The sequence below is a fragment of the Leptolyngbya sp. BC1307 genome, from assembly GCF_002286735.1.
Lineage (GTDB): Bacteria > Cyanobacteriota > Cyanobacteriia > Phormidesmidales > Phormidesmidaceae > Phormidesmis.
Genome location: NZ_NRTA01000005.1, coordinates 1 through 195,690, shown reverse-complemented (window position 1 = coordinate 195,690; position 195,690 = coordinate 1). Strand labels below are relative to the sequence as shown.

191 protein-coding genes, 2 tRNA genes and 1 pseudogene are annotated in these 195,690 nt (G+C 52.8%); 93 read left to right on the top strand and 101 right to left on the bottom strand.

Annotated elements, in window-relative coordinates; translation table 11 throughout:
- The first annotated feature begins 350 nt into the window (after positions 1-350).
- From CKL79_RS05245 to CKL79_RS05235, 3 genes are read left to right on the top strand one after another with little or no spacing between them, the layout of a single operon-like run.
- Complete coding sequence (locus tag CKL79_RS05245; protein ID WP_121968545.1) at positions 351-1,580, top strand: acyl-CoA dehydrogenase family protein; 1,230 nt, start codon at positions 351-353, stop codon at positions 1,578-1,580.
- A 2-nt stretch (positions 1,581-1,582) separates the two neighbouring features.
- Positions 1,583-2,326, top strand: coding sequence for a PIG-L deacetylase family protein (locus tag CKL79_RS05240; protein ID WP_121968527.1), 744 nt, complete (start codon positions 1,583-1,585; stop codon positions 2,324-2,326).
- Entirely contained in the window at positions 2,326-2,925 is a 600-nt protein-coding gene (locus tag CKL79_RS05235; protein WP_121968526.1) for an SAM-dependent methyltransferase, read from the top strand. Before CKL79_RS05240 ends, CKL79_RS05235 begins: the two co-directional genes overlap by 1 nt.
- Here CKL79_RS05235 and CKL79_RS05230 read toward each other — a convergent pair.
- From CKL79_RS05230 to hpxO, 4 genes are all read right to left on the bottom strand, one after another.
- Positions 2,872-4,116, bottom strand: coding sequence for a glycosyltransferase (locus tag CKL79_RS05230; protein ID WP_170943976.1), 1,245 nt, complete (start codon positions 4,114-4,116; stop codon positions 2,872-2,874). The two genes, CKL79_RS05235 and CKL79_RS05230, sit on opposite strands and share 54 nt — an antisense overlap.
- A gap of 263 nt (positions 4,117-4,379) precedes the next feature.
- A complete protein-coding gene (locus CKL79_RS24335) occupies positions 4,380-4,571 on the bottom strand; it encodes a VOC family protein (protein ID WP_121968544.1) in 192 nt (63 codons plus the stop codon).
- A gap of 52 nt (positions 4,572-4,623) precedes the next feature.
- Positions 4,624-4,983: a hydroxyisourate hydrolase gene (gene uraH / locus CKL79_RS05220; RefSeq protein ID WP_121968543.1), complete on the bottom strand. Its 360-nt coding sequence runs from the start codon at positions 4,981-4,983 to the stop codon at positions 4,624-4,626.
- A gap of 90 nt (positions 4,984-5,073) precedes the next feature.
- On the bottom strand, positions 5,074-6,234 hold the full coding sequence (hpxO, locus tag CKL79_RS05215; RefSeq protein ID WP_121968524.1) for an FAD-dependent urate hydroxylase HpxO: 1,161 nt from the start codon (positions 6,232-6,234) through the stop codon (positions 5,074-5,076).
- 298 nt (positions 6,235-6,532) lie between these two features.
- Here hpxO and CKL79_RS05210 point away from each other — a divergent pair, with 298 nt between their 5' ends.
- Positions 6,533-7,924, top strand: a complete 1,392-nt coding sequence (locus CKL79_RS05210) for a nucleobase:cation symporter-2 family protein (protein WP_121968542.1) — start codon at positions 6,533-6,535, stop codon at positions 7,922-7,924.
- A gap of 46 nt (positions 7,925-7,970) precedes the next feature.
- Here CKL79_RS05210 and CKL79_RS05205 read toward each other — a convergent pair whose 3' ends face one another.
- Positions 7,971-10,277: a PAS domain-containing protein gene (locus CKL79_RS05205; protein WP_121968523.1), complete on the bottom strand. Its 2,307-nt coding sequence runs from the start codon at positions 10,275-10,277 to the stop codon at positions 7,971-7,973.
- A gap of 469 nt (positions 10,278-10,746) precedes the next feature.
- Between CKL79_RS05205 and CKL79_RS05200 the strand changes: the two genes are divergently transcribed.
- Complete coding sequence (locus CKL79_RS05200; protein ID WP_121968522.1) at positions 10,747-11,355, top strand: hypothetical protein; 609 nt, start codon at positions 10,747-10,749, stop codon at positions 11,353-11,355.
- A 10-nt stretch (positions 11,356-11,365) separates the two neighbouring features.
- Here CKL79_RS05200 and CKL79_RS05195 read toward each other — a convergent pair whose 3' ends face one another.
- The 3 genes from CKL79_RS05195 to folP all read right to left on the bottom strand — a co-directional run bounded on the left by CKL79_RS05195 (position 11,366) and on the right by folP (position 14,442).
- Positions 11,366-12,514 carry an FAD-dependent oxidoreductase gene (locus tag CKL79_RS05195; RefSeq protein ID WP_121968521.1) on the bottom strand — a complete coding sequence of 383 codons (1,149 nt, stop codon included), beginning with the start codon at positions 12,512-12,514 and terminating at the stop codon, positions 11,366-11,368.
- Positions 12,515-12,629: 115 nt separating this feature from the next.
- Positions 12,630-13,262: a photosystem II protein PsbQ gene (psbQ, locus tag CKL79_RS05190; protein WP_121968520.1), complete on the bottom strand. Its 633-nt coding sequence runs from the start codon at positions 13,260-13,262 to the stop codon at positions 12,630-12,632.
- Positions 13,263-13,332: 70 nt separating this feature from the next.
- Complete coding sequence (gene folP / locus CKL79_RS05185; protein ID WP_121968519.1) at positions 13,333-14,442, bottom strand: dihydropteroate synthase; 1,110 nt, start codon at positions 14,440-14,442, stop codon at positions 13,333-13,335.
- Between folP and CKL79_RS05180 the strand changes: the two genes are divergently transcribed.
- Positions 14,441-15,223: a DUF362 domain-containing protein gene (locus CKL79_RS05180; protein ID WP_121968518.1), complete on the top strand. Its 783-nt coding sequence runs from the start codon at positions 14,441-14,443 to the stop codon at positions 15,221-15,223. The two genes, folP and CKL79_RS05180, sit on opposite strands and share 2 nt — an antisense overlap.
- 19 nt (positions 15,224-15,242) lie before the next feature.
- Here CKL79_RS05180 and CKL79_RS05175 read toward each other — a convergent pair whose 3' ends face one another.
- The 6 genes from CKL79_RS05175 to CKL79_RS05150 all read right to left on the bottom strand — a co-directional run bounded on the left by CKL79_RS05175 (position 15,243) and on the right by CKL79_RS05150 (position 20,889).
- Complete coding sequence (locus CKL79_RS05175; protein WP_121968517.1) at positions 15,243-15,845, bottom strand: Uma2 family endonuclease; 603 nt, start codon at positions 15,843-15,845, stop codon at positions 15,243-15,245.
- A gap of 170 nt (positions 15,846-16,015) precedes the next feature.
- Positions 16,016-16,921 carry a D-hexose-6-phosphate mutarotase gene (locus CKL79_RS05170; RefSeq protein WP_121968516.1) on the bottom strand — a complete coding sequence of 302 codons (906 nt, stop codon included), beginning with the start codon at positions 16,919-16,921 and terminating at the stop codon, positions 16,016-16,018.
- Positions 16,922-17,040: 119 nt separating this feature from the next.
- Positions 17,041-17,916, bottom strand: coding sequence for an ACP S-malonyltransferase (gene fabD, locus CKL79_RS05165; RefSeq protein ID WP_121968515.1), 876 nt, complete (start codon positions 17,914-17,916; stop codon positions 17,041-17,043).
- Positions 17,917-17,968: 52 nt separating this feature from the next.
- Positions 17,969-19,003, bottom strand: coding sequence for a beta-ketoacyl-ACP synthase III (locus CKL79_RS05160; RefSeq protein WP_121968514.1), 1,035 nt, complete (start codon positions 19,001-19,003; stop codon positions 17,969-17,971).
- A gap of 28 nt (positions 19,004-19,031) precedes the next feature.
- A complete protein-coding gene (plsX, locus tag CKL79_RS05155; RefSeq protein ID WP_121968513.1) occupies positions 19,032-20,063 on the bottom strand; it encodes a phosphate acyltransferase PlsX in 1,032 nt (343 codons plus the stop codon).
- A gap of 97 nt (positions 20,064-20,160) precedes the next feature.
- Positions 20,161-20,889: a response regulator transcription factor RpaB gene (locus tag CKL79_RS05150; RefSeq protein WP_121968512.1), complete on the bottom strand. Its 729-nt coding sequence runs from the start codon at positions 20,887-20,889 to the stop codon at positions 20,161-20,163.
- Between the two features lie 539 nt (positions 20,890-21,428).
- Between CKL79_RS05150 and radA the strand changes: the two genes are divergently transcribed.
- A complete protein-coding gene (radA, locus tag CKL79_RS05145; RefSeq protein ID WP_121968511.1) occupies positions 21,429-22,877 on the top strand; it encodes a DNA repair protein RadA in 1,449 nt (482 codons plus the stop codon).
- A gap of 301 nt (positions 22,878-23,178) precedes the next feature.
- Entirely contained in the window at positions 23,179-23,709 is a 531-nt protein-coding gene (locus CKL79_RS05140; RefSeq protein ID WP_121968510.1) for a hypothetical protein, read from the top strand.
- 12 nt (positions 23,710-23,721) lie between these two features.
- Here the strand turns inward: CKL79_RS05140 and CKL79_RS05135 are convergent, their stop codons facing one another.
- The 5 genes from CKL79_RS05135 to murC all read right to left on the bottom strand — a co-directional run bounded on the left by CKL79_RS05135 (position 23,722) and on the right by murC (position 29,348).
- The gene (locus tag CKL79_RS05135) at positions 23,722-25,554 is read right to left on the bottom strand and encodes a GGDEF domain-containing response regulator (protein WP_205879002.1); all 1,833 of its coding nucleotides are present in this window, start codon (positions 25,552-25,554) and stop codon (positions 23,722-23,724) included.
- Positions 25,555-25,901: 347 nt separating this feature from the next.
- Complete coding sequence (locus CKL79_RS05130) at positions 25,902-26,405, bottom strand: low molecular weight protein-tyrosine-phosphatase (protein WP_121968509.1); 504 nt, start codon at positions 26,403-26,405, stop codon at positions 25,902-25,904.
- Between the two features lie 53 nt (positions 26,406-26,458).
- Positions 26,459-26,809, bottom strand: a complete 351-nt coding sequence (locus tag CKL79_RS05125) for a YbaB/EbfC family nucleoid-associated protein (RefSeq protein ID WP_121968508.1) — start codon at positions 26,807-26,809, stop codon at positions 26,459-26,461.
- A gap of 101 nt (positions 26,810-26,910) precedes the next feature.
- Positions 26,911-27,828: a UDP-N-acetylmuramate dehydrogenase gene (murB, locus tag CKL79_RS05120; RefSeq protein ID WP_240518669.1), complete on the bottom strand. Its 918-nt coding sequence runs from the start codon at positions 27,826-27,828 to the stop codon at positions 26,911-26,913.
- Positions 27,829-27,890: 62 nt separating this feature from the next.
- Complete coding sequence (gene murC, locus CKL79_RS05115; protein WP_121968506.1) at positions 27,891-29,348, bottom strand: UDP-N-acetylmuramate--L-alanine ligase; 1,458 nt, start codon at positions 29,346-29,348, stop codon at positions 27,891-27,893.
- Between the two features lie 647 nt (positions 29,349-29,995).
- Here murC and CKL79_RS05110 point away from each other — a divergent pair.
- Both CKL79_RS05110 and CKL79_RS05105 read left to right on the top strand, forming a co-directional pair.
- Positions 29,996-31,012 carry a type I glyceraldehyde-3-phosphate dehydrogenase gene (locus CKL79_RS05110; protein ID WP_121968505.1) on the top strand — a complete coding sequence of 339 codons (1,017 nt, stop codon included), beginning with the start codon at positions 29,996-29,998 and terminating at the stop codon, positions 31,010-31,012.
- 149 nt (positions 31,013-31,161) lie between these two features.
- Positions 31,162-32,778 carry a radical SAM protein gene (locus CKL79_RS05105; RefSeq protein ID WP_121968504.1) on the top strand — a complete coding sequence of 539 codons (1,617 nt, stop codon included), beginning with the start codon at positions 31,162-31,164 and terminating at the stop codon, positions 32,776-32,778.
- A 53-nt stretch (positions 32,779-32,831) separates the two neighbouring features.
- On the opposite strand, the gene CKL79_RS05100 is transcribed toward CKL79_RS05105, so the two are convergent.
- The 5 genes from CKL79_RS05100 to CKL79_RS05080 form a co-directional block, all read right to left on the bottom strand.
- Positions 32,832-33,158, bottom strand: a complete 327-nt coding sequence (locus tag CKL79_RS05100) for a hypothetical protein (RefSeq protein ID WP_121968503.1) — start codon at positions 33,156-33,158, stop codon at positions 32,832-32,834.
- Positions 33,159-33,455: 297 nt separating this feature from the next.
- Positions 33,456-34,496: a tRNA 2-selenouridine(34) synthase MnmH gene (gene mnmH / locus CKL79_RS05095; protein WP_121968540.1), complete on the bottom strand. Its 1,041-nt coding sequence runs from the start codon at positions 34,494-34,496 to the stop codon at positions 33,456-33,458.
- Between the two features lie 59 nt (positions 34,497-34,555).
- Positions 34,556-36,856 (bottom strand): selenide, water dikinase SelD, encoded by a 2,301-nt coding sequence (gene selD / locus CKL79_RS05090; protein WP_121968539.1) that lies wholly within the window; start codon positions 36,854-36,856, stop codon positions 34,556-34,558.
- A gap of 41 nt (positions 36,857-36,897) precedes the next feature.
- Complete coding sequence (locus CKL79_RS05085; RefSeq protein WP_121968502.1) at positions 36,898-38,703, bottom strand: ABC transporter ATP-binding protein; 1,806 nt, start codon at positions 38,701-38,703, stop codon at positions 36,898-36,900.
- Between the two features lie 158 nt (positions 38,704-38,861).
- Positions 38,862-40,847, bottom strand: coding sequence for a hypothetical protein (locus CKL79_RS05080; protein WP_121968501.1), 1,986 nt, complete (start codon positions 40,845-40,847; stop codon positions 38,862-38,864).
- A gap of 282 nt (positions 40,848-41,129) precedes the next feature.
- Between CKL79_RS05080 and CKL79_RS05075 the strand changes: the two genes are divergently transcribed.
- Positions 41,130-42,338 carry an AGE family epimerase/isomerase gene (locus CKL79_RS05075; protein WP_121968500.1) on the top strand — a complete coding sequence of 403 codons (1,209 nt, stop codon included), beginning with the start codon at positions 41,130-41,132 and terminating at the stop codon, positions 42,336-42,338.
- Between the two features lie 68 nt (positions 42,339-42,406).
- Here CKL79_RS05075 and CKL79_RS23095 read toward each other — a convergent pair whose 3' ends face one another.
- Entirely contained in the window at positions 42,407-42,805 is a 399-nt protein-coding gene (locus CKL79_RS23095) for an Hsp20/alpha crystallin family protein (protein WP_276299101.1), read from the bottom strand.
- Between CKL79_RS23095 and CKL79_RS23090 the strand changes: the two genes are divergently transcribed.
- Positions 42,787-42,954 (top strand): hypothetical protein, encoded by a 168-nt coding sequence (locus CKL79_RS23090; RefSeq protein ID WP_170943969.1) that lies wholly within the window; start codon positions 42,787-42,789, stop codon positions 42,952-42,954. The genes CKL79_RS23095 and CKL79_RS23090 overlap by 19 nt on opposite strands.
- A 281-nt stretch (positions 42,955-43,235) precedes the next feature.
- Here CKL79_RS23090 and CKL79_RS05065 read toward each other — a convergent pair whose 3' ends face one another.
- The 11 genes from CKL79_RS05065 to CKL79_RS05015 form a co-directional block, all read right to left on the bottom strand.
- Positions 43,236-43,571, bottom strand: coding sequence for a hypothetical protein (locus tag CKL79_RS05065; RefSeq protein WP_121968498.1), 336 nt, complete (start codon positions 43,569-43,571; stop codon positions 43,236-43,238).
- An 80-nt stretch (positions 43,572-43,651) separates the two neighbouring features.
- On the bottom strand, positions 43,652-44,353 hold the full coding sequence (locus CKL79_RS05060; RefSeq protein WP_121968497.1) for a hypothetical protein: 702 nt from the start codon (positions 44,351-44,353) through the stop codon (positions 43,652-43,654).
- A gap of 89 nt (positions 44,354-44,442) precedes the next feature.
- A complete protein-coding gene (locus tag CKL79_RS05055) occupies positions 44,443-44,820 on the bottom strand; it encodes a type II toxin-antitoxin system VapC family toxin (protein WP_121968496.1) in 378 nt (125 codons plus the stop codon).
- Positions 44,804-45,043 (bottom strand): DUF2281 domain-containing protein, encoded by a 240-nt coding sequence (locus CKL79_RS05050; protein ID WP_121968495.1) that lies wholly within the window; start codon positions 45,041-45,043, stop codon positions 44,804-44,806. The genes CKL79_RS05055 and CKL79_RS05050 overlap by 17 nt, the downstream gene beginning before the upstream one ends.
- Positions 45,044-45,275: 232 nt before the next feature.
- The gene (locus tag CKL79_RS05045) at positions 45,276-46,940 is read right to left on the bottom strand and encodes a restriction endonuclease subunit S (RefSeq protein ID WP_121968494.1); all 1,665 of its coding nucleotides are present in this window, start codon (positions 46,938-46,940) and stop codon (positions 45,276-45,278) included.
- A complete protein-coding gene (locus CKL79_RS05040; RefSeq protein ID WP_121968493.1) occupies positions 46,940-48,391 on the bottom strand; it encodes a class I SAM-dependent DNA methyltransferase in 1,452 nt (483 codons plus the stop codon). Before CKL79_RS05040 ends, CKL79_RS05045 begins: the two co-directional genes overlap by 1 nt.
- A gap of 80 nt (positions 48,392-48,471) precedes the next feature.
- Positions 48,472-50,835 carry a DEAD/DEAH box helicase family protein gene (locus CKL79_RS05035; RefSeq protein WP_121968492.1) on the bottom strand — a complete coding sequence of 788 codons (2,364 nt, stop codon included), beginning with the start codon at positions 50,833-50,835 and terminating at the stop codon, positions 48,472-48,474.
- Positions 50,836-50,936: 101 nt separating this feature from the next.
- Positions 50,937-51,902: a YegS/Rv2252/BmrU family lipid kinase gene (locus CKL79_RS05030; RefSeq protein ID WP_121968491.1), complete on the bottom strand. Its 966-nt coding sequence runs from the start codon at positions 51,900-51,902 to the stop codon at positions 50,937-50,939.
- A 23-nt stretch (positions 51,903-51,925) separates the two neighbouring features.
- On the bottom strand, positions 51,926-52,858 hold the full coding sequence (locus CKL79_RS05025) for a mechanosensitive ion channel family protein (RefSeq protein WP_121968490.1): 933 nt from the start codon (positions 52,856-52,858) through the stop codon (positions 51,926-51,928).
- A 271-nt stretch (positions 52,859-53,129) separates the two neighbouring features.
- Positions 53,130-53,393, bottom strand: coding sequence for a hypothetical protein (locus CKL79_RS05020; protein ID WP_121968489.1), 264 nt, complete (start codon positions 53,391-53,393; stop codon positions 53,130-53,132).
- Between the two features lie 5 nt (positions 53,394-53,398).
- On the bottom strand, positions 53,399-54,187 hold the full coding sequence (locus tag CKL79_RS05015; protein ID WP_121968488.1) for a DUF2267 domain-containing protein: 789 nt from the start codon (positions 54,185-54,187) through the stop codon (positions 53,399-53,401).
- A gap of 788 nt (positions 54,188-54,975) precedes the next feature.
- Between CKL79_RS05015 and CKL79_RS05010 the strand changes: the two genes are divergently transcribed.
- Positions 54,976-55,512 (top strand): response regulator, encoded by a 537-nt coding sequence (locus tag CKL79_RS05010; RefSeq protein WP_121968487.1) that lies wholly within the window; start codon positions 54,976-54,978, stop codon positions 55,510-55,512.
- A 46-nt stretch (positions 55,513-55,558) separates the two neighbouring features.
- Here the strand turns inward: CKL79_RS05010 and CKL79_RS05005 are convergent, their stop codons facing one another.
- Complete coding sequence (locus CKL79_RS05005; protein WP_121968486.1) at positions 55,559-55,960, bottom strand: DUF2294 domain-containing protein; 402 nt, start codon at positions 55,958-55,960, stop codon at positions 55,559-55,561.
- A 534-nt stretch (positions 55,961-56,494) separates the two neighbouring features.
- Here CKL79_RS05005 and CKL79_RS23435 point away from each other — a divergent pair.
- Both CKL79_RS23435 and CKL79_RS04995 read left to right on the top strand, forming a co-directional pair.
- Positions 56,495-56,929: a CsbD family protein gene (locus CKL79_RS23435; RefSeq protein ID WP_205879000.1), complete on the top strand. Its 435-nt coding sequence runs from the start codon at positions 56,495-56,497 to the stop codon at positions 56,927-56,929.
- A gap of 228 nt (positions 56,930-57,157) precedes the next feature.
- Positions 57,158-57,520, top strand: coding sequence for a hypothetical protein (locus CKL79_RS04995; RefSeq protein ID WP_121968485.1), 363 nt, complete (start codon positions 57,158-57,160; stop codon positions 57,518-57,520).
- Between the two features lie 138 nt (positions 57,521-57,658).
- On the opposite strand, the gene CKL79_RS22845 is transcribed toward CKL79_RS04995, so the two are convergent.
- The 4 genes from CKL79_RS22845 to CKL79_RS04975 form a co-directional block, all read right to left on the bottom strand.
- Positions 57,659-58,123 carry a hypothetical protein gene (locus tag CKL79_RS22845; RefSeq protein ID WP_141242154.1) on the bottom strand — a complete coding sequence of 155 codons (465 nt, stop codon included), beginning with the start codon at positions 58,121-58,123 and terminating at the stop codon, positions 57,659-57,661.
- A 142-nt stretch (positions 58,124-58,265) separates the two neighbouring features.
- Positions 58,266-61,406, bottom strand: a complete 3,141-nt coding sequence (locus CKL79_RS04985) for an MFS transporter (protein WP_121968483.1) — start codon at positions 61,404-61,406, stop codon at positions 58,266-58,268.
- Between the two features lie 341 nt (positions 61,407-61,747).
- A complete protein-coding gene (locus tag CKL79_RS04980; protein WP_121968482.1) occupies positions 61,748-62,818 on the bottom strand; it encodes a YihY/virulence factor BrkB family protein in 1,071 nt (356 codons plus the stop codon).
- A gap of 117 nt (positions 62,819-62,935) precedes the next feature.
- Positions 62,936-63,652, bottom strand: a complete 717-nt coding sequence (locus tag CKL79_RS04975) for a response regulator transcription factor (protein ID WP_121968481.1) — start codon at positions 63,650-63,652, stop codon at positions 62,936-62,938.
- 638 nt (positions 63,653-64,290) lie between these two features.
- Here CKL79_RS04975 and CKL79_RS04970 point away from each other — a divergent pair.
- The 4 genes from CKL79_RS04970 to CKL79_RS04955 all read left to right on the top strand — a co-directional run bounded on the left by CKL79_RS04970 (position 64,291) and on the right by CKL79_RS04955 (position 69,975).
- Positions 64,291-66,378 carry a PAS domain S-box protein gene (locus CKL79_RS04970; RefSeq protein WP_121968480.1) on the top strand — a complete coding sequence of 696 codons (2,088 nt, stop codon included), beginning with the start codon at positions 64,291-64,293 and terminating at the stop codon, positions 66,376-66,378.
- A 113-nt stretch (positions 66,379-66,491) separates the two neighbouring features.
- Entirely contained in the window at positions 66,492-66,923 is a 432-nt protein-coding gene (locus CKL79_RS04965; RefSeq protein WP_121968479.1) for a response regulator, read from the top strand.
- A gap of 280 nt (positions 66,924-67,203) precedes the next feature.
- A complete protein-coding gene (locus CKL79_RS04960) occupies positions 67,204-68,508 on the top strand; it encodes a hybrid sensor histidine kinase/response regulator (protein WP_121968478.1) in 1,305 nt (434 codons plus the stop codon).
- 336 nt (positions 68,509-68,844) lie between these two features.
- A complete protein-coding gene (locus CKL79_RS04955; RefSeq protein WP_121968477.1) occupies positions 68,845-69,975 on the top strand; it encodes a hybrid sensor histidine kinase/response regulator in 1,131 nt (376 codons plus the stop codon).
- A 26-nt stretch (positions 69,976-70,001) separates the two neighbouring features.
- On the opposite strand, the gene CKL79_RS04950 is transcribed toward CKL79_RS04955, so the two are convergent.
- Positions 70,002-71,177: a DUF389 domain-containing protein gene (locus CKL79_RS04950; protein WP_121968476.1), complete on the bottom strand. Its 1,176-nt coding sequence runs from the start codon at positions 71,175-71,177 to the stop codon at positions 70,002-70,004.
- A gap of 192 nt (positions 71,178-71,369) precedes the next feature.
- Between CKL79_RS04950 and CKL79_RS04945 the strand changes: the two genes are divergently transcribed.
- The 3 genes from CKL79_RS04945 to CKL79_RS04935 all read left to right on the top strand — a co-directional run bounded on the left by CKL79_RS04945 (position 71,370) and on the right by CKL79_RS04935 (position 72,474).
- Positions 71,370-71,552: a CsbD family protein gene (locus tag CKL79_RS04945; RefSeq protein WP_121968475.1), complete on the top strand. Its 183-nt coding sequence runs from the start codon at positions 71,370-71,372 to the stop codon at positions 71,550-71,552.
- Between the two features lie 170 nt (positions 71,553-71,722).
- Positions 71,723-71,905 carry a CsbD family protein gene (locus CKL79_RS04940; RefSeq protein WP_121968474.1) on the top strand — a complete coding sequence of 61 codons (183 nt, stop codon included), beginning with the start codon at positions 71,723-71,725 and terminating at the stop codon, positions 71,903-71,905.
- A 332-nt stretch (positions 71,906-72,237) separates the two neighbouring features.
- Positions 72,238-72,474, top strand: coding sequence for a hypothetical protein (locus tag CKL79_RS04935; RefSeq protein WP_205878999.1), 237 nt, complete (start codon positions 72,238-72,240; stop codon positions 72,472-72,474).
- Positions 72,475-72,683: 209 nt separating this feature from the next.
- Here CKL79_RS04935 and CKL79_RS23760 read toward each other — a convergent pair whose 3' ends face one another.
- The 3 genes from CKL79_RS23760 to CKL79_RS04920 form a co-directional block, all read right to left on the bottom strand.
- Positions 72,684-72,866 (bottom strand): hypothetical protein, encoded by a 183-nt coding sequence (locus tag CKL79_RS23760; protein WP_121968473.1) that lies wholly within the window; start codon positions 72,864-72,866, stop codon positions 72,684-72,686.
- Positions 72,867-73,084: 218 nt separating this feature from the next.
- The gene (locus CKL79_RS04925; protein WP_121968472.1) at positions 73,085-73,852 is read right to left on the bottom strand and encodes a ChaB family protein; all 768 of its coding nucleotides are present in this window, start codon (positions 73,850-73,852) and stop codon (positions 73,085-73,087) included.
- A 115-nt stretch (positions 73,853-73,967) separates the two neighbouring features.
- On the bottom strand, positions 73,968-74,504 hold the full coding sequence (locus CKL79_RS04920; RefSeq protein ID WP_121968471.1) for a Dps family protein: 537 nt from the start codon (positions 74,502-74,504) through the stop codon (positions 73,968-73,970).
- Positions 74,505-74,744: 240 nt separating this feature from the next.
- Here CKL79_RS04920 and CKL79_RS04915 point away from each other — a divergent pair, with 240 nt between their 5' ends.
- The 4 genes from CKL79_RS04915 to CKL79_RS24145 all read left to right on the top strand — a co-directional run bounded on the left by CKL79_RS04915 (position 74,745) and on the right by CKL79_RS24145 (position 76,724).
- Entirely contained in the window at positions 74,745-74,942 is a 198-nt protein-coding gene (locus CKL79_RS04915) for a hypothetical protein (RefSeq protein WP_121968470.1), read from the top strand.
- A gap of 151 nt (positions 74,943-75,093) precedes the next feature.
- Positions 75,094-75,327 (top strand): response regulator transcription factor, encoded by a 234-nt coding sequence (locus CKL79_RS04910; protein WP_121968469.1) that lies wholly within the window; start codon positions 75,094-75,096, stop codon positions 75,325-75,327.
- A gap of 31 nt (positions 75,328-75,358) precedes the next feature.
- Positions 75,359-75,916, top strand: a complete 558-nt coding sequence (locus CKL79_RS24150; protein WP_205878998.1) for a cytochrome P450 — start codon at positions 75,359-75,361, stop codon at positions 75,914-75,916.
- Positions 75,903-76,724 carry a cytochrome P450 gene (locus tag CKL79_RS24145; protein ID WP_205878997.1) on the top strand — a complete coding sequence of 274 codons (822 nt, stop codon included), beginning with the start codon at positions 75,903-75,905 and terminating at the stop codon, positions 76,722-76,724. Before CKL79_RS24150 ends, CKL79_RS24145 begins: the two co-directional genes overlap by 14 nt.
- A gap of 91 nt (positions 76,725-76,815) precedes the next feature.
- On the opposite strand, the gene CKL79_RS04900 is transcribed toward CKL79_RS24145, so the two are convergent.
- From CKL79_RS04900 to CKL79_RS04875, 6 genes are all read right to left on the bottom strand, one after another.
- Complete coding sequence (locus tag CKL79_RS04900; RefSeq protein ID WP_121968468.1) at positions 76,816-77,640, bottom strand: SDR family oxidoreductase; 825 nt, start codon at positions 77,638-77,640, stop codon at positions 76,816-76,818.
- Between the two features lie 195 nt (positions 77,641-77,835).
- Positions 77,836-77,908 (bottom strand) — tRNA-Met (locus CKL79_RS04895).
- Positions 77,909-78,129: 221 nt separating this feature from the next.
- Positions 78,130-79,950 carry a peptidoglycan DD-metalloendopeptidase family protein gene (locus CKL79_RS04890; protein WP_141242153.1) on the bottom strand — a complete coding sequence of 607 codons (1,821 nt, stop codon included), beginning with the start codon at positions 79,948-79,950 and terminating at the stop codon, positions 78,130-78,132.
- A 1,006-nt stretch (positions 79,951-80,956) separates the two neighbouring features.
- A complete protein-coding gene (locus CKL79_RS04885; RefSeq protein ID WP_121968466.1) occupies positions 80,957-81,412 on the bottom strand; it encodes a tRNA (cytidine(34)-2'-O)-methyltransferase in 456 nt (151 codons plus the stop codon).
- Between the two features lie 62 nt (positions 81,413-81,474).
- Complete coding sequence (gene gshA, locus CKL79_RS04880) at positions 81,475-82,623, bottom strand: glutamate--cysteine ligase (protein WP_121968465.1); 1,149 nt, start codon at positions 82,621-82,623, stop codon at positions 81,475-81,477.
- Positions 82,624-82,941: 318 nt separating this feature from the next.
- Positions 82,942-83,024: transfer RNA gene (locus tag CKL79_RS04875), tRNA-Leu, on the bottom strand.
- Between the two features lie 227 nt (positions 83,025-83,251).
- On the opposite strand from CKL79_RS04875, the gene dnaK reads away from it, so the two are divergent.
- From dnaK to CKL79_RS04860, 3 genes are read left to right on the top strand one after another with little or no spacing between them, the layout of a single operon-like run.
- The gene (gene dnaK / locus CKL79_RS04870; protein WP_121968464.1) at positions 83,252-86,110 is read left to right on the top strand and encodes a molecular chaperone DnaK; all 2,859 of its coding nucleotides are present in this window, start codon (positions 83,252-83,254) and stop codon (positions 86,108-86,110) included.
- Positions 86,111-86,138: 28 nt separating this feature from the next.
- On the top strand, positions 86,139-87,188 hold the full coding sequence (locus CKL79_RS04865) for a J domain-containing protein (protein ID WP_121968463.1): 1,050 nt from the start codon (positions 86,139-86,141) through the stop codon (positions 87,186-87,188).
- A gap of 44 nt (positions 87,189-87,232) precedes the next feature.
- Entirely contained in the window at positions 87,233-87,475 is a 243-nt protein-coding gene (locus CKL79_RS04860; RefSeq protein WP_121968462.1) for a hypothetical protein, read from the top strand.
- Here CKL79_RS04860 and CKL79_RS04855 read toward each other — a convergent pair.
- Positions 87,460-88,044 (bottom strand): thioredoxin family protein, encoded by a 585-nt coding sequence (locus CKL79_RS04855; protein ID WP_121968461.1) that lies wholly within the window; start codon positions 88,042-88,044, stop codon positions 87,460-87,462. The two genes, CKL79_RS04860 and CKL79_RS04855, sit on opposite strands and share 16 nt — an antisense overlap.
- Positions 88,045-88,448: 404 nt before the next feature.
- On the opposite strand from CKL79_RS04855, the gene CKL79_RS04850 reads away from it, so the two are divergent.
- Entirely contained in the window at positions 88,449-89,717 is a 1,269-nt protein-coding gene (locus CKL79_RS04850) for an AMIN domain-containing protein (RefSeq protein ID WP_121968460.1), read from the top strand.
- Positions 89,718-89,850: 133 nt separating this feature from the next.
- Positions 89,851-90,666 (top strand): ABC transporter permease, encoded by an 816-nt coding sequence (locus tag CKL79_RS04845; protein ID WP_240518667.1) that lies wholly within the window; start codon positions 89,851-89,853, stop codon positions 90,664-90,666.
- Between the two features lie 81 nt (positions 90,667-90,747).
- On the opposite strand, the gene CKL79_RS04840 is transcribed toward CKL79_RS04845, so the two are convergent.
- Entirely contained in the window at positions 90,748-91,437 is a 690-nt protein-coding gene (locus tag CKL79_RS04840) for a GDSL-type esterase/lipase family protein (protein WP_121968537.1), read from the bottom strand.
- 111 nt (positions 91,438-91,548) lie between these two features.
- On the bottom strand, positions 91,549-93,015 hold the full coding sequence (gene glmM / locus CKL79_RS04835) for a phosphoglucosamine mutase (protein WP_121968459.1): 1,467 nt from the start codon (positions 93,013-93,015) through the stop codon (positions 91,549-91,551).
- Between the two features lie 321 nt (positions 93,016-93,336).
- On the opposite strand from glmM, the gene CKL79_RS04830 reads away from it, so the two are divergent.
- The 6 genes from CKL79_RS04830 (at position 93,337) to CKL79_RS04805 (ending at position 98,938) form a co-directional block, all read left to right on the top strand.
- Entirely contained in the window at positions 93,337-93,747 is a 411-nt protein-coding gene (locus CKL79_RS04830; protein ID WP_240518658.1) for a DUF309 domain-containing protein, read from the top strand.
- 271 nt (positions 93,748-94,018) lie between these two features.
- Complete coding sequence (locus CKL79_RS04825) at positions 94,019-94,516, top strand: LptA/OstA family protein (RefSeq protein WP_121968457.1); 498 nt, start codon at positions 94,019-94,021, stop codon at positions 94,514-94,516.
- 77 nt (positions 94,517-94,593) lie between these two features.
- Positions 94,594-95,322: an LPS export ABC transporter ATP-binding protein gene (lptB, locus tag CKL79_RS04820; protein ID WP_121968456.1), complete on the top strand. Its 729-nt coding sequence runs from the start codon at positions 94,594-94,596 to the stop codon at positions 95,320-95,322.
- Between the two features lie 67 nt (positions 95,323-95,389).
- On the top strand, positions 95,390-96,505 hold the full coding sequence (locus CKL79_RS04815) for an LptF/LptG family permease (protein WP_121968536.1): 1,116 nt from the start codon (positions 95,390-95,392) through the stop codon (positions 96,503-96,505).
- A gap of 55 nt (positions 96,506-96,560) precedes the next feature.
- Complete coding sequence (locus CKL79_RS04810; RefSeq protein WP_121968455.1) at positions 96,561-97,388, top strand: AraC family transcriptional regulator; 828 nt, start codon at positions 96,561-96,563, stop codon at positions 97,386-97,388.
- A gap of 362 nt (positions 97,389-97,750) precedes the next feature.
- On the top strand, positions 97,751-98,938 hold the full coding sequence (locus CKL79_RS04805; RefSeq protein ID WP_121968454.1) for a benzoate/H(+) symporter BenE family transporter: 1,188 nt from the start codon (positions 97,751-97,753) through the stop codon (positions 98,936-98,938).
- A 37-nt stretch (positions 98,939-98,975) separates the two neighbouring features.
- Here CKL79_RS04805 and CKL79_RS04800 read toward each other — a convergent pair whose 3' ends face one another.
- The 4 genes from CKL79_RS04800 to CKL79_RS04785 form a co-directional block, all read right to left on the bottom strand.
- Positions 98,976-100,079, bottom strand: a complete 1,104-nt coding sequence (locus CKL79_RS04800; protein ID WP_121968453.1) for a hypothetical protein — start codon at positions 100,077-100,079, stop codon at positions 98,976-98,978.
- A 152-nt stretch (positions 100,080-100,231) separates the two neighbouring features.
- A complete protein-coding gene (locus CKL79_RS04795) occupies positions 100,232-101,440 on the bottom strand; it encodes an acetate kinase (RefSeq protein ID WP_121968452.1) in 1,209 nt (402 codons plus the stop codon).
- Entirely contained in the window at positions 101,440-102,075 is a 636-nt protein-coding gene (locus tag CKL79_RS04790; RefSeq protein ID WP_121968451.1) for a histidine phosphatase family protein, read from the bottom strand. The genes CKL79_RS04795 and CKL79_RS04790 overlap by 1 nt, the downstream gene beginning before the upstream one ends.
- A gap of 31 nt (positions 102,076-102,106) precedes the next feature.
- The gene (locus tag CKL79_RS04785) at positions 102,107-104,515 is read right to left on the bottom strand and encodes a phosphoketolase family protein (RefSeq protein ID WP_121968450.1); all 2,409 of its coding nucleotides are present in this window, start codon (positions 104,513-104,515) and stop codon (positions 102,107-102,109) included.
- Between the two features lie 255 nt (positions 104,516-104,770).
- On the opposite strand from CKL79_RS04785, the gene CKL79_RS04780 reads away from it, so the two are divergent.
- Positions 104,771-105,556 carry an alpha/beta hydrolase gene (locus CKL79_RS04780; RefSeq protein ID WP_121968449.1) on the top strand — a complete coding sequence of 262 codons (786 nt, stop codon included), beginning with the start codon at positions 104,771-104,773 and terminating at the stop codon, positions 105,554-105,556.
- On the opposite strand, the gene CKL79_RS04775 is transcribed toward CKL79_RS04780, so the two are convergent.
- Positions 105,522-107,498 (bottom strand): alpha/beta hydrolase, encoded by a 1,977-nt coding sequence (locus tag CKL79_RS04775; RefSeq protein ID WP_170943972.1) that lies wholly within the window; start codon positions 107,496-107,498, stop codon positions 105,522-105,524. The genes CKL79_RS04780 and CKL79_RS04775 overlap by 35 nt on opposite strands.
- Positions 107,499-107,803: 305 nt before the next feature.
- On the opposite strand from CKL79_RS04775, the gene CKL79_RS04770 reads away from it, so the two are divergent.
- From CKL79_RS04770 to CKL79_RS04745, 6 genes are all read left to right on the top strand, one after another.
- Entirely contained in the window at positions 107,804-108,181 is a 378-nt protein-coding gene (locus CKL79_RS04770; RefSeq protein WP_121968447.1) for an XdhC family protein, read from the top strand.
- Positions 108,182-108,358: 177 nt separating this feature from the next.
- Positions 108,359-109,219 (top strand): 30S ribosomal protein S2, encoded by an 861-nt coding sequence (rpsB, locus tag CKL79_RS04765; protein ID WP_121968446.1) that lies wholly within the window; start codon positions 108,359-108,361, stop codon positions 109,217-109,219.
- Between the two features lie 241 nt (positions 109,220-109,460).
- Positions 109,461-110,123 carry a translation elongation factor Ts gene (tsf, locus tag CKL79_RS04760; protein ID WP_121968445.1) on the top strand — a complete coding sequence of 221 codons (663 nt, stop codon included), beginning with the start codon at positions 109,461-109,463 and terminating at the stop codon, positions 110,121-110,123.
- Positions 110,124-110,306: 183 nt separating this feature from the next.
- A complete protein-coding gene (locus CKL79_RS04755; RefSeq protein WP_141242151.1) occupies positions 110,307-111,785 on the top strand; it encodes a hypothetical protein in 1,479 nt (492 codons plus the stop codon).
- Entirely contained in the window at positions 111,772-114,504 is a 2,733-nt protein-coding gene (gene recG, locus CKL79_RS04750; protein WP_240518657.1) for an ATP-dependent DNA helicase RecG, read from the top strand. The genes CKL79_RS04755 and recG overlap by 14 nt, the downstream gene beginning before the upstream one ends.
- A 218-nt stretch (positions 114,505-114,722) precedes the next feature.
- The gene (locus CKL79_RS04745) at positions 114,723-115,937 is read left to right on the top strand and encodes a D-Ala-D-Ala carboxypeptidase family metallohydrolase (RefSeq protein ID WP_121968443.1); all 1,215 of its coding nucleotides are present in this window, start codon (positions 114,723-114,725) and stop codon (positions 115,935-115,937) included.
- A gap of 94 nt (positions 115,938-116,031) precedes the next feature.
- Here CKL79_RS04745 and CKL79_RS04740 read toward each other — a convergent pair whose 3' ends face one another.
- The 7 genes from CKL79_RS04740 to CKL79_RS04710 form a co-directional block, all read right to left on the bottom strand.
- Entirely contained in the window at positions 116,032-116,271 is a 240-nt protein-coding gene (locus CKL79_RS04740; RefSeq protein ID WP_170943971.1) for a hypothetical protein, read from the bottom strand.
- 777 nt (positions 116,272-117,048) lie between these two features.
- A complete protein-coding gene (locus tag CKL79_RS04735) occupies positions 117,049-117,447 on the bottom strand; it encodes a DUF2281 domain-containing protein (RefSeq protein ID WP_121968442.1) in 399 nt (132 codons plus the stop codon).
- Between the two features lie 9 nt (positions 117,448-117,456).
- Positions 117,457-117,795: a DUF6883 domain-containing protein gene (locus tag CKL79_RS04730; RefSeq protein WP_121968441.1), complete on the bottom strand. Its 339-nt coding sequence runs from the start codon at positions 117,793-117,795 to the stop codon at positions 117,457-117,459.
- Positions 117,796-118,186: 391 nt separating this feature from the next.
- A complete protein-coding gene (locus CKL79_RS04725; RefSeq protein ID WP_205878995.1) occupies positions 118,187-119,488 on the bottom strand; it encodes a DNA double-strand break repair nuclease NurA in 1,302 nt (433 codons plus the stop codon).
- A 64-nt stretch (positions 119,489-119,552) separates the two neighbouring features.
- A complete protein-coding gene (locus tag CKL79_RS04720) occupies positions 119,553-121,634 on the bottom strand; it encodes a DUF87 domain-containing protein (protein WP_121968439.1) in 2,082 nt (693 codons plus the stop codon).
- A complete protein-coding gene (locus tag CKL79_RS04715) occupies positions 121,634-122,629 on the bottom strand; it encodes a site-specific DNA-methyltransferase (RefSeq protein ID WP_121968438.1) in 996 nt (331 codons plus the stop codon). The genes CKL79_RS04720 and CKL79_RS04715 overlap by 1 nt, the downstream gene beginning before the upstream one ends.
- Before the next feature lie 370 nt (positions 122,630-122,999).
- Positions 123,000-123,329, bottom strand: a complete 330-nt coding sequence (locus CKL79_RS04710) for a hypothetical protein (protein ID WP_121968437.1) — start codon at positions 123,327-123,329, stop codon at positions 123,000-123,002.
- Between the two features lie 179 nt (positions 123,330-123,508).
- On the opposite strand from CKL79_RS04710, the gene def reads away from it, so the two are divergent.
- Both def and CKL79_RS04700 read left to right on the top strand, forming a co-directional pair.
- Positions 123,509-124,039 (top strand): peptide deformylase, encoded by a 531-nt coding sequence (gene def / locus CKL79_RS04705; RefSeq protein ID WP_121968436.1) that lies wholly within the window; start codon positions 123,509-123,511, stop codon positions 124,037-124,039.
- A gap of 16 nt (positions 124,040-124,055) precedes the next feature.
- On the top strand, positions 124,056-124,709 hold the full coding sequence (locus tag CKL79_RS04700; RefSeq protein WP_121968435.1) for a Uma2 family endonuclease: 654 nt from the start codon (positions 124,056-124,058) through the stop codon (positions 124,707-124,709).
- Positions 124,710-124,762: 53 nt separating this feature from the next.
- Here the strand turns inward: CKL79_RS04700 and mug are convergent, their stop codons facing one another.
- Positions 124,763-125,305, bottom strand: coding sequence for a G/U mismatch-specific DNA glycosylase (mug, locus tag CKL79_RS04695; RefSeq protein WP_121968434.1), 543 nt, complete (start codon positions 125,303-125,305; stop codon positions 124,763-124,765).
- Positions 125,306-125,404: 99 nt separating this feature from the next.
- On the opposite strand from mug, the gene argS reads away from it, so the two are divergent.
- Both argS and CKL79_RS04685 read left to right on the top strand, forming a co-directional pair.
- The gene (gene argS / locus CKL79_RS04690; protein WP_121968533.1) at positions 125,405-127,162 is read left to right on the top strand and encodes an arginine--tRNA ligase; all 1,758 of its coding nucleotides are present in this window, start codon (positions 125,405-125,407) and stop codon (positions 127,160-127,162) included.
- 73 nt (positions 127,163-127,235) lie between these two features.
- Positions 127,236-127,886, top strand: a complete 651-nt coding sequence (locus tag CKL79_RS04685; RefSeq protein ID WP_121968433.1) for a hypothetical protein — start codon at positions 127,236-127,238, stop codon at positions 127,884-127,886.
- 27 nt (positions 127,887-127,913) lie between these two features.
- Here CKL79_RS04685 and CKL79_RS04680 read toward each other — a convergent pair whose 3' ends face one another.
- The gene (locus CKL79_RS04680; protein WP_141242150.1) at positions 127,914-129,209 is read right to left on the bottom strand and encodes a divalent metal cation transporter; all 1,296 of its coding nucleotides are present in this window, start codon (positions 129,207-129,209) and stop codon (positions 127,914-127,916) included.
- Between the two features lie 203 nt (positions 129,210-129,412).
- On the opposite strand from CKL79_RS04680, the gene CKL79_RS04675 reads away from it, so the two are divergent.
- From CKL79_RS04675 to CKL79_RS04655, 5 genes are all read left to right on the top strand, one after another.
- On the top strand, positions 129,413-130,501 hold the full coding sequence (locus tag CKL79_RS04675; protein WP_205878994.1) for a DUF262 domain-containing protein: 1,089 nt from the start codon (positions 129,413-129,415) through the stop codon (positions 130,499-130,501).
- Positions 130,502-130,507: 6 nt separating this feature from the next.
- Positions 130,508-130,990 (top strand): HEPN domain-containing protein, encoded by a 483-nt coding sequence (locus CKL79_RS04670; RefSeq protein WP_121968431.1) that lies wholly within the window; start codon positions 130,508-130,510, stop codon positions 130,988-130,990.
- Between the two features lie 155 nt (positions 130,991-131,145).
- A complete protein-coding gene (locus tag CKL79_RS04665; protein WP_121968430.1) occupies positions 131,146-132,135 on the top strand; it encodes a methyltransferase domain-containing protein in 990 nt (329 codons plus the stop codon).
- 218 nt (positions 132,136-132,353) lie between these two features.
- A complete protein-coding gene (locus tag CKL79_RS23420) occupies positions 132,354-132,635 on the top strand; it encodes a hypothetical protein (protein ID WP_205878993.1) in 282 nt (93 codons plus the stop codon).
- Positions 132,636-132,919: 284 nt separating this feature from the next.
- Positions 132,920-133,669 carry a carbonic anhydrase gene (locus CKL79_RS04655; protein WP_121968429.1) on the top strand — a complete coding sequence of 250 codons (750 nt, stop codon included), beginning with the start codon at positions 132,920-132,922 and terminating at the stop codon, positions 133,667-133,669.
- An 18-nt stretch (positions 133,670-133,687) separates the two neighbouring features.
- On the opposite strand, the gene pyk is transcribed toward CKL79_RS04655, so the two are convergent.
- Positions 133,688-135,499 (bottom strand): pyruvate kinase, encoded by a 1,812-nt coding sequence (gene pyk / locus CKL79_RS04650; RefSeq protein ID WP_121968428.1) that lies wholly within the window; start codon positions 135,497-135,499, stop codon positions 133,688-133,690.
- Between the two features lie 423 nt (positions 135,500-135,922).
- Between pyk and crtR the strand changes: the two genes are divergently transcribed.
- The gene (crtR, locus tag CKL79_RS04645) at positions 135,923-136,843 is read left to right on the top strand and encodes a beta-carotene hydroxylase (RefSeq protein ID WP_121968427.1); all 921 of its coding nucleotides are present in this window, start codon (positions 135,923-135,925) and stop codon (positions 136,841-136,843) included.
- A gap of 71 nt (positions 136,844-136,914) precedes the next feature.
- Here the strand turns inward: crtR and CKL79_RS04640 are convergent, their stop codons facing one another.
- From CKL79_RS04640 to sppA, 3 genes are all read right to left on the bottom strand, one after another.
- Positions 136,915-137,397 (bottom strand): orange carotenoid protein N-terminal domain-containing protein, encoded by a 483-nt coding sequence (locus tag CKL79_RS04640; RefSeq protein ID WP_121968426.1) that lies wholly within the window; start codon positions 137,395-137,397, stop codon positions 136,915-136,917.
- 149 nt (positions 137,398-137,546) lie between these two features.
- Positions 137,547-137,972, bottom strand: coding sequence for a chorismate mutase (aroH, locus tag CKL79_RS04635; protein ID WP_121968425.1), 426 nt, complete (start codon positions 137,970-137,972; stop codon positions 137,547-137,549).
- Between the two features lie 83 nt (positions 137,973-138,055).
- On the bottom strand, positions 138,056-138,919 hold the full coding sequence (gene sppA, locus CKL79_RS04630) for a signal peptide peptidase SppA (RefSeq protein ID WP_121968424.1): 864 nt from the start codon (positions 138,917-138,919) through the stop codon (positions 138,056-138,058).
- 110 nt (positions 138,920-139,029) lie between these two features.
- Between sppA and CKL79_RS04625 the strand changes: the two genes are divergently transcribed.
- The 4 genes from CKL79_RS04625 to CKL79_RS04610 all read left to right on the top strand — a co-directional run bounded on the left by CKL79_RS04625 (position 139,030) and on the right by CKL79_RS04610 (position 143,814).
- A complete protein-coding gene (locus CKL79_RS04625; RefSeq protein WP_121968423.1) occupies positions 139,030-140,139 on the top strand; it encodes a DMT family transporter in 1,110 nt (369 codons plus the stop codon).
- A gap of 610 nt (positions 140,140-140,749) precedes the next feature.
- Positions 140,750-142,165, top strand: coding sequence for a peptidoglycan-binding protein (locus CKL79_RS04620; RefSeq protein WP_170943970.1), 1,416 nt, complete (start codon positions 140,750-140,752; stop codon positions 142,163-142,165).
- Between the two features lie 15 nt (positions 142,166-142,180).
- On the top strand, positions 142,181-143,314 hold the full coding sequence (locus CKL79_RS04615) for a glycosyltransferase (protein ID WP_346427044.1): 1,134 nt from the start codon (positions 142,181-142,183) through the stop codon (positions 143,312-143,314).
- A gap of 122 nt (positions 143,315-143,436) precedes the next feature.
- Positions 143,437-143,814: a hypothetical protein gene (locus tag CKL79_RS04610; protein WP_121968420.1), complete on the top strand. Its 378-nt coding sequence runs from the start codon at positions 143,437-143,439 to the stop codon at positions 143,812-143,814.
- 58 nt (positions 143,815-143,872) lie between these two features.
- Here the strand turns inward: CKL79_RS04610 and CKL79_RS04605 are convergent, their stop codons facing one another.
- The 4 genes from CKL79_RS04605 to CKL79_RS04590 all read right to left on the bottom strand — a co-directional run bounded on the left by CKL79_RS04605 (position 143,873) and on the right by CKL79_RS04590 (position 146,851).
- A complete protein-coding gene (locus CKL79_RS04605; RefSeq protein WP_121968419.1) occupies positions 143,873-144,592 on the bottom strand; it encodes a J domain-containing protein in 720 nt (239 codons plus the stop codon).
- Positions 144,593-144,770: 178 nt separating this feature from the next.
- The gene (locus CKL79_RS04600; RefSeq protein WP_121968418.1) at positions 144,771-145,376 is read right to left on the bottom strand and encodes an ATP-dependent Clp protease proteolytic subunit; all 606 of its coding nucleotides are present in this window, start codon (positions 145,374-145,376) and stop codon (positions 144,771-144,773) included.
- Between the two features lie 47 nt (positions 145,377-145,423).
- The gene (locus tag CKL79_RS04595) at positions 145,424-146,107 is read right to left on the bottom strand and encodes an ATP-dependent Clp protease proteolytic subunit (protein ID WP_121968417.1); all 684 of its coding nucleotides are present in this window, start codon (positions 146,105-146,107) and stop codon (positions 145,424-145,426) included.
- Positions 146,108-146,158: 51 nt separating this feature from the next.
- The gene (locus tag CKL79_RS04590) at positions 146,159-146,851 is read right to left on the bottom strand and encodes an ATP-dependent Clp protease proteolytic subunit (protein ID WP_121968416.1); all 693 of its coding nucleotides are present in this window, start codon (positions 146,849-146,851) and stop codon (positions 146,159-146,161) included.
- 237 nt (positions 146,852-147,088) lie between these two features.
- On the opposite strand from CKL79_RS04590, the gene CKL79_RS04585 reads away from it, so the two are divergent.
- A complete protein-coding gene (locus CKL79_RS04585) occupies positions 147,089-148,321 on the top strand; it encodes a VWA domain-containing protein (RefSeq protein ID WP_121968415.1) in 1,233 nt (410 codons plus the stop codon).
- A 57-nt stretch (positions 148,322-148,378) separates the two neighbouring features.
- Here CKL79_RS04585 and CKL79_RS04580 read toward each other — a convergent pair whose 3' ends face one another.
- A complete protein-coding gene (locus CKL79_RS04580; protein WP_121968414.1) occupies positions 148,379-149,152 on the bottom strand; it encodes a DUF4058 family protein in 774 nt (257 codons plus the stop codon).
- On the opposite strand from CKL79_RS04580, the gene CKL79_RS04575 reads away from it, so the two are divergent.
- Genes CKL79_RS04575 through CKL79_RS04565 form a run of 3 tightly spaced genes read left to right on the top strand, consistent with a single transcriptional unit; the run spans position 149,151 to position 151,639 of the window.
- Complete coding sequence (locus CKL79_RS04575; RefSeq protein ID WP_121968413.1) at positions 149,151-149,567, top strand: VOC family protein; 417 nt, start codon at positions 149,151-149,153, stop codon at positions 149,565-149,567. The two genes, CKL79_RS04580 and CKL79_RS04575, sit on opposite strands and share 2 nt — an antisense overlap.
- Complete coding sequence (locus CKL79_RS04570; RefSeq protein ID WP_121968412.1) at positions 149,551-150,606, top strand: dipeptide epimerase; 1,056 nt, start codon at positions 149,551-149,553, stop codon at positions 150,604-150,606. The genes CKL79_RS04575 and CKL79_RS04570 overlap by 17 nt, the downstream gene beginning before the upstream one ends.
- On the top strand, positions 150,593-151,639 hold the full coding sequence (locus CKL79_RS04565) for a DUF1611 domain-containing protein (RefSeq protein ID WP_121968411.1): 1,047 nt from the start codon (positions 150,593-150,595) through the stop codon (positions 151,637-151,639). The genes CKL79_RS04570 and CKL79_RS04565 overlap by 14 nt, the downstream gene beginning before the upstream one ends.
- A 139-nt stretch (positions 151,640-151,778) precedes the next feature.
- Here CKL79_RS04565 and infA read toward each other — a convergent pair whose 3' ends face one another.
- The 21 genes from infA to rplC all read right to left on the bottom strand — a co-directional run bounded on the left by infA (position 151,779) and on the right by rplC (position 163,084).
- Positions 151,779-152,006, bottom strand: a complete 228-nt coding sequence (gene infA / locus CKL79_RS04560; RefSeq protein ID WP_006455294.1) for a translation initiation factor IF-1 — start codon at positions 152,004-152,006, stop codon at positions 151,779-151,781.
- 114 nt (positions 152,007-152,120) lie between these two features.
- Positions 152,121-152,729, bottom strand: a complete 609-nt coding sequence (locus CKL79_RS04555; RefSeq protein ID WP_121968410.1) for an adenylate kinase — start codon at positions 152,727-152,729, stop codon at positions 152,121-152,123.
- Complete coding sequence (gene secY, locus CKL79_RS04550; RefSeq protein ID WP_121968409.1) at positions 152,729-154,042, bottom strand: preprotein translocase subunit SecY; 1,314 nt, start codon at positions 154,040-154,042, stop codon at positions 152,729-152,731. The genes CKL79_RS04555 and secY overlap by 1 nt, the downstream gene beginning before the upstream one ends.
- Before the next feature lie 189 nt (positions 154,043-154,231).
- A complete protein-coding gene (gene rplO / locus CKL79_RS04545) occupies positions 154,232-154,675 on the bottom strand; it encodes a 50S ribosomal protein L15 (protein WP_121968408.1) in 444 nt (147 codons plus the stop codon).
- A 58-nt stretch (positions 154,676-154,733) separates the two neighbouring features.
- Positions 154,734-155,264, bottom strand: coding sequence for a 30S ribosomal protein S5 (rpsE, locus tag CKL79_RS04540; protein WP_121968407.1), 531 nt, complete (start codon positions 155,262-155,264; stop codon positions 154,734-154,736).
- A gap of 86 nt (positions 155,265-155,350) precedes the next feature.
- Complete coding sequence (gene rplR / locus CKL79_RS04535) at positions 155,351-155,707, bottom strand: 50S ribosomal protein L18 (protein ID WP_121968406.1); 357 nt, start codon at positions 155,705-155,707, stop codon at positions 155,351-155,353.
- Positions 155,708-155,721: 14 nt separating this feature from the next.
- Entirely contained in the window at positions 155,722-156,258 is a 537-nt protein-coding gene (gene rplF / locus CKL79_RS04530) for a 50S ribosomal protein L6 (RefSeq protein ID WP_121968405.1), read from the bottom strand.
- Positions 156,259-156,291: 33 nt separating this feature from the next.
- On the bottom strand, positions 156,292-156,693 hold the full coding sequence (gene rpsH / locus CKL79_RS04525) for a 30S ribosomal protein S8 (RefSeq protein ID WP_121968404.1): 402 nt from the start codon (positions 156,691-156,693) through the stop codon (positions 156,292-156,294).
- A 22-nt stretch (positions 156,694-156,715) separates the two neighbouring features.
- A complete protein-coding gene (gene rplE / locus CKL79_RS04520) occupies positions 156,716-157,261 on the bottom strand; it encodes a 50S ribosomal protein L5 (protein WP_121968403.1) in 546 nt (181 codons plus the stop codon).
- 45 nt (positions 157,262-157,306) lie between these two features.
- Positions 157,307-157,651, bottom strand: a complete 345-nt coding sequence (gene rplX / locus CKL79_RS04515; RefSeq protein WP_240518654.1) for a 50S ribosomal protein L24 — start codon at positions 157,649-157,651, stop codon at positions 157,307-157,309.
- Complete coding sequence (rplN, locus tag CKL79_RS04510; RefSeq protein ID WP_121968402.1) at positions 157,652-158,020, bottom strand: 50S ribosomal protein L14; 369 nt, start codon at positions 158,018-158,020, stop codon at positions 157,652-157,654. It abuts the gene before it with no gap.
- Between the two features lie 29 nt (positions 158,021-158,049).
- Positions 158,050-158,298 (bottom strand): 30S ribosomal protein S17, encoded by a 249-nt coding sequence (rpsQ, locus tag CKL79_RS04505; RefSeq protein ID WP_121968401.1) that lies wholly within the window; start codon positions 158,296-158,298, stop codon positions 158,050-158,052.
- A gap of 6 nt (positions 158,299-158,304) precedes the next feature.
- Positions 158,305-158,562: a 50S ribosomal protein L29 gene (gene rpmC / locus CKL79_RS04500; protein WP_121968400.1), complete on the bottom strand. Its 258-nt coding sequence runs from the start codon at positions 158,560-158,562 to the stop codon at positions 158,305-158,307.
- A gap of 5 nt (positions 158,563-158,567) precedes the next feature.
- Positions 158,568-158,987, bottom strand: a complete 420-nt coding sequence (gene rplP / locus CKL79_RS04495) for a 50S ribosomal protein L16 (RefSeq protein ID WP_121968399.1) — start codon at positions 158,985-158,987, stop codon at positions 158,568-158,570.
- A gap of 48 nt (positions 158,988-159,035) precedes the next feature.
- Positions 159,036-159,767 (bottom strand): 30S ribosomal protein S3, encoded by a 732-nt coding sequence (gene rpsC, locus CKL79_RS04490; RefSeq protein ID WP_121968398.1) that lies wholly within the window; start codon positions 159,765-159,767, stop codon positions 159,036-159,038.
- Positions 159,768-159,821: 54 nt separating this feature from the next.
- On the bottom strand, positions 159,822-160,181 hold the full coding sequence (gene rplV, locus CKL79_RS04485; protein ID WP_121968530.1) for a 50S ribosomal protein L22: 360 nt from the start codon (positions 160,179-160,181) through the stop codon (positions 159,822-159,824).
- A gap of 17 nt (positions 160,182-160,198) precedes the next feature.
- Positions 160,199-160,477, bottom strand: a complete 279-nt coding sequence (gene rpsS, locus CKL79_RS04480; protein ID WP_121968397.1) for a 30S ribosomal protein S19 — start codon at positions 160,475-160,477, stop codon at positions 160,199-160,201.
- A gap of 77 nt (positions 160,478-160,554) precedes the next feature.
- Positions 160,555-161,418 (bottom strand): 50S ribosomal protein L2, encoded by an 864-nt coding sequence (gene rplB, locus CKL79_RS04475; RefSeq protein ID WP_121968396.1) that lies wholly within the window; start codon positions 161,416-161,418, stop codon positions 160,555-160,557.
- Positions 161,419-161,478: 60 nt separating this feature from the next.
- A complete protein-coding gene (locus CKL79_RS04470) occupies positions 161,479-161,784 on the bottom strand; it encodes a 50S ribosomal protein L23 (RefSeq protein ID WP_121968395.1) in 306 nt (101 codons plus the stop codon).
- The gene (gene rplD / locus CKL79_RS04465; protein WP_121968394.1) at positions 161,777-162,409 is read right to left on the bottom strand and encodes a 50S ribosomal protein L4; all 633 of its coding nucleotides are present in this window, start codon (positions 162,407-162,409) and stop codon (positions 161,777-161,779) included. Before rplD ends, CKL79_RS04470 begins: the two co-directional genes overlap by 8 nt.
- 39 nt (positions 162,410-162,448) lie before the next feature.
- Entirely contained in the window at positions 162,449-163,084 is a 636-nt protein-coding gene (rplC, locus tag CKL79_RS04460) for a 50S ribosomal protein L3 (RefSeq protein WP_121968393.1), read from the bottom strand.
- 738 nt (positions 163,085-163,822) lie between these two features.
- On the opposite strand from rplC, the gene CKL79_RS04455 reads away from it, so the two are divergent.
- The 27 genes from CKL79_RS04455 to plsY all read left to right on the top strand — a co-directional run bounded on the left by CKL79_RS04455 (position 163,823) and on the right by plsY (position 188,442).
- Entirely contained in the window at positions 163,823-164,293 is a 471-nt protein-coding gene (locus tag CKL79_RS04455) for an NAD(P)H-quinone oxidoreductase subunit N (RefSeq protein ID WP_121968392.1), read from the top strand.
- Positions 164,294-164,319: 26 nt separating this feature from the next.
- Positions 164,320-165,432: an LdpA C-terminal domain-containing domain gene (locus CKL79_RS04450; protein ID WP_121968391.1), complete on the top strand. Its 1,113-nt coding sequence runs from the start codon at positions 164,320-164,322 to the stop codon at positions 165,430-165,432.
- 124 nt (positions 165,433-165,556) lie between these two features.
- Entirely contained in the window at positions 165,557-167,488 is a 1,932-nt protein-coding gene (locus tag CKL79_RS04445) for a R3H domain-containing nucleic acid-binding protein (protein ID WP_121968390.1), read from the top strand.
- Positions 167,489-167,637: 149 nt separating this feature from the next.
- Entirely contained in the window at positions 167,638-168,042 is a 405-nt protein-coding gene (gene psb27 / locus CKL79_RS04440) for a photosystem II protein Psb27 (RefSeq protein ID WP_121968389.1), read from the top strand.
- Positions 168,043-168,173: 131 nt separating this feature from the next.
- The gene (rpmJ, locus tag CKL79_RS04435; RefSeq protein WP_121968388.1) at positions 168,174-168,287 is read left to right on the top strand and encodes a 50S ribosomal protein L36; all 114 of its coding nucleotides are present in this window, start codon (positions 168,174-168,176) and stop codon (positions 168,285-168,287) included.
- A gap of 263 nt (positions 168,288-168,550) precedes the next feature.
- Positions 168,551-168,931, top strand: a complete 381-nt coding sequence (gene rpsM, locus CKL79_RS04430; protein WP_121968387.1) for a 30S ribosomal protein S13 — start codon at positions 168,551-168,553, stop codon at positions 168,929-168,931.
- A 161-nt stretch (positions 168,932-169,092) separates the two neighbouring features.
- The gene (rpsK, locus tag CKL79_RS04425; RefSeq protein WP_121968386.1) at positions 169,093-169,485 is read left to right on the top strand and encodes a 30S ribosomal protein S11; all 393 of its coding nucleotides are present in this window, start codon (positions 169,093-169,095) and stop codon (positions 169,483-169,485) included.
- Positions 169,486-169,591: 106 nt separating this feature from the next.
- Entirely contained in the window at positions 169,592-170,539 is a 948-nt protein-coding gene (locus CKL79_RS04420) for a DNA-directed RNA polymerase subunit alpha (RefSeq protein WP_121968385.1), read from the top strand.
- A 69-nt stretch (positions 170,540-170,608) separates the two neighbouring features.
- The gene (rplQ, locus tag CKL79_RS04415) at positions 170,609-170,959 is read left to right on the top strand and encodes a 50S ribosomal protein L17 (RefSeq protein ID WP_121968384.1); all 351 of its coding nucleotides are present in this window, start codon (positions 170,609-170,611) and stop codon (positions 170,957-170,959) included.
- Between the two features lie 28 nt (positions 170,960-170,987).
- Positions 170,988-171,884: a tRNA pseudouridine(38-40) synthase TruA gene (truA, locus tag CKL79_RS04410; RefSeq protein WP_121968383.1), complete on the top strand. Its 897-nt coding sequence runs from the start codon at positions 170,988-170,990 to the stop codon at positions 171,882-171,884.
- Positions 171,885-171,918: 34 nt separating this feature from the next.
- Positions 171,919-172,371, top strand: coding sequence for a 50S ribosomal protein L13 (gene rplM / locus CKL79_RS04405; RefSeq protein WP_121968382.1), 453 nt, complete (start codon positions 171,919-171,921; stop codon positions 172,369-172,371).
- A 3-nt stretch (positions 172,372-172,374) separates the two neighbouring features.
- Positions 172,375-172,782, top strand: coding sequence for a 30S ribosomal protein S9 (rpsI, locus tag CKL79_RS04400; RefSeq protein ID WP_121968381.1), 408 nt, complete (start codon positions 172,375-172,377; stop codon positions 172,780-172,782).
- Between the two features lie 60 nt (positions 172,783-172,842).
- Positions 172,843-173,091 (top strand): 50S ribosomal protein L31, encoded by a 249-nt coding sequence (gene rpmE, locus CKL79_RS04395; protein WP_121968380.1) that lies wholly within the window; start codon positions 172,843-172,845, stop codon positions 173,089-173,091.
- A 102-nt stretch (positions 173,092-173,193) separates the two neighbouring features.
- Positions 173,194-174,297, top strand: coding sequence for a peptide chain release factor 1 (gene prfA / locus CKL79_RS04390; RefSeq protein WP_121968379.1), 1,104 nt, complete (start codon positions 173,194-173,196; stop codon positions 174,295-174,297).
- 1,029 nt (positions 174,298-175,326) lie between these two features.
- Positions 175,327-176,850 carry an iron uptake porin gene (locus tag CKL79_RS04385; protein WP_121968378.1) on the top strand — a complete coding sequence of 508 codons (1,524 nt, stop codon included), beginning with the start codon at positions 175,327-175,329 and terminating at the stop codon, positions 176,848-176,850.
- Between the two features lie 223 nt (positions 176,851-177,073).
- A complete protein-coding gene (locus tag CKL79_RS04380; protein WP_121968529.1) occupies positions 177,074-177,508 on the top strand; it encodes an Rrf2 family transcriptional regulator in 435 nt (144 codons plus the stop codon).
- A 75-nt stretch (positions 177,509-177,583) separates the two neighbouring features.
- The gene (gene cysK / locus CKL79_RS04375; RefSeq protein WP_121968377.1) at positions 177,584-178,531 is read left to right on the top strand and encodes a cysteine synthase A; all 948 of its coding nucleotides are present in this window, start codon (positions 177,584-177,586) and stop codon (positions 178,529-178,531) included.
- A gap of 27 nt (positions 178,532-178,558) precedes the next feature.
- Positions 178,559-179,266, top strand: a complete 708-nt coding sequence (locus CKL79_RS04370) for a J domain-containing protein (RefSeq protein ID WP_121968376.1) — start codon at positions 178,559-178,561, stop codon at positions 179,264-179,266.
- A gap of 69 nt (positions 179,267-179,335) precedes the next feature.
- Positions 179,336-180,703 carry a ribosome biogenesis GTPase Der gene (gene der / locus CKL79_RS04365; protein ID WP_121968375.1) on the top strand — a complete coding sequence of 456 codons (1,368 nt, stop codon included), beginning with the start codon at positions 179,336-179,338 and terminating at the stop codon, positions 180,701-180,703.
- Positions 180,704-180,714: 11 nt separating this feature from the next.
- Positions 180,715-181,665 (top strand): energy-coupling factor transporter transmembrane protein EcfT, encoded by a 951-nt coding sequence (locus tag CKL79_RS04360; protein WP_121968374.1) that lies wholly within the window; start codon positions 180,715-180,717, stop codon positions 181,663-181,665.
- Between the two features lie 44 nt (positions 181,666-181,709).
- Positions 181,710-183,209: an anthranilate synthase component I gene (locus tag CKL79_RS04355; RefSeq protein ID WP_346427045.1), complete on the top strand. Its 1,500-nt coding sequence runs from the start codon at positions 181,710-181,712 to the stop codon at positions 183,207-183,209.
- 447 nt (positions 183,210-183,656) lie between these two features.
- The gene (gene pipX / locus CKL79_RS04350; RefSeq protein WP_121968373.1) at positions 183,657-183,923 is read left to right on the top strand and encodes a transcriptional coactivator PipX; all 267 of its coding nucleotides are present in this window, start codon (positions 183,657-183,659) and stop codon (positions 183,921-183,923) included.
- 2 nt (positions 183,924-183,925) lie between these two features.
- Entirely contained in the window at positions 183,926-184,618 is a 693-nt protein-coding gene (locus tag CKL79_RS04345; RefSeq protein WP_121968372.1) for a YggS family pyridoxal phosphate-dependent enzyme, read from the top strand.
- 432 nt (positions 184,619-185,050) lie between these two features.
- Positions 185,051-185,653, top strand: coding sequence for a cell division protein SepF (locus tag CKL79_RS04340; RefSeq protein WP_121968371.1), 603 nt, complete (start codon positions 185,051-185,053; stop codon positions 185,651-185,653).
- Between the two features lie 157 nt (positions 185,654-185,810).
- Positions 185,811-186,626 (top strand): pyrroline-5-carboxylate reductase, encoded by an 816-nt coding sequence (gene proC, locus CKL79_RS04335; protein ID WP_121968370.1) that lies wholly within the window; start codon positions 185,811-185,813, stop codon positions 186,624-186,626.
- Positions 186,627-186,712: 86 nt separating this feature from the next.
- Complete coding sequence (locus tag CKL79_RS04330; RefSeq protein ID WP_121968369.1) at positions 186,713-187,762, top strand: DUF3086 domain-containing protein; 1,050 nt, start codon at positions 186,713-186,715, stop codon at positions 187,760-187,762.
- 41 nt (positions 187,763-187,803) lie between these two features.
- On the top strand, positions 187,804-188,442 hold the full coding sequence (plsY, locus tag CKL79_RS04325; RefSeq protein ID WP_121968368.1) for a glycerol-3-phosphate 1-O-acyltransferase PlsY: 639 nt from the start codon (positions 187,804-187,806) through the stop codon (positions 188,440-188,442).
- Here the strand turns inward: plsY and CKL79_RS04320 are convergent.
- Together CKL79_RS04320 and CKL79_RS04315 are read right to left on the bottom strand one after the other, a co-directional pair.
- Positions 188,439-188,834 (bottom strand): DUF3119 family protein, encoded by a 396-nt coding sequence (locus CKL79_RS04320; RefSeq protein WP_121968367.1) that lies wholly within the window; start codon positions 188,832-188,834, stop codon positions 188,439-188,441. The two genes, plsY and CKL79_RS04320, sit on opposite strands and share 4 nt — an antisense overlap.
- Positions 188,835-188,889: 55 nt before the next feature.
- On the bottom strand, positions 188,890-189,684 hold the full coding sequence (locus tag CKL79_RS04315) for an MlaE family lipid ABC transporter permease subunit (protein ID WP_121968366.1): 795 nt from the start codon (positions 189,682-189,684) through the stop codon (positions 188,890-188,892).
- A 245-nt stretch (positions 189,685-189,929) separates the two neighbouring features.
- Here CKL79_RS04315 and CKL79_RS04310 point away from each other — a divergent pair, with 245 nt between their 5' ends.
- The 4 genes from CKL79_RS04310 (at position 189,930) to CKL79_RS22840 (ending at position 194,915) form a co-directional block, all read left to right on the top strand.
- Positions 189,930-190,250, top strand: a complete 321-nt coding sequence (locus CKL79_RS04310; protein ID WP_121968365.1) for a hypothetical protein — start codon at positions 189,930-189,932, stop codon at positions 190,248-190,250.
- A gap of 126 nt (positions 190,251-190,376) precedes the next feature.
- Positions 190,377-192,161, top strand: a complete 1,785-nt coding sequence (locus CKL79_RS04305; RefSeq protein ID WP_121968364.1) for a pitrilysin family protein — start codon at positions 190,377-190,379, stop codon at positions 192,159-192,161.
- A 59-nt stretch (positions 192,162-192,220) separates the two neighbouring features.
- Positions 192,221-193,708: a pitrilysin family protein gene (locus tag CKL79_RS04300; RefSeq protein WP_121968363.1), complete on the top strand. Its 1,488-nt coding sequence runs from the start codon at positions 192,221-192,223 to the stop codon at positions 193,706-193,708.
- 796 nt (positions 193,709-194,504) lie between these two features.
- Entirely contained in the window at positions 194,505-194,915 is a 411-nt protein-coding gene (locus tag CKL79_RS22840; RefSeq protein WP_141242148.1) for a hypothetical protein, read from the top strand.
- On the opposite strand, the pseudogene CKL79_RS04295 reads toward CKL79_RS22840, so the two are convergent.
- Positions 194,873-195,690 (bottom strand): annotated as a pseudogene (locus CKL79_RS04295) (hypothetical protein); the annotation flags it as partial. The gene CKL79_RS22840 and the pseudogene CKL79_RS04295 overlap by 43 nt on opposite strands.

Here is a 195,690-nt window from a genome sequence, read left to right as displayed (position 1 = left end):
TCACGGCTTGACACCGAGATGGTTGAAGTCCCTCGGACTCTATTCAACGCCTGGTCTGACTTGCTTTGCTATGCGGCTTAACGGATAAAGTCGAGCTAAGGCGTAGTTGAGCGATCACAGCACTATCTCAGCTATCAGCAGCGCTTACAACCAGGCGACTTCGCTAGCAGGCGCTAGCCCCTCGTAAAGTTGCCAGGCTCGATAAAGCGAGTAAAAATAGGGCACCATCACGAATACGGTCGAGCGAAACCGCCTACGGAGCGCGCTGACAACGCCACAAATCATACAGAGGGCAGAGGCTAGCAGTCATGCCCTACCAGACAATGAGATCTAGTTTTTATGTTGATGCTATGGCTGTCATCTCGCCCCATCTCAAACAAACAAATGCGGGCTATTCGTATTCTGGAGATCTATCTGATCCTCTGGTAGACGCACCTGCTCATCTGCTGGACGGTGCTATTGATATTGCCAACTACGCAGCGAGTCATGCGGCGGATGTGGACTGTGTGGGTGGGTTTCCGGCAAAAGAGTTTGAGCGGCTGGCTGAGGCTGGCTTTCTCATAGCGCCGCTTCATTCAGATCGAGGCGGCTCCGGTTTAGGCTTTCAGTCCAAACGAATCGGGATTACGCTGCAAATTCTTAAGCAGATAGGTCGCGGTAATCTGTCGTTGGGCCGGGTATACGAGGGGCATGTGAATGCGCTGCAGCTGGTTCAAACCTTTGGCTCGCTGCCGCAGGTACGGAAATTTGCTCAGGATGCCCGCGATCGCAAAATCTTTGGTGTTTGGAATGCTGAAGCTGAAGATGGCGTTAAGCTGCTGCCCGCCGGAGAGGGCCGCTATCGGCTGACAGGCAGCAAGACATTTTGCTCGGGCTGTGGCTATGTAGAGCGGCCTTTTGTCAATGGCACTCTGCCAGATGGCGGCTGGCAAATGTTTATTGTGCCGATGGAGCAAGCGAGTGTAAAGGTTGACCCGGACTGGTGGCAGCCGCCGGGGATGAAGGCTTCGGCTAGCTATAAAGTCGATTTTACGGGGGTGGAGCTAACGGCGGGGGATCTGATTGGTCAGCCCGGCGACTACTTTCGCCAGCCCTGGCTAACGGCGGGTGTGATTCGCTTTGCGGCGGTGCAGCTAGGTGGGGCCGAAGCGCTGTTTGACGCGACTCGCATTTATTTGCAGAACATGGGACGGATTGATCATCCGCATCAGCAGGCGCGGCTCGGGAAGATGGCGATCGCCCTCGAACAAGGCCATCTCTGGCTGCAGGGTGGCGCGGCTCAGGTGGAACGCTATGCACCTGTTTTTGGCGGCTTGCCAGGAAAATCACAGACAGATCCGGCGCAGCTAGTGGGCTATGCCAATATGGTGCGCACCGCCATTGAACAGATCTGCATAGACATGATGCAGCTAGCCGAACGCTGTATTGGCACCCGAGGGCTGCTGCCACCACACCCGATGGAGCGCATTATTCGAGATTTGACGCTATATCTGCGGCAACCCGCGTTCGATATTGCCTTGACCGGGGTGGGAGAGCATGTACTGGTACAGACAGAGCCTGCTAGAGAGCTGTGGTCATAGTCATGGGCGGTTCCTCTACGGTGACAGCTATCGAATCTTTGCCGCTGCGTTCGGCAGATGAAGCGTTTTTGGGCTGCCAGCGAGCGGTTGTCGTCGCGCCTCATCCAGATGATGAAACATTGGGATGTGGGGGAGCGATCGCGCTGCTTCAACAGCGTTCTATCCCTGTGCATGTGCTGGTCATGAGCGATGGCACTCAGTCTCATCCTGATTCAAAAAGCTATCCTGCTGATCGGCTCAGAGTGCAGCGAGAACAAGAAACCTGCGCCGCCCTAAAAGGATTGGGAATCTCCGAACCAAAAGTCACTTTTTTTCGCTGGCCTGATACTGCGGTACCGGGCCTGGGCGATCAAGATTTTGCGACAGCGGTTGACCTGTGCTCCGAGTCTCTTCAGCGCTGCCAGCCGTCGCTGCTATTTGTGCCGTGGCAACACGACCAGCACTGCGACCACCGCGCTACCTGGCAAATTGTGCAGCAGGCTGTTTCAAATTGGCCGCAGCCACCCCGACAGGTTGTTTATTCCATTTGGGGCGATCGCGCCGCCGGCTTACCAGCATTACCCCCAGGAGAAACCGGGTGGCGGCTCGATATTCGCGCCGTCGTAGCGGTCAAACGTCAGGCTGTGATGGCGCATCAATCACAAACAACCGACTTAATCAATGACGATCCGAGCGGGTTTCGGCTGACGCCTGCCATGTTAAACAATCTCATTCAACCGTGGGAAACCTATCTAGAGGTCAAGTAATGTCGCTATCTCAGCAATCTGATGGGCAATCACTGCCGCCGAGCTACTTCGAGCAGATGTATGCCGCCGATCCGGATCCGTGGCAGTTTGAAACCAGTGAATACGAAGCCAAAAAATACGCAGCAACGCTGGCTGCTCTGCCCAAAGCCTACTACCGCTCTGCTCTAGAAATCGGTGGCTCAATCGGCGTTCTAACCGAGAAGCTCGCAGCTCGCTGTCAGTCTTTGCTGTCGCTAGATGTCTCAGAGCAGGCGCAAGCGCGCGCTAAAGCACGCTGTTGTGATCTATCTCATGTCGAATTTGAGATCATGCAAGTTCCTCATCAATATCCGCCTCGCACCTTTGATCTGACTCTGGTATCAGAGGTTGGCTACTACTGGGGATGGGATGATTTGCCTCAGGCGCAGCAGCAGATTGCCCAACAGCTCGAACCAAACGGACATTTACTGTTGGTACACTGGACGCCGTATGTAGAAGAGTATCCGCTGACGGGCGATCAGGTTCACGAGGCTTTTTTGTCGCAGGTGGGCACTCTCTGGCGTCCTTTAGTCAGTCAGCGAGAAGATCGGTATCGACTGGACCTGCTGGAGCGTCTCTAAAATGACCTGGGGAGCCCAAAGCGGCGTTTGCCCCCCTGTCCGATGCTGGCGTAGCACCTGTAATCGCTGACGCAAGTGCATGTTGGCAAAACTGATCTCGGTAGCTGCCCGAGAGGTTGCGTAGTTGCTATTTTGCTTTTGCTTAGCGCTGATTGCCTCTACCAGTAGCCCAAACGTGGGCGCAGCCTCGATCTCCTGGCGCAGCCGAGCCTCAGAAAGCCCCAAACTTTTGGCCAGTAGTTTTGCATTGTACCCGTAGGTTCGGATGGTGAGGCCGTGGAGACCGCCCCCCTGTAGCGCCGCCCAAATCTGCCGTAGCTGCCGGCGCACTAAAATGCGGGCTTCAGTCAGTTGCGGTGATTCGACCCGGTAGTGCTGCCGACTGGCCTGAGCCAACTCTTCTAACAGCTCCGCGAGGCCACCAGTGGCCCTGCCTGTCCGCCGGGCGCTGGTCACCACGCGCACGTCTATGCTATGACGAATTTTGGCATCGGCCTGCTGTAGCTGGCGATACAGCGCAACATCTTCTTCTTCTCTAACGCAGGGCAGACCCCCCACCCGACCGTACATCTCCGCTAAAACTGACATATTTGCGCCGTAATATTGAAAGTGCCGGGGCCAGCAGTCGTGAGGCTGCGGATCTAAGAAAGCCTCTATCTGAGACGTGAGATACCGATGGGCCAAACGACGCAGATAGTGAAGCGAAATATCCTGGTTGATCTCTACAGCGGCGGCTCTTTGCGTCAGGATACGCCCACCTACGGCATCTACTCCCTTGTCAAATTCCTTGAGTAGAGTACTAATCCAGGTAGGAGAAACTTCTGTATCTCCATCGGTAGAAGCAATGATGCGTCGATCCAGTCCAATTGTAGAGAGCCGCCGATAGGCTTCATTCATGACCATTTGGCGAGCTTTACCGACGTGAGCTTGAGCAGGTGGCAGGTTGACTTCTAAAACGTGAAGCTGAAGGGCAGGGTAGGTTTTACTGAGAGAACGGGCGATCGCTGCCGAATCATCGCTACAGTTATTCGCCAGTACCAAGAGTTCGTAGCTGTTGGGATTGATCGGTTGGCCCTGCTCGTTGACTTGGTGGGCGATCGCCTCGATCATCGCGGGTAGGTGACCGGCCTCATTACGAACCGGAACAATGACACAAACGCGACAATCTTGAAGCGGAGATGTGGATGTCAAAGGAGGGAGATTGTCCGGGCACAGTTCTAAACGGGGCTGATGAACAGAAAGTGCGGGCGTGATCGAGTGATACAAGAGAGAAGCATCCTTACAAACGGAATTTCTCAAATTCTTGCAACTCTGCTCTATTTGTTCCTCTCTACAAGGTTGTATCTCTTGTAACAGACAGTGATGAATTGAGCAAAGCACTCACAGCGCCAGACTTTACCCGCCTATCATTGGCTGCGCCAATTTCAACAGCCCGTACAGAAATTTTAATGATTTCATGGGACGACCCAAAGTTCGTCCTGATACCCCCAGAGCGACCAACAGAGCAACCAAGTGTCAGCCAGTATCAACTGCCATGAGACCCCATATCTGTCATTGATCCATCTGTATTTTTTGCTGAAGGGATAGGCGTTCAGCGTTACGAGGATCTCTCTGCCCTGTGAGAGATCCGTGTAGATAGAGACAATTTCTGCTTCTGTTAGTCCTGACCTGACTTCACGTCTGCCTTAAGCGCTAGCATTAGCTGCCCCGGTAGGTGCTGTAAGACCAGGGCGAGCACAGCAGCGGCACATGGTAGTGCGCTGAGACATCGGCAATACCAAATCGGATGGGCACTACCTCCAAAAAAGGAGGATCGGGCAGTTCAGAGACTTTAGACTTGAAGTAGGCATTTACGGCGAACCGCAGCTCATAGATGCCTACTTTAAGGTCGGTATCTGCCAGCAGAGGAGAATCGGTACGGCCATCTGAGTTGGTAGTTACCGTCTTGATCAAGCTGGCTGCCTGCAAAGGGTCGATCTGCCACAGCTCAATCTCTAGCCCAGCCGCCGGACAGCCATGTGCGGTATCTAAAACATGCGTTGTCAGTTTGCCGGTCATCGCTACCATTCCTATTTCTCTTAAAAGCGTTCTGCGAAAAAGCGTTCTGCGAAAAAGCGTATTGGGTTAGGCCGAAGCAGCGATGCTGTTCTACTTTAAGGGGCCTTGAAGAATCAAACCCGAAATCGCACCGATAATGGTGTCTCCATCCGCATTGGCCAGGTTGTCGTACCATTCTTGCGTGCGATCAGGGTCTTTGCCGTGAATCATATCGGCGCGTTTGCGAGCCTTGAGAACAACCTCGGCTGTGCGATCGCGTCTCAAGCCCTCATATCGCTTTAGCGCGTCCGCCACGCCCAAGTTGGTCGTCAGCAGCGAATTCGCTAGCACCCAGGCATCTTCAAACGCCTGACAGCCGCCCTGCCCCAAATCTGGCGTAGCACTATGGCCAGCATCGCCAATGAGCGCCACCCGCCCTTTGACAAAGGCGCTGAGTGGGTCGATATCGTGAATTTTGACGCGGTTAGTGGCATCCGGGTCTAGCTGAGCAATCAGCCGCTGTACCGGTTCAGCCCAGCCCTCAAAGTGTTCGGCGAGTTCGGCCTGTAGGTCGGCTGGCGGCTCAATGTCATAGTCAAGCGGCTTGTCAAAGAAAAAATAGAAGCGATCGCCCCCAACTGGCATCATCGAGGCCCGCTGACTGTCGCCCACGTAAATCACCCAGCTCTCTTTATCGGCCAGTTTTTTATCTGCCTCCACCAAGCCATTCCAGTTCACATAGCCCGCGTATCGCCGCTGTGTCGCGTGCCCCAAAACATGCTCACGAACAACCGAATGGGTGCCATCCGCACCGACGACAATATCGCCTGAAACCCGACTGCCATCTTCAAAAATTGCAGTCGCCTTGTCTTCAGTTTGTTCAACAGCAACGCACTTGGAGCTTAGATGCACATCTTCTTCTCCAAAAGCCGTCAGCAGCATCTGCTGCAAGTCGGTGCGCGAAACCGGATAAGGGTGTTGTCCGACGGCTTCTATCAGCGGTGCCAGGCTAAAATCTGTCAGCGTTTCTCCTACTTTGTTGATGTAGGTCATGCGGTTCATGGGCCCGCCGATCTGGGCGATCTCCTTTCCTAAGCCCAGCCGGTTCATCACTTTGACGCCGTTAGACCAGAGAGAAATTCCTGCACCTGCCGGTTTGAGTTCTTGCACTCGGTCATATACTTCGACTTCGTAGCCCGCATGACGCATGGCGATCGCCGTCGCCAGCCCGCCCATCCCCGCACCGATCACTACCACCTTTAGATTATCCATTGCCTACTCCGCATCATCCTGTTTTAAAAGCTGACTGAAAAGCCCATCAGCCCTTATGCAACTATCGCTCATTTTTCCATCATAAAAGATATTCATCAAAAGGCATTGAGTTTTCACTGGCTGAGTTTGTTCATGTTGAACATTATGGTGGCTTCGTATCTTGATATCTTGAGCGGCAGTATCCGGCTACATTCAAGTTAGAGCTAATGGATTGAGCAGACCTTATTCGGTGCGATAGGTAAAACAATCGATGAAACAAAAAGACGAAGTTACAGAGGATCTCAGAATAGACGTGTCTATGCAGTCTGGAGAGCCCCTCATAGAAGAAGCGACAGCAACGACACCCCCTAAGTCAGACTTGATCTACGGACTAGAGGCCGTTCCGCCGCTGAGAGAAACAATTTTTGCAGCACTTCAGCATGTGATGGCCTGCTTCGTCGGCATTGTTACCCCTTCTTTGATTATCGGGGGTGCTCTGCAGCTGCCCCCTGAGACAGTGGCCTATTTGGTCAGCGCGTCTCTTTTTGTCTCGGGTATTGCTACTTTTATTCAGGTCAAGAAGTTGGGGCCTGTTGGTTCAGGGCTGCTGAGCATTCAGGGGACTAGCTTTGCCTTTATTGGCCCAGTCATCGCGACAGGTTTGGGGGTGACCGGTGCTGGCGGAACGCCAGAGCAAGCCTTGGGCACCATCTTCGGCATGTGCTTCCTCGGCTCTTTTATTGAAATGTTTCTCAGCCAATGTTTACAGTTTGCCTCTCGCGTGATTACGCCGCTAGTCACAGGCACAGTGGTTTCTCTTATTGGTTTAACGCTGATTAATACGGGCATCACCGCGATGGGAGGCGGGCCTTTAGCTAGAGAAAACGGCACTTTTGGCAGCCCACAGAATCTGGGACTGGCCTTTTTGGTGCTGATCATGATTGTGGTGCTCAACAGCTCTAGAAATATCTTTTTGCGGATGGCTTCGATTGCGATCGCCCTGATCACCGGCTATATCGTCGCGCTGTTTATGGGCATGGTCAATCTCAGCAGTCTCAGCGGGGCCTCTCTATTTTCTCTCCCGATTCCCTTCAGGTTTGGCTTTGGGTTTGATGTCATTGCCTTTATTCCTTTTGCCTTTCTGTTTTTGATTACTACTATCGAATCGATTGGTGACCTCACGGCGACCTCTGCGATTTCGGGCGAACCGATTGCGGGCGAAGTATACATGCGCCGGATTAAGGGCGGCGTTTTAGGTGACGGCGTTAACTCGCTGATCGCAGCCTGCTTTAATACCTTTCCGAACACGACTTTTAGCCAGAACAATGGGGTGATTCAGCTCACGGGTGTCGGTAGTCGCTATGTCGGGTTGTTTATTGCTGGCTTCTTTTTACTGGCCGGACTCTTTCCTATTATTGGCGGTGTGATTCAGGCGGTACCGCAGCCAGTGCTCGGGGGCGCAACGCTGATCATGTTTGGCAGCGTGGCTACAGCCGGTGTTCGCATTCTCTCGACGATTACCTTTACCAAGCGGTCAGCTATCATCCTGGCAACCTCTTTGGGCTTGGGCGTTGGGGTCACCTACGCACCAGACATCCTAGAGCAAATGCCAACGCTGGTGAAGAGCATATTTTCTTCGGGTATCTCGACGGGTGGCCTCACCGCACTACTGCTCAATATTTTTTTGCCGGGTCGCGAAGAAGTCGAATAGGTCAACGGGCTACGGGCTAGACTGACAAGCCATCTAACAAACCCATCTAACAAACCAGAGAGACAATCGCTGTCAATAGCTGGTCAACCTCTACTGGCTTAGCGAAATAGGCTTGAAACCCCGCTGCGATCGCCTGCTTTTCGTACTCTGGGCTGGCATAGGCCGTGAGGGCGATCGCCGGAATCTCACCGCCCTGCTGAGCGGGCCGCTGGCGGATCTGCCGAATCAGCTCATAGCCATCTAAATCAGGCATACCAATATCGCAGATCAGCAGGTCTGGAATTGACCGGTCTAGCTGTTGCAGACAGTCCAACCCTGAGCTTGCCTGGATGACCCTGGCCTGTTTGTCTGCCAAAATCTCAGTGACAATCAGGCGCGAATCAGGATCGTCATCTACGATCAAAACTTTGAGCTGCGCCAAACTGCCCGTCTGACAGCTTGCAAACGCATCCGCTTGGGCAACGGCAGCGCCCCGCATCAAAGGCAGTCGCACTGTAAACACGGTGCCCTGATTTTCTCCTGGGCTCTCTACGCTAACGGTGCCCCCATGTAGCTCGCTCAGCTGACGCACAATCGCTAGCCCTAGTCCTAGCCCGCCAAACTGCCGGGTGAGTGTGCTATCTGCCTGACGGAAACGCTCAAACACATAGGGTAAAAACTTAGGCTGAATGCCCACCCCCGTATCACTCACCTGAATACAGGCCTGGTCGTCAATGGCGGCTAAGCGAACGGTGATTCGCCCCCAGGCAGCGGTAAACTTGACCGCGTTAGAAAGCAAGTTCCAAACGATTTGCTGCAGGCGGGTAGGATCGCCCTGTACCATCACGCCTGACTGTAGCGCCGTCTTGACCTGTAATGATTTAGACTGCGCGGCTAGCTGCACAGTTTCTAGCGTCTGAGTAACCACGACTTTTAAGTCAACCGGTTCAGCCTCAAGCTCTAGCTTGCCTCGCAGCATACGAGCGATATCGAGAAGATCCTCAATCAGCTGCGTTTGCAATTTGGCATTGCGCTCAATCGTTTCTGCTGCCATCTCTGTTTTCTCAGGCGACAGCTTTCCCCGTCTGAGCAGCGTGGCCCAGCCCAATATAGGGTTTAGCGGCGTTCTTAGCTCGTGAGAGAGTACGGCCAAAAACTCGTCTTTTACTCGACTGGCGTACTCAGCCGCTTGCCTGGCCGTTTGCTCTTCCTGCAAAGCTTTAGAAAGCGCCGCTTCCGCCTGATGCAGATCGCTAAAGTCGCGAATGCTCACCAGCACTTCGTTGAGCCCTAAAGGCACAATTCGCACCTCATGCCGGCAGGGTTTATCCTCTATTTCTAGCTGAAATTCATAGCGCTGCATTTCTCCAGTGGCGATCGCTTTTGCCGCTGCTGCCAACCGCCGCTCAGCAACTGGTGGCGAGAGAATATCACGAACGTTTTCACCGATCATCTCCGCTGATGTCTGGCTCAGCGGGAAATTGCCAGCTTTCACATCAAGGTAGGTACCGTCTGCGCGCATCCGAATAATCAGATCGGGCAGCGCTGAAAGAATGGCCTGATTCAAAGCTTCGCTGTGGCGCAGCGCGTTAGCAGTCTGCATACGTTCGGTGATATCGACCCCCGAAGGCACCAAATATTCCACCTTGCCAGCATCGTTAAAAACCGGTGTCAGGCTGAAGTCGATAATCATGAGCTGATTATCAGCCACTCGAACTTGCGTATCGTAGCGAATGGTTTTGCCCTGCATTGCCTGCTGGATGGCGGCGCGCAGCTTTGCTTGGGCCCCGGGCGAATGTGCCCACCAGTGGGTCTCTTCAAACGGTAACCCCAGCACCTCTTCAGGTTTCAGGTCAGCGGCGTCCAGCGCTAGCTGGTTAACTTCAGTCAAAATACCGTCAGGGGTGACGACGCCGACGTAGCTATTGAGGCTGTTGATTACCTGGCGGAGCTTTTGTTCACTGCGACGCAGAGCGCGTTCTGACTGCTTGCGTTCGGTAATGTCCCGGCTGATGCCAGCAATGCCAAGCGCCTGGCCATTGTTATCTCGCCAGACAAATTTGGTAGTGAGGAGCGATCGCGCCTCTCCAGATTGAATAATCTCTTCTTCATAGCTAACCGACTGACCCGAGCGCAAAACCCGCTGATCGTCTGCCTGAATCTGCCGGGCGATCTCCGGCGAGAAGAGCGCCTCATCGTCTTGCCCGACCATTGCCTCGACAGTGGTGTGCAGCCAGCTAGCCGCCGCCTCATTAGCCAGAATGTATTTTCCCTGCAGGTCTTTGACAAATACGATATCAGGCATACTCTCCGTCACCGCTCGGAGAATCAGCTCAGCATGAGAAGGGGCAGCAGCAGAAGTTGAATTTATCATGATATTTTCAAGCTCTGGAGTAAACCTGTGCCCAGGGCTGTTACCACGGCGATTGTAATGCTTGATACTGTATCGTCCTAAGATAGAGTTGTGCAATCTGGTGAAATGACTTTTGTATATTCATCTAACAGAGCAGTATCCCACCTAGTAATTTGTACGAAACCGTACAATGTAGACATCTATCTAAAGAGCTATTTTCTCCTATTTCTACTCTGCCGGCTGAGGTCAGTTAAACCCGCTAAGCGGTCTTCCTATCGGGACAGATAGTCAACCAGTCATCATCTGCGTATGAACAGAAAGCTCAGATAACCAGACCGTCGGGGGTTTATATAGTCGCCCGATCTGTGCGATTGGGTTCCCCCTAATTGGGGATGAAGATTATTAGCAAACAATCAAATATAGGACTCAAGAGATTTGGATTTAGAGACAGATCTCTCTCAATGCTGTTGAAAGATATTAGGAGAACCTTATGCCTACCGAACTACACCGCGCCGTTGGACTGTTTTCTAGTCGTCGAGATGCAGAGGCTGCGCTCATGCAGCTTAGAGACAGCGGCTTTAATATGGACAAAGTCTCTGTGGTTAATAAAAATGCTGAAGCCGATAGCATGCATGGCGCGGCTGTCACATCAGAAAAAGATAACAAGATCGCTGAGGCCGCCGGCAAAGGAGCTAAGATTGGCGGCATTGGCGGGGGTACCATTGGGCTGATCGGCAGTCTCGGCATATTGGCGATTCCGGGGGTTGGCCTGATCGCTGAACTCGGCGTATTGCTGGCAAATACGGTGCTGGGCGGTGCGATTGGTGCCGCTGGGGGTGGCTTGGTCGGAGCGCTAGTCGGCTGGGGTCTGCCTGAAGATAGGGCTCAGTACTATAGCGATCGCGTCAACAAATCAGGCGACTACCTGGTCATGATTGAAGGTGACACCGCTGATATTCAGAACGCCCAAACTGTTCTTACGAACAATCGCATTAGCGACTGGCAAACCTTTTCAGCCACGACCGATACCCGCACCGACGCCCGCTTAGACAGCAAAACCCGGCTAGAGCCGCCGGCTACTGGACACAGTATCGGCTAGACGAACTGGGCTAAGCGATCGCCAGCAGCTCACACAGCTGCTGCGCTGTTGCTGGCGCAAGCAAAACGCCGTTGCGATAGTGACCGGTTGCCAGGATGACATTGCTGATATTGCCTAGCGGCTTAATGACCGGGGCCGGTTGGCCTACCGGACGAGGCCGCAGGCCGCTCCAAGTTCTGAGGATTTCGGCTTGAGCGATCGCGCCGCAATACCGTTCTCCCCCCTGTCGTACAGCCGCTAACCGCTCAGCTTCGGGCAGTAGCACTCCTTGCTCGGGAGGGAATTCTACCGTCGCGCCTAGCCAGTAGCGTCCCTCTCCTAGCGGCACCAGATGTACGTCATCGCCATTAACCACTGGCTGAAAATCTGCTTTCCCTAAAACCCGCGACAGCTGAATCTCCATAGCCTGACCCAGCACCGGCATCAGTTCTAGGGGCTCATCATCTTTTCCGCTATTCTCTTTTCTGCTATCTCCCGTTAATTTAGTCAACGCTGCTGAACCCAACCCGGCTGAAAGCACAACCCAATCTGCCTCAAGATCGCCCTGCACCGTTTGAACGCCTCTACACTGCAGTCCTGCCATCTGTAGCCGCGTAACTTCGGTATTCCAGCGAAAGGCCACGCCTCGGGCCGCCGCCGCCGCGACTAGCGCCTGTGTCAGGGCTACCGGATGCACCTGCCCGTCAGCGGGTGAATAGATGGCTGCCTTCACAGAGGCTAGCTCAAGCGCTGACTGACTAACAATGTCAATATGCGGACAGCGGGCCTGTAGCATTTCAGGGCTCCAAATTTCCAATGGCCAGCCCTGAGCGTGACGCTGTTCTTTTAGCGCTTGCCAACGAGGCAGCTTGCTCTGATCAAAGCACAGACTCACAATCCCGTCGGTGTTAAACGGAACGGGGTATCCCTGCAGCGCTAGCTCCGCGATCAGCGCCCGATAGCGGCGAGTACTGGCCTCGCGCAGTCGCCAGGTACGCCCTTTTGTTTTATGGCTGATGACGCCCATTAGCACGCCCAAAGCCGCCCCTGTAGAGCCCTGAGCTGACAGCTGCCGGTCTATGACAACAATGTCTGCAGAGACTTTATGGCTTAGCTCATAAGCTGCCAAAGCGCCTACCACACCGCAGCCAACAATTACGATCTTAGGGTTTGTCACCATTGGAATCTAGAGAATAAAAAACAGAGAATGAACAACCACCCTCTGTTGATAATTATGAGCTTTCACATCATCAGGTTTCCTGGTTTAAGTAGGAAGCCTCGATGGGGTACTCGCGCTAACTTGCTGCGTTCATGTCGTTAGGCGTCAGTTTTTCGGCCTCTGCCTGAAACTCGTCTGAGCCGCCGTCTAGCAGGACTGGCGCACGCACCATGTCTTCTGGCTCAGCTCGCACTTCTTCAGGGTCAGGAATGGCCGTCGTCATTTCGTAAACGCTGGGCTCCTTTGTTTCTTCTGCTTGCTGGCGAGCCCCTTCAGGCAATAGCGTGAAAAACGCATCGAAGTCGTCTACAAATTCGCCATACTGAGCGATCGCGCTGTCATAGTTGCGTGCTTGAGAGGCTTCATCCAGGTTTTGCAGGTGGCCCAAAATGTCATCCGTGAGGAACTTGGCCTTTTCTTGATCTTCAGGCAAAAGCTGATTGCTCAAGCGCGTCAGCTCAGAGCGCAGTTGGCCTAGCGGCCCGTGGGTGAAATTATCTACATTGATCCAGTTGTCTTTTTCAATGTACTTGGCCAATTCAGGCAATCGCTCGCGGGTCGCCTCAATGCGGTTGACGTAGTTTTGCAACTGGGTAATTTTTTCGGGCGTGTAGGTGGGGGCTTCAGCGGCTGGGCCGCCGCCGCAGCTCACCAAAAGGGTGGCGATCGCTGCTAGCAAAACGCCTACCACGGCTCGATATGGTCTCATGGAAAACCTCGTACTCGATTCTAAGATTGCGTTACTCAGTGTAAATCACAGTGTCTTTAGATCAAACGGCCTACGGAGCCAGAGGCCGCCACAGAGCATCCGCCATCCGACAGACATCGCGCATTTGAGGCCCGTCATGTACTCGCAAAATGTCGGCCCCGTGGGCGATCGCACAGTCGCAGGTTGCCGCCGTTCCCCAAGCTCTAGCGTTAGCCTCCGGCTGATTGATAATTTTGCCGATAAAGCTTTTACGCGAAGTGCCCACCAAAATCGGACAGTTCAGAATTTTCAGCTTCTCTAATTCCTGCAGAATAGTGATATTTTGCGCTGCCGTCTTCGCGAAGCCAATACCCGGATCGATGGCAATCTTTTTCGGATCTACACCAGCCGCGATCGCCCGATCTGCCTGTCCTGCCAAAAAACTGACGATCTCTCTCATGAGGTCTTCGTAGTCTGTCATCTGCTGCATGGTTTCGGGCGTGCCGCGCAGATGCATTAATATCAGCGGCGCGTCGAACCCGGCAGCCACTTTGAAGATATCGGGTTCAAACGTGCCGCCAGAGATATCGTTAATCATGTCAGCGCCCGCTTCTAGCGCTAGCCGGGCAACTTCGGCCCGGGTCGTATCGACCGATATCGGAATTTCTCTGAGCCAGTCGTGATTGGTGGCGCGGATGGCTTTGATGATGGGTAAGAGGCGATCGCACTCCTCCTCTACAGAAATTGGCCTGGCTCCGGGCCGGCTAGACTGCCCGCCAATATCGAGAATGTCCATCTCCGCTTCTACTAGCTGCTGCGCCTGAGCCAGCGCCGTCTCGACCGTGTCAAACTGGCCCCCATCGCTAAAGCTATCTGGGGTAACGTTGAGCACGCCCATTAAATAAGTACGGCTACCCCAGTCAAACCGCTTGTCTCTAATCTGCCACGACTGCGCCGCTGCCGCCTCAGCCTGCCCCTCTTCTACAAACAGCCTGGCCAGCCGGTTATAGGTACCCGGCCCCAAATACTCAGGGTGAGCCCGCAGCCGACCGTACACCCACACCGGTTTGCCGCCCTCTAAAATACGAATGTCTTTAAACCAGCTTTTGAGCGAAGGCTTCATCGAATTCGCCGTCTCTAGCGCGTCCGTCCATCGTTCAAATGTTTGCTCAAATCCGGGCGTTACTATTTTAAAAGCCATGGCTCCAGCTTATTTTTCCTCTGCAGCAGACTTTATTTATACACCGCCTGAGACCGCCAAAGATGCGCTACGCATCCTGGTCAAGCCCAATTTAGGCTATCCGGTCGGGCCACCGGTCACCGTGAGCATGGCCGTACTGAGCAAAGTGCTGGCAGGCTTACGCCAGGCCAACCCCACCGCTGAAATCCTCATCGTCGAAGGCGTCTGCTCCAAAGTTTCCTTAGCTGATATCGCCGAGCGTCACGGGCTCCCCCACCTGCTAACAGAAGGCATCCGCCTGCTCAATGCCGACGAGTTAGACTGCGTAGAATATCCGAACCAGTCGCCTGCACCCGTACGCTTCAAAACCATGCTAGCGCCCAAACTGCTACAAGAAGTAGACTGTCGCATTTCTGTTGGCGCTTTCAAAAAAACGCATCTCAAAGGTAGCTCTCTCATTTCTGCCTCTCTCAAAAATCTCTACGGGCTCTTCCCGCGCGCTAAATACAAGGCCCGCAGCCCAAATTCTCGCGGTCAGCTCCACCGCCCCTCGGTCCCGCTTGTCCTGCAAGACATTTACTTCACTATCGGCCACCTGTTTGATGGCGGCGTGGTGGACTGCACCCAAAAGTTTGTCAGCCCCGACTGGAAACCCGACAAGGGTAAGACTATCGACATCGGCCAGATTATCTGGGGCGATGATTTGCTAGCAGTAGACCGAATGGCTTGCCAGGTAGGTAATGAAGCCGAAGCAGACTATCTATCGCCAATCGATCAGTTGCGCATCTCCTCATCTACTTGAGGGTGATCGCCCCAGTTAGTTATGACGCCTCAAACTCAACCGCCTCATACAGGTCTGCTAGCGTTATCTCTACCGCCACCGACGACAGCTTCAAGCGAGCCTCTAACCCGCTATATTCTGTAAACAGCCATTGATTTTCCGCCTGCTTCACATAGTGCTCTACCCGTGGCTGATACTGGCTGACCAGCAGATACTCCTGAAACGTTTCAATGGTGCGATAGTGCGCAAATTTCTCTCCCCGATCGTAGCCCTCAGTTGAGTCGGAGAGCGTTTCTGCAATAAAAATCGGGTTCATCACCGTGTCTTTACGACCCGGTTTGAGCGCTGGGGGTCGCGGTGTTATCATCACATCTGGGTAAGTATGAAGATTAGCTTCAGGAATCCAGAGCCGCTGGTCGGTCACAAAAATGCTGTAGGGCTGTTTCCTCAGCGCCATTGTTAGCAGAACGACCAACATGCGCGTAATTTCGTTATGAGCTGGTGTTCCCCCGGTCATCTCAACAATTTCTCCATCTCGAAACTCACTGCGAATATCAGACGTTACCTCCAAGGCCAGGTATTCCTCAGCGGTGTAGTTTTTTTGGAGATCGGGCGATCGCTCCGGAGATAAAGATACAGTCATGACACAGCGCGCTTTACAGGCGACAGAACAGCTACCCCTAGATTATATAGAGATTGTCTCTAAGCATTCAAAAGAGGGGGCATACGAAAGAGTGCCCCCTTTGCCTCTGGTTCTTCTAATTTTACCGGTGACTATTGCGGGGCGATCGCCTCCCGCAACAAGAGACAGCTTTAGCCACGTTCCACTGCGTAAACTGCCTGTAGCCGGTAGTCACTGCCCGGTGATACCTCAATCACCTCGTTCTCAGCATTTGCAGTCTCTACACAAATAAACCGCTGATAGTCCTGTTCTTCTAGGTCAGCCATCTTCATAGAGATCTCTTTCCACGGATTCCAGACGATGGCCGTGTGGCTACCGGTCGTAGCGATGCGAATGCGCCGTCCTAATGCCCCATCATCCACAATTAGCTCAGGCGGCACATCCATATAGATTCGATCTGTTTCTTCGGAGATTGCGATCGCCCCCGACTGCGTCTTTTGAGCGCCGCCGTCTGCTTTATCCAGGTAGGTCTTATCTTCTAGACCCAGCACCCGCACTTGAGTGACATCGCCAATCGTGAAATAAGCATGAAATGCCTGAGTAATGGAAAAGGCTTCGTCGCCAGTATTTTGAGTAATCAAAGTAACCCTGAGCTGAGTCCCCACCAAAATCTCCATCACCAGCTCAAAGCGATGCGGCCAGATTTCTAGAGTCTCTTCGTCAGCCGTCACCCCTAGCCTAACTTTCGTCTCGCCATCGGGCGTTTCCTCAGCGCTCAGCAGCGACCACATCCGGTTCCGAACAAACCCATGACTAGCCCGGCCTAGCCCTTCCGGGTCGGGGCCAAACCACGGCCAGCAGATAGGAATTCCCCCTTTCGTCGCCTTCCCTGTCTGATAATAAGCATTCTCACTGACAAATAAGAGATCTTCAGTCTCTCCATTTGGTTGAAAAGACAGAACCTGCGCCGAATAAACAGAAATCCTGGCTTTAGCTCTTTTGTTATCAACTTCAACGACCGGGAATCCGCCTTTACCTTCAATTATTTTAAGCTGGTTAGGGATGCCAAATTCTTGATTGAGCTGGTCAACGGTCATACTATCTGCCTGAGGAATCTTACCTACCCATTTAAGCTTGATTGCCGACTGGGTTCAAGTTACGGCAATACGCTATGGCGCGAAACAGAGAAAACTGCCCGTCAACGCTCAAGCAAATGTCAAGACTGATTGATCGCCTCAACGCTATCGATGTTCTTCAGAGTTAGTCCCTTACAGGTGCGTTTAATCAGACCCGTCAGCACCTTGCCAGGGCCAACTTCCACCACGGTCTCAATGCCTTGCTCAGGCAAATTCAAAGAAATTTCTCGCCACCGCACAGCGCCCGTCATCTGCTGCGCTAGCCGTTCCTTTAAGATCGCCGCTGTCGTCTGTGGACTCGGATCTACGTTAGACATAACAGGCATTTTGGCGTCTCGAAAAGGCACCTCGGCCAGCACAGTTTCAAATTCGCTGGCAGCTTCCGCCATCAGCGGCGAATGAAAGGCCCCGCTGACGTTTAGCTTCACTGCTCGCTTAGATTTAACGCTCTCCATCACCGCTTCTACCGCTGCGGGTATGCCCGAAATAACAACCTGACCGGGGTTGTTGTCATTGGCAAGCACGACACCTTCGGTCTCGGCAATTTTGGCATCTAGCTCATCGCGTTTGAAGCCCATCAGTGCAGCCATCGCCCCGGATGAGGCTTGAGACATTAGCTCAGCGCGGCGTTTCACCAAGCGCAGGCCAGCGGCAAAATCAAATACGCTGGCTGTGTAGAGGGCGGAGTATTCGCCCAGGCTGTGGCCTGCCACTACCTCAGGTGGGTTGCTCGCAGCCAACAGCAGATCTGCCAGCGCACATTCAACCACATAAAGGCACGGTTGGGTATAGAGCGTGCTCGCCAGCTTGTCTTCGTTTTGGCAGACTTCCAGCACTGACCAGCCCAAAATATCGGTTGCCTGAGCTAGCTGGTCGCGGCAGGTCTCAGCCAGGTCTACGCCCATCCCGACCGCCTGTGACCCTTGCCCCGGAAATACCCATGCAGTTTTTGTCATTGTGATGCAGTTTTGTCCGGTAGCTAGCGGCGTTTAATCGGCTCGCTAGGATTTACTGACCCCATTTTAAGATGGCAGCGCCCCAAGACAAACCCGCGCCAAAGCCAGATAGCGCTAATGTGTCGCCCGGCTTGATTTTGCCAGCGCGCACCCATTCGTCAATTGCAATCGGAATCGAAGCCGCGTCAGTGTTGCCGTGCTTGGCCATATTGCTGACGACGCGCTCAGCCGGGATGCCTAAGCGTTGGGCGACCGCATCGAGAATGCGCTGATTGGCCTGATGGAGAATCAGCCAGTCGATGTCGCTGGTGGATAGCCCCGCATGAAAGAGCGCTTTTTCGAGCACTTCGGGCACTCGCTTGACGGCAAAGCGGTAGACCTCACGGCCATTCATCGTAATCGGGACAAAGCCGCCCTTTTGGGTGGTTACCTCGTCTGCCAGCGGCGTCGATTCGTGCTGGTAGGTCGCGTTTAAGCAGTCGTTTAAGCTGCCGTCGCTGTGCATTTCAAAGCTGAGCAGGCGATCGCTCTCTTCACACCGCTGCATCACCATCGCCCCGGCCCCGTCGCCAAAGAGAACGCAGGTACGGCGATCGCGCCAATCGGTCAGCCGCGAAAGCACATCTGCGCCAATCACCACCACATTTTTATAGGCACCAGTGCGAATAAACTGAGCGGCAGTCACCAGCGCAAAGACAAACCCCGAACAGGCCGCTGTGATATCGAAAGCAACCGCCCGGCTCGCCCCGATCTCATGCTGAATCTGGCAGGCTGAGCCAAATAGGTCATCGGGTGTGGAGGTGGCCAGTAAGATCAGGTCAATATCTGCCGGGGCGAGATTGGCTTGGGCGATCGCTGCTGCTGCTGCCTGTGCGCCGAGCGATCGCACCGACTCATCTGGCCCAGCAATATGGCGCTGGCGAATGCCGGTACGAGTGGCAATCCACTCATCGGAGGTATCGACCACCGCTGCAAGCTGGTCATTGCTGAGAACGGTTTTCAGCTGGGCAGACCCACTGCCTACAAACGCGACCCCAAAGGTCTGCTGACGGCTAGGCTTGCCAGAGGCGTCTATCTGCTGAATCATTTATTCACCTTGAGCTATTCACCTTAAGCTATTCACCTTGAGCTGTGGCTGCGACCTTGTGATACTGCCCTTTAATCCGATCCAATACCTGATTATCGACCGCATCTTTGGCCAGCCGAATCGCGTTAAAAATAGAGGGAGCCCGAGAGCTGCCGTGACTAATCACCGCAATACCAGCGACGCCCAACAGCAGACCACCGCCATGCTCAGCGTGGTCTACCCGCTGCTTAATCCGCTTTAAGTTTCCCTTGAGCAGAGTACAGCCTACCTTTCCAGCGATGCCCTGTGGCAGCTCTTCACGCAAAATTTGCAAAACCGATTCGCCCACGGCCTCGGCAAACTTGAGCAGCACATTGCCGACAAAGCCATCACACACGATCACATCAAAATCGCCAGAGAGCACATCGCGGCCCTCAGCGTTGCCGACAAAATTAATCGACTCGCGCGCAGCCAGGGTTTTGTACACCTGCACGGCCACTTCATTGCCCTTACTCTTCTCTTCGCCAATATTGAGCAGCCCTACTCTAGGGCTTTCGGTGCCTAGCACATAGCGAGAATAGACGCTGCCCATTACAGCAAACTGCTCTAAATACTTAGGCCGACAGTCAACATTAGCGCCCACATCTAAAACCAGCACCGGCTTACCGGCAATCACCGTCGGAAAGACCGCGCCGATCGCTGGCCGGACGATGCCCTTAATCCGGCCTAGCCGCAGCAGCGCCGCCGCCATCGCCGCCCCGGAGTGACCCGCCGATACCACGCCATCGGCCCGCCCTTGCTTAACTAGATCCATCGATACATTGATCGAAGCGTTGGGCTTACGGCGCAGCGCACTCAGCGGCTCCTCGTGCATTTCGATGGTGCCCTCAGCTGGCACAATTTCGATTTGGCGCAGCAGGTCACTCTGTGAGACTGAGGCTTTGATCTGCTCTGGATCGCCCACTAGCAGCACTTCTACGCCTAGCTCTTCTTTTGCCCTGATCGCACCTGCGACTACCTCAGCAGGGGCATAGTCGCCGCCTGTTGCGTCTATTGCAATGCGTACCGGCTGTGAATTCATCAAAGCTCTGTCCTTTAATCTGGCCCACAGACCGGGCCAATAGAAACTTTAAGAATTCTATCAGACTAATCTTCCTGCGTCCGTTAATACGCCCTGACTACTCCTCGCCCGGTTCGACAATGCGCTGAAATAAGTAGCCCGTGCCTCGCGCTGTCAAGATCAGCTCAGGGTTACTGGGGTCATCTTCTAGCTTGGCCCGCAGCCTGGAGATATGCACGTCAACGACGCGGGTATCAACGTGGCGCTCGGGGGTGTAGCCCCACACTTCCTGCAAAATTTCGGAGCGAGAGAAGGGCTCACCCGAGCGGCTCACCAGCAGCTCTAGCAGGCTAAACTCCATCCCGGTCAGGCGAATGCGCTCATCACCTTTGTACACCTGACGCTTGTTGGTATCGATGCGAATATTGTTGATCGTGATCACACCGGAGCTAGGAATGCCGGAGGCTCCCGTTTTCTCTACCCGGCGCAGCACAGAACGAATGCGCGCTTCTAGCTCTTTGGGCGAAAAAGGCTTAACAACGTAGTCATCTGCGCCTAGCTCTAGGCCGGTGATGCGATCAGCCACATCGCCTAGCGCCGTCAGCATGATGATGGGGATATCTGACTCTTTGCGCAGCTCCTGACAGACGCCATAGCCATCGAGCTTCGGCATCATCACATCGAGTACGACCAGGTCGGGAACGGTGTTGCGAAATGTTTCTAGCGCCTCTTCTCCATCGGCAGCCGTCACGACATCGTAGCCAATCATAGAGAGGCGAGTTTCCAAAATCCGGCGAATGCTGGCTTCGTCATCGACAACCAGAATTTTTTCTTTAGCGCTTTCCAAAGCTCTCTAATACTCCTAATAAAGTCGTGGCTGGGTTGAGGTCGTGGCTAAAACAAACGTACAAGATAAACGAATAAGAGTTAATACCTGATATTACGTTTAACAACCCAATTTTGCGTGCGTATTCGCAGATAGCTATCGTCTCATACTTGATTATATGTTGCCGAATCCATCTCAAGCGCCCCGCATAAGAGGCGTTCAGGGTTTCTTAAGGTTTTTGACATATTCAGGCAAACTGATACGAATCGCTACAGCACAGGCTAGCGCTAGCGTTTAGATTAAGGAAAGTTACCAACTGAGGGTAAATTACTGACTTTTCCCGCTATTTGCCTTCGTTTTTTGGCTGCTGTTTTTGCAAAGAATTGTGTAGCGACAGCGGCTGCTTCTCAGGAAAAAGTTGGGTTTTAAAAAGTTGGGTTTATAGATAGCTCATTAGACGGCTCGCTGAAGCGAGACCATCGATGGCGCAGAGGACTTTAGCAGAGTACGTTTATACTATTAAGAGAATTTTACGTTTGCTTTGAGTTGTGCTAGAGCCCATGCCTAAAACCCGATCTATCTACGTCTGCAATGCCTGCGGCGCTGAGTCTCGCCAGTACTTTGGCAAATGCCCCACCTGCAATAGCTGGAACTGCCTGGTAGAGCAAAAAATAGAAGCGACAGAGACCGCTACCACCCGGCCCAGCATGAAGTCGCGCGCCACCACTAGCCGCAAGCGCAAAGCCCCGGCTCAGCCCCGCCTGTCGCTGACCTTTAACCAAATTCAAGACCATCCGCAGTCGCGCATTCCCTCGGGCTATTACGAGCTAGACCGGGTACTTGGCGGCGGCATTGTACCGGGTTCGCTGGTTTTGCTCGGAGGCGATCCGGGCATCGGCAAATCGACGCTGCTGCTGCAAACGGCCAATCAGCTAGCGAGAGAAACCCCGATTCTGTACGTCTGCGCAGAGGAGTCAGGGCAGCAAGTCAAGCTCAGATCGCTGCGCCTTGGCATGGGTGAGGCCGAGGCCAGCATTCATGAAAATCTCTATCTGCTGCCAGAAACTAATTTGGAGACAATTCTAGAAGAATTAGAATCACTCCGGCCTAAAGTAGCGGTGATTGACAGTATTCAAGCGCTCTTTTACTCGGCGCTAACGTCTGCTCCCGGCTCAGTAGCGCAGGTGAGAGAATGCACGTCGGCGCTGATGCAGCTGGCAAAAAAAGAGAATATTTCGCTATTTATTGTCGGTCATGTGACTAAGGAAGGGGCGATCGCTGGCCCCAAAGTATTAGAGCATCTAGTCGATACCGTCTTGTATTTTGAAGGCGACCGATTTGCCAGCCATCGGCTGCTGCGCTCGGTAAAAAACCGCTTTGGGGCGACCCACGAGCTAGGCGTCTTTGAAATGGTGGACAAGGGCCTAGAAGAAGTGCTGAATCCCTCCGAGCTGTTTATGGGCAGTCATGAAGAGAATGTGCCGGGTGTCGCTACCATTGTCGCCTGTGAGGGAACGCGCCCTTTAGTCGTCGAATTGCAGTCGCTGGTCAGCCCGACTAGCTACAGTTCACCGCGCCGCTCAACTACGGGCATTGAGTACAACAGATTGCTGCAGATTTTAGCGGTGCTAGAAAAGCGAGTCGGCATTCCGCTCTCCAAGCTAGATGCTTATGTCGCCTCTTCGGGCGGGCTGAATGTGGGTGAACCAGCGGCGGATTTGGGCATTGCGGTGGCGGTAGCGGCGAGCTTTCGCGATCGCATCATCGACCCTGAGCTGGTGCTCATCGGTGAAGTGGGCTTGGGCGGACAGATTCGCCCGGTCTCACAGATGGAACTGCGGCTCAAAGAGGCGGCTAAGCTAGGGTTTAAGCGGGCGCTGGTGCCCAAGGGTCAGAAGCGAGGCGATATCGGTATGGAGGTAATTGAGGTAGGGAGAGTGGTGGATGCGATCGCCACTGCTCTAGCCAACTCGACTCAGCACGAGCCCATAGAGGCAACTGAACAGTAACTGGCTCATCGGTTGGAAACTATGCGATCGCAAACTATCAGTTGAATGTTAGCTGGCACCCTTGCAGCCAGCCAATTCGGTGAGGATTGTTGCTCATCAGGTCTATTGCTAGCCCCTGCGATTTGCTCACAGACCTGCATTTGCGAAGTATGCAAAATTTTCTAAAAGCAGTTTGCCTGTACTATATATGTACTATTATTGTACCACTGGCAGATTTTGGAGACAGCTGATGTCATATCCTCGCGCATCTCATTCACCGCATCGCTCGCCGCCGTCAATGACTGCGGTTCAGACTTTGTCAATGCAGGAGGCTAGAACCGCTGGTCGGGGGTCAGGCCGCTCCCGGGCAACGGCTCAATTGGTCGATAGGCCACCCGCCCGAACTCAGCGCAAGGCCCCCCAGAAAAGGCGTGGGCTGGCTCAGTGTCTGCATATCGTCAGCCGGTTGATGGGCGATCGCGTCTCTCAAAAAGCCCTCTGGGCAGGTGGCTCGGTGGCGACCCTGGCGCTGCTGGCCGTCGTCCCCAACCAGGGGTCTAAAGCCATTTCTCAGTCGAGCTGTCAGGCCATTGTGCAGTCGGGCGCTGAAATTTCTCGCGGACAAATCTCGCGGCTGCTAGCAGTGCCAGAAGGATCGGCTCAGGCCGCCGTTCGGCAGGTAGTCAATGAGCCCTACTGCGTACTGCCAACTGGCACGACTGACGGCGACGGTCAGCCAACCGGGCTAATGGAGCGCGAAGCCTATCCGCTAGCCTTTGACCGCGAAGCTTGGCTAGTAGTGAACTATCAGGCAGGAGAATACGCCGGCTACGATTTTGTTTTTAAGCCGTGAATGCCCCGAATCTCAGGCACTCGCCTCACGGGTCCAGGCAATCAAAGGACGTTTGAGCAGAGCGATCGCCACGTCGGCAGGCACCGCCTTTTGAAACAGATAGCCCTGACCATATTCACAGCCAAGCTGCTGAAGCTGTCTGAGCTGAGTGATGGTTTCAATGCCCTCCGCAATCACCTGCATATTCATCGTCTTAGCAATATTAATAATCAGCGGCACAATCCCTAGACTATCGGGCCGCGCGGTCATCGGCTGCACAAACGAACGATCTATCTTGAGGCAGTCAACCGGCAGGGTATGCAAATAGCTCAGCGCCGAGTAGCCCGTACCAAAGTCGTCAATACTGAGCTGAATATTGCGGTGTTGCAGCGCTCTGAGTACCCCATCAATAAAAGCATGGTTGTTAAGAATCGAGCGCTCAGTCAGCTCCAAGCGCAAACGATGCGGTGCAATGCCTGCCGTCTCGACAAAGTGATGAATTCGGGCAACAATATCAGGCTGTAGAAGCTGCTGCGCTGCCATATTGACGCTGACCGTAATCTCAGGGCTGATTGCACCTGAGCGCTCCCACCGAGCGATATCAGCGCAGGTCATTTCGAGCACCTGCTCACCTAGCGGCACAATCAGACCCGACTCTTCTGCAAAGCTAATGAAGTGACCAGGAAAAACCAGTCCTTGGGTAGGATGCCGCCATCGCACCAGCGCCTCAAACCCGACTATTCTCAGCCCACAAAGTTCGACTATCGGCTGATAGTAAATCTCCAGCTCTCTACGCTCTAGCGCTAGCCTCAGATCAGTCTCTAGCTGGAGCAAATGCACCGCTCGGTTATGCATCGCTGGCTCAAACCAGAGATACTGACTGTAGCTACAGTCTTTGGCTCGGTACATGGCCACATCTGCGTCGCGCAGCAGGTGTTCGGCAGCCGCATAGCTGGCATCGCCCCAGACAATGCCCAGACTAGCGCTCATAAAGATTTTGCGATCAGCGAGGGCAAAAGGTTTAGCTAACGCGGTCAAAACTTCATCAGCCACAAGGACGACGGCTTGTCTATCGGCTAGGGGGGTGAGCAGCAGCGCAAATTCATCACCGCCAAAGCGAGCGATGATGGCGACGGTCGAATGGCTGTGCTGAATACGGGTAAGACGGCTGGCAATCTCTTTGAGTAACTGATCGCCGACTCGATGGCCGAGAGAATCGTTAATGCGCTTGAAGCGATCGCAGTCTAAAAACAAAACGGCAAAATGCTGCTCTGGCTCGATTTGGGCCTGGGCCATCACATTGCCAAGCTGTTTGACAAACGACAGTCGATTAGGCAGCCGGGTGAGGCGATCGCTCATAGCAACCTCTAGCAGCTGCTGGTGAGCCAGTTCTAGCTGATGGGTACGATCTTGTACCCGGCGCTCTAGTTCGGCGTTAAGATACTGCTGCTGCCGCTGCGCTAGCTGCAAGTTAATCTGGTGACGCACCCGGGCTAGCACTTCTTCTGGCTGAAAGGGCTTGGTGACATAGTCAGCCGCGCCATGGCTGAAGGCCAGCACTTTGTCTACAGATGAATCGAGCGCACTGAGAAAGATAATCGGAATATGAGCAGTTTCAGGCATCGCCCGCAGCCGAGTACAGACCTCATAGCCATCCATACCCGGCATCATAATATCAAGCAAGATCAGACTGGGCTGGTGGGCGCTAGCCATATCTAGAGCGGCAGCGCCATCTTGTGCTTGGTAAACCTCATAGCCGCTTCGCGCTAGCAGCTTGGACAGTATGTATAAATTAGTCGCTGTATCGTCAACAACTAATATTCGGCCTGTCACCTCATCAGCCGGGATGGTAAAAGTATCTGACAACGTTATGCTCAATGAACTGTCTGCCCAACAAACGGCTTCAATCAACTCCAAACAAGCTGGGGGAGCCAAGTGACCAACGCTATAGTTGCTTAACCTGCGACCTGCTTTCTAGCTTTCTAGCTTTCTAGCTTTCTACGAGATTCTACTGAGTCTCAATCTATTCAAGGCGTAGCATTAGCGCTCAGTACTATCAGCAATTGGGTAAAGCGTTCAAAAAGTGCCCGGTACACCTTTGGCTACACACATAATACAAAGTTCCCGCTAGTGTAACCAAACAGACAGGTGTTTACATCGTGGGATCAACCAGAAGCCTGTATAACTTTCAACTTTGATCGTCGTACTTTTACTTACGCTCCTAGGTCGGCAGCAATAGTTGTCAACAGCCCCTCACAGGCATCTCGCAGCAGGTCAATAACATAGTCGAAGCCCGCTTCGCCCCCATAGTAGGGGTCAGGAACTTCTGTATCGCTGTGGGTACGGCAAAATTCGCACATTAGCCTAACCTTGTCGGCGTAGCGAGTAGACAGGTCAGCGATGGCGCGATCGCCCGGCAGCAGCGCCAAAATATCCTGATAGTTGCTGCGGTCCATCGCTAAAATCAGGTCAAATTTTTCAAAATCTGCGATCACAAACTGCCGGGCGCTGCCGGTGAGTGTTATACCCTGCCGCTGCGCCGCTACGTTCATCCGACGGTCCGGGGCGCTACCGACATGATAGCTAGCGGTACCCGCTGAGTCACAGACAATCTGACCGCTCAGCTGCCGCTGCTCGATCAGGTGGTTCATAATGTTTTCGGCTGAAGGAGAACGGCAGATATTGCCCAAGCAGACGAAGAGAAGACGGGTGACCATAAGCGTATTGTCAAAACCTGACCGGGCGATGCCGTCAACTGACCCGGGAAAGCTTACATGCCCGGTAGATTTAGTCCGCCGGTCAGCTCCTCCATTTGCTCGCGCATGGTAGCTGTGGACTTGTTGTAGGCATCTAGCATAGCCGCTTTAACCAGATCAGAAAGCATTTCTGCGCCTTCACCGAGCGCTGCTTCAGTAATCACCACATCGCGCGGCTCCTGGTTACCACTCATGGTGACCTTGACCATGCCATCACCCGCCTGGCCTTCAATCATCATCTGCTCTAGCTCTTCTTGCAGGCGTTTGGCCCCTTCCTGCACCTGCTGGGCTTTCTTAAATGCCTCAGTGAGTTCTTTCATCTTGCCGAGGCCGAAGCCAAATCCTTGCCCTTGTCCTTTAGTCATAATTCGCTGAATTAGGGATAAACTAACTGTCAAATAACTGTCAAACTATACGGCGCATCTTGGTTATTTGCAATTGCCCCTATTCAGGGATTGACCAAAAATCAGCCGTTTGGCAGGGCTGAAGTCGAGATCTTTTGATCGCCTGGAGCATCATTAAAGTGACCCATAATTTTGACTTCTGTTTCTAGCTGAATCTGATGGTGCTCGTAGATAACGCTCTGGGTATGGCGAATCAGGGCGAGCACGTCGCTGGCTTTGGCATTGCCGAGATTGACGATAAAGTTGGCATGCAGCATAGAGATTTGGGCCTGGCCGATCTGATAGCCCTTCAGTCCGGCTTGTTCGATCAGATGGCCGGCGCTGTAGGGCCGAGGATTGCGAAAGACGCTGCCGCAGTTGGGCAGATGGTAGGGTTGAGTGGTACGGCGCTGTTTCAGATCGGCAGCGGTGGCCGCTTTGATTTTGGCCGGGTCGTGGCCGGGACTGAGCTGAAAGGTGGCGGTGGTCACGATCTGATCGAGCCCTTGTAAATTGGAGGTGCGGTAGCGATAGCCCAAGTCAGCGGGTTTGAGTAGGCTCAGCCTACCGTCTGGGCTAATGATTTCTGCCTTGACTAAGATATCGGCGGTTTCGCTGCCATGAGCGCCCGCATTCATCACCACTGCGCCGCCGACCGTACCCGGAATGCCAATCGTCCATTCAAAACCTTTAAGCCCATAGCGGGCAGCTTTCCAGGCGAGAGAAGACCAGGGCTCTCCAGCAGCAGCGGTAACGCGGCCAGTCACCGGGTCAAATTCGCTATGGCGCAGGGCCCGGGTGCAAATGACCAGGCCCGGCAAACCGCGATCGCTAATCAGCAGATTAGACCCCGCGCCCAGCAGCGTCACCGGCAACCCCTCAGATCGCCCCCAGCCTAAGGCTGCCTGCAGCTGATCAAACGTTTTAGGCAGCGCTAGCCACTGGGCCCAGCCGCCCACCCGAAAGGTCGTCAGCTTGGCCAAAGGCGATAAGGCGATAATTTTGAAATCATTGCCAAGTTGAACAGTCTTCGCCGCTCTTACCGTCACGCTTGTGGCACCCCCTATGTGAGTGCCGCTTCGGGCTGAGGCACTCTTTGGTAAGCAGCCATCACGGTGGGGATGAGTTGATTGAGGTTGCCAGCCGTGAGAAAGATGACAATATCGCCGGGCGTCAGGCTGGTTTCGAGTGCTTGCCTAACGCCTTCTAGCGTCGGGTAGTATTCGGTTGGCCGATGCTGAGAAATAGCTTGAGCCACTTGTTCGCCGGTAATTCGACCGGTGTTGGTTTCGCCAGCGCTGTAAATGTCGGTCGCGATTACCCGGTCTGCGCCCTCAAAGGCAGTGGCAAATTCGCTCAGCAACGTAGCGGCGCGGCTGTAGCGGTGGGGCTGAAAGACCGCAACCACCCGGCGATCGCGCTGAGACGGCAACGGCCCCCGGCGCTGTACCTGAGCAGCGGCAAGCGTCGCTCTAATCTCGCTGGGATGGTGGGCATAGTCATCAATAAATAAAATGTCGTTGTAGAACCCACGATGCTCAAACCGACGACGCGCCCCCTTGAAGTTAGGCAGGTGAGTAGCAATCGAGGCGAAATCGACCTTGATCTGCCGGGCAACGGCGATCGCCGCTAGCGTATTGCTCAAGTTGTGCAGGCCCAGCAGAGGCACTGCTAGCACCCCAAGCTTTTGGCCCCGCTCCCAGATGCAGGCCGTCATCCCGTCCGCGCTTTCGCAGATGTGGGTAGCGATATAGTCAGCGCCAGAGTCCGGGTCAAGACTGTAAGAGATGTCTGGATTGATGCGATCGCGCACGGTTGGGCAATCTATGCTGCCGATCACCGTTTCACACTGAGCGACAAACCGGTCAAAAATCTCCACGACCTGATCGAGGTTGCTGTAGTGGTCAGGGTGATCTAGCTCAATATTGGTAATCACACCGATCTCAGCTGAGAGCTTCACCAGCGACCCATCAGACTCATCGGCTTCAGCGACCACATAGTTACTCTGACCCACATAGGCATTGCCCGACCAGGCGCTGACTTCGCCACCGATAATGATGGTTGGATCGATACCCGCTTTCAGCAGTAGATAGCCGGTAATGCTGCTAGTGGTGGTTTTGCCGTGGGTGCCCGCGATCGCAATCCCCCGGCGCTCATTCATCAGCGCTGCCAGAATGTCTGAGCGATGAAAGATAGGACAGCCCATAGCGATCGCTGCCTTATATTCAGCGTTGCTTTCGCTAATGGCCGTTGAGCACACGACCTGAGGCAATGACGACGCAGTAGTTGCGGGCTGTCGGGGCACCGGGCCAGTAAAAAAGGCCAAATTTTCTGCCCGCTGCTGGTTAAAAATATGCGCCCCCTGCCGCTCTAGCCGTTCAGTGATGTGACTCAAGCGCAAATCAGACCCGGAAACCGGCAGTTTGCGGCTCGCCAAGACATGGGCCAGCGCCGACATTCCGATGCCACCAATTCCGATAAAATGGAACGGTTTACCGCTGAAATCTACTGAATTCAGCATGTTTCACTCCCTCACAAACCACTGTACGTCATCATAATCAGGCGTATCATACCAGGAATCTTCAGTCCCGCCCTAAACTAGAGGCGCTCAGGTGCCAGCCAGTCAGAGAGTACAAAAGCAAGTACACTGCTTGTAGCCTGCACGACATAGTTTCCCTGATTTCACAAAAACAAAAAATAGTAGAAAATCTCTGGTAGAAAAATTAACCTCACCCAAAGACAAGACCCAAAGACAAGCGGATTTTTATCTGAGAAAAGCAAAGAAATTGTCAATTTTTATTTGAAGTCTGTCTGACCGGATCAATACTCATCCTCAAAAGCCGAACGGCCCAATTTGATGAGCGCTTAAAAAGCATTAGACCCCTCATGATCCGTCAACGCTCAGCAAAGAGATAGCGGGCTTTTGCTGAGCTCAGCCTCCGCCCACGACAGCCCTCAATACTGACTGACTAGCTCCTCAAACAGTCGCTTCTGGTCACCTAACCCCTATCAATTTCCTGCTAACTCAAGCGCTGGCATCGGCAATCATTGAGTATAAAAACCCAGTCTGCCTAACCTTGGCGTGACGATGATGCGATATGATGAGCTTGCTTATCAAGACTTATAACTTGACTCCCCTTTCTTCTAAAGACACGAGGTTATCGCGCAGTGGTTAGAGTAGCTATCAACGGTTTTGGGCGGATTGGCCGGAACTTTTTACGTTGTTGGTTGACACGTGAAAATAGCAACCTGGACCTGGTTGCTGTCAACAACACTTCTGATCCTAGAATCAACACTCACCTGTTGAAATACGACTCCTTACTGGGTCGTCTAGATGCAGACATTTCTTACGATGCCGACACCATGACCGTCAACGGCAAAGTAATTAAGTGCTACTCCGACCGTAACCCTAGCAACTTGCCCTGGAAGGACTGGGGAATTGACTTGGTCATCGAATCGACTGGCGTCTTCAACAGTGAAGAAGGGGCTTCTCGCCATCTCGAAGCAGGCGCGAAAAAGGTCTTGATCACTGCGCCCGGCAAAGGCGGTCACATAGGCACCTATGTGATGGGTGTCAATGACCAAGACTACGAACACGACAAGCAAAACGTCGTCAGCAACGCTAGCTGCACGACTAACTGCTTAGCCCCTGTAGTCAAAGTGATCAACGATAACTTTGGCATCATCAAAGGGACGATGACCACTACTCACAGCTATACTGGCGACCAGCGAATCTTAGACGCGAGCCACCGCGACTTGCGCCGGGCTAGAGCAGCGGCAATCAACATTGTGCCGACGACAACGGGCGCTGCTAAGGCAGTTGCTTTGGTGATTCCTGAGATGAAAGGTAAGCTCAACGGCATTGCGCTGCGAGTGCCGACCCCTAACGTATCTATCGTTGACTTGGTTGCTCAGGTGAAGAAAAAGACCATCACCGAAGAGATGAACGAAGTGCTCAAGAAGGCTTCTGAAACGACGATGAAGGGCATTTTGGGCTATACCGATGAGCCGCTGGTCTCTATCGACTATCGCAAGACCAATGAATCTGCCACGATTGACTCTGACCTGACGCTGGTGATGGATGGCGACCTAGTCAAGGTAATCGCCTGGTATGACAACGAGTGGGGCTACAGCCAGCGGGTAGTAGACTTAGCTGAACTCATCGCCACCAAGTGGAAAGACTAGATTTGGGTATCTAAAGCCTGATAGAGACCAGAGCAGGGGCGCAAAGCTCCTGCTTTTTTAGTGGCCGTTTGCGGCTTAGCAGCTTTAAGGGGGCGCTCAATCTAGGGTAAATGAGGGAGAATTGAACTAGATCAAGGAATTGTTAATCTGTGTCTACTTCTGTCTTCTCAGCTGAGAAACGCCTGTTTACTCCGGCGGCTTTGAGCGATCGCGCCATCCCCCTCATCTTCGCTTTCCCTAACGAATACAGCGTGGGCATCACCAGCTTGGGCTATCAGGTGGTGTGGGCAATGCTGGCACAGCGAGCCGATATTGATGTCAGCCGGCTATTTACCGATGTCAGCGAGCCGCTGCCCGCCCAAGCCGAACTAATGGGATTTTCCCTCTCGTGGGAACTAGACTACGTCAACGTTCTCAACCTGCTGGAGTCTCAACAAATTCCGCTGCGGACAGCAGATCGCACGGATGAACAGCCCTTAGTGTTTGGCGGCGGGCCGGTGCTGACGGCCAACCCAGAGCCCTTTGCCGCCTTCTTCGATGTGATTTTGCTAGGAGATGGCGAAACCTTGCTGGATGACTTTTTAGATGCGTATCAGCAGGTACGCGGGAAACCTAGAACGGCCCAGCTCAAGGCACTGGCTCAGGTACCAGGAGTCTACATCCCAGCGCTCTACAGCGTGAGCTATCAGGCAACTGACGGACCGATTGCGGCGATTTCGCCAATAGACAGCGATGTGCCAGCGTCAGTACAGAAACAGACCTATCGCGGCAACGTCCTCTCTGCTTCGACCGTTGTCACCGAAAAAGCGGCCTGGGAGAATATCTTTATGGTGGAGGTGGTGCGCAGCTGCCCGGAGATGTGTCGCTTTTGCTTGGCTAGCTATCTGACGCTGCCTTTCCGGGCGGCGAGTATGGAGGCGTCGCTGATTCCGGCGATTGAAAAGGGACTGCAGGCAACCCGGCGATTGGGGCTGCTAGGGGCTTCGATTACCCAGCATCCCGAGTTTGAAGCGCTGCTGGACTATCTCAACCAGCCGCAGTATGACGATGTGCGCGTGAGTATGTCGTCGGTACGGACGAATACGGTGAATCAGAAGCTGACTGAAACACTGGTCAAACATGGTGCCCGGTCAATTACGATCGCGATTGAAAGCGGCTCGCAGCGGGTACGCGATATCGTCAATAAAAAGCTAGAGACCGACCAGATTTTTGCAGCGGCGCAGCAGGCTAAGGCGGGCGGGCTAAAGGCGCTTAAGCTGTATGGCATGGCCGGGGTGCCGGGAGAAACTCAAGACGATCTGGCGCAGACAGCGGATCTGCTGATCGAGCTTAACAAGCAAACGCCGGGGCTACGGCTGACACTGGGCTGCAGTACGTTTGTGCCCAAGAGCCACACGCCTTTTCAATGGTACGGCGTTGACCGGCAGGCAGAAAAGCGGCTAAAGTTTTTGCAAAAGCAACTGCGGCCCTGCGGCATTGACTTTCGCCCTGAGAGCTATAGCTGGTCGGCAATTCAGGCGCTGATTTCGAGGGGCGATCGCCGTCTAGCAGACCTATTAGAGCTCACCCGAGGCTATGGGGATACGCTAGGCAGCTACCGCCGCGCCTTCAAAACGCTTAAGGGCAAGCTGCCGCCGCTAGATTTTTACGTTTACGAGCAGTGGCCGACTGACCGGGTACTGCCTTGGGAGCATTTGGCAGGCCCCTTGCCCAAAGCGACGTTAGTCAAGCATTTGGCTGACGCGCAGCAGTCGATGGCGGCTTAGATTAGCCCTTCTACAGGGTTATAGATAGGTCAAAACAGCCTACAGGTCACCGGCTACAGGTTACAGGTAGAGGTGGTATACACATTGGGGAGGACAGCCGGTGGCTGGCTCTGCGTCGGTAGGGTCTCTGGGAAGTATGCAGCGGCGGAGCACTCGACTGGAGAAGACTTTTCGGCAGTATATTTGGACGGTTTAGTTCGCTGACGGCTGCGCAGCTTGCTACTGAGAATAGAAGGTAGGGTGACTGGCCAGAGGAGCGTGGCGATCGCAATAAACAGCCAGGCATCAGCGCTAAACTTGGGAGCGTTGGTGTCTTTTACGAAAGAGGCCAATACGATGGAGAAGATAATAGCAGCCACAGACCAATAAGCAATAGCCATTGACGATCTTAGAAATGAGTTTGGATGATTTAATATGCCCGCTCAGTAGGTCAATGGGTAAGAGAAGTTGAGATGTCCGGCCATTCATCTGGGCGGCGCGGCTTAAAGCTGCTCTACTTGTCCTGCTTAGCTTGAATACTTGTTTTCGATCCTAGAGGATAGTTCTCGCTGTCAGGGTGAAGATTTGACGATCTCTTTGGCGGTTGCTTCATTTGGCTTTAATAGACTTTTGTTTGCTACAACTTGCGGACTAATACGTTCTAATCCGTTTATGGGGGGAGATCGCTCACGGTTGGTCTAGGTAGCGATTGGGCTGGTCTTGAGGGTTTGGAGCAGGCGCTGGGCGGCTTGGATAGGCGATAGGCCGGTAACGTCTACTTCGGGAACCGTGCGATCGCGTTGCTCTAACCCGTAGCGATAGGCGCGGTCGTAGTAGGTAAGCAAAATAGCAACAGCCGCCGTCAGATCGCCTGCTTTGGCTAGGGCCACTGCCTCTTGAGTACGCTGCCCGCCAAGCCGTTTGCGAATGCGCTCGGTCGCGGCTATCAGTTCATCGGGATCGGCCTGACCGTAAATGTCTACCAGCAGCGCCAGCCGCTCAGCAATTGGGCGGACAATTTCCAACGCAAAGGCCGTTTCCATCTGCTCAAACAGCTCAGCCGGAATGCGGCAAGGCCCAACGCTGCGGCTTTCGGCTTCTACCCAAATAGGCCGATTGCCATCGAACTGGTGCCATTCAGTGGCAATCAGATTTTCAAAGTGCTCGGTGCTCGGCTGCGGGGGCAGGCAGAGCGCGCCAAAGCTGCTGCCCCGGTGGTTGGCATAGCCTTCTAGGTCAAGCATTTGTTCGCCTTGCTGGGCCAGCGCGTGAAGAATGTCTGTCTTAGCAGTGCCGGTCATGCCGCCGAGCAAGATGATCGGCTTGGGCGTGGCGACGGTGCGGCGCACCCACTGCCGAAAGGCTTTGTAACCGCCAGTGAGCGTGACCGTTTTGAACCCAGCCAGATTGAGCGCCCAGGCGACCGCCCCACTACGCATACCCCCCCGCCAGCAGTGAATTCGCACCGTCTTCTCGGGCGCATTTTTTTTAGCGGTGCGAATGAAATCTGCAAACTTTGGCCCCACAATCTCAAAGCCTAGCTCTACGGCTTGCTCACGACTCTCCTGCTTGTAGCAGGTGCCGACTTGAGCCCGTTCTTCATTGCTAAACAGCGGCAGGCTAACCGCGTCTGGAATGTGGCCCTGCTCGTATTCGCCGGGGCTGCGCACGTCTAGAATGGGGCCGGAAGCCGTCAAGAATTCGTCAATCGTAAGCTGAGGTGATTGTCGCTTATCTATTTCGACTTCTGGCAGTTTGACTTCTGCCGATTGAACTGAGGACACAGATACTTTTTTGCTTACCACTGCTTAATTGTAAGGGGTTTGGCCGTCGAAGTTAGCTCAGTCGTAATCGTGCCAATGCAGCGGCTCTCTGAGTAGCCCAAGCGGTGCAGGTCGGCTAAACAAGCCTCAGTTTGGGCTGACGGCATGCTGGCGAGCAAACCTCCTGAGGTCTGCGGGTCGAAGAGAATTTGAAAGGCGGGCACAGCGGTTTGGGAGGCGTGGGTTTGAAAGCTGTTGATCGCTGCCTGACGGTTTCGCGCATGTAGGGAGCTGACAAGGCCCTGCTGTAGCGTTTCGGTGACGCCAGGGAGAAGGGCGATCGCCGCTAAATCAATCTCAGCACCTACCCCCGAAGCTGTCAGCATCTCTAATAAGTGACCCGCCAAGCCAAACCCGGTGACATCTGTACAGGCGGTAGCGCCATACTGCTTCAAACAATCCGCAGCCAGGCGATTAGAGCGCAGCATACTATCTACAGCCGCTTCTATCCATCTGCCTTTGGCCTGACGCTGCATATCGGCAGCAAAGAGACTGCCCGTGCCCAGCGCTTTGGTAAGAATTAGCGACTGACCTGGCACCATGCCGCCCTTGCGCCACACCTGATCGGGGTCAATCCAGCCATTGCAAGCAAACCCCAAAGAGAGATCGGGGCCTTCAGTCGTGTGACCGCCGACCAAAAAAGTTTTGGCATCAGCTAGCGCTAAACTTGCCCCTGATAGCAGTTGATAGAGGGTTTCTTCTTGTTTCGCGTCGGTGCCGTAGGGAATGGTCGCCAATGCGAGGACGTTGCTGCTAGTTGCGCCCATGGCAAACAGATCGCTCAGGCAGTGATTCACGCAGATTTGTCCGAAGATAAACGGGTCGTCCACAAGGGCGCGGAATTGATCAACGGTGTGGACGGACAGTTTGCCAGGGGGGACGCGGACGATAGCAGCATCGTCAGGCGAATCTAAGCCGGTGTAGATGTTGTTGTAATCGGGCCAGTCGGCGCTGCTGATTGATTCGGCGCGGACTCTGCTGAGGGCGCGAGTGAGGGTTTGGTTGCCGACTTTGGAGCCACAGCCTGCGCAGGGAATGTAGCTTTGACTGCGCTCAGATATTGGAGACGGAAGGCGATCGCTGAGCGTAGCCGAAGCCATGTCTGGAAAGTCTGAAAAGAGGCGCATGAACTTTTGGTCAATGTGATTTTTCCAGCGGCGGCTCCATCTGGAATGGATGGCGAAGGGGCCCCAGGAGGCGATCGCACTTTTAGTATCGGTATCAATAATGTTGAGATAGCGGCTCTGCGGGCGGAAGGGTTTGAGCGGTTGGCCGGTGACATAGCGCTTCAGATTTTCGTAGAGGGGCGGGCCTTGGCGAACGGCAAAAACGCCCGCTTTGGGACGTGGGTGGTTGACCATGGTGGCCACATCGCCGGCAGCGAAAATGTTGGGATGCGAGCAGGTTTGCAGGGTGTCTTTGACGGCGAGAAAACCGCTGTCGGTGAGGGTGAGGCCGCTGTCAGTCAGCCAGGGTGGGGCAGAAGCGTTGGTGACCCAAAAGGTGCGATCGCATTCCACGACCAAACCCGATTCGCACCGCACCGATTCAGATGTCACTTCACAGACCGTTTCGCCGGTATGCACTCGAATCTGCCGCTCTTTGCACATTCGCTCAACCATGCGCTGAGTCAGCCAGTTGCGCCCTTTTGCTAGATGGGGACCTCGTTGGAAGATATGGATAGCTATCTGTTGCGGATCTTGATCGCGGTGAGTCAGCAACTGAGTGAGCCGCACTTGCATAGCAAAGGCCATTTCTACGCCGCCGACGCCGCCCCCAACGATGGCAATCGTCGCTGTTGTTTTAGGATTGTTATTTAGATTTTTTGCAAGCTGCTTAAGATAGTCGGCCCAAGCTTTTAACAGCGTTGGCACAGGTTTAGCCGGTATCGCATATTGAGCTGCGCCGGGTACTTGAGACTTTGTGGGTGTGCTACCAACATCTATAGAGAGCGTGTCATAGGCGATGGGAGGATGGTTGTTGCAGATAATCTGCTGCTGATCGGGGTCAAGGCCAATCATTTCATCCATAATCAGCCGACAGTTGGCAAAGCGAGTGAGGGGCCGCAGGTCGATGTGGGCGGTATCAAAGTCGTAGAGGCCGGAGATATGACAGGGCAACATGCCAGAGTAGGGCGTGTCGGCCAGGTTGGTGATCAGCGTCAGGCGCACGTCGCCAGGCCAGGGATTCATGCCCATTTTGCGCAATACGAGCGCATGGCTGTGCCCACCGCCGACCATGACCAGATCTTTCTTAATAGAGACAGTTGATTGCATAGTCATTAACGAGAGATTCTCAGGGTTCACAGCAGGCGGCGCTAGGCAGTGACACGCTCACCTGTCTGCACTTTCCACAGTCCTGAATAAATGCCGTTTTTGGCTACCAGTTCTTCGTGGGTGCCGCTTTCGACCAGTTCGCCCTGCTCCATAACATAGATGCGGTGGGCATTGCGGACGGTGGAGAGACGGTGAGCGATCGCTACTACAGTCCGATCTTGAGTGATCTTCTCTAATGACTTTTGGATGGCCGCTTCGGTCTCATTGTCTACGGCTGAAGTCGCTTCATCTAAGATCAGAATGGGGGGATTTTTGAGCAGGGCGCGGGCGATCGCCAGTCGCTGCCTTTGACCGCCAGAGAGCTTTTGACCGCGTTCGCCAACAACCGTGTCATAACCGGCAGGCAGCTGAGTAATGAAATCGTGAGCCTCGGCAATCTTCGCGGCTGTTGCAATTTCTGATTGAGTCGCGTTGAAACTACCGTAGGCAATGTTTTCAGCGACTGATCCGTGAAACAAGAACACATCTTGACTGACTAAACCAATAGAGCGCCGCAAATCTCTAAGATCTAGCGATTGCAAATCTAGACCATCCAGCGTGATCTGGCCAGACGTGACTTCGTAAAAGCGTAGCAGCAGCTTTACCAGCGTGCTTTTCCCCGATCCGGTTGCGCCGACAATGGCAATCGTTTTACCCGCTGGAATCTTCAGTGAGAGATTTTTGAGAATGGGATGGTGATTCTCCAGAGGAGAGGCTGCGCCAACGCTATAGCCAAAGGTGACATTTTCAAAAACAATGTCGCCGCTGACCTGCGTAGAGGGTAGGGCAACCTTTCCGGTCGGAATCATCACGGGCGTATCGAGCAGGTTCATCACTCGCTGCGTCGAGGCCATGGCTCGCTGATACTGGTCGAGCGTTTCACCCAAACGAGTTAGCGGCCAGAGCAGGCGCTGCGTGAGAAAGACCAGCACCGTATAGGTGCCCGCTTCTAGATTGCCAGCGGCAGTAGCCATCCCTCCATAGAAGAGAATGCCGGTAAAGCCGACCAAAATGATAACGCGAATCAGCGGAATAAAGGCGGCGCTAAGGGAGATCGCTCGGCGGTTACTCGCACGATAGGCGTTGCTCTCTCGCCCTAACTGTGACAGCTCATAGCCTTCGGCAGTGAAGCTTTTAATCGTGGCAATGCCGGTCAGATTGTTAGCCAGCCGGGAGTTGATTAGCCCCGCTCGTTCGCGCACTTTGGCATAGCGCGGCCCCAAGCGTTTTTGAAAGGCGATCGCCCCGACAATAATCAACGGCATCGGCACTACGGCCATCCACGCCAGCCCCGGAGCCAGCACAAAAAAGACGGTGCCGATAATCACCACCGTCGCGCTCATTTGCAAAAGCCGATTAGCACCCGTATCTAAAAAGCGCTCTAGCTGATTGATGTCATCATTGAGCATCGACATCAGCTCGCCCGTGCTGCGCTCTTCGAAATAGGCAAGCTCTAACCCCTGCACATGCTGATAAGCCTCCATTCGCAGATCGTGCTCTATGGTCTGCGCCAGATTGCGCCAGAGCAGCTCATAGGCATATTGAAAGGCCGACTCTAATATCCACACCAAAAAAGTCAGTGCTGAGAGCACCATGAACTGCGATCGCAGCTCGGTAATGCCCCACTGTGCCAGGATGGAGTTTTGCTGATCGACCACAATATCAATGGCGATGCCGATCAGGGCGGGCGGTGCCAGGTCAAATATCGTATTGAGTACTGAGCAGAGGCTAGCTAGCCACATGCGGCCACGATACCGACGGCCATAGGCTAGCAAGCGCTGAAACGGATGGCGAGAGGAGGCAGCCATAAGGGGCGATCGCAAAGGGCAATGCAAACGCGCCTGAGGGCATCATTGACGTTTGCCTATAGATAAGGACTATAGCAAACTAAATCGAAGGGGGTTGCTACCGGCTCAGGCCGTGCATGATCCCCTGATGGGCAGACTCCGGTGCATAAGCGCCCCGGTTAAGTCGCCCTGGCATACTCGGCAGGTTCCAAGCGAACGGGCTTAGCCATCGGTTCGGCAGAGTCAGGATTCAGGCCCAGATCTTTGAGTACCCAGCGCACGGCATGTTCGGCAAACAGATCGACCTCTTTGAGAGATAGCTGCACAGGTGGCATAGAGCGATCGCTGACGGCATCGGCAAAGCTAGCTTCTGCGGTTGCCTGATCGAGGATGTCATCTAGCTCACGCACCATTAGCTCGATTGTCAAATCGTCTTCGGCAGTATCTGCCTGGGTGAATACTGAAGCGCTTATCATCTGCGGAGACTGGCCGGTCATCTCCAGTAGCTGTGTCACTAGATCGGCTTGCTCTGAGATTCTTTCTGGGGTTCTTTCTGGGGTTTTTTCTGGGGTTTTTTCTGGGGGTTTTGGGGTTACAGACGTATAGCGGGAAGCGCCGACCAAAGGTTGCTGTAGCAGGTGGAGCGTAGTGCTATCGACTGTAGGTCGGAATGGAGGTATAGCAGCAGAGGAGACAGCGGCAGAGGGTACAGCGGCAGCTTTTTTGGCTTGCTGCCGTGCGACTGCAGCGGCGATCGCCCCAGCGGCCACGACAACGCCTAGCACCGTTTTACCCACCGTGCCGTCGGGCAACTGCAAGGCCAGCGTCCGTGCCCTGGGCACCGCCATAGCAGATGGGCTGGGCTGATCGGTTGTCTGTGAATTGTTGCTGAGGCGATCGCCTTCCTGCTGATACTGGGCCACGCTCTGCTTCGCGATGGTCAGCTCGCGCTGCAGTTGCTCATACTGCCCCAGGTTTTCTAATAGCTGTTTTTGGCGACCTTGCAAGCGCTGATCAATCTCATCAATCGTGTCCTGCCGGAGCTGCTGCACCTGATACTGATGAGTGGTGATCACCAGATCCTGCATGATATCTAGCGCTGCTGGAGCCTGATAAACAAAGCTTGGAGCCACTGTATCAGGCGCTGTCAAGTAGCTGCCTAGCGCCGCTTGGGCAGCTCGCTGCAACTGCTGCTGCTGATATCGATAGTCGGCGTAAATCTCATTCAGCGTCGTCGCGTCTAGATCCGCTTTGCTAAACTCTGCAAGCAAATTTTCTTCTGCTCGCTGCAGTCGCATCCAGGCAACTTGATAATTGCCATCCTCAGACAAGATCTGCTCCGCCATACCCGCATCGGCCTCGACGGTCGCTAGTCGCATCTTCAGCTGCAGCAGGTTGCGCCGGGTCTGCTCAAGGCTATTTTGGAGCTGCGTATTTTGCTGGGTAATTTCTGATATGCGGCCAGTCAGCACTTCCTGGTAGGCCGCCATGTCTTGCTGGCCGTGCTGCGCCTCAAACTTTTGAATAGCCTGCTGAAGGGTTTGCACGCGCTGCTGAGCCTGGGGCAACTGCGCTGCAATGTAGGCCAGGCTCTGGCAGCTGCCACCGCTACAGTTGCGCTGGGCTTGGGCAGATTGAGCCGTCTCTTTGGCTAGCTGGGCAATTACCTGCTGTGGCTGATAGCCTGCCTGAGACTCATAGGCGAGCGTCCAGCTACCGTCTTCTCCTCTAGTGATCAGCGAGGGCTGTGACGGCTGAGTGCTTTGTTCGGGGCTACCGGCGGCGCGGCGCTGAGTGCTTTCGCTAAACCTGACGCCTTTCGCCTGCGCAATCTGAGGGGCTAGCGGCTGGCTCTGGCTATTGCCTTGTGTCGCCCGATCTGAGGCTGCGGCCCTCACTTGTGGAATAGTGCCCTCAGTCAGACCGCTGTAGGCAACTGCGCTTTCTCCGGCTAGCGGCAGCACTATACCGGCTGAAGCCACTGCCGCTGCCCCAGTAAAGGCACCCGCATACCGCCATTGCGCCCCAGTGCTCTGACCATTGCGCTGACCATTGCGCTGACCATTGCCCGGAAGGGCATCGGCTCGGCTGTCTCTGTCTATCTGCTCAGCTTTGGGCTCAGCTTGGAGTGAGTCTAAAGACGGGGCGTCTTGATGGAGTTGCATGAGGGCCTGTCCAGATACGACAAGGTGTGCCAGTAAAACGAACACTTTGATTACACCTCTATACAAAAAATTACGCCGCCCTCCGGAATCTGGCCCGCCTTGAACCGCAGCACAGGCCCTGGCTCCTCCACCGGGCTACTTCACCGGACTGGGCAGGCTTACTATGCCCCGTTCAAGGAAACAACTAAACTTGTTTCGGGCTGAGCCAGTCTAAAGGGTACGACGCGAGTAGTCGCCCATCTCTTACGGCGCTCAGCCTGAGCGTTTGCATTGAATTCTCCTATGACCTACGACTTTTCGGCTTTGGCTACTCTATATAAAACCGCTCTGCTAGAAAATGTGATTCCCTTCTGGCAGAAATACTCTATTGACACTACTTACGGCGGGTATTTTACCTGTCTGGCCCAAGACGGCAGGGTGTATGACACCGACAAATTTGTCTGGCTGCAAAACCGACAGGTGTGGACGTTTTCTATGCTGTATAACCAGCTCGAAAAGCGGGAGAGTTGGCTGGCGATCGCTCAAAGCGGCGCAGACTTTTTGGCGCAGCACGGGCGAGATGCTGAGGGCAACTGGTACTTTTCACTTAATCAAGCGGGGCAGCCGCTCGTGCAGCCTTACAACATTTTTTCTGACTGCTTTGCGGCGATGGCGTTTAGCCAATATGCGTTGGCTACAGGAGAAGAGCAGGCCAAAGAGCAGGCCAAAGAGATTGCATTGCAAGCCTATGGCAATGTGTTGCGCCGTCAGGAAAATCCGAAGGGTCAGTATAACAAGGCTTATCCGGGTACCCGTCCGCTTAAATCTCTAGCGGTGCCCATGATCCTGGCGAATCTGTCGCTGGAGATGGATTGGCTACTGGCGGCAGGGCAGCTCGAAGCGGTGCTGCAAAGAACGGTGGATGAAGTGATGGGTGACTTTTTAGATAGCGATCGCACCCTCTTATACGAACACGTCGCCCCCGATGGTACTCATGTCGATTGCTATGAGGGGCGGCTGATCAATCCGGGGCATGGAATTGAGGCCATGTGGTTTGTGATGGCGATTCTCGAAAAGAGAGGCTCCGCCAACGCCGAGCGGCAAAACGATTTGGCGCTGATTAATCGGGCCACCGACGTTGTTCTCAGCATTCTTAGCTTTGCCTGGGATGAGGAGTACGGCGGCCTCTATTATTTTATGGACGCTGAAGGCCATCCGCCTCAGCAGCTAGAGTGGGATCAAAAGCTCTGGTGGGTGCATTTAGAAACGCTGGTAGCACTGGCAATGGCCTACCGCCTAACCGGACGAGAAGAGTGCTGGAGCTGGTATCAACGGGTGCATGAGTATACCTGGAGCCACTTTGCCGATGGCGACGGCGCTGAGTGGTACGGCTATCTCAACCGGCGAGGTGAAGTGCTATTGCCGCTAAAGGGCGGGAAGTGGAAAGGCTGCTTCCACGTGCCCCGAGCATTGTATCTTTGCTGGCAGCAGTTTGAGCAGCTAAGAGTTTGAGCAGCTAAGAGTCTGAGCAGTTAAGAGGTTGAGCTGACTCAAATGAGGGTGAAGCAGTGGCAGTGAAATTAGATGACCTGCGGCGTCACGCTGCGACAGGTGGCTGGCATCTTATCCTGATCGTCTACGCATAGCTGTTTGGGAAGCTCTAGCTTTAAGACACCGTGGCTGTACTCAGCGTAAACCTGCTCTCCTAAAATAGGTTGAGCAAGCTGGATCACCCGCTCAAAGCTGCCGGTTGCTCGGTCGCTACTGACTAGCTGGCTATCGGTCTGGCTGTTGGCATGAGGCGATCGCCGCTCTCCTTGAATCGTCACCGATGTTGGACAGCTAGCGATGTTAATAGTCTGAGCGCTAACCCCAGGCAAATCTACGTAGATAGAGAAACTGTAGTCGCCTTCTCTAACTTCTGTGGGTGGCTGAAAGGCTGCTGTTGAGAGGCCCTGCGTTGAGAGATCCTGTAACAGGTGTCTTGCGCTCTTATATACGGTCAGATTTTGACAGAGACTACGACTTACAGTGGGATCTCTCGGTGAAAGAAAATATCGAAGCCGAGTATGAGCAAAAGCCTGTATTTGTTGCTGACAGCATTTATCCTTCAGCGGTTCCTGAGTAAACGCAAGGTGTAGCAAACATGCGGCTATACAGTCAGTCAATGGAAGGTAACGGTATGAGCGGCCAGAATGAGCGGGCAGACGGCTAAGCTATCTGCCTGCTTTTGCATGCGGTTTTATAATCTTCTCAGCAGCCAAGTGAACAACGCTATATTCATTGGGCTTAATAGGTAGTCCTCGTCTTCGACGGTTTTATCCCATTAATCCAAAGCCAATTTTTTGCAGTTACGTGTGCGATCACGTTCGCTCAATCCCCCTAAGAATTCGCCAATCAGGCATTCAGTCACAATCGAAACTGCTTGTTGGCCCGTACTCTCCCAGGTGTGAATTGCCCTGAAAAATCCAGACCTGCATCTCTGACTTCATTACGGACAGTATTCTTGCGTGAGGGTCTGTTGCTGCGCTTGTTGTGTTCGCAATGTAGTTCTTCGACTTCCAGTAAAAAAGCAATGTCTTGAATGGCTATCTTGAGTTTTTCTTGTAGCTTTCTCCGGTCAGCGATGGTATTTCCTATTATTGCGGCGGCAACTGCCGCAATGAGCGCACTCAAGACGGTAAATATTCCAGAGATTAATGCAGCTTGAATTTCAGTATTGGTTAAGTCGAAGGAAGGCACCACAGCAGACCCGGTAATTAGTGTCAGATAGACACTAGCAGGTGGAACAATGCGATCGCTAGACTAATCTGGAGCGTGGATGCTTATACTTTTGAAACGAGCTGACGACGCCGAGTTCTGACGAGTTCAGGAACGTATTTATTTTTGCCCTCTTGTCCATCGAAACCAAGACGCTCATACACCATGCCACCAATACCAGGGATAACTTCCCCTTCGTCACTGCGTTCGTCGTCTTCAGCGAGGTAAATGAACTGGAATTTTTCACGGACTGAGGCTTCAAACTCAACGGCTAGTCTCTCTTCGGCCCCTGAGTAAATGACGGGTGCGACGATAAATATTTTCTCTGGGTTAATGGTCTGGATGAGGTCGTTCAGATTGGTTTTCACGACGCAGCCACCGGAAATAATGGATTTGACAATGACTAAGTGGTTGACGGTGCTGTTGACAGGCTCTGTGTACTTTCTGATGATGGGTGAGGCTTGTATGTCACTTACGTTGAAGGGTGAGAATCGTTCGTTCCAAAAGCAAGCGAGTGAGACAGACTTAAAATGCCGCTCTAATGGGGTCAGCATACCTTTGGCTAGGTAGTCAGCATCTTCGACGGTGCAGGCAAGGTATAGGGTAGATGCGCTGTCTGAAATTTTTGAAGAGACGACTTCGCCAAGACGTTCTCCTAGTAGGATCATTGAGTCTTTATAAGCATCTGGTGCGGTGGTTTTGTCCGCTAGCCGACTTAGCTGCGATCGCGAAAGGTCTGTATTGAAGTCGGAGTATGTCCTTGTCATAGCAAGATCTCGAATGCTTCAAAGGTTTAGATCGGCTGCCTGTAAAAGACGCTTTAAGCAGCATTATGCAACAGAATACAACTTAAAAGTTACCAGACAATTTTACAGTCATACGCTTGAAAGACTGAGTCGCGGGTAACGATAGTAACGACTTCAATGCGGCTCTGCGCAATGAGTAGCCGATCAAAAGGATCTTTATGATGTTGAGGAAGCTGCTCTAGCTCTAGAATGTGGGCTACTGTGATGGGTAGAAGCGTAATGCCGTTGGATTGATGACGGTTCACCATTTCGGATAATGGCATATTCAGGTGCAGTTTCCCTATCTGCGATTTGATTTGAATTTCCCAAAGTGAGACCAGGCTTAAAAGAAGTTCGGAGCGCTGTAGTTGGTCAAGCGTAGCGGCAGGGATCAGGCTCGGTTCTCTGTCCCACCAGATAAATGTGTGCGTATCAAGCAGTAGTTTCATTTTCTCCCAGCCAGAATGAATCTGGCAGTGGGGCATCGAAGTCTTCTGCCATCCAATAGGGAATGTGTTTGTGTAATCCGGGCACGGGAGGATTGGCGACGACGGGGCTGTGCTGGTGGCGGAGGAATGCAGCGAAGTTAAGGACTTCTTGCTGTTGCTGTGGCGTCAATGCTCGCACTTCCGCAATCAACGCCTGCTCAATACTCATAGCATTTGCCTTCATTGAAGTGTTCCAAAGTCATTCAATCACAACGCTCAAGCGACTCGCCTCAAAACAGCCTCGTTGCTGTCTCTCATGTACTTACGGGTGCCTCAACGTATCTATGATAGCGGTATTCCATGCCGACCATTTCAGGGTGGAGCAAAATATGGGCAAGCCGTTCATCGATGAGACGGACAGGCCGGTTCTGACAATCTATCAGAGTAGGCATGGGGGTGAACCTACTAACTTTTAGTCAAATTTGATTAATAATGACGTTTAGCAGGGCGGTTTGTTTTTGGGTGGCGGCGTCGATTTGTTGTTCTAGGGTGTCGCAGAGGGTCATGAGTTGATCGACTTTGGTGACGATGCGGTGTTGTTCCGGCAAAGGCGGCATCGGAATTGGACATCTCCGAAGCTGTGTCTTGTTTATGGATGCAAGATTCGTCGTTTGCTTGGAAGCTCCTGCAAAATAGTCTCTTGCTGGAGCCGAGTTAAGGAAGCACTCTAGCCAGTGAACGTTTTGCTTTGAAATATATCTACGCGCCTTAAAAACATGATTTTGGTGTATGCAAGGAGTGATTTCTGAATTCCAGATTGCTGCTCGCCCGACTTTGTCCCAATCGCCACCCTCTGTCAGGAGTAGATCCCCCTGATGAAGGGCGTACTTATCGATTTCATCTTTTGGAATCTCAATTTTTTTGATCACGTCTAAGTCCAAATATCCGCGCTGAACATTGGCTACCCGTAGATATGGTAGAGCGATCACCTTCCTTCCAGCAAGTTTTCGTCCTTTAGTAACGCCGCTTCCAATATCAACGAGGTCTTCAAACTTCGACCATCGCCAAGAGTTCGGAATGCTGAAGGGGAAGTCATCCTGTGTCAGCTCTGGCAGTGGTTTAGATTTTCTAGTTGTTTTTTCCTTTATAAGTCGCTGCTTCTCTAAACTAATCTCTTCTAATAAGTCGCTAGCGGATATATCATTCGGAGCTTGTGGGACGAGTTTGCCCATGACGGCAAGCTGAAGGATGGCTTTGCGGAGTTCGGTGACGTTTTCTTTGACTGAATAGAGTTCGCTGAAGTGCTGGGTGATGAACTGCCAAGATCGGGTGAAGGTATCGGGGTCTTTGGCGGTGAGGAGGCGATCGCACGCCACTTTATGAACGGTGATTTGGAGGCGATCGCGCTCAGCCCGGAGTTTTTCTAGCTCGTCACAGCGAGCCATAAGCTGATCGATTTTGGCGACGATGCGACGTTGTTCAGGAATGGGAGGTAAAGCAACCATGATGGAGTTCATCTTTACCTGATTCATTTTCGGCTGAGCTGTTCCTGTGACGTAAGGTTTGAGATCTATCGCGTTAATGTACTTCTCTAGATAAAGCAGTAAATCGTGGTCATGCGCGTCAATAACGTGAGCATGGTTGTTTACCCAATACTTTCCGCGAGCAATAAAGGCAATAGGAGTACTTCTATTGATCAAGTTTGCGCCGTCTTCACCTATGAGTAATAGATCTCCTTCGAAGAGATAGTCGTCAATTTTATCTATAATGCCTGAAGCGCCGTAGTAATCGTAGACTCCCTGAGTTCCCTCTCGCTGCTCTTTTGAGATAGGGATACGTTCTGCATCTCTATTTATGCTTATGTCACCAAATCTCACCCATGCCCACCCGAGTGGCAATTCATAAGGGAGATCTGTCTGACTAACTTCTGACGACAATTTAGGCTGTCTGATTTTCTTTTCGTCTATTAGCTTCTGTCTCTCCGTTCTAGCTTTCTCTAAAATTTCTGAAGCAGGTAAATCATTAGGATCTTGCGACACTAACTTTCCTCGTACAGCAAGATTCAAAATTAATTGCCGCAGCCTTTTTACACTGTTGTGCGCATTGAAGGCAGTATCAAAATGCTTTTCCAGAAGTTTCACTAATTACTATCCCTTAAAGCCTGTAGAAGTTCTTGTTTTAGATCGTTCTGTGCATCTTTTAGCCTTCTAGAAATCTTTATGTATTCTTCCATTAGCTCATCAGGGTTGCCAAGGTTCACATCTTCTTCGTGAGGATTCTTACTATCCAGATTATAGTTTCCCTTGGCGATCTCCTCAGCCGAAACCTTCCAAGCGTACTCACTCGTCTTCCGCTTCTTCCACCACTTCTTCTCCCGGTCAAATTCCCCAATCGTCAAAGGCCGCGTCCGCGAATAAGCCTTATATCCTTCCGGATAAGGATGCTCAAAAAACCAAACCTGCTTAGTCGGCCCGCCCTTCTCAAAAAACAAAATATTCGTAGAAATGCTCGTATACGGGCTAAACACCCCCTTCGGCAATCGTACAATCGTATGCAAATTGAACTCTTCTAGCAGCTCCCGCTTCAGCGTCGTCTTCACCCCTTCCCCAAACAAAAACCCATCCGGCAACACCACCGCCGCCCGCCCCGTGTCATGCTTCAGCAAGTGCATAATCAGCGCCATAAAGAGGTCAGCCGTCTCCCGCGTCTGATACTTCTTCAAAAAATTCGTCTCAATCCCATCCTCCTCCATCCCCCCAAACGGCGGATTCGTGATGATAATATCCACCCGATCCTTCGGCGTATAGCTCTGTAGCTGCTTACTCAGCGTATTGTCATGGCGAATATTCGTCGGCACATCCACCCCGTGCAGCATCATATTCGTCATCGCCAGCATATGCGGCAGCGACTTCTTCTCTATGCCCCGCACGCCACTTTGCAAAGTCTTCCGATCATCCGCATTCTTCACCTGCCCCGCCAAATGGTCAATCGTACAGGCCAAAAATCCCCCCGTCCCACAAGCCGGATCTAGCACCGTCTCCCCAAGCTGCGGATTCAAAATATCCACCATAAACTGCGTCACCGCACGCGGCGTATAGTACTCCCCCGCATTCCCCGCCGACTGAAGATCCGCCAAAATCTTCTCGTAAATATCGTTAAACACATGGCGATCATCCGAAGAATTAAAGTCTAAATCCTGCTCAATGGTGTTGATCACCTGGCGCAGCAGCGTCCCCGACTTCATATAGTTGTAGGCATCTTCAAACACCGAGCCAATCACCTTCCCCCGAGCCTTCACCCCCGCCGTCGAGCTGAGCTTTTGCAGCGCCGGAAACAAATCATTATTGACAAAATCAATCAGCTCCTCACCCGTCCTCCCTTCGTCATTCTTCGCCCAGTTGCGCCATCGAAAGCGATCCTCTAAAGGAGACTCATAGCTATCCTCTATAAATTTCCACTCTTTCTCCTTATCATCAAAAATCTTCAAAAACAGCATCCACACAAGCTGACTAATGCGCTGAGCGTCCCCATCGACGCCCACATCCTTGCGCATAATGTCCTGAATCGTCTTGACCAGCGTTCTTATCGACATATCTTCGGTAAACCTTACAACTCATAGCCTGAAGCAAATCCCCTTTTGGGAGGGGTGGCCCGCAGGGACGGGGCGAGCCACTACGCACTATAAAGCGCCTGAGTCAGTTCTTGCAAAGCCGCCAAATATGCCGTGCTCCCGCCAAACGCCCAGGCAATTTCCATCGGCGTCCCCATCTCCGTAAACGGCGACACATTCAAAATCTGTGGCCGCTCAATCTGTGCCATCCCTTCATCGGCATACTTTTCTAGCAGTGCCTCCAGCACCCGCCGCGCCTGCTCGCCATACTTCGTAAAGTAGTTTTGCTTGCGCACCTCGTCCGCCCGCTCTCGCCGGGTCAGCGGCGGCATATCCCACACCACATGGCAAATCAGGTCAAACGGGTCAAAATCTCGCCCCACCTCATCCGCCAGCGCCTCAAAGAAAACACCCTGATTCGCCAACTCCTCAATCACCGCCTGCTTCTTATCCGCACCGCTCCACCGACTCAAAAAATCATTCAGCGACGCATACTCCCCCAGCATCTGCTTGCGCGTATAGTCCTTCAGCGACTCCGTAATTTGCCGCCCCTCTGCATCAAAATACAGCACCCGCTCAGCCACCACCCGCACCTCAACGCTATCAACCACATAGCGCCGTACCGCCGAGCCCTCATCCTCCTCGGCTACGCCAAACCGCTCAGCCCCATCCCCCCGATCTGGGTAAGTAGAGCCCTCATCAGCCATATCGTCTGCGTCATCTGGCGGCACCGGCGAGTCGTCTAGATTTTTCGGCTCATAGATCTGCACCGGATCGCCATCAAAATCAGGATCGGCAAACAGCTCTGTCGCCTTTTTAAAATCCATAATCGTGAAATAGTACTTGCCATAGTCCTCATTGATGCGAGTGCCGCGCCCAATCGTCTGCTTAAACTCCGTCATCGACGCAATCCGCTGATCGAGCACAATCAGCTTGCAGGTCTGCGCATCAACCCCGGTCGTCATCAGCTTAGAAGTGGTCACAATCACCGGATACACACTCTCCGGAAAAATAAAGTTATCTAGCTCCGCCTTCCCTTCAGCGTTATCGCCCGTAATCTGCATCACGTACTTATAGTTTTCCGCCACCAGATCGCTATTTTCGTTGATCAGCGCCTGCCGCATTCGCTGCGCATGGTCAATATTTTCACAAAACACAATTGTCTTATCGAAGCGATTCGTCTGTTTCAAAAATTCCGAAATCTTCTCAGCCACAAGTTGATTACGCCGGGTGAGCACCAACTTTTTATCAAAATCCTTCTGGTTATAAATGCGATCTTCAATCTCATTGCCGTAAATATCCACCATGCCCCGATCCGGTCGCCAGCCCGAAAGATCGCGATCCAGATCAATCCGCACCACCTTGTAAGGCGCTAAAAAGCCGTCGTCAATCCCCTCTCTGAGCGAATAGGTATAAATCGGCTCGCCAAAATAGTCAATATTCGAAACCGTCTTCGTCTCCTTGGGTGTCGCCGTCAGCCCAATCTGCGTCGCCGCCGAAAAGTACTCCAAAATCTCCCGCCAGGCAGAATCTTCTTTTGCGCTCCCCCGATGGCACTCATCAATCACAATCAGGTCAAAAAAGTCAGGGCTAAACTGCTTATAAATATTTTGTTCTTCTTCTGAACCGGTCACCGCCTGATACAGACACAGATAAATTTCATAAGCCTTATTCGCCTGCCGCTTCTTAATCTTGGTCATCACCTGCCCAAACGGCTTAAAGTCGTTCGTCATCGTCTGATCGACCAAAACATTGCGATCCGCCAAAAACAAAATCCGCTTTTTTGCCTTCGCCTTCCACAGCCGCCAGATAATTTGAAACGCTGTAAAGGTCTTGCCTGTACCCGTCGCCATCACCAGCAAAATCCGGTTTTGACCGCGTGCGATCGCCTCCGTCGTCTTATTAATCGCCAGTAGCTGATAGTAGCGCGGCGTTTTCTCCCCGCCCCCGCCGTAATAGTCCTGCGTCACCAGCGCCTTTTGCGGCGCGCTTAGCCCCTTATGCGCCGCCCACCACTGCCACAGCGTCTCCGGCGAAGGAAACGCCTCCAAAGGCAGCTCCCGCTCAATTACCCCATCGGTCGTAATTTTGTTGTGAAAGAGAAAGCCATCGCCATTCGAGCTAAACACAAACGGCACCTCCAGCAGCGCCGCATAGCCCAACCCCTGCTGCATACCATCGCCCACCGCATGGTCATTCCGCTTCGCTTCCACCACCGCGATTGGAATATTCGGCTTATAAAACAGCACATAGTCCGCCCGCTTACTCTGTCCCCGAGTATGCAGCTTGCCCCGTACGATAATTCGCCCCGCCGTCAGCGTAAACTCTTCGCGCACCTGCGTCGCGATGTCCCAGCCTGATTGAGCGATCGCTGGCGTAATATACTGCGTACAAATTTCGCGCTCAGACAGTTGCTTTTTATCCATGCCTCAGTTTCTATTCGAACCCGTGTCCTGCATAGTGCCGCAAAACGCCTCTAGAAGCTACGTCGCTAAAAAAACGGGTCGGGAAGAAAGCGCTGGCTTTTTTATTGCTCTTTGTGTTGAATCTTCAGGTTAGGCAGCCCTTCTAGCTTCTCTGGCGGATCAAAGTTGCCATCTTTGGGCGTCATGAGGGTAAGCCCCTTAGAAAAACAGCGAATGTCGATGGGGGTATCGCCGATCATTTCACCGTCTAGAACGACGCCTTGGGCCGGATCTGCTGAAATCTTGACTGAAGAGCAGCGGAAATAGCCAATGTCTTTTCGTTGGGTAGAGCGTTTGCTGAGAGCGGTTTGCAAGAGATTATAAGAAGCGGCGATCGCCCCACCAGTTCCTTGGGGCGCAAAAATAGTAACATCTAACAGACCGTCATAAGGAACCACATCTGAAGGCCCCTGGGCTAGGACAGAAGTGGCCGGAGCCGCGTTGGCAACCGTAATGCCAGATGCCTCTACCGTGATAATGCGGTCGGGTGTTTCTAGCGTAGCCTGAAACGGGGAGAGATCTTGTACCTCTTTAAAGGCAGAAAAAATGTAGGCAATCGTGCCCATCTTATTTTTGAGCTGGCGGTTGGCTTGTTCGATCACGTCGGCTTCTAGACCAATGCCTGCGAGTAGCAGCAGCGGCTCGCCATTGCAGGTAGCAACATCAATTTTTCTGGGAACACCGCTCAGGATGATTTGGCAGGCGGCGTCGATGTCGTTGCTAGGAATGTCAAAAGCAGCGGCGATCGCATTTGCCGTACCGCGTGGCACGATGCCTAGCGGAATATCGCTGCCAAACAACACGCCTGCAACCGCTGAGACAGTGCCGTCACCACCGGACGCGATCAGGCAGTCAGCAGATTGGGCGATCGCCTCTTGGGCCAAAGCGCCAGCAGAGCGCTCAGGCGTCGTCTCTAAAACGGTCAGCTTAGGGGTTTGCTTAAGCGAGTCATGAATGAATGACAGCTCGGTGATGGGATCGCCTCGACCTGAGGCAGGGTTAAAAATCAGGTAGATATTCTCAAACACCAGCTATATACCGTCCGTAAAAACTAACTTTGAGCAGAAGCAGACTGGCTCTTTTCTGGGTTGGCGCGATCGCGCGAATCATCCGGCGTCGCAATCGGGCTCGCATCACTGTACTTTTCCTGATCAAAGTGATAGACCGTCCGAATCGGGTAGGGAATCGTGATGTCAGCCTGGTCACAGGCTTGTTTGAGTGCCAGCATCATCTGCGTTTTGATTCGGCGTACACTCTTTTGCTCCGGATGAGTCCAATAGCGCACAACCAGATCAATTGAGCTGTCGCCAAAGCCGGTAATATCGACTTCTATAGAGGGCGTATTATCGACTTCTTCGACTGTCTTAGCGGCGCTATGCAGCGTTTTTATCGCCAGTGGCAGCGGCGTGTTGTAGTCTACCCCAATCTCTAAATCCGTTCGCCGCTGTAGTTTACCCGTCATCACCTGCACCGGGCTAGTGAATACAATCGAATTGGGCATAACCACCAGTTCGCCCTGATAGGTGCGAATTTGAGTAGAGCGCAGAGCAATCTCTTCGACCGTTCCCTCAAAGTCGCTCACAATAATTTGATCGCCTAAGGAAAAGGGCTCTTGCAACAGCAGTAAAACACCTGCCAGGAAGTTTTTAAAGATATCTTGAAAAGCAAAACCAATGGCAACCGAACCTAGCCCCAGCAAAGCGATCAGATCGCCCAATCCTAAGCTTGGGAAAGCGATAATGCAGGCCAGAAGAATGCCCGCGACCCAGACAAAGGTATAGCTAGTCTGTACGAGTAGCGAGCGGAGAGAAAGGCTCTTGAGAGTTCTATCTGCTATTCTACGGGCAGCGCGGCGTACCAAATTGGCAGCTAAGCGAGTTAGCAACAAGATCACCAGAGCGAAGGCGATCGCTGGCAAAATGGCAACACCTTCAGCCACTAGATCTATCAGCCTGACTCGAACCCCTTCGATCAGAGAACTCATGTTCGCTCCTTTGCTTAAACTTATTTCTAAGTTTATTACAAGGCGATCACTGAGGCCGGGGGACTGGGTGATCACCTCTATTACAAGCTAGAAAGCTGCCACAATAGCCGTCATAACTTCAGTTTTCAAAACCTCAGTTGCAGCTATCGTGGCAGCTCTTATATGTTCGGTTTGTTAGGCTGTTTGGCTGAGCCCTATTGCCTTGAGAAAGCGCAGAGCTGACGGTTTTCGTCTATTTTGGACCCAGCATTCAGGTCTAGTAGAAGATAAGCTAGCGCCAGGTACGCTCTCCATCTTCATTCGTTCGCGCTTGACGAATGACATCAGAAATTTCTTCTGCGTCTTCGACATGATGCAGGGCTTTCTTTTCGCCGCTTTCCTTGTCTTCTACTGCGAAGTAGGTCGGCACTTCAACCGGGTTGCCTAGAACATCGTCGTATTCGACAGCGACTTTGTCAGCTTTCTCTTCTACCGAAGCAGAAGGGGGCGCTTCTTTATCGCCTGGATTGATGGTTTGTTTTTCTTGTTCACTCATAGTGACTATGCTTCCTCCCATAGGGTACGAATTTTGCCGGGCATGAATTCTGCAATTTCGGCAATGCGTTCAGATGACAGTTCGTCTTTGGTCGCGCCGAAGACTGCCTTGACGACCGTATTGGGGCCAGTGGACTTGGGTAGGCCGCCTTCCTGCTTCACTCTAAAGAGAAACGTCTCATCGTCAAAGTTAAGCGGAGGACGCACCTTGCTAAGAAAACGCACCAGCGGGTTAGAGTCTTTCCAGAGGTCGGCAACCTCTTCTTGCGCTGATTTTTTCTCGGTATGCGTCGCCGCTGTGTGCAGCCCTTCGGCGACGTTGCGAGTCGCTTCGGTGGTCATCAGATCGCGCATGGTGCGAAAGACCACTTCTGTAATGTCGCGCGCGTCGTAGATGTCGCCAATGTGTCCCTTGAGCATGACTTTGTTAAGAAAGTCCATGTCTTTACTGGCAACCTGAGTGCTCGGGCCCGACCGCATCTCTTTGGGCGGATTTTCGCTCATTTTCTTTAAGAGGTCTTGTCCGCTGGGCGTCAGCTCAACTGACTTAACGCTAACAGCGTCTGGGAGCGGGTTGGGGCCCTCATCGGCGTAGGCATCTCCTTTAAAGTCGGCGTTGATATATCCTTTTTGATTAAGATAGTCCAGATGGGCCATGATCTCGGTTTTGTCAGTGTTGCGGCCAACAAAATCAGTAGCTTCGAGATCTAGCGGCTGGCCCCGTTCTGCCTCTGGGCGATCGCCCATCTTCTTCAGCAGAATGTAGGCAATGTCTTCTTTTAACTCTATAGTCATAAAAAAATATCTCCAATGATTTATTAGCAGCCGTAAACCTCAATACTGCCGGGCCTATCAAGGCGAAACCCGCACGGCAGCCTTAGCAGGCAACAAAATTCATCATAGTAAACAGTGACGAACAAGCCTGCACTCAGCCTTTTGTATTGCCTAATCGTACGGGAGAGGCGCTGACAGCACGGTCAATCGCTGGAGAGAAAATAGCGGTCACTGAAGCCTACCTTTTGATATAGATTTGCAAGGAATAGATTTGCAAGGAACTGCGCAAATTGGTTCAGTCAGCGCCAGGAAATGCCGCGATACTCGTAATGCCTTCTGTAACGCCCCTGTAATTCCTTAAGATATCCCGCTGGTCAGCCAATTTAGCCAGTGTACTTTCAGTATTCTCTGAGTAAGGATAATCTATTCTTCAGGTTTCAGGCAGCAGCGTATTTTTGCGCTGAAGTAACGAAAATAGCAGAATTATTGCAGCAGATCCGCTCAAAATATAGACCCTGGCGCTTCAAATATCTTTATAATCCGAGTCTAGGGAGTATAGCTACCTGCTGCTGTCTGTAGCTTAGTAAATGACAGCGCTATACTACCAGTGATATCCTCTTTAGACATCCATACAAGCCTTTAAATTCAGGGCAACCGCATAACTCTCTAACTTTTCTCAATTAAGAGCAACTAAGAGGGGCTTTGTTAAGAAAGTGGCCTTGTTGAGCAAGTCAATCCCTCGTCAGCCGCCACCATCTTCCTTCCCTGGTTGGCATCTGAGGAGGATATCTAACAGGACGGATAGCCCCATGAAAATGGTTAAGAGGACGGCTCCTAGCTCGCTATCATGGCTAGCTGAACTGTATGCTGAATTGGGAACCAGTATGAGTTTGCTCAACCGGACGCAGCAGCGCGGACCGATATCCAATAGGCCGTCTCGTCCTGCCCTCCAGCAAGCTTTGGCAACGAGGGGTGAACGCCCCTACAGCATCTTAATTATTGATGACGATGAAGACAACCTGCTGTTTGCTCAGTATGCAGTAGAGTCTATGGGCTATCAGGCGACCTCAGTCTGGTCAGGAGATGGGGCGATCGCTACCGCGCTGACCTGCTTTCCCGACATCATTTTGCTCGATATTTTGCTTAAAGACATTAGCGGCATTGATGTTTTCAAGCGTTTGCGTCAGCACGAGCTAATCGCCCAGGTGCCAGTTATTGCAGTGACGGCGCTGGATCATCCGCGCGATCGCCAAAGGATTGCCGCCGCTGGCTTTTCTGACTATTTAGCTAAGCCCTACATGCTTGAAGAGCTAGCCGCTATCATTAGCCGCCATCTGCCCCGGTAGCCTTATCAGAATCGTGAGAACCCCAAATCGAGACTGAGGAAAGCGACTACCCCTTCCTTGCCTTTGGAATCGCATCTGGATTACGCACTGCGGGCGTATCTGACAAAATCACAATAATGCCTGTACGTCCGGTTTTTAACGTAGCATCGCTCAAGAGATCTAGCACCTCTACCTTGAGGATACTTTCAACGAGCGCTTTTACCTGAGGCCGAATAGCCTGATTGAGATCAGCGCGTACTTGCTTGGCAAGCTCTAGCTGTCCGTCTTGTGCCAGTAGCTGCTCTGGCTGAGTGACAGAATCTTCTAAGATAATGGCTAACTTTTCGTCAAATAGCTGACAAGTGACCTTACTGGGCTGATGACCTAAATACTTTCTATAGAGCGCCTGCATTTTTTGAGAGACTTCTCGTTCCAACTGACCAACGGTTTGTTGTTCGGTAGTTTCCATACGTACTTAGATCCTGCTAACGATAATCCTCTCAGCGAGGATAAAAGAGTAAACAAACGCACTTAATTAAAGAGGTGTCAGCATTTTCACCTTGGCTAGATTGACGGGCCCGTCAGTCTATTCGCAACCTAAATGACTACCCTTGGCCAACAGTTGCAAGTAGCGTCAGATAAGAAAGGCAGCGCAGCGATAGATATTAAAAGCTGATGAAATCAAATAAAGGGAGGCGCTGTTAGCCAAGTATTGACATTCTTGGCGTCTTAATCCTTGGCGTCTTATTTTTTTGACACGTTTTGTTGCGTATGCTTCAGGTTAACTATTTATCTGCCCATGACTTTTTACGCCAGCGGTAGAGATTAGTGAACGATAGCATACATATATTGGAAGAGATAAAAAGTAAATCCCCAGGAATATCGGGGTCTATTTCCAAAGATACTGCCGAATCCGTCACAGGGTGGATTTGCCAGAGGGTAGCGACGGGATTGTATGGGTAGGTAGTGAACAAATTTAAACAATATAAGGAGGCGTAATTTAATGATTCAAATTAACCAATATCGTCAGCGATTAAAGCGGCTGGCTGTTCGGGCTGTTTGCCTGATGATGGTGAGCCTAGTCGTATGGAGTGGCGCTTGGGTTCCTGGGGCAGTCGCCTTGGGCTCTGAGTCAGCCAGCGACGTGCTCAATTCTCGGGCTGCTGCAGAGCTAGACCGCATGTCTGGTGAAGGAACAAGCGACAGGCTAGAAGGCGCAGTTCAAGAGACTACCGGCAAGGTAAAGCGCGGCGTCGGCGACGTAACCGGCCAGTATGAAGGGACAGCAAAGCAGGCAGAGGGTGCTACCGACCAGCTCGAAGGCAGCGTCAAGCGCGATGTGGGTAAAGCTAAGGGTGCCGCCGCTGATATAGGCGACGATATTCAAGATAAGGCTGACGGTGTAGTAGAGTCAATAAAAGACTTTTTCGACCGTTAGACATGACTGTTAAGAAAGGTTTAGCAGAACTGAACGCCGTTGGATTTCTATTGATGAAAGCCAGCGGCCGTTGTTAAATCTGCTTCTGTAGGCATGGCTAGGTCTGAAGTCTTTGTGTTCTGAAGTCTCTGTATGTAGCTCTTATGAGCACGGCTGGCTTTATAGCTGTCTTCGCATCTTTGTGCTTACACACATTTAAACTTATGTTATTCCCAGGAGGGATTTTCCATGAAAAGCGTTCGTAACTACTTTTCTACTTTTCTTGCTAGTTTGCAGCCCCTGGCGATCGCCATTGCCTGCGCGCTATTGATATTTTCAAGCGCAGCCCCAGCCCTGGCCTTCGGCAAAAGCAGCTCTAGCCCCGCGAAAGGCTCAGAGTCACTCAATACCGTACAGGAGAAGTCTGAGCAGGCAATTTCGGGCCCTATGACTGACGACAACGGTACTGATAGCGTGATGAAAAACTCCGAAAAAGGGCTCAACGGCGTCCAAGGATCAGCAGATACTGAAAACATGTCCAATCCTGCTAATGCAACGGGCGAATCCGTGGAACAAGAGATTCAAGAAGCACTTGAAAAGATCACGCCTTAAGGCTTTGTGGCTTTTCAACCAGTAGCGATCCGCTAGCTATCATTCGCCCAGTGGTGATTTCCCCGAGGCGATTTTCCAGGGGCGATTTATAGCTAAAGCGGATTAATCCAGAAAGCATCAAGTAGTCAGCCAGACAGATTATTCTGGCTGACTTTTTTTGTGCGCTGTCTCAGCGGCAGCCCCTTCATTGGCTAGCCCTGGCGATTTGCAACCAAAGTCTCCAGCTTGCTGATCGGCAATCTGGCGGGCGGCTGTATTTTGGGTGGGTTGTGCATCAGCTTCTACCCATTCAATCAAGCAGCCGGGCGAACCCGCCTGTCCGATTGAGGTGACAGCCAGCTCTGACCAGCTCGTGGGATCGATGCCATCGTCCATGAAGCCATCGTCCATAAAGTTGTATCGCAAGATGATAGCCACTGGCTGGCCAATGTGAATGCGCCATTCGACAGTGTCGCCGATTGTGTTGTAAGCAAGCCCCCCAGTTATCCATTCATCATTAGGGACGCCTGCATCTATAGCGTTGGCTGCTTTGCTTACTACACAAGTAATCGTCGGAACCCTTGTGTATAGCGGGCAAAGTGGCGCGCAGGCGTACGAATGCATCCGTACGCTTGCTATATATCAACGCTGAAACTCTTTAAAGCACAAAGCCCGCTCACTAAAGATCTCTCAAAGAGGGCTTAGTGAGCGGGTTGTTATATCAAACTCTGCGCTGTGGAACTAGTAAGCTAGCCACTCCAGCACACTAGCCAACTACAGCCAGACTGCCACCAATAGCGGCGACGACTGCTGAGACTAACGCCGTACCAAAGAGCCACCAGGCCGCTGCTTCAGCCGCTGCCTTGGTATCTTCCATCTGCTGCTGAGTTTGGGCTTTGATGCTACTGAGTCGGCCTTCTATCTGCTGCTCTATGCGCTCGGCCCTGTGGAGAACGCCGTCGCGAGCAGATTCTATCTGGTCTACCACACGGTTGGCATCGGCGTCGGAGACGCGGTCGTGAGAGCTGATCAGGGCAACTAGCGTATCGCGGTCAAACTGAGAGAGGCGATCGCGCATTGCAGAAAAGCCCGCCTGCGGATCATCAAACAGAGTGCGCACATCGCTCTTGATGCCGTAATAGTCTAGCTCGGGACGATCTAGCGACTGCAGATACTGGCGGATGCGGGCAAAGATCCGGTTGATCACCGACTCGACGCTGCGCTGAATACTGCGTACCTGGGCGACTAGCTGATTGCGCACGTCGGTAACCTGCCGGACGACATCAGTGGCTTCCGCTTCGGTCATGTCTGGCCGCTGGGCCAATAGTGCCACCATCGTGGAGTCATCCATTTGCGAGAGGCGATCGCTCAACCTGCTCACTCCTAGCTTAGGATCGTTCAGCAGCAGCTGCAGATCACGCTTGATGCCCGTCGGGTTCAGCTCTTCTTTATCAGTATTGCGCAGGTAGTCTTCTAGCGCGCTCTGGAAAGAGAGCGCCTGAGTTTGGGCGCGGCGAGCCAATCGACGGGGCGCTTTGATGACGCCCTGAATGCTAGAGAGCACATCGTCAATGGCCTGGTTGGCTTCGGCTTCGCTGAGGTCGTCGCGCTGGCTGAGCAGTTGCACCAGCGTATCGCGGTCCATTTTAGAGAGCCGATAGCGAATAGCCTTGGCCCCTACCTTGGGGTTGTCGATCAGCTTTTGCAGGTCGCGCTGAATGCCATTGGGGTGTAGCTCTGGCTTGCCTGTGCTGCGCAGGTAGTCGGCGATCGCTGCTGTCGCTTCGTCGTACTTAGCCTGAGCCCGCAAGCTGATCTTTTTAGGCGCACTAATAGTAGCGTTCCAGCTCTCTTCTATCGTGCTGACGACATGGTCAACCTCTTGCTCAGAAAATTCGGGGCGCTGCCCTAACAGCTTCACCAGCGTGTCGCGATCAAACCGGGCTAGCCGGCCTCGGATCTGATAAATGCCCTGGTCAGGCTCATTTAGCAACGCACTAATATCGCGCTTAATGCCGTCGGGATCAAGCTCGGCTTTGTCTGTGCGCCGTAGATAGTCTTCTAGAGACTGCTGCTGCTGCTGCAAGCGCACTTTAGCCGCCTGGTTGACGCTATCGGCATCGGCAATCACGCGGTCGAGCAAGCTGCGATAGCGATTGGCCAGATCGTGGCTGGTCGGCTCATCAATGTCTTCGCGGGCAATTAAAAATTGCCGGAAGTAGTCACTGCTGATTTGCCCTAAGCGATCGCGCATGTAGTCTGCGTCGAGCGGTTCATCTTCAATCAGAGCTCTAAAGGCCCGCTCACCCATATCAGAAGACAGTTCGCTGAGCGGCGTAAAGCGGAAGAAGGTTTCTAATTCCTGACGAACTCGCTTCTCTGAGGCTACTGTCTCTGCTGTGATCACATCTTGGAGCACGCTCTGTCGCACAACCTCCAGGCGATTGGCTAGATCGCGAACTTCTGTTTGAGTCAGCAGACCACGAGCTGACAGCGTATCGATAAAGACCTTGCGGCTAATGCCAGAAATCTGCTCTCGCAGCTCAGTTTCGTCTGCCTCTACGTCGTAGAGAACGTTGCGAAAGTTTTCTTCTAACTCAGGCGACTTCAGCTCGCCAATGTATGCATGGTGTAAATAGTTTTCGACATCGGCCTTAATCAGGTTTTGATCAGAGGCATCGTCTTCTGGCAAAGACATTCCGGACTGACCGGTCAGCTCACGCTGGGTTGACTTAATCTGCCCGACTACTTTGTTGGCGTCGAAGTCAGAGAGATCTACCTTACCCATAACCATGCCAATCATAGCGTTCAGGCTCTGGGTCATCGCCTGGGAAAAGGCATTGCCGCCGCTGCCCTGGCTCTGCTGGCCCTTCTGCTGGCCTTGGCTGCGCTGCTGCTTGAGCTCGTCTACGAGCTGGTCTAACCGGCTACCTAAGCCCTCAGAGGCTAGCTGTCCGGCTCCTGCCGAAGCCACAAACGTCATGATTTCATCGAGCCGATTGCTGCCGCCTGTGTTCCGTTGCCACACTCTGTAAAGGCGATTGGCAATGCGCCGGGTCTCCTGCCGCGAAAGATTAGTGCGATCGCTCAGCAGCTTAACAAACGTTTCACTGTCAACCGGGGGCAGCGCGTCACCATCTTTGGCAGTTGCTATTTCAGAGCTGCGCAGCAGTCGCTCAAATTCTTGTTCAATCGAAGTTACGTCCACTTCAGGAGAGCGTAACCCGGACAAATACTCCTGCAGCCGATCTTGCATCGCTGAGGTGTCTAAACCGGTAGTAAACTCGCGGCGAACTGCAGCGGCAGTAGCTTCAGCGGTTTCGACCAGCTGATTGCTAGCCGTCTTAGCGCCGAGGGCAGCAGTCGCCGTGCCCACCAGTGCCTGAAAGCCGTTAGTGGCCGACTTCACGACTGAACCAACCAAAGAGCCGACCGCAGTAGAGCTAAACCACACCAGCAGGGTGAAATAAGTAGCCCAAATCACCAGACCAGTAATCGCACCGAGCGTCACACTGTTGTAGAGGCTGAGCTTGACGGCCAGCCAGCAGGCGAAGAACAAAGCCAGGCTGACGGTAATCAGCGTCCAAGCTCCAAAGGCGGCGCTGATTTTCTTAATGCCAGTGCCCGAGCTGCTGCTAGAGCTGCTGCCCGAGCTGCTGCTAGAGCTGCCGGAGTGGCTGACATAAGAGACGCCCGCCGCCATCGAAAGATTGGTCAGCAGTAGCTGAAAGCCAAAAGCCAAAATCACTCCAGAGAGCAGCGCAATGAAGAACTGCGGGCCCGAGAAAACTAGAGCCGCTTCTTCTGGCGTAACGGCGCGTGGCGTAACGATGCGCGGATCGGCGAGCTGCGCGAGCCAGCTGGTCGCATAAAAGGGCGTGGCCGATAGGCCCATAGGAAATTCCATAACGTATTTCTCTTTGCTTCAGTTAGCTGTATTCGAATGGTGTGCGTTCTTTATTAAGGCGTTACCGCCGCCTAAAATTCCTCTCCCCCCAGAGGGAAGCCATCGTGCAAAATTTGCCTAAAAGTGAGAGGCAATGCTCGCTCTTTTGAGAGAGTGCAGGCAGATTTATGGAGCACGATAGACAGATTGTTTCTCTCGTTTGACTTATCTCTTTAGGTGGGTTCTACGAGTGACTACTCGCTGAAAACTGTGAAAGGAGCGTTAGAAGATATACCTAAAGAGAGAGGGATTATTGCTCAGCCATCGGTGCGAAACTGGCAATGAGGGCAAGCTTTTTTCGATTACTCCAGCGATCGCCCCTGAGACCCTCTCAATGATCTTCTGGGCGATCTTCTCATTCGCCGTGCCCGCTGCTGGGCTCTGACCTGAGAGCGAAACTGCGATCGCGTTTGCGGCGGCTCAGGGCGAGCCACCTGGTTTTGGGTCGTTTCTGACTCTGTGTTCGTATCTTCTGCCTTCTCTTCGGGCGTGGCATCAGCGGCAAAAATAGCATGCTCATTGGGCTCAATGTAAGAGCCAAACCGATTGGCATATACCTGAGTAAACTCTGCGCCAAAGAGCAAAATCTGGGCCGAATAGTAAATCCACAGCAGCAGCACAACAAACGAGCCTGCCGCACCGTAGGCCGAGGCCACACCGCTGTTACCGAGGTAAAAGCCAATCAGCGCCTTCCCAATCGTAAACAGTACCGCCGTCATCGCAGCACCTACCCAAACATCGCCCCAGGCAATGGTGACATCGGGCAAGATTCTATAGATCAGAGCAAACAGCAGCGTGATCACGCCGAACGAGACAATCGTATTGAGTATCTGCCAGCCGACATCCCAGCCGATCAGCCCGTCGCCTAACATGCCGCTAATCCCTGCTAGGGCCGCACTCAGCAGCAGCGACACCATCAGCAAAAACCCAATCGCCAGCACCATGCCAAAAGACAGCAGGCGATTTCGCACCAGCGCCCAAATGCCGCCATCGGGCCGGGGCACTACGTTCCACACCGTATTGAGCGCATCTTGCAGCTGAATAAACAGCCCCGATGCCCCAATAATCAACAGTGCTAAGCTGATAGCGGTCGCCCAGAGGCCGCCCTCTTGCGTTTGGGCATTGGTCAACATCTCCTGCACGAGCGCTGCGCCGTTTTCGCCTAGCAGCCCCTGCAACTGCTCGATAATTCGAGACTGTACGGTACTCTGCTCAAATAAGAAGCTGGCGATCGCAATTACAATCACCAGCACCGGAGCCAACGAAAATGTCGTGTAGTAGGCCAAAGCTGCCGCTAGCCTTGAGACTTTGTCCCGCTGCCATTCGGCAAAGGTCTGCCGCAGGAGAGACCAGAGAGTAGAGAGAGATAACATAGCTGCTATGACAAGATAAAAACAGAAAAAATATCAAAGGAAAAATATCAAAACAGGCAACCCAATGGATTGCCTGTGGAGAGCCAAGCTCGAACAATTAATGGCTGTCTGCCAGCGCTAGCTAATTAGCCCTGAGCGCAAAGCCCGAACGGCGGCCTGAGTGCGATCGCTCGCGCCCAGCTTGTTCAAAATGTTGCGGACGTGGGTTTTGACCGTACCGACGGTGACAAAAAGCTTTTCAGCAATTTGCGCATTGCTACAGCCAGAGACGATGCACTCCAAAATCTCTAGCTCACGCTCGGTCAGTGGGTAAGACTCAATGATCTGCTCATATTCTGGATCTACCGCGCGAATCTCAACGGTGCGGCTGTTAAAGGACTCACCTACCGCAACTGTAGGCTTGACCTGAGAGAGCACCAAGCTAGCAATAGACGGATCAATCCATGAGTTACCGGCATTGGTCTCACGAATGGCCGTGACCAGGTCCTGAGTCTCAATCTCTTTGGTACAGTACGAATCTGCACCAGCGGCAAAGGCTGCAAGCACGGCCTTTTCGCTGTCGTGCATGGTCAGCATCAAAATGCGAGTCTCGCTGTCAGGATTATTTTTCTTGAATCGCTGAATGAGCTCAATGCCGTCAATATCGGGCAGCCCCACATCGACAACGGCAACATCTGGCCGCATTTCCTCTAGCAGTGCAATACCCTTCTCACCATTGCCCGCTTCGCCTAAAAACCTCAGCCCTGCCTGTCGAAAGGCTGCTCTCAAGCCCATCCGGGTCAGGTCATGATCTTCAATCAGTGCAACACTAATTTCTTCGTCAATTTCTGCCATGCCTTTCGTAATGCCTAAAGTCTTGTGAATAAGGTCAGTGTAGCAATCTTCAGTAAGGGGCTACTCAGATTAAGTTGCAGCATATTGGCAACCGGGGCATCTGCCAGCCGAATGACAAAGACCGCTGGCAACTCTTTCTAAAGGTAGAGGCGTCTAGATAGCCAGGGAAAGAAGTTAGCGCAGTCCTAAAGGGAGAGAGGCCCATGAGCCAGTAGCGCGATCGCCCGCCAACAAAGCCTATAAAGCGGCTTGCCAGTCATCTTCGAGCTAGCCTCAGAAGCAGACATATCAGGCATATCAGAGTCTAGAGATTCATAGCTCAGATCAGATGATAAACTGCGCAGGGTCGTGTATCCAAAGAAACAGACGTTCCCAATTCAGAGGATCTATAAATAACTTAATATTCATAGATTAAGTTTTAAGCTTGCATGTGAGGCAACTGGTTTTAGGCAGAGTCGCGATCACTCTTTTGCGCCGATCACTTGCGCCAACGCCGATGACCGCTCAAATGCCTCAATAAAATGTCTAAAATCCTGTATAAATCTACATAGTTAAATCTACATAGTTATAGATAGAGCTGCTTTCACAAAAAGCCATCTGAAACTGCTAATTCCATCTTCTCACCTCTCTTTTTCACTATGAGCAGACTCTCTGCGGTCAGCCTCTCTACGGCTGAGCTAGAGCAATTGTTTGATTTCGTTTCTGACCTGATTTGCGTTTTAGATGCGTCGGGCTGCTGCAGACAGGTCAATCTGGCCTTTCGGCAAACGTTGGGCTACAGCACTGACGACCTCTATGCTCGTCCGCTCACAGCGTTAGTTCATCCGGGTGACCAGGCGAGTCACCAAGCTGAGATAGATCGGCTGCTAGCTGACCAGTCAGATGGGCAGTCAGACGGGCAGTTAACCGGTCGTTACCGCACTCAACCGGGCGACTGGCGATCGCTAACGTGGCAAATCTCAGCGATCAATGGCACTAGAGCGATGGCTGACAATGCCCAGGCCAGCCGAATGCTGTACTGTGTGGCCCGTGATGTGACCCCCGATGAGACGGAGCCCAATCCCGTCAAAAGTAAGGCTGACCTGTTTAATACGACCCTAGAAAGGCAGGTTGAGCAAAGCACTGAGCAGATCAAGACCGCCCGGTATCGCCATCTGGATCTGCTCCAGGCAAAGCGGCAGGCGGACGAACGCATAGAGCAGTCTCAAGCAGAGCTGCAGCTATATGCAAATGCCGTACAGAATATGCAGATAGGGTTTCAAATTTGGCAGTTAGAATCAGCCGATGACGCCCATAGTCTGCGGCTAATCGTGACCAATCCAGCGGCCAGCGAATTGATTGGCGTACCGGTAGAAGATATTGTAGGCAAACCCATCCTGGAGGCTTTCCCAGCGTTCATCGACAGTGAGGTGCCGCAAATCTATGCAGACATGGTTCGCTCCGGGCAGAAGCATAACCTGGGGGAAGTGTCTTACGAAGATGAACGAGTGGAGAAAGGCATCTTTTCGGTGAAGGCATTTCCGCTGCCTGACCGGTGCGTTGGCATCGTTTTTGAAAATATCACGGTGCGTAAGCAGCAGGAAGCCCTGCGTCAGGAGCAACAGACGCAGCTGAGAATTATTTTTGAGCAGGCAGCTGTCGGCATGGCTCGACTCAATAGTGGCGGCCAGTGGATACAGGTCAATCAGCGACTGTGTGACTTGCTCGGCTACAGCATGCCGGAGCTACTACAGACAAACGCTTTTGAGTTAACCCATCCAGACGACGTTAGCATTGCCCAAGCGCACTATCAGCAGCTGATCAACGGGGAGAAACTGCACGCCGGTTTTGAAAAGCGCTATCTGACCAAAGACGGCGAAGTTCTGTGGACACAGGTCACCGCTTCGCCGGTCTGCGACCAGCAGGGTCAGCTGCTTTATTTTATTACCACTATTCAAGGTATTACCCAGCGCAAACAGGCTAACTTGGCTCTGCGATCGCAAAAAAACGACCTGCTCAAAGCCAATCTGCTGCTCACCCGCACCATGGCGGCTCTAGAGCAGCGCAACCAGGAACTCGACCAGTTTACCTACGTCACCTCTCACGATCTCAAAGCGCCGCTGCGAGCGATCGCCAACCTGGCCACCTGGATAGAAGAAGACTTGGGCGATCGCCTCCCACCTGAAAACAAAGAGCAGCTAGATCTGCTCACCAACCGGGTGCATCGGATGGAGGGCCTGATCAACGGGCTCCTGAAGTATTCGCGCATTGGCCGCACCCGTCAGAGTCATGAAGCCGTATCGGTAGATGAGCTGCTCACTGATATTGTCGATTCGATATCGCCGCCAAAGAGTTTTACTGTCGAAGTCTTACCGCCCATGCCAGAGCTAGAGGCCAGGCGCGTACTGCTCATGCAGGTCTTTTCTAACCTGATTAGCAATGCTATCAAGCACCATCATCAGCCGGGCGGGCGCGTGCAGATATCGGCAGCAGATCTGGGCGATTTTTACCAGTTTACGGTTGCCGACGATGGGCCTGGCATCGCGCCTGCCTACCACCACAAAATTTTCGCCATCTTTCAGACGCTAAAACCGCGCGACGATCTAGAGAGTACCGGCATTGGCCTATCGCTCGTGAAAAAGATAGTCACTGCCGAAGGGGGCGAAATCACGCTAGAGTCAGCCGTTGGGGAAGGCGCGACTTTTTGCTTTACCTGGCCCAAAGACCCCCTTACAGCAGTTAAGTAGGAGTTGGAAGTCAGTTTTTGCCCACTCTCTTCAGCTAGAAGCAGACTCTATCGCCAGAGAGTCGGTATTTCGTGTTGAAACCACTAGCATTTAAGCGAGGAGTATACAGGGCAATGCCGGAGATGGTCACCACCAATATATTGTTAGTAGAGGATGACAGAGTAGATGTGATGAATGTCCAGCGCTCTTTCAAAAGAGCGAATATCACCAATCCCATCTTTGTCGCTGGCAATGGATTAGAGGCTTTAGAAATTCTCCGGGGCGAGTCGGAAGCGGTAGAGATGCCTAAATTGCGTCGCCTGATCTTACTAGATTTAAACATGCCGAAAATGGGCGGCATTGAGTTCTTAGAAGAGCTGAGGAAAGATCCCGAGCTGCGGCCTATTCCTGTGATTGTGCTCACCACTTCTGACCAGGAGAGAGATCGCGTCGAAGCTTACAATTTCAACGTAGCGGGCTACATACTCAAACCGGTGACGTTTATTCAGTTTGCAGAAGTGATGGCGGCACTCAATCGCTACTGGACGCTATCTGAGATTCCCTAGCTAGCCCGCTGCCGTTGCAGAAGATCACGGATATCGCTAAATAGGAATGTATCTTAAGAATAGGCATGTTGTGATGAGCTCGTTACTATTGACGCTGTCAAAGCAGCCCGCCTGTCAGGTAATCTTGGTTAAGCTGGTGTAGGCGGCTCTTGAATCTTAATGGTCTAGTCTTAATAGTACTTAAGGTGATAGGACGAGCGGCTCGGTAGTAACTGATGGTTAAGTCTTACCAGTTTTTGGCTGTTAGAGTTTGATATGCGGTTGGCTAAGCTTGATAAAGATGCCTAATCTCTTTGAAAAAACCTTAAATATATTAATTGTGGACGATGATGAAGTTGATCGCATGGCGCTTCAGCGATCGCTCAGCGCCTCCACGCTCAACCTCTCCGTTTCAGAAGCTACGAACGCGGATACAGCGCTAGCAGCGATTGAGAAAACCGACTACAACTGCATCTTTTTGGACTATCACCTGCCCGACAAAAGCGGCCTGGCGCTGGTCAAGCAAATTCGTCACGAGGGTATCCGGGTGCCGCTGATTGTCCTCACCGGCCAAGGCGACGAGCAAACAGCTGTAAGCCTGATGAAAGCCGGTGCCTCTGACTATTTGCCCAAGCGCAAGCTCTCTGCAGAAACCGTTGACCGCTTAGTGCGTAGCGCCATCCTGGTACACCGGGCAGAGCTCAAAATTGAGCAGGTCAATCAGGACCTCAGGGAAAAAAACAGCCTCTTAGAACGGCAAAACTGGGAGCTAGACCGGCAGCGCCGCTACATCTATAAGCAAAACCTGCAGCTACAGGAAGTATCACGGCTCAAGTCAGAATTTTTGGCCACCATGTCTCACGAGCTGAGAACTCCGCTCAATGCCATTATTGGCTTCTCTCAAATCTTACTGAGCAAGTCAAAAGGGCCGCTGACCGGCTACCAGGGGGATATGCTCAGCCGGGTGCTGGCCAACGGTCGCAATCTGCTGGAGCTAATCAACGACATCTTAGCCTTTTCTAAAATTGAAGCGGGCCGCTTAGAGCTAGAGCCTGAGGCTGTAGGATTACCACAGCTGATTGAGGAGACAACAGAGGAGCTGAGATCTCTCGCTGCGCAAAAGAACCTCTGCTTAGAGACCGACATCAGGCTGAGTAATCCGACAGTCGTCAATGACCGGGGGCGCCTGCGGCAGATTTTAGTCAATCTCATTTCAAATGCGATTAAGTTTACCGACCAGGGCCGGGTGCGGGTACAGGCCAAAGAGCTGTCTAGAAATGGCGACCGAGCGGACAAGATAGTGATTTCGGTGACTGACACCGGCTGCGGCATTAGCGAGGCCGACCTAACATATATTTTTGATGCGTTTCACCAAGCCGACCAAAAGGTGACGCGCAAGCACTCCGGAACCGGACTCGGGCTCGCTATCACCTACTCTCTTGTCAAGATCATGCACGGAGAAATTACGGTCAGTAGCCAGCTAGGGCAAGGCTCTACGTTTAGAATAGAGCTGCCTAGAAAAGTAACGCCTCAAGAGGTCAACCAGATCGGCGAGCTGGTTTTCCCAGAGCCTGTCGAATCTGTTGTCAGGCGCAAACTCCCGTAAGCCAGCGATCTTAAGCCCTCCGTTTTAAGGGCTACCCCAGTATTCAGCAGCCAGAAGCACCTTTCTGTCTCCTGCCGCCTACCCCTGATATCCCACATTCACGCCACCGACTGACCTAAGTCAGACCTTGCGAAAGATCAGCCTATGTCCCTGGTTATAAACAAGCGCTACAGAAGTAGTGCTACTCTCCATATAACCAAGTTGGGAAAGTCTTTTGTCAACGCCTTTGGTCAGCAAAATGGGTGTCAACGCTCAGCTTAAAGGGAACTGGCACTGACAGCTCCACATCTATAAACATAGCTGCTAATACGCTTCTATTTAAGTTGTCTTTACTACATGTCTAATAACTCTGTGACGATACTCGCTGTCGATGACGTTCAAGACAATTTGTTTATTTTAGATTCTATTTTGTCAGAAGTAGACGAATACCACCTTGATTGCGTCAATAATGGGAAAGCTGCTCTGAATTACGTGGCAGATAGCCCTCCTGAGCTGATTTTGCTAGACGTGATGATGCCCGGTATCGATGGTTACGAGGTAACCCGGCGCATCCGCCAGGATAAAAAGCTGCCCTACATTCCGATTTTGCTCGTAACGGCTCACGATCAGCCGAGTCTGGCAGATGGCTTGGACTCTGGCGCGGATGACTTTATTCGGAAGCCGTTTGATATTGATGAATTGATGGCCAGGGTGCGATCGCTGCTCCGGCTCAAGCGCAGTATAGATGAGCAGACAGAGATGATTCGCCAGCGAGATGACTTTGTCGCGCGGCTCACGCACGACCTGCGCACGCCCCTGGTCGCTGCCAATAGGGTGCTGTCTCTGTGCCTAGAGGGCATTTTTGGTACGCCACCCGAAGAAATGAAGGAGGCCATCGACAACGTTATTACCAACAACGAAAATCTGCTGCAGATGACCAACACGCTGCTGCAGATCTACCGCCACGAGGCCGGACACAAAAAGCTGGTGCGATCATCCCTTTCTATCTACACGCTCTCTAAAGAAGTCGTCCAAGAGCTCAAGCCTCTGGCCGAAGAGAAAAATCTGACGCTAGAGTTAGAGACTCAGCCGAGCGATGGACAAACCAGCAGCGAATACTATCAGACCGAAGGCGATCGCATTGAGCTAAGACGACTCCTGACCAATCTATTGGGTAACGCGATTAAATTTACCGACACCGGTAGCATATCGGTGCTGCTGTCGGTTAGCCATGAGCCTACTGAAGCAGTGCGATCGCCCGAGGCTATTCACATCGCGGTTAAAGACACGGGTGCCGGTATTGACCCGGAGGCGCAAAGCCAAATTTTTGACTGGTTTTACCAGGGCGACCACATGCGGGCTGGCAGCGGCTTGGGGCTACACCTGTCTAAGCGAATTGCAGAAATGCACGAGGGTACGCTGACGCTAGAGTCTGAAGTTGGAAAGGGCAGCACCTTTACCCTGTCTCTGCCTAAAGTGAGCCGGTAGGCGATCTCAGACAGAGACGCTAGCGGCTATTCAGCCTCAGCAGTCTGCGCCGTTTGGTCAATTGAAAACGCTTCCACCGGAAAAACGCTCACGGCCAGGTTTACCGGGCGCTTTAGCTTATCTTCTAAAAAACGATGGACGCTATCCACATCCGCTGCCGAGATTGAGCCTGCGGGCGCGGCCACTTCGAGCGTCACCATCAGGGATTTTCCGCGCGAGTTTACCTGCAGCCTGCGAATGTCAGTCTCTCTAAAAATATCGTTCTCCTGCCGAATAATACTCCCTACCGACGTTCGTGCCCGCTCTTCTATCACCAAATCTCGCAGCGCCAGCCCCAGCGGAATGCCCAAAAGCGTAATCATCAGCGTCGAGGCCAGCAGTCCTCGCCGGGCTCTTTTCATGGTGCCATAGTCTTGCCAGACAAAAATCAGGCCGCCGCTGAGGATGATGCCAGAAAGGTTGGTCAAAAACAGCAGCGTCGAGCCGATGACGACATCGCGCGAGCCCAAGGCTAGGCCGATGCCAATCACACTCAGCGGCGGCACTAGCGCTACGGCGATCGCCACCCCCGATAGCGCACTGGCCACATCCCGCCGGGTGGTTGCAAAAGCCCCCGCTGCCCCCGCTGCCAGGCCAATCGCCAGATCGATCAAAGTTGGCCTTGTCCGTTCTAAAATTTCTGGATTTAGCGTATTGAGCCCCACCACCACACAGATAAGGTAGGCCGTCAGCACCGTCATCGCCGCGCCGGTTGCCACCGATAGCCCAGATCGCTTCAGCAACCGGCGGTTGCCCATAGTAATGGCAAAAGCCATGCCCGTGATTGGCCCCATCAGCGGCGCGACGATCATCGCCCCGATAATCGCCGCCGTGCTGCCAGCCAGCAGTCCCAGGGCAGAAATCATCCCGGAGAGAAACAGCATGATGTAGTAGTTAAAAGATGGCTCAGCGTTGCGCCACAAATTGCGATTCAGGCTTTTGAGAGGAACCGGATTGTTCGCCATCCAGTGCCAATCACCGCTGTTTACCGCCCATACTCGGTTGGCCTTGCGAGCCGTGCGAACGATTGGACGGTGAATGTGCTGCGGTAGGTAATGACGTAATAGCGCTAAGATCGGCAGCCGCCGGGCCACTGGCCGATCATCCCCTGTGGGCGCTGGCCGTTTAGGCGCTGGCTGCGAGCTACTCTCTTTTTTGGGCATGTTTTCGAGGCATAAGCAAACCCTTTTAGAGCAGGCAGACAACCGGGTGACAGACAACTGTAGTCGATAGCATTATAACCTTCATAGACATAACCTACGATGCGAGAAAAAATATCCTTTGATAGAGTCCTGTTCAGATATTACGACGTAGCATCATAGTTGTAGTATTACTCCTATGGGAGAAAGATTATCATGAGCCTCGAAGACAAAGCAAAAGCAGCGGCTAAAGCTACTGAAGGCAAACTAAAGGAAGCCTACGGCAGAGCGCAAGACAATCCCGAAGCACAGGCTGAAGGTGAAGACGAGCAGATAGAAGCCGCTGCCCTCGTCGACAAAGAAGACGCGAAAACAGATATCAAAGACAACAGCAAATAGTCAGCTTGTAGTCAGGCTGCTCCGGCTATCATCTGTTTGACTATTTTTCAAACAGATTTTAAGATGTAACCTACGGCTGACGAGAAATATCCTTAAGGCAGAGGGAAAGCCGAGAGCCAGCACATAAAATGTAGAAGTCCAAGAATTCAAATAAATGGAGGATATTCATTATGGGTATCGACGATAAAGCTAAAGCTGCTGCTAAAGATGCTGAAGGTAAAGTTCAGGAAGCAGCTGGTAAAGTGACAGACAATAAAGAAGCTCAAGTGAAAGGCAAGGGCAAGCAAGCAGAAGCCTCTGCTACTAACGCTAAAGAAGACATGAAAGACAGCGCCAAAAAAGCCATCGACTAAGCTTTCACCTCGTCTACAAGCTTGAACTATCAAGTTCTCTAATTTCCTAAGAGCGGCCCAGGCACAGTGTGTCTGGGCCATTTTGTGCCCAGTGACTGCTCACTGACTGCTCACTGACTGCTCACAAAAAGGCTGCGTTATCTGCCCTGCAAAAGCGCAGCCGCCGCAGAATCAATCCGAAGAACAACTCCCATTTTTCTGTATTTATGGCTTAGGGAGGAAAGAAAAGCTTGCCGCCTACGGGATACTGTTCCGTGAATGCATCTCTTTGAATACATACCCAATACATAAACTACCGTAAAAAGCTTGTTTAGCAAAGGACACCTGTAACCATGGAAAAGTCAGAAGAGACTCAATCAGATACCTTCGACAGAGGTATTGTTCCGGCCGAGACTGCTGCTCGCAAAAAACGCGAGGGTGCAGACTATAAGCAAACACCCAAAGACACAGAGGGCGACACTGATACAACGGCTGGCTACACCACCAGCAACGAAGGACTCACAAACAATTACGCCATCGAGCCTGAAATGTACATCGATGAGCCCGGCGACTTGAGCGATGAACAGTAAACCTAACTTTGGTGATCGCTTTTTTCTCAAATCGCGCAAATCTGTGCTCGCTTTACCTGTAAGCCCTCAGAACGCACAGTAGTAGTAAAAACTCTGAGCATTTAAACTTGGAAATAACCCATAAAAATGGCTGAAGAGGTTTATCCTTCTTCAGCCATTTTTATGGGTTATTCAGGTTCGGCAAACAGATGGCTGTTTACCTGCTCATATTATTTTTTTACGTCAGGCACGATATCTGGACGCTCTTTGTCTTCCCAGCCTACCGGGCGCTTTGAGTTGTACCAAGCGATTGAGCCAATGGTAGTCGCGGCGATAAAGCCTACAATTGCCACAGTGGTCAGCGACAAAGTATATGGCGCTGATTCCGACATGGCTTCCATTAATATGCTCATTTAAACACCTCATTAAATTGGAATGGACTGATCTTACAAAGTTGGGTCTACAAACAGCATCCCTCTGCCTGTAGATTGATGAGTCCCTCTTCAGGCATACGCTTCACCACTAGCGGCTGAAGTAGGTATTGAAAAAGGCCCTAGCCAAAGACTAGAGCCCTGAATGGTGGAGGCAAAAGAGCAGTTTACTCCATTGCTTATCCACTATAGGTGACGGCTTATGTCGTTACTTTTTGCTTAGACCAAACGCCATTATCGTCTTCGTCGTAACGCTCATGAATGATGTCCCAAGCGGCTTTTTCTGACTCTAGAGAATCTTCATGCTCACGATAAACTTCGTTATATTTTTCGACAAAGTCCTTTTGAGCACTCTCCGAAAGGTGGTTGCGAATCTCGGGCGACAGTCCCTCTACGCCGCTGCAGAGCCCCTCGCAGGCACGAGCCAGCGGTCGATCAACTACATGAATTTCCTGACCGCCCGCGCTTTCTATTAGCAGTTGGTACTCGCCGGTACGGTCAGCCGGCACTTCTGCCATCAGCACAAATTCGCCTGCCTTCAGGCGAGTCTGATAGATGGCTGCTTTCTCCTCTGGCAAGCCGATAGCCATCAAAACAGAAACTAATCCCGCACCCGCACTACCGGCTAGTGCCCCACTCGTTGCACCCAGCAAAATTGCCCCAATTGGCCCAGCGGCTACAATTGGGCCAACGAAAGGAATAAACAATACGCCTACGCCTGACAGCAAGCTCAGCAATGAGCCAAACAGCGAGCCGAAAATAGCACCCGTTCTCAGTCCGCCGAGGATTACGTCCTTCTTCGTCAAAAATCCAGAGATACGAGTCTCACTCTGAAAGTTTTGACCCATGACTGAGATGTGATCTCTCGAAACATCGCGATCTAAAAGACGACGAATCACCCCGTCAATCTGCGCCTGCTCCTTGAAAACAGCAGAAATTGTCTGCTCTGCTTTATATGCTTGTGCCATGCCGGTACCTTTGGTTAATCTGCTCTTGATATCTACAAGGTGCGGCTGTGAGCAGCCGCACCCAAGGGTTGATTTCCTAGACCTAGTTCGTTGCCTAGAAGATATAATTCGATACCTAGACAGCGGCTGGCGTCTTCAAGTCGGTTTCACGCTGGCCAGTCGGTGAGAGGCTAGTGCCTTCGATGAAGGAGCGCAGCATCCAAGCCATTTCTTCATGCTGCTCCATCAGGCCAGTCAAGAAGTCGGCTGTACCTTCGTCATGGTGGTCGTCGCCACACTGATCGATGTGCTCACGCAGATTGCGAATCACCTGTTCGTGGTCGCTGACTAGGCGCTCTACCATTTCTTCGGCAGCGGGCAAGTCACCAGGGTGCTCACGCAGCGTAGCATTTTCTACAAATCCTTTGGCGGTGCCAATGGGGTAGCCGCCCAAGGCTCTGATCCGCTCAGCAATAGCGTCAATGTTTAGGCTGAGAGCCTCGTAGTGCTCTTCCCAGAGTTCGTGCAGGGTTCTGAACTGTGGCCCGACAACGTCCCAATGGTACTTTTTCGTCTTGATGATGAGCAGGTAGGAGTCGGCTAAGTCTTTGTTCAGTAGATCGACGACGCCCTGTCTTTGCTCTTCGCTCAAACCAATGCTGATAGGTTTCATATATATTGTTCTCTCCGTCCTTTACTTCTTCTATTTCATCAGATTTTGGCGGGTTGAGCGTCTCTCTAAAGAAGAGGCCTGAGCATGGGGAGGGATACCTTGAGATAGATATATTAAGAATTTAGAAGCCCCACAGCGCAGCTATGGCTGCTCGGCGGACGGCTGAAGATGGCTTAGCTCAAGAATTCTATCGTAGTCGAAGGTATTGGCCAGGGTCTCTAGCGCGACTATCAGGCGAGTGTGCTGTGTAGGAATTGTCTGGACGAGCTGCTTGAGGCGATCGCTCAGGTTGCCGAGGCTAAGCTGATCTACCGCCAGGAATTAAACTGTCAGACGCGCCAGGGTGAGCACCGCACCGTCCTCGTCTCAATGGCAACTAGCAACGCTGAACGTCTGTTTCGCTTGGCCGATGACATTTCAATTAGAGAGTATTTTTGAGAGATTTCAACAAGTTGACGCTTCCGACTCTCGCAAAATCCGACTCTCGAAAAAAAGGATAGAGCTAGCCATTTGTCGGCAGATGATTCAACAGCACCAGGAACAAATCTGGGCAGAGAGAACCCTTCAGTAGGCTCTAGATCTCGCCGCCATGCAGCAGCCCGATCTGATCCTGCTCGATATAATGCCAGATATGGACAGTCGCGCTACCCTAAGAAAGATTGAAGGACAATCCACAGACTCAGCCCGTCATTTTGGTGACGGCCAAAGTACAGCCCTCGCTCAGACCGGCATCGACCCCGACCAGGTCGTGACTGTATATGCCAAGCCCTTTCGCCCACTGACGCTAGCTGATCAAATCCGCGCTATCCTGTCCTGGTCATAGGCGAATAGGCAGCCAACAGGAGACTCCATCTATGCCTCAAGAGACTTCTCAAAAGACTGGCAAAAACATTTTCGAACTAGAGGGGCCACCTGGCAACTCGATGGTGGGCAATCTGGGTGAGCTAGGGGAAGACCCACTGGGATTTTTGGTGAGATGCGATCGCGACTATGGCGACATTGTCCCCCTCAGGCTCGGTCTCACACCCGCCTGCCTGGTCACCCACCCAGATCTCATTGAGCAGGTCTTGAAAGGCAGAGAATCTTTCGTCAAAAGCCGTGGCTTCCGGGCGTTACATATGCTTTTAGGCAAAGGCTTACTCACCAACGAGGGAGATTCCTGGTTTCGGCAACGCCGCCTGATTCAGCCCGTTTTTCACCGCAGGCGCATCGAAGGCTATGGCCAGATCATGGTGGACTACACCGAGCAAATGCTGGCTACCTGGGAACCTGACCAATCCCGAGACATTCACCTCGATATGATGCGGCTAACGCTCAATATCGTCATGAAAGCAATCTTCAATCAGGACGTGTCTACCGGCGAAGCAGAGACCGTCGCGCACGCGCTTGATTGTTGCTATGAACTGGTTTGACAGCAAGCGTCGTCAAAACTTTCTGATTTGGGAATGGTTTCCCCGACCCGAAAACATTCGCTACCGTAACGCCATCAGCGCTATGGATGACACCATTTACAAGATTATTCGCCAGCGCCGCGAAAGTGGTGAAGATCCCGGTGATCTGCTTTCGATGATGATGGCAGCTCGCGACGAAGACGACGGCAGCGGCATGAGCGATCAGCAGCTCCGCGATGAGATTGCTACCCTAATGCTCGCTGGCCACGAGACAACCGCTAATGCCCTCTCCTGGACATGGATGCTCCTCGCTCAAAATCCTGACGCCGAGGTCAAACTACACGAAGAACTTCAGCAGGTACTTCAAGGCCGCTCGCCCACTATTGAAGATCTGCCGCAGCTACGGTATGCCAGCGCCGTCATCACAGAATCTATGCGGCTATATCCACCCGTCTCGCTGGTCGGTCGAGAAGCCGTCGAAGATGTTGAAGTGGGAGACTATTTTATTCCAGAAGGCTGCGTGGTTATGCTCAGCCAGTGGGTTATGCACCACAGCCCGAAATACTTTGACGCTGCCGACGCTTTTCAGCCCGAACGCTGGCTCGGTGACTTAGAAAAACAGCTACCCAGGGGGGTCTATTTCCCTTTTGGTGACGGCCCGCGCATCTGCATCGGCAAAGGCTTTGCCCTGATGGAAGCGGTTTTGATTTTAGCCACGGTGGCGCAACAGTATCAGATGAAGCTGGTACCGGAGCATAAAATCATTCCCCAGCCTTCTATCACATTGCGGCCAGAACACGGTATTCAAGTAACCTTGAACAGGCGTTAGTCCGGTAAGCGCTAGCAGGAGGCAAATTTTGCAAGAGAAATATTTGTCAGACAACTATTTGACTAAACAACAATCTTCTCCGGGCTATTCTTCAGGCAGACTTGTCTTTGTTTTGAAAAATGGTTCGCAGCATCCACTGAGTAGCTTTAGGAAACACTGCGTTCATTCCGCCCATCAGCTTTGCACTACCCGGTAAGCGCTCACTCTCTTGGTTTGTCAACGCTTGCCAAACTGCCTCGGCAACATCTTCGGGCTTTTCAATAAATGGCATGGCCAACGTTTGGTTTAGCTGCTCACGGCGGGCTGTTTTATCTTCTGAAGTTTTACCCCGCATGACAGCTTTTTCTGGAAAACCTGTGCGAATAATGTTGGGATAGATGGCGCAGACATGAATTCCCTTAGGGGCAAGCTCGGCGCTTAGTGACTGACTGAGGCCAGCGATCGCATGTTTACTGGTCGTGTAAGGCACTAAATATGGCATCGGCACTTTGCCCGCAATTGAGCAAATATTCACAATTGCCCCCGACTGCTGGGCCACCATGTGAGGCAGCACCGCATGAATCATGTGGATATAGCCCCACAGGTTAGTGTCAATCACCTGATGCCAGTCTTCCAGGCTAAATTCTTCTGCGGGGCCAGAACTGTAAATGCCCGCGTTGTTAACCAGTAGATCGATCTGGCCAAATTCTGCCAGCACCTGCTCCACCGCCTGCTGCACCTGCTGCGGATCGCGAACATCTGTCGGTATCGGCATCACTGGCGTTGCCAATCGGGTTTTTAGCTCGCTGGCGGTAGCGACTAACTTCTCGGGCGTGCGAGCTGCGATCGCAATGCCGTCATACTCTTCTTGAATCAGCCGCTCAGCGATCGCCTTCCCAATACCTTCCGATCCGCCTGTCACCAACGCAATTTTCATAATTCACCCAAACAAGTTCGCAATGTTGTAAAACCGACGAACCTGTCGCCAGCTATGTCTACGTAAATGGTGGGTGATCAAGCGAACAAAATCTTCTGACTGCGGTAAGAAATAGCCGCCGCCGACAGCATTAGAATCGACTGACCTGGCGTAGGCAATTTTTAGCAATCAGCAAGCAATCAACAAGTACTTAAATGGCTCTGGCGGGATTTGAACCTGCGACCTTGGGCTTATGAGTCCCCTGCTCTAACCACTGAGCTACAGAGCCTTGAAACGCTGCATCGGCATCTTGAAAATTGCAGCCCAATAAATGTAACACGAAATCAATTGTCTTCAAAAAGAAGACTTTCTCAGCGACTATTCAGACATTGGCCTGATCATAAAAAGCTGCTAACCGGCAGTAATCAAGCAAAAGCACCCGAGGTTAGGTGCTTTTACTCATACAGCGTCTAGTTAGCAGCGATCGCTCACATGAGCTGAGATTTAGATCTAGCGACCGGGCAAATAGGCCACCGGATTAACAGCGCCCTGACCGTTAAGATGCACTTCAAAGTGCAGGTGAGGCCCCGTACTATAGCCGGTGCTACCCATCTCAGCAATTTGCTGACCCTGTCTGACACTTTGGCCCGAGCTCACGTTCAGCCGATTGTTGTGCGCGTAGCGAGTCATGCTGCCATCTGGGTGACGAATCTCAACAAGATTGCCATAGCCGCCAGAGTTCCAGCCTGCCTGCTGAACGACACCTGCACCTGCCGCGACAATCGGTGTACCGACAGGTCCGGCGACATCGACACCCCGGTGCATGCGACCCCAGCGCCAGCCATAACCTGAGGTAACCGTTCCCTGAGTTGGCCAAATGTAGCCATTAAAATAGTCAGGCGCTTCAGGCAAATACTCGCCTTCTGCCGGCAAAATCGGCATGCCTGGCGAGACTACCTGACCAGCACTAGAGCGCTGTGCCGGAATATAAGCATCCGGGCTGAGGGGCGCAGCTGCCAATAGGTCAGCGTCTATTTCAGTGGGGGGCGCTGCTGGCGCTAAGGCCACTCGTGGCGATGAGGTCTCTCTAGCGGCGTCAGCCACAGGAGCTACAGATGGCCGTTCCGCTGCGATTTCAGTTGTCTCTGCCTCTGAAGTGGCCACTGACTGAACGCGAATCTTTTGAACTTCTTCTAGCAGATTGGCTACATAAGGATCTACAGCCATTGTGCCTGAGCGATCAGCCGCTAGCAGGTCAGCTTCAGTAGAGAGCTCGCCGCCTACGCTAACTGGCTCCTCGGGCGATGCGCTGCGTAAGTTTTCTAAAAGCCCAGCACTATCCGGGGAAGTGGCGGTGCTGCGCAAATGAGCCAGTCGCTGATCGCGATGCGACTGCTGCTGCAAACTATCAGCGCTACCGGCAGAGGTGTCTACTTTCTTAGTCGAACTTGGCGCTGTCTCCGTAGGGACTACCAGCGTAGCGCCTGCCAAAATAACGTTAGGGTCGTTCAGCCCATTAGCGCGAATGAGTTCGTCTGAGGTGGTCTCTAAGTCAGCGGCGATGCTGCCCAGGGTATCGCCCGACTGAACCTGATACTGGCTGAATGTAGGCGATGCTGAGCGCGCGGTAACTACTGGAGGAACCGACGCTGTAGCTGCGCTCTCTATGGAAGCATCTGCTATGGAAGCATCTGCAATTTCAATCGCCATTGTTGGCGCGCTGGCGGTCACTTCAGACGGGGCGCTGGGTGCTCCGTTGACAGCAGCTTGGCTGCTCTCTGCCGTTGGCGTTACAGATTCACCAGCGGATTGAGCCGAGAGCAGCGGATCGGAAACTTGGACAGCCTGCTCGTCAGCAGTGATACCCGCAATTAGCTGAGCTGACTGGGACTGAGCGGGGGCAACGGCCTCGCTGCTGTCTGCGCTATCTGGAACCTTCAATACCTGACCCACTCGGATAGAGGTCTCTGGTGCTAGTGCATTAGCAGTCTTCAGGTCGCGGAGCCCGACTTGGTGCTGCTGGGCAATCTGCCACAGGCTCTCACCTGACGCTACGGTGTGGTAGCCCGTGATTGGCTGTGGTATCGCCGTCGCAGCGGCGGTTTCAGCTGATGCAGCCGCTGAAACTTGGGAATCACTTGAAAAAACCTCAGTGGTAGCAGAAGGGGTAGGGGCGGAGACTGCAGCGGCAGCGTCTGCTTGAGAGACAAAGGCCCCAGATGCCCCTACTGAAAGTGCGATACCCAACATGGCAGCCGACTTAACTCGATTGCTGCTAGAGGGACTACCCTCACCAACTGCTGGAATACATGAATGACTTGAATCAGACATAGGTTCCTGTGAAATTTCTTTTTTCAAGGAATTACCTCCTAATGATCAGCGTTTAACCGTTAGTACCAAATCGTCGTAACAGATGTTCGATTGGCCATCCAACAATCTTCGATAACAGCATTGCTGCTCTTGCTAGCGCTAAGAACATCCGGGTTCGACCGTGGGATCAGCTTACCCGTTATGTACTCAATGCCAGTCAACAAACTAGTCGCTTGTCTGACCTTAGGCAAGTTTACACGACTTAACCCTAATTTCAATCCTTACTTCTTTGACCCTGCTTTGACCGGTTCTAGATACTCGGAGCGCTATATTCCTGAAACTTCATCCGTATTCTTACGGATTTAAGTGTGCGTCTGGGCGATCGCCTACAAATCGGAAGCGCTTGTAATGGTTAGGTTTTTGGCGAATTGGTCACGAGCCAATCGTTTTTTTGGCACACTCCGAATCAGGCGACCTTTGGAATGCCGTGTGTAATCTTGAAAATTTGGGTAGTGACCTGTCAGCGTCGCCTGCAACCCTTATGGAAAGAGGGATTTAGCAAATTACCGTAAAAACCACAGGAAATCGCTGTTGCTTAACGACGAGTAATCAACAAAGCCGTAGATGATATGAAATACTTATTCAATAAAGTCCAATCTTGACAGTAAATTCATTCGATTTCAAGATTTCTTGATGAGTGGCATCTACCATGCGGAGGATTTTGTCAGATCAAAGTGACAAAATGCAACCTGACAATTGCTACTACGGAGCCCAACTTCTGTATTTTGACCGATGCGCTAGCGGCAAGTCCTTTTCGGAAGTGACCGCTTAGAAGCAGCGCTCTGAGGCAGCGCTCTGGGGCAGGCGAAGACGATGGGAAAAATTTTGCCCCCAAACATAGAGCATTCATCAGCATTGTGCAGACTGCTAATTAGAAATCTCTATCTATATATATGCAATTTATAGATAGACGACCGCTCCACCTCTCACAGTCGGCTATCGGTAGGGATACCTTTCATGAGCCGCCTTAGCTACCGGTCTGACGCAGAGCTTCAAAAAGACCGACAGCCGCGCTCACCGAAAGATTTAGGCTGCGGACATGCTGCTTATTCATCGGAATGGTCGTCAGCCAATCGCAGCGTTCGACAGCAGCAGGCGGTAGGCCCTGGCTTTCGCAGCCAAACAGCAGCCAGTCATCGGCCCGGTACGTGAGATGGGTATAGCTATGGGTGCCCCGGGCGCTGAAGCCAATTAGCCTACCGCCTTCGGTTTGGGCATGTTGCCAAAAATCTGCGAGCGAATCATGCAGATGCAGATCGACATAGGGCCAGTAGTCCAGGCCAGCGCGCTTGAGATAGCGATCGCTCAGCTCAAATCCCAGCGGCCTCACCAGATGGAGCGGCGTCCCGGTAGCCGCGCAGGTGCGGGCAATATTGCCCGTATTGGGCGGAATCTCAGGCTCAACGAGGACAACTTGCGGCATAGACCAGCAATAGATACTGAAAAACGACTAAGTGGGGCAATCTGACATAGTCCGGGATGAGACTAAGCGGCCACCGGCTGACAAATATCTTGAGCGAGCTGGCTTTCCTGCTGCTGCATATTGGCGATCGCCTGCTGAATCACCTCAGTTGGATTCGTCTGTTCGGCCTGAGCAAGCCATTGCTGAGCCTGGTTGCCATTTTTCAAAATTTGCTTAACTGGCGTCAAAAAACAGCTAATACCAGAGCGGTGGGCCACCGGATGCACTTCACTATAGATCTGGCTAATCCAGTCGCGGGCAATGATCGGCTGACCTGTCTGCCAGTGCCGCAGCGTTGCATCAAGGCTGTTTTTAGCAGCGGCCTGCTCGTTTTCTAGGGTAATCGCCAGCAGATCTTCGCTGCGGGTATGGGCGCTGAGCTGACTGCTCTCTAGCGGATCGAGTTCGGGAGAGGCTAGTAGCTGCTGCATTCGCGCTTCTAGTAGAGCGGTTACCGCTAGCAGATGCAGCGGGTCAGTTACCAGATCGCAGATTCTTAGTTCCAGGCGGTTGAGATTGTAAGGGCGGCGATCGCCATTCGGCCTTACCGCACTCCACAAGTGACGCACGCTTTGCATCGTACCTGCCGCGAGCTGCGCTTCTACCCAGCAAATATGGTGCAGGTGACTTTCAAACAGCGGCACATGGGCAGGCGTTTGCGGAAACAGGTGCCAGCGAGTGGAGTGAAAGCCCGTGATCTTGCCATCAAAGAAGGGCGAAGACGCGGTCAGCGCTAAGAACAACGGCGCTTCTACCCGAATCAGACGGCAGGCGCGCATCAGCTGCTCTGGATCTGACAGACCCACGTTGATGTGGATGCTGGCGGTGACCACGTCGGTGCCGTAGGTTTCTTCTATATAAGTGTGATACGGATTTTTCGGATCTGAGCGGTGAAAAACATCGGCTCCTCCGAGCGGCAACGTGCTGCCTGGAATGATCGTATAGTCGCCCAGCGTCTTCAGGTAGTTTCTCAGCCGCACCCGAGGCTTGACCAGCTCGCACAGTAAATGCTCATACCGGCAAAAGGGCGCGGTCGTGTACTCCACATTGCGCGCATCGGGCTCGCGGACAAATCCCTCTAGCTCAGCCACGATTTTGTCCGAAAACCCAACGACCTCTCCGGCGGGCGTACCGGTGTACATTTCGACTTCAAAACCTTTGGATAGCAGCACAGTAGTTAGAGTCCTTATGTGAAATCAGCGCTTCATCTACAGGAGAAAATTATCAGATCTTCTCCTTATATATAGGGGCATTTAAAACTGTGTCAAAAATGACGGTTCAAAAGGCCCAATGAAAAGGCCGTATCAATGGCTGGTCACTGACGCATCAACCCGCCAAAGCAGTATAAAGCGTCAATGTCTCAACCCATCTGTGTCTGTGGTGTAGCCTTAAATACTCTTTTGACGCTCCATTGATACAAAACACGGCTACGCCCAGAGGCGTCAAGATCTCTGAAGTGCAGCCGTTTTGAGTATTTTGCATGAAATCAATGCGGATGAAAGGACTTGAACCTTCACGTCACGAGGACACTAGAACCTAAATCTAGCGCGTCTACCAATTCCGCCACATCCGCGTCGGGTAATAATAGTAGCAATAAATGTGTGGCAGATGTAAGGTTGATCCAAGGATTCGCCAGCGGACTGCGCTGAAAGGTAGAGTAAGGGCTAATTGGCGGTAAATTTGCCTGAGCATTGCCGCCGGTCATCACAGGCGATGACTGCGCAGAGCGCTTATGATGAAGGAAATGAAGGAAGGCTACGGGTATCTCAACGATATCTCAGATGAGGAGAAACCGATTGGATGGGTAAGGTAGTTGGCATTGACCTCGGCACGACGAATTCTGTAGTGGCGGTGATGGAAGGCGGCAAACCCGTCGTCATTGCCAACGCAGAGGGCATGCGGACAACGCCATCGGTGGTGGCCTTTAGCAAAGAGGGCGAAAAGCTGGTTGGCCAGATGGCCCGTCGCCAGTCGGTGCTGAATCCTCAAAATACGTTCTATGCGGTCAAGCGCTTTGTCGGGCGCAAGTACGATGAGCTGTCACCCGATTCTAAGCGGGTGCCCTACACGGTGCGGCGGGCAGAGACAGGCAATGTCAAAATTCGCTGCCCCCGGCTTGATAAAGACTTTGCGCCCGAAGAAATTTCGGCGATGATTTTGCGCAAGCTAGCCGAAGAAGCTGCGCAGTACTTAGGCCAGCCCGTGACAGGCGCAGTGATTACCGTACCGGCTTACTTTAATGACGCGCAGCGGCAGGCAACTCGCGACGCGGGCCGAGTGGCGGGCTTAGAGGTAATGCGAATAATCAATGAGCCGACGGCGGCTTCGCTGGCTTATGGCTTAGACCAGCAGTACAACCAGACAATTTTGGTGTTTGACTTGGGCGGCGGCACCTTTGATGTGTCTGTCTTAGATGTAGGCGATGGCGTGTTTGAGGTGCGCTCTACCAGTGGCGACACGCAGCTCGGCGGTCTGAACTTTGACAAGAAAATTGTCGATTGGCTAGCTGAAGATTTCTTGAAGGCAGAAGGGGTGGACTTGCGGCGCGATCGCCAATCCTTGCAACGCCTCAGCGAAGCCGCCGAAAAAGCGAAAATCGAGCTTTCCGGTGTGCCCATTACCGAGATCAATCTGCCCTTCATCACAGCCACGGCAGATGGGCCTAAGCATATTGAAACGAAGATGGAGCGATCGCAGTTCGAGTCGCTCTGTAGCGATCTCGTCAGCCGGATGCGCGGCCCGCTCAAGCAGGCTCTAGCCGATGCCAACGTCACTCCCAGCCAGGTAGACGAAGTGGTGCTCGTCGGTGGCGCGAGCCGCATGCCGATGGTACAAGACTTGGTGCGCTCAGTGATGAACCGTGAGCCCAACCGCAACGTCAATCCGGACGAAGTCGTGGCGGTCGGCGCGGCAATTCAGGCCGGCATCTTGACGCAAGAAGTCAAAGATATTTTGCTGCTAGACGTGTCGCCCCTCTCACTGGGCGTCGAGACCATTGGCGGCGTGATGAAAAAGCTGATCCCTCGGAATACGACGATCCCGGTGCGCCGCTCAGACACCTTTTCGACTTCTGAAAACAATCAGACCGTCGTCGAAGTGCATATATTGCAGGGCGAGCGCGAGATGGCCAAAGACAATAAGTCACTGGGCCGCTTTAAGCTAATGGGCATTCCGCCTGCGCCGCGCGGCATTCCGCAGGTGCAGGTCTCTTTTGATATTGACGCCAACGGTATTTTGCAGGTGTCGGCCCTCGATAAGACTACCGGCAGACAGCAGAGCATTACCGTACAAGAAGCGTCGAATCTATCTGAGGCCGACATTCAAGGCATGATTCGCGCGGCTGAAGAAAATGCTGCGACCGACCGTTTGCAGCGTGAGCGAATTGAAAAACGCAACCGGGCAGAAACGCTCACCTTTAAAGCAGAGCGGGTCTTGCGAGAGGTGGCGATTGACTTTGGGATGCAGTTTGCGCGCGATCGCCGTCGCCGCATCGAGAGCCTAGTGCAAGAGCTACGGGCTGCATTGGAGCAAGCCGATGAGCGCGGCATTGATATCACCCAGTCAGACCTGCAAAACGAGGTTTACGAACTCAACCGCGAAGCCTACCTTTACGACATAGACGAAGACGGCGAGGGCATCTTAGGACAGATCGGCAGCACCCTGAAGCGAGCGTTCTCGGGCGAAGATGACGACTACTACCGCCCAGGTGACTATAACTCTGGCGGCGGTAGCTACGGCAATGGCAGTTATTCTCCTGGCTATCAAACCAACGGCTATGCCGATAGCTGGGATCGCCAAGCTCAGTGGGATTCACCGGCATGGAATCGTGGCAGCAGCAGCGCTGGCAGCAGTTGGGATGATTGGGACGACGACTGGGAGAACTCACGCAGCGCGGGCTCAGGCCAAAGTCAGAATCCGGTTCGTGATGATCAGCCCTACAGTGCAGGCAGTGCAGGCGGGGCCAGACCGGACGGCTACCAGGGCAGTTCTGATCGGGGCTACAGCCGAGAGGGCTATCGTCAAGACCAGCCCTATGACCGTGGTGGCGCTGACCGGGCCGACTCTGGGCAACGTGACTATCCTGCAGATCGATACGCTCAAGATGCTTATGGTCAGAGTGGCTACGCTCAAGACCGATATGCCCAAGATCGGTATGCCCAGGACAGCTATGCTCAGGATGGCTATGCTCAAGATAGCTACAGCCCTGACAGTTACAGTCAAGACCGCTATGCCCCAGATGGGTATGCCCAAGATAGATATGCTTCAGACAGCGATCGCCAAAACTATGCGCCAGGTGACTATGCGCCGGCTGATGATCGCCAAGGCTACAGCAATCAGCCTCGCCCCGATGAGCGCCCGTCTGATCGGGGCCGGGCCAATGGCAGCGCTGCTAACGGCAGTTCAGCTCGCCGGGCAGAAGACTATCGACGCAGTGACTACCCCCCAGAAAGCTATCCGCCCGAAGGCTACCCGCCCGAAAGCTATCCGCCAGCAGATTATCCACCCGAAAGCTACCAGCAGGACCGCTACCAGCAGGACCGCTACCGGCAGGATCGCTACAACCCAGCAGGCTATGACCGCGTTGGAGAAACGGCTCCTCCGGAGAACCGTCCTCGCTCTACAGAGGACAACTGGAGCAACGAAGATGAGTGGTTTTAAAGATTCGTAGTACGATACGCTTTCGTTCATGCAAAATTTTCGGGATTACTACGAAATTCTAGGCATTGCCAAAGAGGCGACTGCTGAAGAAATTAAGCGCGCCTACCGCTCGCTCGCCAGGCAGTATCACCCTGACTTAAATCCTGGCAATAAAGCTGCTGAGGAGAAGTTTAAGCTGCTCAGCGAAGCCTATGACGTGCTCTCAGATGCCGACAAGCGCTTACAGTATGAAGAGTACAGTCGCTTCTGGAACCAAAAAGGATTTAAAGGATGGGGCAAACGCAGCAAAAAACCGCGAGCCAACAGCCCGGTCTCGCTAGAGAATGCCGAGTACAGTGCGTTTGAAGATTTCGATAACTTTGTTGAGCAGCTGCTGAGACGACATCAGCCGATTGACCCCACTACCTCGTCTTGGGTCGATTCTACAGCCGCTACTGAAGAGACCGTAACGTCTGAGCGCAGATCGAATGGCCGGTCAGCAGAAAGAACTAATGGATCTAGCAGTCGATCTGGCCAACCCACTAGCCGCAGGCCCAACTATAGAACGCAACCAGCCTCGCCGTCGCGCCGTGATGCCGAGGCCGACCTGACCGTGCCTTTAGAAAAAGCCTATGCGGGCGGACGAGAGCGCATTCGCTTAGAAGATGGGCGATCGCTCGAAGTCAGTATGCCTCCGGGCATGGTCACCGGTCAGCGCATTCGTCTGAAAGGTCAGGGCATTGGCGGCGGCAATCTGTATCTGCGAATTGAAGTAGAGCCACACGCCTATTTCACACTGCAAGACGGTGACGTGTACTGCCGATTGCCCATCACACCCAGCGAAGCCGTACTCGGAGGCACCCTTGCTGTACCCACCTTAGGCGGACTGGTAAATATGATCATTCCCCCCAGTGTGCAATCAGGGCAGCGGCTGCGGCTAACCGGCAAAGGCTACCCCATCGGGCCAGATCTGTACGGCGATCAGTTTGTAGAAATAGAAGTCGCTATTCCAACCGTGCTAGACGATGAGGAAAAAGCTTTGTATCAAGAGCTGCGAGACATTGAGCGATTTGATCCAAGAGCCAATCTGCCGGTGTAGAAAGGCAGGCTTCTCCATTCCGTAAACGCCCAAGAGGTATTTTCATGCAAACATTGACGGTTGATATGCCACAGTCGCTAAGAGCCCAGCTTCAGGAGTATCAAAACGAGCAGGGCATCGCGCAACCGGCAGATGCGATCATCGCAGCGTTGCAGACGTACTTTGAAACCTGGTCACCCGCTACCCCACGAGCCCCCCTACCAGCTATGTATGACGCAGAAGAGGGGCCGTGCGAAGTGATTCCCTCATTTTTAGAGTCTTCAGCGCCTGCTCAAACGCCAAAGTAGGCTGGTTCCTTTCCCGGTACCCACTTAATATTGCAGCCAATGCTGGGCTTTTGCGCTTCGGGCAGCGGCTCACCGGCAACGACTTTATCTAGCGCAGCTCGCAGATCCACGCCGTTTACAGGCCTATCGTTGCCGGGACGGCTGTCGTCGAGCTGGCCGCGATAGGCTAGCTTAAGATCGCTGTCAAACAAGAAAAAGTCAGGCGTGCAGGCGGCAGTATAGCTTTTGGCGACTTCCTGAGTGGCGTCGTAGGCGTAGGGAAAGTTAAAGTTTGCCCGCTTTACCTGCTCGCGCATATTGTCGGGATCGTCTTGCGGGTGGCTTTCGATGCTGTTAGCGCTAATTGCCAGGATGCCGAGACCCTGCGGAACGTAGTCTTGCCCAATGCGCCCTAGTTCGTCTTCAACATGCTTGACGAAGGGGCAGTGCTGGCAAATAAACATCACCAGAAGCCCTTTTTTATCCGCAAAAGTATCGAGTGACACGGTCTCGCCTGAGACCACATCTTCCAGGGTAAATGCGGGGGCCGGGGTGCCCAGGGGCAGCATGGTGGATTCAGTTCTAACCATAGATAAAGGGAGAAGGGAAGTATCAGTTTAATAAAGAGAAATCAGCTCAGCTGAACCGATTTAAAGGCCGCTTAGACGCAGCCGGGCATGGCGTTTTAGCCGCCAGCGCTCATTGCAGCCATGACTAAGACCGAGAGCAGTAGCCCAGGGCTGAGCAGCAGAATGAGTAAGCCAAAGTCGTGAAGTTCCATGCGATTGCGCCGATAAAGGAGGGGCCGTGTCAGCCGCTAATTGGCGGGTCTATCCGCCGTTGAGCCGAGACGCCGTCTCTATCATGGCGAATTGATCACCGAAATGTAGCAATTTTCTTAGATAGTGCCGACAACTTCCTGAAATCTAACATATCCCGTTTTTGAGATTTGGCGTATCCTTACACTTAATTTATTTGATGGAAAGCACCGTTCATGGGCAGGAAATTGGCGCGTAGCAATCAGCTCAAGCAGTTTTTAAAGCAGTTTTCTCGCTGGGGCTGGGGCGCATCGGTTGCTGTGCTGATAGCAGGAGCCGGGATCATGCCAGCTCAGGCCGACCAGCTTGAGTCGTGGCGCTACGATTCTCAGGCGCGATCGCTCACCCTGAGCTTACCGCCCAATGTCGCGCCTACGCTTTCAGTCTTAGCCCCCAACCGGCTGCGGGTAGAGCTGCCCAATACGCAAGTGGGCGAGGTTGCTGCTCAAACTGTGGCTGATGGCATTGTGGAAAGCATCGTGCTAGAGCAGGCTACCCCAGACACTGTTTGGATGGTCGTAGAATTTGCCGAGGGCGTTGTTTTAGCCGACGTTCAGAGCGCTGTACCGACGGGTACGGCTGAAGGATTGCAGCAGTGGCAAGTTCGCCCGGCACTGACTAGCGACGGCGAGGACGACGCACTGACTGCCGACGCACTGACTGCCGATGCACTGACGACTGCACCGTCGGCGATCGCTCTTTCGCCAGCAGATTTGGCCCAGATCCCCGACTTTCCAGAACTACCGCTGCTAGAGCCAGCCATACCGTTGAGCGAGCCTGTCACGGTACCGCCTATAGACGTGCGACCAGACGTGCAGCCCATAAACAGGCCACCGATAGCACCCGAACCGGCTGAAGCGGCACCTATTCAGGCTGAAGCCATTCTGTCACCAGCAGACGCCGCGCCGACAGCAGAAGTCATACCAGCAGACACAGCGGCGGCAGATGAAGCAGCCCTGCCCATCGATTCAGTAGCCGCCCCGCCCGCTGCCAACCGTAGCGAGGAGGCCATCGTCGTCAGCGAGACCGAAGAGTTTCCATTTGATCCCCCTTTCTTAGAGGACACAGATGAGCCTGTGGCCCCTCTATCAGAACCGCCAGCAGCCGATCGCTTGCCGGAAGAACCGCTGCCGTCAGTAGAGACCGACGCTAGTGAGTTCGATATCCCGGTGGTCGCCGCGCCCGCTGACTTGCCGGCTGATGGACCCGCTACGACAGCGCCGGAAGTTGTGACAGCGCCGGAAGTTGTGACAGAGGTTATGCCGGAGCCCTCGACTGCCGATGCTGCCGCGATCGCGAATGTACCAGCGGATGCGCCGCCGACCGCTGCTGCTGCGCCTGTCGAAGCCGACGTACCCATCGTTGAAATTCCGGCTGAGAGCGTCACACCGGCCAATACGAGCCGCTGGCCAGAGCCGATTCCCTTTGGTCAGCCGCTACCTTAGCGCTCTGATGACCAAAGATAACCCAAATAGGATTGAAGAGAGGCTGGGATAATAGGTACCGATAGCGTCACAATAGATAAGTAAAAAAGCGTCGTGTCATCTTCGGGCTCTACCGACTGATGTTTTTGTGAAAATTAGTCGTCATCACTCATCCAAATCCTTTCAATTCGCACTGGGAACGCTGCTAACAGATACGCTCACGGTCTTCTGGGGAGACTGGCTCGATCTGCGGGTGCGAATTCCTCAAGTAGCTGCCTCAGGGCTAGTCTCACCCTTGATTTACATTCTGGCGTTTGGCCTGGGTCTGGGCAGTTCTCTAGATCAGGTGAGTACGCCCACTGCCGGAGACACTTATCTGGAGTTTATCTTGCCGGGTATGGTGGCGCTTTCATCCATGGTGATCAGCTTTGGCGGTACCACTTTTTCAATTTGCGGCGAGCGACTGTTTTCGAAGACGTTTGAAGAAATGCTGCTGTACCCGATTCACCCGCTGGCATTGCATTTAGGCAAAATGCTGGCGGGCATCGTCCGTGGATTGATGACGGCTTCGGCGGTGATTTTGGTAGCGGTGCTGTTTACGGGCAAGATCTGGAGCTTTATCAATCCGCTGTTTTTTCTGCTAGTTATTTTGAACTGTGCGGTCTTCGCCGGGCTCGGTGTGATTGTCGGATTGAACGTAAAGTCGCTAGAAAGCGTCGGGCTATTTAACAATTTTCTGATCGTGCCGATGTCTTTTTTGGGCGGTACTTTTTTTGACCCGGCGACGCTGCCTGCTGCACTCAAGCCAATTGTGTATGCGCTGCCATTGACCTATACAACGATTGGCTTGCGAGCAGTAGCCTACAAGCCTCTAGCCGAATTCCCCTGGTTCACTATTCCTATCCTGCTCGGCTTCGCTATTCTGCTCGCCTTTTACGGCGCATACCAGTTCTCCAATCAGCAGGACTGATAAATGCCTATGGGGGGATCACCCATGACTCAACGCCCTATGACTAAACACTTTGTGATCTAACTTTGTGACCTGTAGGGATTAATGAATAGCCCGCATCAGCGGCTGCCATGACTGCACGGTTTTTAAAATAGTGCGATAGCCAGTCGCGTTAGGGTGAATGCCATCGGCGCAGAGGCGATTTTGCACCCAGCTATCGCTCTGCTGACTCCACTGCTCAAGCAGATCCAGGTAGGGAGTCTGGCAAGCCTCACAGAGCTGACGGGTGACATTGCGATAGCGAATTTGGTCGGCGCGGCTGAAGTAGAGGATATTGGCAAAGGGCATCGCCGCTTCGTTAACCGGCGTCATGCCGACAAAAAATACCGGGCAGAGCTGACTGGCCCGGTCCAGCAGATGCGCCAGATCGCGCTCAAAGCTGGCTAAATCGGTCATCGGTCTTCCATTCGGGCGTCCGGCTCTGGCCGAATCGTTGAGACCGACCGACAGGATCAAAATGTCGGGTGTGCGGTGGCGCAGTTCGCCGCGATCGCAAAACTCCCGCTCTAGCCGTCTAGCCACTTGCGCCACACCATCACCGCGCACCCCCAAGTTATAGAAGATCGGCCCTGGCTGCTCCGGGTTCATCCAGCAGAGGCGCAGCCGATCTACCCAGCCACCGCCCTCACCGTCGCCATAGCCGTAAATCAGGCTATCGCCAATCGCAATCACTTTTTTAGGATGAGCGCTGACTGCCCGCATAAGGGGAGAATGAGGGAGAGTTGCCGCCATAGCAATCTGATTAAAAAACTTAACCAGAGATAGCACAATTTTAAACGGCTTCGCAAATCTTCATGCTGCCGCCGGGCTGTAGAAAGTAGCGGTAAAGTTTGAGCCAGACACCTATGCCAGATGCTGAGAAATCTTAGCGGCTAGCGTATCTGTCCAGTGATTGACGAGTTCCCTATTCGCGGCTTCTACCATGACCCTGATCAGCGGCTCAGTGCCCGAAGCGCGAACCAGCACCCGGCCCTGATCGCCCATCGCCGATTCTGCCTGGGCGATCGCCTGCTGCACAGCCTCACAGGTGTGCCAATTGCCGCGCACGGCAGCATCTTCTACCCGCACATTTTCTAGCCGCTGCGGATAGGTTTCAAAGCTTTGCGCTACCAGCTCAGGCAAGGAACATCCCGCCTGCTTAAGCAGATCTGCCAGGTGCAAAGCCGTTAAAATGCCGTCACCCGTCAGACTGTAGTGGTGACATAAGATATGGCCCGACTGCTCACCGCCCAGCATGGCCCCCTGGCTGACCATCTCTGCATAGACGTGCTGATCGCCCACAGGGGTTCGGACCAGCGTACCGCCCAGCTTTTCCCAGGCGCGCTCAAAGCCCAAATTGGCCATCACGGTAGAGATGATCGTATCGTTAGGCAGTTTGCTCGCCTGCTGCAGAGTTTGCCCCCAAAAATACAAAATATAATCGCCGTCAATCACCCGGCCCTGGCCATCAACGGCCATCACCCGGTCAGCATCGCCATCAAAGGCAAAGCCGATATCGGCGTTGAGTTCAGCTACTGCTGTCGTCAGTGCGCCCAGATGGGTAGAGCCGCAGTTGACATTGATGCGATCGCCATCCGGCAACCCATGCAAAATCACCACTTCTGCGCCCGTGGCCTCAAATACCTGCTTCGCCACCCGCGTGGCTGCCCCCCATGCCAAGTCGAGCACAATCCGCAGTCCGCTCAAGTCGGGATGAGGCTGAAAAGGCTGATGCAAAAAGCTAACGTAGCGCTCGACCAGATCGGGGCGCTGAAAGATCCGGCCCCATTGGGCTGAGGCGATTGGCGCTGTCATCTGGGAGATGGCTAAGTCGGCAGGTAGTTCCTGACCACGTAAAGCCGCTTCAATCTGCCGCTGAACCTGGCTAGATAGCTTGGTACCATCGGAGCCAAAAAATTTGATGCCATTGTCTTCGGGCGGATTGTGACTGGCCGAAATCATAATGCCGCCAGCGCCTTCTGCAGCCAAATGGGCGACAGCGGCCGTCGGACAGAGCCCCAGATTCCACACTTCGAGCCCGGCAGAGGTCAGCCCGGCAGAGAGGGCCGCTGCCAGCATATCGCTAGAGTTGCGAGAGTCTTGACCGAGCATAATCGGGCCGCTTTCACCGTGGCAGCGCAGCACCTGAGCAGCCCAAAAGCCGACCTGGGTCGCTAGCGGCGCGGTTAGCAGCGTGCCCGCCTGTCCACGAATGCCATCGGTGCCAAACAGCGGCGACTGCGGCAGCGGCTGCACAGTGTATCTATCTGCCGCTATCGAATCCAGGCTCCGGACCGGGCTACGACTGCTTTTAACTGGAGAACTCACCATTCCATTCACTCCTGATACTACAAATTGAATTGCAAAATTAAATTGCAAAATTAGATTGCAAAGTTAAATTGCAAATAGGTTCGCTGCTAGAGCGACTGCTCACATCACCGTCTTAAGTGTGGAGGATATCACCTTAGACTTAAGAATGGCGGGCGATGTGCCAATTCCCGTAAAGTCCTGGCGCTCAGGGGCTACCGTAGTTTCGGCGGCCTGAAGGATGAACTGCTATCGGTCGAGTGCGGCATTGACCTACCCTTTAGAGATGCCCACTGACTATCAGCTAGCCCTCTTTTGCCTATGCCATCGTCGAGCAATTTTGCTGTGAGTGAACCCTTCAATAAAGGCATTGATGAATTTAACCAGGAAGCATTTTACGCCTGCCATGACACGCTAGAAGCTATCTGGATGACCGCTGAAACTGCCGAAAAGCCCTTCTATCAAGGAATTTTGCAGATAGCAGTAGCGTTCTACCATTTGGGCAATCTGAACTGGCGAGGCGGAGCGATTTTGCTGGGGGAAGGCATCAGCCGACTGCGGCGGTTTGAGCCCGCCTACCGGGGCATTGGGGTCGAGCAGCTCGTTGACCAGGCGGTGGAATGGCTGACGCTCGTGCAAACCGCTGGCCCTGAGGGGTTGGCAGATTTGATGGCAGAGCCGCCGCTACCAATGCCGCAGATTCTCTGGGTACCAGACCTGGAGACGACCGAGCCGGACGGGACGGCAGCAGACTGAGCCGACTGCTGAGTGAAAAAATCAATAAAGACTGATGTTATCTACCCTAAATTTTGATGCCAGCGGCTATGGTGGAATTAGAGGCTATTCCTGACAGTTATAAAAGCGGTCTGCGAAGCCAGATTGGGTTGATAGAAGGTCTTTAGCATGGCAGTATTCCTGCTTCACTATTTTGAGAATGCTCCACTGGCGATCTGACGTTTGGCTCCTAAAGGCTGCCTGCTTGTTAAAAGCAGACCGGCAGGGATGGCCTGTAAGATTTTGGCGACGAATGGCTTGGAGCTGGGCGATCGCCCTCTCACTACCACTACTCACCCAAAGCGTTTTACCGTACTCGCTAGCGCGCGCCCAGTCTAATGGCGGTGCCATTCAGATTAAGGCTAGCCGCGTCGAGGCTAACTCCAATACTGGCGTGGTGACCGCCACTGGCAACGTCCGGATTGACTATCCTAACCGCCAGATCTACTCAACCTCGGCCCAAGCGCTGTACTACAGCCGCGAGCAGCGAATCGTCCTCAGCGGCAATGTCGATGTGGTGCAAGAGGGCAATACGCTGCAGGCAGAAACCGTTACTTACTTAATTGAAGAAGGCCGGTTTGTCGCGACCTCAGCGCCCAACCAGCAGGTAGAAGCCGTTTACATTTTGCCAGCAGATCCTGACCCAGCGCCGCGCGTCGATCCGCAGCCAGCAGCCCCAGCGCCGCTTTCAATTCCAACTCCACCGGCTGAGCTGCCCGATCAGCTAGGCTCTATTAACCGCCAAAACTGAGTACTTACAGGCCGGATGCAATGACTTCCTCTCTGGTAAAATCTGAGCCAGTTAGATCAATCCCCAGGGCAACCCCATTGAAGCTTGCGCTCGAAAATGTTCAAAAAACATACGGCAAGCGAACGGTCGTTCAGGGGGTCAATCTATCGGTTGCCCAGGGCGAGATTGTCGGTTTATTAGGGCCAAATGGGGCTGGCAAAACGACCACCTTCTACATGGCGACCGGTTTGGTCAAGCCCGACGTAGGTAAGGTAACGCTCAATGAGCGCGATATTACAGCGATGCCGATGTACCAGCGGGCGCGGCTGGGCATTGGCTACCTGGCGCAGGAGGCCAGCATTTTTCGCAATCTCAGCGTCCGCGATAATTTACGCCTGGTGATGGAGCAAACGGGCGTGCCTTTTCACGAGCGAGAAGACCGACTGCGCCACTTGCTCAAAGAGTTTCGTTTAGAAACCGTCGAAAATTCGCTGGGCATTCAGGTCTCTGGCGGTGAAAGGCGGCGCACAGAATTAGCGCGGGCACTGGCAGCAGGCGAGCAAGGACCAGATTTTTTATTTTTAGACGAGCCCTTCGCGGGGGTAGACCCGATCGCAGTTGCCGAAATTCAGACGATTGTGGCAGAGCTGCGCGATCGCAATATGGGTGTCCTCATCACCGACCACAACGTCCGCGAGACCCTGCAAATTATTGACCGGGCCTACATCATGAGCGACGGCCAAATTCTCGCCGCTGGCAGCGCCGCTGATCTCTCCGACAATCCTCTAGTTCGCGAATACTATCTGGGCGAAAGCTTTCAACTTTAATACGATGACTGCCACTGCCCCCAACTTCACCCAAAAACTTGCCCGCTGGCTGCCCCGGATCCCGCTGATGGATCGCTACATCGCCCGCGAGCTGACCCTGCCGTTTCTCTTCGGCGTTGGCGCTTTCTCCTCAATTGGCGTTTCTATCGGCGCGCTGTTTGAGCTGATTCGTAAGGTCACTGAGTTTGGGCTACCAGCGGCACTGGTGCTGGAAGTTTTTCTGCTGAAGCTGCCCGAATACGTCGTGCTGGCATTCCCAATGTCAACGCTGCTCGCGACGATGATGACCTACAGCCGCTTTTCTAGCGATAGCGAGCTGACAGCGCTGCGAGCGAGCGGAGTAAGTATCCGGCGGATTGTGGTTCCGGCAGTGGTGTTGAGTCTGCTGATTACCGGCTTGAGCTTTGTGGTGAATGAGGTGATAGCTCCGGCTAGCACAGAGCGGGCTACCGTGATATTAGCGCGGGCCTTAGACGAAGAAAAGCCTCCCTTCCAAGAAGGCAATATCACCTTTCAGCAGCAACAACCCGCTGCCGATGGCTCAGGCGATGAACTGGTGCGATTTTTTCATGCCCGTAAGTTTGATGGCGAAACCATGAGCGACATTACGGTAGTAGATTTTTCTCAAGAAGAAGGTGAGGACGGGCTTAAGCAAATTGTCAGCGCCGACACGGCCACCTGGGACTTTTCGCGCAACCTGTGGGAATTTACCAACGGCACTATTTACGCTGTCTCCCCTAGCGGCTCTTTTCGGCAAATTATCCGCTTTGACCGGCAAGATTTGCAGCTGCCGCGCACGCCCTTAGATCTGGCAGGACGCACCAAAAAGAATGAGGAGATGAACATCGCTGAAGCAACGGAATACTTAGACGTATTGCGCCAGACCGGTGATGAGAAAGCGGTACGCAAGCTGGAGACCAATATTCAACAGAAGTACTCGATTCCCTTCGCTTGTGTCGTGTTTGGCTTGGTAGGGTCAGCGGTAGGCGTACGGCCGCAGCGAACAGGAAAGGCCACGAGCTTTGGGGTGAGCATTGTCATCATTTTTGGCTATTATCTGCTGAGCTTTATCACAACGGCGATGGGCGAAAGCGGTGTGATCAGTCCTTTTGTGGCGGGGTGGCTGCCGCTGGGTTTGGGCTTGGGCGCGGGGCTGCTGCTGCTGGCTAGGCTCTCGCGTTGAGCGATTAAGTTAGCCTTTAAGCTAGACTAAGGGCATCTAGCTCAGGCAGGTCATCGTGGGCACTCACGCAGAATTTGCTCAGCTCTGGACGGTTGCTACGCCAGGCATTGAGCTTTTCCGGGCGCAGCTATTTCAGCACAAATTGGGCAAACATTTTCATGATGCTTATGTGATCGGGCTGAATGAAAGCGGGCAAGGCCAGTGCCTTCACCAGCAGAAAACTCACTGTCACTATCCAGGGAGTTTTAACTTGATTGATCCCGGTGAGGTTCACACCGGCGAAGCGGCCTCTGCTAATGGTTGGGGCTTCCGCAACATTTACATCAGCATTCCGCTGGTCAGGCACGTCTTGACTCAGCTAGATTGGCCCTCGCATCTTCCCCATTTTCCAGACATTGTGGTGAATGATCCGTCGCTGCACGCCCCTTTCTATCGGCTTTTTCGGGTACTGAACGAGTCTCCTTCTTCGCTAGAGCAACAGTCTCTTTTGCTGATGTTTTTGTCACGACTGTTTTCGAGACATGCTCAGCTCAAGTGCTGTCACAGAGAGCCAAAAGCAGAGATAAGAGCGGTTTCTGTGGCCTGTGACTATTTGAGAGAACACTGCACATCAGCCGTTTCAATTGAGGATTTGGCTAATCTTGTTGACCTCAATCCTTACTATCTGATTCGCTGTTTTCGTCAGCAGGTGGGGATTTCTCCCCATCGGTATAAGCAGCACTGGCAGCTACTGGCAGCGAAAAAGGCGCTGCATAGTCAGCAATCGCTGGCGGCGATCGCTCTCGAACACGGCTTCTACGACCAGCCCTTTCAAGGTCAATTGAATACTTTTAATAATTCATACAATCTTGTCTGGATAATGATTTCAGGATTCCACACTTAAAAAAGTGCTTTCTACAAGCTGAGAGCTTCCTAATAGGAATAGCGAAGCCTTCAGAATGAAATGACTGAAATACTGATAAGTTCGTCAGTCTTATTCGTGATTTAGTACATCTGATCTTTCCTTGAGCAAGGGGAAATACAGCTAAAAGCCTTGCTGAGTATTGTTTTTGGCCAATTATTAAGCTTACGAGCGATCACCTTTAGAGGGCTGCTTCTACGACCAAAGCCATTTTAATCGTGTCTTTAAGCAAACGTTTGCCCTACCGCCCGGCGCTTATCGAAAAGTCAATTCTGTCCAAGACAGAGCCCGCTGACCTCTGCAAATCTGGTCTTTAACTATGGCCAAATTCATTCAGCGTACTCATGACTTCTCTCAAAGCCTTCAGACAAGACTTTTCGATCTCGGCGGTGGTTGCCGGTTTTGTGACGGTGTTAGTCGGCTTCACTAGCGCAGGCGTACTCGTTTTTCAGGCGGCGCAAGCGCTAGGGGCCTCACCTGCGGAGATTGCCTCCTGGATGTGGGCGTTGGGTCTGGGGATGGGTATCACTAGCATTGCCCTATCTTGGCATTACCGCGTGCCGGTGGTGACGGCCTGGTCTACGCCTGGCGCGGCGATGCTGATTACGGCGGCGGCAGGGGTGTCGATGCCCGAAGCGATAGGCGCTTTTCTGGTCTGCGCAGCCTTGATAATGCTGTGCGGATTTACCGGCTGGTTTGCGCGTGTGATGAATTTAATCCCGATATCGCTGGCCTCTGGGATGCTGGCAGGCGTACTGTTGCAGTTCGGGCTAAACGTATTTGTGGCGATGCAAACTCAGTTTGTGTTGGTCTTTGCCATGTTTTGCTGTTACTTGCTGATGCGCCGCGCCCTGCCACGGTACGCGGTGCTATTGGCGCTCGTGCTCGGGCTTTTGATCGCGGGCGTGCAGGGATTGCTAGCGCTAGAGACGGTGAGCTTACAGCTAGCGCGGCCAGTATTTACGCGACCTCAGTTCTCTACAAGCGGGACTGTAGGCGTTGCGCTGCCGTTATTCATCGTGACGATGGCCTCTCAAAATGTGCCCGGCGTAACGACGATTCGCGCTTTTGGCTATACGGCTATCCCGATTTCTCCGCTGATTGGCTGGACGGGGATGGCGACGTTTTTACTTGCGCCCTTCGGGGCTTTTGCGATCAATCTCTCTTCTATTACGGCGGCGATCTCCATGGGTCGAGAGGCGCATGAAGATCCTGAGAAGCGCTATATAGCAGGGATAGCAGTTGGCGTGTTTTATCTGATTGTGGGATTATTTGGGGCGACGGTGGGGGCGGTTTTTGGGGCCTTGCCGGAGGAATTAGTGCTGGCGATCGCCGGTCTTGCCCTATTCGGTTCGATTGGGAATGGATTGGCGATCGCCGTGGCAGATGAGCGCGATCGCGAAGCCGCCCTGGTCACATTTTTCGCGACCGCTTCTGGCCTCACCCTATTTGGCATCGGCTCAGCCTTTTGGGGACTCCTCGCCGGTGTCCTTGCAACCTTAGCCCGACAGATAGGCGCAGGCAAGCTATAGGGGTGCGAGAACACCCAGCGAGAAATCACGCCTGTGGTTAGGAGGGCGCGATCGCCCGCCAGGCCGCAATCACATTCCGCAGGCTCACCGGCAAACTCTCTACCTCCAAATCGATATACTCCACGCTTATCCCGTGCGCTTCCAGGCGGGTGGTCGGATAGTCGGCAAAGGCTGCTTCTGTGAGGTAGCGTATCCGGTTGAGATTGGGAAAACGCTGCTGTTCTAAAACGCCCCTGAAAGCGGACATTTCTTCAGGTGAGAGCTGGCGAATCACTGTTCTGGTCGGCGCTTCGCCTTCGACCAGTCTCGACTGTTCGCGGTAGAGCGTGCCATCGGCTGTGAGCGCCGTTACTTGCACAGAACCAGTCAGGTCGCCGCTGAGCTGACTTTGAAAAATGATTTCAGAATCTAGACCGGGTACCTGCTCGGACTCTATTGGCCTGAAGAGAGTACTCACCGGGCTCCCGGCACCGCTCGCACTGCTGTTTTGAGCAATTTGAGTACCGTCTTCACTGAGGTGATAAACCCAGGTGGTTTGACCATCGCTGATAATGGTTCTAAATCCGGCAATGGCGATTGCGGTACAGAAAGTATCCGGCTCAGAAATGCCCAAGCAGCCGTCCCAAATAGCGGGCTGCACTTCCAAAATCTCTAAGCTATCGATGGGTTGCTGAACCTGTTGCGAGACGGTCTCAAGCAGTTGCTGACTAACTTCAGCAGAAAAGTCGCCTCGGCCAAATTCCGGTGTTCCAGATAGCGGCTCTAAGCGTAGCCGTTGACCTGCGCGATCCGTCCGATATGTCCACATCTGCTGCGCGCTAACCACCTGCACTTGCCAGCCCTGAATTTCCCCGCCCATGCAGCGCTCATTCGGACGCGCTAGACCAAAGCACTGATCTGGCCAGGTTTGAGCAGTTGTTTCAACAATTTGGAGGCGGCGGGGCGCAACGTTGAGCCTTTTAGCCAGGTCGCGACGAACGCGGCGGGCCAGTAAGCGCGATGGGGTTCGATTAGACTGAGCGATTTCTCCAGCGGGCTGGGTTGGAGATACGTTGACAGAAGACTGAGAAGCGAAGGCTGGGAAGCCACTGACCAAAATCATTAAGCCGGCGCAAAAGCTAGCCGTTCGAGGAGACACCATAAAACATCCTTACAGCATAAGCGCTGTTGTAGCAGGTTTCTAATATATTCAAACCTGCTACGGCATGAGCACTGGTTTCAGAATTTGATACGACTTGCCCAGGGACTGTGCAAGTCGTATCGTTAGATCAGCGACCACGTCCCTTTGTTCGGTTATCTGCGCAACTGCCAGTATTGTTTAGCAATTTGCCAATCTTCTTGAGCGTGGATGACCAAAACTCGAACGGCAGAGTGTTGAGCGGCGATATCGCGATCGCTCGTTCCAGATTCTCTCTCCGCTAACTCAATTCCTAAATAAGCAAGCGAGCGACAGACTCTGTTGCGAACAAGCGCTGTATTCTCGCCGACTCCCCCGGTAAACACCAGCGCATCTAATCCGCCCAGGCTGGCTGTCATCGCGGCAATTCCGGCCCTGAGCCGATGAATATAGATGTCAATCGCGAGCTTGGCTTGGGGGTGACCCTTATCCATCGCAGGCTTGAGCTGGCGCATATCGCTAGAGAGACCCGAGACGCCTTTTAAGCCAGATTCTTTGTTGAGCTGATGGTCTAGCTGCTCGGGCGTATAGCCACGTTCTCTCATCAGATAGGTCAAAATGCTAGGATCGATGCTGCCAGAGCGAGTGCCCATCATCAGCCCTTCTAGCGGGGTGAATCCCATGGTGGTGTCTATGCTGCGATCGCCTCGTACAGCAGCTAAAGAGCAGCCGTTACCTAAGTGACAGGTAACCAGGCGTAAGTCTGCTAGCGGACGATCTAGTAGCTGAGCTGCCCGATGCGAACAGTATTGGTGGCTAATGCCGTGAAAGCCGTATCGCCGAATGCCGATGTCTGTCCACGCTTGAGGAATGGGATAGAGGGCAGCCGCATCTGGCATTTTGCTGTGAAAAGCAGTGTCAAAGACGGCGTATTGACGAACTTCTGCCAACTGCTGATCAATGGCGTGAATGCCTTCTAAACTGGCCGGGTTATGGGCAGGGGCAAGCGGAATAAGACGAGCGATCGCCGCTCTCACCCCGTCATCTATCCACACACTTTCCTGATAGTCTCGCCCGCCATGCACCACCCGGTGCCCGACTACATCAATTTCTTTTAGCGCAGAGAGCACAGCCGTTTTGCCCTGATGGAGCGTCTGTAGCATTTGAGAAATCGCCTCAGCCCAGTCATCGTCAGCCAGTTCAATTTCTACCGTTTCGCCTGCGCCTAGCGCGGTTAGCAACGGCGGCGACTGCTGCCAGTCAATCTGTGCCTCCCACAGAGGATTAGGCGGCGTACCCATTGGTGAATCAGGCAGCGCATCGCCGAGCTGATACAGACAGCTCTTATGACTGCTAGAGCCGGCATTAAACACCAAGATGTTCATCAGTCTTCTCGCTGGCGCAGTTCTTTAGGCATATAGGCGCGATCGCCCATGCGCTCCATCATCGGCCCATATTTACCAAAGCGCACCACGCTGAGCGAAGCTGCCGGGTAGTCAAGGCGATCGCGATACCGCCCCAGATCAATCCCCATTAAGCTGCACAGCACGATTCGCAGCGTCGTCCGGTGAGAAACCACCAGCACATTGCCATCGGTGTATTTTTCTTCTATCTCAGCGATCACAGCCATTGCCCGATTGCGAATCTCCACCGCCGTCTCACCCTCTGCCGGCGGATTCCAGGCAGGCTCGGTCATCCAATCCTGGTAGTCATCGGTAAACAGGCGACTGACCTCATCCTTGCTTTTGCCCTCCCACTTGCCGTAGTCACCCTCTTTGAGCCCTTCGCGAATTTCCAGCTCTAATCCAGTAGCCTTAGAGATCGGCGCAGCCGTCGCCCGCGTGCGCTTTAGCGGGCTGCAATAGATCGCCTCCCACTTTAACGGCTTGTATTCGTCTGCAAATGCCTGGGCCATCGCCTCCCCCTGCTCGGTCAGCTCGGCGTCAATGGTGCCGCAGTAGTTGCCGCTCACGCTAAAACTCGTCTCACCGTGGCGCAAAAAGTAAAGCTTTAAACTCATCTTGGTTAATTAAGGGGGTCAATTAAGGGGGTTAATAAGGCCACACCCAATCGCGGCTCTCCGGTTTGTCTTCACCATACAACCGCGCGTAATTCACATTGTCAATAATCTCGTTTTGCATCCTCTCTTTTACGTAGGCCGCCGCCGACCCTAACTTAGGCACCCGGTTGATCACATCAATGACCAAATTGAACCGGTCAATCTGATTGTTGATTGCCAGCTCCAGTGGCGTGTTGATATTTCCCTTCTCTTTGTAGCCGCGCACGTGAATGCGCTCCTGATTTGACCGGCTGTACACCAGCTTGTGAATTAGCCAGGGATAGCCATGAAAGTTGAAAATGACTGGCTTGTCGGTCGTGAAGAGCGTATCAAAATCTCGATCAGAGAGGCCGTGAGAATGATCTTTAGGGTGAATTAGCTTGTATAAGTCCACTACGTTGACAAAGCGCACCCGCAAGTCAGGAAACTCATCCCGTAGAATAGCCGTTGCTGCCAGGGACTCCATCGTCGGCACATCGCCGCAGGAGGCCATGATCACATCGGGTACATCCGGCTCTTTGCCCTGGTCGTCGTTACTGGCCCACTCCCAAATGCCGATGCCCTTCGTGCAGTGCTTCACCGCTTCATCCATGGTCAGATATTGCAGGTGCTTTTGCTTGTCAGAAACAATCACATTGATATAGTCAGTGCTATTCAGGCAGTGGTCAACGACCGACAGCAGACAGTTAGCATCGGGCGGTAAGTAGATGCGGGTGACATCCGGGCTTTTATTGGTGACCAGGTCAATAAAACCGGGATCTTGGTGGCTAAAGCCGTTGTGGTCTTGTCGCCAAACGACTGATGAGAGCAGAATATTGAGAGAGGCCACCGGCGATCGCCAGGGGACCTCCTTGCTGATGTCCAACCATTTGGCATGCTGATTAAACATCGAATCGACGACGTGAGCAAAGGCTTCATAAGTATGGAAAAAGCCGTGCCGCCCGGTGAGCAAATAGCCCTCTAGCCAGCCTTGCAGCGTATGTTCGCTGAGCATTTCCATCACTCGGCCAATGGGAGAAAGAAAGCCGCCATCTTGATCTTCTGGCAGATAGTCGCCCATCCAAGCTCGGCTAGTAACTTCAAAGACCTCTCCCAACCGGTTAGAGAGCGTTTCATCGGGGCCAAATAGCCGGAAGTTTGTCGGGTTGGTAGCAATCACATCTTTGAGAAAGCGGCCCATCAGCCGGGTATTTTCTACCTGCACTTTACCTGGCCCTTCTATAGGCACGGCGTAGTCTTTAAAGTCCGGCAGCTTCAGCGTTTTGCGCAGTCTGCCGCCGTTGGCGACCGGGTTGGCGCTGAGACGGCGATCGCCCTTCGGCGGTAGCTCTCTCAGCTCCTCAATCAGCCGACCGTTTTCATCAAATAATTCCTCTGGCCGATAGCTACGCATCCAGGTTGCTAGCTGCTGCAGGTGGTCGGGGCTGTCTTTTAAGCCTGCTAAAGGGACTTGGTGCGATCGCCAGAAGCCCTCGACCTTGTGACCATCGACAGTATCAGGCCCTGTCCACCCTTTGGGCGTGCGCATGACAATCATCGGCCAACGAGGGCGCTCAGGCTTTCCGTCATTGCTGCGAGCCTTGGCCTGAATAGCGCGGATTTTGCTGATGCACTCCTCCATCACACTGGCCATCTGCTGGTGCACCTGAGCCGGATCGCTACCTTCTACGAAATAAGGCGTATAGCCATAGCCTCGGAACAGATAGTCCAGCTCTTCGTGAGAAATCCGAGAGAGAATAGTAGGGTTCGCAATCTTGTAGCCATTGAGATGCAAGATTGGCAGCACAGCGCCATCCTGCGCTGGGTTTAAAAACTTGTTTGAGTGCCAGGCAGTAGCCAGCGGCCCCGTCTCAGCTTCTCCGTCGCCAACTGCTACTAGCGTAATCAAATCTGGTTTGTCAAATACTGTGCCATAGGCATGAGATAGGCTATAGCCCAGTTCGCCCCCTTCGTGAATAGATCCAGGCATCTCTGGCGTGCAGTGGCTGCCAATTTGCCCCGGAAAAGAAAACTGCTTAAAAAACTTGCGCAGCCCTTCGGTGTCTTCACTTTTGTCGGGGTACACCTCTGAATAGGTCCCTTCTAAGTACGTCGGGGCTAATATGCCAGGCGCACCGTGGCCCGGCCCGGCAATAAAAATAGCGTTAAGGTCATACTTTTTGATCAGCCGACTGAAATGCACATACATAAAGCTCAGTCCTGGGCTGGTTCCCCAATGACCCAACAGGCGAGGTTTAATGTGCTCTAGACTTAGCGGCTCAGCCAGCAGCGGATTATCTTTGAGATAGATCATGCCAATGGCAAGATAGTTGCAGGCGCGCCAAAAGGCATCTAGCTTGCGCAGCTCTTCGGCTGATAGGGGCGTCTCAGAGACGTTTAGTTGGGGGATTGAGGCAGTCATAGGGAGCTTCACTTCACTTAAATACTATTGTCTACGGTTCGCTTTTATAGCGTTTCTATGCGGCAAGCCCAACAATATCCCGTTTGGCAGAATGTCCCGCTTGGCAAAGGGAGATGCCTGTTCCGATGGCCCGCGTGTCTTATGATGTTTAATATGACATGAAGCAACCGTATAGAGGAATACATCAAGCGTCGCACCTAAACCCTATGGCCTCGATTCGCAGACACCTGATTAGGACGCAGCCATTTGCAATCAATGACCAATAGCCTCGATAGCATTGAATCTATCCCTAACGAGTCTGCCCGTTTAGATGACTGCACAGAGACGACCTTAGAAGAACTAGTTCATACAGAACCGAATGTCACTGAAGCAGCGCTCAAAGCGACTCAGCTAAAGCCAATTTACTTTGTCAGCGGTTTAGGTGCGGATGAGCGGGTCTTTCAATGGTTGCGCTACGATGGGTTCCGGCCTGTCCATATCCGTTGGATTTCGCCCGAGCGAGGAGAACCGATTGAGCGCTATGCTCAGCGGCTGAGTGAGCAGATTACGAGCGATCGCCCTATCATCGTCGGTCTTTCCTTTGGCGGCTTAATTGCCATTGAAGTGGCTAAGCAGATCCCTACAGAGAAGGTGATTTTGCTCTCTAGCGTCAAAAAGAAATCAGAAATTCCGCTCTATTTCAAGCTGTTTCGAGCGCTACCAATACACCGAATTTTCCCCTTTAAAAGCTCATTGCGAGCGGTTTACTGGCTAGCCTACTGGCTATTTTCGCCAGAAGGACCTGATCAGCGTCAGCTGCTCAAAAACATTTTGGTCGAGACCGATCCTCACTTTCTCAAGTGGGCGCTGCATAGAGTTGTTATCTGGAAAAATCAGGATGTTCCCGATAGTGTTGTTCATGTTCACGGTATGCGTGACCATATTTTTCCGCTGTGCTTTGTCTTTCCTGACTACGCCATTGAAGACTGCGGTCACCTGATGGTGATGAACCGGGCGGAGGAGATTTCTAACCTGCTACAGACACTGATTGCCGAGCCATAGCGCCTTTAGGGGTACTGGTGGGAATGTCGTCGTCAGGCTGCTGCGCGGCTCGCACGGTTTGTAGCATCTCTTCTCGGGCGGCGGCGAGAGCTGCGCCCTGCACATCGACACGATAACGTAAAGGTGAGAGATAGACTTCAATACCTTTTTCCATGCAGCGACCGTTAAAGGCTTCTAGCGCCTGCTCTCGGCTAATTTTTTCTGGGCTAATTTTTTCTGGGCTGATGGTATCTGAGGTGATTTCGGCGGCGATCGCCTGCAACGTCCCTTCAAAACCCAAGAAGGCGATGCGGTAGATCAGCTGACGACTGTAAACACCTTTGAAGTACCCACCGTGCACATCGCGCCGCCCTGCTACGGTGTCGAACAACAGCTCTAGATAGTCCCAAGTCGTCAGGTGTCGCCGGTTTTTTGCCCTCGTCAGGAGGCCGGTTTTTTGGAAGGAGCGATCGCGCCATCCATTTGCCCCTAATGTCAGCCGGTAGTCTTTATAGTCTGTGCAGTCAAAAAAGGTAAAGAGATCGGCCAGGGTAGCCGGACCTTTCGCTCGATGCTCAATATCAAACAGATCGCCCAGCGAGAGATAGCCGTCACCGCTCCCCGAGCCATGCGTAATAAAGAGAGAATCTAGAATATCTCCTGGGTCAGCGGTGATCGCTTCGCCCAAGTCTTTATCTAGTGAGTAGTACGTTTGCAATGCTGGCAAATTAACGATGCCCTTTTTATAGATATCGTTCGTCAGTGCAATGCTGCCCAGGCGATGCCCGTAGTGCTGCTTGGCGCTCGGAAAAGAGATGTAGTTAACGGCAGTAGAGGCTAGCCGCAGCGCCAGATCACCTTCATTGCTAAACAAATAGGCTTCGCTGAAGCGCCGTAAAGAAGACGCCAGGCCATTAGCGCGGCTAGAGATAATCGACAGCACCGGAATATCGGGTGAGGCTAAGATCAGCCGGCCCAGGCTGAGCGTGTCGCCAATCTTTGGCGTCGGATTGTGCGCAATGGAGCCCCGGTCAAACACATCTGAGAGAATGCGCACCACGTTGGTAACCACCAGTCCGCCCATGCTGTGGCCCAAAAAGCTGAGCTGAATTCTAGGCAGCGATTCGTCGTAGGGCTGCTTGGCTTGGCGAATATCCCTGCCATTGTCAGCAAAGGTTCGTGGCATCTCGTCTGACCGCAGATCGACCACCACCTGATCGATCTGGCGGAGCAGTTCTGTCAGATCGGGCACGCCAAAATTAATCGCCCGGTACACATCTCGAAAGTATACTGACAGCCGCAGTATGAGTAGGGTCAAAATCATGACTGCAAAGGCGATCGCCACACTCAAGCCACCCTCTATCAGCAGGTTATACATAAAACCAGTCCGGCCCATCGGCCTGCCAAACACCGCCCAGCTCCAATAGAGCAGCACCAGCGCCAGTCCCAACGCCAGCACGCCCTGAGGCACCTCAGGCAGGGCTCGCAAATTTCTCCAGAGATGACGAGGCTTCAGCGAGAGCCGTTCTGAAGACCAGCGATAGCCAATAAATACCAGATTGCGTCGCTGGCGAATTTGCCGATCATCTTGAGTAATATAGCGATAGATGTCGCTATACCAGGCACGGATGCCTTCTTCCTCAGTGTTGTAGCCATGAACAGCGACGACTAGCTCAGGCGGTTCGGTAATGGTCGGGTCGCTTTGAATGCGGTGAAGGGTGCGGGCGATCGCCATCAGCCCCTTTTGGGTTTGCGCCACCGAATCCTCAGACGGCACTTCGATGCTTTCGTCAATATTGTGGGGAGCAGTGCTAGTGACCAGATAAGCCGGAAAGTCGTCTGCCGGGTGCTCAGAGTGGGGGGGATGTGAGCGATCGCCGTACCCGTTTACAGCGCCCGTTCTTACCCGCATTTTAGCGGCGTCTAAAGTTAGCTTTTGAATTCTAAAAGGAGCGATTTTCATAGCTGCAGACTCTCCTGAGATAGCCAATTTTTGTCTCAAGCGAGTCGCCATTGCAGGATTTAGCCCGACGGTAAATCTCACGATCAAACATCGGTAATTAAACCCTACAATGGCTCACAAAAGATTGCCTGCAGCTTGTAAACCTCGCCTTTTCAAACAGCCTACAAGCAGACAAAAACTGGACAAACTTGCTTCCTGATGGTTGTGACTAGCCTAATCGGCAATCGATAAACAAAGAATAAAGCATCCATCAACTTCTTTTGAAGTTTAGAGGCGTTGTTCTCTTCCGGCAATGAAAAAGAGGGATGCACTCCGGTAGCCTGATCGGTACGGTTGGCGGTGGCGCGGGTGAAGGGAAGATAATCGAACAAGCCTTGAAGGTGTTCAAAAGTAAAGAACAACTCGTTGAAATAGATCTAACGGGTATGCCCGGCAGAGAGACTCAGGGTGTGTGTGACGGAAAAGTGCGAGTAATTGGCATGTCGGCAGTCAAAAACGTGTCCGGATGGTTCGCCAGGCGCTACAGCAGCAAATACCGGTGGAGAGTAGGACTGCGACAGCTTACGCAAAAACTGCACGCCAACATCAAAAAAGTAGAGTTTGCAGTACCTGAAGTATTAGTCGATATCAATGACGAAGAGGCATATCAACGCTCATTCAGCAGCATGTCTAAGCCCTGCTAAAACTTCTGAAAAGCATCTGGCATGAACCCGTTCTGGCGTGCTACCCTAGTAAAGTTCTATTAAATTCACACATCTGGATTTTCGGGTGTTTAGCGCGGCCTTTCGACTTAGCCAATTGGCGGTCAATCGCTCTAAATGCAGCCAGATGGAGGTTTAACCCGGAAGGAGAAAAACATAATGCCAGTCGTAACCCTGTCTGACTTATTAGAGTCAGGCGTGCACTTTGGTCACCAAACTCGCCGCTGGAATCCGAAGATGGACGAATACATCTTCACTTCCCGCAACGGCGTTCATATCATTGACCTGGTGCAAACTGCCCAACTGCTAGAAGATGCCTACACCTACGTGCGCAAATCGGCAGAGAGCGGTAAGAGCTTTTTGTTTGTCGGCACCAAGCGCCAGGCCGCTGGCATTGTCGCTGAAGAAGCCAGCCGCTGCGGTTCTTACTATGTCAACCAGCGCTGGTTGGGCGGTATGCTCACCAACTGGGCCACGATCAAAACCCGCATAGAGCGCCTGAAGGAGCTAGAGCGGATGCAGTCGTCAGGCGCGCTAGACCTGCGGCCTAAAAAAGAAGGGGCAATGCTGCGCCGCGAGCTAGAGAAGCTGCAGAAGTATCTGGGCGGCATCAAAACCATGCGCCGCATTCCTGATGCGGTGATCATCGTCGATGTACGCCGTGAATATAACGCCGTGCAAGAATGCCAAAAGCTGGGCCTGCCCATCATCTCTTTGCTAGATACCAACTGCGACCCGGATGTAGTGGATGTGCCGATTCCTGGTAATGACGATGCCATTCGCTCGATTAAGCTGCTGATTGGCCGGTTGGCAGACGCCATCTATGAGGGCTCCCGAGGTGGTGGCACCGACAGTGGTAGCGGCGGCAGCGGCGATATGGACGATATCTACGGCGGCTACGATGGCGCAGACTACGATGATGAAGGAGCCGAAATCGAAGCAGCCACAGATACCTCAGACGCAGCGGCTACCGCAGAGTCGTCAGAGACGGCACCAGCAGCGGCTACTGCTGACAGCTAATGATGGCCCCAGCTAGCTAGTTCTTGTCGTCAGCTAGCCATCAACTAGCAGAGTCAATTCGTTAAGGTTAAGCAGCAGTCTACTGGGCCGTTTAGTTTAACCTTAACGACGACTGCTCAACTCTTTTGGATACTTTCTTGGTAACTTCTTAACCTAATACAGGTAGTAAGGAGTGAGTTTTTTTGACTAACATAGGGCGCAAATACTTGCCCTAAGCACACCCTACTAGGACGAAGGCACAATGGCGGAGATTTCTGCAAAGCAGGTAAAAGAACTGCGCGATCAGACTGGCGCAGGCATGATGAATTGTAAAAAAGCGCTGAAAGAAACCGATGGCGACATGGAGAAAGCCAGCGAATGGCTGCGCCAGAAAGGGATCACCTCAGCTGCTAAGAAGGAAAGCCGGGTCGCTTCAGAGGGCTTGGTGCATAGCTACATTCACACAGGTGGCCGGGTTGGTGTGCTGGTCGAAGTCAACTGTGAAACCGATTTTGTGGCTCGTCGCGATGAGTTTAAAGAGCTAGCTCGGGACGTGGCCATGCAGATTGCGGCTTCTCCCAACGTTGAGTACGTCAAAGTGGGCGATATTCCTACTGAAATCGTCGAGAGCGAAAAACAGATTGAGATGGGCCGCGACGACTTAGGCAAAAAGCCGGAAAACATTAAAGAGAAGATTGTGCAGGGCCGGATTGACAAGCGCCTGAAGGAGCTTTCTCTGCTGGATCAGCCTTTTATTAAGGATCAAAATATCACCGTGGAAGAGCTGGTGAAGCAGGCAGTCGCTAAGCTTGGCGAAAATATTCAGGTGCGCCGGTTCTCTCGCTTCATTTTGGGTGAGGGCATCGAAAAAGAAACGGTCAGCTTTGCTGATGAAGTCGCGGCTCAGACCGGGCAGAAGAAGTAAGGCGATCGCTAGTCTGCAAAGCTGATCCCACTTCAGCATGACTGACTTACGGTTCTAGAATCGGACTCTTCTTGAAGGCGAGGAGTCCGATTTTTACTATCAGAGTCCAATTTTTAATATCAAATTATGAATCAGGCGGGGCAGGGCGCAGTATCGCTGCAAAATCGCTATTGTGTAGAGCATATGGTTAAAGCAAGCGGCCAAATTGAAAAGGAGCTGGGGCTGCTCCAGCGGCAGACAGAGGCCATGTCTAACTCCCTGGAGCCGCTGTACGATAGCTATCTGAAGGCGCTGAGTGAGGCAGGTAAGCGGCAGCTGGTGATGGCGGCCTATCACCTATGTACGCGGGCCTATCCAGACAGGTTTTTGGCGCTTTCTTGGGAGCAGCGCAACCAGGTACAGCAAGGCTTGCAGGCGCTGAGCGGGCAAATCTATAGCCAGCTCAGCGCCCAGCGAGAGCAGGCTAAAAAAATGAGCCGCCGATCTCAGCCGCCTGGCGGACTGGCGTTTTTGCAGCGGCTGTTGGAAGCCAGAGCGGCTGGGGCGACGGTGATTGCCACAGAGGGCGATCGCGATCAGCTACTCGAAAAGCTATCTTCTCTCTCACAGTCAGATCCACAGCCACCTGATGCTGAGCTGTCTGGCCCTGACCCCGAAGACTGGCAGGCGGAGATGCAGTCGCTAGATGACGAAGGCGATCGCTACGATGCCTATCCAGACGACCGTGAAGACGATAGCTTTGACACTGATTTTGCCTCCCCGGCGCTAGACGACGATGAGTCAGCAGACGGCGGGCAAGACCCAGCCTCAGATCTGACCGCCGCCGAACTAGATGACGAGTTGGATGACGACCTGGGTGACGATTTAGATGACGATTTAGATGACGATTTGGGGTTCGACATGGAGGTGCCCGCCGCCGATCCGCGCCTGACGATCTCTGAAGAAGACGATTTGCTCGCTGCGCTAGAGGGGTTGGCTCGCCGCTCTATTCAGCAGAATGAACCTGAGGAGACAGACGAGGCACCGCTGACGCCCATTCATTTGGTCAAGCAGCAGATGCTGTTAGAAAAGGCTATGCGAGAGGTGTTTAAGGCAGTCTCAGAAGAGGCGAATGAGCTGCTGCAAAAGGCTAACATCATGCCGAGTTTTCCCAAAGCGCTGATGGCCGCTGCAACTGATTCGCAGGGCATGGGCGAACCGATCAATGCCGTGCCCAACGTCGTCACCCTGTCGGTGAGGGTGATGCACGGAGAAGCCATGCTGGAGTCTGAAGAAGACGATGAACCAGAACGCCCGCGATCCAGGCGCAGATCGAGCCGACCTGACCGCCGGTCGTCAGGGGCTGAGGGGCGATCGCCGCGATCTAGACCTTACCCATCAGACAGGCGAGCCGAAGAATCGCGATCGCCTCGGCTGATCCCTTCAGAAGCGGTTGAAATAGACGCGCTGCCCGAGCTAGCGGCCATCAGTCTGCGGCTGAGTGAAGTAGAATTTACTGACCCGACTGTCTCCGCCTGGCGCAGACGGCTGCGGCAAAAGCTGGGCGAGCTGAAGCAATTAGGCATTCGCTATAAAAAGACGCAGCGTGCCCTAGAAACCGCTCAAGCTGAAGATGCCTGGCGCGCCAGCTGGACTGTTCGCCCAGCCGATGAAACTGGCTAACCCCGCTCGTCACATGGATCAACCGGCCCCCTATCAATCGTCACCCGAACAGCTGGCCCTTGACCAAACGACTGCCGACACCGCAGCGGCCAGATCGGTCACGGACAAACCAGCTGTAGACCAGTCTAAAGCCGTGGTGCTGCCTGACTGGGTACGTCTGCAAAAGGCTCTGAGCGTAGAGTCTGAGCACGGGTTTAACAATATCGCGGGCCACCAGCAGCGCTTTAATGAGTTTTTAGCGGATAGTTTGGTCAGTGGCGCTCAGGCATTGTCTGTGCCGCTAGCCAGCCAGATCAGCGCCGACAAGTGGCAGACCTTAGCCGACCGGTTTACTCAGTACGGCGATCTCTCTTTTTCGCAGCGCCAGCACCTGGTTGCCGATACGCGGCGATTTTTGCATCGGGCCAGGCAGACAGCCGACGCCCTGCCGCTACTAGCCGAATCTGGGGCGAGCTATGGCCCAACTGAGGCTGATCGCTCCGGCTCGGCAAAATCTACCGCCAAATCCGTTACCAAATCTAAAAAGACTTCAGCGCGGCGATCAGCCAAATCGCCTAAGACCACTGACGTAACCGGGCTGGTCAATCGCCCCACATCCAGCCATCCGCTCGATCAGCCGCTAACCTACCTTAAGGGCATTGGGCCTCACAAGGCCGAAAAGCTGGCTAAGTTGGGGCTGCTTAGCATTCGCGATGCCCTGTTTTACTATCCGCGTGACTATATTGACTATGCGCGTCAGGTCAAGATTAAAGATTTGGTGCCCGGAGAAACCGTGACGATCGTAGCGACAGTGAAGCGCTGCAACTGCTTTAATAGCCCGCGCAATTCTAAGCTGACAATTTTTGAGCTAACGGTGTACGACAGCAGCTCTCGGTTAAAGATCAGCCGGTTTCTAGCCGGTACTCACTTTCGCTCGCGGGGCTGGCAAGAAAGGCAAAAGCGGCTGTATCCGCCGGGCTCAGTCGTGGCGATTTCGGGGCTGGTGAAGCAGTCAAAATACGGCATTAATATTGACAGCCCTGAGATTGAGCTGCTGGGCGGCGAGGGCGATGCAATTGATTCGCTGACGATTGGCCGGGTGGTGCCGGTGTATCCGCTGACAGACGGTGTGGGAGCCGACCTGATTCGCCGGGCGGTGGTGGCGGCGTTGCCGTCGGCGGTAGATCTGCGCGATCCGCTGCCAAGAGGGCTGCGCGAGCAGTATGCGCTGGTGGATTTGGCGGTGGCGATCGCCCACATCCACTTCCCCCCAGATAGCGAAACGCTAGCCCAGGCCCGCCGCCGCCTGGTCTTTGACGAATTCTTTTACCTACAGCTCGGCCTGCTGCGCCGCCGCCAGAAACAGCAGCAGCAGCAAACCCACATTCAGATGGCCCCTACAGGCGAACTGATCGACGCCTTTTACCAGGTGCTGCCCTTTAAGCTCACAGGCGCCCAGCAGCGGGTCACTCAAGAAATTTTGCACGATTTGCAGTCTTCAGCGCCGATGAACCGGCTGGTGCAGGGCGATGTAGGCTCGGGCAAGACGGTGGTCGCCGTCATCGGCATTCTGGCCGCCATTCAAGCAGGCTATCAGGCGGCGCTCATGGCCCCTACCGAAGTCCTCGCCGAGCAGCACTATCGCAAGCTGGTGGAATGGTTTAACCTGCTGCATTTACCCGTAGAGCTGCTGACAGGCTCGACCAAAGCCGCTAAGCGTCGCCAGATTCACCAGGAGCTGCTGACGGGTGAGCTGCCGGTCTTAGTCGGCACCCACGCGCTGATCGAAGACCCGGTGAAGTTTAGCAATCTGGGCCTGGTCACCATTGACGAGCAGCATCGGTTTGGCGTGGCGCAGCGGGCCAGGCTGCAGCAAAAAGGCGACAATCCGCATGTGCTGACGCTGACGGCAACGCCGATCCCTCGGACGCTGGCGCTGACCATTCATGGCGATCTCGATGTCAGCCAGATTGACGAGCTGCCGCCGGGCCGCAAGGCCATCCAGACGACGGTGCTGGGAGGGCGTGAGCGGGCCGATGCCTACGATCTGATCCGCCGAGAGATTGCCAAAGGTCGTCAGGTCTATATTGTGCTGCCGCTGGTAGAAGAATCTGAAAAACTAGATCTGCGCTCAGCCATAGAAGAACACCAGCGTCTGCAAGAAACTATCTTTCCAGAATTTCAGGTGGGCCTGCTGCACGGTCGCATGAGTTCGGCAGATAAAGATGCGGCGATCAGTGCCTTTCGAGCGCAGACGACGCAAATACTTGTATCTACAACAGTTGTGGAAGTCGGGGTAGACGTGCCCAACGCTACCGTCATGCTGATTGAACATGCCGAGCGGTTTGGCCTGTCGCAACTGCACCAGCTGCGAGGGCGGGTGGGTCGTGGCGGTGACCAGTCGTACTGTTTGCTCATGAGCAGCAGCAAAAGTGAACCGGCGATGCAGCGGCTAAGAGTCTTAGAGCAGTCTCAAGATGGCTTTTTTATCTCAGAAATGGATATGCGCTTTCGGGGGCCGGGGCAGGTATTGGGCACTCGTCAGTCAGGTCTGCCAGATTTTGCCCTGGCCAGCCTGGTAGAAGACCAGGAAGTCTTAGAGCAGGCCCGCACGGCAGCGACGAAAGTGCTGGCAGCTGAGAGTGAGTTGGGTGAAGACGGGCTAAGTCGCTGGCCGCTGATGGAAAAGGAACTGGCACGGCGCTATCAAAAGCTCATGGGTGGGGCGATTTTGACCTGATTGTGGCCTGATTTTGGCCTGGCTACGGCCAATGCCCTGGCGGAAGCGTGGCAGAATACCTGACGAGGCGCTGAGGAAGCTTTGTTCTATACTTTTCCCAGCGAGCCTCAGGCAAAGTTAGGGGTGATATTTTATCTAGAGGGGATAGGTTCTCATTAACCGGCGGGGTTAAAGCCTTTGAAGACGGTCTTCGTTCATTATAGGGAGCTGCGTTTACAGTGAAAGTCAAAGTGGTTAGCGACACGCTTTTTAAGCTCAGGCCCAAGCTGTCGGGACAGCTGGCAAATTCAGAGAAGGTCTTTGTCAAAAATGGCACTGAGTTTGAGGTGATTTCTTATACCGAAGCTGAGGGTGACCATACGCGGCTGGTGCTAGCGAATGAAACCCTGAATGGTCAGCGGATATGGTACGGCTATAACCCGGATATCGAAATTCAGGCGTCACCGGTAAAGCTGGTGGTGGTGAGCGATACGCTGTTTAAGCAGCGGCCTGTGGTTTCCTCTCAGCTCTCAGATGCGGACAAGATCTTTGTCAAAAACGGTACTCAGTTCGATTTGCAGTCTTACCTACCAGCAGCCAACAATCACTTCAAAGTAGCGCTGGCCAATAAGTTTTTAGGCCCACTCAACCGCAATACCTGGTATGCCTATCAGCCCGATGTGCGGGTGAGCGGTTCTATCGTCACGCTTAAGGTCATCAGCGATACGCTGTTTAAGCTCAGGCCGGTTTTTTCTTCTCAGCTCACCAGCGCCGAAAAAGTGTTCGTCAAGAATGGGACTGAGTTTGAAATCGTCGATAGCGAAAAGGCGACCGGCAACCATGTGCGGGTAGTGCTGTCGAATACGGGGTTGGGCGATCGCCAACTCAAAACCTGGTACGCCTATGCCCCGGATATCGTCATCGAAGGCAATCCGCCCGATAACACGCCACAGCCCGTTCCTGAACCGCCTAAGCCACCTATTCCTGAACCCCCCACTCCAGAACCAGATCCGGATAAACCCACAGGCCCGTTTCGGCTACCGGGCTTCAGCAGTACTTTTTATCTCTCAGAGCCGATTATCCCAAACGGTAACTTTACCTGGGCGGAGGCAACCAGAAACGGTAGCCGCATTCCGGTCAACCGCGATGTGGTCTATGGCATCATTCGGATTGCGCGGGTGATGGAAGAAGTGCGTTCTCGGCTGGGCAATCGCCCTATTCGAGTCAATTCCTGGTATCGCGACCCGGCGTCTAACGCGGCTGTCGGCGGAGCTAGGTTTTCTCGTCACATGTCTGGCGACGCTATCGATTTTGTGGTCATTGGCCTTGGTTCCTCCACTGTATATTCCCGGCTAAATAGATGGTGGGGCTCTCGGGGCGGCCTAGCTAGCTCGTCTATCTTCACCCATATCGACACACGCGGTTACTATGCCCGATGGAGCTATGGGTATTAGACGGCAGTTCGGCAGTTCCTTTGCTATCTGAGAGGCAAATCCCATAGTCGGCTGGGTTCGCGGTCGAGATCTCAGCCGAACGGCGCTAAAGTGACTATTCTAAGCTGACTCGCTTGGTTAATATGGCCATTACTTCACTTGGGCGACCGGTGGGCATGGGCAAGCTCCAGTCGTTGGGGTCGGCGTAGCGAAGTTTGTGCAGGTGCTTGATGGTGGCTAGCACGGCGGGGGCAGTGCCAATCAGCATATGGCGAACGGGTTCGGGCTGCGCGGTGGACTTTTCGGCAAATGAAGGGGTGAACGCGGCTGCGCCCTGAGAGGAGGGGATAAACATAGGGGTTCTGGGTTTCCGAGTGTATGGGTCGAAACCCAGAACTCGCAAATCCTTAGCCGCCCGCAGAGATGACGTGCAAATCGGGGTGGCTAGGGGTTACATTTACCCTTAGCGTCCGGGATTGCCTGCTAATCCTGGGGGTTAGCCGTCGGTAGGTGTTCGTAGCACCTGCCGATGGCGCTAAGTCATGTTGAGTTCTGAGTAGGATGCGATACGCGATCGCAACCATAGAAACGATAATAAGCGCATTTCTACGCAGAATCAACCTGCAAATTGTTACGGGACATTGATATTTGGGGAGCGGTTTCTCTCCTTACAACGGCGACGCCAACGCTATTCAACACATTCCCTTTTTTGCCAATTGATAGAAGTGGGCGCTAGATAGGCTCTCCGGTAAACTAGAGCCATCCGCCCGAGTTCTGGTTAGCCAACCCCTCGACTGGCCCTTTTGATTGAGATAGTCTGTGCAGTAAAGTCGAACTTTAGGAAAGATAAAACCGTATGACCATTGATGACTATGACAGCGCCATTTCACCCACCTCATTATCGACCCAGAGCATCCTCTAGCAGATTCAGTTAAGACTTATCAACGGCAGCGGAGCCATCGGTTGAGGCTGCAAGACCAGCGAGGCTTTGCAGCCTTAGCGCAGCAAGCTAAATCGGCGAAGAAGCGAAAACGAAGCGGTGGGTTTGGGGCTTGATGATTTTGAGAACGTGCCCAAGCGGTAACTTCTTGCCAAACGGCGGGAAGCACCTGCACCCAGGTAAAGCGCTGAGTTAGGAGGCTTTTGCTTCTGTTCGTTTTTGCTTGAGAAATTCAGCAAAGTCTCTGACTTCTTCAAGCGTGTTTTCGGGTAATTCATTGACCAGTGCTAAAAGCTGAGCGCGTACGCCGACGGCTTCTCTAGCGGGTGTGACTAAGCGAATTTGTTGAGGCATGACCGTTTCTACGCCGATGGTTTCCATAAAGGAGTCGGCTGCTTCAGGGGTGCTCGCAGTAAAGTCGCCGTCCTCAGTATCGGTTACCCATCCGCCAAATAGCTCGACCATGTAGGCTTCGCCGTTATTGAAGACTTCGACAATTGAGCCAACGCAGCCTTCTGGGGCGGTGCCACCGTCTTCTAGCGGAATCTCTTCCTTGAGCTTTACGGAGTCAAACAGTTGAAATTGGTTCATGGTTACCTCTTACGTCTGCTTACGTCTTTGGGGGACTGCGGTCACAAATCGGGCGATGGTTTCTCCCGTTAGCACTATCCAAATCGTTTTGATACGCTTAGTTTTGCCAGATGGCCCCGTGATGAAAATGATAGCTTGGTAGCGCTGACCTTGGGCGTTAGGCTCAGTCGCTTCGAGTTGATCAGGCGTGGCCTGAGCCAGGATTGCTTCGCAAACGGCTTCTGGACTATTGAAACCTAAGATTTCACGCCAGAACTTTCGCTTATCGCCCCCTTTCCCGGGAGGAGTCGCGTTGTTGAGAAGATACTCACCCTTAGCGATAGGGACTTCTAGACGTTCAACTACCATGATGGTTGAATTTTGGGTCTTTTGAGTATGGTTTGATCGCCGAATTCGTTGATGCTAGCGATCGCCCCAATCAAAACGAGATGTTCTCCGACTTAAGCTTGAGTAGTCGTTGGACTGTGGGAGTAGGATTTTCGTCCTGTTCCCGTTCGGCTTGCAGGCAGTATTCTAGCCAGCGCTTGATGTATGGGCTGATTAATTTGTGGCGGTGCCATTAGCTATTGTCGCACAGTTACTTGTCTACGAATACTTGTCTACGAATTTTGAGGCGTCCTCAATGCTTGCTCAAGGCTGCTAATAGTCTCAATCGCCTCTCGCACTTCGCCGTGATAAATGCTGACGATGCGAGAGTGGCTAAAGCGGATTCATGATGAGCGACTCTACTCTGCTCCCTCTACAAACTGCTTGCAGATTTTAGTGCGAATTTTTCGAGTAAGATTTTACTTGGATGATTTGCTAGAGATACTAGCTTGTTTACTAAAGCGATAGGTACTATCGCATCATCGTACATATCACATTTCAACTTCTGGATATTGATCAGTATCTCGTCGAGGTTCCTATAAAGAAATTTTTGAGGAGCCTTGATAATGTCTTTATCCGCAGTGGGAATGGACAATACAAAGACTTGATTGTCCGAAGAATGAAAAATTATTTTCCCGCTATAGTAAGACGTAATCCCATAGTGCATCTTCTCAGAATCTCCGGGTGTCACGTACTTATATATGTAGTCATTGCTCAGAATCAAGTATTGCCCGCCTTTTAGGATCACTTGCCCTTGTCTTGGTAGACAGATCTCTTGAGCGTGGTCTACGAAGGGCCCACTTTTTTCTAATCCTACCAAAAACAAGTTATTGCTTTCTTGCAGAAATTTGCAAAGCTCTCTGAAAAGCTTATGCATATTCGCAGTCTGGCCCGAAAAACTCAAAGGTCCGTCAGCAATGAACAAAAAGTTGTTTAATAGGCTTCTTTGATGTTTGTATATGACTCTAATAAAGTGAACAATAACTATCTGCTCAATTAGGCGTGTGACGTAACCGAGTATGCCTCCAGCGCCCTGTTCTTCATCTACGGCCTCGTGGAGCCTAAAAATGTCAGTCAGAAACACTGGGCCGTTAGATGTGTCAAAAGTATAATCGCTCTTCATTTGAGATCTTTTCAATTCGACACCTCCTTTCTCGCCTGGTTCGAGATTAGGATCGGTACCTAAATCATAGATCTCAGATGAGTGAGCTTTATATTCCTCAAAAACAAGCCACTTCAGCGTTGCCATGAAATTTGAGCTATCTCTATCCCTCATGAAAAAGTCATAGATTGTCTTTCTGACGGAGTCTTTAAGGGATAGCTCATTTCCAGAGATTACGTTCTTAATTGGCAAAGCGAGTTTAAATCGCTGAAGATCGTGTAGCTTGTTCATATCTTCTGGAAATATGAAAGGCTTTTCAGATAGTTCTTCCAAGTCTTCGACACTAAAAAGCACAGCGCCAAATTGAAAAAACGCGATTTGAGAGGAGGGAAAGCTTTTTTTTACTTCAACGGTTGTGTAACCCCCATCAACTGCAAGGATATGCTTGATAGGGTTAACTATATCTTCATCGAGATCCTGAATTAGTTCCTTATCTGCTTCTTCTATTTCCGAGGCTTCTTTGGGAAACTTGCAGGTCTTGATAAAACTCTGTATGAACGGATCTTTTATCAAATGAGTGTGATTGGCTTTAGACGCCCACTCACTCGGCTTATGGCTTCGGCTAGTTATACCCATATCAAGAGCCTCTGTTTGCTAAGAATCTATCTATCTGTACTGGTACAACGAATGGATTAGTGTAAGTTTTCATTCGTACAAAACCCTTATCATTTCCAGCACTGAACCTTAATAGAGATGAAATGAAATCGGAGAAGTCATAATACTTCCTCAGCTCTTTAAGCTCATCCTCATTGTTCAAATGAGCAATAAACCAATTTTGAGTATTCTTGAGGATATTTGAACTAATAGAGCTAACCTCCTGCGTAGCGTAAGTCATGCCAAGATGAAGCTTTGCGCCTTCTTTTGCTAAGCGATTGTATACGTCGCTTAAATCCTTTTCTTCTTTTTTGGGGAAAAGATTGTGCGCTTCCTCGAAATAGAACTGAATATGGTTGTTCGGCAGAGTTTTAGTGAAGCGTCGCATTGAATCGTCAAAAATTTTCTTTGTTATCTTATCTGAGTACAAGTTTCTAATTTTCTCGTCACCTTGTGCCAGGTCAATAATGACAATTCTACCTTTCCTCAAAGCTTTAAGAATCTCTTCTTCAAAGGATGTCTCAGACAATTCTGTATGAAGATCGATGAATTGTCTAAGTAACCGGAAACCACTGTAGGTTGCTTTCTGCCCGGGGCCAGACTTTCTAGTAAGGAAAGTAAGTAGTGCTACCATATCTTCATCAAAAAAGTCTTTATCTTTCTTTTCCTTGTACTTGTCGAACTTGCCCTGATGTTCCTTGTTACCCATGGCCTCAAAAACTTCTTGAAACCAATGGGTAGCCTGTTCGATAGTTATTCCATTGTGAGGTTTTATGGTCGGCACAATCTCGTTTATAGTGTCGGCATCACCGTAAAATTTAACTGTATTCGAAGCTGGGGGTAGTTTGAATCTAGCGCCTACCAAGCAGCATTTATAAATCGCTATTTTTTTGTCATAAGCGATAGCCGCATTGCGCTCATCGCTGGTCTTATCTTTCAGCGGTTTCTTGTAGTTCTCGGGCTCAACAAGATCAATAGCAAGGAAACTCTTTATATAATTACTACTCTGGTCTGACAAGCCACTAGAGATCAGCTTGAAGCCTGCCTGTATCTCCTTATAGAAATTGATTTTGAGAACTTTGAAACCCATGTCAGTTTTATCCACAATGGAATATCGATCTACGTTGTTCTCATAAAGCTCAAAGATTGCGGTGCCATCATCTTGCAGATTTGGATTCGCATATTCACCGTTGACGTCAAATATGATCTGACCCACAGAATATTGTGGAGCACCTTCATCCGTGAACGGACTCTGTTCATTTTTGGTCTCAGGAAGCTCCTTCGAATGCGCTTTGCTTGATATTTCCGCAGTCGCTTCTATTATCTTCTTGACCGTGTTGGATTTACCTGTTCTTGTCATGCCAAACAAAGCAGTCCTTTTACCGATAAAGTCTTGCGGACTTATAAACACTTCCACAGGCGCTTCAGTTGATTGAAAACGACGGCTGGAGCTGTAACGAACATGCCCAATTCTAAACTCGTTCTCGTTGCCAGCAATGAGTTCGGAATCTCTCTGGTTAACTATCTTCTTCAGGACGTCACCGGTTGCTTTATAGACACTATAGTTGTTAGCTGAGTAGAAGTTCTCTAAATCCGCTCCAAACTCTAACCCTTCTTTTGCCTCTTCGTCACCATCAACAGTAATTGTCTCTTTCGTTTTATAAAAAGCACCAAGTACACGGCATTCAAGACCTGAGAAGCTAAACTCATACCTTGTAAAGTCATCCAGCTTACTCTCCTTCGGGTTGCCAGCTCTACCACTTATGTCAGTGCCTTCCTTGTAATACTCAATCATTGAGCTAACTACGTCATTATCCGTAGGCAGTTTCGATGGTATCAGAGCCCTTAAAAGCAGTGCCTCAGAGACACCATCCTCTCCGTCGTAGAAAGCTAGTAGGAAAGTACCTTGAGGAATACCTTTGACACGATGCTTCCATGCATCAGATATGAGTATTCTGGCTTTCTCATAATCAAGGTAAAAGGGCCGACCTACAAACAAGTCTTCGTTACGCCCCTTGTCGAAGATGTCAATGCTAGCAATACCTTTAATTCTTTCTTCTAACATTAGGCTGCTCCTTGTGGGGACTCAATTTTCAAAGCTGCGTTCAAACTTGGATCTTGGAAACGAACTATTGAGTCGAGTGCATAGTCTTTATTAATCTCTACTGCGATCCACTTCCTTCCCAATTTCTCGGCTATGTATCCAGCGGTGTTACTTCCAGCAAATGGATCTAAAATTAAATCATTCTTATCTGTCAAAAACTCAGTGAAGAAGCTGACCAACCCAGGGTGCATTCTAGCGGGATGCGGTGTCTTCCCCTCCTCTCGACACTTGCGAAAGTAATAATCGTTTGAGTTTGTATTAGAGAACCTTAATACGCTGTGCGGCAAGCGAACTTCCCTGCTATCGTCTATTTCCTCAAGTTCAAATAGATTGTGAGCAATACTGCCTCCATTGTCCTTTGCGAAAGCTTTCGGACTCAGATGATGCTGAGAAGGTCTTCTTCCCGAATTGAACTTCTTTGTATCAATCAACTTCTTCATCCTCTTGCTGTAAGGACGCAAAACTTTTGAGTTGTTAGCTTTCGGGAAATCGCTTTTGGCTATCCACCACACATGTGTGTAGCTATCTACAGTACGTATTCTGTTCACCGTAACCCATTGAGCTGGCGACGGCAAACGAGAAGGATTATAAGAGATAAATTCTTGTATGAGCCTCAAGTCGGAATTAGAATCGTTTACCAGACCTAAAAGGCACTTAAGATGCAATAGCGATTGTACCGGTCTTCCTTTCTCCCATGAGTTACCTATTTCTATCACCAACGATCCATCTTCAGTAAGTAGCTCACTAAAAACTGGAGCAAGACTTACGAACCAATTCAGATATTCATCGCCCTGTAAATTCCCATACTTCTTCTTCTCATTTAGAGGAAAAGGCGGCGACGTAATTATGAGCTGAAATTTATTTCTGTAATATCTGCTTAAATAGCCTTTTGAAATTTCTAAAGAATCCCCAACTAAAAGCTTTCCTAGTTTTGTTTTGTAGAGTTCTCTTTTCATTTGCAGTAGAAACGTTTAATACTGGTAGTAAATGTCATATATCTATATCTGATCGGGAAAATCATCAAGTAACCGAAAGCCCTTAGGGCTGTTCACTGAAGTACTCTTATCCAGGCTAATGTAACACACCCATTTACTCCGACGCTTGCGTGTTTTGGTTAGCTGAATTTTACAAAAATAAAATTTGCTAGCATTCAAACTGTAGCATCTCTGTCAAACTAGATCTTGTCTGACAAGGCAGACCGCTGCGAACTCTAGACTCAGACCAGGTTGTGTTCGCAAAGCTCAAAAAAAGCTCTCACCTGTCCCAGCAAACCCACCATATACCCAGCCCCAGACATCAATGACCTCCTCATCTCGCCTCCCGCCTCTAGTCGATAAAATTCCACCACTTTCCGTCGGTGACAGCACCGTATATATTGGTCGCCTTGCCTGATTGCTGACTTGCCCACTGGCACGTCTGCATCACCACCAGGCACTGAGCCTCACCGCGCTCAAAGTCATCATTATTCGCCTGAATCACACAGCCAAAAGGATTCACCAAATACACACACCGCTCAGCAATAAGATAGTTAACATTCCCGCAGACATTTTCGCCATCCAGGTACGCACCCTTCAATATTTTCAGTCGCCGCGTCCCCTGTAGCCACTCTTCGCAGATAGCATCAATCAGCAGCAGTTTCCCATCATCTGATTGCACCCTGTCAAACCGCTGCGATCGCTCTAGCCTCTGCTGAAAAAATCCGCTGATAGGAATCGGCTCCGTCTCGGTTTTCCAGCGCTTTAGCTCAGTTCTGATAAACGCTGAAAATTAAGCTGTTTTACTCCTCTCAATGCTGACGTTTGCTAAACTGTGACTGAATAGCAACGGTTCACGCTATGGCCAAAGTATTAGCAGTCGCAGAGTTAGGCAATCCGGTGTTGCGATCGCCCGCCCACCCCATTCAAAACATCCAAGCCCCGGCCATCCAAAAGCTCATAGACAACCTGATCAAAACCACAGCCAAGGCCAACGGTGTCGGCATTGCCGCCCCGCAAGTCTCTGAGAGCCTGCGGCTATTTGTCGTCGCCTCGCGGCCAAACCTGCGCTATCTGCACGCGCCCGTCATGGAGCCCACCCCCATGATCAATCCTCAAATTATGGCCTATTCCGACGAGCAGGTCGAAGGTTGGGAAGGGTGCCTGAGCGTACCAGGACTGCGCGGCAAGGTGAAGCGCTCCAAAGAAATTGAGATTGTCTACACCGACCGTCACGGCGAGCAGCAACAAAAAGTATTCACCGATTTCGTTGCCCGCATCATTCAGCACGAGTACGATCACATCAACGGTAAAGTCTTTTTAGATCGCGTAGAAAGCACCCTAGATCTTATGAGTGAAGCCGAGTATCATTCGCAAATTGTCTGCGGTTAGCAGAGGTAGACCGGTTATGGTAGCGCTTCAGGTAAAACAACTCAGAGTGCCAGAAGGCCAGACTATTGAGATTCAAGACGTGAGCTGGTCTGAGCTGGAGGAGATTCTTCAAGATCTAGGTGAGAACCGAAACACACGGATTGCTTACAGTGACGGAGTTCTATCCATCGTGTCACCATTGCCAGCCCATGAAATTGATAAAGTTTGCATCGGGCGCTGTGTTGAAGTTCTATTAGATGAACTAGAGAGAGACTATATATCCTACGGTTCCACGACTTTCAAGAATGAAAAGATGTTAAAGGCTGTAGAGCCTGATGACTGCTTTTACTTAACGTACGCCGACAGGATGGCAGGAAAGCTACGCATAGATCTAGACATTGATCCGCCGCCAGAGCTAGCCATTGAAGTGGATTTGACTTCTAAAACCCAGCTAGAAGCCTACAAGGGGCTAGGCGTTGCCGAGCTGTGGCGCTACGACCAGGGATGCTTGAGAATTGATTGTTTAGAAGCGGGCGAGTATGTCGAGAAATACGAAAGCCCATTATTTCCCGGATGGCCCATCAAAGAAGCCGTCGGGAGGTACGTGAGAAAGGCACGTACTAGCAATCACCGTAAAGCAAAGAAGGAATTTCGGCAGTGGGTACTTGAGCAAATAGCGACGGCTGGTTAGTCCTACCTGTAGTGAAATTTACCTTTCTGCGTAGCTCGGTGTTTCACTATCCACTATGTCAACGCTAGCAACCAGCTATACACTTCAGCCAAACCGTCTACCTGATAGTGAGCATTCAGGCCGCTAGGGTTCGGTAAAGCCCATACTTGAGTGCCTTCCCAGTCGGGCTGGGGGCCGATTTTGGCTTTGGGCTGAGCGAAGGCGATGCGGTAGGCGGTGATGCCCAAGAAGGCAAGGCATTTAGGCTGGTATTTTTGAATTTTGGCGGCAAGGAGTTCGCGGCCTGCTTGGATTTCGGCTTTGCTGAGTTCGTCGGCGCGGGCGGTGGCGCGAGGAGCCATGTTGGTGATGCCGTAACCGAGGGCTATCAGTGAGGCGTCTTCGCTAGGGTCGTACAGGCGCGGAGTGATGCCAGCTTTGTGCAGGGCTTTCCAAAAGCGGTTGCCGGGTCTGCCGAAGTGATGGCCGATGACGACGCTGTAGAGGCTGGGGTTGATGCCGCAGAAGAGGACTTTGAGGTTGGGCGCGATGATATCGGGCATGGTTTGGCCGTGAGCAGCGAGAATTTCGGCTTGGGTGGGGCGGGGGGTGGGCATGGGGAGGTAGGGAAAGGGGATACACCTGTGGGCGGGAGTCTATTATTGTAGGGTCTGTGTTGTGAATGTCTAGTTATGCCTGGGGCGGGCGATCGCATTATGAAATCCACGCTAAACGAACTCCAAAATCGGGTGCAGGCTGCTTTGGCAGCAGCGTTTGGTGAAGAATATGCCCATACCGATCCGCTGCTGGTGAGTACCAATAATCCGAAGTTTGGCGACTATCAGGCGAACGTGGCGATGTCGCTGGCGAAGCCGCTGAAAAGCAATCCGAGGGCGATCGCTACTCAAATCACCGAAAATTTAGACGTTGCAGACTTTTGCGAACCGCCTTCTATCGCAGGGCCAGGTTTCATTAACTTTAAGCTGAAGACAGCGTATCTAGAACAGCAGCTCAAAGAAGTGCATGGGAGCGATCGCCTCGGTATCGCTAAGGCCAACCCGCCTCAGAAAATTATCGTTGACTACCCTAGCCCAAATATTGCCAAAGAAATGCACGTCGGCCATTTGCGACCGGCGGTGATCGGTGAGTGCTTTGCTAAGGTGGTGGAGTTTTTAGGTCACGATGTACTGAAAGTGAGTCACATTGGCGATTGGGGAACGCCTTTTGGAATGCTGATCGCTTATTTGCAAGAAGCTTATCCCGATCCGCAGGAAGCCGCAGAAGCTTCTTCCTCGGGTGATTTAGCGACGTTTTACCGGCAGGCTAAGCAGCGCTTTGATACCGATGACACGTTCAAAGAGAATGCGCGGCAGGCAGTGGTGAAATTGCAGGCAGGCGATCCGGAAGTGATAGAAGCCTGGAAGCGAGTTTGTCAGCTTTCTAAGCGCTCCTATCGCAAAATCTATGATCTGTTGAATATTTCCGCAGACATTGTTGATCGCGGGGAGTCTTTTTATAATCCGTATTTGCCCGATGTCATCACAGATCTAGACAAAGCCGGTTTGCTGGTAGAAGATGACGGAGCCAAATGCGTTTTCTTAGAAGGCTTTACGAACAAAGACGGCGATCCGCTGCCCATGATTGTTCAAAAGTCGAATGGTGGTTACAACTACGCTACAACAGATCTGGCGGCACTTCGCTACCGCATCAATGAAGACAATGTAGACCGCATTATCTATACGACAGATGCCGGACAATCTAACCATTTCTCTCAAATATTTCAGGTGGCACGGCGAGCGGGATGGATTCCAGAGACGGTAGAGCTGAGCTATGCGCCTTTTGGCTTGGTGCAGGGTGAAGACGGTAAGCGACTGAAGTCTCGTTCGGGGGAGGCGGTGCCGCTAAAAGATTTGTTGGATGAGGCGATCGCCCGTACTCGCAGCGACATAGAACAGCGTCTAAAAGCTGAAGAGAGAACCGAAACTGAAGAGTTTATCCAGAACGCGGCAGAAAAAGTAGGCATCGGCGCAATTAAATACGCTGACCTCAGCCAAAATCGCGTTAGCGACTACACCTTTAGCTACGACAAAATGCTGGCACTGCAGGGCAATACGGCCCCCTACATGATGTATGCCTACGTTCGCGTGCAGGGCATCAGCCGCAAAGGGGAGATAGACTTTTCGATGCTTGACGCTGAGATCAACCTGACTGAAGAAAGTGAGTTTACCTTGGCAAAGCATTTATTAGGGTTAGATGAAGTGCTCACTGAAGTAGAAACCGAGCTACTGCCCAATCGTCTATGCCAATACCTGTTTGAGCTGAGCCAAAAGTTTAACCAGTTCTATGACCGCTGCTCGGTACTACAGGCAGAAGAGCCGCTGCGCACATCGCGATTGATTTTGTGTGACTTGACGGCCAGGTCGCTCAAGCTAGGCTTGCATTTGTTAGGAATTGATGTATTAGAGCGCATGTAGGCAGACGATTACCGTTGGGGAGGTTAAGGTGTAGTCTGCCTCACCCTTGTTTACCCATTGTGTTCGCTGCGCTATGAAGAATCAAAGCTTGAGCATTCGCCCGATCATGGCAATCTGGCGCAGGTCACTTGAAAGGCTGCTGAATTTTTATGCCCGTAAGCGCGGTAGCCTAACATCATTTTTCCCAAAGCTGTTTATCTTTTTCATGCTGCTCAACATGAGCTGCTACTGGATCGCGATTTTGACGGCTTATCCGCAAGAAGCCTTTGGGAATGAGCGCTTCGAATACATGCTCATGCAGTTTCCGGTGGGCTTTTTAGGGGCGCTGTTTGACAGCTTTTCTTTTTTTATCACCGTGTGGATTGCGCGACGAGCGCTGAAAACGACTTCACTGCCTAGCTACATTGCTCACCTCAGCATCGATGTGCTGATTGCCATTGTCGCCACGTTCTGGGTGCTGATGGTCTTTTCGATATCGGGCTGGTTGGTAGGCACGCTGCAACACTCGTCTCAGTCGTTGGTAGAAAGCTCCGCCAAGTACGAAAACCGTCTCACCGACGCGGTCAAAGATCCGACCGGTCGGCAGAATATAAAGAACATCTACTTTGGGGTAATGATGGGATTTTCAGCCATGATTCCGACGATGATCCATCTGTATTTGTCAGCGCAGTCGGTATTTTTGTATTTGCGCAAGGTCTCTAAGCGCCGGTTTCAGAAGCTATAAAAGCTATAAATAGCTGAGAGGAAGGGGCTATGCCAGCTCTAGTGCGATGAAGACCAGACTGAATCCTGATAGATAGAGAAACCCTACGACCGCTAGCCGAGAAAGCCAGGGTTGGGGCTGATCCTCTATCGCTAGCGTGCGAATGCTGCGCATGTTTAGCCAGGCGTAAAAGGGGGCAGCCCCGAAGGCGATGATCGTAATCGTGTCTATCAGCGGCTCAAATCCGGCGGTGAAGACGGTGAGCAGTAGAGCGGCTAAGGCGATTAGGGTGAGAGCTATGGCCTGCCGAATTGGGAAAGTGCTGGCTTTGGTGTTGGGCATCAGCTCGTGTAAGCCTGCTTCTAGCGTGCGAGGATAGGCGTCTACAACGGTAAAGGTGGTGGAGAAGATGGCAGCGATCGCACACAGCCCAATCACCGGCTCCGCCCACACGCCAATGTAGCTGGTATACATGCCCACGAGCTGACCAGCAAAGACCGCAGGCTCATCCGCCAATCCTTGCTCAGGCAGCGTCAGCGTCCCCAGCGTCAAAAACAAGCAGGCCAAAACCACCGTTAGCACATAGCCAAAGTTAAAATCAAAGCTCGCTGCCTCTAGAGAAGTCGCCTCGCCTTTTTCTACGCCATCGGCCTGCACCCACAGCGACTGCCAGATCGAAAGCTCCAATCCACCCGGCATCCAGCCCATAAAGGCGACCAGAAACGGCACCGCTGACCAGGAGAAAACCGAGCTATGCTGATATATTGTTGTATTAGCAACTTCCAGTGTTATGGAAGCCTCGCTAGCAGTCGATGCCAACGCAAACGTCGTAGAAATTGCCATCACCACTGCGGCAACAGTCGCTACCGAGAGAAAGATCACGCACCACTTGGTAATCTGCTCAAATAGGCGATAGCGCCCTACCGCAATCAGCCCCCAGCAAAAGAGCAGCACGCCCACCGCCAAAATCGTCGCCGAAACCTCAGGCAGCCATAGATATTGCAGCAGCATCGCCGCGACAAACGCATCTACTGCAAAGCTTCCCACCGCGCTCACGACGCTGATAGCCAAAAACGGAATAAAAACCCGCTTACCCTGCTGCCGATACGCCTGAATCAGATTTTGGCCGGAAGCGGCTGCATATCGGTGGCCATACTCGTAAAACGGATATTTCATCAGATTAGCCAGCAGCACAAAGACCAGTGCCCCCCAGCCGTACAGTGCCCCAGCCCGCGTACTCTGCACCAGGTGAGAAACGCCAATCGCCGCGCCCGCCATCAGCATGCCTGGGCCTAGCTGTGATAGGGAGAACTTGAGGCGACGTTTTCCTGTAGCTAATGTCACTACGGCCTACCTCTGTAAACAGCTACGGCTTTGAACACCTGTTAGAATTTATAATATCAAGGAAGTGTACTGTTAGAATTTATAGATACTAACCTCGGTAAAAAGCCTAGTGAACATAGCAGACTTTTTGCAGGATTTGAAATAGTACAACTCGTTTTATTAGATGGATATAAATGTGCAGTCGGCCATTATTAGGTACTCAGATGAATGAAACTATGGAAAGCGAATTGGATGAAACCTGGGAAGTTGAGCCGACTGAAATGCCGGAATCTCAAGAGCAAGACGTTATTTCCTATCAGATATCTTACTACCCAGCCGATTTCACTTTGAAGGGCTATTTAGATAAATATAATAGTGGACAATTGCAAATCCCTCCCTTTCAACGCTCTTACGTGTGGGATCAAGTTAAAGCTAGCAAATTAATCGAATCATTCCTACTGGGGCTTCCTGTGCCAGGAGTTTTCCTGTACAAAGAAAGAGGCACGAATCGGCTACAAGTGATCGATGGACAGCAAAGAATTATCTCTGCTGTTCGATTCTTTAAGAATGAATTTGATGAGCGAAGCTTTCGGTTGAAGAATATAAATCCTAAGTGGGAGGGAAAAACTTATGCAGATCTGGATGAATCCGACAAGTTTCAGTTAGACGATACTGTACTTAGAGCCACGGTTGTTCAGCAATTAGACCCAGAAGATGATTCCAGTATTTATCACATATTCGAACGGCTGAACACGGGTGGGATGAATCTCAACCCAATGGAGATCAGAAAGTGTGTTTATTCCGGACGATACTTTACGCATCTCGAAGAATTAAATCAAAATGACTCTTGGAGACGAATCCTAGGCAAATCGAAGGTTGACAAGAGGTTGCGTGATGTGGAATTAGTCTTGCGTGTACTATCGCTAATGTACAGGCACGAAAAGTATGAGAAACCAATGAAGAGATTTCTCAACAATTATATAGCTTCCCAACGCAAGCTTTCGGAAGATGCTCTTTCACTCACTATCCAGCGAGAAAAAGACGATTTCTTTGAAGTCACTGAAAAAATAGTAAAGGCCCTTGGAGAAAAGCCCTTCCATCTTCGTGGGAGGTTGAATTACGCAGTTTTAGATTCTGTGATGGCGGCAATCTTGAGAAGGCTTGATCTTAGTGAAGAAGATTTTAAATTGGCTTTCAGTAATCTAACAGATGATGCCGAGTATATTGACCACGCTACTAAAAACACAAGCGACAAGGAAACTCTCAAGCTAAGGTTTCAAAAAGCAATCAATATCTTTGGCACAGTACGATAGTTCGTTATGCCAGCGCCCTTACTGAAAACTCAGACGATTATCGACGACTGCGAGTCCTTTCTTGAAAGCTCCGGCGGGTACGGCTCACCCATAGAGTCATACCTTGTGCAATACGCGCTAGTTATTCTTTGCGCAGATGTTCAACAAGAAATATATGCCATTGTCAAGAGACGCGCAGATACAATAAGCGATAGGCAAATATCTGCTTTTGTTTCTACAGTTTGTAATCGTGTTTTACGCAGTGTTAGTAAAAAAGAGATAGCAAGTTTTGTGGGATTCTTTGGGGAGGAGGAAAAGAATAAATTTAATGATTTGTTAGATGATGCAGAAGTTACTCGATATAATAACGCCGTCAGCAATAGGCACGATGTCGCCCACAGAGGTGGCGTTCAGATTACCTTTCGAGAGTTAAAGGAAGCTAAGGTATCTGCTATTAAAATTTTATCTGCCATGGCTACAGTTATTGAAGGTAGCAATCCTATCTTTTGAATAAGGGTAGCACTGGTAGCTTTTTCTCTGTGTCTTTCACATATTTACTTGCTACAGCTTCTTCGACCCTTTTCTCCTATATTCATAGATGTTTCTGGGCCTTATGGTTCGTACTGCAAAGGCAGTGCAAGATAAAAAAGTAGCACTCTCAAAAAATGAACATACTTCTCATGCCTATTTTAATAATTTTGTTGTTGATAGGTGCGATCGCAGCCTACTTACTCACGGCCCGGCGCTATGACTCCGCCGATTCAGTGGCTAATTCTTACGACGAGTGGACTCAAGACGGCATTTTAGAATTTTATTGGGGAGAGCACATTCACCTGGGTCACTACGGGTCACCGCTCCGCCAAAAAGATTTTCGGGCCGCTAAATACGATTTTGTTCACGAAATGGTGAAGTGGGGCGGATTGGACAGGTGTGCGCCGGGAACCACCCTGCTCGACGTGGGCTGTGGGATCGGTGGCAGCAGTCGGCTACTGGCAAACGACTACGGTTTTGATGTGACGGCGGTGACAATCAGCCCAGGCCAGGTAGCGCGAGCCCAGCAGCTAACGCCTGAGGGGTTGAGCGCAAAGTTCATAGTAGATGATGCGATGGCGCTGTCTTTTCCCGATGAGAGCTTTGATGTGGTTTGGTCGGTAGAGGCCGGGCCGCATATGCCTGATAAGGCTGTATTTGCTAAGGAACTGCTGCGGGTGCTAAAGCCGGGCGGTGTATTGGTCGTAGCCGACTGGAACCAGCGAGATGACCGCCATCGCCCGCTGAACTGGTGGGAAAAGCCGGTGATGAGGCAACTGCTCGACCAATGGTCCCATCCTGAATTTTCGAGCATTGAAGGCTTCTCGGAGCTGCTGGAGGCGACTGGTCTGGTGAAGGGTCCGGTAGACACAGCCGATTGGTCGAGAGAGACGCTGCCTTCCTGGATAGATTCGATTTGGCAGGGCATCATCCGTCCGCAGGGATTGGTGAAGTTTGGCCCGGCTGGATTTATCAAATCTGTGCGAGAGGTGCCGACGCTGCTACTCATGCGTCTGGCGTTTGGCAACGGCCTGTGTCGGTTTGGCATGTTTCGAGCAGTGCGGGCAAATGTGCCATCAGCAACTGTTCAAAGTGCTGCCTCAGCAGAGATCAAGATGCGATAACGGTCGGCTGTCATGACTTGTTTTTCAGCTCGTGACGGAAGGCTGTATTCGCTGTTACAGGTCTCACGATTTCTCCCTGGAGAGCGATAAAACGATATGGATGCCTGTACAGGTAGGCAGAAAAAAGCCCTAGCGAGATTCTTGCTATGGGCACAGTCGGATCTTGTTAAGTATTGTTAATGTCTGGGTACATCAAAGACGTTATCTCAGATATTGCTATGAGTTTAGATGCTAAGCGAGTCTCCTCACCTTGCCAAACCTGCTCACTTTGCGGCGTCCGCATTGATCAAAAAGATACGGTTCATTTCTCTTTTGGCAAGCCGGGCAGTCGTGAGCGGCTGTATGCCAGGGTTTGTAGTCACGTCTCCGATCGCCGCTGTATCAACGCTGATGAGAACAGGCTGAGGCCAATTACAGCGGACGATCACTATGGATTTGAAGAAGTATCAGCTGAGCAGATGGAAGAGATGCTAGCAGGTGTGTCTTCGTCGAGAGGATAGCTGTTTGGCGCTACTTAAAACGTACTGAAGTAATAGCAAAGCGTGGATGCGTTCGCGCTTTGCTATTACTTTTTCACCGTAGCTGAACCCGAAACAGACCACACTGAAATACAGATATGCAATCTATGCGGATAACGGTCTAGCCCTATGTATGATTTCGGCCAATCACAAGTTAGAAGCAAGATTTGTCGCCTCTGCTCGCAGGACTAGCGCAGCATCAAATTTTCAAAGGTTCATCGCCTCTCAGCGTGAGATTATAGAGGGGTGAGATAAGGGCCAAGGCTATGAAAGATTTGATCAAAGGGCTGCGCGAATTTCAGAGCAGCTACGTTCCTAAACATAAGGAGTTACTGCAAGAGCTGGCGCAGGGGCAGCATCCTCGGGTGCTTTTCATCACCTGCTCCGATTCGCGGGTGCAGCCCGAGCTGATTACCCAGTCTAACCTGGGTGATCTGTTCGTGATTCGAAATGCCGGTAACATCATCCCGCCCTACGGAGCGACCAACGGCGGCGAAGGGGCCACGATTGAATACGCCATTAAGTCGCTGGAGGTTGAGCATATTATCGTTTGCGGGCACACCACCTGCGGGGCGATGAAGGGGCTGCTGCAAGTGGGCGAGCTAGAGCACAAAATGCCACTGGTTTACAACTGGCTGAAGCATACCGAGGGCACTCGTGAGATGGTTGAGGAGCATTACGGGCATCTGGGCCAGCAGGAAAAGCTGGCAACTCTGATAGCGGAAAATGTGCTGACCCAGATCGATAACTTGCGGACGTATCCTTCGGTGCGATCGCACCTCCACAAAAACGAAATTGCCCTCCACGGCTGGATCTACAACATCGAAGATGGCTCCGTCCTTACCTACGACCGCAAGAACCACATCTTCGTGACACCGTTCCAATTGCTAGAGTCTTACGACAACAGCAATCAGGAACTGTCTGACCAGACCGACAGCGACCCCAGATCGCCTAGACTGCCCCAAGGGCAGCGCGATCGCATCTATCGGGGCTCCCCTGCCTTCTATCACCGCTAGCTGACCGGAGCGCACCCCTCAACCCAGGGCAATCTCTGACTGAGGGGAATAAAACGCGCCTGCGCAGACCATCCCTTTGCTCACATCTAGCGTGACCATCGTTCCATTACGGATAATCTCGGTCGCTCTCTGCACCCCGACAATCACCGGAATGCCTAGCCGCAGCCCCAACACCGCCGCGTGACTGGTGAGGCTGTCATCTTCAGTGATAATGCCACCCGCTCGGCGAATCGCATCGATATAGTCAGCGCTAGTGCGCGGCACCACCAAAATTTCGCCCGTGTGAAAATCCTTCACAGCCGCCGTATCGTGAGCAATGCGAGCCCGACCGCTAACGGATCCCTCGCCAATACCGCGCCCCTTGCCCAGCACTGCTGTCACCACCTCTACCTTGATCAGGTCGGTCGATCCGGCGACTCCCTGCGAAGTGCCTGCCGTCATCACCACCAGATCGCCATCTTGCAAAAATGAGGCTTCCTGAGCAACGTTTAGCGCTGCTTGAAAAGTCTGCCCAGTAGACGGCAAATCGGCTACCAGCAGCGTATTCACCCCCCACACCACCTGCAGCTGCCGGGAGACATCTACCAAGGGCGTCACTGCCAAGATCGGCGCTTGGGGCCGAAATTTTGAAACGTTGCGAGCGGTTGCCCCCGTGCGGGTCATGGTCATAATCGCCGAGGCTTTGAGCTGAGAGGCAATTTGCCCCACCGCCTGGCTGATGGCATTGGGAATGGTATGGCTCTTGCCAATGTCATCAACGACCCGCCTTAGCTGCTCTTTTTCAGTGCGTAGCGCAATCCGCGCCATCGTCGCGACGGCCTCAACTGGGTACTGACCCACAGCCGTCTCATTCGAGAGCATCACCGCATCAGTCCCGTCAAAAATTGCATTGGCGACATCAGAGACCTCAGCGCGAGTCGGGCGCGGGCTATCGACCATGCTATCAAGCATCTGAGTCGCCGTAATGACTGGAATGCCCAAGCGATTGGCCGTAGCAATCAGCCGCTTTTGCAGAACGGGCACATCTTCAGCCGGTAGCTCTACGCCCAAGTCACCCCGAGCCACCATCACCCCATCCGACAGCGATAAGATGGCATCCATCTGCTCAATCGCCTCGTGCTTTTCAATTTTCACAATCACCGGCACCCGGCGACTCGTTGTGTTTTGAATGATCTCTTTGATCTCTAAGACATCTTGCGGATTGCGCACAAAGCTCAGCGCTACCCAGTCTACGTTTTGATTCAGCCCAAACAGCAGATCTTTGCGATCCTTATCCGTCAGCGCTTTAATCGACAGATAGACGCCCGGGAAGTTGACGCCTTTGCTGTTAGAGAGCTTACCGCCAACCACCACTTCACAGAGCAAGTTGCGCTGCTCCATGTCTTTGCCCACCACTTTCATCTCCACCTTGCCGTCATCTAGCAAAATAGTGGCGTCTAATGGCACTTCCTCGACCAGGGGTTCGTAGGTGACAGAGCTTTCGGTTTGCGTACCGGCAATGTTGCGGCTAGTGAGGATAAAGCTATCTCCTTTAGCCAGCTGAATAGAGCCTGCTTCAAACCTGCCGAGTCGGATTTTAGGCCCCTGCAAATCTTGCAAAATTCCGACAGGCTGCTTAAGCTCGAAAGAGATCTGACGAATTAGCTGAATATTTTGGCGATGGCTTTCTTGATCGCCGTGCGAAAAGTTAAGGCGTAGCGTGGTTGCGCCCGCCTCGATCAAGGCTCTCAGCGTATCTGCATCTTGAGTAGCAGGGCCGATGGTTGCGACGATTTTAGTTCGGCGCAGGGCGGGGCGCGCTAGTGGAGCCTCTCCTGAGGAAAATCGCATACGCTTTTTTTAGTGAAAATACAAAGGTTCATATCTGCTCAAACGATACCATTGCGAGGCCCCATCCATTGCAGGGAGTCGCTCATAAAACCAGCGCCCTCACTCATTTTTATAGTGATCGGCAATTCGCAAAATAGTTACCGATTAGGCCACAATATGAGGAGAATAGACTATATAGTGAGTCTTTAAGTGAGCATACCGACTGCTCACCTGCCTTAATAACTGTCTGTCAGAGCGCTGATGCGATCTGTGCAGGGGAGTTGCCAGGCACATGGCGATGCTCACAACGAGGGGGAATTGCCACCGCCTTAATAAACGAGTCCGAATCGGCGGATCAATGTCACAAAACTTTAATATTTATCTCAGGTAGCGTATACTACCCAAGAACGTATACCTGAAAACGTGGTGTGAAGGAGCGAATGTATGGTGTCGGCGGCAGTGGAGCCCCTGACAGTTACTCGGAGAGTCCCTAAGCGGTTTCTAGACGCAGATGGCGGCGTAAGCCTCGATCTGGTGATTTTTTTCGGGGCTGTTTCTCTAGTAACTTTTTCGACAGTCGGATATTTCGTTTGGCATTGGCTAAGCTGGTGCTGTTTTGCACTAAACACACTGGCCTTACACTTAGTGGGTACCGTCATTCATGACGCTTCTCACAAGTCGGCCCATAGAAATCCAATTATCAACGCGGCGCTCGGCCATGGCAGTGCGCTGATGTTGGGGTTCACCTTTCCGGTGTTTACGCGGGTGCACTTGCAGCATCACGCTCATGTCAACGACCCAGAGAACGACCCCGACCATTTTGTCTCAACTGGCGGCCCGCTGTGGTTGATTGCTGCCCGGTTTTTCTATCACGAAATTTACTTTTTCCAGCGGCGGTTATGGAAGAAATACGAGCTACTGGAGTGGTTTTTAAGTCGATTGATGGTGGGTGTCTTCGTCTACGCTGCCTGTCACTTTGGCTTTATTGATTACCTGTTCAACTACTGGTTTTCCCCGGCACTGGTTGTCGGGTTGGCGCTGGGTTTGTTTTTCGATTACTTGCCGCACCGCCCTTTTAAAGCGCGTAACCGTTGGCAAAATGCTCGGGTCTATCCGAGTGGCTTGCTCAATCTGCTGATCATGGGGCAGAATTACCATTTGATTCATCATCTGTGGCCTTCTATCCCCTGGTATAAGTACAAGAGCACGTATGAGGTGATGAAGCCTTTACTGGATGAAAAGGGCTCACCCCAGTCTCTTGGCCTGATGCAGACCAAGGACTTTCTCAACTTTTTATATGACCTGTTCTTGGGCATTCGCTTTCATCCCAAACCGGAGAAAGACACTCAAAAGCCAACTGGCTAATAGCGCAAACAAAAAAGTCCTGCTGAATTACACAGCAGGACTTTTTTGATATTCAGCAGATTCTAATAAACCTAAGCGCCCATCTCTAAAACGGCGTGACGCAGCAGCGTAATTTGCCGCTCAAAATCGAGCGCCGTGATATCTGTGAAGACTTTAGAGGCTGATGAGGGCAGCTCGTAGTCATCAGGCACGGGAATAATGTCGCCAGCCGCCATGCCTTCAGAGAGCTGATACCAAAATGCCAGCTTGTTATTCTCAACAAAGGTGCCGTAGGTCTTGGTCTGCTCGGTCTGCTTTTTCTCTACTAGATCTCGCATGAAAGCTAGCTGATCAGACTCTGACATTGCTTTCACGTCTTCGTACAGCCTTTCCGTAAACTGGGTATTAGCTGATCCAGGCGCAGCTGGCGTGACCGACTCGCCCATATTTTCATAGAGCACCCACAGCAGGCCTAGCTTGTCATCGGTCGTCAATGAATTAAAAGCTGAAAGCTCTTGGGCGATATCATCAGGAATATTGGGCTGAGAAGTAGAGGCTTGTGAACTGCTTACCATAGTTGGTTCCTTGCATACGTTTTCTCTAAAAGCGTAGCGGTGGGAGCAGAGCAGATAAAACCTCAAAAGGGAGACCTCAAGGGCCGCGAAGCTCTCTCAAAAGAGCGAGTGCCCGAGGAATTTGGACAATCAGATTGGGCACAGCTAGATTAATCAGAAGTCAAGCAGAGATCTGGGCGTAGGTGGCGGGCCCCGCGCAGGTAGGCATGGCTGACTTCGCTCTGGTGGGCTGGTAAATAGAGGTGAATCATCAGCCGAATGCAGCGGGGCAGGCTGCCCTTGACGTGCATTTGCTGAACATCCAGTAGGGGAACATCGTCCCATTGGGGACGTGACCGGGCGATCGCCGCTGGAAACACAGAATCCAAATCGCGAGTAGCCGAAAACGTCACGCTGACAATACGCTCCGGGTCTAGCGGATTGCCCAACTCTACCGCATCGAGCAGTTCGGTGACGGCAGCAGCGATCGCCTCGACCGAATTTTCAGGGACGGTGGTTGCTCCTCGAATGGCTCGTATCTGCCAGTCCACAGCGGTTGCTTCCTTTGCTATTCTGACGCTCCCCCATTTAAGCATTGATTCTCGCCCGATTTGAGAGCGGTGCAGATTTGAGCCTAGATCCAGATGGGAGGGAGCGATCGCACCCCCTAGTAACGACCCTAGTAACGAGCCAACTGGCTAGCCATACCCGGCGGCTGATAGAGCCACAGCGGCACGCCGCTAGTGGCCACTTCAAAATCTATGCGCGCCAGCGTAGCCGGCATAGCGGCCGGTAAAATAGATAGCGCTGAGCGATTGCCCGGCAGCAGGCGGGTCAGCAGCGATTTTTTCTCTTCAAAGGTGTAGCACTCAGCCTTATCCGGATCGAGCCCGCCCAGTTCAGCCGCCCAGCGCCGGGCATCTTCTTCGCTGCCCAGCCGGTCTACGACGCCCAAAGCCAGCGCCTGTTCGCCCGTAAACACGCGGCCATCGGCAAAAGCCCTGACGCTCTCCTCAGACAGATTTCGCCCCTCTGCTACCGTCCGCACGAACTGACCGTAGCTAGTGTCAATCAGCTCCTGCAAGATCGTTTCTTCGGCAGGCGTCAGTGGCCGGTCAAAGGCCAAAATATCCTTGTAGGGGCCAGATTTAATCACCTTAAAAGATACGCCCACCCGGTCCAGCAGCTTCTCTATATTGTTGCCGCGTAAAATGACGCCAATAGAGCCGGTAATCGTGCCGGGGTTAGCTACGATGTGGTGAGCCCCCACGCCAATGTAAACCCCGCCCGACGCTGAAATATTGCCGAAGCTAGCGACGATTTTGACCTTTTCCTGTAGCTGCTTGAGAGCACTATAGATCTCCTGAGAGTCGCCGACGGTGCCCCCGGGGCTATCAATCCGTAGCAGCAAGGCCGGAAACTTTTTTTCTTCAATTTCCTTAAGCGCCTCTAGTACGTGCTTGCGGGTCGCACCAGCGATCGCACCTGTCACTTCGATCCGGGCAACTTGTTTGCGATAGCGAGGCTTAAAAGGCCAAATCATAAAACTTTCAGGGCGCTGTGCTTTACATTACTTTAAAGTAAGTATACGACCTGCCAGGCGCACCTGGCCTCTGCTGACGCTGCTGGTGCCCTTATCTATCCTGCTCGCTTATGAACCCTCGCCCCTCTTCTGACACGGCGACCTCCCCCCGCAATGCGCTCCATATTCCCGTTCCGCAGCCGCTGTCAAAGCTAGCCGCTCATCCGCTGGTGCTGATTTCGCCCTTTTTTCTTTGGGGCACTGCCATGGTGGCGATGAAAGGGGTGATGGTAGAGACCACACCCATGTTTTTAGCAGGGGTACGGCTGCTGCCTGCCGGCCTAATGGTTGTGCTGGTTTCTCTCCTATTGGGCCGAGAGCAGCCCCAGGGCTGGCGGGCATGGCTGTGGATCGCGCTCTTTGCTCTGGTAGATGGCACCTTATTCCAGGGCTTTTTAGCCCGAGGGCTAGAGCGGACGGGCGCGGGCCTAGGCTCAGTCATGATTGACTCTCAGCCGTTGGCGGTGGCGATTATGGCGCGCTTTCTCTTTCAAGAGTGGATTGGGCCGCTGGGCTGGTTGGGGCTGCTGATTGGGCTGGCGGGCATTAGCTGTATTGGTCTGCCTGACGAGTGGATTTTAGGCTTCTTTCAAGGTCAGGGATTTGACTTGGGGCCGCTGATCACCTTTGAGCAAGAGGTGTGGACGGCTTTGTTTCAGCAGGGCGAGTGGCTGATGCTGATGGCCGCTCTGTCAATGGCGGTCGGAACCATCTTGATTCGCTATGTGGTGCGCTGGGCCGATCCGATTGCGGCAACCGGGTGGCATATGGTGTTAGGCGGTGTGCCGCTGTTAGCGCTATCTGTTGTTGAGTCTATGGACGCTGAGCTAGCGCCCTGGCAGGGGATTTCGCTCCCTGGCTGGCTAGAGATGAGCTACGCTACTATTTTTGGTAGTGCGATCGCCTACGGCGTATTTTTTTATATTGCGGCTCAGGGCAATCTGACCAGCCTGAGCGCCCTGACCTTTCTCACGCCAGTCTTTGCCCTGCTGTTTAGCACCCTTTTACTCTCAGAAAGCCTCAGCTTGCTACAGTGGAGTGGCGTCATGCTAACTCTACTCAGCATTTATTTGATTAACCAGCGTACTCAGCTCGCTAACTGGCTCTCGACGCAGCTATCTATACCTGCCTGGGCTACGCCTCCCAAAAATGCGGCGATCGCTGAAAAATCCGCCGATTAGCAGGCAGCTCTCCCAATACATCAAAAGAGATACGTAAACATACAGAGAGCGACTGTAAAGAAGCGAAAAACTCAAGCTACTACCCGTCGCTGAAATTGAATGCTCAGGATAGAATGACCTCAGTAAAATGGCTGAGCTGGTTAGCGTGAAGGTTACAGTTCACACTGAAAACGCCACACTGCACTCTTATTCGTTTTGACAAATTGAGGAGTTTAAAGCAACTCACTGAGACAGCTCAATGCAGGGCTTAGCGCATCCAATGGCTGACTAAATTATTCGTCAGCAGTTAGCTCAAACTTAATACTTGAGTTCATTTTTAAGCTCAAAGGTTTCTATAGGGTCAGTAGCATCTTCTCAGTTTGGTCTTAAACTAACAGAAAATAATTCAGGCGGGCATCCTACACTTTAGTGGAAGCAACGTTAAAGGAATTTTTCGCTTTTGTCCGACGTGCGGACCTGATACAGCGCAATTCCTCGAAAGTACCACCTGTCACAAGATTCGACCTTCACATAGTCGTTAAATATTGAAAAATAACAGGTAAGGATAGCAATGATTCGGCGTTCTACTCTAGTATTTCTAACTTGCCTGACTGCGATTGGCGCTCCGGCTATGCGGCCAAAGATTGCTGCTGCCATCATCGCGCCCAGGCCCGGTTCTTCTCAAACATTGATGGCTCAGGCTTCTGGAGGCTCGGCGGCGGGCTCGGTGAGTAGCGCTCTAGACGTAGGCGCTCGGGGTGAAGCTGTCAAGGTAGTTCAGCGCCGTCTGCAGCAGAGTCAGTATTACAAAGGTCCTGTTGATGGTATTTACGGGTTGGCGACTCAGCGAGCCGTCAGCACTTTTCAATCCGATGCGAATTTGGCGACTAGCGGCAGACTAGACGATGAGACCTGGCAGGAACTGCAAGCAGTGCTCTCTACTCAAAATGATGCCAATACAGAACCTGCTGCTAATCAAAAACCTGCTACTGACGCAGAGCCCGCGACATTTGCTGCAAATGCAGCTGATGCTACGCCGCTGCTAGAAGCAATGCCTACCGCTAGCGAGCTACCGGCCATTGAGCAAGACGGCGTAGCGATCAACGTAACGACTGCCGATGCAGCGACCGTTGATGACGCGGAAACCGTCGATGATACGGCGGCGGGAGACGATGCGGAGACCATAGATAGTGCGGAAGCGGTGGATGACACGGTTGTCGTAGATGATACGGCAGACGGGATTAGCCCTGCGCTGGGCTGGGGGCTAGGGTTGGCAGGTTTGCTAGCTAGTTTTGGGGTCGGTTTTTTGGTCGCCAATCGCGGCAAATCTAAGGGTGGCCCAGCGGTAGGCGATCCGTGGGGCGAGGCAGATCTCGATGCTGGAGCGCCAAACCGAGCTCCATCTGTTCGGATGGAGACGCCGGTGACCGGTCAGCCTGGGCCTAGACTAAGTGGCAGCAGTCTGGCTTTGCAGACAGGGGCGATCGCCCCTACCACCAGCGCCCTGCAAACCAGCGGTCAGATGGGGAAAGTCTCCTCCCTAACCCAAGGAGATGTAGTAGATGGGCTGATCGGCAATTTGCGCAATCCTGACCCGGTTAGCCGCCGTAAGTCGATTTGGGAGCTAGGCCAGCGTGGCAACTCGATGGCGGTGCAGCCGTTAGTCGATGCAATGGTCGATGCGGATTCTAAAGAGAAAAGCTTACTGTTAGCCGCTCTCTCAGAAATTGGGGCGCGATCGCTCAAACCCATGAACCGGGCGCTGGCGATCGCTCTTAAAGACGACAACCCGGAGGTTCGTAAGAATGCCATTCGCGACCTTACCCGGATTTACGAGCTAGTGGTCCAAATTAGCCAGATGCTCGGTCATGCCACCGAGGATGAAGACGCCGAGGTTCGTCAGACGGCGACTTGGGCCCTTGAGCAGCTCAACCGGATTCGCCGGGTGAGCGACACAGACCCGAACATGCGCGCCTTCACAGGCGGCAGCGGCGCAAAACCCATAGATTTACTGTCTAGCGAAGCGTCTATCCGCCGGACTCAATAGGGCATTCGGAGCAGCGTGAATTCTCTGCGGTTGCTGATTCTGTCTACACCGGTCGGGCCGCTGGGGTCTGGGCGGGGAGGCGGGGTAGAGCTGACGGTGGCTAATTTGGCGCGGGTGATGAGGCAGCGCGGACATCGAGTGGCGATCGCAGCGCCAGCGGGCTCTGTTTTGTCCGGTCAGCCCGCCGCTCGCACTGACGCTCTAGACTGCCAGATAGAGATTATTCAAGTATCCGGCAGCTGTCAGCCAACAGCGCAGACGCAAAACCGCAGCGCTCCAGTGATAGTAGGCTCGGCGCTGGCTAACGCTTGGGCCTATGCGCGTCAGGCTCAGGCTAATTATGACCTGCTGATCAATTTTGCCTACGACTGGCTACCTTTTTATCTGACGCCATTTTTGACGACGCCAGTGGCTCATTTTGTCAGCATGGGGTCGCTGAACGACTGTCTGGATGAAGCTATTTTTCAGCTGTCGGCTCAGTTTCCTGCCACCCTAGGGGCCTACACGCGATCACAGGCAGACACGTTTGTCTCGCCGACAGGCACAGCCCCCCTGCGGTGGCAAATTTTGGGTAGCGCCATTGACATTGCTCAGTATGACTATTGCGATCGCCCCGGTGACTCTCTGGCCTGGGTAGGGCGAATTTCTCCAGAGAAAGGGCTGACGGCGGCGATCGCAGCAGCCGTAGCGGCTAATCGTCCGCTCAAAATCTTCGGCAAACTAGAAACGACTGACTACTGGCAAAGCATTCAGCAAAGCCTCTCGGCAACGGCGGCAGCGCTGATCACGTACTGCGGCTTTTTACCGACGCCCCAGTTGCAGCAGGCATTGGGCCACTGTCAGGCGCTGCTGGTGACGCCACAGTGGGTAGAAGCCTTTGGCATTGGCGTGATTGAAGCATTAGCCTGTGGAGTGCCCGTCATTGCCTATCGGCGTGGTGGGCCTGCTGAAATTGTTTGTCATGGCAAAACGGGCTGGCTGGTAGAGCCGGGTGATCGGGCGGGGATGGTCGCGGCGATCGCGCAAATCGAGCAGATTGACCGATACGCCTGCCGTCAACAGGCCGAAACCATGTATTCATTGGCCGCCTGGGGCGATCGCTGCGAGCAGTGGTTCAATCAAATTATTTCCGGTACGATAGGCAGCTAACTTAACCCCGTTACGGATTTTCCTATCCATCAATGAAATTCTTAAGGGAGATTTATTTTAGATCGTCGCTACTCTGCCACAATAATTCCATTTCGATCACCCCCGACCCTCCGTAGACTTGCATGATTGCCTTAACCCCCGAAGAAATCACCCAGCTTCAAGCTCGACTGGCCGACTATCCAGAAGCGCTATCGGCCCTTCAAGAGATCGAAGACTGTGAGGGTGATGTAGAAGATGCCGCTATTTCTCTAGCGCTTAGATCCGGACAAGAGCCCGATACCAATGAGCAGTGGCTAGCCGGTTTTAGCAAACGCTATCGCCATATCGCCTGTCAGCCTCAGTTTAGAGATTCACTCGCGGCAGGCCAGTTGAGCACTCTGATCAACTATCTCACTCAGGAGACAGACTGCCCGGCTTTAATCGCCGCGCCAGTCGCTATCTACGTTTTGAAATCTGGTGTAGATAGCTTTTGTCGCAGTTTTGATAACAGTCGGCTTTAGGCAAGCAGGTCTATTGTCGCGATTCCGGTGCGAGTGACCTATCGACATGTCGCCGGGCCTATGTTGCCGAGCTTGACTGCCCTGTTAAGTTAGCCAGCTGCCAAAAGTCGTGATTGACCTCGCGCCACAGAGACTGATTATTCGGATCGGTGCGTAGCGCCTTTTTTAGATAGATACGGGCTTTTTGCAGCTGTCCCTGGCCGATTAGCTGCCGTCCCCAGCGCTGGTAGACGATGGCCTGCCACTGGCTGATTTCGGAGTCGGCGGGCATGCGCTGCGCCAAGCCTTCGACTAGCGCCACCGCTCGGGGAAACTTCTGCTGCCTCAAGAGCTCTTTGAGCTGACTATAAGCCTCCTGCTTCAGGCTCTCTTCTCGGTCAGAAAGCTGATCGCCCGCTGGCCTAGCTGACGATGCTGACTGTGAACCATTCGCCCATTCTGTCTGGTCATACGGTGCAGCAGCATAGGCGGTTGACGGTTCTTCATCAAAGTTACCGATGCCTAGCTGCTCTAAAGTCAACCTAAGGCCGTCTAAGTCAAACGCCTCGGTCTGAGCCTGGCTATGGTCTTGTGCCTTATACCCGCCGCCTGCTGATCGCAGGGTCTCCACAATCGCGGTGTAGGCATCGTTGATTTGAATAAAGTGCTCAATCGCCTGCTCACCCGGATTGGTATCGGGGTGGTAGCGCCTAGCTAAGCCCCGATAGGCTGTTTTCACATCCCGCAGCGAGGCCCCCCGGCGCAGTCCTAGCGTTTGATAGTGATGGGCCAAATTCATAGCGGCGCAGGCGAGAGGAGCAAAAGGCTATGGTCTTGAGCTTTCTACCATGATCGTACCCAGTAGCCCGCTGTAAGATTCGAGTTGGCACAAATTATAGAAGATCCCCCGCCTGTTCAGCGCTTTGTTGGCAAAACAGACTTATTTTTTGACTGTAGGCGCTTGCTGAAGGGCCTTCCTAGCTAGCGGGCAACCGTTCTTCAATCACCCGGTCGATCAGGCCGTATTCTTTGGCTTGAGCAGCTGACATGAAGTAGTCGCGATCGCTATCTTTCTCAATCCGCGCTAAATCTTGCCCTGAGTGCTCAGCCATTAGCTGATTGAGCTCCCGGCGCACCTGTACGATTCTCGCCGCCTCAATTTCGATATCAGTAGCCTGACGGCGACCCACCCCACCCGAAGGCTGGTGAATCATGATGCGCGAATGTGGCAGGGCTAGACGCTTTCCCTTAGACCCCGCATTGAGCAAAAATGCCCCCATACTGGCCGCTAACCCAACGCAAATCGTTACCACATCCGACTTGATGTACTGCATCGTATCGTAAATGGCCATGCCCGCTGTGACTGAGCCACCCGGCGAATTGATATAGAGATAGATTGGCTTAGTCGAATCTTCTGAGTCGAGATACAGCATATAGGCAACGATCGCGTTGGCAATACCGTCATCGACCTCTTCGGTCAAAAAGATAATGCGCTCGCGAAACAGCCGCTCGTAGATGCTGATCCACTGTTCGTAAGTGCCGCCAGGGAGGCGATAGGGGACGCTAGGAGTTCCGATAGGCATGGGTTTAAGCAGTTGTAGAGAGTAGGAGGAGTCTGAGACAGAAAAGATTAAATAGAAGATACTGATGTATCGACTAAATCCGCAGTGACATTGGCCGCCGGATTTTCAATGACGCGGTCAATTAGACCATATGCTTTCGCTTCTTTTGGAGAAAGATAGAACATCCGCTCCATATCTTTAGCAACTTTCTCTGGGCTTTGACCGGTATTGTCCGCTAAAATTCGCTGGATTAGACGCCGTTTCTCCAGCACCTCTTCTGCTTCTAAGCCAATGTCGGTAGCCTGCCCCCGGGTCAGCGTTTGCGGGTGAGTCAGGGCGATGCTCGTATGCGGCAGCGCGGCTCGTTTACCTTTAGTGCCAGAAGAGAGCAAAACAGCGGCCATGCCGTAGGCAGTTCCCATACAGACGGTCACCACCTCAGACTTGATATAGGCCAGCGTATCGTATACCGCTAGCCCGGCGCGAATAGACACCATCCCCGCTGAAGCGTCTGCCGTTCCGCCCATCACCGGATCGCCAATGGAATTGATATAGAGGTAAATGGGTTTGTTAGGATCTTCAGAATCGAGATAGAGCAGGGCAGAGACAATCGAATTGGCCACCCCGTCTGACAGCGGCTGATTGATAAAGAGGATGCGTTCCTGACTCATGCGCGTGTAGACGCTAACCCACTGCCAGGAGCGGCTACCCGGCAGATTGTAAGGAACGCGCAGGATTCCATCGACAGACATAAGCGGTTTACTTGGAGATAATGGGCATAGAGCAAATAGGGCAGAGCTGGCCTAAGTCACGCCTACAGGGATAGCGGTGGGCAGCTCTTTAGTGCTGCTGAGAACGCGGTCAATCAACCCGTATTCCTTCGCCTCTTCAGGCGTAAGATAGAACATACGGTCAGTGTCTTTCTCTAGTTTTTCGACAGACTGGCCGGTGTTGCCCGATAAAATGTCGAGGAAAGAAGCTTTGTTAGAGAGTACTTCCTCTGCCCGAATCTGAATGTCAGTAGCCTGGCCTTGCGCCCCAGAGCGGGCCTGGTTAAGAACGATGGTGGCATGGGGTAAGCTCGCCCGCGAACCCTTCGCCCCAGAAGACAAAATCATCGCAGCGGTACCCATTGCCTGGCCTAAACAGATGGTGTGTACCGGCGGCTTGATATATTTCAGCGTGTCGCAAATGGCGAAGGCTTCAGTTTCGAAGCCTACGGCGTCACCGGTATACCAGGACGTGCCGGTAGAGTTGATGTAGAAATAGATAGGCTTATCGGGATCATCAAACTCTAAGTACAGCAGTTGGGCAATGATGAGCTTGGTCACATCAACGCCCATCTGCCGCTTGAAGTCGTCAGAAGAAACCAGCGGTGTACCCAGATAAACGATTCGCTCTTTGAGGAGAAGCGACGGCAGATCTGGCGGCGGGGTTCGATAGGCTTGTGCGCCTCCACCGTAGGGAGCTTGAACGGCCTTGATGGGAGAACTCATAAATGGCTCAGCTTGCTACGTTTTCAAAACATTACATAGTATGTTTTCCATAGTAGCTCGGGAGCGAACTCGCTGCGCTGTCGATAGTTTGGTGATTTTTGGTCGGTTTTTGGCGGATAACCCCACTCCCCGACATCCTCTTTCACATCTGGGATTGATCCTTGAGGCACTGATGTTAGATCAGTTAATTGGGGTAAATAAGAGTGAGTTTAGTTAAATGCGGGAGCTTGGTCGAGTATGAAAGTTGATTTGCAATGGGCCTTGAGCGATGCCCACATTCCTACCGATCAGCCCAATAGTCAGCGACAGCTTTCAGTATCGCTGTCAGCTAGCGGCGAAGGCTCGCAAGCGCCTTTGAACCTGTGCTTTGTGCTAGATCGCAGTGGCTCAATGATGGACACACCGCTAAAGACCGTCAAGCAGGCGGCGCATCGAATTATTGATCGGCTGACGGCGCGCGATCGCATCTCTATCATCGCCTTCGACCACAAAGCCGAAGTCCTGGTCAAAAATCAGCCCGCCACTGACCTGGAAGACATCAAGAGACGCATCGACGGACTACGGGCCGGGGGTGGCACTTCGATTGACGATGGCCTGAAGGCGGGGATCGGCGAACTGGCTTCGGGCAAGGAGGATCGCGTTTCTCAACTGCTGCTGCTGACCGATGGCGAAAATGAGCATGGCGACAATGCGCGGGCACTAAAGCTCGCAGACGTAGCCACTGGCTATAACTTGACGGTGAATACGCTGGGCTTTGGCGACCATTGGAATCAGGATGTGCTGGAGCAAATTGCCGACGCGGGCGGCGGTTCGCTGAACTACATTGAGCATGCTGAGGAAGCGATCGCTATCTTTGGTCGTCTATTCAAGCGCATCCAATCAGTCGGCCTCACCAACGCCTATCTCAACTTAGAGCTAGCAGACGGTACTCGACTGGCCGATCTAAAGCCGGTCGCCCAAGTTTCGCCTGAGACGATAGAACTCACCGCCGTCCAGGAAGGCAATCAGGCGATGGTGCGTATTGGCGATCTGATGAAGGAGCGGCCCCGCGTGATTTTGCTCAATTTGTACGTACCACAGCTCGCGGCGAGTACGGCGACGATTGCGCGGCTACAGGTGACCTGCGACAATCCAGCACTGGGTTTGACCGGGCAGGTGACCGAGACCTTCGAGATTCAAGTGGAAGCCCAGGACGCCTACGTTCCCAAGATAGATGCGAGCGTTCAGCAAAATATTTTGGCGCTGGCCAAATACCGGCAGACACAAATTGCGGAAGATAGGCTGAAGTCGGGCGATCGCCAGGGCGCAGTCACCATGCTGCAATCGGCGGCGAATACTGCCATTCAAATGGGCGATAAAAACGCGGCTACGGTTTTGCAAGAGAATGCTACGCAGTTGCAGGCTGGCGGGGAGCTGTCGGAGCGCGATCGCAAAAAGACCCGCATCGCCTCCAAAACTCAGCTTCAGTGATTTCCCTGAGCGGCCTGTCCCTTTGACGCTGTGTAGCCGATGTAAAGGCTGCTGACACTAATCCATAGAATCAAGCAAAGCCTTAGACCAGTCAACATCGTCGCTAGAAAGTGCTGGCGGCGGCGGCGATTGGCGGTAGTCAAGGGTAAGGTCGTAGGCTGCTTCGTCGTAGATAGCGACAAGGGCAGCTTGCAGATCGAGCGGAACGTCAGAGTCGGACGAGTGCAGCGGCACCGGGACAACAGGAAGCGGCGTGGGCAGGTCAACCGGCCAAATTTCAACCTGCTTAGCCTGAGCGCGAGTGAGGGCAATGCAGTAAGAAACGTCCGGCAGGCGCGGCTGCGCAAAAGGGCGAGTGCCACGTCTTAAGAGATCGAGTTCAAGCAGGTGAACATCGGCCTGATAGAGCCTTTGCCTTTTTTTTCGATAGGCCGTGAGACCGGGTTCCCGTTTATTTACCGGAGAAAGAATCTCGATGCTCGCCACGAGCTTGTTGTTAGCCGTATCGCGGATTTCAACACTGGTCAATCGAACCTGGATGGCTTGAGTCACAGGAAGCACTAGGGTTGCGGGCGTAATAGTGAGCGTGCTGCCAGTGGAAGGCAGAGTAGGGCGCTGCTGCGTTTCGACTACCTCAAGGGCGGGATAAAGGATGCCTATTTCGCCTTCAGGAAAAGGATCTTCAGCGAAGTAGACTTCTAAACGCGCTGCGTATTTGGGGCGAAGCAAAGGCGTGAGATGCTGCCTGATTTTGCTGGCTAAGGCACTATGCACATCAGGCCAGAGGTAGCCTTCCAAATAGGGATCCATTCCAGGAAAAGGAGAGGGCATGAATGCCCTTCAACAGATAGATCACTTAGTGCTCACGGTTGCCGATATTGAGCTGAGCTGCCAGTGGTACGCGAAGGTATTGGGTTGTCAGGTCGTTCGCTCCAAAGCAGTCAGTGGCGAAGATAGAGTGGCTTTGCGGATTGGCGACAGTCCGCAGAAGCTCAACCTGCATTCAGCGGAGCACCCGTTTCAGCCTGCGGCACAAATGCCCCAGCCGGGTTCAGCCGATCTGTGTTTTATCATGTCTACACCCCTGGAAGCAGCGATCGCACATTTCTCCCACTTAAACATCCAAATTATTGCTGGCCCGATACAGCGTACTGGCACACTTGGCCCTATCCTATCTGTGTATGTTCGTGATCCTGACGGCAATCTAGTTGAGGTAGCCAACCCGCTGAATGCAGATCCACCTTGAGCCTTTTACAGTGCATAAGCGCGTGCCACTCACCATCAGTCGGGGCACCAGCGCCAGTTCTACCAATCTTTGGGTGCGCGTTGAGGCAGAAGGCATCGCAGGATGGGGAGAAGCGACGCCATTTTCAGTAGATTCGGCCTCTGCGCAAACGCACGAGAAAATCGCTCGCGATTTAGCCGATGTAGTACCGCTCCTGTCCTCGCTGCATCCGCTTCAGCATCAAGCTATTGAAGCGCTGCTAGCCAAATCTGCAACCTGTTCGGCGGCGCGCGCCGCCATTGATGTGGCCCTGCACGACTGGCTCGGCAAACACACGGGCCTACCGCTGTGGCAGCTTTGGGGTCTGGATCTTCAGCAGATTAGCCCGACAGCGGTAACAGTCGGCATCAGCTCGCCCGAAAGCGCCGTAGAGCGATTGCAAAAATGGTGCGCTCAGCAGCAGGTCGCCTCTGTGAAGGTAAAGCTGGGAAGTCCTGCTGGGATTGCCGCTGACCAGGCTATGTTTGAAGCGCTGATGCCTCACGTCCCATCAGGGGCCAAGGTAAGCACTGACGCTAACGGTGGCTGGGCATTAGCGGATGCACTGACGATGTCTCACTGGCTAGCAGAGCGCGGCGTGACCTACCTGGAGCAGCCTTTAGCTGTAGCTGATGACGCCCTGCTTCCCGATCTGTATGAAAAGTCGCCGCTGCCTATTTTCATAGACGAAAGCTGCTTTACCGGCGCAGATATTCCCCGTTTGGCACACTGTGTTCATGGCATCAATATTAAGCTAATGAAATCGGGCGGGCTGACAGAGGCGAGGCGAATGATCCACACGGCTAGAGCCTGCGGATTGCAGGTGATGTTTGGCTGCTATTCTGACAGCGCCATTTCTAACACGGCCCTCGCCCAGCTTTCTCCCCTGGCTGACCATCTCGACCTTGATAGCCACTTCAACCTCAAAGACGATCCGTTCTCTGGCGCTCAGCTAGCTAACGGCGCGCTAGTACCCAACAATCACCCCGGACTGGGCCTCTCTCGCCATGCTGACTTCTGATGATCGGATTGCCATTCTGATGCACGACGGCCTCCAGGGAGCCAAGGGCAAAACCGGCATTTCCCTGCTGCGCTATAGCCAAAATTCTATCGTGGCCGTGATTGACGAAGCTGCCGCTGGTGAATCGATTCCAGCCTTGACCGGAATCGACCGTGAGGTGCCGATTGTGCCCTCTTTGCAGGCGGCTTTGCCGCTAAAGCCGACCGTCTTAGCAATCGGGTTAGCGCCCTCGGGCGGCATTTTGCCGGAGCCCTGGTACGCCGAAGTTAAGCAGGCGGTAAAGGCAGGGCTTTCGGTGATGAATGGCCTGCACACTCAGATGAATCAGGATGCTGAGATCGCCGGTTCAATTGCGCCCGGTCGGTGGGTGTGGGATATGCGGCAGGAGCCCGAGGGACTGACTGTCGGTGGGGGGAAGGCGAGGTTGTTGGAGTGCGATCGCGTGCTCACAGTCGGCACTGACATGTCCGTCGGCAAAATGTCCACCAGCATAGAACTCAACCGCACCGCCAAGGCCAGCGGCCTGCGCTCCAAACTGATTGCCACCGGTCAAACTGGCCTCATGCTCGGTGAAGACGGAGTCCCGCTCGATGCAATTCGCGTAGACTACGCTTCGGGTGCGGTTGAGCAGTGCTTAACTCGCTATGGCGACGACCACGATGTTCTCTTTGTAGAAGGTCAGGGCTCGCTATTCAACCCAGCTTCTACGGCAACTTTGCCGCTGATCAGAGGCACTCAGCCTACTCATCTCATCCTGGTTCACAAGGCTAATCTCACCCACATTCAGCACTTTTCGGACTTTCAAATTCCGCCGCTGACTGAAGTTGTGAAGCTATACGAATCGGTTACTACAGCGGGCGGCACGTTTGCTCCGGCTAAGGTGGTAGGGATTGCGCTGAATACGTTTGGGTTGGATGAGGAAGCGGCTAGGGGGGCGATCGCAGACACATCCCAACAGACCGGCTTAACCTGCACCGACGCCGTCCGATTCGGTGGAGAGCCTTTACTGAAAGAGATTATGGAGGGACACTAAACCAAAGACGTAATTGGCACTGATGCGATCCATACTTAAATGGGCGATCACCTACTGTAACGTAATCGCCTATTCCATCTACAATTAGCCGCAGTCAAAACCACCTTGACCAGTCATCTGAACACTCGGTTCGCCAATATTAGCGTGGCTTTTTCAGGCGATAGGTAATGCGGCCTTTAGTGAGATCGTAGGGGGTGAGTTCTACCTTGACGCGATCGCCTGGCAAAATCTTAATATAGTTGCGGCGAATCTTACCAGAGATATGGGCCAGTACGTTAAAGCCGTTATCGAGATCGACTCTAAACATTGCGTTCGGAAGCGACTCGGTAATCGTCCCTTCCATTTCAATCAAATCCTGCTTAGACAATTAGCTATTCCTCATCAGTCACGTATATCGTTACCTCTAGCCTAGCAAACTGCCGAATAAACACCGAATCGGAAACCCGATCCGTCTGGCTGGTTGCCGCTACCGATGGGTAGTTTATGGCTTAGCTTCTGACTTTATATCTGGTTCTACTTCCGGCGTGGCTTCTGGGTCTTGCTTCACGATGGTCTGAAGCACCTGAGTTACCGTATCTAAATCTTGATTGCCATCCACAGAGCGCAGTAGCTGCCGCCCCTGATAAAAATCGATTAGCGGCTCAGTCTGCTCCCGGTAGACTTCCAGACGGTTGCGAATGACCGATTCCTCATCATCTTTACGGCCTCGCTCTAGCATCCGCGCAACCAGCTCTTCGTCAGGCACCTCTAGATTGATCACAAACTCGCAGGTTTGCTCAATCTCGGTTAGCAGCCGATCCAAAAACTCAGCCTGCTCTACATTGCGAGGAAACCCGTCTAGCAGCCAGCCGTTGGCGGTGTCCGCTTGACCTAGCCGCTCGCGAATCAGCCCCAGCATCAGATCATTGGGCACTAGCTCCCCAGCGCTCATATATCCGTCGGCCTTCTGCCCCAGCTCCGTTTTTGCCTTGACCGCTGCTCGCAGAATGTCTCCAGTAGAGATATGAGGAACCTCGCAGCGCTGGGACAGGATTTGAGCCTGCGTGCCTTTCCCTGCACCCGGCGGGCCTAAGAAAATCAGTCTAGTCATTACTGCTTCACCATGCCCTCGTAGCGCTGCGAGATCACGTAGGTTTGAATTTGCTTAGCCGTATCGATGGCTACCCCTACCAAAATCAACAGCGAAGTGGCACCGAAGCCTTGAAAGGTCTGCACGCGAGTGGCGCTTTCCACCAGACTGGGGACGACCGCCACCAGGCCCAAGAAGATTGCCCCTAAAAACGTCAGCCTGTTTAGAACTTTGCCGATGTAGTCGGTCGTCGCCCGCCCTGGCCGAATGCCCGGAATACTAGCTCCCATTTTTTTCAAGTTACGAGACATGTCTTCTGGGTTTACCACCAGCGACGCATAAAAGTAGCTGAAGAAAATAATCATCAGCAGGTACACCAAAATGTACAGCGGCGAGGTAGCCCGGAAGTTTTCGCTCATAAACTCGGCAAAAGCCTGGCTGGGGATGTACTGCACCAGCGAGATCGGGATAATCAGCATAGAGGAAGCAAAAATGATCGGCATCACGCCCCCCTGATTCAGTCGCAGTGGTAAGTAGTTGCTTTTCTCTAAGTACAGCTTCCTGCCAACCTGACGACGCGCAGAGACGATGGGAATGCGGCGGGTGCCTTCTTGTACAAAGACAATGCCGATAATGGTAGCGATAAACACGAGGAATAAAATGACGATGCCGCCGATGGTGCTGCGATCACCCGTCTGCGCCAGATCAACCGTCTCGCCCAATACCCGAGGCAGCGACGACACAATGTTGAGAAAAATTAGCAGCGATGCCCCATTTCCCAGTCCACGCTCCGTAATCAGCTCGCCGATCCACATCACGAACATAGAGCCTGCCGTCAGTGCGATCACCGTCTCAAAAACGAACGGCACACCAAAATCGTAGGCAAAGTCTCGCAGCAAAAAGCACGAGAGCATTGTGCTCTGCACAATAGTCCAGCCAAAGGCAACATAGCGGGTTACCTGAGAGATTTTCCGCCGGCCTGCTTCCCCTTCATTTTTCTGCAAGTCTTCCAGGGCTGGAATTGCCGCCGTCAGCAATTGCATGATGATGGAGGCGTTAATGAAAGGCAAAATGCCCAGGGCAAAAATGCCAACCAGTGACAGACCGCCACCGCCGATAATGTCTAAAAACCCGAGGACGCCGCCCGCACCGCCGCCCTGAACGAAGTTAGAAAACTCGGCGCGATCAATGCCAGGAACCGGAATATAAATCCCTAATCGCACCAGCACCAAAAGGCCAACAGTCACCAGCAGACGGCTACGCAGCCCCGCTGCCTGGGCCATCTGCAAAAATGTCTCTTGAGCGCTGGGCGACTTGCCTTGACTCACAACCATATCTAAAAACCTCTTATAGCGCTAAGCCGTGTCTCTGTCGCTTTGGCTGCATTAGCGCTGGCCACTTTGCTCAGATCTCAACGATGTCACAAGCCGATATCCTAATGCCTTAAGGACATCGGCTGTCTCCATTTTAGATTAAAGATTCTACTTTAACGATAGAGGCATTAAGCAACCCCGGAGAGAAGATCAAACGATTTCGCAGCTACCCCCGGCAGCTTCAATTTTCTCGCGTGCCGACCGAGTAAAAGCAGCCGCCTTTACGTTGAGCGCCGTAGACAGTTCGCCATCGCCTAATATCTTCAGCGGGCCGTCGTCAGTTGTGATGATGCCAGCTTCCATCAGAGAGGTTAGCGTAACGTCGCTATTGGCCGCTAGGTCAGCTAGCCCCCTGACGTTGATCACCGTGTAGTCCTTCTGATTGACAATGGGAAAATGCTTCAGCTTGGGAATACGACGATAGAGGGGCATCTGACCGCCTTCAAACCCGGGACGAGTCCCACTACCGGAGCGAGACTTTTGACCGCGCATTCCAAAGCCGCAGCTAGCGCCCTGGCCTGCAGCGATGCCGCGCCCCTTACGCTTTTTTCGTCTTTTTGAGCCCGCCTTGGGCTTTGCGTCTTCTAATCTCATCTCAGAGTGGTCTCCTTATGGGTAAGCGTCGCCCGAGTTGTGCTCGGGTAATCGCAGGTCAAGCGTATAGTTTTTCGAGCGGAATACCACGCTCTTCGGCAACATCAGCCAGGGTTCTCAGCGAGTCAAGGGCTTCTGCGGCGGCGCGAGCATTGTTGAGCGGGTTGTCTGATCCTAATTGCTTAGCCAGGATGTTACGAATGCCTGCTAGCTCTAGGACAATGCGTACAGCACCCCCAGCAATTACCCCGGTACCTGGGGCCGCCGGACGCATGAACACTCTTGCCCCACCCGCGCGACCAGTTGAGGGATGCGGAATTGAGTAAGCCTTATTCAAAGGCACTTCTACCAAATGCTTTTTGCCATCAGCAACGCCTTTTTTGACTGCGCCAATGACATCGCTGGCTTTACCCACACCGACGCCCACCTGGCCCTTTTCATTTCCGACGACCACAATGGCCCGGAAGCTGAGCTTTTTACCGCCCTTCACTACCTTGGTCACGCGGCGAATTTGGACGACGCGCTCCTGCCATTCAGAATCTTTCTCGCGGCCTTTATTTTTTTTTCGACGATCTCTATTATCTGCCATGCTCTTTAACCATTGTTACAACCTTAGATGTATGCGCGAGTGATTTACCCCGGCAAATTGCCTCGGGTACAAATCAGTATGAAGCTTTAAAACTTAAGGCCAGCTTCACGGGCCGCATCCGCTAAAGCTGCTACCCGACCGTGATAGAGCTTACCGCCCCGGTCAAAGACCACCTGCGAAATGTCTTTTGCTAGGGATCGCTCTGCAATGAGTTTACCAACGGCGGCGGCGGCTTCTGAATTAGAGCCCGTTTTTATCTCAGCATCTTTATCTAAAGTAGACGCTGCCGCCAGCGTCTTGTGCTCAGTATCGTCAATTATCTGGGCATAAATGTGCTGGTTAGAGCGGAAGATAGCCAGTCTGGGTCGCTCGGTGGTGCCTTTTACCCGACGGCGAACGCGCGCATGGCGGCGGCGGGTAGATTCTCTACGGGTTGTTTTCATGTTTAGTTACCTACCTACTTGCCTGCCTTGCCGGCCTTACGTCTGACTTGTTCGCCTGCGTAGCGAACGCCTTTTCCTTTGTAGGGTTCGGGCGGTCTAGCGGCGCGCACTCTGGCGGCGGTGTTGCCGACTATTTCTTTATCGATGCCGCTCACGGTAACGTTGGTGTTACCTTCTACTGCGAACTGAATGCCCTGAGGCGGTTCGAATTCTACGGGGTGACTGTAGCCAAGGGCCATCACCAGCTTTTGACCCTGCAGCGAAGCCCTGTAGCCCACGCCCTGGATTTCTAGCTTCTTTTGATAGCCGTTGGAAACCCCTTCTACCATGTTGGCAATCAGGGTGCGAACTAAGCCGTGCCGCTGCCTGGCATTGCGAGACTCATTGCGGCGAGTCACGACAATTTCTTCGCCTTCTTGGACAAAAGCTATCTCCGGGGGTAGCTCGCGGGCGAGTTCGCCCTTAGGGCCTTTGACGGTGACGTGTTGGCCGTCGATAGTGATAGTTACCGCTTTAGGGACGGCCACAGGCTGCTTGCCAATTCTAGACATTTTTTTCCTCCTTTTGGGCCTGCATGATCAGGTCTAATAGATGTAGCAAAGGACTTCTCCGCCAATACCCTGACGTCGCGCATCGCGATCAGTCATAACGCCGCTGGAGGTGGAAATAATCGCAATACCGATGCCGCCGAGCACTCTAGGTAGCTCTTTGCGGTTGGAGTACACCCGCAGGCCCGGTTTGCTGACGCGGGTCAGGTTGCGAATGATCGGCTGACGCTGCTTGCCTTTGTACTTCAGCGTGATGGTAATTTTGCGCGTGATGCCTTCGCCGCTATCCTCAGTCTCGGCGACAAAGCCTTCTTCTTTCAGAACGTTGGCAATGCTGCGAGTCATTTTGGTCGATGGAATATCGACGGTTTGGTGATGCGCAAGCGTAGCATTCCGAATGCGCGTCAGCATATCTGAAATCGTGTCGTTAGACGCCATAATCCTCTTGTTTGCTACTGCCTCAGTTATCTCGGAAGGGCATTCCCAATTCCTTCAGAAGGGCGCGGCCTTCTTCATCGGTACTCGCGGTAGTGACAATGGTGATGTCCATACCGCGAATTTGGTCAACGCTGTCGTAATCGACCTCTGGGAAAATCAGCTGCTCGCGCAGGCCCAGGGTGTAGTTGCCACGGCCATCAAAGCTGCGAGGACTAACGCCTCTAAAGTCTCTGATGCGGGGCAGGGTTAAATTGATTAGGCGGTTCGTGAAAGCGTACATGCGGTCTGAACGAAGCGTCACTTTGACGCCGACCGGCATACCTTCGCGAATCTTAAAGCCTGCGATCGCGCGCTTAGCTCTAGTAACCACCGGACGCTGTCCGGTAATCATGGCCAGTTCGCTAATTGAAGATTCTAAAGCTTTAGCGTTTTGAGACGCCTCGCCTAAGCCCCGGTTAACGGTAACTTTGGCAAGCTTCGGAATCTGGTGGGGGTTAGTATAGCCAAACTGTTCGGTCAGCTTGGGGACTACCTGCTCTTGATAGAGTGTCTTGAGTGAATCGGCCATTGCATCCTCTGAATGTTTCCCTGGGCTTGGTCAGGGCATTGTTGATCAGTCTAAAATCTCACCGGTCTTTTTAAGCATTCGCACTTTACGACCATCGTCAGTCAAGGTGTGGGCTACCCGGCTAGCCACCTTTTGTTTGGTGGAGTAGAGCATCACATTGGAGCTGTGAACCGGAAACTCTTTGGTCAGAATTTGGCCGGACTCGCCTTCTTGCTGAGGCTTAACGTGCTTGGTGCGGATGTTAACGCCCTGCACAATCACCTGAGACTTTTTGGCACTGATGGCAACGACTTCACCGACCTTGCCTTTGTCTTTACCGGAGATCACCTGTACGGTGTCTCCCTTTTTGACGTGCATCTTTTGACGCACGACCTCTTTCTGCTTACGCATTTAAAGTACCTCCGGCGCTAGCGAAACAATTTTGGTGAAGCCTTTATCGCGCAGCTCACGAGCAACTGGGCCAAAGACCCGGGTTCCTCTGGGGTTGCTGCCATCTTGCGTGATGATCACAGCGGCGTTGTCATCAAAGCGGATGCTCATTCCGCTTTGACGACGAATGCCTTTGCGCGTGCGTACGACGACTGCTTTGACCACATCGGATTTTTTTACACCCATGTTAGGGAGCGCGTCTTTGACGACGGCAACAATGACATCGCCCACGCCTGCATATTGCTTGCGCCCACCGAGCACTCGAATGCACATCAGCTTACGAGCGCCGCTGTTGTCGGCTACGTTTAAATAGGTCTCTTGCTGAATCATGGTTTTATCCTCGCCTTAGCTGTCTGGCTCTATATGTCTGAAGAACTGAGGATATCGGCCACGACCCATCGTTTGGTGCGGCTGAGCGGACGGGTCTCGCTGATCTTGACGCGATCGCCCGTTTTGCAGTTATTTTCCTCGTCGTGGGCTTTATAGCGCTGAGTTCGCACCATAATTTTGCCGTACTTAGGGTGCTGCACGCGGGTTTCCACCGCCACCACCACCGTCTTATCCATCTTGTCGCTGACCACTTGGCCAATTCTCTCTTTCGCTGCCATAGTTCTTTAAGCCTCTCCCGGGGCCGCTGTCTCAGTCACTGTCTCAGTCGCTGTCTCTTTTGCCGCTAGCTGCCGCTCTTTTTGAATGGTCATCAGCTGCGCTAGCTGACGGCGCGTGTGCCGAAACTGATGAAAGCCGGTTTCCATTTGCCGGGTGGCCTTCTTAAATCGCAAGTCGAACAGCTCTCGCTTGATTCGGGCAATCTCTGTCGTGATTTCTCCGTCACTCAGCGCTCTAATATCTGTAACTTTTGTCAATGCCATTAGAATTAGCCCTCCTCGCTGTCTTTCGCAATGAATTTGGTCTTGAAAGGGAGCTTGAAAGAGGCCAGTCGCATGGCTTCTCTAGCAATTTCTTCAGTGACACCCGCAATCTCAAAGACCACTCGACCCGGCTTAATTACCGCCACCCAAAATTCTGGGTTACCTTTACCCGAACCCATTCTGGTTTCAGCGGCTCGCATCGTCACTGACTTGTCCGGAAAGACCCGAATCCAAATCTTGCCGCCGCGACGGATATAGCGAGTCATGGCTCGTCTAGCGGCTTCAATCTGGCGCGAGGTCATCCACGAGGGCTCAGTCGCCTGCAGCGCAAACTGGCCGAAGTTGATTTCGTTACCTCGGTGGGCCATGCCACGCATCCGACCGCGATGCTGCTTTCTAAATTTTGTTCTTCTTGGGCTTAACATGATTGATCACACTGAAAAATAGAGGCAAGGGCTGTCGGCAAGGCGGGTTTACGAATCGTTGGAGCGATCTTCAAACTGCTGACGGCGGCGAGGCTGACGGCGGCGAGGCTGAGATTTGGTATCTTCAGGCTGATTTTCTTGCCCCGGTATGACTTCACCTTTAAATACCCAGGTTTTAACGCCCAAGATGCCGTAGGTGGTCTGAGCCGTGCGATAGGCGTAGTCGATATTGGCTCGCAGCGTGTGTAGAGGCACCCGGCCTTCGCGGGTCCACTCAGTACGGGCAATTTCGGCCCCGTTGAGGCGACCGCTCACCTGAATTTTGATGCCTTCGACACCAGCTCGCTGCGCTCTTTGAATCGCCTGCCTTACAACCCGGCGAAAAGAAACCCGGCGCTCTAGCTGCTGCGTGATGTACTCGCAGATCAGTCCGGCGTCAGCATCGACGCGAGTCACTTCGACCACGTTGATTCTGATCTGGCGACTGCTGTCTTTGATCTGGTTTTGCAGACCGACTCGCAGCGCTTCAATACCTGCGCCCCCTCTGCCGACGACTACGCCAGGCCGAGCGGTGCGCACTTCCAGATCGATTTGATCTGCCTTGCGCTCAATATGTACCTCTGAAATACCGGCGTTGGCCAGGTTTTTCTCAACGTACTGACGAATCTCATGATCTTCTTTGAGCAGGTCCGGGTAACGGTTTTTGTCGGCATACCAGCGGGAGCGATGCTCCTGGGTGATGCCAAGACGAAGACCGGTAGGGTGAATCTTCTGTCCCACTGATGTACTCCTTAAAAAACGACTTTAGAACGGGGTTGATGGCGATCAGGGCAGCTATGCTTCGGTGCCGGGGGCGACAGCGATCGCAATATGGCAAGTCGGCTTGCGAATCTGGTAGGCACGGCCCTGAGCGCGCGGCCTGAAGCGCTTCAATACGGGACCCTGGTCGGCGTACGCTTCGCTGATGTAGAGTTCGACCGGGTCAAGCCCATTGTTATGCTCTGCATTAGCGACTGCCGAACGCAGCACTTTAAGAATTGGCTCGCAGGATTTATAAGGCATAAATTCGAGCATGATTAGCGCCTCACGGTAAGAGCGCCCGCGAATCTGGTCGAGAACGCGGCGCACTTTGCGAGGCGACATGCGAACGAACTTAGCCGTTGCCTTCACTTGTAACTCTGAATCAATATCAATCATTTCTTCAAATTCCTCTAGCGCCGTGCCTTTTTGTCGCTCTTAGCATGGCCCCTGAAGGTTCGAGTCGGGGCAAATTCACCCAGCTTATGACCCACCATTTGCTCATTGATAAAGACGGGCACATGCTGACGACCATTGTGCACAGCCACCGTATGACCGATGAACTGAGGAATAATGGTCGAAGCGCGAGACCAGGTTTTAATCACCTGCTTTTCATTCTTCGCATTGAGCTTTTCAATTTTGGTGAGAAGGTGATCCGCCACGAATGGCCCCTTCTTTAGGGAACGAGACATGCTATTAAACCTAAAAACTAAACCTGTAAAATCTAAATCGCCGTTGCTAGCTGCTTAGCTACCCAAAAACTCAAACCCTAAGCGTTACGACCGCCACGACCCCGCTTAGAAGACCGACGCCGTCGGCGCACAATCAGCGAGTCGCTGCCTTTCTTCTTCTTCCGGGTTTTGTAGCCGAGCGCTGGCTTACCCCAAGGCGTTACCGGGCCGCTGCGACCAATCGGCGCACGGCCTTCACCCCCACCATGTGGGTGGTCTACCGGGTTCATCACACTGCCGCGTACTTCCGGACGACGACCGGCCCAGCGCTTGCGACCCGCCTTACCCAAAGTCAGGTTGCGGTGCTCAACGTTGCCAACCTGACCGATCGTGGCGTAGCACTCACGGCGAACCATTCGCACTTCGCTAGAAGGCAGCTTCAGCGTGACATAGCCACCTTCTTTAGCGACTAGCTGTGCGCCCGCACCGGCTGAGCGCACCATCTGGCCACCCTTTCCAGCGACTAGCTCTACATTGTGAACCGTGGTTCCTAAAGGAATTCGGTGCAGCGGCAGCGCATTGCCGACTTCAAAAGGGGCCTCTTCACTAGCAATGATTGAGTCGCCAACGGCTAGCCCAACCGGGTGGAGGATATAGCGCTTTTCACCATCTTGGTAGTTGACCAGCGCGATCCGAGCATTGCGGTTGGGATCGTACTCAATAGTGGCAACTTTAGCGGGAATGTTGCGCTTGTCGCGCTTAAAGTCAACCTGACGGTACAGCCGCTTGTGACCGCCACCACGGTGACGACAGGTAATTACCCCTCGGTTATTACGCCCTTTAGGACGGTGAACCGAGTAGGTCAGAGACTTTTCTGGCTTATCTACGGTGATGCTAGAAAAGTCGGAGACGGTACGCTCGCGCGTGCCCGGCGTTAGAGGTCGATAGGAGCGAATGCCCATGGCTATACTTGTCGCTTTTGGTACTTCTGTGGTCTGAGGCTATGGTCTGGGGTTAGCAGCTTAAACGTCTGGGAAGAGCGTGATGGTATCGCCCTCAGCCAGCGTGACCACCGCTCGCTTGTAAGTCGCCCGGTGGCCAATAAATTGACCCACTCGGCGCTTTTTGCGCGGTGGATTTTGGGTGCTAATGCCGATCACCTTCACCTCGAAGAGTTCTTCAATGGCGCTCCGGATTTGAGGCTTGGTTGCCTTGGGGGCCACTTCAAAGGTGTACTGATTGTTTTCCAGGGCGATCGTCGCCTTTTCGGTAATCAGCGGCTTACGAATAATGTCGGGCAGTTCGTACGCTTCAAATCGTTTACTCACCGTAGACCTCCTGAATTTTTTCAAGGGCAGATGCCGTTACCACGATCTTGTCGGCATACAAAATGTCATAGATATTGAGGGTGACAGCGGAGATCAGCTTGATGGTCGGTACATTGCGCACGGAGCGGTGAAGCGTCTCGTTCTTTTCAACCGTAATCAGCAGAATCTTAGCGGTACTATCAACGCCCCAGCGATCAATAGCGGCTAACATCTCTTTAGTCTTGGGCTGAGTCAGTTCGCTAACGAAATCTTGAACGACAACCATGTCTTCAGCGCAGCTCAAGAAAGCAGTGCGCAGGGCCAACCGCCGCTCTTTGCGATTCATTTTAGTGGTGTAGTCGCGAGGCTTGGGGCCAAAGATTACACCGCCGCCTCTCCATAGGGGAGAACGAATGGAGCCTGCTCGCGCTCGCCCTGTACCCTTTTGTCTCCAGGGCTTGCGGCCACCCCCGCGTACTTCAGCGCGAGTTTTGCTGGAGGCGGTACCCTGACGACCGTTATTTATCTGACGCACCAACGCCCGGTGGACGATATGCGGCGCGTTTGCTTCGTTGGCAACTCTGAGGTCTAGGGTCGCTGTGCCCGCCTCTCCGCCTTGCCAGTCTTTAATTACACAATCAACCATAATGTATCCTTTGGCCTACCGCCCGACGATATCTGCAGGCTACTGCCCGACAATGTTTGCAGGCACAATACTCAGCAGTGTGCCGGGCTTACCCGGTACAGTTCCTTTGACAAGCAGCAGATTGCGATCGCTATCTACTCTCTGCACACTCAGCTTGCGAACCGTTACTCTTTTGTTACCCATCTGACCCGCCATCTTTTTGCCGGGATAAACGCGGCCTGGTGTGGTACCAGCACCAATAGAGCCCGGAGCCCGATGGTTTTTAGAACCGTGAGCCATTGGCCCGCGCCGGAAGTTATTTCGCTTCTGGTTGCCCGCAAACCCTTTACCGATGCTGATGCCGCTTACATCGATCAGCTGACCTGCTTCAAAACGGTCTGCTGCCAGTGCTTGCCCCACCTCAAACTCGTCAGCCTCATCGACTCGGTACTCCCGCAGGTGGCGCACCGGAGAAGCTCCAGACTTACCCAGGTGACCTAGCTTGGGCCTGTTAAGCGCCTTTTCTTTGACCGCTCCAAAGCCAAGCTGCACAGACGAATATCCGTCTGTCTGCTTTGTCTTTATCTGCGTAATCACGCAGGGGCCAGCTTGAATGACGGTCACTGGCACAGCATTGCCAATTTCGTCAAACACCTGGGTCATGCCCAGTTTGGTACCAAGAATCCCGACAGACACTAATCCTCGTCTCCGCTTCACGACGCCAAGAGCACTGATGGACGAATCCACCGCGATGCCTTTTGACACAACACAACCAGCCAGCAGCAGGCCGCTTAACCAACCTTTCCTATTAGCCCATGAGCATCAGAAAAACAGTCAGCCAGCGCCTACTTTACTTAGCCACACTGGAAATCGCTTGGTAGAACCGGTGTAGGGGATCCAGATTAATGGGATCGCTCGAACACGGCTTACCTTTTTCGCCTCAGACTTGGAGGATACTCAGAGCTGAAAGAAACTCGTGACTTAGGACGGAATAGCTCACGCTAGATCGTCTTCGCTAACAAGCTTTCAGACAAAAGAGCAGTTTCTCTCCAGTATCTGTTTAACGGCGACAGTCTCCAATCATACACGCTTTTGACTGTGTTTTCAGCCTTTTGAGAAATTTTTGAGCAAAAAATTTTTGAGCAAACCTTTCAAAGCCGCTTGGCCAACACTAGAGAATCGCCGCGCACAAGAGAAGCTGTATCATACCGCAAGATCTCAATGCTTGGGACTTGGACTAGGAAATTGATTTTCGTCGTCTTGGCAAGGGTAAATGGGGGATGGGTAAAAGGGGCGCAATCGAGTTGTAGGCGGTTGCTGGCAGAAGACTCACTTAAGATTAGACCTGTTTAACCAGCCCATGGGGCTATTTTCTCGGGCCGGGTTTATGGAGTAGGATGTCCTCTGTGTCCCCTTCTAGACGGCTAATTTACTATGGCACTGCTTGCACTGGGCAATAAGTTTACTCGCGATTTGGAAAAGGCCGGCGCTCTGGCAGTACGAATGCCACTAGAAGGGGGGTTTGAAGGCCGTTACCGCCGCCGGGTGCGCTCGGCAGGCTACGAGTGCGCCTATATGTCAGCGCGAGGCTTGGGCGATCTGTCGGCTTATCTGTTAGATGTGCATGGCGTGCGGCCTCCTCACTTGGGTAAGAAGAATATAGAGGGGGCGGCGGTGGGCGATCGCTATTTCATCCCGCCAATCGTGAGCTACCGCTTAGAAGCACTGTCACCTAAGTCTAAAGGGCTGTTGCTGTGGCTGATCGAAGGCCATATTCTCTCCAGTCAGGAGGTGGACTTTCTGGCATCGCTGCCGACGATTGAGCCCCGTGTAAAAGTGGTATTAGAAGTGGGGGGCGATCGCACCTTTACCTGGTTCCCCCTCAAAGAAGTTGTCGCGGCTTGAGACCTGCCACCCGCTAGCATAGAGCGGTGGAAACCTCCGAAGCCAAGACTAAAACAACCCTCCGTACTGACCCGCTCACGCCGCTAGCCTCACTGCAAGCGGGCGTTTGGTTCAAGCTTATTTGCGGTGCAAGCTATCAAGATCTTCCAGCAGTCAGGAACTTGGCGCTTGCCTACGCTCTAGCAGGCGCTGACTGTATTGACGTGGCCGCAGATCCGGCCGTAGTAGCCGCGGCAAAGGCAGGACTAGCAGCGGCTGAGCGCATTGCTAACGGCCCTAATTTTTCCGGTTCCTATCGGCGGCCCTGGCTGATGGTCAGCATGAGCGCTGGGGCAGATCCTCACTTTCGCAAAGCCTGGTTTGACCCGGCCAACTGTCCGGCTGATTGTCCGCGCCCTTGTGAGCAGATTTGTCCGGCGGCGGCGATCGCTTTCGATGCCCAATCATCAGGGGTCATTCGCGATCGCTGCTATGGCTGCGGACGCTGTTTGCCCGTATGCCCGCTGGGACTGATCGAAGCGCGGTCATATCCGACGACGTTAAATGCGATCGCTCAGCAGGTGCTCAGCCAGGCAGACGCCCTAGAAATTCATACGCAGGTTGGCCAGCAGGCAGCCTTTGAACGCCTGTGGCAAACCCTGTATCCGCAGATGGGTCATCTCAAGCTGATTTCTATCAGTTGTCCTGATGGAGAAGGCCTAATTTCCTATCTCACTGAGCTACAGCGCCTTATTTGTTCGACCGCCACCGGCCCGACTTTGGTCTGGCAGACAGACGGTCGGCCCATGAGCGGTGACATTGGTCGGGGCACGACGCACGCCGCCATTCGCCTGGCTCAGAAAGTTCTGGCTTCTGGGCTAACGGGCTATGTGCAGCTAGCAGGCGGGACTAATCAATACACAGCGCTCAAGCTTAAAGAACTAGGTCTTTTAAACTCACGCCAGGTAGGTCGCACCGCTGGCCATACTACTCATCAAACAGTAGCGGGGATCGCCTATGGCAGCTTCGCGCGACACTTGTTAATGTCAGTTATTGAGCAAACCCTTTATCTTGAAGAGGATCCCCATACGTTGTGGAAGGCTGTGGAGCTAGCCGAATCTTTAGTGGGGCCTTTGAAAGCGGTCATGTCGTCAAGGTAGCTGCGCCTTTTACAGCCTCTGTGCATAGAGTATGGGCAGTAGCAGTAGCATTTATGGGCAGTAGCATTTTTGACTTTCATCTGACCGTCACCCAATACACTACTTTCTCGCTCATCCATTCTCTATGCAAAGTCTTGACGACAGCTTGTTTGACAGTGGCCCCTCGGAAGAATCTACAGAGAACTCTACCGAAGTCTCATCAGCATCCCGTTCAAAACCACAGGCCGCAGCTCAGACCGACAATGCCTCCGATCAGTCCGCCACTCCCCAAGTCACCGATGACTTATCTCAGCTACTAGCCATTCTGCCTGCCTACATTCGAGCCACCCTGACCGACCACCCTCACCGCGATCAGCTGATTGAGGTGGTTTTAGATCTGGGCCGTCAGCCAGAAGCCCGATTTTCAGACGCGGTGGAATATCTCTCTGAGACGCCAGTTTCCAAGGCCGATTTGCAGCACTGCATTGACCGGGTCGGTCACTTTGGCGGCGATAACCGGGCTGGGCTAGAGAAAACGCTGCACCGAATTAGCGCCATTCGCAACCGAGCGGGTGAAGTCATCGGACTCACCTGCCGGGTAGGGCGAGCGATTTTTGGCACGATTGGCCTGATTCGCGATCTGGTAGAAACCGGCGGGTCAATCCTACTGCTCGGACGGCCAGGCGTTGGGAAAACGACGGCGCTTAGAGAAATTGCTCGGGTGCTGGCCGACGATCTGATGAAGCGGGTGGTGATTATTGACACCTCCAATGAAATCGCGGGCGATGGCGATATTCCCCATCCGGCGATTGGGCGCGCGCGGCGAATGCAGGTAGCCCGGCCCGAACAACAGCATCAGGTGATGATTGAGGCGGTAGAAAACCACATGCCTGAGGTAATCGTCATTGACGAAATTGGCACGGAGCTAGAAGCACTGGCAGCTCGCACCATTGCCGAACGCGGCGTGCAGCTAGTCGGCACGGCCCACGGCAACCGGCTGGAAAACCTGATCAAAAACCCAACGCTCTCCGATTTGGTCGGCGGCATTCAGTCAGTCACGTTAGGAGATGATGAGGCCCGGCGACGAGGTAGCCAGAAGAGCGTACTAGAGCGCAAAGCGCCGCCGACTTTTGACATCGCGGTAGAGATGCTAGAGCGTCAGCGCTGGGTTGTGCATGAAGAGGTAGCCGATACCGTGGACTATCTGCTGCGAGGCCGGGTGCCAGGTCAACAGGTGCGATCGCTCAGCCCTGACAACCAGGTTGTGATCACCGACGAGCTACCTGGTGAATCTTCTTTAGCGACCCCTGCCCTGCGAGCTGACCGGCGAGGGCAATTGCGCTCTGGCAGCTTAAAGTCGCCACAGCCTGCCCCAGGTGGTTGGCGTTCTACCGGGCGAATGAAGCCTTTGGGGTCTGACTCATTCGGTAAGCGAGCCAGCCGTCCGCCAGCGGTTGTCGATGAGCGGCAAAGCTTTCAGACCCTGCTGGATAATTCACTAGCTCAGTTACCGGCTTCTTCGAGTCGTCTAGATCGCAAGGGCGTGAACGCTACCGAAGAAGATGACAGCAATCTGACCCGCATTTACGCCTATGGCATTAGCCGTCAGCAGCTAGATCATGTTGTGCGTACTCTGTCTTTGCCAGTGAAATTTACCAAAGAGCTGGCTTCGGCAGATGCGGTATTGGCTTTGCGATCGCATATCCGCAACCACTCCAAACTCCAGCAGGTCGCCAAGGCGCGGCAGGTGCCGGTATATACCGTCAAATCTAACAGCATTCCTCAAATCACTCGCTCCCTGCGGCGCGTCTTAGATCTTGACGACGAAGGAGAAATGTCAGAAGCGATCAACCTGGATCTGTTTGCCCACAACGGCGCAGACGATGAGCTAGAGGCACTAGAAGAAGCGCGGCTAGCCGTCGAGCAGATTGTCATCCCTAAAAGCCAGCCGGTGGAATTGCTGCCGCGATCGCCCAAAATCCGAAAAATGCAGCATGAGCTAGCCGAGCACTACCGGCTCAAATCCTTGAGCTTTGGCGAGGAGCCTAACCGGCGACTGAGGATCTATCCTGCCTAAGAGCTAGACTGAAGACAGGGGATCAACGAAATCTCCCCCGCCTTTAGGACTATTCTTGCCGTCCCCCATTCAGATAAGATGACAGCTAAGGTGCGTGCCTAGCTGCATTCACGCCCGTAACCTGTCAAAATGCTATCCCCCGATTTTTCATGAGAAGTTTACTGTCTCGCGCGTTTGCCCTAATGCTGGTGGCCGTGATCGCGTTGACGGGCTGTAGTGCAGTTGAGCCAAGCGATGGCCTCAGTGGCAACTACACCGAAGACACGATTGCGCTGATCGATAGCCTTAGAGATTCCATCGCCCTGCCCAATGACACTTCCGACAAAGTAGAGCTACAGGCCGAAGCCAAACAGCAAATTAACGACTTTGCCTCCCGCTATCGGCGCGATGGGGCAGTTTCTAACTTAAGTTCGTTTGCAACTATGCGCACCGCGCTCAATGCCTTAGCGGGTCACTACAGCTCTTACCCCAACCGCCCCGTACCGCAAAAGTTACAGGATCGCCTAGAGCAAGAATTCCGCCAGGTAGAAGCGGCCCTGAAACGCGGGGCCTGACGGTTTTGAGGCTGCTCTTTAGCCTCAGTGAGAAAGCAGCGTAGCAAAAATCTCTACACAGTTATTTGATACTTGTAGAGATCTTTGCTAAGATTGCAAATCTGTGTAGTAAACCTAACCAATTTTAGGACATGAAAGTCCGAGCATCTGTTCGAAAAATGTGTGAAAAGTGCCGAGTCATCCGCCGTCGTGGTCGGGTGATGGTCATTTGCCCTAACCCCAAGCATAAGCAGCGTCAGGGTTAGCAACGGCAGGCCTTGCTGTCAGGATTGAGCTAAGCTCATCATTCTGCGCAGCGGTCAACAGTGATAAAGATCTAGACCATAGAGAGCTAGAGAGAAAAATCTGAATCAATTGAGTAAAGTATCAGTTGGTTTTGAGTCTACAGAATATAGGTCTATAGCGCTTTCTACAGGTGGGGTTACCTACCAATCAGCGGGCATAGAAAATCTATTTTTGACGAATATTTACGCTCAGCGTGAGCGGGCAAAGAAGGGAGAAATAATCGGTGGCACGGATTGCGGGCGTTGACCTGCCAAGAGACAAACGGATTGAAATCGGCCTGACCTACATCTACGGCGTGGGCCTCAGTCGCTCTCATCAGATTTTAGAGAAAACGGGTGTCAACCCCGACACTCGGGTAAAGGATCTAGAAGATGCAGACGTCATTAAGCTGAGAGAAACCGTCGAGGGTGATTACCTGATTGAGGGTGATCTGCGCCGTCAGGTAAATCTAAACATCAAGCGACTGATGGATATCGGTTGCTATCGGGGTCGTCGTCACCGGGTGGGGTTACCCGTGCGCGGTCAGCGAACTCGAACTAATAGCCGCACTCGTCGCAGCGGTAAGCGAACGATTGCTGGCAAGAAAAAGCCGCCGCGCAAGTAATGCCTAGCAATGGGCTTTAGCGGCTGTGTTTTGAACGGGTTAAGCCCTGGCAAATACGGACAACAGCTGGCTGACGGTAGCGCGCACTGATGGAGATCAGTTCGCGCTTTCGCGTGAAATTCTTAGGACATTTTGGATAGGGATAGTTTGGATAATTAGACATGGCAAAACCAGTTAGAAAGACCGGGCCTCGTAAGCAGAAAAAAAATATCCCCAATGGGGTTGCGCACATTCAATCGACTTTTAACAACACCATTGTGACCATTACCGATGCTAGCGGTAATGCAGTCTCTTGGGCCTCTGCGGGTTCTAGCGGGTTTAAAGGGGCAAAAAAGGGCACGCCTTTTGCTGCTCAAACTGCCGCCGACGGGGCTGCTCGTCGGGCCATTGATCAGGGCATGCGTCAGTGCGAAGTTCAAGTCAGTGGTCCTGGGTCTGGTCGCGAGACGGCGATTCGCGCTTTGCAAGGCGCAGGGCTAGAAATTACGCTGATCCGCGATGTGACGCCGATTCCTCACAATGGTTGCCGCCCACCCAAGCGTCGTCGGGTGTAGGCGATCGCCCGATCTGAACGTTTACAGAGATATTTAGCTAAAAGCAACAAGAATTAGCCGATAAAGCCCTTGCCAGGCTACTTGAGCAAAGAAAAGAGGTGAGTGAATGGCACAGTTTCAAGTTAATTGCGTAGAATCCATCGTTGACGACGACCAGAGTCAGTACAGCCGGTTTATCATAGAGCCCCTAGAGCGCAGCCAGGGGACGACCGTCGGCAATGCCCTCCGCCGTGTGCTGCTCTCTAACCTGGAGGGAACGGCGATCACTGCCGTCCGAATTGCCGGTGCCAGCCACGAATTTTCCACTATTCCAGGCGTTCGTGAAGATGTACTAGACATCTTGCTGAACATGAAGGAGATGGTGATGAAAAGTTATTCAGTTCAGCCTCAAATTGGCCGATTAGTGGTGCAGGGCCCCGCTAAAGTGACCGCTGCCAGCTTTGATCTGCCCTCTGAGGTCGAGCTGATCAGCACTGATCAGTACATCGCTTCGGTTTCGGCAGGCAATACTCTAGAGATGGAGTTTCGGATTGAGCAGGGCAAAGGCTACCGGGCCATTGACCGCAGCCGAGAAGAAACAGGCGGCGTAGACTTTATGCAGATCGACGCGGTCTTTATGCCTGTGCGTAAGGTCAACTACAGTGTCGAAAACTTTATCGACACCGCTGGCGATCCAAAAGATCGGCTGGTGATGGAGATTTGGACAAAAGGTAGCTTAACGGCGCAGCAGGCGATGAGCGAGGCGGCAGCGCTGCTCGTTGACATGTTTAGCCCGCTTAAAGATGTCACCTTAGAGCCTAAGCGCGACGAAGACACCAAAGAAGAAGATCCCACCTATCAGATTCCGATTGAGGAACTGCAGCTGTCGGTACGTGCCTACAACTGTCTTAAGCGGGCTCAGATCAACGCAGTTTCTGACCTGTTGGACTACAGCCAGGAAGACCTGCTGGAGATCAAAAACTTCGGTCAGAAATCGGCTGAGGAAGTGGTCGAGGCTCTACAGGTGCACTTGGGGATTATGCTGCCGCTGGAGAAACCGGCCAAAACTGCTTAGTTTTTAGCTTTCAGCTAACCCATTTCTCAAGACCATCAAAATTCAAGATAGTTACAAGGGAGAAAATCGATGCGACATGGTCGTCGTATACCAAAGCTGGGTAAGGCTGCTGACCAGCGCAAAGCCTTATTGCGATCGCTCACTACTGAGCTCATTCGTCACGGCCGAATCAAAACCACCGAAGTCAGAGCCAAAGCCGTCCGCGCCGAAGCCGAGCGGATGGTGACGCTGGCCAAAGAGGGTTCGCTCTCTGCCCGCCGCCGGGCCATTGGCTACATTTACGACAAGCAGCTGGTGCATGCCCTGTTTGACCAGGCTCCTGAGCGCTACGCGGATCGCGAAGGCGGCTACACTCGCGTTGTGCGAACCGTCAGCCGTCGAGGCGACAATGCTCGGATGGCAATCATCGAACTCACCTAGCGATTGATCGCTGCCAGGGAATTAACAGATGGCTAGCTACGCTGCCCGGCGGGCTGAGCAGCGAACCTCCAAACAGCTAGCAAACGTGCCACCAGATAAGCAGAAAACTCAGCGGGTAGCGATAGTTATCCAGTATCGGGGGACTGCATTTCACGGCTGGCAACGGCAGGCTAGCGAACGGACCGTGCAGGCTGAGATTGAGGAAGCGATCGCCTCAGTCCTTGGCCATCACACCGCCCTCCAGGGCGCAGGGAGAACTGACGCTGGCGTACATGCCGCCGCCCAAGTGGCTCACTTTGTAGCCCCAGCGGTGATTCCAGCAGAGCGCTGGGCCACCATTCTCAATGACCGGCTGCCCGATGATGACATTGTGATCCGAGCTGCTACGTTAGTTGCCGATGATTGGCACGCTCAGTTCTCAGCCGAGTGGCGGCGATATCGGTATATTTTCTACACTAGCCGCTACCCTAACTTGTTTGTCGGGCCATTTGTCTGGCACTACTACCGGCGGGCGCTAGATGAAAGCCTGATGCTGGCTGCACTTAACCCTTTATTGGGTTATCATGATCTGGCCGCGTTTCATCGCGCTGGCTCAGAGCGATCGCATTCCTGGGTAGAGCTGCAGGAAGTACAGTGCCGCCGCTCGGGGCATTTTATTCAGGTAGAGCTACAGGCCAACGGCTTTCTGTATGGCATGGTTCGCCTGATCATGGGGCTGCTGGTGGAAGTGGGGGAAGGGCGGCGATCGCCCGCTGACTTTACCGCCATCTGGCAAAACCAGCGTCGGGATTTGGTAAGATATTCAGCTCCCCCTCAAGGACTTTGCCTACTGCGAGTAGGCTACAAAGATTTTCCGTTTTCCCCCGAGGTCTGGGTAGATACTCAGCCTCAGTTTTCACTCTCTAGTTTCACTGTCAATCAGTGATGTTCAACGATTCACGAAGCTTACGGTAACCGCTATGTCCACTAAAACTACCCTTACTCCTGTAAAAGAAATCGAGCGCGACTGGTATGTGGTAGATGCCGCCGATCAGCGCTTAGGTCGGTTGGCAACTGAAATTGCGCAAGTGCTTAGAGGCAAGAAAAAGCCCAACTATGCGCCCCACATGGACACAGGTGACTTTGTAATCGTTGTCAACGCTGACAAAGTAGCCGTCACTGGCAAAAAGAGTTCGCAAAAGCTCTACCATCGCCATTCCGGTCGGCCCGGCGGCATGAAAACAGAGACCTTTGCCCAGCTGCAAAAACGCATTCCTGAGCGCATCATTGAGAAGGCCGTAAAAGGCATGCTGCCCAAAAACACCCTGGGCCGTCAGCTTTTCACCAAGCTCAAAGTCTACGCTGGGCCTGAGCATCCCCACGCCGCCCAAAATCCCGAGACCCTAACCGTTAATACCACTGGAGGTAAATAGACCATGGCTGACCAATCTGATCGCGCCGTCTACTGGGGCACAGGCCGTCGCAAGTCCTCAGTCGCGAGAGTCCGCCTGGTTCCTGGCAGCGGACAACTCACCGTCAACAAGAAGCCAGGTGAAGATTACCTTCAGGGCAATCCTGCCTACCTAACGGCTGCCAAGGCTCCTCTAGAAACCTTAGGGCTAGAAGGTGAGTACGATATTTTAGTTAACGTGCGCGGCGGCGGCCTCACTGGCCAGGCTGATTCGATTAAGCTAGGCGTTGCCAGAGCCCTGTGCGTGCTTGATCCCGACAATCGGATGCCGCTCAAGACCGAAGGCTACCTGACTCGCGACCCCCGTCAAAAAGAGCGCAAAAAGTACGGTTTGAAGAAGGCCCGTAAAGCAGGTCAGTTCTCAAAGCGCTGATTTTTCTCAAGTTCTGACATTAATTTTTTCCCTACGTACTCTCCTTAGTTTTCTAGAAAAATGCCCAAAGCTGATATTCATCCCAAGTGGTACCCTGAGGCCAAAGTCTTTTGCAATGGCGAGCAGGTAATGACCGTGGGCTCTACCAAGCCTGAACTGAGCGTTGACGTGTGGTCAGGCAATCATCCTTTCTACACCGGCACTCAAAAGATCATTGACACCGAAGGCCGCGTTGAGCGCTTCTTGCGTAAGTACGGCATGTCTTCTCAAACTGACGAAGCGGCTGATACTGGCGACGCCAAGAAGTAGCGACCATAGTCTTAACAAGCTTCCGAGTGGCAAACCCCAGATACTGGTGGTAGGCCGCTCGGATATTTTTTTGAAACAATCAATACATTTCTGGTTAAGACGATGGCTGAACCCTATTTACTTAAAAAACTAGAATCGGTAGAGCAAACCTTTACCGAGCTCACTCGCCGCATGGCTGACCCGGATGTGGCCAGCAATCCTGATGAATTCCAAGAAATTGCGAAGCTGCGCGCTTCTCTAGAAGAGACGGTGATGACCTATCGCCAGTGGCAGCAGTTGCAGGAAGATCTGAAAGGCGCTCAGGAAGTGTATAAGGAATCGGTCAGCGATGCCGAAATGCACGAGATGGCCGGGCTTGAAGTGGCTGAGCTAGAAGAAAAAAATGAAACGCTGGAAGACCGTCTGAAGGTACTGCTGCTGCCCACAGATCCCAATGATGATAAAAACATCATGCTGGAAATTCGCGCCGGGACGGGCGGCGATGAGGCGGGCATTTGGGCGGGCGATCTGATGCGCCTGTACAGTCGATATGCGGAAGGTCAGGGCTGGAAAGCACATCTAGTCAGCGAATCGCGGGCAGATATGGGCGGTGTAAAAGAAGCCATCATTGAAGTCAAGGGCGGTCAGGTTTACAGCAAGCTGAAGTTTGAGTCGGGCGTTCACCGGGTGCAGCGAGTACCCATGACGGAGTCGGGTGGACGGGTACATACCTCTACGGCGACGGTAGCGGTGATGCCAGAAGTGGACGATGTGGAAATTCACATTGATCCAAAAGACATTGAAATGACTACGGCCCGATCTGGCGGCGCGGGTGGTCAGAATGTGAACAAGGTGGAGACGGCGGTTGACCTGATGCACAAACCGACGGGCATTCGGGTGTTTTGTACGGAAGAGCGATCGCAGCTGCAAAACCGTGAGCGCGCCATGCAGATCCTGCGGGCCAAGCTGTACGAAATGAAGCTCGCTGAGCAACAGGCGGAGATTACTTCGATGCGGCGATCGCAAGTCGGCTCTGGCTCCCGCTCCGAAAAAATTCGCACCTACAACTACAAAGACAACCGTATGACCGATCACCGGCTCAACCAGAACTTCGGACTCAGCGGCATTTTAGAAGGCGACATCGAAACCGTCGTGCAGTCTTGCATCACTCAAGACCAGCAGGAACGCCTAGAAGAACTAGCGGCCTCTACTGCCGAGGTCGTTTAGGCAGTTTTGCCAAAGAACACTGCCAGCGACGTTCAGGGGTTTTCCTCGTAGCTATCCATCCCATAGGTAAATCTGCCCAGGAGTTCACACGCTTGTCTAGTTGAACTATAGCGTTGGTCACTTGGCTTGAATACAGCAACGCAGGTAAAACCTTTGCATAACAACAGGCCAAGTGACTCGCGTTACCCGAATGCATCCGGGTAACGCTATATCTAGTAGAGCACCACTATTTTCAGCACGCTATTTCCACTTTCCTCCCAAAGTCTACACACCCCCCATAAAAGGCATGCTATATTAGCTCCTGTGAGTGGTTCGCCACTCAGCTACTGAACGTAACCTGTTTAGGAATATAGGAGGTGATGCCCATGTCAGTAAGTGATAAATGCGTGGGTCTCCAGGTTGATGTAAGCCGGCTGTGTGCCGGGGCTGTTCTCTAGAACTAGCTTTAACATCAGTTAGAGCTAGATAGCTGGATTTCCTTCCGGCAGTTTGGTTTTAACCTGAAGACCCGACCAGACCGCTCCCATCTTTGAAATGTCGTAAAGCTGTTCTTGAAGCTATCGGCATTTCCCCAGATGGGAGCGGATGGTTTTTTAAAGGGCAAACCGATTTTGATTGTCTATATTGATTATCTAAAATTTGATTGCAAAGCAGTTGGCGTTTTGGGCTGCGCCCGATTTATACGCTTCACTTTGCCGATTGCATGGTCTACAGAGCACTGAATTGCTAGCGCAGCGTCTATTGAGCTGTGAAACCATCTTGATCATCAAAGCGAATCAGGCAGGGTCAGTTTAAACAAACGAGCAAAACTGTCATATTTGCTAGCCTATGCCAAATGAATCTGCTAGCATCATCTGTAAGTTTGAGAAAAGGCTACTCACTAGCGGATGGCCGCTGTGTGGTTTTGTCTCAAGCGCTGGAGAAAGTTAGTCGTTTTGAATACCTGTACTTGGAGCCTATGCTCTGTACGATTGGTCTTAAGATATTGACAGCATTCTTATCTAAAAAGGTGTGAGGAGAAATAAACAAATGACGAAAATGCTCTGGAAAACATTATTGGTGGGTCCCGCTGCTTTGGGTGCGGCTCTAGCTGTTTCTGGCAATGCGATCGCTGCTGAGGCAATCACCACCGAGTCTGCTGCTGTAGAGCCTGCAGCAGCAGGTATCGTCGTTGCTGAGCCTATCCAACTTGCTCAAGTAACCAGCGTTTCCGAACTTTCTGATGTACAGCCTGGCGACTGGGCCTTTACCGCACTACAGCGCCTTGTAGAAGAATACGGTTGCTTAGAAGGCTACCCTGACCGTACCTACCGAGGCAACCGCGCCCTAACTCGCTATGAGTTTGCTGCCGGTCTAAACGCTTGCTTGGACGTGGTTATTCAGCTGATTGACGGCGGCACTGGTCTGGATGAAATCCGTCGCCTGCAAGAAGAGTTCGCTGCTGAGCTAGCTACTATCCGTGGCCGGGTAGACACCCTAGAGACTGACGTGGCTGAGCTAGAAGCTAACCAGTTCTCTACGACTACTAAGCTACGCGGTCAGGTAGACGCACACTTGGTAGTGCCTTTTGGCGATGCTGATGTAGTTTTTACTGGCCTTGATGGTTTTCAAGGGACTGATCCATCTGAGACAGAGGTAGCCACCACTCCAACTGTAGGTGGCCCCGAAGCCGACGCTACGTTTGAGTATCGGGCTCGTCTCAACTTTGATACCAGCTTCACTGGTGAAGACAGACTGCGAATTCGCTTGCAGGCTTCTGACGATGCCCAAGCTTTGCGCAACACAGAAAGTGGCTTAGCCAATCAGAGTAGTCGTGGTCTTGGCGAAGACAACGTTCGTCTAGACGATGTGTACTACAGCTTCCCTGTCGGTAGTCGCATCAGCGGTATCATCGCTGCTAACAGCGTCGTGACTGACGACTTTGTCACTAGCACCATCGTGCCCTTTGATGGCCCGAGTGTTGCTGACGCAGGTGGCCCTGAATTCTACGACCTCTATCAAGGGGGTAGCTCCTTTGGTGCGGGTGCTAACATTGCCTTCACAAATAACCTGGTTCTTGACCTTGGCTACGCTACCGATACCGGTAACCTAAACACCCCCGAGGGTGGCCTCTTCAACAGCTACAGCTACATCGCTCAGCTCAACCTGCTGACTGATGGCCTGATTAACGCTGCTGTTGCCTATGTCGACGGTGACCAAAATGGCTTAGGTTCTCCTGAGTACACCATTGCTGGTTTGCTAAACCTCAACTTCGGTCGTTTCCAAGTGGGTGGTCACTACGCCTACACGCCTGCTAACGGCGGCGGCGACCTTGACTCTTACATGGGTGGTGTTGCTATCTCCGACCTCTTTGGCGTTGGCAATGAGTTCGGCGTGTACGGTGGTATTTCCCCTGCGCTCAACAGAGACCCTCTGTTGGTTGAGGCTTACTACGCAATAGCCGTGAACGAGTTCTTCACCTTTACCCCTGCTGTTATCTATACTGATAACGATTCGGGTGTTGGTGACGATAGCAACGTCTACGGTGCACTCCGCGCTACGTTCAATTTCTAAATTTGGCTTGCTATGACCTTCGGGCTTAGCGAACCAATAGTTTGAAGAAAGGGGCCTCGCTTGCGGGGTCTTTTTTTTGCTGTCAAATTCTGCTATCGGAGGCGTCTGGCTATCTGTTTAGTGGCGGTTGACTTTAATAAACAATCCCCACCGTAGAACCGGGATATAATGAAAGGGCTTGACCTTTGGCTCGGGCGGCCCGCAAAACCCTATCGGCGAAACTGTGGAACTATCGTGCAAAAGTGAGTATGCGCTGCTAGCGCTGATGGAACTAAGCCTGCACTACAGCAAAGGTGAGCCCCTGCGGATCTGCCAAATCGCTGCCGAGCAAAGCATTCCTGATCGCTATCTGGAGCAGCTACTCGCGACTTTGCGCCGGGGAGGATTTGTTAAGAGCCAGCGCGGCGCAAAAGGGGGGTATCTGCTCACTCGCGAGCCCTGGAAGGTGACTTTGCTGAATGTCGTGAGCTGCATAGAGGGCTTTGAAGCGAATGCCAAAGAAGCGAAATCGCCTCAGACAACTGACGGCGTCGTACTTTGTGAAGTGTGGCAAGAAGTGCGGCAGGCGGCGGAGACAGTGCTGGAAAAGTACACGCTGCAAGACCTGGTAGACAAGCGAAATGCCCACCAGCAAGTAGATTTGATGTACTACATCTGAGGGAAAGGGCGTTAAGAGGCGGGCCTCTCAGCAGTAGATGTAACCCTATAGACGTAATCCTCCTATACGAGACCTATGCGAATTGCTAACAATGTCACTGAGCTAATCGGCCATACTCCGATGGTGCGGCTGCATCGAATTCCAGAGCGTGAGGGCTGCGTCGCCCAAATTGCCGTCAAGCTAGAGGGGATGAATCCATCGGCCTCGGTGAAAGACCGGATTGGCATCAGTATGATCGAAGCGGCGGAGGCAGCAGGCGATATAGCGCCAGGTAAAACAACTCTGGTAGAGCCGACTTCGGGCAATACGGGGATTGCGCTGGCGATGGCGGCGGCGGCGAAAGGCTACCAGCTCGTGCTGACCATGCCAGAAACGATGAGCTCGGAGCGGCGGGCAATGCTCAGGGCCTATGGCGCTAAGCTAGAGCTAACGCCAGGCGTGGAGGGGATGAGCGGTTGCATTCAGCGAGCTAAAGAGCTAGTTGAAGGGCTGCCTGATGCCTACATGCTGCAGCAGTTTGACAATCCGGCGAATCCGGCGGTGCATCGACGATCTACCGCTGAAGAAATCTGGCAGGACACCGATGGTGAGATAGATTTTTTGGTGGCGGGCGTCGGCACTGGCGGCACCATTACCGGCGTCGGCGAAGTGATTAAGCAGCGCAAACCGAGTTTTCAGGTCGTAGCCGTAGAGCCTGTAAATAGCTCTGTACTGTCGGGCGGCAGGCCAGGGCCTCATAAGATTCAGGGAATTGGGGCAGGATTTGTCCCAAAGGTGCTCAATCAAGATTTGATTGATGAAGTGATCTCAGTGCGAGACGATGAGGCGATCGCCTACGGCAGACGACTGGCTAAAGAAGAAGGAATCCTCTCAGGCATCTCTAGCGGCGCGGCCTTGTGCGCGGCGGTTAAAATCGCTCAGCGACCGGAAAACGCCGGCAAGCTGATTGTGATGATTCAGCCCAGCTTTGGAGAGCGCTATTTGAGTACGCCCCTCTTTCAAGATCCAGAACCGGTGGGCTAGTGCCCAAAATCGGTTTAAAATAGCGCTATGGGACAAGACAATCGCGCTGCTAATCACTACGAAACGTTGGGCATTTCGGCTGGGGCCACTCAGGCTGAGGTGAAGCAAGCCTATCGCAAGCTGGCTAAGCAGTTTCACCCAGATAGCCAGAATCAGGCAGCGGCCCATGACCGGATTGCGGCTATAAATGCCGCCTACGAGGTGTTGGGGGATATTCAGGAACGCCGCCAATACGACGCTGAGCGGCAATTGCTAGTTGAAATGGCCGCTAGCAAACGCGCTGCTCGGACTGTAGATTCTCATAACCAGTACCGGCGACGACGGGCTAGCAAACCGGCTGATACGACAATTGAGCAGTGGCTGCGCAGTGTCTTTAACCCGACTGATCGGCTGATCGGTCAAATTTTGAAACCCTTGAAGGCTGAAGTCAGGGCGCTTTCGGCAGACCCTTTTGATGATGAACTGATGGCTGCTTTTCAGGCTTATATAGAGACCTGCCGGGAGGCTCTAGAGCAGGCCAAGTCTAAGTTTCGCTCTATGCCCAATCCGTCTGGCGTGGCTAGCGGCGCGGCTAATCTTTACTACTGTCTTAACCAGTTAGAAGATGGGATAGAAGAGATTGAGCGGTTCACCTATACCTATGACGATAGCTATTTGCATGATGGGCAGGAGCTGTTTCGGATTTCGGCAGGGTTAAGGAAAGACGCTAAGGCCGAGATTAAGGCTGTTTTATAGCATTTTGGGCGCAGCAGTACCAAAGGGAATTGCTACAATGATGGTTTCCGACCACCTTTCGGTTCCGCTATGGCTCTCCCTATTGTTGCAATTATCGGTCGTCCTAACGTGGGCAAGTCAGCTTTGGTCAACCGATTGGCAGGCGGGCGGCAGTCGATTGTGTTTGACCAGCCGGGGGTGACGCGCGATCGCACCTATCAGCCAGCATTTTGGCAAGACCGCGATTTTTTAGTCGTCGATACGGGCGGATTGGTATTTGATGACGATACCGAATTTTTGCCGTTTATCCGCGAGCAGGCACTGGCGGCGCTAGTAGAAGCCTCAGCCGCTATATTTGTAGTAGATGGACAGTTTGGCCCGACTGAAGGCGATCAGGAAATTGCCTCATGGCTGCGCACGCAAAACGTGCCTGTGATGCTAGCGGTAAATAAGTGCGAGTCGCCTGATGAAGGCATGATCCAGGCGGCTCAGTTTTGGGAATTAGGACTGGGAGAGCCTTATCCGGTTTCGGCCATTCACGGCAGCGGCTCGGGCGAACTGCTAGATGCGCTCATAGAGCATCTGCCTGCTGCAGACGAGATCGAAGTCACTGAAGAGTATCGGGTGGCGATCGTCGGACGGCCCAATGTCGGCAAATCGAGCATGCTCAACGCTTTTGTAGGTGAATCTCGATCTATTGTCAGCCCCATTTCTGGTACGACGCGCGATGCCATCGATATGGTGGTGACACGGGGCGAGCATTGCTACCGGCTGATCGATACAGCGGGCATTCGCAAAAAGAAGAATGTGGACTTCGGTCCGGAGTTTTTTGGCATTAACCGGGCCTTTAAAGCCATTCGGCGAGCCGATGTGGTGCTACTGGTAATCGACGCCTTGGACGGGGTGACTGAGCAGGATCAAAAGCTAGCCGGGCGCATTGAAGAAGAGGGCCGCGCCTGCGTCATTGTCGTCAACAAGTGGGATGCGGTCGAAAAAGACGCGCACACCATCTACGAATTTGATAAGACCATTGAAGCGAAAATTCACTTTTTGGGCTGGGCCAAGCGTCTGTATGTGAGCGCTCTAACCGGTCAGCGCCTGCCCAATATTTTAGATGCGGTGAATGCGGCGGTGGCTGAGCATCGGCGACGGGTGACGACTTCGGTGGTGAATGAGGTGCTAGAAGATGCCGTGAGCTGGCACACACCGCCGACCACTCGTCAGGGCCGTCAGGGTCGGATTTACTATGGCACTCAGGTAACGGCTCAGCCACCTTCGTTTGTGCTGTTTGTGAATGATCCCAAGCTCTTTGGCGATGGCTACCGGCGCTATATCGAAAAGCAGTTTCGCAAAAATTTGGGCTACGATGGCACGCCGATTCGCCTGATGTGGCGCGGTAAGAGTATGCGCGATATTGAGCGGGGCAGCAATGCTAACCGGGCGGTTAAGGTTAAGTAATTTAATTCTCTATGGATCTGCTGCGATCGCTCCCCATTGGGCTCTATTTAGAGCAGCCGGTGACTTGGCTGCACCGGATTGACGCGCGGGTAAAAATAGCCTGGCTGCTGAGCTTGTTGCTTGCGCCAGTGTTGGCGAGTTCGCCCTATCGCATCGCCATTGTTGCGTTTTTAGTGTTGCTGACTATCAGCGCCCGCATTCCCTGGCGGGTATGGCGACAGCAAATGGGCTGGCTGCTATTACTAGGCACTCTCGTCACGCTGCTCATACTGGTAATGCCGGACGGGATCGCTATTTCACAACAGCCCCGGTTGCCCACTGCCGATTCGCTCAATAGCTGGCCAGACGAGCTGACCACACCTGAGAAGCTGCCCGATGTGCCACCAGTGACGGGCTATCAGTACGACATTGCGAATTTGGAGATTGCCAAACTGCCACCTCTCAACTTGAGCCTGCAGATTACGCAGCGATCGCTCCGCCTGGCAATTAAAGTCAGCACGCTGTTGTTCACGCTCATCTATGCAACGACGCTTTTTTTGCTGACCACCGCGCCCGAAGAAATTACCGAAGGCCTAGAAAATTTGATGCAGCCGTTGAGCAAATTGGGCATACCTGTGACCGAGATTGCTCTAACCCTGACTTTAGCGCTGCGGTTTATTCCGCTGGTGCTAGAAGAAGTGCAAAACCTGGTGCGTTCAGTGCGGACGCGGGCGATCAAATGGCAGAAACTAGGCGTGCGCGGGGCAATTCAAATTTGGCTAATGGTCTCAGAGCGGCTGATCGAAAACCTGCTGCTGCGGGCTGAGCAGATTGCCAGTGCCATGCAGGTTCGCGGCTTTACCAGTCCTAACCAGCATCGGGTAGTGTGGCACCGGCTGCGCCTGCGCTGGTGGGATTGGGTGGTGCTGGGTGGTTTGGTCAGCTTTTGGTGGGCCCGCATTGTATTTGGAGGCGTTGCTTGAAGTCGTTTGCCGGTGCTGAAGAGAAAAGAACCGATGGCGCTGATCTGGAGCTGCGCCCCTGTGAACGGCGGGTATGGCGATCGCTCCCCCTCGCTCAGCGCACTGGCTCAGATATTTTTGCCGCTTTGTTTCAGCCACAGTGCGATCGCCCGGGCCCTGCGGGGATCGCTACGTTACTAGAAAGCCCGCCCCTTTCGCCGAGCGGTTTTCCGACTAACCCGGCCTCGCACGATGAGGGCATCAGCGCAATGACCCGCTACTCTATCTGCGCTGGCCCCCCCCGCATAGCAGACGGGCAGACACAGCTATGGACACCGAAGATTGGCCAGATTTTGCCCTTATTAGTGCAGATGCAGGTGGTTAGCTCGGCTCATAGCGCCTCAAATAGACAGCCGTTTTTAACAGATCAGACCGTACCTGATGACGACCTGCCGTTTACGGGTGGCTGGCTCGGCTGGCTCGGCTATGACTTTGCCTGGGAGATCGAGCGATTGCCCTGGCTCAAGAGAGAGCAGCTGCCCTTTCCCGTCGCTTTTTGGTACGAACCGGCTGAGTTTGCTGTGCTCGATCATTACTCACAGCGGCTGTGGTTAGCCGCCGAAACTGCCATCGTGCTAGCTCGTATGGTTGAACAACTGAGGGAAAATCCTGCTAGCGCCAAACAGACAGCTGCTACGGCTCAGCATTGGATGACTCAGTCTTTGGTCTTTGAAACTGAGCAAGCCGAATTTGAACGGGCAGTGCGGCAGGCAAAGGCCCATATTCGCGCGGGCGATGTCTTCCAGGTCAATCACTCGCTGCGGTTTCACGCCCAGACGACTATGCCCAGTTGGGAAGTCTATAAGACGCTGCACGCCATTAATCCGTCTCCTTTTGCCAGCTACTGGCATACCCCCTTGGGAGCGATCGTTAGCTGCTCGCCGGAGCGCCTGGTGCATTTGGCTACAGGCGTTGCTCAGTCTAGGCCGATTGCGGGAACGCGACCTCGGGGAGCAACGGTAGAGGAGGACGCGGCGATCGCTCAAGATCTAAAGCGCGATCCCAAGGAACAAGCCGAACACATCATGCTAGTGGACTTAGAACGCAACGATCTGGGCCGGGTATGTGAATGGGGATCGGTACAGGTGGGCGATCTCATGACGATTGAATATTACAGTCATGTCATGCATCTGGTCAGTAACGTTGTCGGTCAGCTTGGCGCTGAGCAATCAATGGCTCAGCTAGTCGCTGCGATGTTTCCCGGCGGGACGATCACCGGCTGCCCTAAAGTGCGCTGCATGGAAATCATTGAAGCGCTAGAACCGGTGCGACGCAGCTTATTTTACGGATCGTGTGGCTACTTTGATAGGCGTGGCCGACTAGATCTCAACATTTTGATCCGCACCCTGCTAATGGCACCAAGCGAGCATCCGCCGTCTGTCTCAGACTGGCAAACCGTTTGGGGGCAGGTAGGCGCAGGTATTGTTGCCGACAGTGAACCTGAGCGGGAGTGGCGAGAGTCTTTGCAAAAAGCGAAGGCACAGCTGCTAGCACTGGGGCTGTAATATAGCGTTGGTCACTTGGCTTGAATACAGCAACGCAGGCAAAACCTTTGCATAACAACAGGCCAAGTGACTAGCGTTACTCGAATGCATCCGGGTAACGCTATAAATGGCAGTGCAGTTAATTTAGAAGCCGGTCTCTGGCCGTATGGGAACAGCCGTATGGAGGATTTTGAGAGACATCTCTGAAGGAATCTTTGGGGGTTTTAGGAAAACGCTGTAAACTCAGTCATATATGATACTTTTTGCTGCGCCGGAATCATGTTCTTGAAACGTTAACTTTTCAGGGTGGCTGCGCAGCATGTCTCTTCAGGTGAGTCTTTCAAGTCTGTTGCTTGAGCTTAAGTTCGGGAAAGGCGGACGAACACCTCGAAAAGGCAATACTTAAAAAATAACTTTAGCAGCGATACGACGACTGCATCTTTTCCAAACTCTCCCTCAGAAGCCTGAATGAGCGCAGAAAACTATCTTAACCATCCTAATTTCGGCCTGCTTTTTAGAGTGTGTCTAGTCGGTAAGGGTCAGGAACTGTTTGCGACCCTGTACGCGCACCGGCTATTTTTCTTAGTTAACAATGATCCTGGCGGTCTCTCGTTCGAACCGATTGGGCGAGTAGAAGCCAAACAGCTCATTGAGCAACGGCTGCGAGTCATTCGCCGCACCGGTCAGCAAGTAGAGTATGACCGGTTGCAGAAGACCTACAAGCAAGCGTTCTGACGATGCCCTTTCAGTTCGATGCCTTATCTTCAGCTGACTTGCCGGCTCGTGTCGCAAAAATTCAGCGACTGATTCCGCCACAGGTGCGGCTGATTGCGGTCACTAAGACCTTTCCGGCAGCAGTGGTGCGAGCAGCCTACGCCGCTGGCCTACGAGAGTTTGCTGAGAACAAGGTGCAAGAAGCCCTGACAAAACAGGCAGAATTGGGCGATCTCACAGATGTCACCTGGCACTTCATTGGACACTTGCAATCTAACAAAACTCGCAAGGTGCTCGAAAGCTTTGACTGGGTGCACTCGATTGACAGCTTAAAGCTAGCAACTCGGCTCGACCGACAGGCAGCAGACCTCGGTAGGCAGCCTAACTGCTGCTTGCAGGTCAAGCTAGCACCTGACCCGACCAAGGACGGGTTTGACCCCGCCGAGCTAATGGCGGCGCTACCAGCACTAGATCAGCTTTGCCACTTAAACATTCAGGGGCTGATGGTGATTGCACCTTACGGGTTACAGCCTGAGCAGACCCAAGCAGTCTTCGAACGGGCTCAGGCGCTAGCAGCCAAAATTGAGCAGCAGGGCTGGCAGCGCATCACAATGAACGAGCTGTCAATGGGGATGTCAGACGATTTTGAGCTGGCGATCGCAGCGGGTGCTACGCTGGTGAGAATTGGCAGTGGCCTTTTTGGTCGCCGAAATTGACGCCTGGAAAGGCCGAAATTTCTTGAGAAAGCGCTATGTCAAAAAAAGCAATCAAAAAAGCTTGACATATTTTCTAAACCGTGGGGTAATGCTTGTGAATCTAGTCTTAAGACTAGGGAAAACTAAGCAGTCACTCCCGTTTTCCCATGCGTGTATATACTGAGTGAGATCCGTCAGCTAAACCAGCCGAAGTGCCGACATCTTTTGGAAACCCTCCAAATCTATCAGCAACTTTGATGACTGGGCCTGCTATTATACGGAGCTATTCATACGGACTTCTAACATCAGGGATCTCCCACTACAAAACATGCCTTTTGAAGCGGGTTGAATTTTTCGGAAATGCCTTAGTTTTATTGCCATAATTCTGCTGTGTTCTAAACATGTTCACGCAGTTTTTTGCCAAGTCGTCAACGTCGTAATGGAACACAAGTTATGAGCGGTCTTTTTGGAAAGATTAAGGACTTTGTCGGATTGAACGATCCGGCTGACTACGAGTACGAATACGAGGAAGAAGGCGAAGAGTATCAGAGCCTTTACGAAGAGGAAAATACCGAACCTGAGGCGATCGCCCCGCCAATTCCCCCTGAGGAAGTAGCTCGGCCCAGCCGTCGGCGCATCCGCGAGAGAGTTTTGTCAACTGATTCTGGAATGGTGTCAATGAATAACGTGATCGGTATGCCTGGCGCAATGAACGGCATGTCTGAAGTACTGGTGATGGAGCCCCGCACCTTTGAAGAAATGCCTCAGGCGATTCAGGCGCTGCGTGAGCGCAAGTCGGTCGTCCTCAACCTGACGATTATGGATCCTGACCAGGCGCAGCGGGCAGTTGACTTTGTCGCTGGCGGCACCTACGCCATGGACGGCCATCAAGAGCGCATCGGCGAGAGCATCTTCTTGTTTACACCTAACTGTGTTCAGGTGAGTATGCCGACTGAAGGCGAAGATGGATTCAGCGGCCAAGAGCCCATGAGTGCCCCGCGTCAGGCTGCGCCTACGCCAGCTTGGGCAACTGAGCAAGTCGCTCGGATGGCGTAGACGAGTTTGACTGCTGTTGAACACAGGGAAAGGCAAGTTTTCTTAAGCATTTCTATCCCCATCAGCTAAAGAACCGCCATGGAAGCTGGCATCGACGGCTGTATTCCAGGAACCATTCGCGGTATGCTGTGGGAGGAATTGCTAGAGGCGTCGTCTTTTGCCTGTAAGACTTGGCATCATTGGCGGCGGGGTAATGGGCGAAGCCCTGTTATCTCGCCTTCTTGCTCAGGGGCTATATGCACCTGAGGAAATCTTGCTGAGCGACCCGACTCCAGAGCGACAGCAGGTGCTCTCCGAGCAGTACTCCGTGCAAATAACAGGCAACAACCTTGAGGTGATCGAGGGAAGTCAGATCATTTTGCTGGCGATTAAGCCTCAGATATTCGAGCTGGTAGCCAAAGATTTTCAAGGCGTTCACTGCGAGACCCCGCCCTTAATTTTATCAATATTGGCCGGGCTGCCGCTAGCTAAGTTAGAAGCGGCTGTTCCCGGTTGGCCGGTAGTGCGGGCCATGCCGAATACGCCGTCGACTGTAGGCGCTGGCATGACGGCGATCGCCCTCGGTAGCCGGGCGCTACCCGAACACAGCGAGCTAGCCCATGAAATATTCTCAGCGGTAGGCCAGGTGGTGCAGGTGCCTGAAAGCATGATGGACGCGGTGACGGGCCTGTCTGGTTCGGGGCCGGGCTATGTGTCGATTGTGATTGAGGCGCTGGCCGATGGCGGCGTGGCGGCAGGTTTGCCTCGGGCGATCGCCAATCAGCTGGCGGTGCAAACCGTGCTAGGGACCGCCGAACTGTTACGGACTACCGGCATTCACCCTGCCGAGCTGAAAGACCGCGTCAGCAGCCCCGGTGGCACCACGATTGCGGGCATTGCCTGCTTAGAAGAGCTAGGGTTACGCTCAGCGCTGATTGAGGCGGTGCGGACGGCTAGTTCGCGATCGCGCGAGTTAGGCAAGGCCACCCAATAAGGCTTTCTTCGGCTATCTGCTTCTTCTAATCAATCCAATTTAGTCAGTCCTCTCAAACGCCCCGACAGCCCCCATAGCCTGCGCCCATGCCTCCAGAAGATACGCCCTACGAAAATTCAGAAGCAGCCAGCGGTGAGACGGCCCCTCCTAATGCTGAAACCGCTAATGCTGAAACCGCTCCAACGTCTCGGACACCGCTTGAACTACAGCGCGATCGCAGTCGGAGCAGCAGTCTGACCTCAGGGCAACCCTTGAGAAGCCCCTCGGCGGGCGCACAGGCAGATGTTGATCAGATGGTGCGTCAAGGGCTGCAAGAGCTAGAGAGCAAGCGGCGAGATTTGCAGCGAGAGATTGAGCAGCTAGAGCGGCGCAAAGAGCGGATAGCTATAGAAATGCGCTCTAGCTTTGCCGGTGTTTCTCAAGACATTGCCATTCGCGTACAGGGCTTTAAGGAGTATCTGGCCGGCAGCTTGCAAGATCTGGCTTCGGCTGCTGAACAGATGGACATCGCCCCGATTGCCCCTGAACCGGTGGCCCCAGCGACACCGGTAGCGCCGGCTTCAGAAGACACTGAGATTGTGCCTTTGGCAGCCCAACGATTTGCCGAGCAGCGCGATCGCATCAGCAGTCTGCTCGATCAATATCGGACTCGCCCCGATTATTACGGCCCGCCCTGGCAGCTACGCCGCACCTTTGAACCTGTTCATGCCGACCGAGTATCTAACTGGTTTTTTACCCAGGCTGGGCGCGGCGCGGTTAAGAGCATGGGTAGCCGTCTGCAAAATGTGCTGGTTGCGTCAGCCGCGATCTCCTGCCTGTATTCGATCTATGACCGTCGGCTCTGCGTGCTGGTGCTGGCAACGACCCCCGAGCGTCTGGGCGAATGGCGACGCTGGCTGCAAGATTGCCTGGGCATTGCCCGCGCCGACTTTGGCACGAATCGCGGCGTCATGCTGTTTGAAGCATCTGAGCCAATGACTCAGCGGGCCGAGCGCCTGATGGACAGTGGCCGCATTCCCTTTTTGGTCATGGATGAAGCGGAGGACAAAGTCAGCCTCTCACTGTTACAGTTTCCGCTGTGGTTAGGATTTGCCCCTGACCCGGCCAATCCGTCTACCGACTACGACTACTATTAGCTTTAAGACTAATCTTTAAGACAATTATTTAAGCGACTGCTATGTCTGGGTCTACTCTCGCGATATTGCTACTAGGGCTGCTGGGCGCGTACTTACTGGGCTCCATTCCGACGGGCTTTTTGCTGACAAAAGCGCTCCTGGGTGTAGATATTCGCGAGCATGGGTCTGGCAATACGGGCGCAACCAACGTGTTTCGGGTGGTCGGCAAAGCGGCAGGTACAGCGGCGCTGCTGATTGATCTGGTCAAGGGACTGCTAGCAGTAACGGGGATGATTTGGTTAGTAGCGACCGCGCTGCGCGGCCAGATACCGCTAGCCTGGGAGCCATGGACTCACGTGCTGGCGGCATTTTTAGCTTTGTTAGGCCATAGCAAGTCGGTGTGGCTGGGTTTTACGGGCGGCAAGTCGGCAGCGACTGGTCTGGGCGTACTGCTAGCGTTGGCCTGGCCGGTTGGTTTAGGAACGGCTGCGGTCTTTGCGGTGGCCTTGGGTGTTTCGCGGACGGTTTCGGTCGGTTCGATCGCAGCCGCTCTATCGGCGACCGTTTTTATGCTAGTGACTCAGCAGCCAACAGCCTATGTTTTGTTAGCGATCGCCGGTGGCTGCTATGTGGTGTATCGCCATCACAGCAATATTGCTCGCCTGTTTGCTGGCACCGAACCTAAGACGTTTGGCAATTAGGATTGCGATCGCGTTTCAGCACAGTCACCGCAGTACGTATCTAGACACTCGCGCAGCTGCTGCGGATCAAACAGCACCGGTAAGAAGTGAATGCTGTTGACTTCTTTAAAGTAAAAAAGAATCGGGACAGAAGGCCAAAATACCTGCCAGTTTAGCCACTCAGCATAGGGAAAAGTCTTCAGCAAGCGATCATTTCGCCTGACTTCCAGGTCGGTGGGGGTAAAGACAAGCCGAATGGTGGTGCTCTGATAGAGCAAGAAGAGACCTAATAAGGCTAGAGCAAGACCCAGTCCTAGCTGAATGAACAGGACCGGTAGGGAAAGTAGAACAATGCCAATCGGTAGCCTGTAGCTAGGATTGAGCGTAATCGAGGCGGCTGGTGCGGTCGTCATAGAAATTACCTCTCAAGCTAAAAACAAAACGGTAGCTAAAAACGGCAGCTGTGAGCTACTTACCGATAAAGGCGCTACCGGTGCCCTGGAACATCAGCCAAGACATAAAGAAATTCGTCACAAAAATTGCCAATAAGGAGGTGACGACAGCCGTCGTCGTCGATTGCCCCACGCCCTTAGCGCCGCCCGTCGTCGTCAGTCCCCAGCTAGAGCCGACAACCGCGATCAAAATGCCAAAGACCACGGCTTTAATTAAAGAACTGGCCAAATCCCAAATGGTGAGAAAGTTACGCGCTGAGGTGATAAATACGCTCGAAGAAATACCGTAGAGGGTGGTTGTGACGAGCAACCCTCCCATCATACCGGTGATAAAAGACAGCACATTCAGCAGTGGCAGCATCAGGGCACAAGCAATTACCCGGGGAATGACCAGATAGTCTACGGGATCACTCTTCAGCATTTGCAAGGCATCAATTTGCTCTGTTACTCGCATAGTGCCGATTTCGGCGGCAAAGGAGGAGCCCACCCGACCGGCAATCACCACAGCCGTCAGCACCGGTGCTAGCTCTCGCGATAGGGTCAGGGCCAAAATGCCGCCAATCGCACTCGTCGCCCCAAAGTTGATAAATTCCCTGGCTACCTGAATTGTAAAGACCATCGCAACGAACAGCGCCGTCACCAGAGAAATAATGAGAGACTGCGGCCCGACTGCGGCCATCTGCTCAATGGTATTGCGGCGATGAATAGGCCGGGATATGACATGAATCAGCACCTGCCCGCCTAGAAAAATAGCCGCCAGTAGCCGCCGTAGCCAAAGTGTGAGATTAGCGGGAAGAAGGGAGCGGTTCATGAGAATCGTTTACAGGACTTAGCAACGATGTTTTATGAAAATTTAAGATTTCTCAAGGACGCTGGGGTTCGCAAAATACATCCTCTATGGTGATCGGTAGGCGGTGATCGGTAGGCGGAGCGAAATCAGCGTTGCAAGGTCTAATCTTACATGCTTGGCTCCTTCCCTGCGGGTTGGTATGGCCTTGGAAGACTGAACCGCTAAACGCAACTGAAAGGAAGGAACGCAGCGTTCCTCTGTCATTTATGGCTACCTTATTACATTTTCTCCGGTCGCTGGTGGTTACCTTGCTAGCTGGCTTTTTGCTCTCGATTTTCGCTCTGAGTACTTTGATGGGCGGGCTGCTGGTACTGCAAGCGTCGCCTGTTGCCTCAATCGCTCAGCCCTGCTATGTCCAGGCCAGTTGGTTCTTGGCAGTCTTTGGCGGGGGCGATCGCCTCGAAGGCATGGTCGTCATTGCCGTCACTATCGGCGTCGTCACTGCTCTGCTGGGTGGCTTTAGCGCCTATAAGCGGAGCCAACGCTCCGAGTGGCACCTGGCTATGTCTAACGTGACTAAAGACTAGCTCCGTTTTTAGCTGCCTAATGTTGACTGCTCTAAATTAAGTGGGTTGGTAGCGATAAAGACTCCCTGAATCTTGCAAAAAAACCTATGCTAGTAAGCAGTGTTTTGCAGAAACAACTTAGGTTCTATGGGTTTTTCCCGCCTCCCTGGCTTTTTGTGGCGTTTTTTTCGGGGCCGCTACCGCGCAGTACCGCAGGTCTTCATATTGCTTCAGCGACAGCCATACCGAACGCGGTTAGTGGCTGTTTTTTTGATCTGCTGGTTTGGCATTAGCGCTTCTGCTCCCCCGGCCCTGGCTCAGCCTGTCAACTCGATTCAGCCCTATCTAGACCGGGTTGCCGAAGAGGTGACTGAGTTCACCCTTGACAACGGCATGAAATTTATCGTGCTAGAGCAGCACGAGGCTCCTATCGTCTCGGTGATGCTCTATGCCAATGTCGGCTCGGCCTACGAAGAAGACGGGAAAACGGGCATTGCTCACTATCTGGAGCATTTAGCTTTTAAGGGGACTACCCGCATCGGTACCCGCGACTATGCTGCTGAGAAAAAAGCACTGGACAAGCTCGATCAGGTTTTTGACCAGCTGCTGGCGGCAGAGGCCGCTGGCGATGAGGCTAAGGCAGCTGAGCTGCGATCGCGCTTTGAAGACATTCAGGCAGAAGCCGCGAGCTATGTCGAACAAAATAAGTTTGGTCAAATTATTGAGCAGACGGGGGGCACTGGGCTAAACGCGACCACCTCTGCCGATGCCACCCGTTACTTTTACAATCTGCCTTCTAATAAGCTAGAGCTGTGGTTTTCACTCGAATCTGAGCGCTTCCTCGACCCTGTTTTTCGAGAGTTTTACAAAGAAAAAGAGGTGATCTTAGAAGAGCGCCGGATGCGCGTTGATAATTCACCGATCGGCCAGATGGTGGAGCGGTTTTCGGAAGTTGCCTTTACCAACAATCCCTACCGTCGTCCGGTAATCGGCTACATGGAAGATCTGCGCAAGGCGACCCGCGCTGATGTGCAGGCATTTTTTGACCAGTACTACGGCCCAAGCAACCTGATTGCCGCCGTCGTTGGCGACGTTGACCCCAACCAGGTCAAGCAGCTAGCTGAGGCTTATTTTGGCCGCTACCAGTCTCGCACTACGCCGCCCGAGCTAGTCGTTGACGAAGCTGAGCAGCAACAGCCGAATAGCTTTACCCTGGAGCTGATCTCTCAGCCCTGGTATTTGGAGGGCTACCACCGGCCAGGAATTAATGACCCGGATCATGTCGTCTACAGCATGATCGACAGCATCTTAACGGGCGGACGCACGGCTCGCCTGTACAAGGCACTGGTGGAGCCACAAATCGCGCTGGATGTGGGTAGCGCAAATGGATTTCCGGGTGATCGCCAACCGACAGTCCTACTGCTGTACGGTCTGACTGCTCCGGGGCACACAGTAGAGGAGCTAGCCGTCGGCGTAGAAGCCGAACTCACCCGTTTACAGCAGGAGCCCGTAGACGAAGCTACCCTAGAGCGGGTAAAAACCCAGGCCAGAGCTGGCTTATTGCAACAGCTAGATTCTAACCAGGGCATGGCCAGCCTGCTGAGCGAATACGAAGCCAAGACCGGCGACTGGCGCAATGTTTTTGCAGAGCTTCAGGAGATTGAAGCGGTTAGTGCTGCCGATGTGCAGCGCGTAGCCCAAGCAACCTTTCGCCCGGCCAATCAAACCGTGGGCAAGCTGATTTCTGCGGGCCAGACCGCACCTGCTCCGCCGCCAAGTGATGTTTCGCCAGTGCCGCCAGCAAGCCCCGACTCATCCCCCGATCAATCTACCGGTCAAACGGCTGAGCCCTCGACGGAGCCCGCTAGCTCCCCCCCATCTGAGACCATGCCCGACGCGAAAGCAACCCCTGTGCCTAAGACAGTTCGGTAAGCGGCTCAATCGTTCCATTCAATCATCCAAAGTCATTCAGCGAGTCATCAAGAAAATCTATGGGTTTGATCTCACGGCGCACGCGCAAACGTCTTTTGCCCCTGCTGTTTTTAGCGGCTGCTACTCTTTCGGTGCTGCTGACCTTAGGCTGGTCTGAGCCCGCTCAGGCAATAGAGGCCAAGCCTTACGATGAGCTGGTTTTTCCGCCTTTGGGAGACATTCAGATCCCTGAGTATGAGCGCTACGCACTAGACAACGGTCTGGTGGTTTACCTGATGGAAGATCACGACTTGCCCTTAGTCAGCGGCTCAGCGACTTTTCGCACGGGTAGCTACCTGGTGTCTCCAGAGCAGGTTGGGCTAGCGGATATTGCAGGCGAAGCGATGCGTTTGGGCGGTACAGCCACTCATTCGCCCGACGAACTCAGTCAGATGCTGGAGCAGCGAGCTGCTTCTGTAGAAACCGGCATTAGCGATACGGCAGGCAGCGCCAGCTTTTCTACCCTGAGCGAAGATCTCGCTGAAGTCTTTAATCTGTTTGCGGAAGTCATTGTTCGTCCGACCTTTAATGAGGAACAGGTAGCTTTGATCAAAAGCCGCACAGCCGGGGGAATTGCCCGCCGCAACGACTCGCCTGATGATATTGCCTCACGAGAATTTCGCAAACTGGTTTACGGCGATGAGAGCCCCTATGCTCGCACGGTAGAATATGCCAATTTGGAGAATATTAGCCGTGAAGATGTGGTGGAGTTTTACCAGCAGGCGCTGAGACCTGAAGACACGATTTTAGGAATCGTCGGAGACTTTGACCCGGCTCAGATGAAGGCGCTGATCGATAGCACATTAGGGCAGTGGAAAAGTGGGGAAGCTGTAGCGGCGAGCGAGCCACCACCAGGCGAACAGCAGACAGCTGGTCTATTCGTGGTAGATCAGCCTCAGCTGACTCAGAGCTACATTCAAATTGGGCATATTGGCGGTGAGCTAAGTAGCCCTTACTATGCGCCTATGGCCGTTCTCAACGAAGTGCTAAATGGCTTTGGGGGCCGGTTGTTCAACGAGATTCGCTCGCGGCAGGGGCTGGCCTATAGCGTCTACGCTTTTTGGAGCCCTCGCTATGACTACAACGGTCTATTTATCGGCGGTGGCCAAACGCGCTCTGAGGCGACAGTGCCCTTTATTCAGTCGATGTATAAAGAGCTAGAAAGAGTGCGCCAAGAGCCGATTACTGAGACAGAGCTAGCCTTTGCTAAAGACTCGGTGCTGAACAGCTTTGTCTTTAACTTTCAAACGCCGAATCAAACCCTGTCGCGGCTGATTCGCTACGAATATTACGACTACCCGTCGGATTTTGTCTTTCAGTTTAGAGACCAGGTAGAAAGTGCGACGACTGAGCAGGTGCTGGCGGCGGCACAAGCAACGCTGGTGCCTGACAAACTCATCACCCTTGTAGTGGGAGATATGGCTGGGATGAACCCCGCGCTGGCGACTTTGGGCGCTGAGATTACCCCGGTTGACATCACCATTCCAGAGCCGACAGCTCAGCTATGACGGTTGTATCGCTGAGACAGAAGCCAGCTTGTTTGTGAGTCTCGGTTTAGCAGGCCAAACCAGTTCACCTGTTAGGCTCTGCGCTAGGACACGATCCCTTTAAAATTGCCTGCCAGCAAAGCCGATGTACTAACACCGTTGCCAATCGGCTTCGAGGTCTAAAAGTGGTTGCTGCATAGGACTCGGCTGGAGGTCGCTCAGCCAACGTTACAAACCATGAACGACAGTCTACCCATGCTCGCGATGGATGCAGAAGCCTTTAGCCAACTGTAGCTTTGGCCACAGAGCTGGCTGCATTAGCGATCGCTAGAACCGCTATGTGCTGAGGGCTAAATGGCTAGCCGTCGTCGTACGTAGGCGTAGCCTTCTCTGCGAGTCTGCATCAGACGACGGCCATACAAGCAGTTGTGGCTCAACTAACGTAGTAGAAAGGTTCGCTCGAAGATATGCCACGGTGATGCTGACGGCACTTCGATATCGCCGCCCTGTCTGGAGACGTACATTTTCGCGACTTCGGTATTTTTTAATGCCTTAGAGTTTTGGAATTCTGAGTCAGTGTTAGGGGCGAGCTATCGGTATTGGGGCCAACCAATGCCGGTAGCGGCTAAATTTTTCGAGGTAGTTAGGCGATCGCACCTGCACCCGCAACAGACGGAGGTGTGATCGCGTAAACAGTAGCGTATCAGCCCTTTTAAAGAGCATCAACTATCCGATACAGGGAATCTTGATAAATACGCAGGCATTCACTAGCGCAAATAAAAGGGCTTCGTCATCAGCGCTCACAGATTGCGAAGCGGTGATAAGTGTAACTGGCGTATCACATCAAAAATTCTTAAAACAAGTAATTGCCGTGGGCACTTTTCTAAACGGATCTATTGCACAAAATATTGCACGGCTAGTATTCGAAGCAAGCAAGATTCTTCCAATATTTGGACTTCATTATCTGAGAACAGAGTACGTTCAGACACTTCCTCAAAGGCGTGCTAAGGGGAATGCCGTTCAAGATCTTCAGCTAGGAGAGATGAAGAAAATTCCTATTTTTTTACCTCCGATTCAGAGCCAAGAAAGGTTTTCTGTAGCTTGCGAAAAGATAGAACAACTGCTTGAACATAATTTAGGCAGAGAAGCTCATGAACTAGACAGTCCTAAGTTTCTGTTGAAGAATTATGCGGCCAAAGGTATCTGTTGTTGGGGTTCAGGGGGCTGAATTTTGGCAGCGAGTAATTTAGCCAGAAGTAGATTGGGCCTACGTTTTGATAAAACCACCGGTTGTAGATGCTGAAGCGCCATTCGAACAATTTGCTCGCTGGGCAACCCATGTTTTGGCAGCGTCCGAAACCATTGCGGAAAATGTACCCAAACCACGTTAGGCAGTTCTAAAGCGAGTACTTGCAATAGCCCCAAGGCAATAGCATTGAGATTGACGAAGCGCTCAAATGCTTCAACTTTAATGGCAACCTTTGCCTGGAAATCGGCATCGAAGTCAGCCAAGATAAGATTCTTGGGCCAGCCAGAGGCTCTGGTCATAGAGCGCAACCAGAAGCGATAGTCAAAGCCCCCAAGCAACTGAACTAATGAGCGAAAGCTGACCTCAATTTTGAACCGCCAGCCATAGGCTTCAATCACTTGCGCTCCGGTGAGTGTGGTGTCACTAGAGAGCAAAATAATCTGTTTGCCATTGGGCAGTTGCGTGAGCACGAACAACACTAATTCATCAGGACTGTCCCAATAGAATTTAAAGCACTGATAGTACACGGTTTGACGTTGACCATAGAGCCAAACGGCTGCTTGAGAGCAGGCATCCATCGGGGCAAATAGCTCTCTGAGTTTTATGTCAGAACCCCAGACTCTGGGCCGACCGGGTCCACGAATATCCGAATTGGCTGAAAAGTCGGCATGCGCCACGGTGGAAATCGCCGCTCGGCTGATCAAATGTAAACCCTGCGCTCGAAACGGTCTCAACACCTTCGCCGAAGCATAGT

What these genes read in the sequence shown, in the direction of transcription:
- CKL79_RS04740 (WP_170943971.1), bottom strand. Translation starts at nt 116,271, where the DNA reads ATGTTTATCCCCTCCTCTCAGGGCGCAGCCGCGTTCACCCCTTCATTT.
- CKL79_RS04890 (WP_141242153.1), bottom strand. Translation starts at nt 79,950, where the DNA reads ATGTCTGATTCAAGTCATTCATGTATTCCAGCAGTTGGTGAGGGTAGT.
- hpxO (WP_121968524.1), bottom strand. Translation starts at nt 6,234, where the DNA reads ATGGATAATCTAAAGGTGGTAGTGATCGGTGCGGGGATGGGCGGGCTG.
- CKL79_RS05005 (WP_121968486.1), bottom strand. Translation starts at nt 55,960, where the DNA reads ATGGAAACTACCGAACAACAAACCGTTGGTCAGTTGGAACGAGAAGTC.
- rpmJ (WP_121968388.1), top strand. Translation starts at nt 168,174, where the DNA reads ATGAAAGTCCGAGCATCTGTTCGAAAAATGTGTGAAAAGTGCCGAGTC.
- CKL79_RS05210 (WP_121968542.1), top strand. Translation starts at nt 6,533, where the DNA reads ATGCAGTCTGGAGAGCCCCTCATAGAAGAAGCGACAGCAACGACACCC.
- CKL79_RS05035 (WP_121968492.1), bottom strand. Translation starts at nt 50,835, where the DNA reads ATGGATAAAAAGCAACTGTCTGAGCGCGAAATTTGTACGCAGTATATT.
- CKL79_RS04575 (WP_121968413.1), top strand. Translation starts at nt 149,151, where the DNA reads ATGAATGCCCTTCAACAGATAGATCACTTAGTGCTCACGGTTGCCGAT.
- radA (WP_121968511.1), top strand. Translation starts at nt 21,429, where the DNA reads ATGCCTAAAACCCGATCTATCTACGTCTGCAATGCCTGCGGCGCTGAG.
- folP (WP_121968519.1), bottom strand. Translation starts at nt 14,442, where the DNA reads ATGGCTTTTAAAATAGTAACGCCCGGATTTGAGCAAACATTTGAACGA.
- CKL79_RS04785 (WP_121968450.1), bottom strand. Translation starts at nt 104,515, where the DNA reads ATGACTGCCTCAATCCCCCAACTAAACGTCTCTGAGACGCCCCTATCA.
- CKL79_RS05180 (WP_121968518.1), top strand. Translation starts at nt 14,441, where the DNA reads ATGGCTCCAGCTTATTTTTCCTCTGCAGCAGACTTTATTTATACACCG.
- CKL79_RS04800 (WP_121968453.1), bottom strand. Translation starts at nt 100,079, where the DNA reads ATGGTGTCTCCTCGAACGGCTAGCTTTTGCGCCGGCTTAATGATTTTG.
- CKL79_RS04670 (WP_121968431.1), top strand. Translation starts at nt 130,508, where the DNA reads ATGCCAGCGCCCTTACTGAAAACTCAGACGATTATCGACGACTGCGAG.
- CKL79_RS04860 (WP_121968462.1), top strand. Translation starts at nt 87,233, where the DNA reads ATGCAAACATTGACGGTTGATATGCCACAGTCGCTAAGAGCCCAGCTT.
- CKL79_RS04595 (WP_121968417.1), bottom strand. Translation starts at nt 146,107, where the DNA reads ATGTCTGTCGATGGAATCCTGCGCGTTCCTTACAATCTGCCGGGTAGC.
- CKL79_RS04315 (WP_121968366.1), bottom strand. Translation starts at nt 189,684, where the DNA reads ATGAACCGCTCCCTTCTTCCCGCTAATCTCACACTTTGGCTACGGCGG.
- CKL79_RS23435 (WP_205879000.1), top strand. Translation starts at nt 56,495, where the DNA reads ATGATTCAAATTAACCAATATCGTCAGCGATTAAAGCGGCTGGCTGTT.
- CKL79_RS04665 (WP_121968430.1), top strand. Translation starts at nt 131,146, where the DNA reads ATGAACATACTTCTCATGCCTATTTTAATAATTTTGTTGTTGATAGGT.
- CKL79_RS05085 (WP_121968502.1), bottom strand. Translation starts at nt 38,703, where the DNA reads ATGGCTGCCTCCTCTCGCCATCCGTTTCAGCGCTTGCTAGCCTATGGC.
- rpsS (WP_121968397.1), bottom strand. Translation starts at nt 160,477, where the DNA reads ATGTCTCGTTCCCTAAAGAAGGGGCCATTCGTGGCGGATCACCTTCTC.
- CKL79_RS04755 (WP_141242151.1), top strand. Translation starts at nt 110,307, where the DNA reads ATGGTTAAAGCAAGCGGCCAAATTGAAAAGGAGCTGGGGCTGCTCCAG.
- CKL79_RS05170 (WP_121968516.1), bottom strand. Translation starts at nt 16,921, where the DNA reads ATGACCGTTGACCAGCTCAATCAAGAATTTGGCATCCCTAACCAGCTT.
- psb27 (WP_121968389.1), top strand. Translation starts at nt 167,638, where the DNA reads ATGAGAAGTTTACTGTCTCGCGCGTTTGCCCTAATGCTGGTGGCCGTG.
- CKL79_RS04840 (WP_121968537.1), bottom strand. Translation starts at nt 91,437, where the DNA reads ATGGCGGCAACTCTCCCTCATTCTCCCCTTATGCGGGCAGTCAGCGCT.
- aroH (WP_121968425.1), bottom strand. Translation starts at nt 137,972, where the DNA reads ATGCTTAAATGGGGGAGCGTCAGAATAGCAAAGGAAGCAACCGCTGTG.
- CKL79_RS04700 (WP_121968435.1), top strand. Translation starts at nt 124,056, where the DNA reads ATGGTAGCGCTTCAGGTAAAACAACTCAGAGTGCCAGAAGGCCAGACT.
- CKL79_RS05025 (WP_121968490.1), bottom strand. Translation starts at nt 52,858, where the DNA reads ATGAGTTCTCTGATCGAAGGGGTTCGAGTCAGGCTGATAGATCTAGTG.
- secY (WP_121968409.1), bottom strand. Translation starts at nt 154,042, where the DNA reads ATGGTTGTGAGTCAAGGCAAGTCGCCCAGCGCTCAAGAGACATTTTTG.
- CKL79_RS04945 (WP_121968475.1), top strand. Translation starts at nt 71,370, where the DNA reads ATGAGCCTCGAAGACAAAGCAAAAGCAGCGGCTAAAGCTACTGAAGGC.
- CKL79_RS05080 (WP_121968501.1), bottom strand. Translation starts at nt 40,847, where the DNA reads ATGCAACTCCATCAAGACGCCCCGTCTTTAGACTCACTCCAAGCTGAG.
- def (WP_121968436.1), top strand. Translation starts at nt 123,509, where the DNA reads ATGGCCAAAGTATTAGCAGTCGCAGAGTTAGGCAATCCGGTGTTGCGA.
- prfA (WP_121968379.1), top strand. Translation starts at nt 173,194, where the DNA reads ATGGCTGAACCCTATTTACTTAAAAAACTAGAATCGGTAGAGCAAACC.
- pipX (WP_121968373.1), top strand. Translation starts at nt 183,657, where the DNA reads ATGAGCGCAGAAAACTATCTTAACCATCCTAATTTCGGCCTGCTTTTT.
- rplM (WP_121968382.1), top strand. Translation starts at nt 171,919, where the DNA reads ATGTCCACTAAAACTACCCTTACTCCTGTAAAAGAAATCGAGCGCGAC.
- CKL79_RS04675 (WP_205878994.1), top strand. Translation starts at nt 129,413, where the DNA reads ATGAATGAAACTATGGAAAGCGAATTGGATGAAACCTGGGAAGTTGAG.
- CKL79_RS04590 (WP_121968416.1), bottom strand. Translation starts at nt 146,851, where the DNA reads ATGAGTTCTCCCATCAAGGCCGTTCAAGCTCCCTACGGTGGAGGCGCA.
- CKL79_RS05125 (WP_121968508.1), bottom strand. Translation starts at nt 26,809, where the DNA reads ATGACTAAAGGACAAGGGCAAGGATTTGGCTTCGGCCTCGGCAAGATG.
- rpsQ (WP_121968401.1), bottom strand. Translation starts at nt 158,298, where the DNA reads ATGGCAGCGAAAGAGAGAATTGGCCAAGTGGTCAGCGACAAGATGGAT.
- recG (WP_240518657.1), top strand. Translation starts at nt 111,772, where the DNA reads ATGAAACTGGCTAACCCCGCTCGTCACATGGATCAACCGGCCCCCTAT.
- CKL79_RS04795 (WP_121968452.1), bottom strand. Translation starts at nt 101,440, where the DNA reads ATGAACATCTTGGTGTTTAATGCCGGCTCTAGCAGTCATAAGAGCTGT.
- CKL79_RS05050 (WP_121968495.1), bottom strand. Translation starts at nt 45,043, where the DNA reads ATGAAGGCAAATGCTATGAGTATTGAGCAGGCGTTGATTGCGGAAGTG.
- CKL79_RS05195 (WP_121968521.1), bottom strand. Translation starts at nt 12,514, where the DNA reads ATGGTGACAAACCCTAAGATCGTAATTGTTGGCTGCGGTGTGGTAGGC.
- CKL79_RS04885 (WP_121968466.1), bottom strand. Translation starts at nt 81,412, where the DNA reads ATGCCGCAAGTTGTCCTCGTTGAGCCTGAGATTCCGCCCAATACGGGC.
- CKL79_RS05240 (WP_121968527.1), top strand. Translation starts at nt 1,583, where the DNA reads ATGGGCGGTTCCTCTACGGTGACAGCTATCGAATCTTTGCCGCTGCGT.
- CKL79_RS04940 (WP_121968474.1), top strand. Translation starts at nt 71,723, where the DNA reads ATGGGTATCGACGATAAAGCTAAAGCTGCTGCTAAAGATGCTGAAGGT.
- crtR (WP_121968427.1), top strand. Translation starts at nt 135,923, where the DNA reads ATGGTGTCGGCGGCAGTGGAGCCCCTGACAGTTACTCGGAGAGTCCCT.
- CKL79_RS23420 (WP_205878993.1), top strand. Translation starts at nt 132,354, where the DNA reads ATGAGTTTAGATGCTAAGCGAGTCTCCTCACCTTGCCAAACCTGCTCA.
- dnaK (WP_121968464.1), top strand. Translation starts at nt 83,252, where the DNA reads ATGGGTAAGGTAGTTGGCATTGACCTCGGCACGACGAATTCTGTAGTG.
- CKL79_RS04950 (WP_121968476.1), bottom strand. Translation starts at nt 71,177, where the DNA reads ATGCCCAAAAAAGAGAGTAGCTCGCAGCCAGCGCCTAAACGGCCAGCG.
- CKL79_RS04985 (WP_121968483.1), bottom strand. Translation starts at nt 61,406, where the DNA reads ATGGAATTTCCTATGGGCCTATCGGCCACGCCCTTTTATGCGACCAGC.
- rplQ (WP_121968384.1), top strand. Translation starts at nt 170,609, where the DNA reads ATGCGACATGGTCGTCGTATACCAAAGCTGGGTAAGGCTGCTGACCAG.
- rpsI (WP_121968381.1), top strand. Translation starts at nt 172,375, where the DNA reads ATGGCTGACCAATCTGATCGCGCCGTCTACTGGGGCACAGGCCGTCGC.
- CKL79_RS05060 (WP_121968497.1), bottom strand. Translation starts at nt 44,353, where the DNA reads ATGACAAGGACATACTCCGACTTCAATACAGACCTTTCGCGATCGCAG.
- cysK (WP_121968377.1), top strand. Translation starts at nt 177,584, where the DNA reads ATGCGAATTGCTAACAATGTCACTGAGCTAATCGGCCATACTCCGATG.
- CKL79_RS05010 (WP_121968487.1), top strand. Translation starts at nt 54,976, where the DNA reads ATGAAAATGGTTAAGAGGACGGCTCCTAGCTCGCTATCATGGCTAGCT.
- CKL79_RS04770 (WP_121968447.1), top strand. Translation starts at nt 107,804, where the DNA reads ATGCACTCCGGTAGCCTGATCGGTACGGTTGGCGGTGGCGCGGGTGAA.
- CKL79_RS04975 (WP_121968481.1), bottom strand. Translation starts at nt 63,652, where the DNA reads ATGGCAGAAATTGACGAAGAAATTAGTGTTGCACTGATTGAAGATCAT.
- rplP (WP_121968399.1), bottom strand. Translation starts at nt 158,987, where the DNA reads ATGTTAAGCCCAAGAAGAACAAAATTTAGAAAGCAGCATCGCGGTCGG.
- pyk (WP_121968428.1), bottom strand. Translation starts at nt 135,499, where the DNA reads ATGCGATTTTCCTCAGGAGAGGCTCCACTAGCGCGCCCCGCCCTGCGC.
- CKL79_RS04370 (WP_121968376.1), top strand. Translation starts at nt 178,559, where the DNA reads ATGGGACAAGACAATCGCGCTGCTAATCACTACGAAACGTTGGGCATT.
- CKL79_RS05235 (WP_121968526.1), top strand. Translation starts at nt 2,326, where the DNA reads ATGTCGCTATCTCAGCAATCTGATGGGCAATCACTGCCGCCGAGCTAC.
- CKL79_RS04685 (WP_121968433.1), top strand. Translation starts at nt 127,236, where the DNA reads ATGAAGAATCAAAGCTTGAGCATTCGCCCGATCATGGCAATCTGGCGC.
- argS (WP_121968533.1), top strand. Translation starts at nt 125,405, where the DNA reads ATGAAATCCACGCTAAACGAACTCCAAAATCGGGTGCAGGCTGCTTTG.
- CKL79_RS04320 (WP_121968367.1), bottom strand. Translation starts at nt 188,834, where the DNA reads ATGACGACCGCACCAGCCGCCTCGATTACGCTCAATCCTAGCTACAGG.
- der (WP_121968375.1), top strand. Translation starts at nt 179,336, where the DNA reads ATGGCTCTCCCTATTGTTGCAATTATCGGTCGTCCTAACGTGGGCAAG.
- CKL79_RS04920 (WP_121968471.1), bottom strand. Translation starts at nt 74,504, where the DNA reads ATGAAACCTATCAGCATTGGTTTGAGCGAAGAGCAAAGACAGGGCGTC.
- CKL79_RS04360 (WP_121968374.1), top strand. Translation starts at nt 180,715, where the DNA reads ATGGATCTGCTGCGATCGCTCCCCATTGGGCTCTATTTAGAGCAGCCG.
- CKL79_RS05140 (WP_121968510.1), top strand. Translation starts at nt 23,179, where the DNA reads ATGCAGGAGGCTAGAACCGCTGGTCGGGGGTCAGGCCGCTCCCGGGCA.
- CKL79_RS04965 (WP_121968479.1), top strand. Translation starts at nt 66,492, where the DNA reads ATGCCGGAGATGGTCACCACCAATATATTGTTAGTAGAGGATGACAGA.
- tsf (WP_121968445.1), top strand. Translation starts at nt 109,461, where the DNA reads ATGGCGGAGATTTCTGCAAAGCAGGTAAAAGAACTGCGCGATCAGACT.
- CKL79_RS04910 (WP_121968469.1), top strand. Translation starts at nt 75,094, where the DNA reads ATGCAGCAGCCCGATCTGATCCTGCTCGATATAATGCCAGATATGGAC.
- CKL79_RS04825 (WP_121968457.1), top strand. Translation starts at nt 94,019, where the DNA reads ATGGCTTGGAGCTGGGCGATCGCCCTCTCACTACCACTACTCACCCAA.
- CKL79_RS04625 (WP_121968423.1), top strand. Translation starts at nt 139,030, where the DNA reads ATGAACCCTCGCCCCTCTTCTGACACGGCGACCTCCCCCCGCAATGCG.
- CKL79_RS05020 (WP_121968489.1), bottom strand. Translation starts at nt 53,393, where the DNA reads ATGAGTGAACAAGAAAAACAAACCATCAATCCAGGCGATAAAGAAGCG.
- selD (WP_121968539.1), bottom strand. Translation starts at nt 36,856, where the DNA reads ATGCAATCAACTGTCTCTATTAAGAAAGATCTGGTCATGGTCGGCGGT.
- CKL79_RS22845 (WP_141242154.1), bottom strand. Translation starts at nt 58,123, where the DNA reads ATGCATTCGTACGCCTGCGCGCCACTTTGCCCGCTATACACAAGGGTT.
- CKL79_RS04345 (WP_121968372.1), top strand. Translation starts at nt 183,926, where the DNA reads ATGCCCTTTCAGTTCGATGCCTTATCTTCAGCTGACTTGCCGGCTCGT.
- rplR (WP_121968406.1), bottom strand. Translation starts at nt 155,707, where the DNA reads ATGAAAACAACCCGTAGAGAATCTACCCGCCGCCGCCATGCGCGCGTT.
- CKL79_RS04720 (WP_121968439.1), bottom strand. Translation starts at nt 121,634, where the DNA reads ATGTTAGAAGAAAGAATTAAAGGTATTGCTAGCATTGACATCTTCGAC.
- fabD (WP_121968515.1), bottom strand. Translation starts at nt 17,916, where the DNA reads ATGACAAAAACTGCATGGGTATTTCCGGGGCAAGGGTCACAGGCGGTC.
- rpmE (WP_121968380.1), top strand. Translation starts at nt 172,843, where the DNA reads ATGCCCAAAGCTGATATTCATCCCAAGTGGTACCCTGAGGCCAAAGTC.
- rplF (WP_121968405.1), bottom strand. Translation starts at nt 156,258, where the DNA reads ATGTCTAGAATTGGCAAGCAGCCTGTGGCCGTCCCTAAAGCGGTAACT.
- CKL79_RS05055 (WP_121968496.1), bottom strand. Translation starts at nt 44,820, where the DNA reads ATGAAACTACTGCTTGATACGCACACATTTATCTGGTGGGACAGAGAA.
- CKL79_RS05100 (WP_121968503.1), bottom strand. Translation starts at nt 33,158, where the DNA reads ATGGCTATTGCTTATTGGTCTGTGGCTGCTATTATCTTCTCCATCGTA.
- CKL79_RS04330 (WP_121968369.1), top strand. Translation starts at nt 186,713, where the DNA reads ATGCCTCCAGAAGATACGCCCTACGAAAATTCAGAAGCAGCCAGCGGT.
- psbQ (WP_121968520.1), bottom strand. Translation starts at nt 13,262, where the DNA reads ATGAGACCATATCGAGCCGTGGTAGGCGTTTTGCTAGCAGCGATCGCC.
- rpsH (WP_121968404.1), bottom strand. Translation starts at nt 156,693, where the DNA reads ATGGCGTCTAACGACACGATTTCAGATATGCTGACGCGCATTCGGAAT.
- CKL79_RS04565 (WP_121968411.1), top strand. Translation starts at nt 150,593, where the DNA reads ATGCTGACTTCTGATGATCGGATTGCCATTCTGATGCACGACGGCCTC.
- plsX (WP_121968513.1), bottom strand. Translation starts at nt 20,063, where the DNA reads ATGAATTCACAGCCGGTACGCATTGCAATAGACGCAACAGGCGGCGAC.
- CKL79_RS04865 (WP_121968463.1), top strand. Translation starts at nt 86,139, where the DNA reads ATGCAAAATTTTCGGGATTACTACGAAATTCTAGGCATTGCCAAAGAG.
- rpsK (WP_121968386.1), top strand. Translation starts at nt 169,093, where the DNA reads ATGGCAAAACCAGTTAGAAAGACCGGGCCTCGTAAGCAGAAAAAAAAT.
- uraH (WP_121968543.1), bottom strand. Translation starts at nt 4,983, where the DNA reads ATGACCGGCAAACTGACAACGCATGTTTTAGATACCGCACATGGCTGT.
- CKL79_RS04580 (WP_121968414.1), bottom strand. Translation starts at nt 149,152, where the DNA reads ATGCCCTCTCCTTTTCCTGGAATGGATCCCTATTTGGAAGGCTACCTC.
- CKL79_RS05245 (WP_121968545.1), top strand. Translation starts at nt 351, where the DNA reads ATGGCTGTCATCTCGCCCCATCTCAAACAAACAAATGCGGGCTATTCG.
- CKL79_RS04610 (WP_121968420.1), top strand. Translation starts at nt 143,437, where the DNA reads ATGATTGCCTTAACCCCCGAAGAAATCACCCAGCTTCAAGCTCGACTG.
- CKL79_RS04815 (WP_121968536.1), top strand. Translation starts at nt 95,390, where the DNA reads ATGGATCGCTACATCGCCCGCGAGCTGACCCTGCCGTTTCTCTTCGGC.
- CKL79_RS04605 (WP_121968419.1), bottom strand. Translation starts at nt 144,592, where the DNA reads ATGAATTTGGCCCATCACTATCAAACGCTAGGACTGCGCCGGGGGGCC.
- CKL79_RS05130 (WP_121968509.1), bottom strand. Translation starts at nt 26,405, where the DNA reads ATGGTCACCCGTCTTCTCTTCGTCTGCTTGGGCAATATCTGCCGTTCT.
- CKL79_RS04850 (WP_121968460.1), top strand. Translation starts at nt 88,449, where the DNA reads ATGGGCAGGAAATTGGCGCGTAGCAATCAGCTCAAGCAGTTTTTAAAG.
- rpmC (WP_121968400.1), bottom strand. Translation starts at nt 158,562, where the DNA reads ATGGCATTGACAAAAGTTACAGATATTAGAGCGCTGAGTGACGGAGAA.
- rpsE (WP_121968407.1), bottom strand. Translation starts at nt 155,264, where the DNA reads ATGGCAGATAATAGAGATCGTCGAAAAAAAAATAAAGGCCGCGAGAAA.
- CKL79_RS04570 (WP_121968412.1), top strand. Translation starts at nt 149,551, where the DNA reads ATGCAGATCCACCTTGAGCCTTTTACAGTGCATAAGCGCGTGCCACTC.
- CKL79_RS04955 (WP_121968477.1), top strand. Translation starts at nt 68,845, where the DNA reads ATGTCTAATAACTCTGTGACGATACTCGCTGTCGATGACGTTCAAGAC.
- CKL79_RS04445 (WP_121968390.1), top strand. Translation starts at nt 165,557, where the DNA reads ATGCAAAGTCTTGACGACAGCTTGTTTGACAGTGGCCCCTCGGAAGAA.
- rpsB (WP_121968446.1), top strand. Translation starts at nt 108,359, where the DNA reads ATGCCAGTCGTAACCCTGTCTGACTTATTAGAGTCAGGCGTGCACTTT.
- CKL79_RS24145 (WP_205878997.1), top strand. Translation starts at nt 75,903, where the DNA reads ATGAACTGGTTTGACAGCAAGCGTCGTCAAAACTTTCTGATTTGGGAA.
- CKL79_RS05200 (WP_121968522.1), top strand. Translation starts at nt 10,747, where the DNA reads ATGCCTACCGAACTACACCGCGCCGTTGGACTGTTTTCTAGTCGTCGA.
- CKL79_RS04600 (WP_121968418.1), bottom strand. Translation starts at nt 145,376, where the DNA reads ATGCCTATCGGAACTCCTAGCGTCCCCTATCGCCTCCCTGGCGGCACT.
- CKL79_RS04385 (WP_121968378.1), top strand. Translation starts at nt 175,327, where the DNA reads ATGACGAAAATGCTCTGGAAAACATTATTGGTGGGTCCCGCTGCTTTG.
- mug (WP_121968434.1), bottom strand. Translation starts at nt 125,305, where the DNA reads ATGCCCACCCCCCGCCCCACCCAAGCCGAAATTCTCGCTGCTCACGGC.
- plsY (WP_121968368.1), top strand. Translation starts at nt 187,804, where the DNA reads ATGTCTGGGTCTACTCTCGCGATATTGCTACTAGGGCTGCTGGGCGCG.
- CKL79_RS04855 (WP_121968461.1), bottom strand. Translation starts at nt 88,044, where the DNA reads ATGGTTAGAACTGAATCCACCATGCTGCCCCTGGGCACCCCGGCCCCC.
- CKL79_RS04970 (WP_121968480.1), top strand. Translation starts at nt 64,291, where the DNA reads ATGAGCAGACTCTCTGCGGTCAGCCTCTCTACGGCTGAGCTAGAGCAA.
- CKL79_RS04305 (WP_121968364.1), top strand. Translation starts at nt 190,377, where the DNA reads ATGGGTTTTTCCCGCCTCCCTGGCTTTTTGTGGCGTTTTTTTCGGGGC.
- rplB (WP_121968396.1), bottom strand. Translation starts at nt 161,418, where the DNA reads ATGGGCATTCGCTCCTATCGACCTCTAACGCCGGGCACGCGCGAGCGT.
- rplE (WP_121968403.1), bottom strand. Translation starts at nt 157,261, where the DNA reads ATGGCCGATTCACTCAAGACACTCTATCAAGAGCAGGTAGTCCCCAAG.
- rplD (WP_121968394.1), bottom strand. Translation starts at nt 162,409, where the DNA reads ATGGTTGATTGTGTAATTAAAGACTGGCAAGGCGGAGAGGCGGGCACA.
- CKL79_RS04300 (WP_121968363.1), top strand. Translation starts at nt 192,221, where the DNA reads ATGGGTTTGATCTCACGGCGCACGCGCAAACGTCTTTTGCCCCTGCTG.
- CKL79_RS04620 (WP_170943970.1), top strand. Translation starts at nt 140,750, where the DNA reads ATGCGGCCAAAGATTGCTGCTGCCATCATCGCGCCCAGGCCCGGTTCT.
- rplO (WP_121968408.1), bottom strand. Translation starts at nt 154,675, where the DNA reads ATGAGATTAGAAGACGCAAAGCCCAAGGCGGGCTCAAAAAGACGAAAA.
- CKL79_RS04585 (WP_121968415.1), top strand. Translation starts at nt 147,089, where the DNA reads ATGAAAGTTGATTTGCAATGGGCCTTGAGCGATGCCCACATTCCTACC.
- CKL79_RS04655 (WP_121968429.1), top strand. Translation starts at nt 132,920, where the DNA reads ATGAAAGATTTGATCAAAGGGCTGCGCGAATTTCAGAGCAGCTACGTT.
- CKL79_RS04935 (WP_205878999.1), top strand. Translation starts at nt 72,238, where the DNA reads ATGGAAAAGTCAGAAGAGACTCAATCAGATACCTTCGACAGAGGTATT.
- CKL79_RS04790 (WP_121968451.1), bottom strand. Translation starts at nt 102,075, where the DNA reads ATGAGTTTAAAGCTTTACTTTTTGCGCCACGGTGAGACGAGTTTTAGC.
- CKL79_RS04340 (WP_121968371.1), top strand. Translation starts at nt 185,051, where the DNA reads ATGAGCGGTCTTTTTGGAAAGATTAAGGACTTTGTCGGATTGAACGAT.
- CKL79_RS04780 (WP_121968449.1), top strand. Translation starts at nt 104,771, where the DNA reads ATGACCAATAGCCTCGATAGCATTGAATCTATCCCTAACGAGTCTGCC.
- CKL79_RS04900 (WP_121968468.1), bottom strand. Translation starts at nt 77,640, where the DNA reads ATGAAAATTGCGTTGGTGACAGGCGGATCGGAAGGTATTGGGAAGGCG.
- truA (WP_121968383.1), top strand. Translation starts at nt 170,988, where the DNA reads ATGGCTAGCTACGCTGCCCGGCGGGCTGAGCAGCGAACCTCCAAACAG.
- CKL79_RS05175 (WP_121968517.1), bottom strand. Translation starts at nt 15,845, where the DNA reads ATGACTGTATCTTTATCTCCGGAGCGATCGCCCGATCTCCAAAAAAAC.
- CKL79_RS04640 (WP_121968426.1), bottom strand. Translation starts at nt 137,397, where the DNA reads ATGGTAAGCAGTTCACAAGCCTCTACTTCTCAGCCCAATATTCCTGAT.
- CKL79_RS04420 (WP_121968385.1), top strand. Translation starts at nt 169,592, where the DNA reads ATGGCACAGTTTCAAGTTAATTGCGTAGAATCCATCGTTGACGACGAC.
- CKL79_RS04775 (WP_170943972.1), bottom strand. Translation starts at nt 107,498, where the DNA reads ATGAAAATCGCTCCTTTTAGAATTCAAAAGCTAACTTTAGACGCCGCT.
- CKL79_RS05075 (WP_121968500.1), top strand. Translation starts at nt 41,130, where the DNA reads ATGACCTACGACTTTTCGGCTTTGGCTACTCTATATAAAACCGCTCTG.
- CKL79_RS04960 (WP_121968478.1), top strand. Translation starts at nt 67,204, where the DNA reads ATGCCTAATCTCTTTGAAAAAACCTTAAATATATTAATTGTGGACGAT.
- CKL79_RS24150 (WP_205878998.1), top strand. Translation starts at nt 75,359, where the DNA reads ATGCCTCAAGAGACTTCTCAAAAGACTGGCAAAAACATTTTCGAACTA.
- murC (WP_121968506.1), bottom strand. Translation starts at nt 29,348, where the DNA reads ATGCTGAATTCAGTAGATTTCAGCGGTAAACCGTTCCATTTTATCGGA.
- rplN (WP_121968402.1), bottom strand. Translation starts at nt 158,020, where the DNA reads ATGATTCAGCAAGAGACCTATTTAAACGTAGCCGACAACAGCGGCGCT.
- sppA (WP_121968424.1), bottom strand. Translation starts at nt 138,919, where the DNA reads ATGATTTGGCCTTTTAAGCCTCGCTATCGCAAACAAGTTGCCCGGATC.
- CKL79_RS04925 (WP_121968472.1), bottom strand. Translation starts at nt 73,852, where the DNA reads ATGGCACAAGCATATAAAGCAGAGCAGACAATTTCTGCTGTTTTCAAG.
- CKL79_RS04455 (WP_121968392.1), top strand. Translation starts at nt 163,823, where the DNA reads ATGGCACTGCTTGCACTGGGCAATAAGTTTACTCGCGATTTGGAAAAG.
- CKL79_RS04995 (WP_121968485.1), top strand. Translation starts at nt 57,158, where the DNA reads ATGAAAAGCGTTCGTAACTACTTTTCTACTTTTCTTGCTAGTTTGCAG.
- CKL79_RS23760 (WP_121968473.1), bottom strand. Translation starts at nt 72,866, where the DNA reads ATGAGCATATTAATGGAAGCCATGTCGGAATCAGCGCCATATACTTTG.
- CKL79_RS04555 (WP_121968410.1), bottom strand. Translation starts at nt 152,729, where the DNA reads ATGACTAGACTGATTTTCTTAGGCCCGCCGGGTGCAGGGAAAGGCACG.
- CKL79_RS04805 (WP_121968454.1), top strand. Translation starts at nt 97,751, where the DNA reads ATGACTTCTCTCAAAGCCTTCAGACAAGACTTTTCGATCTCGGCGGTG.
- CKL79_RS05040 (WP_121968493.1), bottom strand. Translation starts at nt 48,391, where the DNA reads ATGTCGATAAGAACGCTGGTCAAGACGATTCAGGACATTATGCGCAAG.
- CKL79_RS04980 (WP_121968482.1), bottom strand. Translation starts at nt 62,818, where the DNA reads ATGTTATCTCTCTCTACTCTCTGGTCTCTCCTGCGGCAGACCTTTGCC.
- rplX (WP_240518654.1), bottom strand. Translation starts at nt 157,651, where the DNA reads ATGCGTAAGCAGAAAGAGGTCGTGCGTCAAAAGATGCACGTCAAAAAG.
- CKL79_RS04310 (WP_121968365.1), top strand. Translation starts at nt 189,930, where the DNA reads ATGGCTACCTTATTACATTTTCTCCGGTCGCTGGTGGTTACCTTGCTA.
- CKL79_RS04735 (WP_121968442.1), bottom strand. Translation starts at nt 117,447, where the DNA reads ATGAACCAATTTCAACTGTTTGACTCCGTAAAGCTCAAGGAAGAGATT.
- glmM (WP_121968459.1), bottom strand. Translation starts at nt 93,015, where the DNA reads ATGGTGAGTTCTCCAGTTAAAAGCAGTCGTAGCCCGGTCCGGAGCCTG.
- CKL79_RS05160 (WP_121968514.1), bottom strand. Translation starts at nt 19,003, where the DNA reads ATGATTCAGCAGATAGACGCCTCTGGCAAGCCTAGCCGTCAGCAGACC.
- CKL79_RS05205 (WP_121968523.1), bottom strand. Translation starts at nt 10,277, where the DNA reads ATGATAAATTCAACTTCTGCTGCTGCCCCTTCTCATGCTGAGCTGATT.
- CKL79_RS05015 (WP_121968488.1), bottom strand. Translation starts at nt 54,187, where the DNA reads ATGACTATAGAGTTAAAAGAAGACATTGCCTACATTCTGCTGAAGAAG.
- CKL79_RS04730 (WP_121968441.1), bottom strand. Translation starts at nt 117,795, where the DNA reads ATGGTAGTTGAACGTCTAGAAGTCCCTATCGCTAAGGGTGAGTATCTT.
- CKL79_RS04715 (WP_121968438.1), bottom strand. Translation starts at nt 122,629, where the DNA reads ATGAAAAGAGAACTCTACAAAACAAAACTAGGAAAGCTTTTAGTTGGG.